This window comes from Pseudomonas sp. ADPe (assembly GCF_014843515.1).
GTDB classification, from domain to species: Bacteria; Pseudomonadota; Gammaproteobacteria; order Pseudomonadales; family Pseudomonadaceae; genus Pseudomonas; species Pseudomonas citronellolis.
Genome location: NZ_CP062122.1, coordinates 5492311 through 5718701 on the forward strand (window position 1 = coordinate 5492311; position 226391 = coordinate 5718701).

General features: G+C 67.6%; 202 protein-coding genes and 2 pseudogenes (1 of these 204 running past the window's edge). 128 read left to right on the forward strand and 76 right to left on the reverse strand.

The features are described from left to right. Positions 1-79 precede the first annotated feature (79 nt). Positions 80-988, forward strand: a complete 909-nt coding sequence (locus IG194_RS25050) for a DMT family transporter (protein WP_058489064.1) — start codon at positions 80-82, stop codon at positions 986-988. Between the two features lie 99 nt (positions 989-1087). Here IG194_RS25050 and IG194_RS25055 read toward each other — a convergent pair whose 3' ends face one another. Further along, positions 1088-2062, reverse strand: a complete 975-nt coding sequence (locus IG194_RS25055; protein ID WP_058489065.1) for a 2-hydroxyacid dehydrogenase — start codon at positions 2060-2062, stop codon at positions 1088-1090. A gap of 132 nt (positions 2063-2194) precedes the next feature. After that, a complete protein-coding gene (locus tag IG194_RS25060) occupies positions 2195-3133 on the reverse strand; it encodes a LysR family transcriptional regulator (RefSeq protein WP_009619078.1) in 939 nt (312 codons plus the stop codon). A 198-nt stretch (positions 3134-3331) separates the two neighbouring features. On the opposite strand from IG194_RS25060, the gene IG194_RS25065 reads away from it, so the two are divergent. From IG194_RS25065 to IG194_RS25080, 4 genes are read left to right on the forward strand one after another with little or no spacing between them, the layout of a single operon-like run. Next, positions 3332-4840 (forward strand): efflux transporter outer membrane subunit, encoded by a 1509-nt coding sequence (locus IG194_RS25065; protein WP_051878360.1) that lies wholly within the window; start codon positions 3332-3334, stop codon positions 4838-4840. 1 nt (position 4841) lies between these two features. After that, positions 4842-7022, forward strand: coding sequence for an FUSC family protein (locus tag IG194_RS25070; protein ID WP_058072478.1), 2181 nt, complete (start codon positions 4842-4844; stop codon positions 7020-7022). A 4-nt stretch (positions 7023-7026) separates the two neighbouring features. Continuing rightward, positions 7027-7227 (forward strand): DUF1656 domain-containing protein, encoded by a 201-nt coding sequence (locus IG194_RS25075; protein ID WP_024128300.1) that lies wholly within the window; start codon positions 7027-7029, stop codon positions 7225-7227. Between the two features lie 14 nt (positions 7228-7241). Then, entirely contained in the window at positions 7242-8123 is an 882-nt protein-coding gene (locus tag IG194_RS25080) for an HlyD family secretion protein (protein ID WP_009619086.1), read from the forward strand. Between the two features lie 615 nt (positions 8124-8738). On the opposite strand, the gene IG194_RS25085 is transcribed toward IG194_RS25080, so the two are convergent. The 5 genes from IG194_RS25085 to acnB all read right to left on the reverse strand — a co-directional run bounded on the left by IG194_RS25085 (position 8739) and on the right by acnB (position 14575). Then, on the reverse strand, positions 8739-9479 hold the full coding sequence (locus tag IG194_RS25085; protein ID WP_043315412.1) for a murein L,D-transpeptidase catalytic domain family protein: 741 nt from the start codon (positions 9477-9479) through the stop codon (positions 8739-8741). An 82-nt stretch (positions 9480-9561) separates the two neighbouring features. Beyond that, positions 9562-10599, reverse strand: a complete 1038-nt coding sequence (locus tag IG194_RS25090) for a L,D-transpeptidase (protein ID WP_009619088.1) — start codon at positions 10597-10599, stop codon at positions 9562-9564. An 83-nt stretch (positions 10600-10682) separates the two neighbouring features. Continuing rightward, on the reverse strand, positions 10683-11378 hold the full coding sequence (locus IG194_RS25095; RefSeq protein ID WP_058489066.1) for a pseudouridine synthase: 696 nt from the start codon (positions 11376-11378) through the stop codon (positions 10683-10685). Continuing rightward, complete coding sequence (locus IG194_RS25100; protein WP_009619090.1) at positions 11378-11593, reverse strand: cysteine-rich CWC family protein; 216 nt, start codon at positions 11591-11593, stop codon at positions 11378-11380. Before IG194_RS25100 ends, IG194_RS25095 begins: the two co-directional genes overlap by 1 nt. Before the next feature lie 372 nt (positions 11594-11965). Continuing rightward, positions 11966-14575 carry a bifunctional aconitate hydratase 2/2-methylisocitrate dehydratase gene (gene acnB, locus IG194_RS25105; protein ID WP_058489067.1) on the reverse strand — a complete coding sequence of 870 codons (2610 nt, stop codon included), beginning with the start codon at positions 14573-14575 and terminating at the stop codon, positions 11966-11968. A gap of 392 nt (positions 14576-14967) precedes the next feature. On the opposite strand from acnB, the gene IG194_RS25110 reads away from it, so the two are divergent. Continuing rightward, positions 14968-15444: a DUF1289 domain-containing protein gene (locus tag IG194_RS25110; protein WP_009619092.1), complete on the forward strand. Its 477-nt coding sequence runs from the start codon at positions 14968-14970 to the stop codon at positions 15442-15444. A 34-nt stretch (positions 15445-15478) separates the two neighbouring features. Here the strand turns inward: IG194_RS25110 and IG194_RS25115 are convergent, their stop codons facing one another. After that, a complete protein-coding gene (locus IG194_RS25115; RefSeq protein WP_009619093.1) occupies positions 15479-16825 on the reverse strand; it encodes a class II 3-deoxy-7-phosphoheptulonate synthase in 1347 nt (448 codons plus the stop codon). Between the two features lie 220 nt (positions 16826-17045). Here IG194_RS25115 and IG194_RS25120 point away from each other — a divergent pair, with 220 nt between their 5' ends. Continuing rightward, complete coding sequence (locus IG194_RS25120; RefSeq protein WP_058489068.1) at positions 17046-17792, forward strand: spermidine synthase; 747 nt, start codon at positions 17046-17048, stop codon at positions 17790-17792. 15 nt (positions 17793-17807) lie between these two features. Here IG194_RS25120 and IG194_RS25125 read toward each other — a convergent pair whose 3' ends face one another. The 3 genes from IG194_RS25125 to IG194_RS25135 form a co-directional block, all read right to left on the reverse strand. Further along, positions 17808-19466 (reverse strand): ShlB/FhaC/HecB family hemolysin secretion/activation protein, encoded by a 1659-nt coding sequence (locus tag IG194_RS25125; RefSeq protein ID WP_058489069.1) that lies wholly within the window; start codon positions 19464-19466, stop codon positions 17808-17810. Between the two features lie 79 nt (positions 19467-19545). Next, on the reverse strand, positions 19546-20901 hold the full coding sequence (locus tag IG194_RS25130; RefSeq protein WP_225617132.1) for a collagen-like triple helix repeat-containing protein: 1356 nt from the start codon (positions 20899-20901) through the stop codon (positions 19546-19548). A gap of 331 nt (positions 20902-21232) precedes the next feature. Next, on the reverse strand, positions 21233-22024 hold the full coding sequence (locus IG194_RS25135; RefSeq protein WP_009619097.1) for a crotonase/enoyl-CoA hydratase family protein: 792 nt from the start codon (positions 22022-22024) through the stop codon (positions 21233-21235). Between the two features lie 303 nt (positions 22025-22327). Between IG194_RS25135 and IG194_RS25140 the strand changes: the two are divergent. Further along, positions 22328-24051, forward strand: a pseudogene (locus IG194_RS25140) (DEAD/DEAH box helicase). Positions 24052-24488: 437 nt separating this feature from the next. Here IG194_RS25140 and fabI read toward each other — a convergent pair. From fabI to gloB, 7 genes are all read right to left on the reverse strand, one after another. Continuing rightward, on the reverse strand, positions 24489-25286 hold the full coding sequence (gene fabI, locus IG194_RS25145) for an enoyl-ACP reductase FabI (protein ID WP_058489072.1): 798 nt from the start codon (positions 25284-25286) through the stop codon (positions 24489-24491). 20 nt (positions 25287-25306) lie between these two features. Continuing rightward, positions 25307-26932 (reverse strand): ABC transporter ATP-binding protein, encoded by a 1626-nt coding sequence (locus IG194_RS25150; protein ID WP_058489073.1) that lies wholly within the window; start codon positions 26930-26932, stop codon positions 25307-25309. Between the two features lies 1 nt (position 26933). Further along, positions 26934-27953 carry an ABC transporter permease gene (locus IG194_RS25155; RefSeq protein WP_009619102.1) on the reverse strand — a complete coding sequence of 340 codons (1020 nt, stop codon included), beginning with the start codon at positions 27951-27953 and terminating at the stop codon, positions 26934-26936. Between the two features lie 4 nt (positions 27954-27957). Continuing rightward, positions 27958-29043, reverse strand: coding sequence for a microcin C ABC transporter permease YejB (locus IG194_RS25160; RefSeq protein ID WP_009619104.1), 1086 nt, complete (start codon positions 29041-29043; stop codon positions 27958-27960). Beyond that, entirely contained in the window at positions 29043-30866 is a 1824-nt protein-coding gene (locus IG194_RS25165) for an extracellular solute-binding protein (RefSeq protein ID WP_058489074.1), read from the reverse strand. Before IG194_RS25165 ends, IG194_RS25160 begins: the two co-directional genes overlap by 1 nt. Before the next feature lie 465 nt (positions 30867-31331). Continuing rightward, positions 31332-32936 carry a LysM peptidoglycan-binding domain-containing protein gene (locus tag IG194_RS25170; protein ID WP_058489075.1) on the reverse strand — a complete coding sequence of 535 codons (1605 nt, stop codon included), beginning with the start codon at positions 32934-32936 and terminating at the stop codon, positions 31332-31334. A 79-nt stretch (positions 32937-33015) separates the two neighbouring features. Beyond that, entirely contained in the window at positions 33016-33795 is a 780-nt protein-coding gene (gene gloB, locus IG194_RS25175; protein ID WP_058489076.1) for a hydroxyacylglutathione hydrolase, read from the reverse strand. 125 nt (positions 33796-33920) lie between these two features. On the opposite strand from gloB, the gene IG194_RS25180 reads away from it, so the two are divergent. The 3 genes from IG194_RS25180 to dnaQ all read left to right on the forward strand — a co-directional run bounded on the left by IG194_RS25180 (position 33921) and on the right by dnaQ (position 35995). Further along, positions 33921-34679 (forward strand): class I SAM-dependent methyltransferase, encoded by a 759-nt coding sequence (locus IG194_RS25180; RefSeq protein ID WP_009619115.1) that lies wholly within the window; start codon positions 33921-33923, stop codon positions 34677-34679. 69 nt (positions 34680-34748) lie between these two features. Further along, positions 34749-35195, forward strand: coding sequence for a ribonuclease HI (rnhA, locus tag IG194_RS25185; RefSeq protein ID WP_058489077.1), 447 nt, complete (start codon positions 34749-34751; stop codon positions 35193-35195). Positions 35196-35251: 56 nt separating this feature from the next. Next, positions 35252-35995 (forward strand): DNA polymerase III subunit epsilon, encoded by a 744-nt coding sequence (dnaQ, locus tag IG194_RS25190; protein ID WP_043266954.1) that lies wholly within the window; start codon positions 35252-35254, stop codon positions 35993-35995. A gap of 169 nt (positions 35996-36164) precedes the next feature. Here the strand turns inward: dnaQ and glpK are convergent, their stop codons facing one another. Further along, positions 36165-37676: a glycerol kinase GlpK gene (gene glpK / locus IG194_RS25195; protein ID WP_058489751.1), complete on the reverse strand. Its 1512-nt coding sequence runs from the start codon at positions 37674-37676 to the stop codon at positions 36165-36167. A gap of 161 nt (positions 37677-37837) precedes the next feature. Between glpK and ybaK the strand changes: the two genes are divergently transcribed. Together ybaK and IG194_RS25205 are read left to right on the forward strand one after the other, a co-directional pair. Then, positions 37838-38308 (forward strand): Cys-tRNA(Pro) deacylase, encoded by a 471-nt coding sequence (gene ybaK, locus IG194_RS25200; RefSeq protein WP_058071335.1) that lies wholly within the window; start codon positions 37838-37840, stop codon positions 38306-38308. A 93-nt stretch (positions 38309-38401) separates the two neighbouring features. Beyond that, entirely contained in the window at positions 38402-39187 is a 786-nt protein-coding gene (locus IG194_RS25205) for a PhzF family phenazine biosynthesis protein (protein ID WP_043315397.1), read from the forward strand. A gap of 188 nt (positions 39188-39375) precedes the next feature. Here the strand turns inward: IG194_RS25205 and IG194_RS25210 are convergent, their stop codons facing one another. After that, on the reverse strand, positions 39376-40713 hold the full coding sequence (locus IG194_RS25210) for a heavy metal sensor histidine kinase (protein WP_058489078.1): 1338 nt from the start codon (positions 40711-40713) through the stop codon (positions 39376-39378). Then, on the reverse strand, positions 40710-41390 hold the full coding sequence (locus tag IG194_RS25215) for a heavy metal response regulator transcription factor (RefSeq protein WP_058489079.1): 681 nt from the start codon (positions 41388-41390) through the stop codon (positions 40710-40712). Before IG194_RS25215 ends, IG194_RS25210 begins: the two co-directional genes overlap by 4 nt. Positions 41391-41540: 150 nt before the next feature. Between IG194_RS25215 and IG194_RS25220 the strand changes: the two genes are divergently transcribed. Beyond that, on the forward strand, positions 41541-42068 hold the full coding sequence (locus IG194_RS25220) for a plastocyanin/azurin family copper-binding protein (protein ID WP_058489080.1): 528 nt from the start codon (positions 41541-41543) through the stop codon (positions 42066-42068). A 301-nt stretch (positions 42069-42369) separates the two neighbouring features. Beyond that, positions 42370-43200 carry an NADPH-dependent 7-cyano-7-deazaguanine reductase QueF gene (queF, locus tag IG194_RS25225; protein ID WP_058489081.1) on the forward strand — a complete coding sequence of 277 codons (831 nt, stop codon included), beginning with the start codon at positions 42370-42372 and terminating at the stop codon, positions 43198-43200. Positions 43201-43389: 189 nt separating this feature from the next. Here queF and IG194_RS25230 read toward each other — a convergent pair whose 3' ends face one another. Further along, the gene (locus IG194_RS25230) at positions 43390-44199 is read right to left on the reverse strand and encodes an IclR family transcriptional regulator (RefSeq protein ID WP_058489082.1); all 810 of its coding nucleotides are present in this window, start codon (positions 44197-44199) and stop codon (positions 43390-43392) included. Between the two features lie 144 nt (positions 44200-44343). On the opposite strand from IG194_RS25230, the gene IG194_RS25235 reads away from it, so the two are divergent. The 12 genes from IG194_RS25235 to IG194_RS25290 all read left to right on the forward strand — a co-directional run bounded on the left by IG194_RS25235 (position 44344) and on the right by IG194_RS25290 (position 57114). After that, complete coding sequence (locus IG194_RS25235; protein WP_058489083.1) at positions 44344-44730, forward strand: Zn-ribbon domain-containing OB-fold protein; 387 nt, start codon at positions 44344-44346, stop codon at positions 44728-44730. Beyond that, positions 44727-45878 carry a thiolase gene (locus IG194_RS25240; protein WP_058489084.1) on the forward strand — a complete coding sequence of 384 codons (1152 nt, stop codon included), beginning with the start codon at positions 44727-44729 and terminating at the stop codon, positions 45876-45878. Before IG194_RS25235 ends, IG194_RS25240 begins: the two co-directional genes overlap by 4 nt. Before the next feature lie 114 nt (positions 45879-45992). After that, the gene (locus tag IG194_RS25245; protein WP_058489085.1) at positions 45993-48140 is read left to right on the forward strand and encodes an acetate--CoA ligase family protein; all 2148 of its coding nucleotides are present in this window, start codon (positions 45993-45995) and stop codon (positions 48138-48140) included. Beyond that, complete coding sequence (locus tag IG194_RS25250) at positions 48124-48990, forward strand: MaoC/PaaZ C-terminal domain-containing protein (protein ID WP_058489752.1); 867 nt, start codon at positions 48124-48126, stop codon at positions 48988-48990. The genes IG194_RS25245 and IG194_RS25250 overlap by 17 nt, the downstream gene beginning before the upstream one ends. A gap of 51 nt (positions 48991-49041) precedes the next feature. Next, positions 49042-50385, forward strand: coding sequence for an MFS transporter (locus IG194_RS25255; protein WP_058489086.1), 1344 nt, complete (start codon positions 49042-49044; stop codon positions 50383-50385). 37 nt (positions 50386-50422) lie between these two features. Then, a complete protein-coding gene (locus tag IG194_RS25260) occupies positions 50423-50866 on the forward strand; it encodes a PaaI family thioesterase (protein WP_058489087.1) in 444 nt (147 codons plus the stop codon). Then, the gene (locus IG194_RS25265; RefSeq protein WP_058489088.1) at positions 50863-51921 is read left to right on the forward strand and encodes an acyl-CoA dehydrogenase family protein; all 1059 of its coding nucleotides are present in this window, start codon (positions 50863-50865) and stop codon (positions 51919-51921) included. The genes IG194_RS25260 and IG194_RS25265 overlap by 4 nt, the downstream gene beginning before the upstream one ends. 8 nt (positions 51922-51929) lie before the next feature. Beyond that, complete coding sequence (locus IG194_RS25270; protein ID WP_141679788.1) at positions 51930-52685, forward strand: enoyl-CoA hydratase/isomerase family protein; 756 nt, start codon at positions 51930-51932, stop codon at positions 52683-52685. A 15-nt stretch (positions 52686-52700) separates the two neighbouring features. Beyond that, positions 52701-53846, forward strand: coding sequence for an acyl-CoA dehydrogenase family protein (locus tag IG194_RS25275; RefSeq protein ID WP_058489090.1), 1146 nt, complete (start codon positions 52701-52703; stop codon positions 53844-53846). A gap of 35 nt (positions 53847-53881) precedes the next feature. After that, positions 53882-54799: an SDR family NAD(P)-dependent oxidoreductase gene (locus tag IG194_RS25280; protein WP_058071321.1), complete on the forward strand. Its 918-nt coding sequence runs from the start codon at positions 53882-53884 to the stop codon at positions 54797-54799. 13 nt (positions 54800-54812) lie between these two features. Then, positions 54813-55796, forward strand: a complete 984-nt coding sequence (locus IG194_RS25285) for an NADH:ubiquinone reductase (RefSeq protein ID WP_058489091.1) — start codon at positions 54813-54815, stop codon at positions 55794-55796. A 67-nt stretch (positions 55797-55863) separates the two neighbouring features. Next, the gene (locus IG194_RS25290; protein WP_058489092.1) at positions 55864-57114 is read left to right on the forward strand and encodes an OprD family porin; all 1251 of its coding nucleotides are present in this window, start codon (positions 55864-55866) and stop codon (positions 57112-57114) included. A 47-nt stretch (positions 57115-57161) separates the two neighbouring features. Here IG194_RS25290 and IG194_RS25295 read toward each other — a convergent pair whose 3' ends face one another. The 3 genes from IG194_RS25295 to IG194_RS25305 all read right to left on the reverse strand — a co-directional run bounded on the left by IG194_RS25295 (position 57162) and on the right by IG194_RS25305 (position 58830). Then, positions 57162-57425, reverse strand: coding sequence for a DUF4404 family protein (locus tag IG194_RS25295; protein WP_009619150.1), 264 nt, complete (start codon positions 57423-57425; stop codon positions 57162-57164). A 77-nt stretch (positions 57426-57502) separates the two neighbouring features. Then, positions 57503-58084: a phosphonate degradation HD-domain oxygenase gene (locus tag IG194_RS25300; protein WP_058071318.1), complete on the reverse strand. Its 582-nt coding sequence runs from the start codon at positions 58082-58084 to the stop codon at positions 57503-57505. After that, positions 58081-58830 (reverse strand): phosphatase, encoded by a 750-nt coding sequence (locus IG194_RS25305; protein WP_058489093.1) that lies wholly within the window; start codon positions 58828-58830, stop codon positions 58081-58083. Before IG194_RS25305 ends, IG194_RS25300 begins: the two co-directional genes overlap by 4 nt. 1020 nt (positions 58831-59850) lie before the next feature. Between IG194_RS25305 and IG194_RS25310 the strand changes: the two genes are divergently transcribed. The 3 genes from IG194_RS25310 (at position 59851) to rssC (ending at position 62389) form a co-directional block, all read left to right on the forward strand. After that, positions 59851-60555: a VacJ family lipoprotein gene (locus IG194_RS25310; RefSeq protein ID WP_043266912.1), complete on the forward strand. Its 705-nt coding sequence runs from the start codon at positions 59851-59853 to the stop codon at positions 60553-60555. Positions 60556-60725: 170 nt separating this feature from the next. Next, entirely contained in the window at positions 60726-61910 is a 1185-nt protein-coding gene (rssB, locus tag IG194_RS25315) for a two-component system response regulator RssB (RefSeq protein ID WP_009619157.1), read from the forward strand. Continuing rightward, positions 61907-62389, forward strand: a complete 483-nt coding sequence (rssC, locus tag IG194_RS25320; protein WP_043266908.1) for an anti-sigma factor antagonist RssC — start codon at positions 61907-61909, stop codon at positions 62387-62389. Before rssB ends, rssC begins: the two co-directional genes overlap by 4 nt. Positions 62390-62465: 76 nt before the next feature. Here the strand turns inward: rssC and tal are convergent, their stop codons facing one another. Further along, positions 62466-63386: a transaldolase gene (gene tal / locus IG194_RS25325; RefSeq protein ID WP_058489094.1), complete on the reverse strand. Its 921-nt coding sequence runs from the start codon at positions 63384-63386 to the stop codon at positions 62466-62468. Between the two features lie 63 nt (positions 63387-63449). Next, positions 63450-64421 carry a tRNA dihydrouridine(20/20a) synthase DusA gene (gene dusA, locus IG194_RS25330; RefSeq protein ID WP_058489095.1) on the reverse strand — a complete coding sequence of 324 codons (972 nt, stop codon included), beginning with the start codon at positions 64419-64421 and terminating at the stop codon, positions 63450-63452. Between the two features lie 284 nt (positions 64422-64705). Between dusA and IG194_RS25335 the strand changes: the two genes are divergently transcribed. Further along, the gene (locus tag IG194_RS25335; RefSeq protein ID WP_058489096.1) at positions 64706-64966 is read left to right on the forward strand and encodes a hypothetical protein; all 261 of its coding nucleotides are present in this window, start codon (positions 64706-64708) and stop codon (positions 64964-64966) included. A 60-nt stretch (positions 64967-65026) separates the two neighbouring features. Here IG194_RS25335 and IG194_RS25340 read toward each other — a convergent pair whose 3' ends face one another. After that, positions 65027-65650, reverse strand: coding sequence for a hypothetical protein (locus tag IG194_RS25340; RefSeq protein WP_141679781.1), 624 nt, complete (start codon positions 65648-65650; stop codon positions 65027-65029). An 854-nt stretch (positions 65651-66504) separates the two neighbouring features. On the opposite strand from IG194_RS25340, the gene IG194_RS25345 reads away from it, so the two are divergent. Beyond that, on the forward strand, positions 66505-67563 hold the full coding sequence (locus IG194_RS25345; protein WP_058489098.1) for an OmpA family protein: 1059 nt from the start codon (positions 66505-66507) through the stop codon (positions 67561-67563). 335 nt (positions 67564-67898) lie between these two features. On the opposite strand, the gene IG194_RS25350 is transcribed toward IG194_RS25345, so the two are convergent. Beyond that, positions 67899-68435 carry a C40 family peptidase gene (locus IG194_RS25350; protein ID WP_009619173.1) on the reverse strand — a complete coding sequence of 179 codons (537 nt, stop codon included), beginning with the start codon at positions 68433-68435 and terminating at the stop codon, positions 67899-67901. A gap of 343 nt (positions 68436-68778) precedes the next feature. On the opposite strand from IG194_RS25350, the gene IG194_RS25355 reads away from it, so the two are divergent. After that, on the forward strand, positions 68779-69345 hold the full coding sequence (locus IG194_RS25355) for a DUF4124 domain-containing protein (RefSeq protein WP_058489099.1): 567 nt from the start codon (positions 68779-68781) through the stop codon (positions 69343-69345). A 7-nt stretch (positions 69346-69352) separates the two neighbouring features. Here the strand turns inward: IG194_RS25355 and IG194_RS25360 are convergent, their stop codons facing one another. Beyond that, positions 69353-69727 carry a hypothetical protein gene (locus IG194_RS25360; protein WP_141679782.1) on the reverse strand — a complete coding sequence of 125 codons (375 nt, stop codon included), beginning with the start codon at positions 69725-69727 and terminating at the stop codon, positions 69353-69355. 11 nt (positions 69728-69738) lie between these two features. After that, a complete protein-coding gene (locus IG194_RS25365) occupies positions 69739-70026 on the reverse strand; it encodes a colicin Z C-terminal domain-related protein (RefSeq protein ID WP_043266896.1) in 288 nt (95 codons plus the stop codon). Between the two features lie 773 nt (positions 70027-70799). On the opposite strand from IG194_RS25365, the gene IG194_RS25370 reads away from it, so the two are divergent. After that, complete coding sequence (locus IG194_RS25370) at positions 70800-72035, forward strand: methyl-accepting chemotaxis protein (protein WP_412536100.1); 1236 nt, start codon at positions 70800-70802, stop codon at positions 72033-72035. Positions 72036-72429: 394 nt separating this feature from the next. On the opposite strand, the gene IG194_RS25375 is transcribed toward IG194_RS25370, so the two are convergent. Next, positions 72430-73173, reverse strand: a complete 744-nt coding sequence (locus tag IG194_RS25375; RefSeq protein ID WP_058489101.1) for a TorF family putative porin — start codon at positions 73171-73173, stop codon at positions 72430-72432. Positions 73174-73322: 149 nt separating this feature from the next. Then, positions 73323-75080: an amidohydrolase gene (locus IG194_RS25380; RefSeq protein WP_058489102.1), complete on the reverse strand. Its 1758-nt coding sequence runs from the start codon at positions 75078-75080 to the stop codon at positions 73323-73325. A gap of 115 nt (positions 75081-75195) precedes the next feature. Between IG194_RS25380 and IG194_RS25385 the strand changes: the two genes are divergently transcribed. Beyond that, positions 75196-76107, forward strand: coding sequence for a LysR family transcriptional regulator (locus IG194_RS25385; RefSeq protein ID WP_058489103.1), 912 nt, complete (start codon positions 75196-75198; stop codon positions 76105-76107). Here IG194_RS25385 and IG194_RS25390 read toward each other — a convergent pair. After that, positions 76104-77111: an AraC family transcriptional regulator gene (locus IG194_RS25390; protein ID WP_058489104.1), complete on the reverse strand. Its 1008-nt coding sequence runs from the start codon at positions 77109-77111 to the stop codon at positions 76104-76106. The two genes, IG194_RS25385 and IG194_RS25390, sit on opposite strands and share 4 nt — an antisense overlap. A 153-nt stretch (positions 77112-77264) precedes the next feature. Between IG194_RS25390 and IG194_RS25395 the strand changes: the two genes are divergently transcribed. The 7 genes from IG194_RS25395 (at position 77265) to IG194_RS25425 (ending at position 84059) form a co-directional block, all read left to right on the forward strand. Beyond that, positions 77265-78740, forward strand: a complete 1476-nt coding sequence (locus tag IG194_RS25395) for a flavin-containing monooxygenase (RefSeq protein WP_058489105.1) — start codon at positions 77265-77267, stop codon at positions 78738-78740. Then, positions 78724-79665, forward strand: a complete 942-nt coding sequence (locus tag IG194_RS25400) for an alpha/beta hydrolase (protein ID WP_058489106.1) — start codon at positions 78724-78726, stop codon at positions 79663-79665. The genes IG194_RS25395 and IG194_RS25400 overlap by 17 nt, the downstream gene beginning before the upstream one ends. After that, a complete protein-coding gene (locus IG194_RS25405; protein ID WP_058489107.1) occupies positions 79665-80426 on the forward strand; it encodes an SDR family oxidoreductase in 762 nt (253 codons plus the stop codon). The genes IG194_RS25400 and IG194_RS25405 overlap by 1 nt, the downstream gene beginning before the upstream one ends. A gap of 106 nt (positions 80427-80532) precedes the next feature. After that, complete coding sequence (locus IG194_RS25410; protein ID WP_058489108.1) at positions 80533-81432, forward strand: DMT family transporter; 900 nt, start codon at positions 80533-80535, stop codon at positions 81430-81432. Positions 81433-81667: 235 nt separating this feature from the next. Continuing rightward, the gene (locus IG194_RS25415) at positions 81668-82009 is read left to right on the forward strand and encodes a ribonuclease E inhibitor RraB (RefSeq protein WP_009619201.1); all 342 of its coding nucleotides are present in this window, start codon (positions 81668-81670) and stop codon (positions 82007-82009) included. Positions 82010-82172: 163 nt separating this feature from the next. Continuing rightward, positions 82173-82877 (forward strand): type 1 glutamine amidotransferase, encoded by a 705-nt coding sequence (locus tag IG194_RS25420; RefSeq protein WP_058489109.1) that lies wholly within the window; start codon positions 82173-82175, stop codon positions 82875-82877. A gap of 102 nt (positions 82878-82979) precedes the next feature. Further along, positions 82980-84059, forward strand: a complete 1080-nt coding sequence (locus tag IG194_RS25425; RefSeq protein ID WP_043315361.1) for a PAS domain-containing protein — start codon at positions 82980-82982, stop codon at positions 84057-84059. 372 nt (positions 84060-84431) lie between these two features. On the opposite strand, the gene IG194_RS25430 is transcribed toward IG194_RS25425, so the two are convergent. Together IG194_RS25430 and IG194_RS25435 are read right to left on the reverse strand one after the other, a co-directional pair. Further along, the gene (locus tag IG194_RS25430; protein WP_058489110.1) at positions 84432-84995 is read right to left on the reverse strand and encodes a carboxymuconolactone decarboxylase family protein; all 564 of its coding nucleotides are present in this window, start codon (positions 84993-84995) and stop codon (positions 84432-84434) included. A 9-nt stretch (positions 84996-85004) separates the two neighbouring features. Beyond that, positions 85005-86333 (reverse strand): aspartate aminotransferase family protein, encoded by a 1329-nt coding sequence (locus IG194_RS25435; protein WP_058489111.1) that lies wholly within the window; start codon positions 86331-86333, stop codon positions 85005-85007. 365 nt (positions 86334-86698) lie between these two features. Here IG194_RS25435 and glnH point away from each other — a divergent pair, with 365 nt between their 5' ends. The 5 genes from glnH to IG194_RS25460 are packed head-to-tail and all read left to right on the forward strand — an operon-like array spanning position 86699 to position 90803. Further along, complete coding sequence (gene glnH, locus IG194_RS25440) at positions 86699-87442, forward strand: glutamine ABC transporter substrate-binding protein GlnH (RefSeq protein ID WP_058489112.1); 744 nt, start codon at positions 86699-86701, stop codon at positions 87440-87442. A 17-nt stretch (positions 87443-87459) separates the two neighbouring features. Further along, positions 87460-88116 (forward strand): glutamine ABC transporter permease GlnP, encoded by a 657-nt coding sequence (glnP, locus tag IG194_RS25445; RefSeq protein ID WP_009619207.1) that lies wholly within the window; start codon positions 87460-87462, stop codon positions 88114-88116. Continuing rightward, positions 88113-88835 carry a glutamine ABC transporter ATP-binding protein GlnQ gene (glnQ, locus tag IG194_RS25450; protein WP_009619208.1) on the forward strand — a complete coding sequence of 241 codons (723 nt, stop codon included), beginning with the start codon at positions 88113-88115 and terminating at the stop codon, positions 88833-88835. The genes glnP and glnQ overlap by 4 nt, the downstream gene beginning before the upstream one ends. Positions 88836-88845: 10 nt before the next feature. Further along, positions 88846-89901 (forward strand): C45 family autoproteolytic acyltransferase/hydolase, encoded by a 1056-nt coding sequence (locus IG194_RS25455; RefSeq protein WP_058489113.1) that lies wholly within the window; start codon positions 88846-88848, stop codon positions 89899-89901. Next, entirely contained in the window at positions 89901-90803 is a 903-nt protein-coding gene (locus IG194_RS25460; RefSeq protein WP_024128311.1) for a MurR/RpiR family transcriptional regulator, read from the forward strand. The genes IG194_RS25455 and IG194_RS25460 overlap by 1 nt, the downstream gene beginning before the upstream one ends. A gap of 7 nt (positions 90804-90810) precedes the next feature. On the opposite strand, the gene glpD is transcribed toward IG194_RS25460, so the two are convergent. Together glpD and IG194_RS25470 are read right to left on the reverse strand one after the other, a co-directional pair. Then, a complete protein-coding gene (gene glpD / locus IG194_RS25465; RefSeq protein WP_058489114.1) occupies positions 90811-92349 on the reverse strand; it encodes a glycerol-3-phosphate dehydrogenase in 1539 nt (512 codons plus the stop codon). A 141-nt stretch (positions 92350-92490) separates the two neighbouring features. After that, positions 92491-93246 carry a DeoR/GlpR family transcriptional regulator gene (locus tag IG194_RS25470; RefSeq protein ID WP_043266861.1) on the reverse strand — a complete coding sequence of 252 codons (756 nt, stop codon included), beginning with the start codon at positions 93244-93246 and terminating at the stop codon, positions 92491-92493. Between the two features lie 395 nt (positions 93247-93641). Here IG194_RS25470 and IG194_RS25475 point away from each other — a divergent pair, with 395 nt between their 5' ends. The 5 genes from IG194_RS25475 (at position 93642) to nudC (ending at position 100810) form a co-directional block, all read left to right on the forward strand. Further along, positions 93642-95909: an Orn/Lys/Arg decarboxylase N-terminal domain-containing protein gene (locus IG194_RS25475; protein ID WP_009619217.1), complete on the forward strand. Its 2268-nt coding sequence runs from the start codon at positions 93642-93644 to the stop codon at positions 95907-95909. A 37-nt stretch (positions 95910-95946) separates the two neighbouring features. Further along, positions 95947-97299, forward strand: coding sequence for an amino acid permease (locus tag IG194_RS25480; RefSeq protein ID WP_058489115.1), 1353 nt, complete (start codon positions 95947-95949; stop codon positions 97297-97299). A gap of 137 nt (positions 97300-97436) precedes the next feature. Continuing rightward, complete coding sequence (locus IG194_RS25485) at positions 97437-98249, forward strand: crotonase/enoyl-CoA hydratase family protein (RefSeq protein ID WP_043266857.1); 813 nt, start codon at positions 97437-97439, stop codon at positions 98247-98249. Positions 98250-98288: 39 nt separating this feature from the next. Beyond that, entirely contained in the window at positions 98289-99968 is a 1680-nt protein-coding gene (locus tag IG194_RS25490) for a hypothetical protein (protein WP_043266856.1), read from the forward strand. Further along, positions 99968-100810, forward strand: coding sequence for an NAD(+) diphosphatase (gene nudC, locus IG194_RS25495; RefSeq protein ID WP_058489116.1), 843 nt, complete (start codon positions 99968-99970; stop codon positions 100808-100810). Before IG194_RS25490 ends, nudC begins: the two co-directional genes overlap by 1 nt. A 22-nt stretch (positions 100811-100832) precedes the next feature. On the opposite strand, the gene IG194_RS25500 is transcribed toward nudC, so the two are convergent. Beyond that, positions 100833-101624 carry a TSUP family transporter gene (locus tag IG194_RS25500; RefSeq protein WP_043266851.1) on the reverse strand — a complete coding sequence of 264 codons (792 nt, stop codon included), beginning with the start codon at positions 101622-101624 and terminating at the stop codon, positions 100833-100835. A 100-nt stretch (positions 101625-101724) separates the two neighbouring features. Here IG194_RS25500 and IG194_RS25505 point away from each other — a divergent pair, with 100 nt between their 5' ends. Beyond that, a complete protein-coding gene (locus tag IG194_RS25505; RefSeq protein ID WP_058489117.1) occupies positions 101725-102372 on the forward strand; it encodes a hypothetical protein in 648 nt (215 codons plus the stop codon). A gap of 586 nt (positions 102373-102958) precedes the next feature. On the opposite strand, the gene IG194_RS25510 is transcribed toward IG194_RS25505, so the two are convergent. From IG194_RS25510 to IG194_RS25525, 4 genes are all read right to left on the reverse strand, one after another. After that, positions 102959-103726 carry an SDR family oxidoreductase gene (locus tag IG194_RS25510; protein WP_058072501.1) on the reverse strand — a complete coding sequence of 256 codons (768 nt, stop codon included), beginning with the start codon at positions 103724-103726 and terminating at the stop codon, positions 102959-102961. Positions 103727-103751: 25 nt separating this feature from the next. Continuing rightward, positions 103752-104822 carry a phosphotransferase family protein gene (locus tag IG194_RS25515; RefSeq protein ID WP_009619226.1) on the reverse strand — a complete coding sequence of 357 codons (1071 nt, stop codon included), beginning with the start codon at positions 104820-104822 and terminating at the stop codon, positions 103752-103754. Between the two features lie 257 nt (positions 104823-105079). Then, a complete protein-coding gene (locus IG194_RS25520; protein ID WP_009619228.1) occupies positions 105080-105391 on the reverse strand; it encodes an SCP2 sterol-binding domain-containing protein in 312 nt (103 codons plus the stop codon). A 55-nt stretch (positions 105392-105446) separates the two neighbouring features. Continuing rightward, a complete protein-coding gene (locus tag IG194_RS25525; RefSeq protein WP_009619230.1) occupies positions 105447-106157 on the reverse strand; it encodes a histidine phosphatase family protein in 711 nt (236 codons plus the stop codon). Positions 106158-106362: 205 nt separating this feature from the next. Between IG194_RS25525 and sohB the strand changes: the two genes are divergently transcribed. Together sohB and IG194_RS25535 are read left to right on the forward strand one after the other, a co-directional pair. Next, a complete protein-coding gene (sohB, locus tag IG194_RS25530; protein ID WP_009619232.1) occupies positions 106363-107385 on the forward strand; it encodes a protease SohB in 1023 nt (340 codons plus the stop codon). Between the two features lie 55 nt (positions 107386-107440). Continuing rightward, a complete protein-coding gene (locus IG194_RS25535; protein WP_058072499.1) occupies positions 107441-108433 on the forward strand; it encodes a YhdH/YhfP family quinone oxidoreductase in 993 nt (330 codons plus the stop codon). Positions 108434-108455: 22 nt separating this feature from the next. Here the strand turns inward: IG194_RS25535 and IG194_RS25540 are convergent, their stop codons facing one another. Then, a complete protein-coding gene (locus IG194_RS25540) occupies positions 108456-109307 on the reverse strand; it encodes an alpha/beta fold hydrolase (protein WP_009619236.1) in 852 nt (283 codons plus the stop codon). A 135-nt stretch (positions 109308-109442) separates the two neighbouring features. Here IG194_RS25540 and IG194_RS25545 point away from each other — a divergent pair, with 135 nt between their 5' ends. Beyond that, positions 109443-110021 carry a TetR/AcrR family transcriptional regulator gene (locus tag IG194_RS25545; protein WP_058489118.1) on the forward strand — a complete coding sequence of 193 codons (579 nt, stop codon included), beginning with the start codon at positions 109443-109445 and terminating at the stop codon, positions 110019-110021. Positions 110022-110778: 757 nt separating this feature from the next. On the opposite strand, the gene IG194_RS25550 is transcribed toward IG194_RS25545, so the two are convergent. The 3 genes from IG194_RS25550 to IG194_RS25560 form a co-directional block, all read right to left on the reverse strand. After that, positions 110779-111282 (reverse strand): DUF934 domain-containing protein, encoded by a 504-nt coding sequence (locus IG194_RS25550; protein ID WP_009619240.1) that lies wholly within the window; start codon positions 111280-111282, stop codon positions 110779-110781. Continuing rightward, positions 111266-112924: a nitrite/sulfite reductase gene (locus IG194_RS25555; protein WP_009619241.1), complete on the reverse strand. Its 1659-nt coding sequence runs from the start codon at positions 112922-112924 to the stop codon at positions 111266-111268. Before IG194_RS25555 ends, IG194_RS25550 begins: the two co-directional genes overlap by 17 nt. A 238-nt stretch (positions 112925-113162) precedes the next feature. Continuing rightward, the gene (locus IG194_RS25560; protein WP_058489119.1) at positions 113163-113657 is read right to left on the reverse strand and encodes a PaaI family thioesterase; all 495 of its coding nucleotides are present in this window, start codon (positions 113655-113657) and stop codon (positions 113163-113165) included. Between the two features lie 344 nt (positions 113658-114001). Between IG194_RS25560 and IG194_RS25565 the strand changes: the two genes are divergently transcribed. Beyond that, complete coding sequence (locus IG194_RS25565; protein WP_058489120.1) at positions 114002-115081, forward strand: ABC transporter substrate-binding protein; 1080 nt, start codon at positions 114002-114004, stop codon at positions 115079-115081. Here the strand turns inward: IG194_RS25565 and IG194_RS25570 are convergent. From IG194_RS25570 to metH, 5 genes are all read right to left on the reverse strand, one after another. Next, positions 115078-115296, reverse strand: a complete 219-nt coding sequence (locus tag IG194_RS25570) for a DUF2970 domain-containing protein (protein ID WP_009619245.1) — start codon at positions 115294-115296, stop codon at positions 115078-115080. The genes IG194_RS25565 and IG194_RS25570 overlap by 4 nt on opposite strands. Positions 115297-115333: 37 nt before the next feature. After that, positions 115334-116659 carry an MATE family efflux transporter gene (locus IG194_RS25575; protein WP_043318232.1) on the reverse strand — a complete coding sequence of 442 codons (1326 nt, stop codon included), beginning with the start codon at positions 116657-116659 and terminating at the stop codon, positions 115334-115336. A 133-nt stretch (positions 116660-116792) separates the two neighbouring features. Further along, positions 116793-117446 (reverse strand): potassium channel family protein, encoded by a 654-nt coding sequence (locus tag IG194_RS25580; RefSeq protein ID WP_058489121.1) that lies wholly within the window; start codon positions 117444-117446, stop codon positions 116793-116795. 558 nt (positions 117447-118004) lie between these two features. After that, positions 118005-118355, reverse strand: coding sequence for a 50S ribosome-binding protein YggL (locus IG194_RS25585; protein WP_043316259.1), 351 nt, complete (start codon positions 118353-118355; stop codon positions 118005-118007). 21 nt (positions 118356-118376) lie between these two features. After that, positions 118377-122069: a methionine synthase gene (gene metH, locus IG194_RS25590; RefSeq protein ID WP_058489122.1), complete on the reverse strand. Its 3693-nt coding sequence runs from the start codon at positions 122067-122069 to the stop codon at positions 118377-118379. 175 nt (positions 122070-122244) lie between these two features. On the opposite strand from metH, the gene IG194_RS25595 reads away from it, so the two are divergent. Further along, positions 122245-124533, forward strand: a complete 2289-nt coding sequence (locus IG194_RS25595; RefSeq protein ID WP_058489123.1) for a fatty acid cis/trans isomerase — start codon at positions 122245-122247, stop codon at positions 124531-124533. 184 nt (positions 124534-124717) lie between these two features. After that, the gene (nfuA, locus tag IG194_RS25600) at positions 124718-125302 is read left to right on the forward strand and encodes a Fe-S biogenesis protein NfuA (RefSeq protein WP_043316265.1); all 585 of its coding nucleotides are present in this window, start codon (positions 124718-124720) and stop codon (positions 125300-125302) included. A 298-nt stretch (positions 125303-125600) separates the two neighbouring features. Here nfuA and IG194_RS25605 read toward each other — a convergent pair whose 3' ends face one another. The 4 genes from IG194_RS25605 to IG194_RS25620 all read right to left on the reverse strand — a co-directional run bounded on the left by IG194_RS25605 (position 125601) and on the right by IG194_RS25620 (position 128834). Then, on the reverse strand, positions 125601-126770 hold the full coding sequence (locus IG194_RS25605) for an MFS transporter (protein WP_141679789.1): 1170 nt from the start codon (positions 126768-126770) through the stop codon (positions 125601-125603). A 13-nt stretch (positions 126771-126783) separates the two neighbouring features. Next, a complete protein-coding gene (locus tag IG194_RS25610; protein WP_058489125.1) occupies positions 126784-127026 on the reverse strand; it encodes a DUF1272 domain-containing protein in 243 nt (80 codons plus the stop codon). Positions 127027-127050: 24 nt separating this feature from the next. Next, complete coding sequence (locus tag IG194_RS25615) at positions 127051-128061, reverse strand: GlxA family transcriptional regulator (protein WP_058489126.1); 1011 nt, start codon at positions 128059-128061, stop codon at positions 127051-127053. Between the two features lie 500 nt (positions 128062-128561). Continuing rightward, the gene (locus tag IG194_RS25620; protein ID WP_009619255.1) at positions 128562-128834 is read right to left on the reverse strand and encodes a hypothetical protein; all 273 of its coding nucleotides are present in this window, start codon (positions 128832-128834) and stop codon (positions 128562-128564) included. Between the two features lie 353 nt (positions 128835-129187). Between IG194_RS25620 and IG194_RS25625 the strand changes: the two genes are divergently transcribed. The 13 genes from IG194_RS25625 to IG194_RS25685 all read left to right on the forward strand — a co-directional run bounded on the left by IG194_RS25625 (position 129188) and on the right by IG194_RS25685 (position 140614). Continuing rightward, positions 129188-130312: a M14-type cytosolic carboxypeptidase gene (locus IG194_RS25625; RefSeq protein WP_043266821.1), complete on the forward strand. Its 1125-nt coding sequence runs from the start codon at positions 129188-129190 to the stop codon at positions 130310-130312. 62 nt (positions 130313-130374) lie between these two features. After that, positions 130375-130530, forward strand: a complete 156-nt coding sequence (locus IG194_RS25630) for a hypothetical protein (RefSeq protein WP_009619258.1) — start codon at positions 130375-130377, stop codon at positions 130528-130530. A 236-nt stretch (positions 130531-130766) separates the two neighbouring features. Next, positions 130767-131783 (forward strand): phosphate ABC transporter substrate-binding protein PstS, encoded by a 1017-nt coding sequence (gene pstS, locus IG194_RS25635; RefSeq protein WP_009619259.1) that lies wholly within the window; start codon positions 130767-130769, stop codon positions 131781-131783. Between the two features lie 96 nt (positions 131784-131879). Beyond that, positions 131880-132845: a phosphate ABC transporter permease subunit PstC gene (gene pstC / locus IG194_RS25640; RefSeq protein WP_371263856.1), complete on the forward strand. Its 966-nt coding sequence runs from the start codon at positions 131880-131882 to the stop codon at positions 132843-132845. Between the two features lies 1 nt (position 132846). Beyond that, positions 132847-133719 carry a phosphate ABC transporter permease PstA gene (gene pstA, locus IG194_RS25645; protein WP_009619261.1) on the forward strand — a complete coding sequence of 291 codons (873 nt, stop codon included), beginning with the start codon at positions 132847-132849 and terminating at the stop codon, positions 133717-133719. Further along, positions 133719-134504: a phosphate ABC transporter ATP-binding protein PstB gene (gene pstB, locus IG194_RS25650; protein WP_009619262.1), complete on the forward strand. Its 786-nt coding sequence runs from the start codon at positions 133719-133721 to the stop codon at positions 134502-134504. The genes pstA and pstB overlap by 1 nt, the downstream gene beginning before the upstream one ends. A 274-nt stretch (positions 134505-134778) precedes the next feature. Beyond that, complete coding sequence (locus IG194_RS25655) at positions 134779-135249, forward strand: hypothetical protein (RefSeq protein WP_058489127.1); 471 nt, start codon at positions 134779-134781, stop codon at positions 135247-135249. A gap of 136 nt (positions 135250-135385) precedes the next feature. Beyond that, complete coding sequence (locus IG194_RS25660) at positions 135386-135787, forward strand: hypothetical protein (protein WP_225617133.1); 402 nt, start codon at positions 135386-135388, stop codon at positions 135785-135787. A gap of 81 nt (positions 135788-135868) precedes the next feature. Next, positions 135869-136321, forward strand: a complete 453-nt coding sequence (locus IG194_RS25665; protein ID WP_058489128.1) for a PaaI family thioesterase — start codon at positions 135869-135871, stop codon at positions 136319-136321. A 591-nt stretch (positions 136322-136912) separates the two neighbouring features. After that, positions 136913-137827 carry a polyphosphate kinase 2 gene (ppk2, locus tag IG194_RS25670; protein ID WP_058489129.1) on the forward strand — a complete coding sequence of 305 codons (915 nt, stop codon included), beginning with the start codon at positions 136913-136915 and terminating at the stop codon, positions 137825-137827. 201 nt (positions 137828-138028) lie between these two features. Continuing rightward, positions 138029-138298 carry a hypothetical protein gene (locus IG194_RS25675; protein ID WP_009619271.1) on the forward strand — a complete coding sequence of 90 codons (270 nt, stop codon included), beginning with the start codon at positions 138029-138031 and terminating at the stop codon, positions 138296-138298. Between the two features lie 305 nt (positions 138299-138603). Beyond that, the gene (locus tag IG194_RS25680) at positions 138604-139902 is read left to right on the forward strand and encodes an MFS transporter (RefSeq protein ID WP_058489130.1); all 1299 of its coding nucleotides are present in this window, start codon (positions 138604-138606) and stop codon (positions 139900-139902) included. Between the two features lie 58 nt (positions 139903-139960). Then, on the forward strand, positions 139961-140614 hold the full coding sequence (locus IG194_RS25685; protein WP_058489131.1) for an HAD family hydrolase: 654 nt from the start codon (positions 139961-139963) through the stop codon (positions 140612-140614). Positions 140615-141342: 728 nt separating this feature from the next. Here IG194_RS25685 and IG194_RS25690 read toward each other — a convergent pair. The 7 genes from IG194_RS25690 to IG194_RS25720 form a co-directional block, all read right to left on the reverse strand. Further along, entirely contained in the window at positions 141343-141678 is a 336-nt protein-coding gene (locus IG194_RS25690) for a hypothetical protein (protein ID WP_141679783.1), read from the reverse strand. Between the two features lie 148 nt (positions 141679-141826). Then, on the reverse strand, positions 141827-142222 hold the full coding sequence (locus IG194_RS25695) for a hypothetical protein (RefSeq protein WP_043266808.1): 396 nt from the start codon (positions 142220-142222) through the stop codon (positions 141827-141829). Positions 142223-142709: 487 nt separating this feature from the next. Beyond that, on the reverse strand, positions 142710-143975 hold the full coding sequence (locus IG194_RS25700; protein ID WP_058489132.1) for a hypothetical protein: 1266 nt from the start codon (positions 143973-143975) through the stop codon (positions 142710-142712). A 193-nt stretch (positions 143976-144168) separates the two neighbouring features. Then, positions 144169-144669, reverse strand: a complete 501-nt coding sequence (locus IG194_RS25705; protein ID WP_058489133.1) for a Bro-N domain-containing protein — start codon at positions 144667-144669, stop codon at positions 144169-144171. 436 nt (positions 144670-145105) lie between these two features. Further along, the gene (locus IG194_RS25710; RefSeq protein WP_141679784.1) at positions 145106-145678 is read right to left on the reverse strand and encodes a hypothetical protein; all 573 of its coding nucleotides are present in this window, start codon (positions 145676-145678) and stop codon (positions 145106-145108) included. A 116-nt stretch (positions 145679-145794) separates the two neighbouring features. Further along, the gene (locus IG194_RS25715; protein ID WP_058489134.1) at positions 145795-146949 is read right to left on the reverse strand and encodes a catalase family protein; all 1155 of its coding nucleotides are present in this window, start codon (positions 146947-146949) and stop codon (positions 145795-145797) included. Positions 146950-147120: 171 nt separating this feature from the next. Next, the gene (locus IG194_RS25720) at positions 147121-149016 is read right to left on the reverse strand and encodes a c-type cytochrome (protein ID WP_058489135.1); all 1896 of its coding nucleotides are present in this window, start codon (positions 149014-149016) and stop codon (positions 147121-147123) included. 196 nt (positions 149017-149212) lie between these two features. On the opposite strand from IG194_RS25720, the gene zapE reads away from it, so the two are divergent. Beyond that, positions 149213-150283: a cell division protein ZapE gene (gene zapE, locus IG194_RS25725; RefSeq protein ID WP_058489136.1), complete on the forward strand. Its 1071-nt coding sequence runs from the start codon at positions 149213-149215 to the stop codon at positions 150281-150283. Positions 150284-150441: 158 nt separating this feature from the next. Here zapE and IG194_RS25730 read toward each other — a convergent pair whose 3' ends face one another. Next, positions 150442-151527 (reverse strand): type I restriction endonuclease, encoded by a 1086-nt coding sequence (locus IG194_RS25730; RefSeq protein WP_058489137.1) that lies wholly within the window; start codon positions 151525-151527, stop codon positions 150442-150444. Positions 151528-151799: 272 nt separating this feature from the next. Here IG194_RS25730 and IG194_RS25735 point away from each other — a divergent pair, with 272 nt between their 5' ends. The 15 genes from IG194_RS25735 to IG194_RS25805 all read left to right on the forward strand — a co-directional run bounded on the left by IG194_RS25735 (position 151800) and on the right by IG194_RS25805 (position 170913). Next, a complete protein-coding gene (locus tag IG194_RS25735) occupies positions 151800-152642 on the forward strand; it encodes an IclR family transcriptional regulator C-terminal domain-containing protein (protein WP_043266799.1) in 843 nt (280 codons plus the stop codon). 1209 nt (positions 152643-153851) lie between these two features. Continuing rightward, entirely contained in the window at positions 153852-154355 is a 504-nt protein-coding gene (locus IG194_RS25740) for a GspH/FimT family pseudopilin (RefSeq protein WP_082996327.1), read from the forward strand. Next, positions 154352-154897 carry a type IV pilus modification protein PilV gene (pilV, locus tag IG194_RS25745; RefSeq protein WP_043316300.1) on the forward strand — a complete coding sequence of 182 codons (546 nt, stop codon included), beginning with the start codon at positions 154352-154354 and terminating at the stop codon, positions 154895-154897. Before IG194_RS25740 ends, pilV begins: the two co-directional genes overlap by 4 nt. Next, complete coding sequence (locus IG194_RS25750; RefSeq protein ID WP_058489138.1) at positions 154898-155674, forward strand: PilW family protein; 777 nt, start codon at positions 154898-154900, stop codon at positions 155672-155674. Further along, the gene (locus IG194_RS25755) at positions 155671-156216 is read left to right on the forward strand and encodes a PilX N-terminal domain-containing pilus assembly protein (RefSeq protein WP_058489139.1); all 546 of its coding nucleotides are present in this window, start codon (positions 155671-155673) and stop codon (positions 156214-156216) included. The genes IG194_RS25750 and IG194_RS25755 overlap by 4 nt, the downstream gene beginning before the upstream one ends. Positions 156217-156239: 23 nt before the next feature. Further along, positions 156240-160595 (forward strand): pilus assembly protein, encoded by a 4356-nt coding sequence (locus tag IG194_RS25760; RefSeq protein WP_058489140.1) that lies wholly within the window; start codon positions 156240-156242, stop codon positions 160593-160595. An 11-nt stretch (positions 160596-160606) separates the two neighbouring features. Further along, on the forward strand, positions 160607-161020 hold the full coding sequence (locus tag IG194_RS25765; protein ID WP_043266788.1) for a type IV pilin protein: 414 nt from the start codon (positions 160607-160609) through the stop codon (positions 161018-161020). Between the two features lie 232 nt (positions 161021-161252). Continuing rightward, positions 161253-162206 (forward strand): AraC family transcriptional regulator, encoded by a 954-nt coding sequence (locus tag IG194_RS25770; RefSeq protein WP_043266786.1) that lies wholly within the window; start codon positions 161253-161255, stop codon positions 162204-162206. A gap of 354 nt (positions 162207-162560) precedes the next feature. Next, the gene (benA, locus tag IG194_RS25775; protein ID WP_064987617.1) at positions 162561-163925 is read left to right on the forward strand and encodes a benzoate 1,2-dioxygenase large subunit; all 1365 of its coding nucleotides are present in this window, start codon (positions 162561-162563) and stop codon (positions 163923-163925) included. Next, a complete protein-coding gene (gene benB, locus IG194_RS25780; RefSeq protein WP_058489142.1) occupies positions 163925-164410 on the forward strand; it encodes a benzoate 1,2-dioxygenase small subunit in 486 nt (161 codons plus the stop codon). Before benA ends, benB begins: the two co-directional genes overlap by 1 nt. 10 nt (positions 164411-164420) lie before the next feature. Further along, complete coding sequence (benC, locus tag IG194_RS25785; protein WP_043266781.1) at positions 164421-165434, forward strand: benzoate 1,2-dioxygenase electron transfer component BenC; 1014 nt, start codon at positions 164421-164423, stop codon at positions 165432-165434. Positions 165435-165668: 234 nt separating this feature from the next. Next, positions 165669-166442 carry a 1,6-dihydroxycyclohexa-2,4-diene-1-carboxylate dehydrogenase gene (locus IG194_RS25790; protein ID WP_058489143.1) on the forward strand — a complete coding sequence of 258 codons (774 nt, stop codon included), beginning with the start codon at positions 165669-165671 and terminating at the stop codon, positions 166440-166442. Between the two features lie 165 nt (positions 166443-166607). Then, a complete protein-coding gene (locus IG194_RS25795; RefSeq protein ID WP_058489144.1) occupies positions 166608-167936 on the forward strand; it encodes an MFS transporter in 1329 nt (442 codons plus the stop codon). Between the two features lie 81 nt (positions 167937-168017). Next, positions 168018-169523, forward strand: coding sequence for an amidase (locus tag IG194_RS25800; protein ID WP_197674167.1), 1506 nt, complete (start codon positions 168018-168020; stop codon positions 169521-169523). A 43-nt stretch (positions 169524-169566) separates the two neighbouring features. Next, positions 169567-170913, forward strand: coding sequence for an OprD family outer membrane porin (locus IG194_RS25805; protein WP_058489146.1), 1347 nt, complete (start codon positions 169567-169569; stop codon positions 170911-170913). A gap of 9 nt (positions 170914-170922) precedes the next feature. Here the strand turns inward: IG194_RS25805 and IG194_RS25810 are convergent, their stop codons facing one another. Beyond that, the gene (locus IG194_RS25810; RefSeq protein ID WP_058072534.1) at positions 170923-171795 is read right to left on the reverse strand and encodes a LysR family transcriptional regulator; all 873 of its coding nucleotides are present in this window, start codon (positions 171793-171795) and stop codon (positions 170923-170925) included. A gap of 154 nt (positions 171796-171949) precedes the next feature. On the opposite strand from IG194_RS25810, the gene IG194_RS25815 reads away from it, so the two are divergent. The 19 genes from IG194_RS25815 (at position 171950) to IG194_RS25900 (ending at position 191683) form a co-directional block, all read left to right on the forward strand. Beyond that, complete coding sequence (locus tag IG194_RS25815) at positions 171950-173071, forward strand: muconate cycloisomerase family protein (RefSeq protein WP_058072533.1); 1122 nt, start codon at positions 171950-171952, stop codon at positions 173069-173071. Positions 173072-173092: 21 nt separating this feature from the next. Continuing rightward, positions 173093-173383, forward strand: coding sequence for a muconolactone Delta-isomerase (gene catC, locus IG194_RS25820; protein ID WP_009619311.1), 291 nt, complete (start codon positions 173093-173095; stop codon positions 173381-173383). Positions 173384-173437: 54 nt separating this feature from the next. Next, positions 173438-174367 carry a catechol 1,2-dioxygenase gene (gene catA, locus IG194_RS25825; protein WP_058489753.1) on the forward strand — a complete coding sequence of 310 codons (930 nt, stop codon included), beginning with the start codon at positions 173438-173440 and terminating at the stop codon, positions 174365-174367. A 317-nt stretch (positions 174368-174684) separates the two neighbouring features. Further along, positions 174685-175884, forward strand: a complete 1200-nt coding sequence (locus IG194_RS25830; protein WP_058489147.1) for a benzoate/H(+) symporter BenE family transporter — start codon at positions 174685-174687, stop codon at positions 175882-175884. 199 nt (positions 175885-176083) lie between these two features. After that, positions 176084-177343, forward strand: coding sequence for an OprD family porin (locus IG194_RS25835; protein ID WP_058489148.1), 1260 nt, complete (start codon positions 176084-176086; stop codon positions 177341-177343). A 162-nt stretch (positions 177344-177505) separates the two neighbouring features. Further along, positions 177506-178981 (forward strand): 2-hydroxymuconic semialdehyde dehydrogenase, encoded by a 1476-nt coding sequence (locus tag IG194_RS25840; protein ID WP_043300072.1) that lies wholly within the window; start codon positions 177506-177508, stop codon positions 178979-178981. A gap of 15 nt (positions 178982-178996) precedes the next feature. Next, positions 178997-179800 carry a 2-keto-4-pentenoate hydratase gene (locus tag IG194_RS25845; RefSeq protein WP_058489149.1) on the forward strand — a complete coding sequence of 268 codons (804 nt, stop codon included), beginning with the start codon at positions 178997-178999 and terminating at the stop codon, positions 179798-179800. A 147-nt stretch (positions 179801-179947) separates the two neighbouring features. After that, positions 179948-180880, forward strand: a complete 933-nt coding sequence (locus IG194_RS25850) for an acetaldehyde dehydrogenase (acetylating) (protein WP_009619324.1) — start codon at positions 179948-179950, stop codon at positions 180878-180880. Further along, positions 180877-181890, forward strand: coding sequence for a 4-hydroxy-2-oxovalerate aldolase (gene mhpE / locus IG194_RS25855; RefSeq protein ID WP_058489150.1), 1014 nt, complete (start codon positions 180877-180879; stop codon positions 181888-181890). The genes IG194_RS25850 and mhpE overlap by 4 nt, the downstream gene beginning before the upstream one ends. 199 nt (positions 181891-182089) lie before the next feature. After that, on the forward strand, positions 182090-182878 hold the full coding sequence (locus tag IG194_RS25860; RefSeq protein WP_009619334.1) for a 2-keto-4-pentenoate hydratase: 789 nt from the start codon (positions 182090-182092) through the stop codon (positions 182876-182878). Continuing rightward, positions 182875-183300, forward strand: a complete 426-nt coding sequence (locus IG194_RS25865; RefSeq protein ID WP_043266762.1) for a RidA family protein — start codon at positions 182875-182877, stop codon at positions 183298-183300. The genes IG194_RS25860 and IG194_RS25865 overlap by 4 nt, the downstream gene beginning before the upstream one ends. A gap of 20 nt (positions 183301-183320) precedes the next feature. After that, complete coding sequence (locus tag IG194_RS25870) at positions 183321-183893, forward strand: 3-hydroxyanthranilate 3,4-dioxygenase (RefSeq protein WP_043266760.1); 573 nt, start codon at positions 183321-183323, stop codon at positions 183891-183893. Next, entirely contained in the window at positions 183890-184876 is a 987-nt protein-coding gene (locus tag IG194_RS25875; RefSeq protein WP_009619340.1) for an amidohydrolase family protein, read from the forward strand. The genes IG194_RS25870 and IG194_RS25875 overlap by 4 nt, the downstream gene beginning before the upstream one ends. 190 nt (positions 184877-185066) lie before the next feature. Continuing rightward, a complete protein-coding gene (locus IG194_RS25880) occupies positions 185067-186062 on the forward strand; it encodes an MBL fold metallo-hydrolase (RefSeq protein ID WP_058489151.1) in 996 nt (331 codons plus the stop codon). A gap of 86 nt (positions 186063-186148) precedes the next feature. Further along, positions 186149-187411, forward strand: a complete 1263-nt coding sequence (locus IG194_RS25885) for an OprD family porin (RefSeq protein ID WP_058489152.1) — start codon at positions 186149-186151, stop codon at positions 187409-187411. 33 nt (positions 187412-187444) lie between these two features. Continuing rightward, positions 187445-188785: an MFS transporter gene (locus IG194_RS25890; RefSeq protein WP_058489153.1), complete on the forward strand. Its 1341-nt coding sequence runs from the start codon at positions 187445-187447 to the stop codon at positions 188783-188785. Between the two features lie 47 nt (positions 188786-188832). Next, complete coding sequence (locus tag IG194_RS25895) at positions 188833-190512, forward strand: arylsulfatase (protein ID WP_058489154.1); 1680 nt, start codon at positions 188833-188835, stop codon at positions 190510-190512. Positions 190513-190580: 68 nt separating this feature from the next. Next, positions 190581-190706 (forward strand): hypothetical protein, encoded by a 126-nt coding sequence (locus tag IG194_RS33090; protein ID WP_263866476.1) that lies wholly within the window; start codon positions 190581-190583, stop codon positions 190704-190706. Between the two features lie 20 nt (positions 190707-190726). Continuing rightward, entirely contained in the window at positions 190727-191683 is a 957-nt protein-coding gene (locus IG194_RS25900) for a LysR substrate-binding domain-containing protein (protein WP_009619353.1), read from the forward strand. A gap of 247 nt (positions 191684-191930) precedes the next feature. On the opposite strand, the gene antC is transcribed toward IG194_RS25900, so the two are convergent. The 3 genes from antC to antA are packed head-to-tail and all read right to left on the reverse strand — an operon-like array spanning position 191931 to position 194840. After that, complete coding sequence (gene antC, locus IG194_RS25905) at positions 191931-192947, reverse strand: anthranilate 1,2-dioxygenase electron transfer component AntC (RefSeq protein WP_058489155.1); 1017 nt, start codon at positions 192945-192947, stop codon at positions 191931-191933. Positions 192948-192957: 10 nt separating this feature from the next. Then, positions 192958-193449, reverse strand: coding sequence for an anthranilate 1,2-dioxygenase small subunit (antB, locus tag IG194_RS25910; RefSeq protein ID WP_058489156.1), 492 nt, complete (start codon positions 193447-193449; stop codon positions 192958-192960). After that, a complete protein-coding gene (gene antA / locus IG194_RS25915) occupies positions 193446-194840 on the reverse strand; it encodes an anthranilate 1,2-dioxygenase large subunit (RefSeq protein WP_058489157.1) in 1395 nt (464 codons plus the stop codon). The genes antB and antA overlap by 4 nt, the downstream gene beginning before the upstream one ends. A 336-nt stretch (positions 194841-195176) precedes the next feature. Between antA and IG194_RS25920 the strand changes: the two genes are divergently transcribed. Then, the gene (locus tag IG194_RS25920) at positions 195177-196187 is read left to right on the forward strand and encodes an AraC family transcriptional regulator (protein ID WP_058489158.1); all 1011 of its coding nucleotides are present in this window, start codon (positions 195177-195179) and stop codon (positions 196185-196187) included. Positions 196188-196497: 310 nt separating this feature from the next. Here IG194_RS25920 and IG194_RS25925 read toward each other — a convergent pair whose 3' ends face one another. Beyond that, a complete protein-coding gene (locus tag IG194_RS25925) occupies positions 196498-196779 on the reverse strand; it encodes a pyrimidine/purine nucleoside phosphorylase (protein ID WP_009619363.1) in 282 nt (93 codons plus the stop codon). An 88-nt stretch (positions 196780-196867) separates the two neighbouring features. After that, positions 196868-197407, reverse strand: a complete 540-nt coding sequence (locus IG194_RS25930; RefSeq protein WP_009619365.1) for an exonuclease domain-containing protein — start codon at positions 197405-197407, stop codon at positions 196868-196870. A gap of 132 nt (positions 197408-197539) precedes the next feature. Here IG194_RS25930 and IG194_RS25935 point away from each other — a divergent pair, with 132 nt between their 5' ends. Continuing rightward, complete coding sequence (locus tag IG194_RS25935; protein WP_058489159.1) at positions 197540-198412, forward strand: NAD(P)-dependent oxidoreductase; 873 nt, start codon at positions 197540-197542, stop codon at positions 198410-198412. Between the two features lies 1 nt (position 198413). Here IG194_RS25935 and IG194_RS25940 read toward each other — a convergent pair whose 3' ends face one another. Then, positions 198414-198755 carry a DMT family protein gene (locus tag IG194_RS25940; RefSeq protein ID WP_058489160.1) on the reverse strand — a complete coding sequence of 114 codons (342 nt, stop codon included), beginning with the start codon at positions 198753-198755 and terminating at the stop codon, positions 198414-198416. Positions 198756-198930: 175 nt separating this feature from the next. Here IG194_RS25940 and IG194_RS25945 point away from each other — a divergent pair, with 175 nt between their 5' ends. Beyond that, a complete protein-coding gene (locus IG194_RS25945) occupies positions 198931-199185 on the forward strand; it encodes a YkgJ family cysteine cluster protein (RefSeq protein ID WP_058489161.1) in 255 nt (84 codons plus the stop codon). Positions 199186-199321: 136 nt separating this feature from the next. Next, positions 199322-199930 (forward strand): START domain-containing protein, encoded by a 609-nt coding sequence (locus IG194_RS25950; protein ID WP_009619372.1) that lies wholly within the window; start codon positions 199322-199324, stop codon positions 199928-199930. An 813-nt stretch (positions 199931-200743) separates the two neighbouring features. Here IG194_RS25950 and gltA read toward each other — a convergent pair. Next, positions 200744-202030 carry a citrate synthase gene (gene gltA, locus IG194_RS25955; RefSeq protein ID WP_009619373.1) on the reverse strand — a complete coding sequence of 429 codons (1287 nt, stop codon included), beginning with the start codon at positions 202028-202030 and terminating at the stop codon, positions 200744-200746. 356 nt (positions 202031-202386) lie between these two features. Here gltA and sdhC point away from each other — a divergent pair, with 356 nt between their 5' ends. The 10 genes from sdhC (at position 202387) to brnQ (ending at position 215463) form a co-directional block, all read left to right on the forward strand. Beyond that, positions 202387-202773 carry a succinate dehydrogenase, cytochrome b556 subunit gene (gene sdhC, locus IG194_RS25960; protein ID WP_009619374.1) on the forward strand — a complete coding sequence of 129 codons (387 nt, stop codon included), beginning with the start codon at positions 202387-202389 and terminating at the stop codon, positions 202771-202773. Next, complete coding sequence (gene sdhD / locus IG194_RS25965; protein WP_009619375.1) at positions 202767-203135, forward strand: succinate dehydrogenase, hydrophobic membrane anchor protein; 369 nt, start codon at positions 202767-202769, stop codon at positions 203133-203135. The genes sdhC and sdhD overlap by 7 nt, the downstream gene beginning before the upstream one ends. Positions 203136-203138: 3 nt before the next feature. Next, positions 203139-204911, forward strand: a complete 1773-nt coding sequence (gene sdhA, locus IG194_RS25970; protein ID WP_009619376.1) for a succinate dehydrogenase flavoprotein subunit — start codon at positions 203139-203141, stop codon at positions 204909-204911. A gap of 11 nt (positions 204912-204922) precedes the next feature. Next, positions 204923-205630 carry a succinate dehydrogenase iron-sulfur subunit gene (locus IG194_RS25975; protein WP_009619377.1) on the forward strand — a complete coding sequence of 236 codons (708 nt, stop codon included), beginning with the start codon at positions 204923-204925 and terminating at the stop codon, positions 205628-205630. 249 nt (positions 205631-205879) lie between these two features. Beyond that, a complete protein-coding gene (locus IG194_RS25980) occupies positions 205880-208711 on the forward strand; it encodes a 2-oxoglutarate dehydrogenase E1 component (protein ID WP_009619378.1) in 2832 nt (943 codons plus the stop codon). Between the two features lie 42 nt (positions 208712-208753). After that, on the forward strand, positions 208754-209989 hold the full coding sequence (gene odhB, locus IG194_RS25985; RefSeq protein ID WP_009619379.1) for a 2-oxoglutarate dehydrogenase complex dihydrolipoyllysine-residue succinyltransferase: 1236 nt from the start codon (positions 208754-208756) through the stop codon (positions 209987-209989). A gap of 81 nt (positions 209990-210070) precedes the next feature. Continuing rightward, entirely contained in the window at positions 210071-211507 is a 1437-nt protein-coding gene (lpdA, locus tag IG194_RS25990) for a dihydrolipoyl dehydrogenase (protein ID WP_058489162.1), read from the forward strand. 161 nt (positions 211508-211668) lie between these two features. Continuing rightward, a complete protein-coding gene (gene sucC / locus IG194_RS25995) occupies positions 211669-212835 on the forward strand; it encodes an ADP-forming succinate--CoA ligase subunit beta (RefSeq protein ID WP_009619383.1) in 1167 nt (388 codons plus the stop codon). Continuing rightward, positions 212835-213716: a succinate--CoA ligase subunit alpha gene (gene sucD, locus IG194_RS26000; RefSeq protein WP_009619384.1), complete on the forward strand. Its 882-nt coding sequence runs from the start codon at positions 212835-212837 to the stop codon at positions 213714-213716. The genes sucC and sucD overlap by 1 nt, the downstream gene beginning before the upstream one ends. A gap of 439 nt (positions 213717-214155) precedes the next feature. Continuing rightward, complete coding sequence (brnQ, locus tag IG194_RS26005) at positions 214156-215463, forward strand: branched-chain amino acid transport system II carrier protein (RefSeq protein WP_058489163.1); 1308 nt, start codon at positions 214156-214158, stop codon at positions 215461-215463. Positions 215464-215746: 283 nt separating this feature from the next. On the opposite strand, the gene IG194_RS26010 is transcribed toward brnQ, so the two are convergent. After that, positions 215747-216277, reverse strand: coding sequence for a fimbrial protein (locus IG194_RS26010; protein ID WP_058071910.1), 531 nt, complete (start codon positions 216275-216277; stop codon positions 215747-215749). A gap of 301 nt (positions 216278-216578) precedes the next feature. Between IG194_RS26010 and IG194_RS26015 the strand changes: the two genes are divergently transcribed. Next, entirely contained in the window at positions 216579-217325 is a 747-nt protein-coding gene (locus IG194_RS26015; protein WP_009619389.1) for a DUF599 domain-containing protein, read from the forward strand. Between the two features lie 55 nt (positions 217326-217380). Here the strand turns inward: IG194_RS26015 and IG194_RS26020 are convergent, their stop codons facing one another. Further along, positions 217381-217599 carry a hypothetical protein gene (locus IG194_RS26020; protein ID WP_009619390.1) on the reverse strand — a complete coding sequence of 73 codons (219 nt, stop codon included), beginning with the start codon at positions 217597-217599 and terminating at the stop codon, positions 217381-217383. Between the two features lie 161 nt (positions 217600-217760). Between IG194_RS26020 and IG194_RS26025 the strand changes: the two genes are divergently transcribed. The 5 genes and pseudogenes from IG194_RS26025 (at position 217761) to IG194_RS26045 (ending at position 222722) form a co-directional block, all read left to right on the forward strand. After that, entirely contained in the window at positions 217761-218228 is a 468-nt protein-coding gene (locus IG194_RS26025) for a PaaI family thioesterase (RefSeq protein WP_058489164.1), read from the forward strand. Continuing rightward, on the forward strand, positions 218225-218671 hold the full coding sequence (locus IG194_RS26030) for a PaaI family thioesterase (RefSeq protein ID WP_009619392.1): 447 nt from the start codon (positions 218225-218227) through the stop codon (positions 218669-218671). Before IG194_RS26025 ends, IG194_RS26030 begins: the two co-directional genes overlap by 4 nt. A 13-nt stretch (positions 218672-218684) precedes the next feature. Beyond that, positions 218685-219913: pseudogene (locus IG194_RS26035) on the forward strand (MFS transporter). 98 nt (positions 219914-220011) lie between these two features. Next, positions 220012-221916 (forward strand): molecular chaperone HtpG, encoded by a 1905-nt coding sequence (htpG, locus tag IG194_RS26040; RefSeq protein ID WP_009619394.1) that lies wholly within the window; start codon positions 220012-220014, stop codon positions 221914-221916. A 74-nt stretch (positions 221917-221990) separates the two neighbouring features. After that, entirely contained in the window at positions 221991-222722 is a 732-nt protein-coding gene (locus IG194_RS26045; protein ID WP_058489165.1) for a dienelactone hydrolase family protein, read from the forward strand. Positions 222723-222975: 253 nt separating this feature from the next. On the opposite strand, the gene IG194_RS26050 is transcribed toward IG194_RS26045, so the two are convergent. Further along, positions 222976-224226 carry a sugar MFS transporter gene (locus IG194_RS26050; protein ID WP_058489166.1) on the reverse strand — a complete coding sequence of 417 codons (1251 nt, stop codon included), beginning with the start codon at positions 224224-224226 and terminating at the stop codon, positions 222976-222978. A gap of 42 nt (positions 224227-224268) precedes the next feature. Continuing rightward, positions 224269-225135, reverse strand: coding sequence for a pirin family protein (locus tag IG194_RS26055; protein ID WP_058489167.1), 867 nt, complete (start codon positions 225133-225135; stop codon positions 224269-224271). A gap of 449 nt (positions 225136-225584) precedes the next feature. Here IG194_RS26055 and IG194_RS26060 point away from each other — a divergent pair, with 449 nt between their 5' ends. After that, positions 225585-226391, forward strand: partial view of a DUF1302 domain-containing protein gene (locus IG194_RS26060; RefSeq protein WP_058489168.1) — the 5' end (the start) only. It continues 1167 nt past the right edge of the window; only the first 807 of its 1974 coding nucleotides appear in the window; the start codon lies at positions 225585-225587; its stop codon lies beyond the right edge, outside the window.

Below are 226391 nucleotides of genomic sequence, written 5' to 3' on the forward strand. Positions count from 1 at the left end.
GTCGCAATAAGCGCAAGAATCTGCAAGCGGCGCCCGGGCGCGCGGGCGGACACTGGCTTCCCATGACCGGAGGCCAGCCATGAACCTGTCGCTCTACCTGCTCACGGTGCTCATCTGGGGCACCACCTGGATCGCCATCAAGCTGCAGGTCGGCGAGGTCGCCATCGCGCTGTCCATCGCCTACCGCTTCGCCCTGGCGGCACTGGTGCTGTTCGCCATTCTCCTGCTCAGCCGCCGCCTGCAGCCGCTGGGCCGGCGTGGCCAGGCGCTGTGCCTGGCCCAGGGCCTGTGCCTGTTCTGCGTGAACTTCCTGTGCTTCTACACCGCCAGCCAGTGGATCCCCAGCGGGCTGATCGCCGTGGTGTTCTCCACCGCCACCCTGTGGAACGCGCTGAATGCGCGCATCTTCTTCGGCCAGCGCATCGCCGCCAACGTCGCTAGCGGCGGCGCCCTGGGGCTGCTCGGCCTGGCCCTGCTGTTCTGGCCGGAGCTGACCGGCCACGCCGCCAGCCGCGAGACCTTCTACGGCCTGGGCCTGGCCCTGCTGGGCACGCTGTGCTTCTCCGCCGGCAACCTGCTCTCCAGCCTGCAGCAGAAGGCCGGTCTGCGCCCGCTGAGCACCAACGCCTGGGGCATGCTCTATGGCGCGCTGATCCTGCTGGCGATCTGCCTGGCGCAGGGCGTGCCCTTCACCTTCGACGGCAGCGCGCGCTACGTCGGTTCGCTGCTGTACCTGGCGATCCCCGGCTCGGTGATCGGCTTCACCGCCTACCTGACCCTGGTCGGGCGCATGGGGCCGGAGCGCGCGGCCTACTGCACCGTGCTGTTCCCGGTGGTGGCGCTGAACGTCTCGGCGTTCATGGAGGGCTACCAGTGGAGCGCGCCGGCCCTGGCCGAGCTGGCGCTGGTGATGGCCGGCAACGTGCTGGTGTTCCGCAAGCCGAAGCCGGTTGCGGTGGGGCAGGTGGCTCTTCGTAGGATGGGTTGAGCTTGCGAAACCCATGCGGTCGCGGCGATGGGTATCGCTTCGCTCAACACCATCCTACGAAGAGCATCCCGGTGTGGCCTGTAGGGACTTCGTTCGCGATCAGCCCTTCCACACCTGCGGGTTGACCAGGTTCTTCGGCCGCTCGCCGCGCAGCGCCGTCTCGAAATTCTCCAGGGCGCATTCGGCCATGGCCAGGCGCGTTTCGTGGGTGGCCGAGCCGATGTGCGGCAGGGTCACCGCGTTGGGCAGGGCGAACAGCGGCGATTCGGCCAGGGGCTCCTTCTCGTAGACGTCCAGGCCGGCGGCGAGGATGCGTTTTTCCTGCAGCGCCTCGACCAGCGCCGCTTCGTCGATCACCTGGCCGCGGGCGATGTTGACCAGGATGGCGCTGGGCTTCATCAGCTCCAGCTCGCGCTTGCCGATCAGCTTGCGGGTGGCGTCGGACAGCGGCACCACCACGCAGACGAAGTCGGCCTCGCCGAGCAGTTCGTCGAAGCCGCAGTAGCGCGCGCCCAGTTCCTGCTCCAGCTCCGGCTTGCGGTTGTTGCCGTGGTAGAGCACGTCCATGTTGAAGCCGAAGCGGCCGCGGCGGGCGATGGCTGCGCCGATGCGGCCCAGGCCGAGGATGCCGAGCTTCTTGCCGTGCACGTCGACGCCGAACAGCGGCGCGTCCACGGTGCGCTTCCACTGCCCGGCCTTGGTCCAGGCGTCCAGCTCGGTGGTGCGCCGGGCGGCGGCCATGATCAGGGCGAAGCCGAGGTCGGCGGTGGTTTCGGTGAGCACGTCCGGGGTGTTGGTCAGGGCGATACCGCGCTGGTTCAGGTAGGCCAGGTCGTAGTTGTCGTAGCCCACCGAGACGCTGGAAATGACTTCCAGCTGCCCGGCCTGGGCCAGCTGCTTCTCGCCCAGCGGTCGGCCGACGCCGATCATGCCGTGGGCCTGGGGCAGGGCGGCGGCGAACTGGGCGTCGACGTCACCCAGTTTCGGGTCGAGCACGGTGACGTTGAATTGCGCGCGCAGGCGTTCGAGGTGTTCGGGCGCCAGGCGGCTGAAGACGAAGACGTTCTTTTTCATGGTGGGGAAGGCAACGACTGACAGACGGGAGCGCAACCCTAGCATCCCCGCCACCGCCCTTGGCAAGCCCGGCGGCCCCGGCGGCGAGGATGCGGGGCGGTTATCGCGCGGCCAAAGCCGCGCGGGCTCGGGCTAGGCCAGGTGCGGGCGGGCCATGCCGGCCTCGTCGGCCTGCAGCACGCCGGGCAGGTTCTCGCGCAGGTAGCCGACCCAGGTCTTGATCTTGGCGTCCAGGTACTGCCGCGACGGGTACAGGGCGTAGACGTTGAGCAGCTGCAGCTTGTGGTGCGGCAGCACGCGCACCAGCGAGCCGTCCTCCAGGCCTTCCAGCGCCGAGTAGACCGGCAGCGCGCCTATGCCCATGCCGCAGCGGATGGCCTCGGTCATGGCGTCGCCGACGTTGACCTGGAAGGTCGGCGGGCCGACGGTGATCATTTCCTGGCCGTTGGGGCCGTCGAACAGCCACTTGTCCAGGGCCAGCACCGGGCTGACCAGGCGCAGGCAGTCGTGGTTGACCAGGTCGCTGGGGGTGCGTGGCGCGCCGCGGGCCTCTATGTAGGAGGGCGAGGCGCAGAGGATGCTGTAGGTCTCGCCGATGCGCTGCGACACCAGGCCGGAGTCGGGCAGCTCGGTGGCGACCACGATGGCCACGTCGAAGCCTTCGTCGAGCAGGTCGGGCACGCGGTTGGCCATGGTCAGTTCGAAGCTGACTTCCGGGTGCTGCTGGCGGTAGCCGGCGATGGCGCGGATCACGTAGTGCTGGCCGATGCCGGTCATCGAGTGCACGCGCAGGCGCCCGGCGGGGCGGGCGTGGGCGTCGCCGGCCTCGGCTTCGGCTTCCTCGACGTAGGCGAGGATCTGCTCGCAGCGCAGCAGGTAGCGCTGGCCCGCCTCGGTCAGCGCGATGCGCCGGGTGGTGCGGTTGAGCAGGCGCGCGCGCAGGTGGGTTTCCAGGTTGGCCACGGCGCGCGAGACGTAGGCGGTGGTGGTGCCCAGCTGCTGGGCCGCGGCGGTGAAGCTGCCGGTCTCGGCCACGCAGACGAACGCGCGCATGGTTTGCAGAGTGTCCATTCGGAGCCCTCGGGAACGACAGGGTGGCTTATTGTCACATGAGACATCCGGCCACATTATTTCATTATCGGTAATAAAGATTCACAAATTGGCCGTCTTATCCGTTTCGCCGCGTCTCCCTAGAATTTACTCGCCCGAATGGTTTCTTCGGCATCCTCTACGCTGAAACAGCAAGCTCACCCTCCAGGATCCTCAACCGTGTCGCGTCACCTCGTGAAAGGACTGGCGTTCGTCGGCTCCTTTGTCGTTTTCTCAACAATTGCCGGTTGCATCAGTACCCATGGCATCGCCCCGCAGGAACAGCGCCTGGGCAATGACCAACTGGCCACCGATGCCGCCATCCAGTCCGCCAACCGCGATGCGAAGTGGCCGGCCGAGCAGTGGTGGCGCGCTTTTGGCGACCCGCAGTTGAACACCTGGGTGCAAACCGCCCTGGACAACAGCCCGAGCCTGGCCGAAGCCGAGGCGCGGGTGCGCATGGCGCTGTCCATGGCTGGCGTGGCCGAGTCCGCCGAGTCGCCGCAGGTCAGCGCGGATGCCTCGCTGACCCGTCACAAGTGGCCCACCGACTACTTCTACGGCCCGGGCGACCTGGCCGACACCACCAGCTGGAACAACAACGCTTCCCTGGGCTTCTCCTACAACCTAGACCTCTGGGGCCGCGAGCGCAGCAACACCGAGCGCTACATGAACGTGGCCTACATGACCGCCGCCGAGGCGCGCATGGCCCAGCTGGAGCTGGAGAGCAACCTCGTCCGCGCCTACATCCAGATGTCGCTGCAGTACGCCGAGCTGGACATCGCCGAGGCCATGCTGGAACAGCAGCAGCAGATTCTCTCCCTGGCCCAGCGCCGCCTGGCCGGGGGCCTGGGCACCCAGTTCGAGGTCAGCGAGGCCGAGGTGCCGCTGCCGGAGACCAAGCGCAAGATCGACGCCATCGAGGAAGCCATCGCCCTGTCGCGCAACCAGATCGCCGCCCTGGCCGGCAAGGGCCCGGGCGCCGGCGCCGCGCTGGTACGGCCGAAGCTGGCCCTGGCGAAGCAGCCGGGGCTGCCCAGCGCGCTGCCGCTGGAACTGGTCGGCCGCCGTCCGGACGTGGTCGCCATGCGCTGGAAGGTCGCCGCCCAGGCCAAGGGCGTGGACGTGGCCCGCGCCGAGTTCTATCCCAACGTCGACCTGATCGCCAGCCTGGGCTACAGCGCCGTCGGTGGCGGCATGCTGGAGTTCATCACCGCGCGCAAGTTCACCTACAGCGCAGGCCCGGCGATTTCCCTGCCGATCTTCGACGGCGGCCGCCGCCGCGCCCAGCTGGGCCAGGAGTCGGCCGGCTACGACGCCGCCGTGGCGCAGTACAACCAGACCCTGGTGCGGGCGCTCAAGGGCGTTTCCGACCAACTGATCCGCACCCACTCGATGGAGAAGCAGCAGAGCCTCGCCGAGCAGGCGGTGGCCTCCGCGCAGAAGACCTACGACATCGCCACCAAGGCCTACCGCGGCGGCCTGACCGACTACCTCAACGTGCTCAACGCCCAGACCCGCCTGTTCCAGCAGCAGCTGACGCTGCAGCAGGTGCAGGCCGCGCGCCTGGAAACCCACGCCGGCCTGGTGGTGGCCCTGGGCGGCGGCCTGATGGCGGCCAAGGACGCGCCGGGCGAGCACAGGATGGTCCCCGAGACCGTCTCCGTGCGGCCGCTGAGCGAGCGCTGAGATGGCCAGCAGCCAAGCCTTGCAGACCCGCTCGCCGCTGGAGGAGGTGCGCCGCGCCTTCTTCGAATGGGCGCGCAGCGACGGCGTGACCTGGGTCTACGTCGCCAAGGTGCTGACCGCCGCCATGCTCACCCTGTGGCTGGCCATGCGCCTGGAGCTGCCGCAGCCGAGCACCGCGACCATCACCGTGTTCATCGTGATGCAGCCGCAGAGCGGCCAGGTGTTCGCCAAGAGCTTCTACCGCATCCTCGGCTCCCTGGTGGGGCTGACGGTGATGGTGGCGCTGATCGCCGTGTTCGCCCAGGAGCGGGTGCTGTTCCTGTTGGTGGTGGCGCTGTGGGTCGGCGCCTGCACCGCCGGCGCCGCGCGCTACCGCGACTTCCGTTCCTACGCCTGCGTGCTGGCCGGCTACACCGCGACGCTGATCGGCCTGCCCGCCACACAGCACCCCGAAGCCGCCTTCATGTCGGCGGTGTGGCGGGTGCTGGAGATCAGCCTGGGCATCCTCTGCTCGACCGTGGTCAGCGCCGTGGTGCTGCCGCAGACCTCCGCCGCGGCCATGCGCAACGCCCTCTACCAGCGCTTCGGCGCCTTCGCCTGGTTCGTCCTCGACAACCTCGGCGGCGGCCAGCGCCAGCGCTTCGAGGCGGCCAACGTCAACTTCGTGTCCCAGGCCGTGGGCCTGGAGACGCTGCGCACCGCGACCATGTTCGAAGACCCGCACATGCGCCTGCGCGGCGGCCGCCTGGCGCGGCTGAACAATGAGTTCATGGTGCTGACCACGCGCTACCACGCCCTGCACCAGTTGCTCGAACGCCTGCGCGGCCAGGACAGCCAGCGCGTGCTGCAGGCCCTGGAGCCGTGTCTGGAACTGCTGCGGGAAATGCTCCAGCCGTGGAAGGGCAAGCCGCTCACCGACAGCGACGCGGCGGTGCTCGCCGAGCAGATCGCGGCGCAGCGCCAGGACATGATGCAGCGCATCCGCGAGGCCCGCGCCGGGCTGCGCGAGAAGGTCGAGGACGTTTCCGAGCGGCTGGACTTCAACACCGCCGGCGAGCTGCTCTACCGGCTGGTCGCCGACCTGCACGACTACACCCTGACGCATGCCTCGCTGGCCGAGCACCGCCACGAGCGGGAGAACTGGAAGTTCGGTTTCTCGCCCAAGGCCAACCTGGTCGGCGCGCTGGTGGCCGGCGGCCGCACCGCGGTGATGGTGCTGCTGTTCGGGGTGTTCTGGATCGAGACCGCCTGGCCCAGCGGCAGCACCTTCGTGCTCAACGCCGCTGCCGTCGCGGCGCTGGTCTCGGCCGCGCCGGACCCCTCGAAGATGGCCGCGCAGATGGCCGTGGGCACCTTCTTCGCCGCCATCCTGGGTTTCGCCGAGACCTACTTCGTGTTCCCCCACCTGGACGGCTTCCCGCTGTTGTGCGTGGCCATCGCCCCGGTGTTCGTGATCGGCGCCTACCTCTCGGTGAAACCGGCCTACGCCGGCTACGGCATGGGCCTGCTGATCTTCTTCTGCTTCGGCGCCATCCCGGCCAACATGACCGTCTACGACGCCGGCCGCACCCTCAACGAGTACATCGCCCTGGTGCTTTCGCAGGGCGCCGCGGCGGTGCTGGTCGGCGTGCTCCTGCCGCCCACCGCGGCCTGGCTCTGGCGGCGCCTGGAAAAGGACCTGCGGATGCGCGTGGTGCAAGCCATCAGCGGCAGGCTCGCCGGCCTGGGCGCGACCTTCGAGAGCGCCACCCGCGACCTGATGAACCAGGCCTACGGCCTCGCCGCGCGCCGCCCGGACGTGCAGCGCAGCCTGCTGCGCTGGATGTTCCTGGTGCTGGAAGTGGGCCACTCGATCATCGAGCTGCGCGAAGAGCAGGAGCGGCTGCCCGACGAGCCCTGCTACGCCGAGGACATGCCCTGGCGCCAGGCCATCCGCAGCATGGGCCGCGCGCTGATCCGCCTGTTCGTGCAGCCGGGCGAGGCCAACCGCGAGCGCGCCCTGGCCGCCGTGGAACATGCCATCCTCACCACCAAGGCCACCGAGGAGCCGTGCGCGCCGGACTTCGAGAGTTCGCCGCTGCGCCGGGTGGTCAGCTACCTGCACTTCATCCGCACCACGCTGCTCGACCCGCAGTCGCCGCTGCGTGATGCCAGCCAAGGAACCGCCAGCCATGCTGCTTGACGACCTGCCGCGGGAAATCGCCTTCCACGGCGTCTACATGCCGACCCTCACCGTGCTCTTCGTGGTCGCGGCGGTGATCTGCTGGGGCATCGACCGCGTCTTCGCCTCCATCGGCCTGTACCGCTTCACCTGGCACCCGGCGCTGTTCCGCGTGTGCCTGTTCGCCTGCCTGTTCGGCGGCCTGTCCCTGACCGTCTACCGATAACGAGCCAGTTACCCATGACCTTGAAATCCGTCTTCAGCCTGCTGGCGACCCTGATCATCCTGGTGGTCGCCGTGTTCATCGGCCGCACCCTCTGGGTGAACTACATGGACACCCCCTGGACCCGCGACGGCCGCGTGCGCGCCGACATCATCAACGTCGCCCCGGACGTGTCCGGCGTGGTGGTCGAGGTGCCGGTGCGCGACAACCAGCAGGTAAAGAAGGGCGACCTGCTGATGCAGATCGACCCCGACCACTACCGCATCGCCGTGAAGCAGGCCGAGGCCCAGGTCGCCTCGCGCCTGGCCACCCTGAAGATGCGCCAGCTCAACGCCAGGCGCCGCGCCGCCATGGACAACGAAGTGGTGTCCCGCGAGAGCCTGGACGATGCCAGCAACACCGCCGCCGCCGCCGAGGCCGACTACCAGCAGGCCCTGGCCGCGCTGGACGCCGCCAAGCTGAACCTGGAGCGCACCCAGGTGCGCGCCTCGGTGGACGGTTACGTGACCAACCTCAACGTGCACCGCGGCGACTACGCCCGCGCCGGCGAGGCGAAGATGGCGGTGGTCGACGAGAACTCCTACTGGGTCTACGGCTACTTCGAGGAAACCAAGCTGCCGCACATTGCCGTGGGCGACCCGGCCGAGCTGCAGCTGATGAGCGGCCAGCGCCTGAAGGGCCACGTGGAAAGCATCGCCCGCGCCATCTACGACCGCGACAACCCGGAAAGCCGCGAGCTGGTCGCCGACGTCAACCCGACCTTCAACTGGGTGCGCCTGGCCCAGCGCGTGCCGGTGCGCATCCACATCGACGAAGTGCCGGAAGGCGTGCTGCTGGCGGCGGGCATCACCACCACGGTGATCGTCAACCCGGGCAGCCAGGACGCGACGGCGCAGTGAGCGCAATGCGCGTCAGGTAAAAAACGGGGGCTTCGGCCCCCGTTCGTTTTTCCCGGTGCAGGCCCTGTAGGGCCCTGCCCGCGAATCGCGCGCAGGGCGCGCTCCTACATGGAATGGCGTGGGTGGGGGCAGCGTAGGAGCGGATCTCACCCGCGAACCGCGCCGGGAATTCCGGCTATCGCGGACAAGGTCCGCTCCTACGGGGGAGGAATACCGTGTTTCCCGGCAACCTGTAGCGGGCCCTGCCCGCGATTTCGCGCGCAGGGCGCGCTCCTACAATGGGAATGGCGTGGGTGGGGCCGCGTAGGAGCGGATCTTATCCGCGAACCGCGCCGGGACGTCCGGCTATCGCGGACAAGGTCCGCTCCTACGGGGGGAGGAATACCGTGCTTCCCGGCAACCTGTAGGAGCGGGCCCTGCCCGCGATTTCGCGCGCAGGGCGCGCTCCTACATGGAATGGCGTGGGTGGGGCGGCGTAGGAGCGGATCTCATCCGCGAGCCGCGCCGGAACCTCCGGCCATCGCGGAGAAGCCCGTAGGATGGGTTGAGCGAAGCGATACCCATCACCATGACCGCATGGGTATCGCAAGCTCAACCCATCCTACGAAAAGCGCTTCAGCGCTTGGCCAGGGTGGCGCTGCGCCCCAGGTTCTGTGCCTTGGCCACGCTGCAACTGGCGCCGGCGAGGAATTGCGAGTTGCTCAGCCATTCCTGCTGCGGGTAATAGGCGAACACGTAGCTGCCTTTCTGCAGGGTGTCGATCAGCTTCTGCGCCACCTGCGGGCGCACTGCCGGGCAGCCCTGGCTGCGGCCCAGGCGGCCGAGGCCGGGGACCACCTTGGGATCGGCGTAGGCTGCCGCGTGCATGACGATGGCGCGCTCTTCGCTGTTGTCGTTGAAGCCCGGCTCCAGGCCCAGCAGGCGCAGCGAGCGGCCGTGCTTGCCGCGGTAGGTCTGGCCGGTCTGGTACAGGCCGATGGACGACTGGTAGCTGTTCGGGCGGTTGGAGAACGAGGTGGCGAGGTCGTCACCGCTGTTCTTGCCGTGGGCCACCCACTCCTCGAACAGCAGCTTGCGCCGCTGCAGGTCGAACACCCACAGGCGCTTGTCGCGCGAGGCCTTGGAGTAGTCGATGACGGTCAGCAGTTCGTCGCGCCCGCCCAGTTGCGCGGCGTTGGCGCACTGGTAGGCGCTGAGCGCCAGGCGCAGGGCCTGCAGGTTGGTGGCCGGGGCCAGGCGATGGAGTTCCTCGGCGCTGGGCAGCGCCGCTTGGGCGAGGCTGCTGCCGAGCGCGTAGAGCGCGCCCACGGCGAGCAGCGGCCGGAGTTTCCCCCAGACGGTGGATATGGACGGCATGGCGCCGTTCCCCCCTTTGTCACTTCCTAAGGTCTGTTTTCGATTGCGCATGCAAGTGCGCGAAATTAGGGGGGATTCTCGCTCATTTTTTGACCGGTGCCGGTACCGCTTGTCGGTCGTTGGTGGTGATCACCGTGAAGTCCGGGTTGCTGCGCGTCTCGCGGCTGGACGGCAGGTCGGTGATGACCAGGGTGCTGCCGACATCCATGGCCAGCAGCAGCGAGTGCAGGAAGTGCGCGTCCATGCTGAACTGGCCGAGCTGTTCGGCGGGGGTCAGGCCGGCCTGCGGGTTGCTCACCTGCACCGCGCTCCAGCGCAGGTTGGGGCTGGCGCTGGCCAGCTGTTCCGGGGTGGGCCGCTCCAGCAGCGAGAAGGCCGCCACGCCGGTGCGCGCGCCGGGGTTGTCGAGGGCCACCGGGGCGCTGCCGATCTGGGTGCCGCCGCGGTACACGTAGGCGCGGCGGTCGGCGCGGCTGATCAGCACCGAGATCGGCCCGAGGCTTTCGCCCGGGTCGCTCCAGTAAGGCTCCACCGCCGGGCTGGCCGGGCCGCTGGCCTTGCCTTCGCTCACCTGCGGGGCGAGCAGGCCGGGGTGGTAGACCTCCACCGGCGAGCTCCTGGCGTCGGAGATGATCACCGTGGTGTTGCTGAAGCCGGTGACCTCGTAGAGCTTCTTGGCGAAGGCCATGGGCAGGCGGATGCAGCCGTGGGAGGCGGGGTAGCCGGGCAGGTTGCCGGCGTGCAGGGCGATGCCGTCCCAGGTCAGGCGCTGCATGTAGGGCATGGGCGCGCTGTCGTACAGGTCGGAGTGGTATTCCACCTTCTTCTGCAGGATGGTGAACACGCCGGTGGGGGTTTCCTTGCCGCGCTTGCCGGTGCTGACCGTGGCCACGCCGATGGCGATGCCGTTGCGGTACACGTAGGCGCGCTGCTCGGTGAGGCTGACCACCACCGTGACCGGGCCCTGCGGGGAAATCTCCGGGTACCAGAGGAACTGCCCGGGCTTGAGCTTCTTCAGCGCCGCCTGCAGGTCGTTGAGCGGCGAGGCGTGGCTGGAGTTGGCCTCGACGGGGAGGGCGACCAGGCTGAACAGCAGCAGGGCGAAAGACAGGATCTTCATCGTATTCCTTCGATGCGCGGGCGTCCTCGCAGCTTAGTCGGGGCCGAGCCGCCCCTGCAATTCGCGATGCCGGACGGCAGGCCTCAGCCCAGCGCGGCCAGCTCGGCGGCGCTCAGGGCGCGGTACTGGCCCGGCGCCAGCTGCGGGTCCAGGGCCAGGCCGCCCATGCGTTCGCGGTGCAGGCGGGTGACCTTGTTCTGGAAGTGCCCGAACATGCGCTTGACCTGGTGGTAGCGGCCTTCATGGAGGGTCAGGCGCGCCGCGTGCGGGGCGAGGATCTCCAGCTGTGCGGGGAGGGTGGTGAGGTCCTCGTAGCGGAAGTACAGGCCGCGGGCGAAGACTTCGGCGTAGTGCGCCTCGATCGGCTGCTCGGTCTCCACGTAGTAGACCTTGGGCAGTTTGCGCCCGGGCAGGGTCATGCGCCGCGACCACTGGCCGTCGTTGGTGATCAGCAGCAGGCCGGTGGTGTTGAAGTCCAGCCGCCCGCCGATGTGCAGTTCGTGCTTGTCCGGCTCGTCGAGCAGGTCGAGCACGGTGCGGTGCTCCGGGTCGCGGGTGGCGCTGACGCAGCCGGCGGGCTTGTGCAGCATGAAGTAGCGCGCCGGGCGGCCGGCCTGCAGCTCCTCGCCGTCCAGCTCCACACGGCTGAACTCGCGCACCTCGTGGCGGCCGTCGCGGACCACTGCGCCGTCCACCTTCAGGCGTCCGGTAGCCAGCAGCAGGCGCGCATCCTGGCGGCTGAAGCGGGGCAGGTTGGTGAGGAAGCGGTCCAGGCGCATCAGGCGGGTTCGTCGTCGGGCGGCAGGCTCTGCGCGCAGCGCGGGCACAGGCAGGCGCGGTCGAGCAGCTGCGGCGGGACGCGGGCCAGGGCGGCGGGGTCGATGCGCGTCTGGAAGCACCAGCAGAGCGTCCCGTCGGCGTCCGGGTCGGCCTGGCTGCAGCTGTTGCGCTGGCCGCAGAGGGGGCAACGGGTGGGATCGGGCGTGTCGGTCATGGTGCGGGTCGGTGCTTTGCCGGGGGCACAGGGTGCAGCGGGCGGCGCCGGGGTGCAAGGGGAATCGGATGCCTGGGGGCTGTTCATGCCACCGGGGTGTCCGGCGTGGCCGGCAAGCACGAGACCCGTAGGATGGTGTTGAGCGAAGCGATACCCATCAGCGCCACCGCATGGGTATCGCAAGCTCAACCCATCCTACGAAGAGCCCCTCGGCGCGGCTTGCAAGACAGTTGCTCCTACGCCCGCGATTCGGCAGATAACGCCATAGGCGCCTGGAGCCCAAATAAAAAATGCCGTTTCTCCCAGGGGAAGAAACGGCATTCCTTTCAAAGCCCCGCCGTACCGGCCAGGGCTTTCCTCACGCCGAAAGGCTTAGGCTTGAACGACCGGAATCTTGGCGTTCGCAGCGGCTTCCTTGAACTCGGCGATCTGGTCGAAGCTCAGGTAGCGGTAGATATCGGCAGACATGCTGTCGATGTCCTTCGCGTAGGCCATGTACTCCTCGACGGTCGGCAGCTTGCCGATGATCGAAGCCACGGCGGCCAGCTCCGCCGACGCCAGGAACACGTCGGTGGAATCGCCCAGGCGGTTCGGGAAGTTACGGGTGGAGGTGGAGACCACGGTGGAACCGGTCTGTACGCGCGCCTGGTTACCCATGCACAGCGAGCAGCCCGGCATTTCCATGCGCGCGCCAGCCTTGCCGTAGATGCCGTAGTAGCCTTCCTCGGTCAGCTGGTGGGCGTCCATCTTGGTCGGCGGGGCCAGCCACAGGCGGGTCGGAATGCCACCCTTGACCTTGTCCAGCAGCTTGCCGGCGGCGCGGAAGTGGCCGATGTTGGTCATGCACGAACCGATGAACACCTCGTCGATCTTGCGGCCTTGCACGCTGGACAGCAGGCGGGCGTCGTCCGGATCGTTCGGGGCGCAGAGCACCGGCTCCTTGACGTCGGCCAGGTCGATCTCGATGACCGCGGCGTATTCGGCGTCCTTGTCGGCTTCCAGCAGTTGCGGGTTGGCCAGCCAGGCTTCCATCGCTTGCGCGCGGCGCTCCAGGGTGCGGGCGTCGCCGTAGCCTTCGCCGATCATCCAGCGCAGCAGGGTGATGTTCGACTTCAGGTATTCGGCGATGGCCTGTTCCGGCAGCTTGATGGTGCAACCGGCGGCGGAACGTTCGGCCGAGGCGTCGGACAGCTCGAAGGCTTGCTCGACGGTCAGGTCGTTGAGGCCTTCGATCTCGAGGATGCGGCCGGAGAAGATGTTCTTCTTGCCTTTCTTCTCGACGGTCAGCAGGCCCTGCTGGATGGCGTAGTAGGGGATGGCGTGGACCAGGTCACGCAGGGTGATGCCCGGTTGCAGCTTGCCCTTGAAGCGCACCAGTACCGATTCGGGCATGTCCAGCGGCATTACGCCGGTGGCGGCGGCGAAGGCCACAAGGCCGGAACCTGCCGGGAAGCTGATGCCGATCGGGAAGCGGGTGTGCGAGTCGCCGCCGGTGCCGACGGTGTCGGGCAGCAGCATGCGGTTCAGCCAGCTGTGGATGATGCCGTCGCCCGGACGCAGGGACACGCCGCCGCGGGTCATGATGAAGTCCGGCAGGGTGTGGTGGGTCTTGACGTCGATCGGCTTCGGATAGGCCGCGGTGTGGCAGAAGGACTGCATCACCAGGTCGGCGGAGAAGCCCAGGCAGGCCAGGTCCTTCAGCTCGTCGCGGGTCATCGGGCCGGTGGTGTCCTGGGAACCGACGGTGGTCATCTTCGGTTCGCAGTAGGTGCCCGGACGCACGCCTTTGCCTTCCGGCAGGCCGCAGGCGCGACCGACCATCTTCTGCGCCAGGGTGTAGCCCTTGCCGCTGTCGGCGGGGGCTTCGGGCTTCTTGAACAGCTCGGACGGGGACAGGCCCAGTTCGGCGCGGGCCTTCTCGGTCAGGCCACGGCCGACGATCAGCGGGATACGGCCGCCGGCGCGGACTTCGTCGAGCAGAACCGGGGTCTTCAGCTCGAAGGTGGTGACCAGTTCGCCGCTGTCATGACGCACGACCTTGCCTTCGTAGGGGTACACGTCGATGACGTCGCCCATAGCCAGGTTGGTGCAGTCGAACTCGATCGGCAGGGCGCCGGCGTCTTCCATGGTGTTGTAGAAGATCGGGGCGATCTTGGTGCCGAAGCAGAAGCCGCCTGCGCGCTTGTTCGGCACGTAGGGGATGTCGTCGCCGAAGAACCACAGCACCGAGTTGGTGGCGGACTTGCGGGACGAACCGGTGCCGACCACGTCGCCGACGTAGGCGACCGGGAAGCCCTTGGCCTTGACCGCTTCGATCTGCTTCAGCGGGCCGACGGCGCCGGGTTGTACCGGCTCGATGCCGTCGCGGGCCATCTTCAGCATGGCCAGGGCGTGCAGCGGGATGTCCGGGCGCGACCAGGCGTCGGGGGCCGGGGACAGGTCGTCGGTGTTGGTTTCGCCGGGCACCTTGAACACGGTCAGGGTGATCTTCTCGGCGACCGCCGGGCGGGCCTGGAACCACTCGCCGTCGGCCCAGGACTGCAGCACGGCCTTGGCGGCGGCGTTGCCTTTCTTGGCGCGCTCGGAAACGTCGTGGAAGGCGTCGAACATCAGCAGGGTGTGCTTCAGTTGCGCGGCGGCGACTTCGGCCAGCTCGGCGCTGTCCAGCAGTTCGACCAGGGTGGCGATGTTGTAGCCGCCCTGCATGGTGCCCAGCAGCTCGACGGCGCGGGCCTTGCTGATCAGCGGGGAGGTGGCTTCGCCCTTGGCGACGGCGGAGAGGAAGCCGGCCTTGACGTAGGCGGCCTCGTCCACGCCCGGCGGGACGCGGTTGGTGATCAGGTCGAGGAGGAATTCTTCTTCGCCGGCCGGCGGGTTCTTCAGGAGTTCGACCAGACCGGCGGTCTGTTCGGCGTTCAGCGGCTGGGGCACGACACCCTGGGCGGCACGCTCTTCTACGTGTTTGCGGTAGGCTTCAAGCACAGTATTTCCCTCATCAGTGGTCCCGTGGGACGCGTATCCAGGAGACCTCGCCGATCCATTCGTCAGGCATGGTGGACGGTAATCCACGGACCTACGACGGCACCGGCAGCCTCCAGACAGAAGCTGTTTTCAAAGTTTTACGCCGGAGGGCCTGGGACGAGGGGGACTGGGCGCTTGAGGGGGGCGCCCAGACCGCGCGGCTGCCGGAATCTGTGCTTCGTGACGCTTTGAAAACAGCTTCGAACGGGCATTGCGCCTTGTGAAAGGCGGGCCGATTCTACTGGAATTCATTGCCGAAAGTAAGCGGCAATGCTGGGTGGGCAAGGGTGATATTGCCTAGACAAAGGGCTAAGATGCCGCACTGCCTTATGCCTCAAGAAGCTGTTCCGCCCATGTCCTCCCAGCGCATCAAGACCCCCTGTGTCGGCCTCTGTTCCACCGTCTACGGCGACCTCGTGTGCCGTGGCTGCAAGCGCTTCCACCACGAGGTGGTGAACTGGAACCTGTACGGCGAGGAGGAGAAGCGCGCGGTGTGGAAGCGCCTGGAAGTGCTGCTGGTGCAGGTGATGGTGGCCAAGCTGGAGGTGTTCGACGCGCCGCGCCTGCGCGCCCAGCTGGAGCAGCGGCAGATCCGCTTCGTCCCCGAGCAGTCGCCCTACTGCTGGGCCTACCAGTTGATCGCCCGCGGCTCGCGGCTGATCCAGAACCTCGATGCCTACGGCGTGGCCCTGCTGCCGGAGTTCCGCGAGCGGCCGCTGCCGGAGCTGCGCGATGCCATCGACCGCGAGTTCTTCCTGCTTTCCGAGGCCCATTACGACCGCTACATCGCCCCGCGCTTCCTCCGCGAGGGCATGGACCTGCGCGTCTGAACCGGCGCCCGCCGCGCGGGCGCCGTTCGTCGGCTCAGCGCCGCGCCTGCTTCAGCGTCTCGGCGATGAGGAAGGCCAGCTCCAGCGACTGGTCGGCGTTCAGCCGCGGGTCGCAGTGGGTGTGGTAGCGGTCGCTGAGCCCGGCTTCGGTGATCGGCCGCGCGCCGCCGATGCATTCGGTGACGTTCTGCCCGGTCATCTCGATGTGGATGCCGCCGGCGTGGCTGCCTTCGGCCTTGTGCACCTCGAAGAACTGCCGCACCTCGGCGAGGATGCGCGCGAAGTCGCGGGTCTTGTAGCCGCTGGAGGCCTTGATGGTGTTGCCGTGCATCGGGTCGCAGCTCCACAGCACCTGGCGGCCTTCGCGCTGCACGGTGCGGATCAGCCGCGGCAGGCCGTCGCCGACCTTGTCGGCGCCCATGCGCACGATCAGGTTGAGGCGGCCGGGGTCGTTGTCCGGGTTGAGGATGTCGATCAGCCGCAGCAGCTCCTCGTCGCCCATGCTCGGCCCGACCTTGACGCCGATGGGGTTGCCCACCCCGCGCAGCATCTCGACGTGGGCGCCGTCCAGCTGGCGGGTGCGGTCGCCGATCCAGAGCATGTGCGCCGAGCAGTCGTACCAGCCGCCGGTCAGGCTGTCGCGGCGGATGAAGGCTTCCTCGTAGTTCAGCAGCAGCGCCTCGTGGGCGGTGAAGAAGCTCACCTCGCGCAGTTGCGGCGCCGTGTCCAGGCCGCAGGCGCGCATGAAGGCGAGGGTTTCGTCGATGCGCCCGGCGAGCTGGCTGTATTTTTCCGCCAGGGCCGAGTTGGCGATGAAGTCGAGGTTCCACTGGTGCACTTCGTGGAGGTCGGCGAAGCCGCCCTGGGCGAAGGCACGCAGCAGGTTGAGGGTGGCGGTGGACTGGTGGTAGGCCTGCAGCAGGCGCTGCGGGTCCGGCACGCGGTTGGCCTCGTCGAAGCCGATGCCGTTGACGATGTCGCCGCGGTAGGCCGGCAGGGTCAGGTCGCCCACGGTTTCCTCGCCGCAGGAGCGCGGCTTGGCGAACTGCCCGGCCATGCGCCCGACCTTCACCACCGGGCAGCCGGCGGCGAAGGTCATGACCACCGCCATCTGCAGCAGCACCTTGAAGGTGTCGCGGATCTTCGCCGCGGAGAACTCGGCGAAGCTCTCGGCGCAGTCGCCGCCCTGCAGCAGGAAGGCGCGCCCGGCGGTGACCTCGGCGAACTGCCGGCGCAACTCGCGGGCCTCGCCGGCGAACACCAGCGGCGGGTAGCTGGCGAGCGTCTGCTCGACCTGCTGCAGGCGCGCGGCGTCGGGGTAGGCGGGTTGCTGCTGGATGGGGCGGCTTCTCCAGCTGTCGGGGCTCCAGGTCTGGCTCATCGGGGGCTCGCGGGGCAATGGCGGGTAATCGCCCATGGTAACACCGGGCGCGGCCACCTTCAGCGCGGCGGGGCTGGTATCCTTCGCCTTCCATGAGCCCGCGGCCGTCGCCGTCCTTGCCCTGCGGAGAGCCCCGCGTGTACCAGAGCCCGCCTTCCCATACCCTTCCGCACCGCCGGCCGCGCGCTGGCGCCCGTCGCCGTGGCCGGGGGCGCCGGGCATGAGCGAGGACCTGCTGATAGCCGAGGAGCGCGACGCCTACGGGGTGATCCGCGTGGTGGAGCAGGGCGGCTACCGCTACCTGGAGTTCGGCGAGGAGGTGGAGCAGAGCTGCGTGCGCATCGGCGATCCGGCCTGGCTGGAGTACGACTATTCCCGCGCCATGCTGCTGGGCGCGCTGTGCCACCCCGCGCCGCGCCGCGCGCTGTTCCTCGGCTTCGGCGCCGGCAGCCTGACCCAGGCTTGCCTGAAGCACCTGGCGCTGGACGAGGCGGAGGCCGTCGAGCTGCGCCCGGCGATCCCGCGCCTGGCCCGCGAGCACCTGGGCCTGGTGGACGAGCCGCGCCTGCGGTTGCGCATCGGCGATGCTGTGGAGGAGCTGGGCAACTGCGCGCCGGCCGACCTGATCTTCCTCGATCTCTATACCGACACCGGCCCCGCGCCGGCGCACCTGGGCTGGGACTTCCTCGGCGCCTGCCGCGACAAGCTGCGCCCCGGCGGCTGGCTGATCATCAATCAGTGGAGCACCGACGACGGCCGCCCGCTGGGCGCGGCCCTGCTGCGCGGGCGCTTCCACCGCCACTACCTGGAATGCCCGGTGCCGGAGGGCAACGTGATCGTCTTCGTGCCCGCCGACGTCGAGCAGAGCCTGGAGCCGCGCGGGCTGAAAAAGCGCGCCAAGGCCCTGCAGGGCGACCTGGGCTACGACCTGGGCCTCTATATCGACGCGCTACGCCCCGCGCAGTAGCGGCGGGGCGCCCGTTCAGGGGAGCTGGTAGCTGAGCGTCAGGTTGAGCCGCGGGCTGCGCTCGTCGTTGTCGATGGCGCGGTCGGCGAACGGCTTGGCCACTTCCACCCCCAGCACGTACTGCTTGCGGTTGGAGAAACGCACCCCGACGGCGCCGGAACCGAGCTTGGCGCCGGGCTGGCCGTCGGCGTTGTAGTGGGTGCGCGCGCCATCCACCACCAGGTAGGGCTGCAGCTGGTTCATCCACCTGTTCTGCCAGAGGAACGAGTAGTTCACCTCGTAGGAGGCGCCCCAGCCCTTGTCGCCGGTGGCCTGGTCGTCCGGGTAGCCGCGGCCGAAGTTGGCGCCGCCGTAGGTGATCTGCTCGGAGTCCGGCAGGCTGTCGTGGGCCCACTGGAAGCTGACGTTGGCCACGCCCTGCATGCGTTCGCCGAACTGGTTCTGCTGGGCGCCGAAGCCGAGCACGCGGGTGAAGTCCTTCTTCGCCGGCGCGGTGCTCTGCGCGTCGAAGGCGTTCAGGCCCTTGTAGACGGCCAGGCTGCCGGCGCGCGCCTGCTTCTCGGCGAACTGCTGGACCAGGGTATCGACGCCCACCACGCGCAACTTGCTGCGCAGCTTCACGCTGTAGGGCGTGGCCGGCGCCAGCAGGTCGTAGCGGCTGCTGTCGTCGACCGTGTAGGCGCGCAGGTTGACGTCCCAGGTGAGGTTGCGGCGCAGCAGCACGGGGATGCCCAGGCCGGCGCTGACCCGTTCGTTCTCGCGCTTGCGCGCGTACTGCAGCGGGCCGATCACCACGCGGTCTTCCAGACTGGCGTTGTAGTGGCTGTAGCCGGCCATCAGTTGCAGGCCGTTGTCGCCCAGCAGCTGGCTGTAGTTCCAGGCGCGGTAGTGCTCCTTGTCGTCGCCGGGCGGATAGAGGTAGCTGAACTGCAGCTGTTCGCCATGGCCCAGCAGCGAGGCCAGGGTGGCGTTGAACAGCCCGCGCGGGTTGCCGTGGCGCGAGTCGAAGTCGGCGCCGGTGGTGACCATCTCGTGCTTGCCGAGCATCTCCAGCACGGCGCCGCCATCGGTGGTGGTCGGCGGGTTGAGGACCATGTCCATCTTCAGGCCGGGGATGCGGCTCATCAGCACGCTGAAGCGCTCGAAGCTGGCGCGGGTCAGCGGCTGCTCGGCCTTCAGGCGCTCGATCCAGCGCTCCACGCGGGCCTGGTGCACGCCCAGGTCGCCGGCGCTGCGCACTTCGCGCAGGTGGCCTTCGATCAGCATGATGCGCCCGACGCCGCCGCGGAAATCCTGGTTGGGCACGTAGGCGAAGGAAATGAGGTAGCCGTCGTCCTGGTAGCGCCGGGTGATGGCCTTGGCCGCCGCCACCAGTTCGCCGATCTTGATCTCGCGGCGGGTCAGCGGCTCCAGCAGGGGCTTCCAGGTGGCGATGGGGTAGTGGCCGCCGCCGGCGACTTCGATGCGCCGCAGGCGGATGCGCCGTTCGAGCAACTGCTGCGGCTGCGCGGCCGCCGGGGTGCTGACCCGCGGCGCCTGGGGGCGCACGTCGCCGCCGGGCAGGTTGGGCCTGGGCAGGCTCTGTTCGATGTCGGAACCGGGCAGTTGGATGGGACGGTCGGCCCAGGCGAGGGGGCTGGCTAACAACAGCGTTACTACGGTCAGCTTGCGCATGGCTTCTCCCTGAAGCCGTTAAATGAAAGGGCGAAGGGCCGTTGCCGACCCTTCGCCGTTCGCTTTGGCGGGCTTGCCGTCAGTTTCCGGACTTGCCGCCCAGGCTGCCGGTCACGCCGCCGAGCAGGCCGCCCACGGTGCCCAGGGTGCCGCCGAGCAGGCCGCCGTTGCTGGCCAGGCCGTTGCTGCCGACGCTGCTGGTGACGCCGCCGAGGGTGCCAGTGACGCCGGAGAGCAGGCCGCCGACCGGGTTGCTGCTGCCGGTGGCGCCGCCCAGGGTGCCGGTAACGCCGGAGAGCAGGCCGCCGACCGGGCTGCTGCTGCCGGTGGCGCCGCCCAGGGTGCCGGTGACGCCGGAGAGCAGGCCGCCGACCGGATTGCTGCTGCCGGTGGCGCCGCCCAGGGCGCCGGTGACGCCGGAGAGCAGGCCGCCGACCGGATTGCTGCTGCCGGTGGCGCCGCCCAGGGCGCCGGTGACGCCCGAGAGCAGCCCGCCGATCGGGTTGCCGGGGCTGCTGCCGGCCGGTGCGTTGACCAGGCCGCCCGTCGCGCTCACGGCTTCGCCGACGTTGGTCACGACGCTGCCCACCGGCGCGAGGACCGGCGTGGCGCTGCCGAGCTGGGTGCCGACCTGGCCCACCAGGCCGCCGACCGTGGTCACCAGGTTGTTCACCGGCGCGCCCAGGCCGGTGGTGGCGCCGACCTGCTGGGTCACGCCCTCGACCTGACCGACCAGGCCGGCGGTGGTAGCGCTGAGCTGCTTGGTCAGCGGGCTGAGCGGGCCGCTGGTGACGGCGCCGCTGAGGGAATCGCCGAGCATGCTGATCTGCCCGCCGACGCCATCGACCACGCCGCCCAGGGTGGCGGTCACCGGCTTCAGCGGGGTGTTGGCGCCCACTGCGGCGACGGTGCCGCCCAGGTCGCTGACCGCGTTGCCGACGCTGCTCACCGTGCCGGTGGCGCCGGCGACCGTGGTGCCCAGGGCATTGGGATTGCTGCCGAGCTGGCCGATGCCGTTGGTGATACCGCTGCCCAGGCTGTTCACGCCCTGGCCGACGTCCTGGATGACGTTGCCGGCGCCTTCGCTCACGCCACTGCCGACCACCGGCAGGTCAATGCCCTTGACCACGCCGCCGACGCCGTTGACGGTGTTGCCCAGGGCGCTGACCGCTTCGCCGGTATTGCTGAGGATGGTGCTGGTGGTGCTGGGAGTGGTACCGCCGGTTCCGCCGCCATTGTTGCCGCCATCGCCGCCACCGTTGTTGCCGCCGGTCCCGCCGTCGCCACCGCTGCCGTTGCCGCCAGTACCGCCGGAACCGCTGCCATCGCCACCGCTACCCGAGCCGCCGTCGCCGGCGCCCTGGCCGGAACCGCTCCCGGAACTGGCGACACTGCTGTGATGGCCGCCCTTGCTGCTGCACCCTTGCAGCGACATGGCAACGACCAGAAGAGACAATGCGAATACACGAATGGGACCAGACATCTTGTTGGGCTCCTCCCTGACGGGCTCTGGTGTTTCAGGGGAAGCCTCGATCCGCCAGCGGGAAGAGCGCCTCTCCTGATTTCCGGCACAGTCTTCGTGCTTTGTCGGGAGGGCGAAATTGCCTCTTGTAGATAGTCGTTTGGTCGTTTTCGCCCTGGCGATTCACCGGTGCTTTCAAGGCGATTGGCGGCCTTCGCGGGGCGATTTAATACTTTCGATATAGCGCTTTGCCGGGGTGCGGCGAAGGCGCGCGGGCGTCGTCGCGAAGGGCGGGGCGCCGGGGCTAGTTGCCGGAGAAGTTGCCTTCGCGTCTTTCCAGCAGCGACTGCAGGCCTTCGCGGGCATCCTCGCTGGCCAGCAGGGCCTTGAGTTGCTGCGGCAATTCGCGGATGGCCTGCGCCGTTCCCTGTTCCTGGGCGCGCCGCGCCGAGGCCAGGGTGGCGCGCACGGCCAGCGGGGCGCGGCGGGCAATGCGCGCGGCCAGCTTCAGGGCTTCGGGCAGCAGCTCTTCGGGCGGGTGGATTTCCTGCACCAGGCCCAGGCGCCAGGCTTCGTGGGCATCGAACTCGTCGCCGCTGAGCAGCCAGCGCATGGCGTTGCCCCAGCCGGCCACCTGCGGCAGGCGCAGGGTGGCGCCGCCCAGGGGCAGCAGGCCGCGGCGCACCTCCATCTGGGCGAAGCGGGCGGTGCTGGCGCACAGGCAGATGTCCGCCGCCAGCATCAGCTCGATGCCGATGGTGTAGCAGTAGCCCTGCACGGCGACCACCAGCGGCTTGCTCAGCCGCGGCCCGCCGAGGGTGCCCCAGGGGTCGACCGCGCCGGCCGGCAGTTGCCAGCCGTCGTGCAGGCGCTGGCTGACGTCGGCCAGGTCGAGGCCGGCGCTGAAGTGTTCGCCGTGGGCGACGATCAGCGCGCAGCGCAGGTCGTCGTCGCGTTCGTAGTCGCCCAGGGCCAGCATCAGTTCGTCGAGCATGCGCTGGTCGAAGGCGTTGCGCTTCTGCGGCCGGTTCAGGCCCAGCAGCAGGAGGTGGCCGCGGCGCGTGACGGTGACGCGGGGTTCGCTGGTAGGGTTCACGGCGCGTGCTCCTGGCAGGTGGCCCTGCTCGGTATAGACGGCGGGTGGCCGATTGTGCAAGTCTTGACCGTTCGGCCAGCGACAGCGGAAAAGCCGCACATCGACGGCATTTTTCCGGTATGATACGCGCCGGCCTGTCACGGCCCTGTTCGGGACCGCATCTTTCGGAGCCTGCACGCTCTGGCTGTGCATCCGCATCCGCGGACTTCCTTGACGTATTCTTCCAACAGTTCAGTTCGCAAATCCCCGCTTCCAGCTGCCTGGGTGACTTCAGTGTCGTACAGGGCATGCGCAGCTCGGCCATTGGGTCTTTGCGGATGTATTTAGAGGCAAAACCCATGACCCAGGAAACCGGCGGCTTCGCCGCGCTCGGCATTCATTCCAATATCCTCGCTGCCATCGCCGCGGTCGGCTACGAAGAGCCATCGCCCATCCAGGCCCAGTCGATCCCGGTGATCCTCGAAGGCCACGACATGATCGGCCAGGCCCAGACCGGCACCGGCAAGACCGCCGCCTTCGCCCTGCCGCTGCTGTCGAAGATCGAACCGACCCGCCGCGAGCCCCAGATGCTGATCCTGGTGCCGACCCGCGAACTGGCCCTGCAGGTGGCCACCGCCTGCGAAACCTACTCCAAGCAGATGCCCGGCGTCGGCGTGGTCGCCGTCTACGGCGGCGCGCCCATGGGGCCGCAACTCAAGGCCCTGCGTCAGGGCGCCCAGGTGCTGGTGGCCACCCCCGGCCGCCTGTGCGACCACCTGCGCCGCGACGAGAACCTGCTGGGCACCGTCGAGCGCCTGGTCCTCGACGAGGCCGACGAGATGCTCAAGCTCGGCTTCATGGACGACCTGGAAGTGATCTTCGAGGCCATGCCGGCCAGCCGCCAGACCGTGCTGTTCTCCGCGACCCTGCCGGCCTCGATCCGCAGCATCGCCGAACGCCACCTGAAAGAACCCAAGCACGTCCGCATCGCCGCCAAGACCCAGACCGTGGCGCGCATCGAGCAGGTCCACCTGATGGTCCATGCCGACCAGAAGGCCGCCTCCATCCTGCGCCTGCTGGAAGTCGAGCAGTTCGACGCGCTGATCGGCTTCGTGCGCACCAAGCAGGCCACCCTGGACATCGCCGAGCTGCTCGAGCGCCAGGGCTACCGCGCCGCCGCGCTGAACGGCGATATCCCGCAGGCTCAGCGCGAGCGCGTCATCGAGTCGCTCAAGGACGGCTCGCTGGACATCGTCATCGCCACCGACGTGGCCGCCCGCGGCCTGGACGTGGCGCGCATCACCCACGTGCTGAACATCGACATGCCGTACGACCCCGAGTCCTACGTGCACCGCATCGGCCGTACCGGCCGTGCCGGCCGCGAAGGCCGCGCGCTGCTGCTGGTGACCCCGCGCGAGCGCCGCATGTTGCAGGTGATCGAGCGCGTCACCGGGCAGAAGGTCGGCGAAGTGCGCCTGCCCGACGCCGACACCGTGCTGGAAGCGCGCCTGACGCGCCTGGCCGCCGGCCTGCAGCCGCTGCTGGAAACCGCCGTCGCCACCCGTGGCGCCGTGCGCGACGAGCTGTGCCGCCGCCTGGGCACCGATGCCGAAACCCTGTCCGCGGTGCTGCTGGCCAAGCTCACCGAAGGCAAGGCCCTGGACCTGGAATCGGTGCGCCGCGAACAACCGCTGACCCCGGCCGCCCCGCGCGAGCGCAGCGACCGCTACGAGCGTGGCGAACGCGGTGAGCGCAGTGACCGTGGCGAACGCTCCGGCGAGCGCCGCCCGATGGTCGCCCCGGCCGAAGGCAAGGCCCGCTGCCGCACCGCCCTGGGCGCGCGCGACGGCGTGGCGGCGAAGAACCTGCTGGGCGCCATCCTCAACGAGGGCGGCCTGTCCCGCGAGGCCATCGGCCGCATCCAGATCCGCGAGACCTTCAGCCTGATCGAGCTGCCCGAAGACGGCCTGGAGCGCCTGCTCGGCAAGCTCAAGGACACCCGCGTCGCCGGCAAGGCCCTGCGCCTGCGCCGCTACCGCGAGGATTGATCCGCGCGCCACGCGCCGCGATCGAATGAAAACGCCGCATCCGGGTGACCGGGTGCGGCGTTTTTGTTTGGAGCAATTGTCTTGCCGGCCGCGCGAGGTGCTTTTCGTAGGATGGGTTGAGCTTGCGAAACCCATGCTGCCATTGGTGATGGGTATCGCTTCGCTCAACCCATCCTGCGAAGGCTGTAGGAGGCATGGCGTTCCCACCCGCGCCATTCCCCTGTAGGAGCGCGCCCTGCGCGCGAATCGCGGGCAGGGCCCGCTCCTACAGTTTGCTGTGAGGCATGGCGTTCTCGCCCGTAGGAGCGGACCTTGTCCGCGATGGCCGGAGGTTCCGGCGCGATTCGCGGATGAGATCCGCTCCTACGCCGTCGGGCAAATGCAGCGCCCCGTAGGATGGGTTGAGCGAAGCGATACCCATCGCCCTGCGCGCCCGCTCAGCCGTCTTCCAGCGGCCCCAGCGCGGTGGTGTTGAAGCCGCCGTCGACGTAGAGGATTTCGCCGCTGATGCCGCTGGCCAGGTCGGAGCAGAGGAAGGCCGCGGCGTTGCCGACTTCCTCGATGGTCATGTTGCGCCGCAGCGGGGTCTGGCGTTCGTTGGCGGCGAGCATCTTGCGGAAGCTCTTGATGCCGGAGGCGGCCAGGGTGCGGATCGGGCCGGCGGACACCGCGTTGACCCGCGTGCCTTCCGGGCCCAGGCTGCCGGCCAGGTAGCGCACGCCGGCTTCCAGGCTGGCCTTGGCCATGCCCATCACGTTGTAGTTGGGCATGGTGCGTTCGGCGCCCAGGTAGGACAGGGTCAGCAGGCTGCCGTTGCGGCCTTTCATCATCTCGCGGCCGGCCTTGGCCAGGGCGACGAAGCTGTAGGCGCTGATGTCGTGGGCGATGCGGAAGCCGTCGCGGCTGGTGACGCTGGTGAAGTCGCCGTCCAACTGGTCGCCCGGGGCGAAGCCCACCGAGTGGACGATGATGTCCAGGCCGTCCCACTGCTTGCCCAGTTCGTGGAACACCGCCTCGATGTCGGCGTCGTTGGCGACGTCGCAGGGGAAGCACAGCTCGGCGCTGGAGCCCCAGCCGGCGGCGAATTCCTCGACGCGGCCCTTGAGCTTGTCGTTCTGGTAGGTGAAGGCGAGTTGCGCGCCTTCGCGGTGCATCGCCTCGGCGATGCCCGAGGCGATGGACAGCTTGCTGGCCACGCCGACGATCAGCGCGCGTTTACCGGCTAGAAAACCCATGTTCGTCCCTTCCTTGCAGGTCAGTCTTCAAGCGCCGCCGCCGGGGCCATGAAGGCGGCCTCCAGCAGTTGCTGGGTATAGGGGTGCTGCGGCGCGCTGAAGATTTCCTGCGCCGGGCCGCCTTCGACCACCTTGCCCTGGCGGATCACCAGCAACTGGTGGCTCAGGGCCTTGACCAGCGCGAGGTCGTGGCTGATGAACAGGTAGGTGAGGTTGTACTTGGCCTGCAACTGGCGCAGCAGGTCGACCACCTGGCGCTGCACCGAGCGGTCCAGCGCCGAGGTCGGCTCGTCCAGCAGGATCAGCGCCGGCTTGAGCACCAGGGCGCGGGCGATGGCGATGCGCTGGCGCTGGCCGCCGGAGAATTCGTGGGGGTAGCGGTGCCGCGCCTGCGGGTCCAGGCCGACTTCCAGCAGCGCGTCGATGATGCGCTGCTGCTGTTCCTTCTCGTCGCAGATGCCGTGGATTTCCAGGCCCTCGCCGACGATCTGGCCCACCGACAGGCGCGGGCTGAGGCTGCCGTACGGGTCCTGGAAGACCACTTGCATCTCGCGGCGCAGCGGGCGCACCTCGGCCTGGTTCATGGCGTCCAGGGCGTTGCCCTCGAAGCGGATGCCGCCGCGGCTGTCGATCAGCCGCAGGATGGCCAGGCCCAGGGTGGACTTGCCCGAGCCGCTTTCGCCGACGATGCCCAGGGTCTGCCCGCGGGGCAGGCTGAAGTCGATACCGTCCACCGCCTTGATGTGGTCCACGGTGCGGCGGAACACGCCTTTCTTGATCGGGAACCACACGCGCAGGTCCTGCACGCTCAGCAGTTCCTCGCCCGGCGGGTTGGCCGCCGGCGCGCCGCTGGGTTCGGCGCCGAGCAGTTCGCGGGTGTAGGGGTGCTGCGGGGCTTCGAACAACTGCTCGCAATCGGCCTGCTCGACGATCTTGCCCTGCTGCATCACGCACACGCGGTGGGCGATGCGCCGCACCAGGTTGAGGTCGTGGGTGATCAGCAGCAAAGCCATGCCCAGGCGCGCCTGCAGTTCGGCCAGCAGGTCGAGGATTTTCAGCTGCACGGTGACGTCCAGGGCCGTGGTCGGCTCGTCGGCGATCAGCAGTTCCGGCTCGTTGGCCAGGGCCATGGCGATCATCACCCGCTGGCGCTGGCCGCCGGACAGCTCGTGGGGGTAGGACTTCAGCCGCGTGGCCGGGTCGGGGATGCCGACCAGGTCGAGCAGTTCGAGGATGCGCGCGCGCGCCGCCTGGCCCTGTAGGCCCTTGTGCAGAGCGAGCACTTCGCCGATCTGCTTCTCCACGGTGTGCAGCGGGTTCAGCGAGGTCATGGGCTCCTGGAAGACCATGGCGATGCGGTTGCCGCGGATGCCGCGCAGCTTGCGTTCCGGCGCCTTGAGCAGGTCCAGCCCGGCGTAGCGGACGCTGCCGCTGGGGTGGCTGGCCGTGGGGTAGGGCAGCAGGCGCAGGAGGGAAAGGGCGGTGACCGACTTGCCCGAGCCGCTTTCGCCGACCAGGGCCAGGGTCTCGCCGCGGCGGATGTCGAAGCTGACCCTGTCCACGGCGTGGACGCATTCCTCGCCGCAGGCGAAGTCGACGCAAAGGTCGCGGATTTCCACCAGGTTGTCTTGGGCGCTCTGGCTCATCTCACTTCCTCGGGTCGAAGGCATCGCGGGCGGCCTCGCCGATGAACACCAGCAGGCTGAGCATCAGCGCCAGCACCACGAAGGCGCTGATCCCCAGCCACGGCGCCTGCAGGTTGGACTTGCCCTGGGCGACCAGCTCGCCGAGGGACGGCGAGCCGGCCGGCAGGCCGAAGCCGAGGAAGTCCAGGGAGGTCAGGGTGGCGATGGCGCCGGTGAGGATGAACGGCATGAAGGTCAGGGTGGAGATCATCGCGTTGGGCAGGATGTGGCGGAACATGATCTTGCCGTTCTTCATGCCCAGGGCGCGGGCCGCGCGCACGTATTCCAGGTTGCGGCCGCGGAGGAACTCGGCGCGCACCACGTCCACCAGGCTCATCCAGGAGAACAGCAGCATGATGCCCAGCAGCCACCAGAAGTTCGGCTGCACGAAGCTGGCGAGGATGATCAGCAGGTAGAGCACCGGCAGGCCCGACCAGATTTCCAGGAAGCGCTGGCCGAGCAGGTCGACCCAGCCGCCGTAGAAGCCCTGCAGGGCGCCGACCAGCACGCCGATCAGCGAGCTGAGCAGGGTCAGCACCAGGGCGAACAGCACCGAGATGCGGAAGCCGTAGATCACCCGGGCCAGCACGTCGCGGGCCTGGTCGTCGGTGCCCAGCAGGTTCTCCGCGCTGGGCGCCGAGGGCACCGGCACGCGCAGGTCGTAGTTGATGCTGTCGTAGCTGTAGGCGATCGGCGGCCAGAGCACCCAGGCGTCCTTGTCGGCCAGCAGCTGGCGCATGTAGGGCGCCTTGTAGTTGCCCTCCAGGGGGAACTCGCCGCCGAACACGGTCTCCGGGTAGCGCTTGAGCACCGGGAAGTACCACTGGCCGTCGTAGCGCACCGCCAGCGGCTTGTCGTTGGCGATCAGCTCGGCGCCCAGGCTCAGCCCGAACAGCGCGAGGAACAGCCACAGCGACCACCAGCCGCGCTTGTTGGCCTTGAAGCGCGCCCAGCGGCGCTGGTTCATCGGGGACAGGCGCATCGGATCACTCCCGGTTCTCGAAGTCGATGCGCGGATCGACGAGGGTGTAGAGGACGTCGCTGACCAGCTTCATGATCAAACCGAACAGGGTGAAGATGAACAAGGTGCCGAACACCACCGGGTAGTCGCGGTTGAGCGCCGACTCGAAGCTGAGCAGGCCCAGGCCGTCGAGGGAGAAGATCACCTCGATCAGCAGCGAGCCGGTGAAGAACACCCCCAGCAGCGCCGAGGGCAGGCCGGCGATGATCAGCAGCATGGCGTTGCGGAACACGTGGCCGTAGAGCACCTGGCGCTCGGTCAGGCCCTTGGCGCGGGCGGTGACCACGTACTGCTTGCCGATCTCGTCGAGGAAGCTGTTCTTGGTCAGCAGGGTGATGGTGGCGAAGTTGCCGATGACCAGGGCGGTGATCGGCAGGGCCAGGTGCCAGAAGTAGTCCTTGACCTTGCCGAAGGTGCTCAGCTCGTCGAAGTCGTTGGAGGTCAGCCCGCGCAGCGGGAACCAGTCCCAGTAGCTGCCGCCGGCGAACAGCACCACCAGCAGGATGGCGAAGAGGAAGGCGGGGATGGCGTAGCCGATGATGATCGCCGAACTGGTCCAGATGTCGAACTGGCTGCCGTTGCGCACCGCCTTGGCGATGCCCAGGGGGATGGACACCAGGTACATGATCAGGGTGCTCCACAGCCCCAGGGAGATGGACACCGGCAGCTTCTCGATGATCAGGTCGGTGACCTTGGCGTCGCGGAAGAAGCTGCTGCCGAAGTCCAGGTGCACGTAGTTCTTGAGCATGATCCAGAAGCGCTCGGGCGCCGGCTTGTCGAAGCCGTACATGCGCTCGATTTCCTTCACCAGTTCCGGGTCCAGGCCCTGGCCGCCGCGGTAGTGCGAGCCGCCGGAGGAGGCCAGCTCGCCGCCGGAGCCGGCGATGCGCCCGGTGGCCCCGCCGGCGGCGGCGTTGACGCCTTCGAGCTTGGCGATCATCTGGTCCACCGGCCCGCCGGGGGCGGCCTGGATGATGATGAAGTTGATCAGCAGGATGCCGAACAGCGTCGGCACTATCAGCAGCAGGCGGCGCAGGATGTAGGCGAGCATCAGCGGGTCTCCTGCGCCTGGGCCGCGGCCTGGGTCGGCTCGGCCTTGTCGCGGGCCTGCCACCAGGTCATCAGCGCATAGCTGTAGGGCGGCAGCTTGGCGGGGTGGGCGATGCGGTTCCAGTAGGCCAGGCGCCAGGTGTCCAGGTACCAGTTGGGCACCACGTAGTGGCCCCACTGCAGGGCGCGGTCCAGGGCGCGGGCGTGGCGCACCAGGGATTCGCGCGAGTCGGCCTTGATCAAGCTGTCCACCAGCTCGTCGATGGCCGCGTCGCGCAGGCCGATGAAGTTGCGGCTGCCGGGGTTGTCGGCGCTGGCCGAATGCCAGAACTCGCGCTGCTCGTTGCCCGGCGAGTTGGACTGCGGCCAACTGGCGACCATCATGTCGAAGTCCCGCGAGCGCAGGCGGTTGATGTACTGGGAGATGTCCACCACGCGGATCTGCATGTCGATGCCCAGCTCGGCGAGGTTGCGCTTGTAGGGCAGCAGCACGCGCAGGAAGTCGGCCTGCACCAGCATGAACTCGAAGCTCAGCGGCTTGCCGTCGGGGCCGACCATGCGGTCGTCGACGATCCTGTAGCCGGCGTCCAGCAGCAGCTTGTAGGCCTTGCGCTTCTGCTCGCGGATGATGCCGCTGCCGTCGCTGACCGGCGGCTCGTAGACGCTGTCGAAGACCTGCGGCGGCAATTTGCCGCGCAGCGGTTCGAGGATCGCCAGCTCCTGCGCGTCGGGCAGCTCGTGGGCGGCCATCTCGGAGTTCTCGAAGTAGCTGCGGTCGCGCTTGTAGGAGCCGAAGAACAGCTGCTTGTTGGTCCACTCGAAGTCGAACAGCAGGCTGATGGCCTCGCGCACCCGCGCGTCCTGGAACACCGGGCGGCGGAGGTTGAAGGCGAAGCCCTGCATGCCCCAGGGATTGTCGTTGTGCAGCTCCTGGCGGACGATGCGGCCGTCGCGTATCGCCGGCGAGTCGTAGGCGGTGGCCCAGTTCTTCGCGATGCGCTCCTCGTTGAAGTCGAACTGCCCGGCCTTGAAGGCTTCCAGGGCCACGGTCAGGTCGCGGTAGGAGTCCACCACCACGGCGTCGAAGTTGTTGAAGCCGCGGTTCACCGGCAGGTCTTTGGCCCAGTAGCCCTTGACCCGCTCGTAGCGGATCGAGCGGCCCGGGTCGACCTTGGTGACGCGGTAGGGGCCGCTGCCCAGCGGCGGCTCCAGGCTGGTCTTGGCGAAGTCGCGGCTGGCCCACCAGTGCTTGGGCAGTATCTGCAACTGGCCGAGGATCAGCGGCAGCTCGCGGTTGCCCGGGCGCTTGAAGTCGAAGCGCACGCGCAGCTTGTCCTCGGCCACCACCTTGTCGACGTCCGCGTAGTAGTTGCGGTACATCGGGTCGCCCTGCTTGATCAGCGTTTCGAAGGTGAAGACCACGTCGTCGGCGGTGACCGGGGTGCCGTCGTTGAAGCGCGCCTGGGGGCGCAGGTAGAAGCGCACGAAGCGCTGCTCGGGGTCCTTCTCGATCTTCTCGGCGAGCAGGCCGTATTCGGTGAAGGGCTCGTCGAGGGAGTGGAAGGTCAGGGTGTCGTAGATGAGGCTGATCTGCGAGGCCGGGTTGCCCTTGGGGATGAACGGGTTGAGGCTGTCGAAGCCGCCGGTGTCGGAGAGCCGCAGGGTGCCGCCCTTGGGCGCGTCGGGGTTGACGAAGTCGAAGTGGCGGTAGCCGGCCGGGTATTTCGGCGCCTCGTCGTAGAGGGTGATGGCATGTTGCGGCGCGGCCTGCAGGCCGGCGCCCAGGCTGAGCAGGCCGAGCAGGAGGAGGGCGCGGAGCTTCATCGACGGCGCTCCGCCGCCGATCCGGTGGTGGGCGCGGGTGCGGGGCGAGGGGCGCTGGTCGGCATTCTGGGCATGGTCTGCTCGTAGGTGCGTTCGGGCTGGCATCGTTTGTACTGGTTGGGGCCCGTCCCGTGCAAGGGGCGGCAGCGGACGCACGACGCGGCGGGCGACGGCGCGCCGGCGTTTGCACGGGCGTCCCGAGAGGGCCACGGTAACAGCTTGTATTGCGGGGAAAAAGCTCGGGCCGGATGCTTAGGCCGTGCTTTCGGGGAAAAAGTTGCCGGGGGCGGGCGGCTCCGTGCTCGGCGCCGAGGGAGCTGTGGCCAAGGTCAAACGGCGGATAACGCCGTAGGCGTTATGCGCGCTACGCCAGGCCCACCCTGGGCGTAGGGCGAATAACCGTTCGCGGTTATCCGCCGTTACACCGCGGTTCCTGCCAACGCCATGGCTGGGCCGGACGGGAAATCAACGGCTCGCGGTATCGAGATAAAGCGTCAGCGTCTGCCCAGGCTTGAGCGCATGGGCGCTGCTGCGCGGGTTCCAGCGCTTGATGTGCTGCATCTCGACGTTGAAGCGCTTGGCGATCAGGTACATGGAATCGCCCTGCTTGACCTTGTAGTAGGTCGCCGCTTCCTGCTGTTGCTGCCTGGCCTTGCCGCTGGTGCTGCGCGATGCCAGCTGGGTGGCGCCTTGCAGCTTGAGCACCTGGCCGGGCTTGACGCCATGGCTGTCCAGGCCGTTCCAGCGCTTCAGGTCGTCGACGCCGACGCCGGTGGCGCGGGCGATCTGCCAGAGGTTGTCGCCGCTCTTGACCTTGTAGCTGCGGGTGGCGTTGGCCAGGCTGGGCGCCTTGGTCGCGCCGGCCTTGGCCACCTGGCGCGCGGGCTCCAGTTCCGGCATGCGGCTGCCCTTGGCCGGGATCAGCAGCGCCTGGCCGTTGCGCACGCGGTTGGAACTCAGGCGGTTGCTGCTCTTGAGCTCGGCCACGGTGATGCCGTGCCTGGCCGCGATGCTGCGCAGGCTGTCGCCGCGGCGCACCTTGTACTGCTTCCAGCTCACCAGGTCCTGGGGCTGCAGGGAGGCGAGGCCGGCCTTGAGCCGTTCCACCTTCTCCTTGGGCACCAGCAGCTGCTGCGGGCCGTCCATGGTGATGCGGCGCTTGAAGGCCGGGTTGAGCAGGTACAGCTCGTCCTCGTCGAGTTCGGCCAGCGCCGCGACGCGCGACAGGTCCAGGCCGGGCTTGACCTTCACCGCGGCGAAGTAGGATTCGTTGGCGATGGGGTTGAGGTTGATGCCGTAGGCTTCCGGCGACATCACCAGCTGCGACAGGGCCAGCAGCTTGGGCACGTAGTCCTGGGTTTCCTGGGGCAGCGGCAGGTTCCAGTAGTCGGTCGGCAGGCCGAGCTTCTGGTTGCGCTCGATGGCGCGGCTGACGGTGCCTTCGCCGGCGTTGTAGGCGGCCAGGGCGAGCAGCCAGTCGCCGTTGAACATGTCGTGCAGGCGGTTCAGGTAGGTCAGCGCCGCGTTGGTCGAGGCCTTGATGTCGCGGCGGCCGTCGTACCAGCTGGTCTGGCGCAGGTTGAAATGGGTGCCGGTGGTGGGGATGAACTGCCACAGGCCCACCGCCTGGGCGCGGGACACGGCCAGGGGGTTGTAGGCGCTCTCGATCATCGGCAGCAGCGCCAGTTCCAGCGGCATCTGCCGCTCTTCCAGGCGCTCCACCACGTAGTGCATGTAGGGGCTGCCGCGCTCGGAAGCCTGCTCGATGAAGGCCTGGTTGCTGACGAACCACAGGCGCTGGCGTTCGATGCGCGGGTTGGTGTCGGTGGCGTCGGCCTGCAGCTGGAAGCCGTGGCGCATGCGCTGCCAGATGTCGCTGTCGGCGTAGGCCGGGTTGAACTGTACGTCCACCGCGCGGCTGGCGGGGCGGTAGGTCAGGGTGTCCTGGTCGGTGCCGCTGTGCTGGCTGGTCTGGCAGCCGGCGAGGGCGCCGGCGCCGAGCAGGACGGAGACTCGTATGGCACGAGCCAATGCGTCTAGATCGCTGGTCTTACTGGTCTTTGGCGGCATTGGCGGATGACTTTGTCCAGGGTAAAAATTTCGGGGATTCTAGAAACCGCGCCGGACGTGGTCAAGATTTCGCCAGACCTCAGAATTTATCTTTCCATTGCCGAATGACCGCAAAAACCTCTGCGGGGCTGGCTGTCGGCCCGCCGTTCCGCTCGTCGGCGGCTTTTTTAACGCTGTTTTCCGAGGTGCGCAAAAAGGGGTTGGTGGCCCGTTCCAGGGCGATGCTGGAGGGCAGGCTGATGCGGCCCTGCTCGCGCCAGGCGGCGACCTCGTCGAAGCGCGCGGCCAGCTCGGCGTTGCCGGGCTCCACCGCGCGGGCGAAGCGCAGGTTGCTCAGGGTGTATTCGTGGGCGCAGTACACGCCGGTGGCGCCCGGCAGCGCGGCGAGGCGGCCCAGGGAGGCGTGCATCTGCGCCGGGGTGCCCTCGAACAGGCGGCCGCAGCCGCCGGCGAACAGGGTGTCGCCGCAGAACAGCAGGGGCGCGTCGGCGTCCGCATGGTAGTAGGCGATGTGCCCGAGGGTGTGGCCGGGCACTTCGATGACCTCGAAGCCCAGGCCCAGCACCTCGACGCGCTCGCCGTCGCGCAGCGCCAGGTCGATGGCCGGGATGCGCTCGCCGGCCGGGCCCAGCACGCGGGCGCCGTTGGTCTGTTTCAGGTGCGCCACGCCGCCGACGTGGTCCTGGTGGTGGTGGGTGACCAGGATGTCGGCCAGGCGCCAGCCCGGGTGCGCGGCCAGCCAGGCCTCCACCGGCGCGGCGTCGCCCGGGTCGACCACCGCGCAGGTCCGGGTGGTCACATCCTGCAACAGCCAGATGTAGTTGTCGGAAAAGGCGGGTAGCGCGTCGATCTGTATCATGGCCGGATGTCGCTAAGCGGAATAGGTTGGCGCATAGTAGTGCGAATGTGCCGTCCTGTGTTCGCCGAACGGCGTCGACCGCCCTCCCGGCGGCGACAGCCAACCTGTTTCAGGGGGTGGTGAGAATGGAACGAGAACCCTTCGCCCAGGCCGATGCCGACTGGCTGGAGCTGATCGCCGAGGCGCGCGACTGGTTCGCCGGGCCGCTGGGCGCCATGATGCTGGCCGAGGAGCAGCGTCTGCTCTGCGACGAGCTGCAGCGCTACTTCGGCGGCTACCTGGTGCACTACGGCCCGCACGCCGAACTGCCGGAGAGCACCGGCAACATCCAGCGCGGCGTGCGCCTGGGGCCGCCGTTGCCGGGCGTGGAGATCGCCTGCGACGAATGCGCCTGGCCGCTGGGCGAGCACGCCGCCGACGTGGTGCTGCTGCAGCACGGCCTGGACTTCTGCCTGTCGCCGCACCGCCTGCTGCGTGAAGCCGCGCGCAGCGTGCGCCCCGGCGGGCACCTGCTGGTGATCGGCGTCAACCCGCGCAGCGCCTGGGGCCTGCGGCATTATTTCGCCTCCGACGGCCTGGGCCGGGCGCGCTGCATTTCCCCCGGCCGCGTCTGCGACTGGCTCAACCTGCTGGGCTTCGCGCTGGAGAAACGCCGCTTCGGGTGCTATCGTCCGCCGCTTGCCTCGGCTGCCTGGCAGACGCGCCTGGCACGCATGGAAGGCTGGGGCGCGGGCCTCAAGGGCACCGGCGCCGGCTTCTACCTGCTGGTGGCGCGCAAGCTGGTGGTCGGCCTGCGGCCGTTGCGCCAGGCCCGCCGCGAGGCCCGCGGCCAACTGGTGCCGCTGCCGGTGGCCAAGGTCAGCCGGCGGGATTCCGAAATCTAGCGACGACCCTCGCCAGTCCCTCGTGCCACCATCCCGGGGCGGGACGCCGCGGGCCGTACTGAAGGTGATATGAGCGAAGAAGAGAAGGTCGTCATCTATACCGACGGCGCCTGCAAGGGCAACCCCGGCCGCGGTGGCTGGGGCGCGGTGCTGCTCTACAAGGGCGCCGAGCGCGAACTCTGGGGCGGCGAGCTGGAGACCACCAACAACCGCATGGAGCTGACGGCGGCCATCATGGCCCTGGCGGCGCTCAAGCGGTCCTGCGAGATCCGCCTGGTCACCGACTCCGAGTACGTGATGAAAGGCATCAAGGAATGGCTGCCTAACTGGAAGAAGCGCGGCTGGAAGACCGCCGCCAAGCAGCCGGTGAAGAATGCCGACCTGTGGCAGGCGCTGGACGAGCAGGTCAACCGGCATAATGTCGAATGGCAGTGGGTGCGCGGCCACACCGGGCACCCCGGCAACGAGCGCGCCGACATGCTCGCCAACCGCGGCGTCGCCGAACTGCCGCGCTGAATATTGCAACGGGCGCCCGCGGGCGCCCTCCCTGGTCAAAGCAACAAGGTCCCGAAATGCGCAGCGTCGTACTGGATACCGAAACCACCGGCATGCCGGTCACCGATGGCCACCGGATCATCGAGATCGGCTGCGTCGAGCTGGAAGGCCGCCGCCTCACCGGCCGCCACTTCCACGTCTACCTGCAGCCCGATCGTGAAATCGACGAGGGCGCCATCGCCGTTCACGGCATCACCAACGAGTTCGTCAAGGACAAGCCGCGCTTCCGCGAGGTGGCCGACGAGTTCTACGAGTTCATCCACGGCGCCCAGCTGATCATCCACAACGCGGCGTTCGACATCGGCTTCATCAACAACGAGTTCGCCCTGCTGGGGCAGAGCGAGCGCGCCGAGGTCAGCGACTACTGCTCGGTGCTCGACACCCTGATGATGGCCCGCGAGCGCCACCCGGGGCAGCGCAACAACCTCGACGCCCTGTGCAAGCGCTACGGCGTCGACAACTCCGGCCGCGACCTGCACGGCGCACTGCTCGACGCCGAGATTCTCGCCGACGTCTACCTGGCGATGACCGGTGGCCAGACCAGCCTGTCGCTGGCCGGCCAGGGCGCCGAGGGCGACGGCAGCGGCCGCCCGCAGCCCAGCGCGATCCGCCGCCTGGCGGCCGGCCGCGCGCTGACCCGGGTGATCCGCGCCAGCGACGAGGAACTGGCGGCCCACGCCGCACGCCTGGCCGCGGTGGAAAAATCCGCCGGCGGCCCCTCGCTATGGGCGCAGATGGACGCCCCCGCCGCACAGGAATAACCGACAGACGTAGGGCGTATAACCGTTCGCGGTTATCCGCCGTTTCACCTTGACCCCAGGCCACTGCGGAGCCAAACCCGAAGCCCCTGTCCGGACCACTCCGACCCTGACCGTGAAGCCGGGCATGGGCTCGGGCACATCGGCGTACAACCGTTCGCGGTTATACGCCCTACGGCTCCGCCCAGCCCCTGGTCCGCTCCACCGCCTTCTTCCAGCCGGCATACAGCCGCTCCCGCTCGGCCGCCTCGCAGTTGGGCTGGAACACCCGCTCGATCACCGCCTTGCCCTTCAGCTCGTCCAGGCCCTGCCAGAAGCCGCTGGCCAGCCCCGCCAGCACGGCGGCGCCCAATGCCGTGGTCTCGCGCATCTGCGGGCGTTCCACCGGCGTGCCGAGGATGTCGGCCTGGAACTGCATGAGGAAGTTGTTGGCCACCGCGCCGCCGTCCACGCGCAGGGCGCGCAGCGGCTCGCCGGCGTCCTGCTGCATGGCGTCGAGCACGTCGCGGGTCTGGTAGGCGATGGATTCCAGGGTGGCGCGGATCAGGTGGTCGGCCTTCACCCCGCGGGTCAGGCCGAACAGTGCGCCGCGGGCGTACGGGTCCCAGTAGGGCGCGCCCAGGCCGGTGAAGGCCGGCACCAGGTAGACGCCGTTGCTGTCCTTGACCTTGCTGGCGAAGTACTCGGAGTCGTGGGCGTCGTTGATCACCTTCAGCTCGTCGCGCAGCCACTGCACCGTGGAGCCGCCGTTGAACACCGCGCCTTCCAGGGCGTACTGCGGCTCGCCGCGGGGCCCGCAGGCGATGGTGGTGAGCAGGCCGTGGGTGGACTTCACCGCCTTGGCGCCGGTGTGCATCAGCAGGAAGCAGCCGGTGCCGTAGGTGTTCTTCGCCTGGCCGGGCTCCACACAGAGCTGGCCGAACAGCGCGGCCTGCTGGTCGCCGGCGATCCCGGCGATGGGCGTGCGGTGCACGCCCAGGCCGCCGACCCGCGCCTGGCCGAACACCCCGGAGGAGGCCTGCACCTTCGGCAGCATGGCCCGGGGAATGTCCAGGGCCGCCAGCAGGCGGTCGTCCCAGTCGAGCTTGTGGATGTCGAACAGCAGCGTGCGCGAGGCGTTGCTGTAGTCGGTGACGTGCACCTCGCCCTCGGTGAGCTTCCACACCAGCCAACTGTCCACGGTGCCGAACAGCAGCTCGCCGCGGCGGGCGCGCTCGCGGGCGCCGTCGACGTTGTCGAGGATCCATTTCAGCTTGGTGCCGGAGAAATAAGGGTCGATGACCAGCCCGGTGGTGTCGCGGATGTAGGGCTCCAGACCGTCGGCGCGCAGTTGCTCGCAGATGCCCGCGCTGCGCCGGCATTGCCAGACGATGGCGTTGTGGATCGGCCGGCCGCTGGCCTTGTCCCATACCACCGTGGTCTCGCGCTGGTTGGTGATGCCGATGGCCGCCACCTCGCCGAAGCCGATGCTGGCCTGGGCCAGGGCCTCGACCAGGGTCGAACTCTGGGTGGCCCAGATTTCCATGGGGTCGTGCTCGACCCAGCCGGCCTGGGGGTAGATCTGCGCGAACTCGCGCTGGGCCACGCTGACCACGTTGGCGTCGCGGTCGAAGATGATGGCGCGGGAACTGGTGGTGCCCTGGTCGAGGGCGACGATGTATTTCTTGTGCTGGCTGTCGGTCATGACGTTGGCCTTGTGCTGCATCCGGCAGAGCCCGGGTCGTCTGCGACCTTAGGCCATTCCGCGCGCCGGGTGAAGGGCCGCGCGCGCAGGCGGCGGTGGCGGATTCGGCCGCCGGCCCTTGCTATGCTTGGGCATCGTTCACGGACAGACCCCGGACCGCCATGACCCCCGCCATCGACCTGCTGAAGAAGGCCCGCGCCGAGCACCGCGTGCTGAGCTACGAACACGATCCCAAGGCGCCGTCCTACGGCCTGGAGGCCGCCGAGAAGCTCGGCCTGGAGCCGGCGCGGGTGTTCAAGACGCTGCTCGCCGCCACCGAGAAGGGCGAACTGCTGGTGGCCGTGGTGCCGGTGGCCGGCAGCCTCGACCTGAAGGCCCTGGCCCACGCCGCCGGGGCGAAGAAGGCCGACATGGCCGACCCCAATGCCGCACAGCGCGCCACCGGCTACCTGGTCGGCGGCATCAGCCCGCTGGGGCAGAAGAAGCGCCTGCGCACCTTCATCGACGACTCCGCCCGGCAGTACCCGAGCATCCACGTCAGCGCCGGGCGCCGCGGCCTGGAGGTGGAGCTGAGCGCCGAGACCCTGGCCGGGCTGACCTCGGCCAGTTTCGCCGCCATCGGCCGGGCCTGAGGGCACGACTGTGCCGATGCGAAAGTCGCACACTGTATAGCAGCGCCGAACGCGCGGGACGGCATGCTGGAGCCCCATTCAGAGGAGAACGCCATGCAGCTCGAATTCCACCAGGTCGATGCCTTCACCCACCGTCCGTTCGCCGGCAACCCGGCCATGGTCTATCGCCTGGACGCCTGGCTGGCCGACGAGCTGATGCAGAACATCGCCGCCGAGCACAACCTGTCGGAGACCGCCTTTCTGGTCCGTGAGGCCGATGGCTGGCGCATCCGCTGGTTCACCCCGACCGCCGAGGTGCCGCTGTGCGGCCACGCCACCCTGGCCAGCGCCCATGTGCTGTTCGAGGTGTTCGGCGAGCCGGGCGAGCGCCTGGAGCTGAACTCGCTGTCCGGCCCGCTGCGGGTGTACCGCGAGGACCAGCGCCTGGCCCTGGACTTCCCGGCGCAGCCGCCCCACGAGGCGGGCAGCACCGTGGAGCTGGAGCAGGCCCTGGGCCTGCCGGTGGTCGATGCGCTGAGCACCACGGCGCACCTGATGGTGCTGCTGGAATCGGAAGAGGCGGTGCGCGCCTGCAAGCCGGACTTCGTCGCCCTGGCGAAGCTGCCGTACCTGGGCGTGATCGTCACCGCGCGGGGGGAGGGCGACCACGACTTCGTCTCGCGCTTCTTCGCCCCGGCCATCGGCATCAACGAGGACCCGGTGACCGGCGCTGCCCACTGCTGCCTGATCCCCTACTGGTCGCAGCGCCTGAGCAAGCTGCAGCTGCGCGCCTTGCAGTGCTCGGCCCGCGGCGGCGAACTCTGGTGCCGGCTGGAAGGCGACCGCGTGCGCATCGCCGGCCAGGCGCGGCTGGTGGCGAGTGGGCGGTTGGTGATTTGACGGTGGGCTTGGGTGTGGCGGCGTATAACCGCGAACGGTTATACGCCCTACGGTGGGCTTGGCGTAGGGCGCATAACGCCTACGGCGTTATCCGCCGTTTGGCCTTGGTTCCAGGCGGCTCCGGGGCTGACCTGGGCCCGGCTGGGGGCTTGGGTGAGGCGGCGGATAACCGCGAACGGTTATTCGCCCTACATTTCCGGCGGTAATTCGATGATGAGGCGTGTCCAGCCGTCTGCGGATTCGGCGCGGATGCGGCCGCCGTGGGCCTGGACGATGGAGCGGCAGATTGCCAGGCCGAGGCCGGCGTGCACGCCCTGGCCCTCGCGCTGGGCCGCCTCGCGGTGGTGGAAGCGGTCGAACAGCCTTGGCAACTGCTCGGCGGGGATCGCCGGGCCCTGGTTCTCCACGCTGACCTGGCCGGGCCGCAGGCGCACGCGGATGGCGCCGCCTGCGGGGGTGAAGCGCAGGGCGTTGTCCAGCAGATTGGCCAGCGTCCGGCGCAGCATGCCGCGGTCGCCGCGTACCTGCGCCTGGCCCTCGCGCGCCAGATGGACGCCCTGGTCCTCGGCCAGCGGCGCGTAGAACTCCAGCAGGGCATCCACTTCCGCAGCCAGGTCCAGGCTGTCGCGCCCGGGGGCCAGCAGGCCGTGGTCGGCCTTGGCCAGCAGCAACATGTCGTTGACCATGGCGGTCAGCCGCTGCAGCTCCTCCAGGTTGCCGTGCAACGCCTCGCGGTAGTCGTCCTCGCCGCGTGGGCGCGACAGCACCACCTGGGTCTGCGTCAGCAGCGCGGTGAGCGGCGTGCGCAACTCGTGGGCGATGTCCGCGGAGAACGCCGACAGGCGCTGGAAGGCTTCCTCCAGGCGCGCCAGCATGGCGTTCAGCTCACTGGCCAGACCGCGCAGCTCGGCGGGCAGGCGGCTGGCGTCCAGGCGGGTGGTCAGCGACTGCGCCGAGACTTGCGCCGCCACTTCTCGCATGCGCCGCAGCGGGCGCAGGCTGGCGCGGGTGGCCCAGGCGCCGAGCAGGGCGGTGGCCAGGGCGGAGAGGCCCATGGTCAGCCAGATCAGCTGTTGCATGCGGCCGAGGAAGTGCTGGTGGTGGGTGATGTCCAGCACCAGGGTCAGCTGGCGCCCGGCGGGCTCGGCCGGGTCCAGCGGCACGCGCATCTCGCGGTAGGCGGGCGGTTCGCCCATGCCCTCCATGCTGCTGCTCATGCGCGGCGGCTCGTCCAGCCAGCGCTGGCCGTCGGCACCCTCCAGGCGCAGGCCCAGGTCCGGGTGGCGCGTCAGTTCGTGCTCCAGCGTCCCGCGTTGCGTGGCCAGGCCGGCGGGATCGCGCACCGGGCCGAGCAGTTCGCGGAAGAAGGGCAGGCGGCCGGCCATCGCCTGGCGGTCCAGCTCGACGAAGTGCGCCTCGCTGGCGCGGCTGAACACCACCCCGGCGATCAGCGACACGGCCGCGGTGCAGGCGGCGAACAGCAGGCTCAGGCGGACGCCCAGCGAAACCCGCGCGGCGGCGCTCACGGCGCGCGCTCTTCGAGCACGTAGCCCATGCCGCGCACGGTGTGGATCAGGCGCAGCGGGAAGTCATCGTCGACCTTGGCGCGCAGGCGGCGGATGGCCACCTCGATGACGTTGGTGTCGCTGTCGAAGTTCATGTCCCACACCTGGGAGGCGATCAGCGACTTGGGCAGCACCTCGCCATGGCGGCGCAGCAGCAGCTCCAGCAGGGCGAACTCCTTGGCGGTCAGCTCGATGCGCCGGCCGCCGCGCTGCACCCGGCGGCGCAGCAGGTCCAGCTCCAGGTCGGCCAGTTGCAGCACGGTTTCCTGCAACTGCTGGCCGCCGCGGCGCAGCAGGGTGCGCACGCGGGCCAGCAGCTCGACGAAGGCGAAGGGCTTGACCAGGTAGTCGTCGGCGCCCTGTTCCAGGCCGCGCACGCGGTCCTCCACGGCGTCGCGCGCGGTGAGGAACAGCACCGGCAGGGCCAGGCCGGCCTGGCGCACGGCCTGGAGGATCTGCCAGCCATCGCGGCCGGGCAGCATGACGTCGAGGATCGCCAGGTCGTAGCCGCCGGACAGCGCCAGCTGTTCGCCCTCGGCGCCGTCGCCGCAGAGGTCCACGGCGTAGCCGGCCTCGCTCAGGCCCTGGCGCAGGTACTGGCCGATGCGGGGTTCGTCTTCGACGATCAGCAGTTTCAAGGTGGATGGCCTCCGTGGCGGGAATGCCGGTCATTGTATCCAGCGCTGCCGATGGCGCCGCCAAGCTGACACAACTGTAATCTTCCCGACAGCCAACCGGCAGGTGGCCGGCGGCAACATGGGGGCAATCATCCGCAAGAGGTCCGCATCATGCGTACACGCCAGCTGTTCAACGCCGCCATCCTCGGCCTCGCCGCCGCCTTCGCCCTGCCGGCCCTGGCCGACGCCGGCCACGGCCATGCGTACGACTTCGGCAAGCCGGCCGAGGCCGCACGGGCCACCCGCAGCGTCGAGGTCACCCTGGGCGAGATGTACTTCGAGCCCAAGTCGCTGCAGGTGAAGGCCGGCGAGACGGTGCGCTTCGTCATCCACAACAAGGGCAGCCTGTTGCATGAGTTCAACCTCGGCAACGCCGCCCTGCACGCCGAGCACCAGAAGGAAATGCAGCAGATGCAGGCGATGGGCATGCTCACGCCCACCGGCATGAGCCACGGCATGGCCGGCATGGACCATTCGAAGATGATGAAGCACGACGACCCCAACAGCGTGCTGGTGGAACCGGGCAAGACCGCCGAGCTGACCTGGACCTTCACCCGGGCCACCGAACTGGAGTTCGCCTGCAACATCCCCGGCCACTACCAGGCCGGCATGGTCGGCCGGTTGACCGTCGAGCCCTGAGCGCCGGCCTTGCCGGCGCAATCGCGGATGAATCTCCTACGCCTCCAGGGAAGCACGGCTTTTCGTAGGATGGCGTTGAGCGAAGCGATACCCATCACCACGGCAGCATGGGTATCGCAAGCTCAACCCATCCTACGAAAGGCGCCTCGGCGCAAGGAGCGGACTCCGTCCGCGATCCGCTCCGAGGCCGCCAACCGTCACCCAGGCATCCCGCGCCTGCTGAAACCACCGGGGCATTTGTATACACTTGCCCGGCCTGCCACCCCGGCGGGCGCCGACACGATTTCCGCAGGTCCATTGCATGCAGCATCCCGCCGAACACTCGCCGCTGGGCAAATCCAGCGAATACGTCTCCACCTACGCGCCCGAGCTGCTGTTCCCCATCAGCCGCGCCACCAAGTGGGCCGAGCTGGGCCTGGACGGCGCCAACCTGCCGTACCGCGGCGTGGACATCTGGAACTGCTACGAACTGTCCTGGCTGACCTCCGGCGGCAAGCCGGTGGTGGCCATCGGCGAATTCGCCATTCCGGCGCAGTCGCCGAACATCATCGAGTCGAAGTCCTTCAAGCTCTACCTCAACTCGCTGAATCAGAGCCCGTTCGACAGCCGCGAGGCGCTGCGGGCGGTGCTGGAGCGCGACCTGTCCGCCGCCGCCGGCGCGCCGGTGGGCGTGCGCCTGCGCAGTCTCGATGAAGTGGCCGAGGAGGGCGTGGCGAAACTGCCCGGCCGCTGCATCGACGACCTCGACATCGCCGTGGACAGCTACGACCATCCGCGCCCGGAGCTGCTGCGCTGCGACGATGCCCGGCGGGTGGACGAAGTGCTCTACAGCCACCTGCTGAAATCCAACTGCCCGGTTACCGGCCAGCCGGACTGGGGCACCCTGGTGGTGGACTACGCCGGCCCGGCGCTCGACCCCGCCAGCCTGCTGGCCTACGTGGTTTCCTTCCGCCAGCATCAGGATTTCCACGAGCAGTGCGTGGAGCGCATCTTCCTCGACCTGCAGCGCCTGCTGCAGCCCAGCCGGCTGACCGTTTATGCGCGCTATGTGCGCCGCGGTGGCCTGGATATCAATCCCTACCGCAGCAGCGGTGAGATTGCGCCGGACAACCGTCGGTTGGTGCGGCAGTAACGATACGGCTTCATCGCGGACGGAGATTCCGGCGCGATTCGCGGATGAGATCCGCTCCTACGCTGCGCCACCCGCGCCATTCCCCTGTAGGAGCGCGCCCTGCGCGCGATTGACCTCCGGCCGCGCGATCGTAATCCCTCTCGTTATTCCCGCCGAATGCCTTTCCCGATACTGAATGGCATTCTGATTCTACGCCTTCCTGCCCTTGCCCTGGGGAAAGAGCGCACGGCCAATGAAGCTGGCGGTGTCGCGCAGGCTGCTGCCGATGCTTTCCAGCTCATCGCGGCGGTGCTGGGCGCTGATGCCGATGGCGGAGATGATGAAGCGCGGCTGCCGGTCGCGGTCGGTGACCGCGCTGGCGACCATGCTCACGCCGCGGTACAGGTGGTCCTGGTCCATGGCCCAGCCGCGTTCCAGGGCTTCGTGGGCGTCGGCCTGGTACTGCTCGAAGGCCGGCGGGTTCTCCCAGCGCACCCGCGACAGGCGCCGGCGCAGTTCGTCCTCCGGCAGCTGGCGCAGGCCGGCGATGCAGCGCCCGGCGGCGCCCACCAGTTCCGGCAGGCGCGTGCCCATGGCCACGTTGACGTGGGCGATCTGCGGCTCGGAGCGGGCGATCACGCGGATGTGCGCGTCGTCCGTGACCTGCCAGAGGGCGACGAGTATCCGGTGGGCCAGGCTCAGGCGCTCCAGTTCCGGCTGGATCAGGTCGGCGTAGCTGCGGCCGATGAAGCTCACCGCCAGTTCCGACAGGCCCAGGCCCAGCTGGTAGGTCTTGGTCTCGTTGTCGAACGACGCCAACTGCTCGTTGTGCAGCGTGCGCAGGATATTGAAGGCGCTGCTCGGGCTGATGCCGGTGGCGCGGGCGATGGCGGCCACGCCTTCGGGGGCTTCGGCGTGGGCCAGGTGGCGGAGGATCTGAATGGCGTTCACTACGGCCCCTACATCCTTGGTGCTGGCGCTCTTGGTACTGGCTTCCGGTGCGGTTTCGTTATTTTTCATATTCAGTATTCAGGTTGACATTCAGCGGAGTGAATATATGCTGGCTTCACGGAGCGCACAACCGCTGCCCTGAAGTCGCCGGTTGGTGCGTCCACGTCACTGCACTTTGCAGCAAAGGTCGAACAAGAATAAAGGAGGACCTACGTGGCAGATCTCCCCGAGTGCGTCGTTCCGGGCCCCGAGGCCCAGTACCTCGCCTTCCTGGCCCAGGGCCGTTTCATGCTGCAGCGCAGCCGTTCCACCGGGCGCTACGTCTTCTACCCGCGCAACCTGGTGCCGGGCAGCGGCGAGACGGACCTGGAATGGGTGCCGGCCAGCGGCCTGGGCACTCTCTATGCGATCACCGTGAACCGCGCCCGCAGCGGCGACTACAACGTCGCCCTGGTCGATCTGGACGAAGGCGTGCGCATGATGTCGCGCGTCGAGGGCCACCTCGAAGTGCCCATCGGCACCCGCCTGAAGGCGCGCATCGTCGAGCAGGAAGGCACGCCCGTGGTGGTGTTCGACGCGCTTGCGCAGGTGCAGCCATGAGCCAGGTCCTGCGCGGCAAGACCGCCATCGTCGGCATCGGCAGCGCCGGCATCGGCGAGGCCCCCGGCCACAGCGCCATCGAACTGCTCGGCCAGGCCTCGGTGAAGGCCATCGCCGATGCCGGGCTGAAGCTGTCCGACATCGACGCGGTGTTCGCCGCCACCAGTTCCCATGCCTTCCCGACGCTGTCGGTCTGCGAATACCTGGGCATCCGTCCGAAGTTCGTCGATGGCACCAATATCGGCGGCTCCAGCTTCGAACTGCACCTGCTGCAGGCCACCCTGGCCCTGGAAGCCGGGCTGTGCGACGCGGCGCTGATCTGCTACGGCTCCAACCAGCGCACCGCCGGCGGCAAGCTGGTGTCGATGAGCGAGCCGCAGTGGCACGAGACGCCCTACAAGCCGCGCCACCCGATCACCGCCTACGCCCTGGCCGCCAGCCGCCACATGCACCAGTACGGCACCACCCGCGCGCAGTTGGCGGAGGTGGCGGTGGCCGCGCGGGGCTGGGCCAACCTCAACCCCGAGGCTTTCGCCCGCGGCCCGCTGAGCATCGAAGAGGTGCTCGCCGCGCGCATGGTCAGCGACCCGCTGAGCAAGGCCGACTGCTGCTTGGTCACCGACGGCGGCGGCGCCTGCGTACTGGTCCGCGCCGACCGCGCCCGCGACCTGCCGAACGCGCCGGTGTATTTCCTCGGCGCCGCCGGCGCGCAGTGGCACCGCTCCATCGTGGCGATGCCCGACCTCACCGTCACCGCCGCCAGCGAAAGCGGCCCGCGGGCCATGCAGATGGCCGGGGTGACGCACGCCGACATCGACCTGGTGATGCTCTACGACGCCTTCACCATCAACACCCTGCTGTTCCTCGAAGACCTCGGCTTCTGCCCGAAGGGCGAGGGCGGGCGCTTCGTCGAGGGCGGGCGCATCGCCCCCGGCGGCGAGCTGGCGGTGAATACCAACGGCGGCGGGCTGTCCTGCGTGCATCCGGGCATGTACGGCATGTTCCTGATCATCGAGGCGGTGACGCAGTTGCGCCGCCAGGCCGGCGAGCGGCAGTTGCGCAAGGCCGACGTCGCCCTGCTGCACGGCAACGGCGGCACCCTGTCCAGCCAGGTCACGGCCCTGCTCGGCACCCAGTCGGTGCTCTGAAACTCCCGGGTTCGGCGCCCCAGCGGTGGCCGCTTCGGCGGCCCGCCGTGGACGCGCTCGCCCTCGCGCCGGGACGCACGCTCCGGCAACCGTCAACAGTTCAGGTGGAAAGCCATGTCAGTGAGTCACTCGCAACACCCTGGCAACGCCTCGTGCTTCGCCAGCCTCACGCCCCTGCTGCAACCGCGTTCCGTGGCCGTGGTCGGCGCCTCCAGCGACCCGCACCGCATCGGCGGCCGGCCCATCGCCTACATGCTGCGCAACGGCTTCGGCGGCCGCATCCTGCCGGTGAACCCCAACCGCAGCGAAATCCAGGGCCTGCCGGCCTTCGCCAGCGTCGAGGCGCTGCCCGAGGCGCCCGACGTGGCCATAGTCGCGCTGCCGGCGCCGCAGGTGCTGGAGACCATCCAGGCCCTGGGCCGCAAGGGCGCGCGCAGCGCCATCGTGTTCTCCTCCGGCTTCAGCGAGGTGGGCGGCGAGGGCGTGCTGATGCAGGAGGCGATGGTCGAGGCCGCCCGCGCGGCGAACATGCGCCTGCTGGGCCCCAACGCCCTGGGCGTGTTCAACGCCAACCTGGGCTACTACGCCTTCTTCTCCACCAGCCTGGAGCGCGGCATTCCGCTGGCCGGGCGCGTCGGCATCGCCACCCAGTCCGGCGCCTACGGTGCGCACCTGCTGGGCCTGGCGCGGCAGCGCGGGCTGGGCACGCCGATCTGCGTAGCCACCGGCAACGAGGCCGACGTCACCCTGGGCGATGCCATCGGCTGGCTGGTGGAGTCGCCGGAAGTCGACGTGGTCATGGCCTACGCCGAATCCATCCGCAACGTCGACAGCTTCCTCGCCGCCCTGGCGGCCGCCCACCGCGCCGGCAAGCCGGTGATCCTGCACAAGGTCGGGCGCAGCGAGCTGGGCGGCCGCGCGGCCATGTCCCACACCGCTTCCCTGGCCGGCGACGACAAGGTGCTGGACGCGGTGCTGGCCGACTACGCGGTGGTCCGCGCGCGCAATACCGAGGAACTGATCGACATCGCCTACCTCGCCACCCAGCGTATCTACCCGGTGGCCAACAGCCTGGGCATGATCACCGTCAGCGGCGGCGCCGGGATCATCGTCAGCGACGCCGCCGAGGACGTCGGCCTGCCGATGCCGCCCATGCCCGAGGCGGCCCAGGCGCGGCTGAAGCAGCGGCTGTCGTTCGCCTCGCCGATCAATCCGGTGGACTGCACCGCCCAGGCCCTGAACGACCTGAGCCTGGTGCACGACTTCACCGAATCCATGGTGGTGGACGGCGGCTACAAGTCGCTGATCGCCTTTTTCACCCAGGCTGGCACCGTCGCCTCCATCGGCCCGAAGCTGGCCGAGCAGTTCGGCCGGATCAAGGCCGACCACCCGGACCGCCTGTTCGTGGTCTCGGTGATGGGCGAGGGCGACGAGCTGGAACCCTACCGCAAGGCCGGCTTCGCCCTGTTCGAGGACCCGACCCGCGCGGTGCACGCCATCCAGGCCATGGGCCGGCTCGGCGAGGCTTTCGCCAAACCGTTGCGCCAGGTGCCGGTGGTCGGTGGCGTGGAGTTGCCGCCGTACACGCCGGGGGAGGCCGAGGCCAAACAGTTGCTGGCCCGCGCCGGCATAGAGTCGGCGCCGGAGCGGGTGCTGGTGAGCGCCGGGGAGGCCGCCGCCTTCGCCGAGCAGATCGGCTTCCCGGTGGTGCTGAAGATCGCCTCGGCGGACATCCTGCACAAGTCGGAGATCGGCGGCGTGCTGCTGGGCGTCGACAGCGCCGCGGCGGTGCGCGAAGGCTTCGACCTGCTGCTGCAACGCGCCGCCGAACATGCCCCGCAGGCGCGCATCGACGGCGTGCTGGTGGCGCGCCAGCTGCAGGGCGGCGTGGAGTGCTTCATGGGCATCCAGCGCGACCCGTTGTTCGGCCCGGTGGCGGTGTTCGGCCTGGGCGGCATCTTCGTCGAAGTCCTGAAAGATGTGGTGTTCCGCCGCTGCCCGTTCGGCGTGGAGGAGGCCGAGGCGATGATCCGCAGCATCAAGGGCGCACCGCTGCTACTTGGCGCCCGCGGCCGCCCGGTGACCGACGTGAAGGCGCTGGCGCAGGTGCTCTCGCGGCTCTCGCAGTTCGCCGCCCAGGCCGGCCCGCGGCTGCGCTCGGTGGACCTCAACCCGGTATTCGCCATGCCCGAGGGGCAGGGCGCCTGGGCCGCCGACGCGGTGCTGGAAGTGCAGGAGGTGGCCCATGGCGCTGAATCCTGAGCACCTGCTGAACTACCGCATCCCCGAGGTGCGCCAGCGCTACAGCCGCGAGGACAGCGCCTTCTACGCGCTGTCGGTGGGCCTGGGCGCCGACCCCATGGATGAGCACCAGCTGGCCTTCGTCGACGCCAACCGCGATATCCAGGCGCTGCCGTGCATGGCCGTGGTGCTGGGCCACCCGGGCTTCTGGCTGGGCAACCCGGACACCGGCGTCGACGCCCTGCGCCTGGTGCACGGCGAGCAGAGCGTGGAGTGGCTCAAGCCGCTGCCACCGGAAGGCGAGGTGATCGGCCGTACCCGCGTCACCGGCCTGGTGGACAAGGGCGCCGGCAAGGGCGCGCTGCTGTACAGCGAGAAGGTGCTCAGCGACGCCGCCAGCGGCGAGGCGCTGGCCATCGCCCGCGGCACCACCTTCCTGCGCGGCGACGGCGGTTTTGGCGGCGACAGCCAGTCGCTGAGCCAGCCGCACCGCCTGCCCGAGCGCGCGCCGGACCTGGTCATCGACCTGCCGACGCGTCCGGAGCAGGCCCTGTACTACCGCCTCAACGGCGACGACAACCCGCTCCACGCCAGCCCGGCGGCCGCGGCCCGCGGCGGCTTCCCCCGGCCGATCCTGCATGGCCTGTGCACCCTGGGCGTGGCCTTCCACGCGCTGCTGCGCGGCTTCGCCGACTACCGCGCGGAACGCTTCGGGCAGTTGCAGGTGCGCTTCTCCGCGCCGGTGTTCCCCGGCGAGACCCTGCGCACGGAAATCTGGAACGACGGCTCCTTCCGCACCCGTGTGGTCGAGCGCGATCGGGTGGTGCTGGACAACGGCCGCGTGCGCCTGACGCCGGAGGCGAACAGCTGAGCCGGGCGGCATGGCGACAACCCCCTCAACCAACCTGCGAGAACAAGAACAATGAGCGCATCCATGAGTCCTCCCCAGGACGCCGGGTTCCCCCGGCGGACCCTGGTCATCGCCTTCTTCTTCTGCTTCCTCGGGCTGCTCGCCGACGGCGTCGACCTGATGTTCCTCGCCTACAGCCTGAACAGCCTCAAGGCCGAGTTCGGCCTGAGCAACTTCGAGGCCGGCTCGCTGGGCAGCATCACCCTGGCCGGCATGGCCATCGGCGGCATCTACGGCGGCTGGTGCTGCGACCGCTTCGGCCGGGTGCGGGTGGTGACCTGGACCATCGTGATCTTCTCGGTTGGCACCGCGCTGCTGGGGCTCACCCACAACTACTGGCAGTTCGCCCTGATCCGCTTTCTGTCCTCGCTGGGCCTGGGTTCGCTGTTCGTCGCCTGCAACATCCTGATGTCCGAGTTCGTTACCACCAAGTACCGCACCACCATCCTGGCGACCATGCAGGCCGGCTGGACCGTGGGCTACCTGGTGGCGACCATCCTCGCCGGGCAGATCATCCCCGAATTCGGCTGGCGCACGCTGTTCTTCACCGCCCTGGCGCCGGCGCTGATCTGCCTGGCGCTGCGCCCCTGGGTGCCGGAGTCGCCGTCGTGGCTGGCGGCCCGCGCCCAGCGCCGCCAGCAGCCGGCCGGCGTGCGTGCCGCGCCCGCCGCCGGCGGTGGCGTACAGGGCCTGCTGGCCGATGCGGGCACGCGGCGCATGTTCCTGCTGTGGACGCTGACCTCGTGCTTCCTGCTGTTCGGCTACTACGGCACCAACAACTGGATGCCCTCGTACCTGGAAAGCGAGCTGGGCATGAACTTCAAGTCCATGACCGGCTACATGGTCGGCACCTACACCGCGATGATCCTCGGCAAGGTGGCCGCCGGGGTCGCCTCGGACTACTTCGGCCGCCGCGCCACCTTCGCCGCCGGCGCCATCGGCAGCGCCATCTTCATGCCGCTGATCGTGTTCTGGCATACGCCGGAGAACATCGTCTGGATCCTCACCCTGTTCGGCTTCATCTACGGCGTGCCGGTGGGCGTGCTGGCCACCTACATGACCGAGAGCTTCTCCACCCGGGTGCGCGGCGCCGCGGTGGGCACCGCCTACAACCTCGGCCGCGTCGGCGCGGCGGTGGCGCCGGCGGCCATCGGCCTCTTGGCCTCGCACATCTCCATCGGCGCCGGCTTCCTGGTGATGGGCATCACCTACGTGATCACCGGCCTGATCCCGGCGCTGTTCATCCCCGACCGCCTGTACGACCCGAACCGCGCGGCGAGCGACGCCGATGCCAGCGTTGAGCCGGTCGCCCCGGCGCGCGCCGATGCCACCGAGCCGCGGCCGGTGAAGGCCTGAGCCCATGACGGAGCCCCTTGCGATGAACGATTCACCCATGGCGGCCAGCCTGGCCGAGCCCGCGACGGTGTTTCCCACCGGCCGCTTCACCTTCCAGGAGTTCATCGGCCTGGAACGCTGGGCCGAGGGCGAGCTGGCGCGCATCCGCCTGCAGCACCGCGCGGAGCTGATGAACTACCTCGGCCACTTCCACGGCGGGGTGCTGATGACCGTGCTCGACGCCGCCATGGCCGGGGCCATCCGCATCTGCTCGCCGGGCTGCTCGATGGTCACCATCGACATGGCCACGCACTTCATGGGCACCGCCCGCGGCGAGCTCAACGCCGTCGGCCGGGTGCTGCGGCGCACGCGCAACCTGTGCTTCTGCACAGCCGAGATCCACAACGAGGACGGCGAACTGGTCGCCAGCGCCTCGGGCAGCTTCAAGTACCGGCCCGCCGGGGCCGGGAGCCGTTCCACCGACACGAGTACGACGACATGACCGACACCGCCGAACTGGCCCGCGAGCGCGAGGAGCGCTTGCGCATGATCCGTGACAGCGCCGCCTCCCTGGTTCCGCCCGATGGCGACCTGGGCAGGGTGCGCCACCTGCGCTTCAGCGAGCCGGGCGTGGACCGCGCAGCCTGGGCCGAAGTCTGCGCCATGGGCTGGCCGGGCCTGCGCCTGGACGAAGCGCAGGGCGGCAGCGGCCTGGGCATGGCCGAATACGCCGCGCTGCTGGAAGAACTGGGGCGCGGCCTGCTGCCGGAACCGCTGATCGAAGCGAGCCTGGTGGCGCCGCTGCTGCCGGATGCGGAGCGCGAAGCGCTGCTGGCCGGTGAAAAGCTGGTGTTGCCGGCAGGCATCGCCTACGACGAAGGCGCCACGCTGCCGCAACTGCGCGACGGCAAGCTGCATGGCGAGGTCGGCCATGTCGCCCTGGGCGCCGCCGCCGACGCCTGGCTGGTGGCCTGCGACAGCGGCCTGGCGCTGGTGGAGCGCGGCGCCGAAGGATTGCGCCTGAGCCAGGAACCGACCCAGGACGGCGGCCACCTGGCGCGCCTGCGTTTCGACGCCACGCCGGCACGCGTGCTGGCGGCACCGCCCGCCGCGCTGGACGAAGCCGCGCTGGCCTGCGCCGCCTATCTGGTGGGGCTGATGGACGCCGCCTTCGAGCGCACCCGCGACTACCTCGGCGTGCGCAGCCAGTTCGGCCGCGCCATCGGCAGCTTCCAGGCCCTGCAGCACCGCATGGTCGACCTGAAGATCCAGATCGAACTGGCGCGCGCCGTGATCGCCCGGGCCGCCGACGCCATCGACGCCCGGGCGCCGCTGGCCGAGGTCCGGCGCCTGGTGTCCACCGCCAAGGTGCGCGCCGCCGAGGCCGCGCTGCTGGTCACCCGCCAGGCGATCCAGCTGCACGGCGGCATCGGCTTCACCGACGAGGCCGACATCGGCCTGTTCCTCCGCCGCGCCATGGTGCTGCTCAACGCCCAGGGTTCGCTGGCCTTCCACAAGGCGCGCTACATCGCGCTGCTGCAACGCGAGGTGGCCTGATGAGCGAGATGCTGCTGCAAGAGACGCACGGCAGCGTGCGCCTGCTGCGCTTCAACAACCCGGCGCGGCGCAACGCGCTGGCCCCGGCGCTGCGCCAGGAACTGCTGCAGGCCCTGCGCGAGGCCGACGCCGACGCGCAGGTGCGCAGCGTGGTGATCACCGGCAGCGCGGAGGTGTTCTGCGCCGGCGGCGACCTCAGCGACATGAACGTCGCCGGGCTCGGCGCCGGCCGCGCGCGCATGCACGACAACGCCGCCCTGGTGCGGCAGATGGTGCGCATGGGCAAGCCGCTGATCGCCGCCATCGAAGGCTGGGCGGTGGGCGCCGGGCTGTCCGTGGCGCTGGCCTGCGACAGCCTGGTGTGCGGCGGCACGGCGCGCTTCGCCGCCGGCTTCGGCAAGGTCGGCCTGCTCGCCGACCTCGGCCTGCTGCATACCCTGCCGGCGCGCATCGGCGTGGGCCGTGCGCGACAGGTGCTGATGTTCGGCCAGGTGGTGGAAGCCGAAGAGGCGCTGCGCATCGGCCTGGTGGACCAGCTTTGCGCGCCCGGCGCGGCGCTGGACGCGGCCATGGCCCGCGCCGCCCTGGTCGAGCAGCAGGCGCCGTTGCCGCTGGCCATGACCAAGGCCCTGCTCGCCGACGGCCTCGACCTGCTGCTGGAGCGCGAGGGCGAGCTGCAGAGCCAGTTGTTCCTCAGCGCCGACCATGCCGAAGGCAAGGCGGCCTTCCTGGCCAAGCGCATCCCCGCATTCACCGGACAATGAGCCGAGGGCACTGAAATGACCGACTACAACGCCATGGGCGATGGCGAGTTCCGCCTGAGGGTGCGCGAGTGGATCGCCGCCAACTACCCGCAACGCATCCGCAACCCGGCCCACCGCCTGGGCCGCGACGACACCTGGGAGTGGTACCAGGCGCTGTCGCGCCAGGGCTGGCTGTGCCCCGGCTGGCCGGTGCGCTACGGCGGCATGGGCCTTTCCGCGGGCAAGCAGCTGATCATGATCGAGGAGATGGAAGGCTACGGCTGCGCGCGCCTGCCCGACAGCGGCATCACCATGCTCGGCCCGCTGCTGATCCGCTACGGCAGCGACGCCCAGCGCGAGCGCTTCCTGCCGCGCATCCTCAGCGGCGAGGACATCTGGTGCCAGGGCTACAGCGAGCCCAACGCCGGCTCCGACCTGGCCAGCCTGCGCACCGAGGCGGTACTGCGCGAGGGCCAGTGGGTGATCAACGGCCAGAAGACCTGGACCACCATGGGCAGCGAGGCCAACTGGATCTTCGTGCTGGCGCGCACCGAGCGCGGCGGCAAGCCGCAGCAGGGCATCAGCTTCCTGCTGGTGCCGATGGACAGCCCCGGCGTCGAGGTGCGGCCGATCCTCAACCTGGAGCTGCAGGGCGAGTTCTGCGAGGTGTTCTTCAATGACGTGCGGGTGCCGGCCGAGCACCTGGTGGGCGAGGTCAACCAGGGCTGGAGCATGGCCAAGGCGCTGCTGGGCTTCGAGCGCATCTTCCTCGGTTCGCCCAAGCAGGCCACCTTCGCCTTCGAGCGCCTGGCGCGCCTGGCCCGGCGCCAGGGCCTGTGGGACGACCCGGCGTTCGCCCAGCGCTTCGCCGCGCTGAGCATGGACCTGGACTGCCACAAGGCGCTGTACGAGCACTTCGCCGAGCGCCTGCGGCGCGGCGAGAACCTGGGGCCGGAGGTGTCGATGCTGAAGGTCCACCAGTCCGAGCTGTACCAGCGCATCAGCGAGCTGGGCCTGGAGATCGCCGGTCCCGACTCGGCCCTGCTGCAGCCCCTGGCCGACGACCCCGAGCTGCACCCGGCGGGCATCTTCATCCAGTCGCGGCCCACCACCATCTACGGCGGCACCAACGAAATCCAGCGCAACATCCTGGCCAAGAGCCTGCTCGGTCTGCCGGGTTGAAGGCCGCACCTGAATCCATACGAGAGGAAAGAGCGATGACCGAACGACTGAACGAAGGCAAGGTAGCGATCGTCACCGGCGCCGGTGGCGGCATCGGCCGCGAGATCGCCCTGGCCCTGGCCGACAGCGGGGCGAAGGTGCTGATCAACGACATCGGCGTGTCGCTGGGTGGCGAGGGCGGCTCGGCCTCGCCGGCCGAGGAAACCCTCGGGCTGATCCGCCAGCGCGGCGGCGAGGGGGCGATCAACACCGACAGCGTGTCGGACTGGGACAGCGCCCGGCGCATCGTCGCCAGCGCCCTGGACGCCTTCGGCCGGCTGGACATAGTGGTGAACAACGCCGGCATCCTGCGCGACGCCATCTTCCACAAGATGAGCGCCGAGGACTGGCTGTCGGTGATCAACGTGCACCTCAACGGCAGCTTCTTCGTCAGTCGCGCCGCCGCCGAGCGCTTCCGCGAACAGGGCAGCGGCGCCTTCGTGCACATGACCAGCACCTCGGGGCTGATCGGCAACTTCGGCCAGGCCAACTACTCGGCGGCCAAGCTGGGCATAGTCGCGCTGTCCAAGTCGATCGCCCTCGACATGCAGCGCTACAACGTGCGTTCCAACTGCATCGCGCCCTTCGCCTGGAGCCGCATGACCGACTCCATCCCGGCCGATACCCCGGAACAGAAGGCGCGGGTGGAGAAGCTGCAGCGCATGACCCCCGACAAGAACGCGCCGCTGGCCGTGTACCTGGCCTCCGACGCCGCCCGCGAGGTCAACGGCCAGGTGTTCGCCGCGCGCAACCACGAGCTGTTCCTGATGAGCCAGAGCCGCCCGCTGCGCAGCGTGCACAGCGAGCACGGCTGGACGCCGCAGAGCATCGCCGAGCACGGCATGCCGGCGCTGCGCGGCAGCTTCATGGACCTGGCGCGCAGCCCGGACGTGTTCTCCTGGGACCCGGTCTGACCACGGAGGCGTCATGGGCATCTTCAACACCCGTTTCACCGAGACCTTCGGCGTCGAGCACCCGATCATGCAGGGCGGCATGCAGTGGGTGGGGCGCGCCGAGCTGGCCGCGGCGGTGGCCAACGCCGGCGGCCTGGCGACGCTGTCGGCGCTGACGCAGCCGAGCCCGGAAGCGCTGGCCGGGGAGATCGCGCGCTGCCGCGAGCTGACCGACAAGCCCTTCGGCGTCAACCTGACGCTGCTGCCGACGCAGAAGCCGGTGCCCTATGCCGAGTACCGCGCGGCGATCATCGAGGCCGGCATCGGCGTGGTCGAGACCGCCGGCAACAACCCCGGCGAGCACATCGCCGAGCTGCGCCGGCATGGCGTCAAGGTGATCCACAAGTGCACCTCGCTGCGCCATGCGCTCAAGGCCGAGCAACTGGGCGTGGATGCGGTGTCCATCGACGGCTTCGAGTGCGCCGGCCACCCCGGCGAGGACGACATCCCCGGGCTGGTGCTGATCCCGGTCGCGGCCAACCGCCTGCGGGTGCCGATCATCGCCTCCGGCGGTTTCGCCGACGGCCGCGGGCTGGTGGCGGCGCTGGCGCTGGGGGCGGACGCGATCAACATGGGCACGCGCTTCCTCAGCACCCGCGAATGCCCGATCCACCCGCAGGTGAAGGCGGCCATCCGCGCCGCCGACGAGCGTTCCACCGACCTGATCATGCGCAGCCTGCGCAACACCGCGCGGGTGGCGCGCAACGCGGTGAGCCAGGAAGTGCGGGCGATCGAGGCGCGCGGCGGCGCCACCTACGCCGACATCGCCGCGCTGGTCAGCGGCCAACGCGGACGCAGCGTCTACGAGCAGGGCGACACCGACCTGGGCATCTGGTCGGCCGGCATGGTCCAGGGCCTGATCGATGACGAGCCAAGTTGCGCCGAGCTGCTGCGTGGCATCGTCGAACAGGCCCGCACCCTGGTGCGCCAGCGCCTGGAGGGCATGCTCGCCGACTGACCGCCATCCCCCACGCGGCGCCGCAGGAGGGCGCCGCCTCACCTCACCGAACGAAGAGACAACAACAATGAAAAATCTTCCCGCACGGGCGCTGGCCTCGGTCGCCGCCTGCCTGCCGTTCTGCGCCCAGGCCGACTTCATCGGCGACAGCAAGGCCAGCCTGGAACTGCGCAACTTCTACTTCAACCGCGACTACCGCCAGGCCGGCGCCAGCCAGTCCTACTCGGAGGAGTGGGCCCAGGGCTTCCTGCTGCGCTACGAGTCCGGCTACACCGAGGGCAGCATCGGCGTGGGCCTGGACGCCCTGGGCCTGCTCGGGCTCAAGCTCGACTCCAGCCCGGACCGCTCCGGCTCCGGCCTGCTGCCGTATTCGGCCAGCGACCGCCGCGCCGCCGACGACTATTCCGACCTGGGCCTGACCGCCAAGCTGCGTGCCGCCAACAGCACGCTGAAGATCGGCACCCTGACGCCCAAGCTGCCGGTGGTGCAGTACAACGACACCCGCCTGCACCCGCAGACCTTCCAGGGCGGCCTGGCGGAAATCAACGAGATCGACGGCCTGGCCGTGCAGCTCGGCCAGCTGCGCCAGGTGAAGCAGCGCGACTCCACCAACGCCGAGGACCTGAGCATCACCCGCGGCAACAAGCGCAACATCCAGCCCGGGCGGCACAGCACCAGCGACCGCTTCAACCTGGCCGGCGGCAGCTACCGCTGGAGCGATAACCTGAGCACCAGCTACCACTACGGCAACCTGGAGGACTTCTACCGCCAGCACTACCTGGGCCTGGTGCACGTCCTGCCGATCGCCAGGGACCAGTCGCTGAAGTCCGACATCCGCTGGGCGCGCTCCACCGACGAGGGCGGCAGCAACGTCGACAACCGCGCGCTCAACGCCCTGTTCACCTACCGCCTGGGCGGCCATGGCTTCGGCCTGGGCTACCAGCGCATGTCCGGCGACACCGGCTACGCCTACCTGGCCGGCAGCGACCCGTACCTGACCAACTTCGTGCAGATCGGCGACTTCGCCAACAAGGACGAGCGTTCCTGGCAGCTGCGCTACGACTTCGATTTCGCAGCCGTCGGCCTGCCCGGGCTGACCTTCATGACGCGCTACCTGCGCGGCGACAACATCGATTTGCTCGATGGCCAGGGCAACGGCAAGGAATGGGAACGCGACACCGACATCGGCTACGTGGTGCAGAGCGGGGCGCTGAAGAACCTGGGCCTGAAGGTGCGCAACGGCAGTTTCCGCAGCGACTTCGGCAACGACGTGGACGAAACCCGCGTCATCATTAGTTACACATTGCCGCTCTGGTAAAGACGATGCGGCCCGCGCCAAGAGGGGCGGGCCGCCGGGGGAAGGGTTCAGATGCCCATGTTGGCCAGGCTCTGCATGATCGAGCGCAGGGTGCCGGCGAGGGTCGGGTGGCTGACCTCGAAGCGCTCCACCGCCAGGTTGACGCCATCCAGCAGGCTGTCGTCGGCGAGGGCTTCCTCGTTGGCCAGTTGCAGTTCGATGTCTTCTATCAGCGTCTCCAGCTCCCCGCGCTGCTCTTCGCTCAGCGGCGGCTGCTGTTCCAGCTGGTCGCGCAGTCGCTGCAGTTCTTCACGCAGTTGACGTGTCGGCATGGTGGTTTCCTTCTGCGGTGGCTACCCAGGATGGACCGCCGCGCGGCGGCGAAAAATCCATCTCCATGCCACACAGCTTAACCCGCCGAACGCAACCGTGTCTGATGCCCGTCAATGCGCAGCAGGCGTTCCAGCAGCGGGAAGAAGTGCGCGAGCTCCGGGGTGCGCATGGCCGGGTCCTTGCCCAGGTCGTCCAGGCGCCGCAGGGTGATGGCGTCCTGGGCGTAGGGGGCGCTGAGGAAGGCGCTGGCGCCGCGCTCGTCGAAGGGCCCGCCCTGCAGCGCCAGGCTGTGCCGCGAGGCGGGCGACAGGCCGGCGTGATAGGCCGCGTCCACCGCGCACAGGTAGCGCTTGGCGGCCACGTGCAGACGGACCGGTTGCCACACCGATTCGGGCAGCAGCTCGCGCAGCAGGTTGGCGCCGACTTCCTCGTGGCGCAGGTCGCGGGCCTCGATCTCGTCGGGGTTCTCGTAGAGGTGGCCGATGTCGTGCAGCAGCGCGGCGATCACCAGGGCGTCGGAGCAGCCGGCGCGCTCGGCCAGGGTGGCGCATTGCAGGGCGTGCTCGGCCTGGCTCACCGATTCGCCGTAGGGCTCGGCGCCGTGGCTGGCGAAGCGTTCGGCCAGCTCGTCGAGGAAGGCGTGGCGGGCGCGGTTCATGGCTTTTCTCCTTTGGCGCGGCGGCTGGCGATGTCCAGCAGGCAGGAATCCAGCTCGCCCAGGTGGTCGATGACCGAGTGCACACCCAGGCGGTACAGGCCGAAGGTCGCCTGGGCGCGGCGCAGGTCGCGTTGGGGGCCGTCCAGCGCCTCCCAGTCGCGCATCGACAGGCCGCACAGCGGGCCGCTGGCGGCCAGGCCGATGGTCCACAGCCCGGCATTGAGGCCGGCCTGGAGCAGCCGCGGCTGGCTGCTCACCAGCACGCAGCCGTCCAGTTGCGGGGTGCCCAGCTCCATCAGCGCGCGCCAGCAGGCGTCCGGCGCCGGCCAGGGCCGCCCGGCGTGGGCGATGCCGCTGTCCAGGGCGCCGTCGAGGGCGGCGGCCAGGCGTTCGCTGGCCGGCTCCGGCAGTTCCTCCAGCCAGGCGCAGGGCACGCCCTGGCGGTTCAGCTGGTGCAGGGCGGGCAGGGCTTCGGCGATGGGTTCGGCATGGGCGTCGGCGGCTTCGGCCAGGCGTTTGCGGAAGCGCACGACATCCTCTGCGCTGGGCAGGCGGCCGAGCACGTGGCCCAGGGCCTGCTGCGGGGCCAGGGTGGCGGCCTCGGCGAGGCGCTCCTGCGGGCAGTCCGGGCAGCTCTGCTGCAGCGCGCGGGGCAGGGTGCGGGCGCCGAAGTCCACCAGATCGCCGGCGAGTCCGAAGAGCAGGGAGGTGAAGCGGGGCAGGTCGGCGGCAGTCGAGGCGGGCATGGCAGGGTGTCTGGACAATGGTCTAGGCCAGACTAGACGCGCATTGTGACGATCCGGTGAAGCCGGCCTGCGCGCGGGCCCGCTGCCTTTATCCCGCTGCCTTTATAATGGCGCGCCTTTCGCTGGAGAGCCCGCCATGGCGGCCTGGCCGCGAAGCTGCCGGGCGAGCCGGGGCTGTTCCTCGAACGCCCGTGCCTCCCTGTAACCGTAGGAGCGGACTCTGTCCGCGATTCGGGCTTCCAGTAGCGTAGGGCGAATAACCGTTCGCGGTTATCCGCCGCCTCACCTTTCTCATCGACCCTGCCTCGGTCGGTCCGGGGGAATGCGTGACCAGCGCCAGGCTCGACACCGAGCGGGCCGGTAGCCAAGGTCAAACGGCGGATAACGCCGTAGGCGTTATGCGCCCTACGGATTTCCAGGGAGCTTTGGGGGCTGGGCTCAAGAGCGCCCTCACCCCAGCCCTCTCCCGGAGGGAGAGGGGGCCGTTCGTGCCACCGGGGTGTCCGGCGTGGCCGGTGAACCCAATTGCGGACAAAGTCCGCTCCTACGCCGGTGCTTCCAGTAGCGTAGGGCGAATAACCGTTCGCGGTTATCCGCCGCCTCACCTTTCTCATCGACCCTGCCTCGGTCGGTCCGGGGGAATGCGCGACCAGCGCCAGGCTCGACACCGAGCGGGCCGGTAACCAAGGTCAAACGGCGGATAACGCCATAGGCGTTATGCACCCTACGGATTTCCAGGGAGCTTTGGGTGCTGGCCCAGCGCCGCAGTCCCTGGCAAACACCGTTCGCGAGCAAGCTCGCTCCTACGAAGAGCCTTCCGAGGCAGTCGGCAAGAGCGTCGCATCGGCACAAAAGCTGGCTCTTGGCTATCGTGAGGGGAGGGCGGCGCTTCCGGCCGCGCGCCGGGCGCGAAGGCGTTAGAAACAATCCGATGTCTGCAAATCGAACTTGGAACTATATACTGCGCAGCGGTTCGAGGCCGCGGCGGCGGCCTCATGAGACTTTCAAAGGAGAAACCCGATGCGCCCACACGGCGTCAACTGGATGCAGCGCACCGCTCGCCTGCTGGCCGGAGCCAGCCTGGTCATGCTCCCCTTCCTGGCCCAGGCCGCGAGCGAGGACGACCCCTGGGAGAGCGTCAACCGCCCGATCTTCGTGTTCAACGACACCCTCGACACCTATGCGCTCAAGCCCCTGGCGCAGGGCTACCAGAAGGTGACGCCGAATTTCGTGCAGGACGGCATCCACAACTTCTTCAGCAACATCGGCGACGTGCGCAACCTGGCCAACGACCTGCTGCAAGGCAAGCTCGAGCACGCCGGCGTCGACACCAGCCGCCTGCTGTTCAACACCACCTTCGGCCTGGCCGGCTTTATCGACGTGGCCACCCGCATGGGCCTGCAGCGCAACGACGAGGACTTCGGCCAGACCCTCGGCTACTGGGGCGTGGGCAGCGGCCCTTACGTGATGCTGCCGCTGCTGGGCCCGAGCACCCTGCGCGACGCGCCGTCGAAGATCCCGGACGCCTATACCGGCATGTACCCGTACATCGACGACGTGTCCGTGCGCAACAGCCTCCGCGCCGTGGACGTGGTCGACACCCGCGCCGACCTGCTCAGGTCCGAGAAGCTGATTTCCGGCGACAAGTACACCTTCATCCGCAACGCCTACCTGCAGAACCGCGAGTTCAAGGTCAAGGACGGCCAGGTCGAAGACGACTTCTGACACGCCCGCCACCCATCCGCCCCGGGGCTGCCGCAAGCGCGCCGTGCCGCCGTCTTGAACCCTGGGGCGGATGGGAGTAGTGTCTGCGCCTTGTCGCACCCGACCCGCGCCGTTTTCATTGCCATGCGCGCCCACTCCACCACCTCCGGCGCCGTTTGCCTGGATAACCCATGCACAAACCCAGTGCCACGCTGCTGATCATCGATGACGACGAGGCCGTTCGCGAAAGCCTCGCGGCCTACCTGGAAGACAGTGGTTTCAAAGTCCTGCAGGCGACCAACGGCCAGCAGGGCCTGCAGGTCTTCCAGCACGAACTGCCCGACCTGGTCATCTGTGACCTGCGCATGCCGCAGATGGACGGCCTGGAGCTGATCCGCCGGGTCAGCGAGATGGCGGTGGAAACGCCGGTCATCGTGCTTTCCGGGGCCGGGGTGATGAGCGACGTGGTCGAGGCCCTGCGCCTGGGCGCCGCGGACTACCTGATCAAGCCCCTGGAAGACCTGGCCGTGCTGGAGCACTCGGTGCGCCGCGCCCTGGACCGCGCCTACCTGCGTTCGGAGAACCGCCGCTACCGCGAGAAGCTGGAAGCCGCCAACCGCGAGCTGCAGGCCAGCCTGAACCTGCTGCAGGAAGACCAGAACGCCGGGCGCCAGGTGCAGATGAACATGCTGCCGGTGACGCCCTGGGAAGCCGAGGGGCTGAAGTTCGCCCACCAGATCATCCCGTCGCTGTACCTGTCCGGCGACTTCGTCGACTACTTCCGCGTCGACGAGCGGCGCATCGGCTTCTACCTGGCCGACGTCTCCGGCCATGGCGCCTCCTCGGCGTTCGTGACCGTGCTGCTGAAGTTCATGACCACCCGCCTGCTGTACGAGTCGCGGCGCGCGGGCACGCTGCCCGAGTTCAAGCCCTCCGAGGTGCTCGGGCACATCAACCGCGGGTTGATCAACACCAAGCTGGGCAAGCACGTGACCATGCTCGGCGGGGTGATCGACCTGGAAACCGATCGCCTGACCTACAGCATTGGTGGCCACCTGCCGCTGCCGGTACTCTACGTCGACGGCGAAGCACGCTACCTCGAAGGCCGCGGCCTGCCCGTGGGCCTGTTCGAGGATGCCACCTACGACGACCGGACCATGGACCTGCCCAGGTCCTTCAGCCTGTCGTTGTTCTCCGACGGCATACTGGATGTGCTGCCCGGGGCTACATTGAAAGAAAAGGAGACGGCCCTGCCCGAGCAGGTCGTCGCCGCCGGCGGGACGCTGGACGGCCTGCGCCAGGTCTTCGGACTGGCCAAGTTGTCCGAGATGCCGGATGATATCGCCTTGCTGGTGTTGAGCAGGAACCTTGCATGAGTACCGGTAAAATCCAGTTCGCCGAGCAGGATGGCTCATTCGTCCTGAAGTTCGTGGGCGAAGTCCGACTGACCCTGTGTTCGGCGCTGGATGCCACCATTGAAAAAATCTTCGCCGCGTTGAATTTCACGGCGATCATCATCGATCTCACGGAAACCCAGAGCATCGACAGCACCACCCTGGGCCTGCTGGCCAAGCTGTCGATCCTCTCGCGGCAGAAGGTGGGGTTGTTGCCGACCCTGGTGACCACCAATCCGGACATCACCCGGTTGCTGCAGTCCATGGGCTTCGACCAGGTGTTCAACATCGTCGACCGGCCCATCCCCTGCACGGACTGCCTCACCGACCTGCCGCCCCAGGACCAGTCCGAGGAAGTGGTGCGCAGCAAGGTGCTGGAGGCCCACCGCATCCTCATGGGCCTGAACGAGTCCAACCGTGAAGCCTTCCACGACCTGGTGAGTGCTCTCGAGCACCACTGATCCGCGCGAAGCCCGTCGATAGATAGAACGCAAACCGGCGCCCTGGGGCGCCGGTTCGTTTTGCTGCGCGTGGGTTTCAGCGGCCGCCGAGCAGGGCTTCCAGCTTCTCCTGGTCGCGGGCGAACAGGCGGATGCCCTCGGCCAGCTTCTCGGTGGCCATGGCGTCCTCGTTCATCTGCCAGCGGAAGGCGCTCTCGTCCAGCACCTGGCGCGCCTCGCCGCCGCCGGGCTGCAGGGTGCGCGGCAGCTCGCCCTGGGCGTCGGCCAACTGCTGCAGCAGGTCCGGGCTGATGGTCAGGCGGTCGCAGCCGGCCAGTTGCTCGATCTGCCCGAGGTTGCGGAAGCTCGCGCCCATCACCACGGTGCGGTAGCCGTTGGCCTTGTAGTAGCGGTAGATGCGCGACACCGACTGCACGCCCGGGTCCTCGGCGCCGACGTAATCGCGGGCGTTGGCCTTCTTGTACCAGTCGTAGATGCGGCCGACGAAGGGCGAGATGAGGAACACCCCGGCGTCGGCGCAGGCCGCGGCCTGGGCGAAGGAGAACAGCAGGGTGAGGTTGGTCTGGATGCCGTCGCGCTCCAGTTGTTCGGCAGCGCGGATGCCTTCCCAGGTGGAGGCGATCTTGATCAGCACGCGGTCCCTGCCGACGCCTTGTTCGTCGTACAGCTCGACCAGCCGGCGGGCGCGGGCCAGGGTGTCCTCGGTGTCGAAGGACAGGCGCGCGTCCACTTCGGTGGAGACGCGCCCGGGAATGACCCCGAGGATGTCCTTGCCCACCGCCACGGCGAAGCGGTCGCAGGCCAGGCCCGCGTCACCGCCGCTGGCCGCAGTGGCGCGGGCCAGGTGCTCGGCGTAGCGGGGCAGGGCGGCGGCCTTGAGCAGCAGCGAGGGGTTGGTGGTGGCATCCACCGGCTTCAGGCGGGCAATGGCGTCGAAATCGCCGGTATCGGCGACGACGGTGGTGTACTGCTTCAGTTGTTCCAGCTTGGAGGTCATGGCAGGTCTTCCGAGTGCGATCCCCATGACCTTACCCGAGCGCAACCCCGCGCTCAACGGGACCTAGCGGCCTGCGAGAAGTTCGATGGCCTGGTCGAGCACCCGCAGCGGATCGGCGGCCTTGTGCACGTCCACCGAAAGCAGCTGGCGGAAGCGCCGCGCGCCGGGGAAACCCTGGCCAAGGCCGAGCACGTGGCGTGTCACATGGTGCATGGCGCCGCCTTCGGCGATGTGCCGCTGGATGTACGGGCGCATCCGCGCCAGGGCTTCGGCGCGGCTGAGCGCCGGGACCGTGGCGCCGTACAGCGCGGCGTCCACCTGGGCCAGCAGGTAGGGGTTGTGGTACGCCTCGCGGCCGAGCATCACGCCGTCGAAGGTGCGCAGGTGCTCCTGGCATTCGGCCAGGGTCTTGATGCCGCCGTTGAGGACGATCTCCAGGTCCGGGAAATCGCGCTTGAGCTGCGCCGCCACCTCGTAGCGCAGCGGCGGAACCTCGCGGTTCTCCTTGGGCGAAAGCCCTTCGAGGATGGCGATGCGCGCATGCACGGTGAAACTGCGGCAGCCGGCCTCGCGCACCTGGCCGACGAAGTCGCACAGCTCGGCATAGCTGTCGCGCCCGTTGATGCCGATGCGGTGCTTGACCGTGACCGGAATGGAAACCGCCTCGCGCATGGCCAGGACGCACTCGGCCACCAGCGCCGGATGGGCCATCAGACAGGCGCCGATCATGTTGTGCTGCACCCGGTCGCTGGGGCAGCCGACGTTCAGGTTCACCTCATCGTAACCCGCAGCCTCCGCCAGCTTCGCCGCCGCCGCCAGCTCGGCCGGCACGCTGCCGCCCAGCTGCAGCGCCAGCGGGTGCTCGCACTCGTCATGGCGCAGGAAACGCGCGGCATCGCCATGCAGCAAGGCCCCGGTGGTGACCATCTCGGTGTAGAGCAGGGCATGGCTCGACAGCTGGCGCAGGAAGAACCGGCAGTGGCGGTCGGTCCAGTCCATCATCGGTGCCACGGAAAATCTATGGGAAAAATTCATTTAAAATCAGTATTCGGCATGAAAAAACGCCCGGGGAAGGGCGTTTGGGGACGTCGCGGGCAACCGGTGTTACCAGATGTCGCCTAGTATACCTCGGTTGGTTGAGCCCTATAGGCATTGCCATTCGCCGAAGCCGGGGCCGACGTAATGTCGGACGCTGCAGCGTCGGCTGTCGTAGTCGTCGAACACCTCCACCTCGATGACCGGGGTTCCGGTCTTGGTGAAGAAGGTGTAGATGCGCCCTGGCGTACCTGCCCAACGCGCTGGTCTACAGATGGGTGTCGGTGTACCTGCAGAAGGGCCTGGGCATGACGCCGCTGCAATCGGGCTGCACGGCGATGGCGGCGACCCTCGGCGTGATCGTGTTCAACCTCGGCGTTTCGGCCTGGTCGCGGCGCCTGCTCAAGCGCGGCGTGCCGGTGCAGACAGCGCAGGTGCGCCTGCTGGTGGTCTGCGCGCTGCTCGGCCTGCGCCTGATCGCCCCCGAGCGCACCCGCCAGGTGCTGCACGGCAGCGCCGCCACGGACCTGCCCGCCATGGCATGAGCCGCGGCGGCCGGCCGCCTCCCCCCTGACCACCCGCTGCCCGGGCGCGACGGCGAGCCGCTAGCCCTCGACGTGGCCCGCGACGGCACGGAGGATGCCGGAGGCGAGCGAGCCCTGGCGGGCGCCGATCTGGTCGATGGCATGGGTGATCTGCGGCGGCTCGGCGGACAGCGGAGCGACGTTCAGTGCCGCAAGTTGTACAGGGGCCGCAGCGCCGCCGGTTTGGGGCTCCAGTTCCGCGGCGGGGGCGATTTCGGCGGAAGGCAGCAGCAGGCCCAGAACCGGGCTGACCACCTGCTGTTCAGTGGCGCTCGCTGCTTGCAGGTCGAAGGCGACCGGGCCTTGCTGCGGGTCGTCCTGGCCCATCACGGCGCGCAGGAGTTCGCCGTCGTGCTTGAGGACGTGCAGGCGGGCGTCGTGGCTGAAGAACTGCTCGAACTTCAGCGCCGGGCGGGCCTGCTCCTGGGATCGGAAAGCCAACAGCAGGTCTTCTCCGGAGCATTCGGCAACCAGCGCATCGCTCAGGGAAGCATGCTGGGGCTCCTGCAATAGGTACAGGTTGCCAGGCTTGCTCATCAGGACTTGTTCAGGCGCGGCCTGGCTTGCATCCAGGGTATATGCCTGTATGAGGGAGTCTTCGGTCACGACCGAGAAATTTATTTTGCTATCGATCAGATTTTTCATTTAGGTACGGATAGTCAGATAGTTACAGGGCCAACCCTCTTCCCGCATCCTGCAGCAGGCGCGAACCCACAAGCGTCTCGAAAAGTGCCGATACCCGCGGGGCGGGCGACATGAGTCTTCGGGGTCGCTTTCGGCGCTTGAGAAACAGTTCTCCGGTGGATTTCCGAAGGAGAAATTCAGCGCTGATCTGTTTAGAAGAAGTTGCGTCGTCTTGCGCTGAGAAGAGTAGGGCGCGGCCTTCGGGGCAGGTATCTGACGAGTTCTAAAATGGACTGGATCGGCGCCTTACTTTTCGTCAATTCGATATGCCGGGATCGCGCAGCCTGCGGGATGGCCGCCTCGGAAAGGCCGTTCCATGCGCCTCCGCTGGCGATGATATCGGGATCGGCTTGATGGCCGCCGCTACTGGGTCGATGCACTTCCTGCGCGCTTTCTGAAGTCAATGTCCGCTGATAGGCCTGGAAGATAATCCGTGTTCTTCCAGTCAGGGCTGTTGGGGGACCGGGTTCAAGATGATCGCGATGTGTAGTGGCAAGGAGGATTGGCCGCTGGGGTGGCCGTACTTGGCGGAATCGTGGAGCGAAGAATTCAGACGGCGTCGCATGGTGTTGCCGGAGTTCACCTGGATACCATCCTGGCTGCCCGGAACCGGTTCGGGACCTGCCGATAGCATTTGCTTGGCTTGAAACGAGTTGAATAGCGCCGGTCTTGCCTCGTGGATATTTCGAGAAAAAGACTCCAGGAAATGGAACTTCGCCCCTGTCGTGGATGAAAGATTCACACTCGTTCATCGGGTGTGGGTCTTCGGCTGTTGCTTGAACCTGTGCCCTGTATTTATTGAAAGGATCGCGTGAATGAAATCGAGAAACACCTTAGGCGTCGTTGTGGGTGCCGTGGTCGCCTTGTCTGCCATGGATGGCTTTGCCCAAGGCCGGAATTCGGTCGAGGTCGAGGCTTTCGGCAAGCGCTACTTCACTGACAGCAATCGCAACATGCAGAACGGCGACCTGTACGGCGGCTCCCTCGGCTACTTCCTGACCGACGACGTCGAGCTGGCGCTGTCCTACGGTGAATACCACGACCTGCGCGGCACCTCCGCGAGCGGCAATGCCAAGGTGCATGGCAGCCTGGCCTCGCTGGACGCCATCTACCACTTCGGCGCTCCCGGCGCGGGCCTGCGCCCGTACCTGTCCGCCGGCATCGGCCACCAGAGCCTGACCAACGTCAACAGCGAGAACGGCGGCCGTCAGAACCTGACCATGGCCAACATCGGCGCCGGCCTGAAGTACTACTTCACCGAGAACTTCTATGCCAGGGCCGGCCTCGACGGCCAGTACGGCCTGGAGAAGCGCGACAACGGCCACCAGGGCGAGTGGATGGCCGGCGTCGGCGTCGGCCTGAACTTCGGCGGCGGTTCCAAGCCGGCCCCGGCGACCGAGCCGGTCGCCGACGTCTGCTCCGACGAAGACCACGACGGCGTCTGCGACAACGTCGACAAGTGCCCGAACACCCCGGCCAACGTCACCGTCGACGCCAGCGGCTGCCCGATCGTCGCCGAGGCCGTGCGCGTCCAGCTGGACGTCAAGTTCGACTTCGACAAGTCCAGGGTCAAGCAGAACAGCTACGCGGACATCAAGAACCTGGCCGACTTCATGAAGCAGTACCCGTCCACCTCCACCACCGTTGAAGGCCACACCGACTCCGTCGGCACCGACGCCTACAACCAGAGGCTGTCCGAGCGTCGCGCCAACGCCGTTCGTGACGTGCTGGTCAACGAGTACGGCGTGGAAGGCGGCCGCGTGAGCGCCGTGGGTTATGGTGAGAGCCGCCCGGTCGCTGACAACGGCACCGCCGAAGGCCGCGCCGTCAACCGTCGCGTGGAAGCCGAAGTGGAAGCCCAGGCCAAGCAGTGATCGGCCGGAGCTGACGAGTCAGCCCGATCTAGGCTGCAATGCCGTTCACTCAAGCGGAGCAGCCTTTCCATCCACTGGATCGGGACCTTCACCGCCCAGGGCCTCGATGGCCCTGGGCGGTGATCCAGCAGCAAACCCCCTCAACGCAGGCAAACGCCTTTCCATCGGTCAAACGCATCCCGCTACGCCGGCAGGGGCTCGGTTGGGCCTCCGCAGAAGGTCGGCAACCCAGGCCTGCGCCCTCGGCTCCGCAGGCGCTTCCGGCGCTATTTCGTTGGTTTCACTGCGTCTACGCCCGCACCTGGGTGGTGATATTCCCGATGGCGCCGATTCCATCAGCCGCTGAAATTGCGCGCGGTGACGTAGGCACGCTTCCAGTAGGGGGAGGCGAGGGAGTCGATGCGGATCTTCTTGCCCGTGCTGGGGGCGTGAATGAAGCGGTTGTCGCCGATGTAGAGGCCGACGTGGCTGACTCTATCGCTGCCGTTGTGGCTGAAGAACACGGCGTCGCCGGGTTGCAGTTCGTGGCGGGCGATAGTCGCGTCGCGCCGTGCAATCATCGACCGGGTGGTGCGTGGCAGGCGCTGGTCGGCGACGCTGCGATACAGGTAGACCAGCAGGCCGCTGCAATCGAACCCGGTTTCCTCCGATTCGCCGCCCCGGCGGTAGCGCTGGCCGACGAGCTGGTGCGCGCGGGCGACGATGAGCTGGCGCGTGTCCGGATTGACGGCGCTAGACCAGTCCGCTGGTACTGGTTGGGCCGATGCGGGCGAGTAGCGGCGCCACTGCCGGGCATCGAAGTCATCGGCGTGGGCGAGGGGAACGATCAGCACAAGAAGTAAAAGAGCGATAAACCAATGAAGAGCACGCATTTCGGAACACTACGGGGTGAAGGTTGACTCGTGGCGCAATCCTTCTGCTGGCAAGCCTGCACCGGGCTCTGCTCCGCGCGGACGAGGGAGGCATGGATGATGCAGGGCTGGCCGCTACTTCCCTGGTAGCTGCTGGGGCTCTCCAGTATTCGTGCCGGCCAGGGCAGGCCGTGGCGGCGGGGCAGGCTCAGGATCGGTGAAGGGACGCTGGCAGAAAGCACGAAGACCCCGGGTGTGGGTTATTCCTGGCGATGCGGTTAGGATTTCGTGTATCGGCCTTGGAACTTTCGCCGGCGCGGCGGTCTGAGGTGTCAATCTGCCATTGATCAGCCAGGGAGGCTGTATGAAGGGTGTTCTCGTTGCTGTTCCGCTGCTGTTCTGCGCCGCCTGGGCGCAGGCGGATACGATCTACAAATGCGTCGATGCGCAGGGCAAGGTGACTTTCACCAAGCAGGCCTGCCCCAACGGCGGCAACGCCGGCGTCGAGCTGAACGTGGAGAACCGCCGGCCCAGTGGCGGCGGCGAGGGGGCGGTGATGGCGCAGCCGGCGCTTCAGGCGCCGGCTGCGGATTACGCTCCGGCGGGGGCCTATCCGGCGCAGCAGCCGGCGGCCCCGGCGCCGGCCGGTGGTACGCGGGTGACCGTGGTGGGCGGCTCGGAGGAGCGGCCGGGCTGCTCCACCGGGCTTTCCGAGCGCGACCTGCGGACCGCCATGGTGCGCAAGGAAATCGTCCCGGGCATGAGCCGCAAGGAGATCGAGAGCATGTTCGGCACCCCGAGCAAGCAGGCCAGCGCCCACGGCGCCGGCAGCAGCACCTACTGGAACGACAAGTACCTGAACTTCTTCAGCATCAACTACGACGCCAATGGCTGCGTGGTGAACAGCTACCAGTCCGGTTCATCTCAATAAGTTGGGTTTATCGAGGTGGAGACAGCAAGCGCTCGACCTCGATTGCCAGCTTTGTATCCGGACTGGAGATTTTCAGGCTTCTGGCCTGAAACTCGCCAAGGATCGGCAATGATCTCGACAGATATTGTCCTTTGACCGAAACGGAAAGCAGGGCACCTCGCTCTGCATTCAGGAAACCGGCCAGTGAAGTTGCACAGGGATCGGTCAGTTCGACCTGTACATAGGCATGCCGCTCAAGGTCGTGTGATACCTCGGAGCGTTTGACGCATTCTCGTGTCAGCAGATAGCTGCGATTCTCGACACTGAACAGGACCCCTTCCTCAGCGGTGCTGGCGCAGGCCGCAACCAGAAGCATTGCGGGAAGCAGGATGGTCTTTTTCATCTCGGTATTCCCTAACGAACAGTAATGGCAATCACTTGCCCGACGCTGTGGCTTCTGAACCTGATCCGAGATACACAGACGCAGATGCCGCTGGTGAAATTGTGTGTTCCCGGGCCAACGACGATATCGCTCATTTCAGTGCCTCCCTGGAAATAACGAATCTCGGCGTCGAAGGTCGAGCTGCCTGAAATAGTTTCGAATTCGACTTTGTAAGAGAGTGGGCCCCCCATCTGTTCGCCGATGACTATCCAGGGTCCCCAGGCCCGCGCCGGCGGAGCCCAGCCTTCCAATTGGTTCATGGACGTCTCCTTTTGCTGTTCTGAAGCCAAGGAGCCGAAAATGACATGTCGTTTGCTTTTGTCATGTCTTGCAGCATTGCATCCGATTATTCGCTTTTTATCTCGGATGGCCGGGGACTAGGCGCTGTAGGAATTGCTGTCGGGAACGCTAATTCCTCCGCCGGCTCTCCACTCCCTTGGTCGGCAGTGTCCTGTGCTCAGGGGCTCGGTAAGGCTGTGGATCGAAGCGCAACAGTGCACCGCCCCGCAATGACGGCCACACTACCGACTAAGGGACGATAGCCGCGGCCGGCAAATGGTCGCCTAATGGCCCTGACAACAATAATTCAGGGCCTGCGCCAACCCGGGTGTTCCACGGGGCGGGCGATGGCTGGAGAGGTGCCCTCATGGACCCGACGCGTTCGCGTATCTTCCTCGTTCTTTCCCTGCAGACCACCGGCCTTCTCGCGCTGTTCATCGCCCAGTCGCTGGGCGGCTGGCCGCTGTCGCTGTGCCTGCTGCTCGGTTTCGCGCTGCTCTGGCTGCCCTGGTTCGTCGGCCAGCGGCGCAGCCTGCCCGGCGTATCCGCCGCCGCGCCGGAGCTGGCCGCGCTGACCCGCGACCTGTCCCGCAGCACCAGCCACAATGCGCTGTCCGCCGCCGGCGTGTCCTACTCGGTGCAGCGCCTGGTGGAGCGCCTGGAGTCGCAACTGGCGGCGGCCGAGCAGATCGTCGGCAGCGCCGAGGTGATGATCCACACCGAGCGCGCCACTTCTTCCCTGGCGCGCCAGGCCATGGACGCCGCCACCCAGGCCCGCGCCGGCAGCGATGTCGGGCGCAGCGAGCTGCAGCAGGCCATTGCCCGCATGCACCAGCTCAGTGGTCGCGCCGGCGAAAGCCGCGCGCTGATCGAGGCGCTGAGCCAGCGCAGCGAGGACATCCAGCGCGTCACCCAGGTGATCCAGTCGATCGCCAGCCAGACCAACCTGCTGGCGCTCAACGCCGCCATCGAGGCGGCCCGCGCCGGCGAGCACGGCCGCGGTTTCGCGGTGGTCGCCGACGAGGTGCGCGGGCTGGCCGCGCGTACCGCCGAGGCCACCGAGGAGGTGGGGCAGATGGTCGAGGACATCCAGCAGCGCACCGCCCAGGTCGCCGAGCAGATTCTCCAGTTGGCCGCCGACCTCGACGAAGGCGTGGCCCAGGTGGAGCGCACCGGCGGGCAGCTGGAAGGCATCGCCGGGCTGGCCGCCGGCGTCGAGCGGCAGATCACCGAGATCGCCGAAGGCGCGGAGATCAACCGCCACCAACTGGACAACCTGTTCGCCGCGGTGGAGCGCATGCGCGCCGACATCCGCGTCAGCGACGAGCAGACCCACCGCCTGGCCGACGCCGCTGTGCACCTGGAGGCCCAGGCCGAGGCCATCAGCGAGCGCCTGGCCGAGGTGGGCCTGGACGACTATCACCAGCGCGTCTACGACCTGGCCCGCGAAGGCGCATCGAGCATAGGCGCGCGCTTCGCCGCCGACCTGGAGGACGGGCGGATTTCCGCCGAGGACCTGTTCGACCGCCACTACCAGCCGATCCCGGGCACCGAGCCGCAGAAATACAGCACGCGCTTCGACCGCTACACCGACGAGGTGCTGCCGAAGATCCAGGAAGACCTGCTGCAGCGCCACGAGGGCCTGGTGTTCGCCATCGCCTGCACCGCCGAGGGCTACGTGCCGACGCACAACCGCGCCTTCGCCCAGGCACCGACCGGCGACCCCAAGGTGGACCGCCTGAAGAGCCGCAGCAAGCGCCTGTTCGACGACCGTACCGGGATCCGCTGCGGCAGCCACCAGCAGGCGCTGCTGTTGCAGACCTACTGCCGTGACACCGGCGAGCAGATGCACGACCTGTCGGTGCCGATCTTCGTCAACGGCCGCCACTGGGGCGGCCTGCGCCTGGGCTACCGGCCCGAGAGCATGCCGCTGAGCGAGACGCCGGCGCTGCGCAGCCCAGGCCGGCGCGAGGCCGCCTCGGCCCGGTGAGAGCCCGGGGGGAAGCAAAAAAGGCCGTGCATCCGAGGATGTGCGGCCTTTTCGTTTGAGTCAGGGCGGAGCGGATCTCATCCGCGAATCGCGCCGGGATGTCCGGCTATCGCGGACAGAGTCCTACGAAGAGCAGCTCGGCGCGCGCAGGGGAATGGAACGGGGCACCGTAGGGCGCATAACCGTTCGCGGTTATCCGCCGTCGGCGTTATGCGCCCCACACATTGTAGGAGCAATTGTCTTGCCGGCTACGCCGAGGTGCTTTTCGTAGGATGGGTTGAACTTGCGAAACCCATGCAGTTGGGGGTGATGGGTATCGCTTCGCTCAACGCCATCCTACGACGACTCGCGAATGGGGACCGCTCGTGCCACCGGGGCGCGACCCGCCGCGACCTCAGAACCGCTTCGTCGCCCGCGCCACCACGGTTGCCGTGCAGATGTCCTTGAAGCCCTGCCAGTTGAAGCATTCGCTCTGCGACAGGTCGGTGTCGATGTAGCTCAGCGACCAGTCGATGCCGGCGAACTTCCTGTCCAGCCTTGCCTCCCATTCGTGGTAGGTGCTGCGCGTGCCGCCGTCGCCGGCGAGGTACAGCGGGTCCTTGGCGTCGTTGCGGCCGTAGCGCAGCTTGGCCTGGAAGCCGGCCGGCAGTTCGAAGCCGTAGCCAACGTAGCTGTAGAGCTGGCTCTGGTCCTTGCCGACGTAGGTGGTGATGTCCTTGGAGTAATAGCTGGCCAATTCGAAGCCGTAGGCGTTGAGGACGGCGTAGACCTCGCTCTGGTTGAACTGGCCTTCCTTCGGGTAGCGGTACTGGATGTAGCCCAGGTCCAGGCTCACCGCGTCGGTGGCCTGCCAGTACCAGCCGGCGTAGTAGTCCAGCTCCTGGCGCGTCTTCAGGCCGTAGCCGAAGTCGACGTTGGAGCTCCACACGCCCAGGTACAGGCCGCTGCTGTGCTGCAGGGTGGCGGCGGCCTGGATGGCCGGGTCGTTCTGCGTCTGCGAGATGCCGCGGGTGCGGTAGTCGCTGGCCAGGGTGGCCTCCAGCTGGACCGAGAGGTCCTCGGTCAGCTCCAGCGCATGGCTGCTGGCGAAAGGCGCGCAGGCGAGCGCTGCGCCTAGGACGAGTGTTTTGTACTTCATGGACTTACCCTTTGTTGTGCTTGTGTGGGCTGTGCTTGTGTGGGCAGGAAAAAAGCCCGCGCAGCCCCCTCCCGCCGGCGAGCCGGGAAGCGAAGGGGAAGGGGCGGCGGGAAGGGCCGGGCTTCAGCCCGGCATTGGAGCGAACGGCGTTAGAGCGCTTCCTGGCCGTCGGCGCGGTAGACCTCGCGGCCGCCGAACAGGGTGTGCAGCACCTTGGCCTCGCCCAGTTCGGCGTCGGGGACGCTGAACAGGTCGCGGTCGAGCACCACCAGGTCGGCCTGCTTGCCGGGGGCCAGGCTGCCGATCTTCTCGCCCAGGCCGATGGCCTTCGCGGCATTGGCGGTGTACGCGTAGAACATGGCCTGGCGGTCGATGCGCTGCTCCGGGTTGAGCACGCCCTTCGGGCCCTGGCGCGTCACCGCCTGGTACATGGCCTTCAGCGGGTCGGGGGTGGACACCGGCCAGTCGCTGGCCCCGGCGATGGTGGCGCCGGCGTCCAGCAGCGACTTGGCCGGGTACATGTAGCGGAAGGCGTCGTCGGCGATGTAGGGCTTGACCAGGTCGAGGGTGTAGTCCTCGGCGGTGGCCCAGTCCAGCTGCATCGAGGCGATCACGCCCAGTTGCTTGAAGCGCGGGAAGTCCGCCGGGTTGACCAGTTGCAGGTGGGTGATGGAGTGGGCGACGCCGCTTTGCCGGTCCTTGCGCGCCTGGGCGATGCCGTTGAGCGACTCGCGCACCGCGCGGTCGCCGATGGCGTGGATGTGCACCAGCCAGCCGCGGGCGTCGGCGGCGCTGACCAGCTCGCCGAAGTGCCGCGGATCGAGCAGCAGCTCGCCGGGCTTGTGCAGGTTGCTGTAGTTCTCCAGCAGCGCGGCGGACTGCGCCGGATATTCCAGCACGCCGTCGGCGAACACCTTGATGCCCGGCAGGCTGAGGTTGGGGATGCCCTGGAACTGCCGGCGCACCTTGTCGATCACCGCCAGGTCCGCCGGGCGGCTCTTCGGGTTGACCACCAGCAGCGCGGCGACGTGGGCGCTGAGTTGGCCCTGTTGCGCCAGGTCGCGGTACACCGGCAGCACGCCGACGGTGCGTTCCGTGGGCTTGATGTCGAACAGCGCCTGGCCCGGGCTGCCGTTGGCCGCCGGGTCCATCCAGGCGGTGATGCCCAGGCTGTTGTTGTACTGCACGGCGGCCAGGCCGGCGCGGTCGAGGGTCTGCTGGTCGGCGGCGGGCATGGCCGCGGCGATGCGGTCGAAGCCGGAGTCGACGACGAAGCCGCTGGGGGTGAAGTCCTGGGCGTGGCCGATGTTCTGCTGCTCGGTGGCCGGCAGCGAGCGCACCAGCGCCGCGTCCAGCCTGGCGCGGCGCAGCATGGCGGCGTTGGCCCAGGCGGTGTGGTGGTCGCTGCCGATGAGCACGATGGGCACCTGGGCCCATTCGCCGGCATTGAAAATCTTCGCCAGCCCCTCGGCCTGGGACCAGTAGCTGGAGTGCATGCCGTTCAGCACCAGGATGTCGCCGACCCGGGCCTTGCCGTTGTCGCGGGCCTCGCGCAGGCGTCGCGCCAGCTCGTCGAGGCCGACCTGCTCGTCCTCCATGCTCGCGGCGATCAGCTCCAGGCCGCCGAAGATGGCGTGCGAGTGGCTGTCGATGAAGCCGGGCATCAGCAGCTTGCCGCCCAGGTCCACCTGGCGGCTGTGGGCGTCGGCGAGGGCGCGCACTTCCTGGTCGCTGCCGACCTTCAGCACCTTTTCGCCGGCGATGGCCAGCGCCTGTTGCAGCGGCTGCCCGGGTTCGGCGGTGAAGACCTTGGCGTTGTACAGGATCAGGTCGGCGGTTTGTGCGTGGGCTTCCAAAGTGCCCAGTGCGATTGCGACAGCGAGTGCGCCCTTGATGAGCCTTCGCATGCTTCCCCCTTGCTTGGTGGTTGATTTTTATTGGTCTGGGCAAGAGGCTAATGGCCCGGGGCTAGTTCCCGAAAGCCAGTCGCTGGCACAAGACTTGTGAAAATCTGGAAAGAATATGGACAGGTTCAGTAGCCTCGCCCTTTTCGTCGCCTGCGCCGAGACCGGCAGTTTCAGCCGCGCCGCCGAGCAACTGGGCAAGACGCCCTCGGCGGTGACCAAGGCCATCGGCCAACTGGAGGCCAGCCTCGGCGCGCGCCTGTTCGAGCGCACCACCCGCAGCATGGCCCTGACCGAGGCCGGGCAGCTGTACCTGGACAGCGCCCGCGAAGTGCTGGCGCGTATGCACGAGACCGCCGAGGAGATCGGCCAGCTGCAGCACAGCCTGCGCGGCAGCCTGCGGATCACTGCGCCGCTGGCCTTCGGCGCGGCCTTCCTCAATGGCGTCTGCGCCGACTTCCTCATCCAGCACCCGCAACTGCGCCTGCAGGTGGACCTGAGCGATAGCTACGTCGACCTGCTCGACGGCCGCTACGACCTGGCCCTGCGCCTGGGCCACAGCAACCTGCCGGGGCTGATCGTGCGGCCGCTGGTGGAGAACCGCCTGGTGCTCTGCGCCAGCCCCGAGTACCTGGCGCGCCGCGGCGAGCCCCGGCACCCGCTGGAGCTGGCCGAGCACGACCGCCTGACCTACTGGCACCCGGCGCTGGACACTCGCTGGTGGCTGGAGCGCGACGGCGAGCGCTTCTCCATCCTGCGCGAGGGGCGCCTGAGCAGCGACAACCACGAACTGCTGCTGGCCGCCTGCCTCAAGGGCAGGGGCCTGATGCCCTGCCCGCTGTGGAGCGTCCAGCCCTACCTGCGCGACGGGCGCCTGCGCAGCGTGCTGGAGGACTACCACTTCGACCCCGACGCCTTCGGCCAGCGCATCCTCGCCGTCTACCCCAGCCACAGGCGCGCCACGCGCAAGATCCTCACCTTCATCGAGCACCTGGAAGAGGCCCTGCGCCAACTGGGCATCGAGGCCTAGCGCCCGCGGAAACGCCCCGGCGGCACGCCCTTCCAGCGCTTGAAGGCGTGGATGAAGTTGGACACCTCGCCATAGCCCAGGCGCTCGGCGATCTCCTCCAGGCGGATGGCGCCGGTGCCCAGCAGTTCCTCGGCCAGGGCCTGGCGCACCTCGTCGAGCAGGGCGCGGTAGCTGCTGTCCTCGTCCTGCAGGCGGCGGCGCAGGGTGCGCGAGGTCATGTGCAGCTCCGCCGCCACCTGCTCCATGTCCGGCAGGCGCCCGGGCGTGCGCAGCAGGCGGTCGCGGATGCGCCCGGCCAGGCCGCCCAGTTCCTGGCGGCGGGCCAGCAGCGCGCGGCACTCTTCCTCGCAGTGCCGCGCCATCTGCGGGTTGGCGCCGGGCAGCGGCAGGTCGAGGGCGGCGCTGGCGAAGACGATGCGGTTGGCGGGCTGGCCGAACGCCGGTTCCACGCCCAGTTCGGCCAGGTACAGGCTGCCGTCGGCAGGCCGGGGACGGCGGAATTCGGCGCGCAGGATCGGCAGCGGGCGCCCGGTGAGGTCGCGCTGGATACGCAGCACGCCGCCCAGGTCGCGTTCGCAGGCGAAGGCGCGGACGTCCTTTGGCACGCCGCTGTCGTCCAACAGCAGGTGGGCCGCGGCGCCGTCCTCCAGCAATTCCAGGCGGGTGAACACGTAGGTCAGCCCCAGGTAGCGCAGGCCGAGCAGGGCAGCGCTGCGGAAGGTCGGGCTGCTGAGCAGGGCGAAACCCCAGATGCCGTAGGCGTTCAGGTGGTAGCGCAGGCCGGCCTGCAGGCCGCTGCCGGCGGGCAGCCGCTGCGCCAGGTTGCGCAGCACCTGCAGCTCGCAGGCGGCGTCGATCTCGCGGGCCGGGTCGGCGAGCACCGCCAGGTCCAGGCCGCTGCCGTGCAGGCAGTCCTCCAGCGCCAGGCCGTGGTCGAGGCCGAACTGGGTGAGCAGTTGCACGCTCAGGGCACTGCGGCGGCTGGGCCGGGGCTGCTCGGGCATCGCGGGCTCCGTCTTGTCCGGAAATCACAATTTAATGTCCGACTATGCCATAAACCGGCGCCGCCGGCGGCACTAGCCTATGCTCATCCGCCAGCGCTGCGGATGACGGCAGGCCCCGCGCGGCCGCCGTCCAGCCAAACCGGGAGCACAACAATGCACAATACTTCCCGTGATCCGGCACCCTTGCGCGTGCTGATCATCGGTGCCGGCTTCGGCGGCCTGGGCCTGGCCGTCCGCTTGCAGCAGGCCGGCATTCACGACTACCTGATCCTCGAAAAGGCCGCCGACGTCGGCGGCGTGTGGCGCGAGAACAGCTACCCCGGCGCCGCCTGCGACGTGCCTTCGCACCTGTATTCCTTTTCCTTCGAGCCCAAGGCCGACTGGAGCCGCAAGTTCGCCCCGCAGGGGGAAATCCTCGACTACCTGCGCCACTGCGCCGACAAGTACGGCCTGCGCGAACGCATCCGCTTCGGCTGCGAGGCGGTGGATGCCCGCTTCGACGAGGCCGCCGGAGAATGGCAGGTGCGCTGTGCCGACGGGCAGACGCTGCGCGCTCGCGCCCTGGTCTGCGCCACCGGCCAGCTGAGCCGGCCGCTGTACCCGCGCATCGCCGGGCTCGACGACTTCAAGGGCGTGGCCTTCCACTCGGCGCGCTGGGACCACCGCGCCGACCTGCGCGGCAAGCGCGTGGCGGTGATCGGCACCGGCGCCAGCGCCATCCAGTTCGTCCCGCGCATCGCCCCGCAGGTGGCCGAGCTGCTGCTGTTCCAGCGCAGCGCGCCCTACGTGATCGCCAAGCCGGACCGCCCCTACGCCGCCTGGGAACGCCGCCTGAAGGCGCGCCTGCCCTGGCTGCAGCGCCTGGACCGCGGCCTCAAGTACCTGCAGCACGAGGCGCGGGTGCTGGCCTTCTCCACCTTCCCGCCGCTGATGAAGTTCATGCAACTGAGCTTCCGCCTGAACCTGCGCCGCGGCATCGCCGACGCGCAGCTGCGCCGGCGGTTGATCCCGGACTACCCGCTGGGTTGCAAGCGCATCCTCATCAGCAACGACTACTACCCGGCGCTGGCGCGGGACAACGTGCGGGTGATCGACGCCGGCATCGAGCGGGTGACCGGGGACGCCGTCGTCACCCGCGACGGCCAGCGCCACCCGGTGGACGCCATCGTCTTCGGCACCGGCTTCGCCGCCACCGAGTTCCTCGCCCCGCTGCGCGTCCAGGGCCTGGGCGGGCGCTGGCTGGAACAGGCCTGGGCCGAGGGCGCCGAGGCCTACAAGGGCATCAGCGTCGCCGGCTTCCCCAACCTGTTCATCCTCTACGGGCCGAACACCAACCTGGGGCACAACTCCATCGTCTACATGCTGGAGAGCCAGTTCCCCTACGTGCTGGCCTGCCTGCGCCACCTGGACCGCCAGGGCCTGCGCTACCTGGACGTGAAGCCCGAGGTGCAGCGCGCCTACAACCAGGCCCTGCAGCACGGCCTGCAGCACACTGTGTGGGAGAGCGGTTGCGACAGCTGGTACAAGACCGCCGCCGGCCGCAACACCAACAATTGGCCGGGCTTCACCTTCCGCTACCGCCAACAGACCCGCCAGCCGGAGTTCGCCGACTATGAATGCGCCCGTTGAGTTCGTACCGCCCGTTTCCACCTCGCAGCGCCTGCTCGCCGGCCTGCTGCGCGGCACCCTGCGCCTGCTGTTCCGCGGGCTGATGCGCCCGTCGATCCCGGTGCCGATGCAGCGCCGGGTGCTCAATGCGCTCACCGCCGCGACCCTGACCCCGCGCGGCGTGCAGCGCAGCGCGGAAGTCATCGCCGGGGTGCCCTGCGAATGGCAGCGCGCGGGCCAGGGCGAAGGCCGCACGCTGCTCTACCTGCACGGCGGCGCCTACCTGGTAGGCTCGCCGGCCACGCACCGGGCGATCACCGCCAACCTGGCGCGCCTGGGCCGCCTCGACGTGTGCGCGGCGGATTACCGCCTGGCGCCGGAGCACCGCTTCCCGGCGCCGCTGGAGGATGCCCTGGCGGTGTACCAGGCGCTGCTGGCGCGCGGCCAGGACCCGGCGCGGCTGGCCGTGGCCGGGGATTCGGCCGGCGGCCACCTGACCTTGCAACTGGCCGTGGCGCTGAAGGAACGCGGCCTGCCGCTGCCCGGCGCGCTGGTGGTGTTCTCGCCGGTCACCGACGTCAGCTGCACCCAGTGGCACCAGCCAAAGGCCGGCGACCCGCTGATCAGCCGCGCCTGGGTGGACAGCGCCATCGCGATGTTCTGCCCGCCCGGCGTGGCGCGCGACTCGGCGCAGCTGTCGCCGCTGTTCGCCGACCTGGCCGGGCTGCCGCCGCTGCTGATCCAGGTCGGCGAGGACGAAGTGCTGCGCAACGACAGCCTGCGTCTGGCCGGCGCGGCGCGTAAGCGGGGAGTGGACGTCACCCTGCAGCGCTACCGCGACTGCTGGCACGTGTTCCAGGCCCACGCCGGGGTGCTGCGCATCGCCGACCAGGCCCTGGGCGAGGTGGCGGGCTTTCTCGGCCGGCACCTCGGGGGAGGGCGCTGATGCACAGCATCCTCATCACCGGCGCGGCCTCGGGCATAGGCGCGGCCAGCGCGCGGCTGTTCCATGCCCGCGGCTGGCGCGTCGGCCTGCTGGACCTGAACGCCGAGGCATTGACCGGGCTCGCCGCCGAACTGGGCGGCGCCTGGCAGCGGGCGCTGGACGTGACCGATGCGGCGGCGGCGCGCGCGGCCGTGGCGGACTTCGTCGGCGACGGCGACGGCCGCCTGCGCCTGCTGTTCAACTGCGCCGGCATCCTGCGCTTCGGCCGCTTCGAGGAAATCCCCGCGCAGGACCACGCCCGCCTGCTGGCGATCAACGTGCAGGGCCTGCTCAACTGCTGCCATGCCGCTTTCGAGCACCTCAAGGCCACGCCCGGCGCCCAGGTGCTGAACATGGGCTCGGCCTCGGGACTGTACGGGGTGCCGGAGATGGCCACCTACTCGGCCTCGAAGTTCGCCGTGCGCGGCTTCACCGAGGCGCTGGAGCTGGAATGGCGGCGCCATGGTATCCGCGTCGCCGACCTGATGCCGCCCTTCGTGCGCACGCCCATGGTCACCAGCCAGGGCTACGAGCCGCCGGTGCTGCGCCGCCTGGGCGTGCGCCTGAAGGCCGAGGACATCGCCGCGGCGGCCTGGCGCCAGGCCCACAGCGACAAGGTGCACCGGCCCATCGGCGCGCTGTTCCGGGCGATGTATTGGTCCGGCCAGCTGTCGCCGCCGGCACTCAACCGCTGGGTGATGGGCTGGCTCAGCCGCGACTGACGGAAAGGGGCTTGCACCCATGGGGCGCAGCCCGGATGCTGTAGGGCTGGTCTGCAGCTGTAGGAAGTCGGCTGCCTTTCCCTTCGCCTGTCGCAAGGAAGCCGCCATGCCTTTCGCCTATTTCTGCCTGGCCCTGTCGATGCTGCTGGTCGGCGGCAACATCGCCATCGGCAAGCTGGTGCTGGAAGAACTGCCCGTCTATCTGTTCGCCCTGCTGCGCTTCCTTATCGCCAGCCTGGTGCTGCTGCCCGGCCTGGCCCTGCCGCGGGTGCGCGCGGGGCTGGATGGCGGCGCCTGCCGCGGGCTGTTCCTGCAGGCCTTCTTCGGCTGCTTCCTGTTCAGCCTGTGCATGCTGCACGGCGTGCAGCTGACCTCCGCCACCAGCGCCGGCATCATCACCAGCGCCACGCCCAGCGTCATCGCCCTGCTGGCCTGGCTGTGGCTGCGCGAGCGCCTGGAGCCGCGCGGCCTGCTGGCCATCGCCCTGGCGGTGCTGGGCATCGCCGCGCTGAACCTGCTGGAGCGCCCGGCAGGCGGCCGCAGCGGCGTGCCGGGCAATGCCCTGGTGCTGGGCGCGGTGCTCGCCGAGGCGCTGTTCGCCATCTACTCGCGGCGCCTGTCGCTGCACCTGCACCCCTGGATCATGGCCCTGGGCGTCAACCTCGCCGGGCTGCTGCTGTTCCTGCCGCTGGCGCTGCCCGAGGCGCGGGCGCTGGACTGGCGCGCGGTGCCGGCGGCGACCTGGGGCTGGACGTTGTTCTACGCCCTGAGCGCCAGCGTGCTGTCGTTCCTGCTGTGGTACCGCGGCATTTCCCGGGTGCCGGCCAGCACCGCCGGGTTGTTCACCGGGCTGATGCCGGTGGGCTCGGCGCTGGTCGGCGTGAGCCTGCTGGGCGAGCGCTTCGGCGCCGGCCACGCCCTGGGCATGGCCCTGGTGCTGACGGCCCTGCTGCTGGCGACGCGCCCCGCGGCGCTGCCGCCCGTCGCCGCCGAACGTACCGACTGACCGGTAAGGCGGCATTCGGCCGGCATAGACGCTACTCTGAAACTGTTGGTTGCCGGCAGACGGGCCTTCCTGCCTGCCAGTTCAAGACCTTTGGCGACCAATTGGGGGACGTTGAAGCATTTTTGGCGTTTCCTGTGGCACAGCGAGTGCCCGCCGCGGGCCCGGTCGCAAGCCAGGCCCGCATCGGCTGGGAAACTAGGTGAAACCCTGAACGTCTCGAAAGGAGGTGCGTACCATGGAAAAGCCCCTCTCGGAGGATATCAGTGTCAATGTGCTGCGCCGGATGAAGGAAGGGGGCTTCGATTTCGCCCGCATTCATCCCATCGACTTCTTCGCCATCTTTCCCGATGAACAGAACGCCCGCCAGGCCGCCCGGCAGTTCCGCGGCGAATCCCTGAGGGCCCAGGTCGAAGCCCGTTCCGACGGTGGCTGGAACCTGCAGATCAGCAAGGTGATGTTCGCCACCCACGCGGCGATCGGCGCATTCGAACACGACCTGGAGGAAGTCGTGGCGCCGCTCGGAGGTGTGCTCGACGGCTGGGGCGTTACCCAGGAAGTGAGCAGCCTGCGTCCCTGATCCAACACCTTCGTCTCGCCGCCAGGCCGCGTCGGCCGGCGGCTTCCCACTCCCATGAACCCCATGCGCCCGCGCCGCCGGAAGGCGGTGCGGGCCTGCCCGCGGGCGCGCTGGGGGTTATGGTCGCGCGCCTTTTGCGGCAGACTGCCGCGCGGAGGTAAGCATGACCGATATCCTGATCCTGACCCACGCCGACTTCTGCCCGCCGGGCCACCTGGCCCGCGTGCTCGACCGCGCTGGCCTGGGCTTCGAAGTGCGCCGCGCCGACCACGGCGAGCTGGACGGCTACGACCTGGAGCGCCCGAAGGCCGTGGCCATCATGGGCGGCCCCATGAGCGTGAACGACGACCTGCCCTGGCTGCGCACCGAGGTGGCGGCGCTGCGCCGCTTCATCGAGCGCCGCGTGCCGCTGATCGGCCATTGCCTGGGCGGCCAGTTGCTGGCCAAGGCCCTGGGCGCGTCCATCCGCCAGCAGGGCTACACCGAGATGGGCTGGCAGCCGATGCGCCGCCTGGAGTCCGCGAGCCCCTGGCTGGCGCACCTGCCCGAGGAATTCCCGATCTACCAGTGGCACGGCGACACTTTCGAGCTGCCCGAGGGCGCCGAGCACCTGCTGTCCAGTCCCTGGTGCGCCAACCAGGGCTTCTCCTGGGGCGGCTTCGTCCTCGGCCTGCAGGGCCACCCGGAGATGACCGAGGAACTGGTCAGCGGCTGGATCAACGGCTGGCCGCAGTACCTGGACCCCAGCCAGCCGAGCCAGGAAAGCGCCGAGGTGATGCTCGCCGACCTGCCGCGCAAGGTGGCCGAACTGAACCGCGTGGCCGAGGGCTTCTACGCCCATTGGCTGAAGCTGGCCGGCCTGGCGTGAGCCGGCGGGGCGCACGGCCGTGCGCCCCGGGGTTTGCTGTAATCCGGCGGTTTACAGCTGTGTATACTGCGGCTCCAGGCTTCTTCCAGCACAGGACCGCGTATGACGGAAAACAGCTTCGCCTTCCGCCTCAAGGAATTGCTCGAGCTCAACAAGCTGACCCTGCAGGCCGTGGCCACAGCGCTGGGCATCTCGCGCACCGCGGTGCACAAGTGGACGCGCGGCGGCGAGATCGACTACGACAACCTGCGCAAGCTGGCCGCCTTCCTCAAGGTCAACTGGATCTGGCTGCGCTACGGCGAGGAAGCCGTGCGCGACCTGCAGGCGCTGGAGCCCATCGAACTGCCGATGACCGACGTGCGCCGCCGCTACACCGCCGAGATCATGGAGAGCGAGGCGCGCATGAAGCTGGCCCAGGAAAGCGCGCGCATCGTCACCTGGGAATGGAACCTGATCAGCGACGAGGTGACCTATTCGCCCAACGTCGAGGAGGTCTACGGCTGGCCGGTGAGCCACAACCAGGACTTCTGGCCGCACCTGCCGGCCGAGGACGTGGCCGCCATGCGCGCCATGTACGACCAGGCCATCGCCGAGGGCAGCGGCTGCGAGTGCGACTTCCGCATCTACCGCCCGGACGGCGAGCTGCGCTGGATCGCCTCCCGCGCCCGGGTGATCAAGGACAGCGCCGGGCGCTCGGTGAAGATAGTCGGCATCAGCATGGACAACACCGCGCGCATGGCCGCCGAGGAAGAGCTGCGCAACAGCGAGGAGCGCTTGCGCGCCATCTTCGAGCTGACCTGGGGCGCGCTGGCCTACATCGGCCTGGACGGCACCTGGCAGCGCGTCAACGGCAGCCTCTGCGAACTGCTCGGCTATAGCGCCGAGGAACTCTACGGCATGACCTTCCAGCAACTCACCCACCCCGACGACCTGGAGCGCACCCTGCAGCTGCTGCGCAGCATGCTGGCCGGCGAGATCGACCGCTACGTGGTGGAAAAGCGCTGCCGGCGCAAGGACGGCCGCTACGTCTGGGTGCGCGCCCGCACCTCGCTGCAGCGCCGCCGCCAGGACGGCCTGCCGGAGCACCTGATCAGCGTCTACGAAGACATAGGCCCGGCCCGCGCCGAACGCGAACGCCTGCAGGCGCGCATCGCCGAGCTGGAGGCGCAGTTGGCCGGGTAGGCGCGGGCTGCGCCCGCGATATCGCGCGCAGGGCGCGCTCCTACAGGGGAATGGCGCGGGTGGCGCAGCGTAGGAGCGGATCTCATCCGCGAATCGCGCCGGGATGTCCGGCTATCGCGGACAAGGTCCGCTCCTACGGGGAGGAATACCGTGCCCCCCGGCGACCTGTAGGAGCGGGCCCTGCCCGCGATTTCGCGCGCAGGGCGCGCCCCTACGGGGGGATGGTGTGGGTGGGGCAGCGTAGGAGCGGATCTCATCCGCGAATCGCGCCGGGGCGTCCGGCTATCGCGGACAAGGTCCGCTCCTACGAAGAGCACTTCGGCGCGGCTGGCAAGACGGTTGCTCCTACGGGAAGCCGCGCCCGCCCGCAATTCAGGGCTCGGCGAAGGGCAGCGGCGCCTCCGTCTCGCGCTGCACCGCGAAGGCGTTGAGGGTCATGGCCACCAGCGCGTAGTAACCGAAGATGCCCACCAGTTCCACCATCCCTGCCTCGCCAAAGACAGCCACCCCCTCGTCATAGAGCGCCTGCTCGATGCGTTTATTCGCATAGAGACTACGCCCCAGGCGATAGACCAGGCGTTCATCATCCCGCTCGAAAGGCGGTTCCTCACCACGCCGCAGCGCTTCGATCACGCCTTCGGCCAAACCTGCCTGGCGCGCGATGGGTTCGTGGATCTGCCATTCCGCCTGGGACTGCCACCAGGCGGCGGTAACCAGGATCGCCAGTTCGCTCAGGCGCAGTTCCAGGCGCGTGCCGTAGCGGCAGAAGGCGCCCAGTTTCTGTGCGCTGTCGGCCAGCTGCGGGCTGTGCACCCAGGCCAGGAAGGGGCCGTCGAGGTTGCCGCGCGGGCCGCTGAGGATGTCGCTCAGCACGCGGCGCTGCTCGTCGTCCATGTTCGCGTCGGTGAGCGGGGTGAGGCGCGAGGTGATCTTCATGGGCTTTCCTCAGAGGCTGCCGATGGCCTGGTCGATGGCGCGTTGCAGCTTGTCCACCAGTTCGTCCAGCTGCGCCTCTTCGAGGATGAAGGGCGGCGCCAGGAGGATGTGGTCGCCGCGGCGGCCGTCCAGGGTGCCGCCCATGGGATAGCACAGCAGGCCTTCCTGCATGGCGGCCTTCTTGATCCGCGCGTGCAGCTTCGCCTCGGCGGGGAAGGGCGCCTTGCCGTCGCGCTCGGCCACCAGTTCCAGGCCCTGGAACAGCCCGCGGCCGCGGATGTCGCCGATATGCGGGTGGGCGCCGAAGGCCTGTTGCAGCCGCTGCTGCAGGTCGAGGCCGAGGCTGCGCACGCGCGCCAGCAGGCCGCGTTCCTCGATGGTCTTCTGCACCGCCAGGGCCGCGGCGCAGGCGGTGGCGTGGCCGATGTAGGTGTGGCCGTGCTGGAAGAAGCCCGAGCCCTGGGCGATGGCATTGTGGATGCGCTCGCTCACCAGGGTGGCGCCGATGGGCTGGTAGCCGGCGCCCAGGCCCTTGGCGATGGTGATCAGGTCGGCGCCGATGCCTTCCTGCTCGGCGGCGAACAGGCTGCCGGTGCGGCCCATGCCGCACATCACCTCGTCGAGGATCAGCAGCACCCCGTGGCGGTCGCAGATTTCCCGCACGCGCTTGAAGTAGCCGGGCACCGCGGGCACCGCGCCGAGGGTGGCGCCCACCACCGGCTCGGCGACGAAGGCCATGACCTTGTCCGCGCCCAGGCGGAGGATTTCCGCCTCCAGCTCCCGGGCCAGGCGTTCGCCATAGGCTTCGGGCGTCTCCCCGGCGGCCTGGTCGCGGTAGGCGTAGCAGGGGCTGACGTGGCTGACGTCGATCAGCAGCGGCTGGAACTGCTGGCGCCGCCAGGCGTTGCCGCCGGTGGCCAGGGCGCCGAGGGTGTTGCCGTGGTAGCTCTGGCGGCGGGCGATCAGGTGCGTGCGTTGCGGCTGGCCGATCTCCACGAAGTACTGGCGGGCCAGCTTGAGCGCCGCCTCCACCGCCTCGGAGCCGCCGCTGACGAAGTACACCGAGCGCATGCCCGCCGGCGCGCGGGCGACCAGGAAGTCCGCCAGCTGTTCCATGGGCTCGGTGGTGAAGAAGGAGCTGTGCGCATAGGCCAGGGTGCCGACCTGCCGGCGCGCCGCCTCGATCACCGCCGCGTCGCTGTGGCCCAGGCAGGACACCGCCGCGCCGCCGCTGGCGTCCAGGTAGCGGCGGCCTTCGCTGTCGACCAGGTAGGCGCCGTCGCCGCGGACGGCCGTGGGGTAGGACTGGGTGAGGCTGCGGTGCAGGACGTGGCTCATGGTGACCTCCGGGGTGATTGCGCAAATATTAATTGCATTTTTGATCTTGGCAATCTTTTGTTGCGCGCCCGTTGCGCAGCCCGGACAGTTCACGATGGGCTGAAAGCAGCGAAACAGAGAGGCTAAAGGCGAAATTCCGCCTGGCTCTCGTCCGCAAAGCCTCGGCAATGCGTGAGAAAAATACTTGCAATCGAATTTATTGCATGTTTATTTTGCGAAAAAGCACTCTGTGCATGCAGCCCCTTCCGTGGGTTAGCCGCTCAAAACAATAAAGTCCGGGCCCCGGCCCGTTGCGATCGAACTGCCGCTAATGCGCGCCCCGCCCAGGCGGGGCGCATCCACCGACCTGCAAGAGGAAGACCTGCATGAAAAAGCTGCTTCAAGCCTCCTTCGCCGCGCTGTCCCTGCTCGCCGCCGCCCATTCCCAGGCCGCCGGCAAGGAACTGCTGATCGCCACCGACACCGCCTTCGTGCCCTTCGAGTTCAAGCAGGGCGACAAGTACGTCGGCTTCGACATCGACCTGTGGGCGGCCATCGCCAAGGAGATGGGCGTCACCTACCAGCTCAAGCCGATGGACTTCAACGGCATCATCCCCGCGCTGCAGACGCGCAACGTCGACGCCGCGCTGGCCGGCATCACCATCAAGGAAGACCGCAAGCAGGTCATCGACTTCTCCGACGGCTACTACGACAGCGGCTTCCTGCTGATGGTCAAGGCCGACAACGACAGCATCAAGGGCGAGGCCGACATCGCCGGCAAGAGCCTGGCGGTGAAGAGCGGTACCTCGGCGGCGGACTACGCCAAGGCCAACCTCAAGGCCGCCGACCTGCGCCAGTTCCCCAACATCGACAACGCCTACCTGGAGCTGCGCACCGGCCGCGTCGACGCCGCCATGCACGACACGCCCAACGTCCTCTACTACATCAAGACCGCCGGGGACGGCCAGGTGAAGGCGGTCGGCGAGCAGATGATGGCGCAGCAGTACGGCATCGGCTTCCCCAAGGGCAGCGAGCTGCGCGAGCCGGTCAACGCGGCGCTGAAGAAGCTGCGCGAAGACGGCACCTACGCGCAGATCTACCGCAAGTGGTTCGGCACCGACCCCAAGTGAGCCGGAGGTAGAACCCCATGCATTTCCAATGGTCCGCCATCTGGGACGCGCTGCCGGTGCTGCTCGAGGGCGCCCGGCTGACCCTGTGGATTTCCATCCTCGGCCTTGCCGGCGGCGCCGTGATCGGCCTGTTGGCCGGCGTTGCCCGCGCCTACGGCGGCTTCTTCTCCAGCCGCCTGGCGCTGGTGTTCGTCGAGCTGATCCGCGGCACGCCGATCATGGTCCAGGTGATGTTCATCTACTTCGCCCTGCCGCTGATGGTCCCGGTGCGCATCGATCCGTTCAGCGCGGCGGTGGTCACCATCATGATCAACTCCGGCGCCTACATCGCCGAGATCACCCGCGGCGCGCTGCTCTCGGTGAACCGCGGGTTCCGCGAGGCGGGGCTGGCCCTGGGGCTGTCCGGGCGCGACACCCTGCGCTACGTGATCGCCCCGCTGGCCTTCCGGCGGATGATCCCGGCGCTGGGCAACCAGTGGATCGTCAGCATCAAGGACACCTCGCTGTTCATCGTCATCGGCGTGGCCGAGCTGACCCGCCAGGGCCAGGAGGTGATCGCCGGCAACTTCCGGGCGATGGAGATCTGGTCGGCGGTGGCGGTGATCTACCTGGTCATCACCCTGGTATTGAGTTACGTGCTGCGGCGCATGGAGTCGAGGCTGAAGATCCTATGATCGAGTTCAAGCGGGTTTCCAAGCATTTCGGCCAGACCGAGGTGCTCCACGACATCAATCTGAAGATCGGTTCCGGCGAGGTGGTGGTGATCATCGGCCCCTCCGGCTCGGGCAAGTCCACGCTGCTGCGCTGCATCAACAAGCTGGAGGTGATCACCGGCGGCGAGCTGTTCGTCGACGGCATGGAGGTCAACGATCCCAAGGTGGACGAGCGCCTGATCCGCCAGGAGGCGGGCATGGTGTTCCAGCAGTTCCACCTGTTCCCGCAGATGACCGCGCTGGAGAACGTGGCCTTCGGCCCGATCCGCGTGCGCGGGGCGAAGAAGGCCGAGGCCGAGGCGCTGGCCCGCGAGCTGCTGGCCAAGGTCGGCCTGTCCGAGCGCGCCGGGCACTACCCGTCGGAGCTGTCCGGCGGCCAGCAGCAGCGCGTGGCCATCGCCCGCGCCCTGGCGGTGAAGCCCAAGCTGATGCTGTTCGACGAGCCGACCTCGGCGCTGGACCCGGAGCTGCGCCACGAGGTGCTGCAGGTGATGAAGGACCTGGCGGAGGAGGGCATGACCATGGTCATCGTCACCCACGAGATCGACTTCGCGCGCAAGGTCGCCTCGCGGCTGATCTTCATCGACAAGGGCCGCATCGCCGAGGACGGCGAGCCCGCCAGCCTGATCGGCAACCCCACCAGCCCGCGCCTGCGGGAGTTCCTGCAACATGTCGCCTGAAGGTCGCCCCATGAGCCTGAGCCCCCTGAACCTTGCCGGCAGCGCCTACGAAATCGGCCTGGGCCTGGGCCGCTTCGGCCGCGACGCGGTGCACCAGCGCCTGCGCCCCCTGCCGCTGTGGCGCAGCCTGGCGGCGCGGGCCGGCTCGGCCGCGGCGCAGCGCATGCAGGCGCAGGTCCAGGCGCAGTTCCCGCGCATCTGGGACGAACTGCGCGGCCTGGCCGACGGCCTGGAATTGCCGCTGGAGGAAGTCTTCCTGTGGAATTGCCGTGGCGATTTCGTCCAGGACGCCAGCGTCGATGGCTGCACCACGGTGTTCGGCCCCGCCGAGGGCGGCTGGCTGATCGCTCACAACGAGGACGGCCTGCCATTGCTCGACGGCTTCTGCGGCCTGCTCCAGGCGCAACCCGAGCAGGGCCTGGGTTTCACCAGCTTCGTCTATCCCGGCTCGATCCCCGGCCACACCTTTGCGGTGAACGAGCGTGGGCTGGTCAGCACGGTCAACAACATCCGCCCGCGCGCCATCCCGGCGGGCCTGCCGCGCCAGGTGCTGGCTCGGGCGGTGCTGGATGCCGGCAGCCTGGCGCAGGCCGTCGCCGTGCTGTCCACGGCGGGGCGCGCCGGGGCCTTCCACCATGCCCTGGGGCAGGTGGGGGCGAGCCAGCTGTTCAGCGTCGAAGCCTGTTCCACCGGCGTGGCGGTGCGCGAAATCCAGCACCCGGCGGGGCATTCCAACCACCTGCTGGATGCCGGCCTGGACGCCGCCGGCCAGCGCATCACCGGCAGTTCCGGCAGCCGCCAGCAGCGCGTCGATGCCTTGCTGGCCGGGGCGCCCGCGCTGCTGGACGAGGGCCAAGCGCTGGCCATCCTGCGCGACACGGCGGATGCCGAACTGCCGGTGTACCGCCGCGCGGCGGACGACCCGGACGAGGAGAACACCCTGGCCACGGCCGTGTTCCGCATCGGGGCGAACTCGGTAGAATGGCGCGTCCACTGCCAGCCCGACACCCGCGAGGTCGAGGCCCGGGGCAGTGTCCGCCCCGATCCCGAACCTGGACCTGCATGATGAGCCAAGCGCCCGCCGCCCTGCCCGACAACCTGGGAGCCCTCAAGCAACTGCTGGAGGACATCGAGCGCGGCGAGGCGGGCATCTCCCTGGGCGCCAGCTCGCGCCGCGTGCTGACGGCGCTGATCGAGGCGCCGCAGCGCACCGCGGTGTCGTCCATCAGTGAGCTGGCCGAGCAGCTGGGGGTCAATGCCTCGACCCTCTCGCGGCTGGCCCAGCGCCTGGGCTACGGCGGCTTCAGCAAGTTCCAGGACGTGTTCCGCCGCGAGCTGACCGAGGGCAAGAGCTTCTACAGCGACCAGGCCTCGCGCCTGCTGCTGACCCCCGCCGACAGCACCCTGTCGCGCCTGACGCGCCTGGGCCGGCAGGAAAGCGCCAACATCGCCAGCCTGATCGAGCAGGTGGAGCCGGAAGCGTTCGCCCGCGTGGTGGAGCTGCTGGCCGGCGCGCGCCGCGTGCGCATCCATGGCATGCGCCAGTTCACCTCGCTGGCGCTGTTCATGTCCTACGGCCTGGGGATGCTGCGCCCCGATGTGGCGGCGCTGGACTCCAACCGCCAGGGCGTGGCCGATGCGCTCGCCCAACTGGATGCCGGCGACGTGCTGGTGGTCGCCAGTTGCTTCCCCTATACGCCCAGCGTGCTGGCCACTGCCGAAGTGGCGGCGCGCCATGGCATCGAGGTGGTGGCCCTAACCGATTCTTCGAGTTCGCCGTTGGCGCGGGTGGCGGCGCACAGCTTCTACGTGCCCAACCACAGCCTGTTCTACAGCAACAGCATGTGCGCCTTCATGCTCCTGGCCCAGGGCCTGCTAAGCGAAGTGGCCGGGCGCCTGGGCGAGAGCGCGCTGGCCTCGCTCAAGCACCGCGAGGCGCTGATCAGCGAGTTGAACGCTTCGCTCTGAGCCCGCCTCAGGCTACCTGCACGCTCGCTTTGCGCGGATGTTCTCGGGCCAGGTACTCGGCCAGGCGCAGCTTCTGCGCGGCATCGAGGAACAGCCCCAGTTTGCTGCGGCGCCAGAGGATGTCGTCGGCGCCTTCGGCCCATTCCTCGCGGCACAGGTAGTCCACTTCGCGGGCGTAGAGCCCGGCGCCCAGGTGTTCGCCCAGGTCGGTTTCGCCCTTCACGCCGTCGAGCAGGCGCCAGCTGCGCGTGCCATAGCTGGTGGCCCAGCGCCGCGCCAGGCCGGCCGGCAGCCAGGGGTGCCTGGCCAGTAGTTCGACGGCCAGGTCCTCGGGGCTGCTCATGTTTTCGCCGCCGGGTAGCGGGGCTTCGGCGGTCCAGGCCGGGCCCAGGCGCGGGAAGGTCGGCGCCAGCTCGGCCAGGGCGGCCTCGGCCAGCTTGCGGTAGGTGGTCAGTTTGCCGCCGAACACCGACAGCAGCGGCGCCTCGCCTGGCGCGCCCTGCAGCGCCAGGGTGTAGTCGCGGGTGACGGCGGACGGCTCGTCGGATTCGTCGTCGCACAGCGGGCGCACCCCGGAGAAGCTCCAGAGGATGTCTTCGCGATGCAACTGGCGCTTGAAGTGGGCGTTGACCACCGCCAGCAGGTAGCCGGTTTCCTCGTCGCTGATCTGCACCTTCGCCGGGTCGCCCAGGTATTCGCGGTCGGTGGTGCCGATCAGGGTGAAGCGCCCCAGGTAGGGGATGACGAAGACGATGCGGCGGTCCTCGTTCTGCAGGATGTACGCCTGCTCGCCCTCGTACAGCCGCGGCACCACCAGGTGGCTGCCCTGGATCAGGCGGATGCCGTAGGGCGGCCGCTGGCGCAGGTCGTCGCGGAGGAACTGCGCCACCCAGGGCCCGGCGGCGTTGACCAGGGCGCGGGCGCGGATGGAATAGAGGCTGCCGTCGTCGCGCTCCAGGTGCAGGTGCCACAGGCCCTTGCTGCGCCGCGCGCTGACGCAGCGGGTGCGCGGGTGCACGTGGGCGCCGCGCTCGCGGGCGGCCATGGCGTTGAGCACCACCAGGCGGGCGTCGTCGACGGAACAGTCGGCATACTCGAAGCCGCGGCGCAGGTGTTCCTGCAGCGGGCTGTCGGCGCCGAAACGCAGACCACGCGAGGCGGGCAGTTTCTCGCGCCGGCCCAGGTGATCGTAGAAGAACAGCCCGGCGCGGATCATCCAGGCCGGGCGCAGGTGCGGCTGGTGCGGCAGCACGAAACGCAGCGGGTGGACGATGTGCGGCGCCTTGGCCAGCAGCACCTCGCGCTCGGCCAGGGCCTCGCGCACCAGGCGGAATTCGCCGTGTTCCAGGTAGCGCAGGCCGCCGTGGACCAGCTTGCTGCTGGCAGAGGAGGTGTGGCTGGCCAGGTCGTGCTGTTCGCAAAGGAAGGTGAGCAGGCCGCGCCCGGCGGCGTCCGCCGCGATGCCCGCGCCATTGATGCCGCCGCCGACCACCGCCAGGTCGTAGACCTCAGCCAGGGGAGCGGAGCGCTTGTGGGAATGGCTCATGGGGCGTCCTCTTGGCTGGAAATGAACATAAATGCGTTCGAATTCGAAAATATGATAGGCGAGCGAACGCCGGATGGCCAGGCTGAAGCCCAGCCATTCGGCTGATTTACCGGGGATTTTCGGATTCGAACGCAGGCCGCGTCAGACCAGCTCCAGCTGCACCTTGTGCTGGGCCAGCAGGCGCGCCACAGCGGGCGGCGGCGCGGCGTCGGTGAACAGGCGGTCGACCAGGCCGATCGGCCCCAGGCGCACCAGGGCGTTGCGCCCGAACTTGCTGGAGTCGGCGGCGAGGAACACCTGCCGGGCGTTGTCGATGATGGCGCGGGAGACGCGCACTTCCTGGTAGTCGAAGTCCAGCAGGCTGCCGTCCTCGTCGATGCCGCTGATGCCCACCAGGGCGAAGTCGGCGCGGAACTGCTCGATGAAGTCCACCGCGGCCTGGCCGACCACGCCGCCGTCGCCGCGCACGGTGCCGCCGGCCACCAGCACTTCGAAATCGTCCTTGGCGCTGAGGGTGGCGGCGACGTGCAGGTTGTTGGTGATGATCTTCAGGTGGCGATGCCCGAGCAGGGCGCGGGCGATGGCCTCGGTGGTGGTGCCGATGTTGATGAACAGCGAGGCGTCGTCGGGAATCTGCGCCGCCACCGCCTCGGCGATGCGCTGCTTCTCGTCACGCATCTGGTCGGCGCGGGTGTTGTAGGCGGTGTTCTCGATGCTCGAGTCCCAGGCCGCGCCGCCATGGTAGCGGCGCAGCAGGCTGCGCTCGGCGAGCTGGTTGATGTCGCGGCGGATGGTCTGCGGGGTGACGGCGAACTGCTGGGCCAGCTCCTCGATGCTCAGGTAGCCGCGTTCGCGGACCAGGTCGAGGATGTCTTGCTGTCGGGGGGGCAGGTTCATCTGCGCTCTCGTGGGGGCGGGGCGGAGGGTCAAGGATGCCGGAGTGGGGCGGGGCTGTCATGTGGGGCTGTTCGTGCCGCCGGTGAATCCGATCGCGGACGGAGTCCGCTCCTGCGGGGCAGGTCTCCTCGTAGGATGGGTTGAGCGAAGCGATACCCATCACCCTGGCCCGATGGGTTTCGCAGGCTCAACCCATCCTACGAAAAGCACCTCGCGCAGTCGGTGACCTCCGCGCGCTGGCGAGAGGGCGCTCTTGAAGCCGACCTCCCCAGCCCCGCCTTTCGCCCGTGCGACCTATTCTTATAGCCAACAGCCGACCCTATTCCCCTGCGGAATGTAAGCCCATACGCTGCAGGGGATCGACGGAAAGCCTCCGTCAGCATTCGGGGCTCACAATGTATAAAGATCTGAAATTCCCCATCCTCATCGTCCACCGCGACATCAAGGCCGACACCGTCGCCGGCGACCGCGTCCGCGGCATCGCCCGCGAACTGGAACTGGACGGCTTCAGCATCCTGTCCACCGCCAGCGCCACCGAGGGGCGCATCGTCGCCTCCACCCACCATGGCCTGGCCTGCATCCTGGTCGCCGCCGAGGGGGCGGGGGAGAACCAGCGCCTGTTGCAGGACGTGGTGGAGCTGATCCGCGTGGCGCGGGTGCGCGCGCCGCAGCTGCCGATCTTCGCCCTTGGCGAGCAGATGACCATCGAGAACGCGCCGGCCGAGTCCATGGCCGACCTGCACCAACTGCGTGGCATCCTCTATCTGTTCGAAGACACCGTGCCCTTCCTCGCCCGCCAGGTCTCGCGGGCCGCGCGCAAGTACCTGGAGGGCCTGCTGCCGCCGTTCTTCCGCGCCCTGGTGGAGCACACCGCGCAGTCCAACTATTCCTGGCACACACCCGGCCACGGCGGCGGCGTGGCCTACCGCAAGAGCCCGGTGGGGCAGGCCTTCCACCAGTTCTTCGGGGAGAACACCCTGCGCTCGGACCTGTCCGTTTCGGTGCCCGAGCTGGGCTCGCTGCTGGACCACACCGGCCCGCTCGCCGAAGCCGAGGCCCGCGCCGCGCGCAATTTCGGCGCCGACCACACCTTCTTCGTGATCAACGGTACCTCCACGGCGAACAAGATCGTCTGGCACTCCATGGTCAGCCGCGACGACCTGGTGCTGGTGGACCGCAACTGCCACAAGTCGGTGCTGCACTCGATCATCATGACCGGCGCCATCCCGCTGTACCTGTGCCCGGAGCGCAACGAGCTGGGCATCATCGGGCCCATTCCGCTGTCCGAGTTCAGCCGCGAGTCGATCGCCGCGAAGATCGCCGCCAACCCCCTGGCCCGCGGCCGCGAGCCGAAGGTGCGGCTGGCGGTGGTGACCAACTCCACCTACGACGGCCTGTGCTACAACGCCGAGCTGATCAAGCAGGCCCTGGACGGCAGCGTCGAGGTGCTGCACTTCGACGAGGCCTGGTACGCCTACGCCGCCTTCCACGAGTTCTACGACCGCCGCTACGGCATGGCCACCAGCCGCGGCGAGGACGGCCCGCTGGTGTTCACCACGCATTCCACGCACAAGATGCTGGCGGCCTTCAGCCAGGCCTCGATGATCCACGTGCAGGACGGCGGCAAGCGGCGCCTGGACCGCGCGCGCTTCAACGAAGCCTTCATGATGCACATCTCCACTTCGCCGCAGTACGGCATCATCGCCTCGCTGGACGTGGCCTCGGCGATGATGGAAGGCCCGGCCGGGCGTTCGCTGATCCAGGAGACCTTCGACGAGGCCCTGAGCTTCCGCCGCGCCCTGGCCAACGTGCAGCAGAACCTGGCGGCCGGCGACTGGTGGTTCTGCGTGTGGCAGCCGCCGGGGGTGGAAGGCACCGACGAGGTGCGCACCCGCGACTGGCTGCTGGAGCCCGACGCCGAGTGGCACGGCTTCGGCGAGGTGGAAGACGACTACGTGCTGCTCGACCCGATCAAGGTCACCCTGGCCACCCCGGGCCTGAACGCCGCCGGGCGTCTCGAGGAGCACGGCATTCCCGCCGCGGTGGTCGGCCGCTTCCTCTGGGAGCGCGGCCTGGTGGTGGAGAAGACCGGCCTGTACTCCTTCCTGGTGCTGTTCTCCATGGGCGTGACCAAGGGCAAGTGGAGCACCCTGGTCACCGAGCTGCTGGAGTTCAAGCGCAGCTACGACGGCAACGCGCCGCTGTCCGAGGCGCTGCCCAGCGTGCTCCAGGCCGCCCCGGCGCGCTACGCCGGCATGGGCCTGCGCGACCTCTGCGAGCAGTTGCACGCCTGCTACCGCGAGCACGCCACGGCCAAGGCCATGCGCCGCATGTACACCATCCTGCCGGAACTGGCGCTGCGCCCGGCCGATGCCTACACCCAACTGGTGCGCGGCGAGGTCGAGGCGGTGCCCATCGAGCGCCTCGAAGGGCGCATCGCCGCGGTCATGCTGGTGCCTTACCCGCCGGGCATCCCGCTGATCATGCCGGGCGAGCGCTTCACCGAGGCGACGCGCTCGATCCTCGACTACCTGGCCTTCGCCCGGACCTTCGAACACGACTTCCCCGGTTTCGATTCCGATGTGCATGGCCTGCAGGTGCAGGACGTGGACGGCCGGCGCTGCTATACAGTTGAGTGCATCGTGGAAAATGCCGACAGCTGATTCCGTCGTCCAGGGCGGCGGAACCTAAGGAGCGAGGATGAGCGGGGGAGAGGCTGCCAAGAAAGGCAGCATGGGGTTCTGGAGCTGTACCGCGCTGGTGATCGGCAACATGGTCGGCTCGGGCGTCTTCCTGCTGCCCTCCAGCCTCGCCGCCTATGGCGGGCTCAGCCTGTTCGGCTGGCTGGTCTCCAGCACCGGCGCGGTGCTGCTGGCCTTCACCTTCGCCCGCCTGGCGCGGCTCAACCCCGGCGCCGGCGGGCCCTACGCCTACACCCGCGAGGGCTTCGGCAGCTTCGCCGGCTACCTGTGCGCCTGGACCTACTGGAAGGCCGCGTGGATCGGCAACGCCGCCATCGCCGTGACCCTGGTGGGCTACCTGCGGGTGTTCATCCCGGCGCTGGCCGACCCGCTGCTGATGGTGGCCACCGCCATCGGCGCCATCTGGCTGTGCACTTTCATCAACCTGCGCGGCATCGCCACCTTCGCCGTGGTGCAGAACCTGCTCACCGCGCTCAAGCTCATCCCGCTGCTGCTGGTCGGGGTGCTCGGCTGGCTGCACTTCAACCCCGACTACCTGGCCATTCCGCCGCGCGAGCAACTGCCGAACATGGGCTACGCCCAGGCCATCGCCACCACCGCGGCGCTGACGCTCTGGTCGTTCATCGGCCTGGAGTCGGCGACGGTGCCGGCCGACGACGTGCGCGACCCCAAGCGCACCATCCCGCGCGCCACGCTGTTCGGCACCCTGGCCGCGGCCGGTGTGTACGTGTTGTCGATCACCTCGGTGCAGGGCCTGATGCCGCCGGAGGTGCTGGCCAAGTCGACCTCGCCCTTCGCCGACGCCGCGCGCGTGCTGATGGGCGACTGGGGCTACTACCTGGTGGCCGCCGGCGCGGTGATCGCCTGCCTCGGCGCGCTCAACGGCTGGGTGCTGCTGCAGGGGCAGATCCCGGTGGCGCCGGCGCGCGACGGGCTGTTCCCCGAATCCCTCGGCAGGCTCAACAAGCACGGCGCCCCGGCCAACGGCCTGTGGGCCTCGGGGCTGCTGGTGACGGTGCTGGTGCTGATCGACGGCCAGGGCGACCTGGTGGACGTGTTCAACGTCATCATCCTGCTCGGCACCATGACCGGCGTGGTGCCCTACGCCTTCTGCACCGCGGCGCTGCTGCAACTGCTGGCGGTACGCACCAGCGAGTTCTCGCCGCGCTCGCGGCCGCAGCTGATCGCCGTCGGCTCGCTGGGCTTCCTCTACTCGCTGTGGGCCCTCTACGGCACCGGCGAGCAGGCCATCTTCTGGGGTTTCCTGGTGTTCATGGCGGGCATCCCGATGTACACCTGGCGGCAATGGCGCAACCGCCAGCAGGGCCTGCCGGTGGCGGAAATCGACTAGCGCCCGTTCGCAGCTGGAGCGTGCCCTGTGTCACATAGGCCGGCATCGACTTTTGCCCTTGCCTTGTTATAGTGGCACGCCATCACTACAAGAACTGCCGCGCACAGCAGAGCAGGGCATTCCCGAGGGTTTCCCCCGTGACCGAGTACAAAGCATTTCGCGTCGAACTGGCCGACAAGATCGCGCATGTGATCATCAATCGCCCGGAAAAAGTCAACGCGATGAACGCCGATTTCTGGCGCGAGATCGTCGATATCTTCCGTTGGGCCGATGAAACGGATGAAGTCCGCGTGGTGGTGATTTCCGGTGCCGGCAAGCATTTCTCCGCCGGCATCGACCTGATGCTGCTGGCCCAGGCCGGCAGCCAGCTGGGCAAGGACGTCGGCCGCAACGCCCGCGCCCTGCGCCGCAAGATTCTCGAGCTGCAGGCCTCGTTCAACGCCATCGACGCCTGCAGCAAGCCGGTGCTCGCCGCCGTGCAGGGCTATTGCCTGGGTGGCGCCATCGACCTGATCTCGGCCTGCGACATGCGCTACTGCAGCGAAGACGCGCAGTTCTCCATCAAGGAAATCGACATGGGCATGGCCGCCGACGTCGGCACCCTGCAGCGCCTGCCGCGGCTGATCGGCGACGGCATCATGCGCGAGCTGGCCTACACCGGGCGCATGGTCGACGCCGCCGAGGCGGTGCGCATCGGCCTGGTCAACCGCAGCTACGCCGACAGCGCGGCGCTGCTCGACGGCGTGTTCGAGCTGGCGCGGCAGATCGCCGGCAAGTCGCCGATCGCCATCCGTGGCACCAAGGAGATGATCCGCTACGCCCGCGACCACAGCGTCGAGGACGGCCTGGAATACATCGCCACCTGGAACGCCGCCATGCTGCAATCGGCCGACCTGCAGAAGGCCATGGCCGCCCACATGAGCAAGCAGCAGCCGGAGTTCGCCGACTGATGCCCCATTACTCCCTCGCGCAGGAGGCGCGTTAGCCCGATGGTCACTGGAGCCACCTCCCTCAGTCTGGTGCGCGATGAACTCTTCGCCACCATGGAGCAGGCCGAGCAGAACCTCGAGCAATTCATCGCCGAGCGCCAGAACGGCAGCCTGCTGCAACACGCGGTCGAATGCCTGGCGCAGATCCGCGGCACCCTCAACCTGATCGAACTGGCCGGCGCCGAGCTGCTGGCCCAGGAAGCCCTGCAGCTGGCCACCGACATCCCCACCGGTGTCGGTGAGGAGCGCGACGGCCAGCTGGCCGCCCTGGGCAATGCCCTGTACGTGCTGCGTCGCTACCTGGAGAACCTGGAGGCCAACCGCCAGGAAATCCCCGAGCTGCTGCTGCCGGCGATCAACGACGTGCGCCTGGCCGCCGGCCAGCCGGTGCTGCCGGAGAGCTTCTTCTTCAGCGCGCGCCTGGACCTGCCGCGCCCGGCAGCGCCCCGCGCGGTGCCCACGGTGGCCGACCGCGCCCAGGAAGTCCGCCGCCTGCGGCACATGTACCAGGTCGGCCTGCTCGCCCTGGTGCGCGAACAGGACCATTACTCCGGCCTCAAGCTGATGGGGCGCGCCCTGGCGCGCCTCGACGCGCTGCTCGGCTACGGCCAGCGCAGCCGCCTGTGCTGGATAGGCGCGGGCGCCCTGGAAGCTCTGGTGGATGCGCAGATGCTGCCGCGCAAGGCGCGCAAGCAGCTGTTCTCGCGCCTGGACCGGGAACTTAAGCAACTGCTGGCCAACGCCAACTACGAGGCGCCGCGCCAGCTGCTCAAGGAACTGCTCTACCTCACCGCCCTGGCCGACACCCGCGGCCCGCGGGCCAGCGAGCTGCGCGAGGTGTTCGGCCTGGCGCCGCTGCCGTTCACCGACCACCTGCTGGAAGACGAGTCGCAGCGCCTGTCCGGTCCCGGCCAGGCGGTGATGCGCTCGCTGTCGGCGGCGATCCGCGAGGAACTCACCACGGTCAAGGACCAGCTCGACCTGATCGAGCGCGGCGTGTCCCCGGCCGATGCCCTGGGCACCCTGCACACCCAGCTGGGCAAGCTGGCCAAGACCCTCGGCATGGTCGGCCTGAACTCCGCGGCCAACGTGCTGCAGGGCCAGGTCTCGGTGGTGTCCGGCTGGGTGGCCAGGGGCGCGGTGGAGTCGCCGGTGGCGCTGAACGCCCTGGCCGACGCGCTGCTCTACGTGGAAAGCCTGGTCGGCAGCCTGGAACGCGGCGAGCGCATGGCCGCCCCCGCCATCATCGACCTCGAGCCCAGCGCCGAGTCCTTCGCCGTGCACCAGCTGGCCGAGGCGCGCATCGTGGTCATAGACGAAGCCCAGGGCGGCCTGGCCCTGGCCAAGCGGGCGATCACCGCCTACCTGGAATCCAACGGCGACAAGCTGCACCTGGCCAACGTCCCCGGCAGCCTGCAGGCCGTGCGCGGCGGGCTCTGGTTCCTCGGCCAGGAACGTGCCGCCCGGCTGGTCGGGGCTTGCGCCGACTACATCCAGCGGCAGATGATCGAAACCACGCAGATGCCGTCCGAGCAGATGCTGGAAACCCTGGCCGATGCCCTGACCGGCCTCGAATACTACCTGGAGGGCGGTGCCGTGCTGCGTCCCGAAGGCCAGCCCGACGTGCTGGACGTGGCCAGCGAGAGCGTGCGCGCCCTCGGCCTGGAGGTGGCTGCCTGATGCGTACCGGACGTTGGGAGTCCGCCTGGCTCGACCCGGCGGAGAAAGGTGGCTGGGCCGTGGCCCACTATCGCCAGCAGTTCCTCGGCGATGCCAATGGCGTGCTCTTCCCCCGCGACTGGCTCAAGCGCCAGGACCTGCCGGTGCTCTCCGAGCAGGGCGTCGGCCACTTCGACGGCGATGCCGTGTACCTGCTGGAGCTGGAGTCTCCCGCCAGCGTCGAGGGTTGCAGCTGGATTGGCCTGCGCCACGTCATGCTCGAGGCCGAGGATGACCAGTTCGCCATGCTCGGCTTCGCCAGCCAGGTCGGCACCTGGGCCCGCGAGAACCGTTTCTGCGGCGGCTGCGGCCAGCCGATGCGCGCCGTGCCGCGCGAACGCGCCATGCGCTGCGACGCCTGTGACATCCAGCGCTACCCGCTGCTGTCGCCGAGCATGATCGTCCTGGTCACCCGTGGCGACGAACTGCTGCTGGCGCGCTCGCCGCGCTTCGTGCCGGGCATGTACAGCACCCTGGCCGGCTTCGTCGAGCCGGGCGAGTCGGTGGAGCACTGCGTGGCCCGCGAGGTGAAGGAAGAGGTGGGGCTGCAGGTCGGCAACATCCGCTACCTGGGCAGCCAGAACTGGCCCTTCCCGCATTCGCTGATGCTCGGCTTCCACGCCGAGTACGTCAGCGGCGAGATCGTCTGCCAGCCGGACGAGATCGAGGACGCCCAGTGGTTCCCCTACGACTCGCTGCCGCGCCTGCCGGCCGGGCGTTCCATCGCCCGCTACCTGATCGAGAGCTGGCTGGCGCGCCGCGCCGGACGGCCCGATCCCATCCTGCCGGGCGGCGGCTACTGACGCCCGGCGCTTTCCCCGCGCTTCAAGCCGCGCTGAACCAGTGCTGCCAGACCAGGCGCGCGGTCAGCGCCAGCACCACCAGGATGAATACCGGGCGGATGAACTTGGCGCCGCCGCCGATGGCGGTGCGCGCGCCCAGGTAGGCGCCGACCATCAGCGCGCTGCCCATGCACAGCCCGAGCAGCCAGACCACCTGGCCGGAAGCGACGAACACCGCCAGCGCCACTATGTTGCTGACGAAGTTCATGGTGCGCGCCACGCCGCTGGCGCGGACCAGGTCCAGGGGGTACATCAGCAGGCTGCTGACGGTCCAGAAGGCGCCGGTGCCGGGGCCGGCCACGCCGTCGTAGAAACCCAGGCCCAGGCCTTGCGGCCACTGGCGCTTGCGCCCGACCGGGGCGTCGGCGTCCAGCGGCGCCTTGGGCGTGCCGCCGAAGAGCATGTAGATCCCGCAGGAGAACACCACCACCGGCAGCATGCGGTTCAGCCATTCCGCCGGCAGCAGGTGCGCGGCCCAGGCGCCGACGGCCGCGCCTATGGCGGTGGCCAGCAGGCCGTTGCGCCACTTCGCCGGGTGGAACAGCTTGCGCTTGTAGAAGGTGTAGCTGGCGGTGGCCGAGCCGAAGGTGGAACTCAGCTTGTTGGTGCCCAGCGCCAGGTGCGGCGGTACGCCGGCGGTGAGCAGGGCGGGGATGGTCAGCAGGCCGCCGCCGCCGGCGATGGCGTCGATGAAGCCGGCGAGGAAGGCCACGACGGCGAGGATCAGCAGGGTGAGCGGGTCGATGGCCAGCTCGAAGGGGAGGGTGAAGGGCATGAAAAGTACGACCTGGGTTCAAGGCTGCGATGCCACGGCTGGCCGTCGCGTCGAGGGGTGCGCATAATGCCGGCAATTCTACCCGCAAGGAACTGATTCAATGCAGTACGACGGCCTGGCCTGGACGTTCGCGCTGATCGCCCTGCTGGCGCTGCTGGTCGCCGCACGCATCCTCTTCGACCGCCACTGGTTCCTCGGCTGGCTGCGCGGCTGCGCCGGCCTGGCCTTCGTCGCCGCCGCGCTGGCGCTGGGCCTGGCGGCCTGGGACCTGCGCAGCTACGACGCGCTGCCCGCCGAGCGGCCGCTGGCGACCCTGAGCTTCCAGCGCCTGGCGCCGCAGCGCTACGAGGTGAAAATCCTCGAAGGCGACCGCGAACGCCGCGTCGAGCTGGGTGGCGACCTCTGGCAACTGGACGTGCGCATCATGCAGTGGCGCGGCCTGGCCGCACTGATAGGCCTGGATCCCGGCTACCGCCTGCAGGGCCTGGCCGGCCGCTACCTGGCCATCGAGCAGCAACAGGCCCAGGCGCGGCAGCAGACGCTGGCGCAAAGCCCCTACGGCTTCGACCTGTGGCGCTGGCTGCGCGACGGCCAGCACGACCTACTGACCTTCCGGCCGCTGGCGGCGCGGGTGAACTTCCTGCCCATGGCGGACCAGGCGGTCTACAGCGTCCGCCTGGGCCCCGCGGGCCTGGAGGCGGAACCGGTCAACGCCGCGGCGCAACAGGCGCTGCGGGAGTGGCGGTAGGCGGGCCGCACCGGAGCAACTGTCTTGCCGGTTGCGCCGAGAGGCTTTTCGTAGGATGGGTTGAGTTTACGAAACCCATGCGGTCGTGGTGATGGGTATCGCTCCGCTCAACGCCATCCTACGTCGCCCCACCCGCCGGGAGGCACGGCATTCCTCCCCCGTAGGAGCGGACCTTGTCCGCGATGGCCGGACACCCCGGCGCGATTCGCGGATGAGATCCGCTCCTACAGGTCGCCGGCCGGGAGGCACGGTATTCCTTCCCCCGTAGGAGCGGACCTTGTCCGCGATGGCCGGACACCCCGGCGCGATTCGCAGATGAGATCCGCTCCTACGCTGTCCCACCCGCGCCATTCCCTTGTAGGAGCGCGCCCTGCGCGCGAAATCGCGGGCAGGGCCCGCTCCTACAGGTCGCCGGGAGGCATGGTATTCCTCCCCCCGTAGGAGCGGACCTTGTCCGCGATAGCCGGACGCCCCGGCGCGATTCGCGGATGAGATCCGCCGCCCCACCCGCGCGCATCCGTGCATCGACGGATCGTCCAACGAAAAAGGGAGCCCGAAGGCTCCCTTTGCCATTGCGCTTGCGCGATCAGGCGAGGAACCCGCCGTCGACGTTCAGCGCCACGCCGGTGGTGTAGCTGGAGGCGCTGCTGGCCAGGTACAGCACGGCGCCGGCCATTTCGCTCGGGTCGGCCACGCGCTTGAGCGGGATGCGCTGCAGGGCGGCGTTGCGGATGGCGTCGTTCTTCACCAGGGCCGAGGCGAACTTGGTGTCGGTCAGGCCCGGCAGCAGGGCGTTGCAGCGGATGCCGAACTGCGCGCATTCCTTGGCGAAGACCTTGGTCATGCTGATCACCGCGGCCTTGGTCACCGAGTAGATGCCCTGGAACTCGCCGGGGCTGACGCCGTTGATCGAGGCGACGTTGATGATGCTGCCGCCGCCGTTCTCCTTCATCAGCTTGCCGCCTTCGATGGACATGAAGTAGTAGCCGCGGATGTTCACGTCCACGGTCTTCTGGAAGGCGCCCAGGTCGGTGTCCAGCACGTTGCAGAACTGCGGGTTGGTGGCGGCGTTGTTGACCAGGATGTCCAGGCGGCCGAACTGCTCGCGGATCTGCGCGAAGACGCTCTGGATCTGCTCCATCTCGCCGATGTGGCAGGCGATGGCGGTGGCCTTGCCGCCGGCGGCATTGATGGCGTCGGCCACTTCCTGGCAGCCCTCGATCTTGCGGCTGGAGACGATCACGTGGGCGCCTTGCTGGGCCAGCAGCTTGGCGATGGCCTCGCCGATGCCGCGGCTGGCGCCGGAGACGAAGGCGATCTTGCCGTCGAGGTCGAACAGGTTGGTCTTGGACATGGGGTTCCCCTTGTTGTGATCGTCGTTACAGGCGCGATTTGCCGATGACCTGCAGGCTCATCTGCTCCAGCAGCTTGTTCATGTGGATGAACTGGGCGAAGCGCTTGTCCTGGGTCTGGCCGTGGAAGTAGCGGTAGTAGATCTGCTGCACGATGCCGGCCAGGCGGAACAGGCCGTAGGTGTAGTAGAAGTCGAGGTTGTCGATGCGCGGCAGGCCGGCGCGTTCGGCGTAGTAGTCGGCGAACTGCTGGCGCGTCAGCATGCCCGGCAGGTGGCTCGGCTGGCGGCGCATGAGCTGCACCGGCGCCGGGTCGTCGGCTTCGATCCAGTAGGCGAGGGTGTTGCCCAGGTCCATCAGCGGGTCGCCGATGGTGGTCAGCTCCCAGTCCAGCACGCCGATGATGCGCATCGGGTCCTTGGGGTCGAGGATGACGTTGTCGAAGCGGTAGTCGTTGTGCACGATGCCCGGCTTGGGGTGGTCGGCCGGCATCTTCTCGCGCAGCCAGGCCTTGACCGCTTCCCAGCTCGGCGCGTCGGGGGTCAGGGCCTTCTCGTAGCGGTCGCTCCAGCCTTCGATCTGGCGCTGCACGTAGCCCTCGGGCTTGCCCAGGTCGCCCAGGCCGCAGGCCTGGTAGTCGACGTTGTGCAGTTCCACGAAGCGGTCGATGAAGTTCTTGCACAGGGTGTTGGCCTGCTGCGCGTCGAGCTTGAGCTCCGGCGGCAGGTCGGCGCGCAGGATGATGCCGTTGACGCGCTCCATCACGTAGAACTCGGCGCCGATCACCGACTCGTCGGTGCAGTGCACGTAGGCCTTCGGGCAGTACGGGAAGCCGGCGTTGAGCTGGTTGAGGATGCGGTACTCGCGGCCCATGTCGTGGGCCGACTTGGCCTTGCGGCCGAACGGCGGGCGGCGCAGCACCAGCTCGTGGCTGGGGTATTCCAGCAGGTAGGTCAGGTTCGAGGCGCCGCCAGGGAACTGGCTGATCTTCGGCTCGCCCTGCAGGCCGGGAATGTGGGCCTTCAGGTAGGGATCGATGACCGCGGCGTCGAGCTCTTCGCCTTGGCGGATGCGGGTGGACTGGTCAGTCAGCGACATGCTTATCCCTTTCTTGTAGTCGGTAGTTGCCGGGGCAGCGGCGCCCGGGATCCATCATGCAGGGCAATAATGGTGTCCCGAGATAATTGGCTAATCTAATGCTCGCCTGCTACCCCCACAAGCGCCGCAGGGCGTTATTGGCGAGCGTGTTGGACCCCGATCAGGCTGCCTGATACGCCTTTGCCAGAGCGGCGCGGGCGAAAAAAAACCGGAGCCGCGGGGCCCCGGTTTCTCGTGCCGGCAGGCAGCGCTCCAGGTCAGACCGGGAACAGCTCGCCCAGCTTCATGGCCAGCATCATGTCGCCTTCGGCGCGCAGCTTGCCGGCCATGAAGGCCTGCATGCCGTCGGTTTCGCCGCTGGTGATGCCCTTGAGGGTCTCGCTGTCCATGATCAGGGTGACGTTGGGGTTCGGCGCATCGCCCTGCACGACTTCGCAGGTGCCATCCTTGACCACCAGGTAGTGGTTGTCGCCGTCCTCGATGTTGAACTGGAAGACCAGGTCCAGGCCGGCGGCGGCGCCAGCGTTGAATTTGCTCTTCATGGTGGAGACGATGTCAGCAACGCTCATGGTTCTATCCCTTTTCTAGGTTTTCTCGCGCGCCCGGGGGCGCAATGGGCCGGGCTCATCTATAGGTGATGAGCTCCGGCGCCCTCAACAGTTCCAGGTGCACGTGACTGTTGAAGGAAGCCAGGGACACTTCGTCGCCGCGGAACTTCAGGCGGCTGAGCGAAGTGTTGACGATCTGCCAGTTCAGCTCGAAGGCCTTGATCGCCGGCATGCCGACGATCTGCTGGAGCACGGCGGTGATGGTCCCGCCGGAGGTGAACACGGCGATGTTGTCCTTGCCGCTGGCCTGGCGCAGCAGGCGCTGCAGGCCGTCGTGCACGGTGTCGAGGAATTCCTGCCAGCTGACCAGGCCGTCCTTGTGGTGCTCGCCGGAAACCCAGCGGGCGATCACGTAGGAGAACAGGCGCTGGAACTCGCCGCGGTGCTGCGCGGCGTTGCGCAGGATGTGCAGGGCCTGGGGCTCGTGCTGCAGCAGGTCGTCGAGGTGGGCGCGGATCACCGCGTCGGCCTCGAACTCGTTGAAGGCGGCGTCGATCTCCAGCTCCGGCACCTCGAGCCCGGCTTCGCGCATGCGTCCCAGGGCTTCGCTGGCGGTGTGGCGCTGGCGCTGCAGGTCGCCGGCCAGGCAGCGGTCCAGGCGCAGGCCCAGGCCCGCCAGGTGTTCGCCCAGGACCTGGGCCTGGCGCACGCCGGTCGCCGAGAGCACGTCGTAGTCGTCGGCGCCGAACGAAGCCTGGCCATGTCGAATCAGATAGATGCTGCCCACGCACGGACCTCGGCAGGGGGAAAGTTCCGGCGAGGGTATGAGGAAGGCCCTGGGCTGTCAACGAAAAAACATACGCTTGTTTGAATGCTATTCCCAACGCTGATGAAGGCGTACGCCAGCGCTGGCTGCGGCCCGGCGGGCTGGGTATGCTTGCGGGATTCCCCGGCCCGGTCGGCGGGCGGGGCACAGGTTGATAGGGGGAAGTGTGGAGTTTCTTCTGGATTACGCGGGTTTCCTGGCCAGGACCTTCACCGTGCTGGTGGCGGTGCTGGTGGTGCTGGTGGTGGTCGCCGCCCTGCGCGGCCGCGGGCGGCGCAGCTCGGGCCATCTGGAAGTGCGCAAGCTCAACGACTTCTACAAGGACTTGCGTGAGCGCCTGCAGGGCAGCGTGCTCGACAAGGACAAGCTCAAGGCCCTGCGCAAGTCCGAGCACAAGGCCGCCAAGCAGGCGAAGAAGGCCGGCGCGCAGAAGAGCCGCGTCTATGTGCTGGACTTCGATGGCGACATCAAGGCCTCGGCCACCGAGCACCTGCGCAACGAGATCACCGCGCTGCTCAGCCTGGCCACGCCCAAGGACGAAGTGGTGCTGCGCCTGGAGAGCGGCGGCGGCATGGTCCACAGCTACGGCCTGGCCGCCTCGCAACTGGCGCGCATCCGCCAGGCCGGCGTGCCGCTGACCGTGTGCGTCGACAAGATCGCCGCCAGCGGCGGCTACATGATGGCCTGCATCGGCGAGCGCATCCTTTCCGCGCCCTTCGCCATCCTCGGTTCCATTGGCGTGGTGGCGCAGCTGCCCAACGTGCACCGCCTGCTGAAGAAGCATGACATCGATTTCGAGGTGCTCACCGCCGGCGAGTACAAGCGCACCCTGACGGTGTTCGGCGAGAACACCGACAAGGGCCGCGAGAAGTTCCAGGAGGACCTGGAGTCCACCCACGAGCTGTTCAAGGGCTTCGTCGCCCACTACCGGCCGAAGCTCGCCATCGAGGAAATCGCCACCGGCGAGGTCTGGCTGGGCCAGGCGGCGCTGGGGCGCAAGCTGGTGGACGAGCTGAAGACCAGCGACGAGTACCTGGCCGAACGCGCCCGCGAGGCGGACGTCTACCACTTGCAGTACGTGCAGAAGAAGAGCGTCCAGGAACGCCTGGGCGTGGGCGCCAGCACGGTGATAGACCGCGTGCTGCTGAGCTGGTGGGAGCGCCTGGGGCGCAGCCGTTACTGGCAATGATTCCGGCGCGGGCGCAGGGGCGCCCGCGCGGCAGGCTTTGCAGAAGGAGAGCGTGATGAGTGCATTCAAGGCCCTCTGGGTTACCGAGTCCCCGCATGGCATCTACGAGCAGCAGGTGGTCGAGCGCGACACCAGCCAGTTGCCGGCCGGCGAGGTGCTGATCCGGGTGCGGTATTCGTCGCTGAACTACAAGGATGCGTTGTCGGCCAGCGGCAACCGGGGCGTGACCCGCAAGTACCCGCACACCCCCGGCATCGACGCCGCCGGGGTGGTGGAGGAATCCTCGGTGGGCGAGTTCGTCGCCGGCGACGAGGTGATAGTCACCGGCTACGACCTGGGGATGAACACCCCGGGCGGCTTCGGCCAGTACGTCCGCGTGCCGGCCGCCTGGCTGATCAAGCGCCCGCAGGGCCTGAGCCTGCGCGAGGCGATGATCCTCGGCACCGCCGGCCTGACCGCGGCGCTGTGCGTCGACAAGCTGGAGCGGGCCGGCGTGACCCCGGCCTCCGGCCCGGTGCTGGTCACCGGCGCCAGCGGCGGCGTCGGCAGCATCGCGGTGATGCTGCTGGCCCAGCTTGGCTACAGCGTGGCGGCCTCCACCGGCAAGCTGGAGCAGGCCGAGTTCCTCAACGGCCTGGGCGCGCGGCAGATCATCGACCGCGCCACCGTCGCCGACGGCGTCGACAAGCCGCTGCTCAAGGAGCAGTGGGCCGGCGCCGTGGACACGGTCGGCGGCGACATCCTGTTCAACGTGGTCAAGTCGCTGCAATACGGCGGCAGCGTGGCCTGCTGCGGGCTGACCGCCGGCGCCGCGTTCAAGGCCACGGTGCTGCCGTTCATCCTGCGCGGGGTGAACCTGCTGGGCGTGGACTCGGTGGAGCTGCCGCTGGTGGTCAAGGCGTCCATGTGGGACAAGCTCTCGCTGCAGTGGAAGCTGCCGCGCCTGGAGGAGCTGGTGCGCGAAATCCGCCTCGACGACCTGCCCACCGCCATCCACCAGATCCTCGCCGGCAAGCTGGTCGGCCGGCTGCTGGTGAACCTCGACTGATACCCGCGCCGGGGCCGGGCGTTCAGCCCAGCTCCGGCAGCAGGTAGCCCTCCCACAGCGTGTCGGCGAACTGCTCGCGGAAGAACCCGAAGTGGCCGATGCGCTTCACCCCCAGCTGTTCCGGGGCGATGCGCCGGCTCACCTTGGGCGCGCTGCGGTAGAAGCCGAGCAGGGCCTCGGTGCTGCGTTGGGACATCATTTCGTCATCGGTGAACGACAGCGACACGATGGGCGTGTGCACCGCCGAATAGCGGATGCGCATCTGCTCCCCTTCGCCCAAGGCGTACTGCGGGTGCAGGCACCAGCGCCGCCATTGCTCGATCACCCCGCGCGGCAGGTCGCCGACGATGCCCAGGCGGCGGCCCGGGAAGTAGCCCAGCAGCGGCGTGACGGTCGGCGCGATGAAGTGCCAGAGCAGCCAGGCGCGGCCGCGCAGGCCGGCGGTGTTGTCGCGCCAGTAGCCGCTGCCGCTGGCGATGCTGAAGGCCCGGGTGATGCGCCCGCGGCCGTCGACGAAGGGCAGAATCTGTCCGCCCAGGCTGTGGCCGATCCAGTACAGCGGCTTGTCCTGCGCGGCCTCGGCCACCGCCGCGAGCACGGCGCTGCAGTCGTGGCGGCCCCAGTCGACGACATTGGCCTTCACCTCGCGCAGCGGGCCGCTGCGCGACTGGCCCATGCCCTGGTAATCGAAGGTCACGACCAGATAGCCGCGCTCGGCCAGCCAGTTGGCGAAGGCGCCGTAGAAGCGCTGCTCGACGCCCATGGCCGGAACGATCAGGGCGGCGCCGAGCATCTCGCCCGGCGGCCGGTACCAGTGGCTGGCCAGGCGCTGGCCGTGGCCGTTGTCGATCTCGCGGGGCTGCGGGGTGGTCATGCTGCATGCTCCTGGGGCTGGCCGGTTAGGTTGCGTGGATTCGGGTTGAAGGATGGCGGCGTGTCAGGGCAGTATACGAAGGCTAGAAATTAATTCTAGAAAAATATTCTAGAAGCGATCCGCACAAGGAGCCCCATGGGCCGAGCTTCCCGCAAAGACGACATCCTCCAGGCCGCGCTGGCCTGTTTCAGCGAATCCGGGGTGGACGCCACCACCATCGAGATGATCCGCGACCGCTCCGGCGCCAGCATCGGCAGCCTGTACCACCACTTCGGCAACCGCGAGCGGATCATCGGCGCGCTCTACCTGGAAGGCATCGGCCAGTACGCGGCCCTGCTCGACGCCGGGCTGCGCGAGGGCATGAGCGCCGAGGCCACGGTCAAGCTGTTCGTCACCTGCTACATCGACTGGGTGGTGGCGCACCCGGACTGGGCCCGCTTCATCCTGCACAACCGCGGCCGGGTGGAGGCGGGGGAGATGGGCGAGCAACTGCGCGAAGCCAACCGCCAGCAGGGCCGGCGCATCGCCGAGCTGCTGGCGGTGCACCGCCAGACCGGCGCTTTCCGCGAAATGCCCTTCGAGCTGTTCAACTCGGTGGTGATAGGCCCCACCCACGATTACGTGCGCAACTGGCTGGCCGGGCGGACGCGGGTGGAACTGGCGGATTGCCGGGACCTGCTGGCGCAGATTGCCTGGGAGAGCGTCAGGGCGTAGGGCGGATGACCGTTCGTGGTTATGCGCCGTTGGCCGTGCCTCCGGGGTGTGCGACGTGGCCGGTGAATCCAATCGCGGACAAAGTCCGCTCCTTGCGCCGAGGAGCTCTTCGTAGGATGGGTTGAGCTTGCGATACCCATGCTGCCGTGGTGATGGGTATCGCTTCGCTCAACGCCATCCTACGAAAAGCCGTGTCACCGGGGTGTCCGGCGGGAGCGTTGAGTCCAATCGCGGACAAGGTCCGCTCCTACGCCCGTGCTTCCCTGTAACTGTAGGAGCGGACTTTGTCCGCGATTCGGACTTCCAGAGAAACCTCCGAGCGCACCGAAACGCCCCTTCAGCAGGCCGAACGAAACCCCCGCTCAGGAGGTCATGCGACATGGATGTCGCGAGAGCCCCGATGGGCTACAGGGACGTACCCTCGGGGCGGGCCTCCGTGGCGGGGGAGTTCGTGAGGGTAGCCCGGCTCCATCGGGCCCGTATGGCGGGGCAAGCCTTTTTGGTTCCTTTTTGCGGGGGTGGCCTTCCACCGTTTGACAAAAGGGACTCGCCCGAGGGGGCGAAACAAGAAGGCCGGGCAAACTCGGAGCGGCGCAGAAACACCCAAGCCAAGGCAGCTGGGTTATCCCCCTTCGGGCCAGCACAAGCGCTGTTCGCGATGGAGCCGCGTCCCACGTTCGTGGGAACGACGATGGGGAAGAGAAGCGTGATGCCGCCGGCCCAACGAAAAAGCCCCGCCAGGGCGGGGCTTTTCAGGTCAGGCCAACTGCCGCCGGCGGAACAGCGGCTGCGGCTGGGTCACCGAGGTCTGGTAGACCTCGCTGAAGTCGTCCAGGCTGGCCAGCGCATCATATGGATCGCGGTCCGCGCGAATGGCGTAGGCATCGAAACCGCAGCTCTGCATGTAGAACAGCTGGTCGCGCAGCACGTCGCCGATGGCGCGCACCTCGCCCTTGTAGCCGTAGCGCTCGCGCAGCAGGCGTGCGGTGCTGAAGCCGCGGCCGTCGGTGAAGGCCGGGAAGTTCACCGCGATCACCTGGAACTTGTCCAGGTCCCCGGCGATGGCTTCGGGCTCCTCGTCGGAGTCCAGCCACACGCCCAGGCCGCCGTCGCGGCCGCGCAGGGCCGGGCCGTGTTCCAGCCACAGGGCCAGCGGGATGATCACGTCGTCGCTGTTGGGCACGCTCTCCAGGGTGGCGTCCTTGGGCAGCAGGTGCCAGCGGTCGTCGACCACTTCGCGGTGCTTAATGATTCGCTGCATATACGCGCTCCTTGAAGGGGTCGATGCCGATGCGGCGGTAGGTATCGAGGAAGCGTTCTTCTTCGGTGCGCCGTTCGACGTAGACCTTGATCAGCTTCTCGATCACGTCGGCCATCTGGTCCTGGGCGAAGGACGGGCCGAGGATCTGCGCCAGGCTGGCTTCGCGGCCGGCGCTGCCGCCGAGGGACACCTGGTAGAACTCCTCGCCCTTCTTGTCCACCCCGAGGATGCCGATGTGGCCCACGTGGTGGTGGCCGCAGGCGTTCATGCAGCCGGAGATGTTGAGGTCGATGTCGCCGATGTCGAACAGGTAGTCGAGGTCGTCGAAGCGGCGCTGGATGGCCTCGGCCACCGGGATCGACTTGGCGTTGGCCAGGGAGCAGAAGTCGCCGCCCGGGCAGCAGATGATGTCGGTCAGCAGGCCCACGTTGGGGCTGGCGAAGCCCAGCTCGCGCAGTTCGCCCCAGAGGGTGAACAGCTGCGCCTGCTCGACGTCGGCGAGGATGATGTTCTGGTTATGGCTGTTGCGCACTTCGCCGAAGCTGTAGCGGTCGGCCAGCTCGGCGATGGCGTCCAACTGCTTGTCGGTCACGTCGCCCGGGGCGGTGCCGGTGGGCTTGAGCGACAGGGTCACGGCGACGTAGCCGGGCTTCTTGTGGGCGAAGGTGTTGCGCTCGCGCCAGCGGGCGAAGCCGGGATGCTCGGCGTCCAGGGCGGCGAGGGCGGCGTCCTGGTCTTCCAGGGCCTTGTAGGCCGGGTCGACGAAGAACGCGGAAACGCGCTGCACTTCCGCCTCGGTCAGGGTGCTGGGGCCGTCCTTGAGGTGCGCCCATTCGGCGTTGACCTTCTCGGCGAAGACTTCCGGGGTCAGCGCCTTGACCAGGATCTTGATGCGCGCCTTGAACTTGTTGTCGCGGCGGCCATAGCGGTTGTACACGCGCAGGATGGCGTCCAGGTACGACAGCAGGTGCTTCCAGGGCAGGAATTCGTTGATGAAGCTGCCGACGATCGGGGTACGGCCCAGGCCGCCGCCGACCAGCACGCGGAAGCCCAGCTCGCCGGCCTCGTTCTTCACCGCTTCCAGGCCGATGTCGTGCACCTCGATGGCGGCGCGGTCGCTCGCGGCGCCGTTGACGGCGATCTTGAACTTGCGCGGCAGGTGGGCGAATTCGGGGTGGAAGGTCGACCACTGGCGGATGATCTCGCACCAGGGGCGCGGGTCCACCAGCTCGTCGCGGGCGATGCCGGCGAACTGGTCGGTGGTGGTGTTGCGGATGCAGTTGCCGCTGGTCTGGATCGAGTGCATCTGCACGGTGGCCAGCTCGGCGAGAATGTCCGGCACGTCTTCCAGCGCCGGCCAGTTGAACTGCACGTTCTGCCGGGTGCTGATGTGGGCGTAGCCCTTGTCGTAGTCGCGGGCGATCTGCGCCAGCTTGCGCAACTGCCGGGAGGCGAGCAGGCCATAGGGCACGGCGATACGCAGCATCGGCGCATAGCGCTGGATGTACAGGCCGTTCTGCAGACGCAGCGGGCGGAATTCCTCGCCGGTCAGTTCGCCCGCCAGGTAGCGGCGGGTCTGATCGCGGAACTGCTTGACGCGATCCTCTACGATCCTCTGATCGTATTCGTCGTATACGTACATGAAAAATCCTGCTGTCAGGCTATAGCGCTCGGGCGTACTACGCTTCCGAGCGCGCACGGCAACGCGCTCCACGCGGAGTGGCGGGCAAGATACCAGTTAGGGAATATGCGTAAAAGTGAAGTTTGAGTATATGGCGAGAACTTTCTGATATAAGCGCGGCATCCGTGGGAACCTTCTCCACCCACCGGCGCCGCGCCAGGGCTTGCGGCGCCTGGCCGCAGGCCCTCGCGGCGGGTCCTCAGCCTTCGCGGCCGTGGGCCTGGGCGCCCAGCTGAGCGGCATCGACGCGGACGAAAATGGAGTCGCCGATGGCGGTCAGCACGTCGCCGGCATAGACCTCGCAGATGATCCGGCTCTTGCGCCCCAACTCGCCTTCCACGTGCGCGCGCAGGGTCAGCGGCACGCCCATCGGCGTGGGCTTGATGAACTTGATGCCGAGGTTGCCGGTGACGCAGTCCAGGCGCGGCAGGCTGCCCGGCTCGCGGCCTTCGGCGCGGTAGTGGTAGGCCATGGCCGTCCAGTTCGAGTGGCAGTCCACCAGCATGGCGATCAGGCCGCCGTAGACCAGTTCCGGCCAGCCGGTGTACTTGGCCTCGGGCAGGTGCTTGGCCATCACGTGGATGCCGTCCTCGTGCCAGTAGCTCTTGATGTGCAGGCCGTGGGGGTTGCTGCCGCCGCAGCCGTAGCAGATGCCTTCGGGCGCGGCGCGGTCTTGCAGGGAAAGATTGTCCATGGGGAGCCTTGTTCTTGTCGCGGAAACGGCCCCAGCCTAGCCGGTTTCGCCGCCCTCATGAAGGGCCGCGCCTTGTCGCTGCCCGTGCCCTGGTCTTAACTGCTGGTGGGTCCACCGAAAACAGCAATAACAAATGGGGGAAACATGAGCGAAGAATCCCGTAACGAAAACCGCGACAGCGTGATCGACGCCCGCGCGGCCTTGATCCTCATCCTGCTGGTGGTGGCTACGGCGATATTCTGGGTGAGCCATCAATAATTTAGCTCCACCGGTCAGGGGTGGGCGAACACAATGAAGGCAAATGGCTATACTTCGCCGGCTTCCGGTCGGTGGGGTGTGGGTTCTTGAGTCTTCTGTGCAGGTCCTGGTTGCTGGTCGTCGGTCTGTCGCTGTCGTTGGGCTGCCAGGCGGCGTCGGTGGTGTTCCTCAACCCGGGGCGGTCCAACGAGCCCTACTGGGTCAGCTATACCCACTTCATGCAGGCCGCCGCCGGCGACCTGGGCATGCCGCTGCGCGTGCTCTACGCCGAGCGCGACCCGCAACGCTCGCTGCAGCAGGCGCGCGAGCTTTTGCGCGACGGCCAGTTGCCCGACTACCTGGTGTTCACCAACGAGGGCTACATCGGCCCGGAACTGCTGCGCCTGTTCGCCGATACCCCGGTGCGCCTGTTCGCCGTGAACAACATGCTGACCACCGACCAGCAGCGCATCGTCGGCGGCAGCCGCGAGCGCTACCGCAACTGGATCGGCAGCCTGGTGGCCAACGAGGAGGAGGCGGGCTACCTGATGGCCCACGGCCTGCTCCAGGCCGGCGCGGCGGCGGGGCGGGGGCTGGACCTGCTGGCCTTCTCCGGGCTGGCCCAGGCGCCGGTGGCGCAACTGCGCGAGCAGGGCATGCGCCGGGCCCTGGCTGATTTCCCGCGGGCCCGGCTGCTGCAGGTGGTGTATGGCGGCTGGGACCGCCAGCGCGCCTATGGCCAGGCGCAGCAACTGCTGCGGCGCTATCCGCAGGTGCGGTTGGTGTGGTCAGCCAATGACGAGATGGCCTTCGGCGCCATGAAGGCGGCCCGCGAGGCAGGCCGCGTGCCGGGGCGCGACATGCTGTTCAGCGGCCTGAACAATTCCCCGGAGCTACTCAGCGCGGTGATCGACGGCAGCATCAGCGTGGCCATGAGCGGCCATTTCACCCTGGGTGGCTGGGCCATGGTCCTGCTGCACGACTACGACGCCGGGGTGGACTTCGCCGCCCATGGCGGCAAGGACCGCCAGTTGCCGGTGTTCATCCTGCTGGACAAGCGCCGCGCGCAGAAACTGCGCGCCAACCTGGCGCGTCCCGGCTATGGCCTGGACTTCCGCGACTTCAGCCTGGCCCTGCACCCGAAGCAGAAGGCCTACCGCTTCTCCCTGCAGCCGCTGCTGGACTAGACGCCGGCCAGGTGCAGCACCAGGCGCACCAGGGCGTAGAGCAGCAGGACGAAGACCAGGGTGAAGCCCACGCCGAGAACGATGAAGTGGCTGGGCTTGCCGTGGGTGAAGTCGCGGGCGCGGTTCTTCCCGCTCTGCACGCCGAAGGCGGCGGCCAGCACGCTTTGCAGCATCTGCCAGAAGCTCGGCGGGCGGTTCTGCGGATCGTCGTTCATGCAAGCCTCCTTTGCTGTGGGATAAGCATAGCCGGCCTCAGAGCTCTATCTGCGTCCACTGGCGCTTCTGCCACATCACCGCGAAGATCGCCGAGGCCAGGCCGCGCTGGATGATCTGCATGCTCCAGATCGCCAGCAGGCCGCCGCCCAGCACCGGGCCGACCAGGTAGGCCAGGGGCAGGAAGAACAGCCACTGGTTGCCCAGGCTGACGGCCATCACCGTGCGCGTGGCGCCGGCGCCGAGCAGCGCCTGGGTCAGCACCAGGGCGGTGGCGTCGATGACCATGCCCAGGCCGGTGAACATCAGCGGCACGCGGCCCAGCTCGATCAGCGCCGGGTCGCTGACGAACAGCCGCAGGATCGCCTCGGGGAACATCCAGAACGGCGTGCCCAGCAGCGCCAGGCCGCAGGCGGCGACCTTGACCACGTCCCAGCCCCAGCGGTGGGCGCTGTCGAAGTCGCGCTCGCCCATGCACTGGCTGACCAGGGTGGTGGCGGCCATGCCCAGGCCGATGCCGGGCAGGATCAGGAACAGCGCCAGGTTGATCAGCACGTGGGCCACCGCCAGCTCGCGGGTGCCGACCTGGGCGATGATCCAGAACAGCAGGGTGATGCCGGCGGCGAAGAAGAACTGCTGCAGCGAATTGGGCAGCGACAGGCGCAGCATCACGCGGATTTCCCGCTCGCTCGGGCGGCGCGCGAGGAAGCCGTGCTGGCGTGCGTCGCGCCAGGTGATCCAGGCGTAGATCGCCGAGCCCAGGTACAGCGCCAGGGTAGTGCCCAGGCCGCTGCCCACCGCACCCATGCGCGGCAGGCCGAACAGGCCGTGGATCAGGCTGTAGCTGATGGCGGCGTTGGCCAGGTGCATGACCACCAGGGTGCGCATGTAGGTGCCCGAGCGCCGTGTGCCGTTCCAGTAGCCGCGGAAGGAGAAGTTCAGGCCCACGGCCAGCACCGAGAGCGTGCGCCACTCGAAGTAGGGCACGCCAATGGCCAGCACCTCGGGGTCGGGCGACAGCAGGCTGACGATGGGTCTGGCGAACAGCAGGCAGGCCAGGCTGATCGGCAGGGCCAGGCCCAGGGCCACCAGCAGCCCGCAGTTCAGCGGCGCGGCCAGGTCGCCGTTGCAGCCCTGGCCGCGGCGCCGCGCCACCAGCGCCTGGACGCCGGCGCCCAGGCCCATGACCAGGGAGATGGCGACGAAGTTGGCGTAGCTGCCGATGCCCACCCCGGCCAGGGACTTTTCCCCCAGGTGGCCCACCATGGCGGCGTCCACCAGGTTGAGCAGGCTCTGGCTGAGCATGCCGCCGATGATCGGCAGCCCCAGACAGAGGATATTGCGAAGGCGCTCGCGCTCTAGCATGGCGTCCCCGAACTGCAGGTGATCCGGCGATTGTTGGTCGAGGGCGGCGGCGTGCCGGTGACCGCGCCCCTCATGGCAAAGCCTAGCGTAACGGGCGCGGCGTTGCCCGCTCGATCGTCGCGCGGGCCCGGCTTCAGCGACGGCTGACGCTCATGGCGATCAGCCGCGAAACCACCAGGGCGAGGTACATCACGCCGGCAAATTCCTCGATCATCACCAGCGAGCGGGCCGCGGGCGTCAGCGGCAATATGTCGCCCAGGCCCACCCCGGACAGGGTGGTGAAACTGAGGAACAGCAGCTCGGTCCAGGTGCGCGGCGCCTCGGCGTTCAGCGCGGCGCTGAAGCTGCCGGGGACGGCCAACTGGCAGAAGCTGAACAGATGGGCGAAGGCCCAGGCCAGCAGGGTGAAGGTGGCGCCGGCGGCGTACAGCTCGTCAGTGGTGGCGCGCTGGTCGGCGTTCATGTACGCGATCAGGCTGGCCGCGGCATAGAAGTAGAAGGCCGCCTCCAGCGCCGGCACCAGCAGCTCCAGCATGCGGCTGGCCAGCCAGAGGTCGAGCAGGCCGAGGGTGAGCACCAGCAAGGCCAGCACCGCGGCGATCCAGCTATGCACCGGGCTGCGCTTGACCACCTGCAGCGCCAGGCCCAGCACCAGCAGGCCGAAGGCGCCGAACAGCGCGCGGCCCAGGGTGCTGTCGTCCATCCAGGGGTAGAGCAGCACGCCGAGCAACTGGACGAACAGCAGGATGGCGGAGGGGTGGCGCTTGAGGTGGGCGAGGGCGGGCATGATGTCGCTCGGTTACGGGTCGACTTAACCATAGCCGCTGCCGGCCCTGCGGGCCGGATCGCGGACGGAGTCCGCTCCTATGGGGAGGCGCCATGCCTCACGGCGAACTGTAGGAGCGGGCCCTGCCCGCGATTCGCGCGCAGGGCGCGCTCCTACAGGGGAATGGTGCGGGTGGGGGGCAGCGTAGGAGCGGATCTCATCCGCGAATCGCGCCGGGGCGTCCGGTTATCGCGGACAAGGTCCGCTCCTACGGGGAAACACCATGCCTCCCGGCGGATTGTAGGAGCGGGCCCTGCCCGCGATTCGCGCGCAGGGCGCGCTCCTACAGGGGAATGGCGCGGGTGGGGCAGCGTAGGTGTGGATCTCATCCGCGAATCGCGCCGGGGCGTCCGGTTATCGCGGACAAGGTCTCCTACCGCATGAGCGAGCACGGCTTTTCGTAGGATGGTGTTGAGCGAAGCGATACCCATCGCCATGGCCGCATGGGTTTCGCCAAGGCTCAACCCATCCTACGCGGGCCTCCATCCGTCCACGATTGCCCGGATGTGTAGGGCTCCGTCAGTCGAGCAGCCCGTGCCAGCAGTCGCTCAGCTCGCCCAGCTCGGAGGAGGTGCACCAGGCCTGGCTCTGCAGCCACTGGCGGACGGTTTCGCGGTCGGCTTCGTCGAGGCTGCCGACGGCATTCAGGCACAGGTAGCCGGTGAACTCGCCGTCCTCGGTGGCGCCGCCGACGAACAGCCAGCCCTGGGATTCGACGAAGGCGATCCACTGGTCCAGCACTTCGTCCAGGTCACCGCTGTAGTTCACTTCCAGGCTGAAGCCCAGTTCCTTGAACTCGGCCAGGCGCAGTTTCTTGCGCAGGCGGCGCTTGCGCGGTTTTTCCATCTGTTCGGGGGTGAGGTATTTCATCTTTCGCTCCTGGAAGGCGGATCAGGCGTCGTAGCCCAGGTTCGGCGACAGCCAGCGTTCGCTGACCGCCACGTCCTGGCCCTTGCGGGCGCTGTAGGCGTCGATCTGGTCCTTGTCGACCTTGCCCACGGCGAAGTACTGCGCCTGCGGATGCGCGAAGTACCAGCCGCTGACCGCGGCCGCCGGGAACATGGCGTAGTGTTCGGTGAGGGTGACGCCGGACAGGCCCTTGGGGTCCAGCAGCTGGAACAGGGTGCCCTTCTCGGTGTGGTCCGGGCAGGCCGGGTAGCCGGGGGCCGGGCGGATGCCGACGTACTGCTCGCGGATCAGCGCGTCGTTGTCCAGGTGTTCTTCGGGCTGGTAGCCCCAGTATTCCTTGCGCACGCGCTCGTGCAGCCATTCGGCGCAGGCTTCGGCGAGGCGGTCGGCCAGGGCCTTGACCATGATCGCGTTGTAGTCGTCGCCCTGGGCCTCGTAGGCCTTGGCCACTTCCTCGGCGCCGATGCCGGCGGTGGTGATGAAGCCGCCGACGTAGTCCTTGATGCCGCTGTCTTTGGGCGCGACGAAGTCGGCCAGGCTGAAGTTCGGCTTGCCGTCGGGCTTGATGGTCTGCTGGCGCAGGTGGTGCAGGGTGGCCAGCTTGTGGCCGTCCTCGGCGTACACCTCCAGGTCGTCGTGGTTGACCTGGTTGGCCGGCCAGAAGCCGAACACGGCGCGGGCCTTGATCAGCTTGCCGTCGATCAGCTTGCGCAGGATGTCCTGGGCGTCGTTGAACAGGCTGGTGGCGGCTTCGCCGACCACTTCGTCGCTGAGGATGCGCGGGTACTTGCCGGCCAGGTTCCAGGAGACGAAGAAGGGCGTCCAGTCGATGTACTCGGCCAGCACGTTCAGGTCGATGTCCTCCAGCACCTTCACGCCGGTGAAGGTGGGCACCGGCGGCTGGTAGCCGGCCCAGTCGAACTGCGGCTTGGCGGCGATGGCCGCCGCGTAGCTCAGGCGCTCGGTGCGGGCGCTGCGGTTGGCGGTGCGCTCGCGGACCTCGGCGTACTCCTCGCGCAGCTTGCGCGCGTAGTCGGGCTTCATTTCCTTCGACAGCAGGGTGGTGGCCACGCCCACCGCGCGCGAGGCATCGGTGACATAGACCACCGCGTCGTTGCTGTACTGCGGGTCGATCTTCACCGCGGTGTGCGCCTTGGAGGTGGTGGCGCCGCCGATCATCAGCGGCAGGCTGAAGTTCTGCCGCTGCATTTCCTTGGCGACGTGGACCATCTCGTCCAGCGACGGCGTGATCAGCCCGGACAGGCCGATGATGTCGCACTTCTCGGCGATGGCGGTCTGCAGGATCTTCTCCGCCGGCACCATCACGCCGAGGTCGACGATGTCGTAGCCGTTGCAGCCCAGCACCACGCCGACGATGTTCTTGCCGATGTCGTGTACGTCGCCCTTCACCGTGGCCATGAGAATCTTGCCCTTGGCCTCGGGCTTGTCGCCTTTCTCCGCCTCGATGAAGGGGATCAGGTGGGCCACCGCCTGCTTCATCACCCGGGCCGACTTGACCACCTGCGGGAGGAACATCTTGCCGGCGCCGAACAGGTCGCCGACCACGTTCATGCCGCTCATCAGCGGGCCTTCGATGACCTCGATGGGCCGCGCGCACTTCTGCCGGCATTCCTCGGTGTCTTCGACGATGTAGGTGGTGATGCCCTTGACCAGGGCGTGCTCCAGGCGCTTCTCGACGCTATGGCTGCGCCATTCCTCGTCTTCCACTTCCTTGGCCGCGCCGCCGCCCTTGTAGTCGTCGGCGATGGCCAGCAGCGCCTCGGTGGCGTCCGGGTTGCGGTTGAGCACCACGTCCTCGACCTTGTCGCGCAGCTCCTTCGGGATCTCGTCGTAGATCTCCAGCTGGCCGGCGTTGACGATGCCCATGGTCAGGCCGTTCTTGATGGCGTAGTAGAGGAACACCGAGTGGATGGCCTCGCGCACCGGGTTGTTGCCGCGGAACGAGAAGGACACGTTGGACACCCCGCCCGAGGAGAGCGCGTAGGGCAGGTTGTCGCGGATGTAGGCGCAGGCGTTGATGAAGTCGACCGCGTAGTTGTTGTGCTCCTCGATGCCGGTGGCCACCGCGAAGATGTTCGGGTCGAAGATGATGTCTTCCGGCGGGAAGCCCACTTCGTTGACCAGGATGTCGTAGGAGCGCTGGCAGATTTCTTCCTTGCGCGCCTGGGTGTCGGCCTGGCCGGCCTCGTCGAAGGCCATCACCACCACCGCGGCGCCGTAGCGCCTGCACAGGCGGGCGTGGTGCTTGAACTGCTCGACGCCTTCCTTCATGGAGATGGAGTTGACGATGCCCTTGCCCTGGATGCACTTGAGGCCCGCTTCGATCACCTCCCACTTGGAGGAGTCGATCATGATCGGCACGCGGGAGATGTCCGGCTCGCCGGCGATGAGGTTGAGGAACTTCACCATCGCCGCCTTGGAGTCGAGCATGCCCTCGTCCATGTTGATGTCGATCACCTGGGCGCCGGCTTCCACCTGCTGCTGGGCCACTTCCAGGGCCTCGGCGTAGTTCTCCTCGCGGATCAGCCGGGCGAACTTCGCCGAACCGGTGATGTTGGTGCGCTCGCCGACGTTCACGAACAGCGAGCTGCGGTCGATGGTGAACGGCTCAAGGCCCGACAGCCGGCAGGCCCTGGGGATTTCCGGGATCGCCCGCGGCGGGTACTTGGCCACCGCCTCGGCGATGGCCTGGATGTGCGCCGGGGTGGTGCCGCAGCAGCCGCCGATGATGTTGAGGAAGCCGGACGCGGCGAACTCCTCGACCACCTCGGCCATCTGCGCCGGGGTCTCGTCGTATTCGCCGAAGGCGTTCGGCAGGCCGGCGTTGGGGTGCGCGGAAACGTGGGTGTCGGCCTTGGTCGCCAGCTCCTCCAGGTAGGGGCGCAGGTCCTTGGCGCCGAGGGCGCAGTTCAGGCCGACGGAAATCGGCCTGGCGTGGCGCACCGAGTTCCAGAAGGCCTCGGTGGTCTGCCCCGACAGGGTGCGCCCGGAGGCGTCGGTGATGGTGCCGGAGATCATGATCGGCAGCTCGAAGCCGAGCTCGTCGTAGACGCCCTGCACGGCGAAGATCGCCGCCTTGGCGTTGAGGGTGTCGAAGATGGTCTCGATCAGGATCAGGTCGGCGCCGCCCTCGATCAGGCCGCGGGTGGCCTCGCTGTAGTTCGCCACCAGCTCGTCGAAGGTGACGTTGCGAAAGCCCGGGTCGTTGACGTCCGGGGAGATCGAGCAGGTGCGGCTGGTCGGGCCGAGCACGCCGGCGACGAAGCGCGGCCGGTCGGGGGTCTCGGCGGTCTTGGCGTCGGCCACTTCGCGGGCCAGGCGCGCGCCCTCGACGTTCAGCTCGTAGACCAGTTCTTCCATGCCGTAGTCGGCCTGGGACACCTGAGTGGCGTTGAAGGTGTTGGTCTCGAGGATGTCGGCGCCGGCGTCCAGGTAGGCTTTCTCGATGGCCTGGATGACGTCCGGGCGGCTGAGCAACAGCAGGTCGTTGTTGCCCTTCACGTCGCTCGGCCAGTCGGCGAAGCGCTCGCCGCGGTAGTCCTCTTCCTGCAGCTTGTAGCTCTGGATCATGGTGCCCATACCGCCGTCGAGGATCAGGATGCGCTCCTTCAGGGCTTTCTGCAGGGCTTGCTGGCGGGCGGCACGATCGGACATGGGAACTACCTGGAAACGGCTGTGGCAAAGGGTCGCTGATGATAGCAAACCTGCAGGGGATTTGAGCCGATCGGGCTTTTACATGAGCGCAGTTCATGTTGTACCGGCCATCGGTTGGCCGCAAAAGCCCGCGGAGCCGCTAGAATCCGCCTATTCACGAGGTATGGAGTCCCCGATGTCCTTGCGCGCATCCTTTGCGTTGACCATTGCGTTCATGCTGCTTTCAGCCGTTGCCCAGGCAGCCGGCATTTCCTACAGCAAGGACATACAGCCGATCTTCACCGACAAGTGCGTGGCCTGCCACGCCTGCTACGACTCGCCGTGCCAACTCAACCTGAGCGCCGCCGAGGGCGCCCAGCGCGGCGCCAACAAGCTGCCGGTGTACGACGGCACGCGCACCAAGGCCCAGGAAACCACGCGCCTGTTCCTCGACGCACACGGCGCCGACGCCTGGCGGCGCAAGGACTTCTGGTCGGTGCTGGACGCCCGCGGCGGCCAGGCGGCGCTGATGCAGCGCATGCTCGACCTCGGCCAGGCCCACCCGCTGGTGCCCAACGCGAAGATCCCCGAAGGCCTGGACCTGTCGATCGACCGCAGCAACCAGTGCCCAACGCCGGACAGCATCGACGAGTTCGTGCAGAAGAACCCGCGCAGCGGCATGCCCTTCGCCGTCACCGGCCTCAGCGCCCAGCAGTACGCCACCCTGAAGCAATGGCTGGCCGAGGGCGCGCCGGTGGACGAGCAGGCCTGGCAGCCCGGCGCCGGCGAGGCGCGTCAGATCGCCGAATGGGAGCGCTTCCTGAACCAGCCCGGCGCCCGCGAGAGCCTGGTTTCGCGCTGGCTCTACGAGCACCTGTTCCTCGCCCACCTGTACTTCGAAGAGCAGGGCGCGCCGGGGCACTTCTTCCAGTTGGTGCGCTCGCGCACGCCCAGCGGCCAGCCCATCGACCCCATCGCCACGCGGCGGCCCAACGACGACCCCGGCGCGGCCTTCTACTATCGCCTGTGGCCGATCCAGGGCGTGATCGTGCACAAGACGCACATCACCTACCCGCTGAGCCCGGCCAAGCTGGCGCATACCCGCGAGCTGTTCTTCGCCGGCGCCTGGGCGGCCGACAAGGTGCCCGGCTACGGCCTGCAGCACCGCGCCAACCCCTTCGAGACCTTCGCCGCCATCCCGGCGCGGGCGCGCTACCAGTTCATGCTGGACAACGCCGAGTACTTCGTCCGCACCTTCATCCGCGGCCCGGTGTGCCGCGGGCAGATCGCCACCGACGTGATCCGCGACAACTTCTGGGCGATCTTCCAGGATCCGGCCCACGACCTCTACGTCACCGATCCGGCCTACCGGGCCAAGGCCACGCCGCTGCTGGGCCTGCCCGGGCAGATCGACGACACGGGCCAGATGCTCCAGCAATGGACCAGCTACCGCGACAAGCGCAACGAATACGAGGCGCTGCGCCTGGACGCCTACGAAGAGGCCGCGGCGCCGACCTGGGCGGACATCTGGCGCGGCAACGACAACGCGCTGCTGTCGATCTTTCGCCAGTACGACAGCGCCTCGGTGCGCAAGGGCCTGATCGGCGGCGTCCCGCAGACGCTGTGGTGGATGGACTACCCGCTGCTGGAGCGCACCTACTACCAACTGGTGGTCAACTTCGACGTCTACGGCAACGTCTCGCACCAGGCGCAGACGCGCCTGTACTTCGACCTGATCCGCAACGGCGCCGAGCAGAACTTCCTGCGCCTGATGCCGGTGGCCGCGCGCAAGCACCTGCTCGACGACTGGTACCAGAACAGCGGCCGGCTGAAGATGTGGCTGGACTACCAGAACCTCGACAACGACGCGCCCAGCGGCCTGGATCTGCCGGAGAAGGGCGCCAAGAACGCCTTCGCCGTCCAGTTGCTCAGCCGCTACGCCAGCCTCGATGCGCGGCCCGACCCGATCAACCTGTGCCAGGACGGCGGCTGCTACCGGCGCAACGTCCCGCGCCCGCTGCAGGACGCCGAGCAGGCCTTCAGCCGCCTGGTCAGCCGCCCGGCGGCGGGGCTGAAGGTGATCGAGCAGTTCCCCGAGGCGACCATCCTGCGCGTCGAGCTGCCCGGCGGGAAACGCGAGATCTACACGGCGCTGCGCAACCGCGCCCATAGCAACGTCGCCTTCATGCTCGGCGAGTCGCTGCGCTACCAGCCGGGGCTGGACACCCTGACCATCTACCCGGGCGTGCTCTCCAGCTACCCGAACTTCATCTTCGACCTCAAGGCGGAGGAGGCCGGCGACTTCGTCTCGGCCCTGGAGCGCGTGCAGAGCCAGGAAGATTTCGACAAGGTGGTGGAGCGCTGGGGCATCCGCCGCAGCAACCCGCAGTTCTGGCGCTACTTCCACGACCTCGACTCCTACCTGCGCGAGACCGAGCCGGTGGAGGCGGGCATACTCGACATGAATCGCTATGAAAATCTTTGAGGCGGCTGCAGGCTGCAGGCAGGAGCGCTTTGGAGCCTGCGGCCTGTAGCCTGAAGCCTGAAGCCTGAAGCCTGAAGCCTGAAGCCTGAAGCCGCTACTTGCGAACTATTCCTACTAAATTGGTAGGGCTTTATCCGGGGCGGGCGAATGGCGTAAACTGCCTCCACGTTTGCGAGGAGTTGCCATGAGCGCCATCACCATTACCGAAGCTGCCCAGGATTACCTGGCCGAACTGCTGGTCAAGCAGGACACCCCCGGGATCGGCATTCGCATCTTCATCACCCAGCCGGGCACCCAGTACGCGGAAACCTGCATCGCCTACTGCAAGCCGGGCGAACAGAAGCCGGAAGACACCCCGATCGGCCTGAAGGACTTCACCGCCTGGGTCGATGGCATCAGCGAGCCCTTCCTGGAAGACGCCGTGGTCGACTACGCCACCGACCGCATGGGCGGCCAACTGACCATCAAGGCGCCGAACGCCAAGGTGCCGATGGTCAACGAAGACAGCCCGATCACCGAACGCATCAACTACTACCTGCAGACCGAGATCAACCCCGGCCTGGCCAGCCACGGCGGCCAGGTCAGCCTGGTCGAGGTGGTCGAGGACAACATCGCCGTGCTGCGTTTCGGCGGCGGCTGCCAGGGCTGCGGCATGGTCGACATGACCCTCAAGGACGGTGTCGAGAAGACCTTGATCGAACGCATCCCGGAACTGAAGGGCGTGCGCGACGTCACCGACCACAGCAACAAGGAAAACGCCTACTACTGAGTGGTGGGTGTTTCGGCAAAACAGCCGCCCTTCGGGGCGGCTTTTTTGTGCGCGTGGTTCCGCGAATCGCGCCGGGATGGCCGGCCATCGCGGACAAGATCCGCTCCTACGGGGGAAGGAATACCGTGCCCCCCGGCGACCTGTAGGAGCGGGCCCTGCCCGCGATTCGCGCGCAGGGCGCGCTCCTACAATGGGAATGGCGCGGGCGGGGCAGCGTAGGCGGATCTCATCCGCGAATCGCGCCGGGATGGCCGGCTATCGCGGACAAGGTCCGCTACGGGGGGAGGAATACCATGGCTCAGGCGCTGGCCGGCTGGCGCCGGCGCGCTGGCCAGAGCAACGCCAGGGCCAGCAGCAATACCGGCCACACCAGCAGGTTCACCGCGCTCCAGCCCAGGCTGGTGATGAGCGCGCCGGAGCTGAACGACATCAGCGCCGCCATCAGGCTGTTGCCTTGCTCCATCAGCCCCTGCGCCTGGCCGCGCTCGTCCGCGCCGTGGCCTTCGCCGAGCAGGGTGGTGCCGGCCACCAGCAGCAGGTTCCAGCCCATGCCCAGCAGCAGCGAGCTGGCCAGGAAGTGGCCGTGGTCCAGGCCGGCCAGGGCCACGGCTGCGCTGGCCGCCAGCAGGGCGATGCCGAGCAGGGCCACGCGGCGGCTGCCCAGGCGGTCCACCAGCGGGCCGGCGACGAAGGCCGGGAGGAACATGCCGAGGATGTGCCACTGGATCACGCTCGCCGAGCTTTCCAGGGACAGCCCGCAGAACTGCATGGCCAGCGGCGTGGCGTTCATGATCAGGATCATCAGCCCGTGGCCGGCGGCGGTGCAGGCCATGGCCGCGCGCACCAGCGGCCGGCCGAGCAGGGCGCGCATGGCTGCGATGCCGCCGTGCGGTGGGCGTGGCGCGGCGCCTTCGCGCAGGCGCGCCACCAGCAGCAGGCCGACGAGCGCCAACGCGGCGATGGCCAGGTAGGCGCCGACGAAGGGCGTGGGCAGCGCCTCGCGGGCCCACAGCGCCAGGCTCGGGGCGAGCAGGGCGGCCAGCACGCCGCCGCCGATCACGTAGGCGCTGGCGCGGCCCTTCTCGGCCTCGCCCACCGCCTCCAGGGCGGCGAAGCGGTAGTACATCGCCGAGGCCTGGTAGGCGCCGATGGGCAGGGCGCCCAGGCACAGCAGCCAGAACGAACCCAGTTGCACGCCCAGGGCGCAGGTCAGCCCGCCGAGCACGCCGCCGGCGGCGCCGAGCATCAGCCCGGGGCGGCGGCCATGGCGCTGCATGAACAGCGACAGCGGCTGCACCGCCAGCAGGTTGCCCAGCACCAGCAGGGCCAGGGGCAGGGTGGCCAGGCCGTTGAGCGGCGCCAGTTGCGCGCCGATCAGCGAGGTCAGGGTGATGCCGATCAGCGAGCACGACCAGTACAGCGCCTGGCCGAGGAACAGCAGGCGCAGCGCGCCGTTGCGCAGTAGCAGCATGTCCGCGCCCTCAGTTCCGGCAGCCGCCGGGCTTGAGCACCCGCTGCGTCGAGGCCGGGTGGCGCAGCAGCGCCTCGCTCGGGCGTCGTGGCCGTTGCAGCAGCTCGCCGCCGCAGTTCGGGCACTGGCCGCCGAGCACGCTTTCGGCGCAGTCGCGGCAGAAGGTGCATTCGAAGGTGCAGATGCGCGCGTCCGGGCTGTCGGCCGGCAGGTCGCGGTCGCAACATTCGCAGTTGGGGCGCAGTTCGAGCATGGCGAGGTCCTTCTGGCTGGGGGATCAGGCGTCGGTGAGCTGGCCGAAGCGTTCGGCGTATTCCTGGGGGCTGACCGCCAGGTGCTTGTGGAAGGTGCGCCGCAGGTTCTCCGGGTGGCCGAAGCCGCACAGCCGGGCCACGGTGGCGATCGACGCCCTGGCGTCCTGCAGCAGGGCGCGGGCGGCCTCCAGGCGCACCTTCTCGACATAGCGGCCGGGCGCCACGCCCAGTTCAGCGATGAACACCCGCGACAGGGTGCGTGGGCTCATGCAGGCCTGCTTGGCCAGGGCTTCCAGCGACAGGTCGGCGCCGAGGTTGGCTGGAATCCACTCCAGCAACGCGGCCAGGCGCGGTGCGCGCACCGGCTCGGGCGTCAGCCAGGCGCTGAACTGCGCCTGGCCGCCGGGGCGCCTGAGGAACATCACCAGGCGCCGGGCCACGGCCAGGGCCAGCGGGCGGCCGAGGTCGGCCTCCACCAGCGCCAGGGCCAGGTCGATGCCGGCGGTGACCCCGGCGGAGGTGAACACATGGTCGTCGCCGTCGCGGCGGCTGGGGTCGTAGGTGTGCAGGCGGTCGCCCTGCACGTGGACTGCGGGGTGGCACTCGCGCAGGGTGTCGACGTCGGCCCAGTGGGTGGTGGCGCTGCGCCCGTCGAGTACCCCGGCGGCGGCCAGCAGCAGGGCGCCGGAGCACACCGAGCCGAGGCGCCGCACCTGGCCTTCGGCGGCGCGCAGCCAGGCCAGCAGCGCGGGGTTGGCGCACTGCGCCTCCACGCCCAGGCCGCCGGGGACCAGCAGGGTGTCGAGGCTGGCGGCGTCGGTATCGGCCCAGGCGGCGTCGGCGCAGATGCGTAGGCCGGCGGAGGTGGCCACGGGGCCTTCGTTTTCGCCCAGCACCAGCAGTTCGTAGGGCGCCGGCAGGCCCTGGCGCTGGCGCTCGACGTTGGCCGAGGCGAACACCTGCAGCGGGCCGGTGACGTCCAGGCTCATCACGTCGGGGTAGATCAGGCAGGCGATGCGGCGGGTGACGGGCATGGCGGGCGACTCCCGGGGTTTGCCGGGAGTGTGCGCCGGGTGGGGAGTGGCGGCAATGACATGGGCCCCACGGATCTTGCCAATTGCTCGGTGGCTTTTTGTAGGAGCGAGCTTGCTCGCGAAGGGGGTTTCCCGGTTATTTCGGAGTCCGGCTCAACTCCGTCCCCTCTCCCCAACCCTCTCCCTGAAGGGAGAGGGGGCTGTCCTCTGCAGGTTGTGGGTTCGGCGTGATCCTGTGACTGCGGTTCGCCGATGGGACTGTCAGGAGAATGCCGGACCTCCAGCTCGCTCCAAACGGCCCCCTCTCCCTCTGGGAGAGGGCTGGGGTGAGGGAGCGGAATCAACCCAGGACACCTACGTCCCGGGAAACTCTGTTCGCGAGCAAGCTCGCTCCTACAACAGCCCCCGCTCCCCAAAACGCCCTGCCGGAAATAAAAAACGCCGTTTCCCTCCCCGAGGAAAACGGCGCTTTTCAAGCACCGGGCCGCAAGGCCTGGGCTTCACTCCGGCATATGCCATTCCTGCAGGTCATAGCCTTCGCGGTTCAGCTCTTCGCGGGCCTGGGTCAGCAGGTCGGCCAGGCGCGCCGGGTCGGAGTATTCGGTGCAGGGGATGCGCGTCAGGCCCAGCAGGCGAGTGCCGGTGCGGTCGAGGACGGACAGGTCGAGGCTGCCGTCGCCGCCGGACTGGTCGATCCAGGTGACGCAGTGGAAGGGCTGGAAGGCTCGTCCGGTGATCAGCAGAGCCTCGTTGAAACGAAGGGTCGCGTTCATGGTGGTTACACTCTCTGCGCAGGTCATCCATTGCTCTGTTAAGGGGACGGCGCTTCACTGATCCGTCCGATCTGTACAGCCCATTGACACCGCGAGCCGCGCAAAAAGTCACAACGCCTGTCGCTTTTGTGCACAAGGTTGTCGCATTGGAAACCGGAAAATTGCCGGCAATCTTCCGGGAAACCGCCGGTAAATGGCTCTGCCACGCGGCTTTCATCGAACTTGCGGGGTGCGCCGTTGCGTCGCAGGGGCCGCGTGCCCTTGGTTCGGCTTTTCCACGGCCAATTCGTGACAGCCGGGGCAGGGCGCCGCAAGATAAGGGCTTTGCATCCGCTTTTGCCTGAGGAGGTTTCATGGAGATTCGCTGCGACTTCGACAGCGGCAACATCCAGGTGCTGGATGCCAGCGACCCGCAGGACGTGCGCCTGGCCCTGCGCCCGGACCTGAACAGCCCGCACTTCCAGTGGTTCCACTTCTGCGCCGACGGCCTCACCCCGGGCCAGCGCTACACCTTCGACCTGACCAACGCCGGGCACTCCAGCTACACCGGTGGCTGGCCGGGCTACCGCGCGCTGGCTTCCTACGACCAGCGCGACTGGTTCCGCGTGGACAGCAGCTACGACGGCCAGTCCCTGCGCTTCAGCCTCGACGCCGAGCAGCCCCGGGCCTGGTTCGCCTACTTCGAGCCCTACAGCCGCGAGCGCCATGCCGCGCTGGTGCGCCAGGCCATCGAGCAGGCCGGCGCCGAGCTGGTGGCCACCGGGCGCAGCATCGAGGGCCGCGACATCCCGCTGCTGCGCATCCGCCGCAACCCGCAGGCCACGCGCAAGCTGTGGCTGATCGCCCAGCAGCACCCCGGCGAGCACATGGCCGAATGGTTCATGGAGGGTCTGATCGAGCGCCTGCAGCAGAAGGATGCCGAACTCGACTACCTGCTGCAGCACGCCGAGCTATACCTGGTGCCGAACATGAACCCCGACGGCGCCTTCCGCGGCCACCTGCGCACCAACGCCGCCGGCACCGACCTCAACCGCGCCTGGGCCTCGCCCAGCGCCGAGACCAGCCCGGAAGTGCTGTTCGTCCAGGCGCACATGCGCCAGCAGGGCGTCGACCTGTTCCTCGACATCCACGGCGACGAGGAAATCCCCTACGTGTTCGCTGCCGGCTGCGAGGGCAACCCCGGCTACAGCGAGCGCCAGGCCTACCTCGAAGCGGAGTTCCGCAAGCGCCTGGAGGAGCGCGGCGAGTTCCAGAGCCTGCACGGCTACCCGCGCAGCGCGCCGGGCAAGGCCAACATGACGCTGGCCTGCAACCACGTCGGCGAAACCTACCAGTGCCTGGCGCTGACCCTGGAGATGCCGTTCAAGGACCACGACCTGGCCCCGGATGCCCGCACCGGCTGGAGCGGCGCGCGCGCCAAGCGTTTGGCCGGCGCGGTGCTCTCGACGCTGTCGAGCCTGGTGGAAGAACTGCGCTGAGTGGAATCTTCGCCGCCGCGTGCCAGTCTAAAGCAGTGAGGAACTTGCATGCGGAGGTGTCCATGTACAGGACGCGCAAGCTGTTGACCCCCCAGGAGATCGAGGACCTGCAGGAACGCATGGAGGCCATGGAGGAACTGGACTTCCGCGAACGCCGCGAAGTCCGCAAGAACCGCACGGGCGACCATCGCCCGCGCCTGGCCGCAGCGCCGGCCTGACCGGCGCGCCGCGCACCCGGCCGCCGGCCGGGTGCGTATAGGGCGCCTGCCCTGGCAGCCCTGGCCGGGCCGCGTGGCAGGGGGGAGGGCGGACACCCGCGCTGCCATTAAGTTGCCAGTACGCGGATTATTAATCTCGCTGTCATAAAGCGTACATATTCACGGCATTAAATCATCACGTCTTCTAACCAACCGGGGACTTCCCGGACTTCCTCCCATATTGAGGTATTGACGTGATGCTGCTCAGCAAAACCCGCTTGTCCGTCCTGCTGGCTTCCATGGCCCTGACCGGCCTGGCCCATGCCACTGATGTCACCGGCGCCGGCTCCAGCTTCGTTTACCCGGTGCTGTCGAAGTGGTCCCAGGAATACAGCAAGTCTTCCAGCAATCGCATCAACTACCAGTCCATCGGCTCCGGCGGCGGCATCGCCCAGATCAAGGCCGCCACCGTCGACTTCGGCGCCTCCGACGCCCCGCTGTCGGCCGACGACCTGAAAGCGGCCGGCCTGGGCCAGTTCCCCAGCGTGATCGGCGGCATCGTGCCGGTGGTCAACCTGGACGGCGTCGAGCCGGGCAAGCTGCACCTGGACGGTGAAACCCTGGCCAAGATCTTCCTCGGCAGCATCACCGACTGGAACGACCCGGCCATCGCCGCGCTGAACCCCGAACTGAAGCTGCCTGCCACCAAGATCACCGTGGTGCGCCGTTCCGACGGTTCGGGCACTTCCTACAACTTCACCAACTACCTGTCCAAGGTCAGCCCGGAGTGGAAGGACAAGATCGGCTTCGGCACCACCGTACCCTGGCCGGTCGGCATGGGCGGCAAGGGCAACGAAGGCGTCTCCGCCTACGTCAAGCAGATCAAGAACTCCATCGGCTACGTCGAGTACGCCTACGCCCTGCAGAACAAGATGGCCTACGCCTCGCTGAAGAACGCCGCCGGCAAGTTCGTGCAGCCCAACACCAAGAGCTTCCAGGCTGCCGCCGACACCGCCGACTGGGCCAACGCCAAGGACTTCAACCTGCTGATGACCAACGCCCCGGGCGACACCGCGTGGCCGATCACCGCCACCACCTGGATCATCATGTACAAGCAACCGAAGAACGCGGAACAGGCCCAGGCCGCCTTCCACTTCTTCAAGTGGTCCCTGGAGAACGGCCAGCAGCAGGCCGCCGCCCTGGACTACGTGGCGCTGCCGGAGTCCCTGGTCAAGCGCATCGAAGGCTACTGGAAGTCGGACTTCGCCCGCTGATCGGGTGAATGACCAGGACCGCCGCCCGGAACCCCCGTGCGGCGGTTCGCTTGCTTGGATGAACCGATGTCTACCGAATCCTCACCGTCCCTCGCCATGCCCAACCTGAAGGCCGCCGAAGCCGAAGACCGCGCCCAGCGCGACCAGCGCCACGACCGCTGGTTCCGCAACGCCATGTTCGGCTCCGCGCTGCTGGTACTGTTGCTGCTCGCCGGCGTCGCCGGCTCCACCCTGTGGGGCGGCAGCCTGGCCTTTTCGCACTTCGGCCTGGACTTCCTCACCAGCACCGAATGGGATGCGGTGAACAACAAATTCGGCGCCCTGGTCCCGATCTACGGGACCCTGGTCACCTCCTTCCTGGCGCTGCTGATCGCCGTACCGGTCAGCTTCGGCATCGCCATCTTCCTCACCGAGCTGGCGCCGCCGTGGCTGCGCATGCCGGTGGCCGCGGCCGTCGAGCTGCTGGCCGGCATCCCCTCGATCATCTACGGCATGTGGGGCCTGTTCGTCTTCGGCCCGTTCATGGCCCAGCACATCGCCCCCTGGCTGAACGACTACCTGGGCGCGCTGCCGCTGATCGGCGGCCTGTTCCAGGGCCCGCCGCTGGGCATCGGCATGCTCAGCGCCGGCATCGTCCTGGCGATCATGATCATCCCCTTCATCACCTCGGTGATGAACGAAGTGTTCAACAGCGTGCCGACCACCCTGAAGGAATCGGCCTACGCCCTGGGCAACACCACCTGGGAAGTGGTCTGGGACATCGTCCTGCCCTACACCCGCTCGGCGGTGGTCGGCGGCATCTTCCTTGGCCTCGGCCGCGCCCTGGGCGAGACCATGGCGGTGACCTTCGTGCTGGGCAACTCGCAGCACTTCTCCGCCTCGCTGCTGATGCCCAGCAGCTCCATCGCCTCGGTGATCGCCAACGAATTCAACGAGGCCTACACCGACCTGCACCGCTCCTCGCTGATCGCCCTGGGCTTCCTGCTCTTCGTGGTCACCTTCATCGTTCTCGCCGCCGCTCGCCTGATGCTGCTGCGCCTGGCCCAGAAGGAGGGCAAGTGACATGGCCGGCAACGAAAGCCTGTATCGCACCCGCGCGCTGAAGAACCGCGCCGCCATGCTGCTCAGCTGCGGCGCCACCCTGTTCGGCCTGATGTGGCTGGCGTGGATCCTGCTGACCACCATCAGCCACGGCATCGAGGCGCTGAACCTCAACCTGTTCACCAAGATGACGCCGCCGCCGGGGGCCGAGGGCGGCCTGGCCAACGCCTTCTACGGCAGCGTGCTGATGAGCGCGCTGGCGCTGCTGATCGGCACCCCCATCGGCCTGATGGCGGGCATCTGGCTGGCCGAATACGCCCGCCACACCCGCATGGGCACCGTGGTGCGCTTCATCAACGACATCCTGCTGTCGGCGCCGTCCATCGTCCTGGGCCTGTTCGTCTACACCAGCGTGATCCTGCCGCTGAACTACCTCACCGACCACCGCGTGGGCTTCTCCGCCATCGCCGGCGCCCTGGCCCTGGCCCTGCTGGTGATCCCGGTGGTGGTGCGGACCACCGACGAAATGCTCCAGCTGCAGCCGACCACCATGCGCGAAGCCGCGCTGGCCCTGGGCGTGCCGCAATGGAAGCTGACCCTGCAGATCGTCCTGCGCGCCGCCCGCGCCGGGGTGATCACCGGCATCCTCCTGGCCCTGGCGCGCATCACCGGCGAAACCGCGCCGCTGCTGTTCACCGCCTTCGGCAACCAGTTCTGGAGCAGCGACCTGCTCAAGCCCATGGCCAGCGTGCCCGTCGTGGTCTTCCAGTACGCCATGAGCCCCTTCAGCGACTGGAACGCCCTGGCCTGGGCCGGCGCCCTGGTGCTGACCCTGTTCGTACTGCTGCTCAGCCTCACCTCCCGTCTCATCCTTCTGCGCAATAGGGCATCCTGATGACTGCCATGACCACCGCCATCGCCGCCGAACGCACCAAGATCCGCGTTCGCGACCTGGAGTTCTTCTACGGCGAGCACCGTTCGCTCAAGTCCATCAACATGGACATCCCGGAGAAGTGCATCACCGCCATCATCGGCCCGTCCGGCTGCGGCAAGTCGACCCTGCTGCGCATCTTCAACCGCATCTACTCCCTGTACCCGAAGCAGGAAGCGCGCGGCGAGGTGCTGCTCAACGGCGAGAACATCCTGGCCCCCGGCTACTCCATGAACCGCCTGCGCAGCCAGGTGGGCATGGTGTTCCAGAAGCCGGTGCCGTTCCCGATGACCATCTACGAGAACATCGCCTACGCGGTGCGCCACCACGAAAAGGTCAGCCGCCGCGAGATGGACGACCGCGTCGAGCAGGCCCTGCGCGGCGCGGCCCTGTGGGACGAGGTGAAGGACAAGCTGAACGCCAGCGCCCAGGGCCTCTCCGGCGGCCAGCAGCAGCGCCTGTGCATCGCCCGCACCATCGCCCTCAAGCCCCAGGTGCTGCTGCTCGACGAGCCGACCTCGGCGCTGGACCCGATCTCCACCGGGCGCATCGAGCAACTGATCACCGAGCTCAAGCAGGAGTTCACCGTGGTCATCGTCACCCACAACATGCAGCAGGCGGCGCGTTGCTCGGACTACACCGCCTTCATGTTCCTCGGCGACCTGATCGAGTTCGGCGACACCGACACCCTGTTCACCAAGCCGGCCAAGGAGCAGACCGAGGACTACATCACCGGTCGCTTCGGCTGAGCCCCAGCGCTCCCCCGACGCCCGCCACGGTGCAAGCCGCGGCGGGCGTTTTCATTGCGGCACCGGCAAAGCCTTGCCGCAGCCTGGCAGGCGTTTGCCTTTCGTAGGAGCGAGCTTGCTGGCGAACCGTACGGCAACGCTGCAACCGGGAACGCCCGTTCGCGAGCAAGCTCGCTCCTACAGGGGAGGGCAGCGCCGTCATGACCGCCGGCCGGCATCCTGGCGTGTTTCTTGCCCGATACAGGCTCCCCCCTTCGGCACGGGAGACCTGCCCATGAACATCATCGACGGCCTGAGCGGCATCGGCCTGGCGACCAAGCTGGTGCGCGGCGTGGTCGCCGGCGCCAGCGAGTTCGCCAGCTACCTGGCCAACGCCAGCAGCGCGAACGCGACGACGAGCGGTATGAGCGAGGCGCCCTCCGGCGCGGTAGCATCCTCCGGCGGCGCCGCGCAGAGTGGCGGCGGCCCCCTGGACGAATTCCTCGCCTACATGAAGCTCAGCCCCGGCGAAAAGCTGCGGCACAGCGTCATGCAGGACATGGACATCACCCAGGAACAGCTCGACGCCATGCCCGCCGAGGACCGCGAGCGCATCGAGAACGAAATAGCCCAGCGCATCAGGGAAAAGATCACGCAGCAGGCCGACTCCGGCAGCCAGCCGGTCGCACCCACTGCCACTCCGGTGGCCCTGAAGCAGATGTATGGCGTCGAACGAACCCAGCCCAGCCTCGACCTCCTCGGCTGACCCCGCCCCGGCCGGCCCTCGCGCCGGCCTCAAGCCTTGTATCGGAACCGATACGGGACGCTACCCGATGCTGGCTGCATCGCTGAACTCCCTTGCCTAGACTGCGGTCTTCCGCAGTGAACCCACGTTTGTGCACATGTCTTCCATGCAATCCCACAGCAGACTCATCAGCCACGTTCCCCGGCACCTGATCCAGCAGGCCGTAGCGAAGAAGGTCGGGCGCGGCTGGCGCGCCGACTTCAACGTCGCGGTGTGGCTGCACCTGGCCACCGCCGGCGACGCCCAGGTGACGCTGAAAGTCAGCTACCAGGACGGCGAGACCGTCCGCGAGCAACTGATCGACCGCGGCCGCGTCGGCTTCAACCAGCGCATCCTGCTGTGCGGCATCGCGCGCCTGGAATACAACCAGGCCATCGAATCCATGAGCCTGTCGCTACTGTGCGAGGAACCCATCCAGACGCTGATGGTGGACGAGCTGTTCGTCCAGGCGGTGGAACTGCAGCGCGACGGCGAGCGTAGCCGCAAGGGGCGCCGTTGAAGATTCATCCCAAGGAGTGATACGCCGGGGCTGGCCGATGCGTTGAAATGATCCTGCCCGTCAACTTCCCCCGGATGGCCCATGAGCGTCGACCCTTCGCACCTGCAGTCCTACGCCGAATACCGCGGCATCGAGATTCCCTTTCTCGACCACCTGAAGTTCCGCTACCAGCCGGCCGGCGCCGGCGAGCACGATGGCCACCTGGTGCTGCGCGTGGAGCGCGAACACCTCAATGGCTGGCGCAACGCCCACGGCGGCGTGCTCATGAGCCTGCTCGACGTGGCCATGGCCCTGGCCTGCAGCCATGTCGACGAGGAAGGCCGCGGCTGCGTGACCGTCGAAATGAAGACCAGCTTCCTGCGCCCCGGCGGCGACGTCGGCGAAGTGCTCGAAGCCTTCGGCCAGGTCCGCCACCGCACCCGCTCCATCGCCTTCTGCGAGGCCGAAGTCCGCAACGCCGCGGGCGAAACCGTGGCCACCGCCAGCGGTACCTTCAAGTACCAGAACAAACAGCGCCCGGTGATCGACGCCTGAGCCCGCACCCCGGAATGACTGTAGGAGCGGACCTTGTCCGCGATAACCTGAACCACCGGCGCGATTCGCGGATGAGATCTGCTTACAACGTGCACCCGTAGGAGCAACTGTCTTGCCGGCTGCGCGAAGGCGCGCCTCAACGGATGGGTTGAGCCTTGGCGAAACCCATGCGGTCGTGGTGATGGGTATCGCTTCGCTCAACGCCATCCTACGGGTCTGGTGTTTGCCGGAGGGCGTAGGAGCGGACCTTGTCCGCGATAGCCGGAGGTATCGGCGCGGATCGCGGATGAGATCCGCTGCCCCACCCACACCATTCCAATGTAGGAGCGCGCCCTGCGCGCGAATCGCGGGCAGGGCCCGCAGCTGGGAAATTGCAGTGTTCCCCCCCGTAGGAGCGGACTCCGTCCACGATCCCTCCCCATGGCCTCCTGCCATCCCCAACCGCTCTGGTCCGCAGCTTTTCGTAAGGTCGAAAGGCCCTTTTGTCATGATTTTGTCATCACTCGTAACTACATTTTTCTGTCATGAAAATGTCACGCCTGAGTGACGGAGCCAGTGACGGCCCATACCGACCTTGCGAGTGCTGACCCCATGCTGCTCAACGACAAGACCCTGCCCCAGCGCATCCGCCAGGAGGCGCTCGACGACCGCGACGAGGAACTCGAGCTCGACTGGCAGGAGCTCTACGACCTCGACGGCCTGCGCGCCGACACCCTGGAAAACTTCGAACAGCGCCTGGCCCGCCAGCGCTACTTCGGCGAACTGTTCCGCCTGCAGGGCGAACTGGTGAAGTTGCAGAACTGGGTGGTCAAGACCGGGCACAAGCTGGTGGTGCTCTTCGAAGGCCGCGACGCCGCAGGCAAGGGCGGGGTGATCAAGCGCATCACCCAGCGCCTCAACCCGCGCGTATGCCGTGTCGCCGCGCTGCCGGCGCCGAACGACCGCGAGCGCACCCAGTGGTATTTCCAGCGCTACGTCTCGCACCTGCCGGCGGCGGGGGAGATCGTGCTGTTCGACCGCAGCTGGTACAACCGCGCCGGGGTGGAGCGGGTGATGGGCTTCTGCAACGACGAGCAGTACGAGGAATTCTTCCGCAGCGTGCCGGAGTTCGAGCGCATGCTGGCGCGCTCGGGCATCCAACTGGTCAAGTACTGGTTCTCGATCACCGACGAGGAACAGCACCTGCGCTTCCTCAGCCGCATCCACGACCCGCTCAAGCAATGGAAGCTAAGCCCCATGGACCTGGAATCGCGGCGCCGCTGGGAGGCCTACACCAAGGCCAAGGAAACCATGCTCGAACGCACCCACATCGCCGAGGCGCCCTGGTGGGTGGTGCAGGCGGACGACAAGAGGCGCGCGCGGCTGAACTGCATCCACCACCTGCTCGGCCAGGTGCCCTACGAAGAAGTGGCGCAGAAACCCATCGAACTGCCGGCGCGCCAGCGCCACGCCGACTACGTGCGCATTCCTACGCCGGCGGAAATGTTGGTGCCGGAGCAGTATTGAGCCCAGACCTGGCGTAGGGCGCATAACGCCTCTGGCGTTATCCGCCGTTTGACCTTGGTTACCGGCCCACTCGGTGTCGAGCCTGACCTCGGCCACCGTCCACTCGGCATCGAACCTGGCATTACCACCCCGACCAGCGGCCCCCCACCCAGGCGACGACCTGCGCCTTCCCGTAATAAATGTGTGGCTATGCTTGGGCCCATGGACATCCGGATCGAACAGACCGATGGTGATCCGCCCGCATGGAAGGTCTTCCTGGGGACGTTCTTCATCGTATGCGCCAGTGAAGACGAAGCCTCAGCCTGCGCCGAGGCCGCGCGTCGCTACGCCAGCGCCAACCCCGCCATCCACTGCGACCTGCCCAGCCCGCCGGCGGCCGTGGCGCCGTTGCGCGCCGGCTGCCGCCCACCCAGCGGCACCGAACTGGAGGCCTGGGAGCTGCGCTGGCCGGAGCGCTACCTGGGCACCTGAGCGCCAACGCCAGGCAAACACCCTCTGAATCCCGGCCCGCCGCCAAAGCCCCGCCCGTCACCTGCCCACGCCACACTCTTGCCGGAGACGGGCGGATTTCCGACAGTTCTGCCTCGCCCTTGCCGTAGCTGATTTCCGCAATTGCGCCGAGCGTTGTGGGACTTGACCCCAGGGGTTCGCCGCGTGAGCCGGCGGTCAAGTTCTGCGCGGCGCGCCACCCCTAAGATCGCCCCCACGCGCCGGACCAGGCCTTGCCGTGCACCGGTCGCACCCACGACAAGAACAACCAATGGGGGACCACCACCATGCAGATTCGAAGCGGCGGCTGGACGGCCCGGCAGCGCTGGCGTATCCAGATCTTCGCCATCACCTGGCTGGCCTACGCCGCCTTCTACTTCACCCGCAAGGCCTTCTCCGTGGCCAAGCTCGGCATCGGCGAAGACCCCGGCTTCGTCCTCGACAAGGCGGCCATGGCCGACCTGGACGCCCTCTACCTCGCCGCCTACGCCGTGGGCCAGTTCGTCTGGGGCAGCTTCGCCGACCGCTTCGGCCCGCGCGTGGTGGTGGGTGGCGGGCTGTTCGTCTCGGCCCTGGCGGCGCTGGCCATGGGCACCTTCGCCACCGTGCCGATCTTCGCCACCTGCATGGTCGTCCAGGGCCTGGCGCAGTCCACCGGCTGGTCGGGGCTGTGCAAGAACATGGGCGGCTTCTTCTCCACCGCCGAGCGCGGCCGCGCCATGGGCTACTGGAGCACCTGCTACGCCTTCGGCGGCCTGGTGGCCACGCCCTTCGTCGGCTGGTGCGCCTACCAGCTCAGCGACGACTGGCAGGTGGCCTTCACCGCCTCCGCCGGCGTGGTGCTGGCCGTGGGCTGCCTGTTCCTGCTGCTGCAACGCAACCGCCCGGAAGACGTCGGCCTGCCGCCAGCGGACGACGAACAGGAAACGCAGACGCAAGCCACTACCGGCCTGTGGGACGCGTTGCGCCAGGTGCTGCGCAACCGCACCGTGCTGGTCCTGGGGCTGGCCTACTTTCTGCTCAAGCCGGCGCGCTACGCCATCCTGTTCTGGGGCCCGGTGATCATCTACGAGCGCATGCCGGAAATCGGCAAGGTCGCCGCCGCCGTCGTCCCCACCGCCTTCGAGGTCGCCGGCCTGCTCGGACCCATCCTCATCGGCCTGGCCTCGGACCGGCTGTTCGGCGCCCGGCGCATGCCCGCCTGCGTGCTCAGCCTGCTGGCGCTGGCGGCGTGCCTGGCGCTGTTCACCCCGGTGCTGCTCAGCGGCAACCTGTACCTGGTGGTGGGGCTGCTGTTCCTGATGGGCGTCACCCTCTACGGTCCCGACTCGATGATCAGCGGCGCCGCCGCCATCGACTTCGGCACCCGCCAGGCCGCCGGCACCGCCACCGGCTTCGTCAACGGCTGCGGTTCGGTGGGGGCGATCCTCGGCGGCCTGCTGCCCGGCTATTTCGACACCTTCTCGGTGTTCATCCTCTTCACCTGCGCCGCGCTGACCGCCTGCCTGCTGCTGGTGCCGTTCTGGCACAGCCTCCCGCAGGGGAGGGCAGGCGCCGCACCCGCCACCGCCCTGCAAGCCCGCTGAGCCACCACCGGGCCGCCCCGGCCCGGCCAGCATTCCCGACTAAACAAGGAGAACGCCCATGGCCCTCGCACTCTTCGACCTGGACGACACCCTCATCGACGGCGACTGCGCCAGCCTGTGGAGCCGGCACATGGCCGACCTGGGCTGGGTGGAAGGCGACGCCTTCGTCCGCCACGAACGGGCACTCATGGCCCTGTACGCCGAAGGCCGGCTGGCGATGGAAGACTACATGGCCTTCACCCTGGCACCCCTGGCGGGGCGCACCCCCGAGGCCGTCGCCGCAGCGGTCGAACCCTTCGTCACGGAAGTCATAGGCCCCTGCATCCGCTTCGACGCCATGGGCTGCCTGAACCAGCACCGCGAAGCCGGCGACCGCCTGCTGGTCATCTCCGCCTCGGCGCACTTCCTGGTCGCCAGCATCGCCGCCCGCCTGGGCGTGACCGAAGTCCTGGCCATCGACCTGGAACAGCCCCAGGGCACCTACAGCGGCCGCACCCAGGGCACCCTGACCTACCGCGAAGGCAAGGTCACCCGCCTGCAAGCCTGGCTGCAGGAGCAGGGCGAAAGCCTGGCCGGCGCCCACTTCTACTCCGACTCCCGCAACGACCTGCCCCTGCTCTCCCTGGTCCAAAACCCCCGCGCGGTAAACCCCGACCCAGCCCTGCGCTACCACGCCGAAACCGCCGGCTGGCCGATCCTCGACTGGCGCTGAAATCACTTAAAGGCGGCTCTAGCGTTGCAGGCCGATGCCGCCCTTCCCGCCACACCAAACGGCTCCCTCTCCCTTCAGGGAGAGGAAGCGGCATAACCCCAAACACCGCAATTCACCGGCAAACACCCGTAGGATGGGTTGAGCGAAGCGATACCCATCACCATGGCCCGATGGGTTTCGCAAGCTCAACCCATCCTACGAAAAGCACCACAGCGCAGCCGGAAACAGCCGTGTGGCCCCACAGATCGACACCGACCCTCCCCGCCACGCCGAACGACTCCCTCTCCCTCTGGGAGAGGGCCGGGGTGAGGGCGCGGAGCAACCCCAAACACCGCAATCACCGGCAAACACCATCCACAAGCAAGCCCCTACAACCCAGCACGTCACACCGCGCCCCTTGTAGGAGCGCGCCCTGCGCGCGAATCGCACACCCTGCCGCCCCAACTCAGACACAACTGCCGCGGCCCGCCATCGCCGCCCTGACAACGCACCTCCGGCACCACCTGCGTACTGATCCACCGCCGCTATTTTTCCCTGCAATCTCCCCGGCTCATTCGCCGCCTACGTAATTTTCAGCTTCCGCCATCAGCAATTGCTAAGAAATGAAGCTCTATATACCGATGAGGTCCGAACTGCATGAGGAGTGGCTCCCGCTACTTCACACCACTGAGCTTGAGCAGGCCGACAAGTAGAAACAACCATGCTGAACCCGCGAGCAGAAGGCTGCCTCAAATGAGCATGAGCCGCCTGATATCAGGTGGAAAATTACGTAGGTCTTCGGGGCTCAGATGGCCACGACGAATATTGATTCTTGTCAGTAGGAACATGAAACCCGCTGTGCTGGCGACCTGCATGCAGCGCGAGCGGAAACTGGAGCCCGCCCATATTCGGTTGTAATTATTGACGCCAGGACTATTGGGAAACGCAGCGAGAATCCGCTCATAGTGGCGGTGCGTTGTATAGGCCAGGACCGCTGCACCGGACAGCAAGATCACGAAGGGTAAAAGAAGACAAGCAATTTGCACATCCAAGGGCCAGGATTCAAACCACATGCCGAAATTCATGGCTGGCTCCTTTCATATATTTTTCCCTGCAATCTCCCACGACCATTCGCCGCCTTTGCCTCCCAGCGTAACTTGTAGTTTCCGCCATCAGAAATTTCTAAGTGGTGAAGCTTTACGTACCGATGAGACCCGAACTGTATGGGGGCTGTTAGTTCACACCACTTAGCTTCAGTAGGGCGAGCATCAGGCCCAGCCAAGCCATTCCCACGATAACCATCCAGGTTGAAATCAGTAGGCGGCGCCTGAGTGCGGGCGGGAAGTTGCGCATGTCCTCCCTATCAAGAAGGCCTCGGCGAATACTCCTGTCGGGAAGCAGAAGGGCACCGCCGATGGAGCTGACCAGATGGCAGCGAGAGATAAGGTCTTGGCTACCCAAGATGAGACTTGTTCGTTTGGGTAGCTCGCTATTTGAAAGCGCTACCAGTATGCCCTTGAAGTCGCGGCTGCAAGCAATGTAGATGCCAAGAGCCATACCGGACAGGCTAACTAGGAATGGGCTGAGCATGAATGAAAATGCCCACCATGAATTCCAGAATTCGTTCATATTGTTGTTTGTAATATGTAAATTTGATTTGTGATTTCTGCAAAGCTCATCCTTCGGCCTGAAAGGATTTCAGTGCTTCAGGATGGATGGAGGGATGGTTAGCTAAATAATAGTGATCCCGTGATTATCCATGTCAGACTTATGCCAAGTAGCCAAGACGATAGAAGTGCTCTGAACTTAATATTTTGGGGGACGTTTAGTAGTTCTTCGTGCTCAAGCTCTCCGCGGCTCAGGTAGTACCGGGACATGAGTATTGCCCCGCATATTGTATTTAGCTGCATGTAGCGAGAGAGAAAGCCAGAGCCTTTCCAGATTATAGTCTGTCTTTTCACGTAGATGCTTTTTGGAAATACTGAGAGCAACGTTTCAAGATCGTGTCTGACCATGAAGAGAGTGATTAATTTTCCTGCTGCCCCTATAGCGAAGGGCGTTAAGAAAAATGTTATCTGTAATAAGAATGGCCAATCGTCAAACCAGCTTTCAAAGCTCACTTCTTGTGGACTCCTTCATAGATTTTCTCTCCAGCCGTTTCACCAAATTTCTCACCGGTCGAGCCTGCTGCAAATGAGGCACCTCCAACTACAAGAACTACGCAAACAGCACCGCCAATTCCCGCAGAGCCGAGTCCAATCGCTGCGCAGATCGGTATGGCAGCAAAACGGCCAACCAGAGGAACGGCAATTGCGCCTCCTCCAAGTCCTCCTACGAAACTCCCTGTTTCAGTAAATCGCGCTCTTTCGCAAGCCTCGGACTCTCCAGCCCGACACACCTCCTGCACCTTCAACGCAGACGCAGTAGCCCCAAAGCCAATGCCGATATAGCCGCCGTACTTCAGATACCGCGCCGCCTTGGCCACTTCCTCGATATGTGTGGCATAGCCAGGAATCTGTCCCGGCGCGCCGGAGCGGCTCCAGTGGTGGACCAGGCTGCGGGTGGAAATGCCCAGGTCACGGTGCAGCAGGGGGTGGTGGCCGAGGTTGAGTTGCTTGTTCATGAAGGTGGCCTTGAGCTGGGAGTCCAGGTGGGTGAGCAGCTGGCGGCGGCTGACGAAGAAGTTATGGCTGCGCAGGTGGCCGTGGGTGGCGAATTCGGTCTGGTGCAGGTATTCGATGTCGCGCAGGGTTTCGCCGATCTGCCGCAGGCCCTTGTCCAGCACGTCCTTGGTCAGCCCCAGCGAGGTGCCGGCGCCGCCGAGGATGTTGGCGATCTCGGCCTGGTGCCTGACCATGAAATCCGCTTCCTCCTCGCTCAGCGGTTCCAGGGCCGTGCGTACTTGAGCGGCGGCGGCCATCAGCTCGGCTTCTTCGCGCAGGCAGGCGGTGGGGTTGAGCAGGTCGCCGATCACGAAGATTTCCCCTGCCTTGAAACCCTGGGCATGAGTGGGGTTGAGCGCCTTGAGGCGGCTGATGAGGTAGGAATGGGTCTTTTCGGGGAAGAGGTGCGCCAGCAACTGCTCGAAACTCATGCTGCGCTGCATGATATGGAAGCCGGGCTCCAGCTTGGCCGGGCGCTTGAACAGGCCGGGTGATGGCTGATCAACCTCGGGTACGCGTTCGGGCTTGGGCTCCCAGGCCACGAAGGAGGCGCCGCCGTTGTCCTGGCGGCGCCTGGGTGGTTCGGTGAAGCGGCTCCAGCCCTTGTCCGGTGCCCAGCTGCGGTCGGTGTGCCAGTCGCTGGAAGGCTTCCAGTCGGGCTCTGGGGCCCAACTGCGGTCGAAAGGATAGGCGGCTGCTCGGAAATCATCCGCGCTCATGCTTGTTGCCCTGCTTGGCCGGGGTGAAGCGGGCCAAGCTAGACAAGTGATCGAGCGTTGAATGTCGGACGGATTCTTAGGACCGGACTAGCTGTTTGTGGGAGTTTTCCGTTCGATCAGTATATATGGCGTCGGTAGCATTCAGGCTGGTGTGAGCACTAGCCCGTAATGGGCATCGCGCTCTGTATAAGCCCTACCTCAACCGTCGAGCCCACTCCCGCCAACCCGCCCGCACCTCGGCAGACCCCCGCACCACCCGCGGCAACTCCGCCATGTTCACCCACAACTGCCCCTGCCAATCCAGCACCCGTACACCCTGCCGCCCCCAACTCAGGCACAACTGCCGCGGCCCGCCATCGCCGCTCTGACAACGCACCTCCGGCACCACCTGCGTCCTGATCCACCGCCGCAACCCACCCAGATCGGCATGGGCGAAATGGAACAACAACGCATAAGCACCGGACTCGCTGACCAGCAGCCGCTCCAGGCTGCCGCCATCGTCCAGGCGCAGCCACTGCGTGCACAACTGATCATCCTCCAGGCGTCTGGCCAGCCGTTCACAGCTGGGATGGCCGATCAACCGGCGCAGATCGTCCAGCACGAACCAGACCTGGTCGTCGAGCAACAGGGCGCGGAGAGTGCGGTGCTTGTGGAAGAAGAAGTAGAGCGGGGTGGGGAGGGTGGATTCGTCCATGGGAATGGTCCTTTCTTTGGTCTGAAAGTCCGCCGCCAGGCCGCTGCTAACCGGAGTTGGAGGCGGAGCCGTACGGGGTTAGCAGACCGGGACCAAAGGACCGGCAGACCCGAAGGTCTCCCCATACGGCCCGCCATTGCGGCAATTTCAGCGCGAGTTCCATCGCGGTGATTCGCCGAGGCGTTTCCGTCCTTTGGTCATTCGGGCTGCTAAACCCGGCCCCGTCGTTTTTACGGGGCGGGTAGAGGGTAGGGACGAGATGAGGTGCGGTCAAGAGAAGTTATGGTCTATTCAATGGGTGTAGCAAGGAGTCAGAGAGCGTTAGGCGATTACTGAAAGAGTCATGAATTCGAATGAAAGCTTCTCAAAACCAAATTTCTTGGTTCTATATTTGCCAAGTGAGAATTGCCGTGCGCTTTATTGGCTTTTGGCTAAGTTATTTTGGTGTTTTATGCCAGATTGTCGCCATTCGCAACATTTGGTACGCATTGTCACTATCCAGCGCATATGCCGGTTGCTTGGTGAAGGGCAGCGAACTCATGGTGAAAACCAGTAGCGGTTCGTCCGTTCCTCGCTCTTGCACTACACGAGCCTCGATCGAAGTGAACTCTTCACGGTTATTGAGGGCTTCGAGGGTCTTTAGACGCTGTGCTGCTGGCAGTTCACTCCAAGCCAGGAATTCAGTGATGGGCTCCAGGCCGTCGGGGAAGGTAGCGCGTTCGATACGTTTTCCAAAGGTTATGTATTTGGGACCGAGGTCATCGGTGAAATCCATCCATTTGTCATTATCCGCAATTCGCATTGGCAGCATGCGAGGAGCACGGCTAGCCGAGCGTACGCCCGTATCTTCATCGAAATCACTATAGCGGATGTCGGTTTTATACAGTTCGAAGAAACGCATGGTCGCGACTTTGTCGAACGCTGAAACATTGTGTCCAACTTGCTCCCAGCTGCAGCCGGAAAGTGTAAGAGTCAAGGCCAGCGGTAGAATGCCAAGGTATTTACGCATGTTTTTCCCTTCAGGATTGAAGCGTTCCGTGCAACACGAGCTTCAAGTCGTACCGGTTTACCGTATCGGGGAGGGCTGCAGATCGCTATTTAGAGGAGTCGCACAGCCGGGGCAACTCACTCCCCACCCACCCCATTCCTCTCATGCCGATAAACACTCACCGCCTCATAAACCGCCTTCCTCAACCGGTTGATCCCACCAATCGGCCGATGCTCCGGCAGGGCGTGCCAGGGGTTGAAGGAGAGGTTGTCGCACATCAGGTTCTGGTCGCGGCTGTCGAAGTCCTGCGGGGGGATGCTGACCAGGGCGACGGTCTGGAAGGGGGAGTCCTTTTCTTTCCATTCCACGCTGGTGTCTTCGATGGGCATGTATTTGTTGGCGTCCTGTTTTTGCACCTGTAGCGCGAAGCAGGCTGGGACGCGGTCTATCGAGAGTTGCTGGTAGAGCGCGGTGCGCAGGAAGTTCGGCAGTTTTTCGTTGAGCTTGGGCAACTGGTAGTTGGGGCAGGCGCCCGGGGCTGGGACGCTGCGGAACTTGATGTTGTTCTGTTCGCCGAGCTTGTACGGGGCTATGCCGAAGTAGCTGGCCTGCAGCGGGCTGGCCGGGGCCGGGGCTAGGGTTTGCAGGGCGATCAGCAGGTGGCGGATTTCCCAGGTGTTGGGCTTCCAGCTGGGGAAGAAGGCGAGGATCTTCTGGCCGTTGGCCTGGGCGTTGAAGTTCTGCCGGTACTCGGCCACGTCGCGGACGAAGAACACCGGGTGGTTGAACATGACGAAGTCCTGCTCGCCGTCGTGGCCCTTGCCGGGCATCAGTTTGGCACCGGGCACGTCGAGCAGCTTGATGGCCATGCCGCGGGCGTCGTTGGCGCTGTCCTGCTGCGGGTAGGCGTTGCCGTTGGAGAAGCGCACCCAGGCGTTCCACACCTTGCCCGGCTGGGCGAACACGCCCTGGCGCAGGTCGGCGGGCAGGTTGGGGTTGACGGTGACTTCGGCCTTCACGCAGCCGTGGGCCTTGGCGTGGGCGTCGCGTAGCACGCGGGTGTTGTCGCGGTGCTGTTCGACGATGCGGATGGCGTCTTCGATGATGGCCTGGGTCTGCTGGGCTTCGTCCGCGGGAATCTGTTCCTGGGTCGAGACCGGGCCGCTGAACTTGATGCTGTAGTACACCCAGCCGATGCCCAGGCCGACGAGGCCGAGTAGGGCCAGGCAGAGGATGGGCAGCGCCACCCATTTGCCGAGGAGGTTCCAGATCCGGGTGAGCAGTGCGCGCATGGGGGCGGTCCTTTGCGGGGGGCTTTCTTGGTTTTCTTCTGTGGGAGTCGAGTGTGTCGGGAGTTTTTGCCCTCTCCCTAACCCTCGGCTACGCGCCCCGCCCTGAAGGGAGAGGGGACTGTTCGGAGTGGGGCGGGGCTACGCCGTCAGCCGGTCAGCTCCGCTCGGGCATCACTCGCATTTCGGGCCGGGGGTCCAGGGTGGGGTGGGTTCGTCGGTCAGGCGGCTTTCGTAGGCCGGGTTGCCCAGCACCTTCAGGTATTCCACCAGCGCCCAGCGTTCGTCCGGGCTCAGGGCGCGGCCGATGGCGCCGTCCTTGCGGCAGCCGTCGCGGAATTCGTGGCCGCGGTTGCTGTTGCCGGTGACGCCGGTCTTGTACAGGAAGCCGCCGGGGAAGCGTTCGGTGCGGTAGCCGACGAATTTCGGGTCGAAGTCGAAGGTGCCGACGTAGAACTGGGTGTCGCGCTCGGCCACCGGCGAGAGCAACTGGAACAGGTTGGGCACCGAGCCGTTGTGCAGGAACGGCGGCGTGGCCCAGACGCCGTCCAGCGGGCGGGCCTTGTAGGCGGCCAGTTCGCGCACGCCGATCTCCAGGCCGTAGCCGTTCATGCGCTTCTGCTCCTCGGGGCCGATGTTGGCGTCCTTGTAGGCGCGCTGCTCGACGTAGGCGGTGATGTAGGCCAGGCCCTTGGCGGCGGAGAGTTTGGACAGGTCCAGCGGCTCGCTGGGCGGCGGCATCAGCACCACGTTGAGCTTGTTCAGCTCGTCGAGCTGCCATTTCAGCGGAGTCAGGTCGTAGGTGTGGTTGGCGATGTTGTCCGCGGTGGTCGGGTCGGTGCCGATCACCGTGGTGGGGATCATGCTCATCTTCCATTCCGGGTCGCGCGCGGGGGCCAGGCGCTGGTCCGGTTCCACCACGTGGGGGCCGTGGCAGCGCTGGCAGTTCTCGCGGAACAGCGCGCGGCCCTGGGAGGCGCGCTTGAGGTCGATGGCGCCGAACACCTGCTCCGGCCAGGCCGGCGGTTTGAGGGTCTTGAGGCCTTCTTCCAGGGCATGCAGGTCCTGCACCCGCACGCTGGAGGCGTAGCGCGCGTCGCCCAGCACCGGCTGGCCGTCGGCGTCGAGCAGGCCAAGGGTGGCGCCCACGCCCAGGGCTTCGCCGATGTTGCGGGCCATGGGCTGCATGGCCGAGCCGTTCCACTGCACCCAGTCGAACTTCCAGATGTCCCACAGCTGCGGGTAGTTCACCGGGGCGTTGGCCACGCGGTAGTTGTCGGCGCTGATGTGGTCGCCGAACACGCCGTTGGCGATGCGCCCGAAGGCGTCGGCGCGGCCGGGGCCCTCCTCGGTGGGGTAGAGGCGCCGGCGGGTGTCGTTCCAGGCGGTGCCCAGCAGGGTGCCGAGCACGTCCTTGAAGCCGGCGCGCAGTTCGGCCTTGGCTTCCTTGTCGGGGTTCTTGCCCAGCACGTCCTCGGCGAAGCGGTCGAACTTCCAGGGGTTGATGTAGGTGAACAGCATGCTCATGCCCAGCGCCTGGCCGAAGGCGCCGCCGCGCACGGTGGGCACGGTGGAGGCGATGGAGTGCATGGCCGCGCCGCCGTCGATGCGCACGGCCTGGCCGTTGTAGCGCAGCTCGCCGGTGTGGCAGGCGGAGCAGGTGATGTCGAGATATTCCGGGCCGCTCTCGCCGTTGCGGTGGCGGGCGAAGCCCACCGGCAGGTTGCCGGGGTTGTTCGGGTCGAGCTTGCGCTCCTTGGCCGGCTTGAGCTGCTCGGGGTCGATGAGGAAGCCGTAGCGGGCGAGGTTGGCCGGGGCGGCGAATTTCTCGCTGGAGAAGGGCTGGCGCAGGTGGATGAACCAGTCGTAGAGCAGGCCCTTCACCTGGGTGCCCTGGGGCGTGTAGTAGTAGTGTTCGCGGGCCTGCTGGTCCCATTGCGGGAGGAGGTTGAGCTTGTCCGGCGCGGTGTACTGCGGCACGTTGGGATGGGCGACGTACCACAGCAGCACGCCACCCACGAGCAGGAGCAATAGGACGATAGCGAGTATGATCCGTCCGATTATGCGCATCGCAACTTCCTTGTTTCTTGAGGCCCGGGGCCATCGTTATGCCAATACCGGCACCGGTTGGCAAGGTGATGCCGCACACAAGCCAGGGTTTTTGCCTGCCACCATGCACCCCGCAGCAGGCACAGGCCAGGTCCGTCCGCGGTTTATCCGCCGTTTTGCAAGGGACATCACTGTCGGTGATGTCGAAAGGTGTGTCTTGAGTTCCAACCATTCCCTCGACGACGAATCGGTGGCCGCGCGGGTGCTGCGGCACTTCCGCGTGGCCCTGGACGAGCGCGGCTACAGCGCCGACGGCTCGCAGCAGTCCGCCATCGAGCACCTGGCCGACTGGCTGGACGGCTTCCTCGGCGGCCGCCGCTCCTGGCTGCGCAAGCCGCCCGCGGGCGTGTACCTGTGGGGCAGCGTGGGCCGCGGCAAGAGCTTCGTGATGGACTGCTTCTATGCCGCGGCGCCGCTGCAGGCCAAGCGCCGCGTGCACTTCCACGCCTTCCTGCAGGAGCTGCAGCAACGCATGATGGCCTTCGCCGGCCAGGCCGACCCGCTGGCGCGGGCGGCCCGCGACATAGCCGCGCAGACGCGGCTGCTGTGCTTCGACGAGTTCCACGTGCACGACATCGGCGACGCCATGCTGCTCGGGCGCATGCTCAAGGTACTGGTGGAGGAGGGCGTGGGCATGGTCTGCACCTCCAACTACGAGCCTGACGGCCTGTGCCCCAACCCGCTGTACCGCGAGCGCTTCCGCCCGGCCGTCGAGCTGATCGAGAAGCGCTTCGACGTGGTGCCGCTGGATGGCGGCGAGGACTACCGCCTGCGCGCCACGCCCCTGGAGAACTGGGGCAGCTACCTGTGGCCGGCGCGCGCCGACGACCTGGATCTGATCGGCCAGCGCCTGGGCCTGGACGAGCAGGCGCAGTTCGACCAGGTGCTGGACGTCAACCACCACCCGCTGCGCATCCACGCCCTGGAGGAGGGCCGCGCCTGGCTCGACTTCAGCGAACTGTTCGAACGCCCACGCTCGGCGGCCGACTACCTGTGGCTGATCGAGCACTTCCCGCGCATGGCGGTCAGCGGCCTGGGCCCGCTGGGCGACTACCCGCCGGACGTGAGCATGCGCTTCCTCAACTTCATCGACATCGCCTACGACCGCCAGCTGCGCCTGCAGCTGTTCGCCAGCGTGTCGCTGGAGCGCCTGGCCGAAGGTGGCACCGCCATCGATTTCGGGCGGACCCTGAGCCGCTTGCGGCAGTTGAAGCTGGAGCCGTTGTAGGGGAATCGGGCCCGGCTTCGGCGGGGCGGGTGTGCCTGGTGTATCGGCGTACAACCGCGAACGGTTGTACGCCCTACGCACAGGTCGATCATGGCGTAGGGCGAATAACCGTTCGCGGTTATCCGCCGCCTGACCGTGACCTGCCCTGAAGGTTTCGTTCAGTCGTAGTAGGTCACGGTCTCTTTCAGGGCATCTGCGAAACCATATATCTCATCAAGGGATGAGATGGGATGCCTGGTCTCATTCTTTTCTTTATCGAAGATGCCTATGTATTTCTGGCTTCTATTGAAGTGCAATCTGCAGATTGGTTTTCTGTTGTTATCATCAAGTAGAACGCCAAAGTAGCTCTGGGTATCTCGATGGATTATTCGCTTGGCATCGACACTGGTTCGAACGATTGCTTTTACAATATGGAATCCTTCCAGCTCCTCGAGAGTTGTCGTTACGCGATTTTCGTCAGCCTCTTTGGATATGTCCGATGAGGGATTTTGATTTTGGATGGAAGTATCGATGGAGGAAGGTTGTATCGCGCCACTCATCGCTGACTTCAGACGATCGTTCACTTGATCATTGAGGAACTGTGCAGTGGCTTTTCTGGTCAGCTCGCTGAACTGCTCCCTGACCTTCTGCGTTATTATCCCGTCATAGACACGGCTGGCGAAGAAGCGTACGAAGTCGTCATCAGGTCGATTGAATTGAGATGCGATTTCTTTTTTTATCTGATTCAGGTATTTCAGTTCGCCTGCCGCGCTAATGATGGAGTCAACATCGAAGGCAGACTTTGTCAGCTTTTGAAGCTCAGGGATACTGTATTCATCGATATCCAGAAGGTCTAATTCAAGGAACGGTTTTTCGTCCATTTTGTTAGGCGCTTCCAAGTCGGTAAAGAATTTATAGACTTGGCCGTTGGTTAGAATTGAGATTCTGGCATTGGTGACATGGAAATATCGGAATAACTGTCCGGCGTGATTGATGTTTAGCGGCTCCCCAATCTTTTTGGACTCAATCAGAATCTGGATTTCACCATCCTTGAGAATCGCATAGTCAATTTTTTCGCCTTTCTTTGTTCCTATGTCACAGACATATTCGGGGATAACCTCCGTGGGGTCGAATACGTCATAACCTAGAACAGAATGGATAAAGGGCATCACAAAGGCTGTTTTTGTTGCTTCTTCCGTTTGGATGGAAGAGGCCTGTTGCCTTACCTTTGCTGCCAATGCGCTAAGTTTCTCGAAGAATTCCATGTCACTCTCCTTGATGAGCTGGAAGTCTGGAATTTCTACATAGGTAGAATGCTCTGGCAATTTCTTGCGTACAGGGCTGCCGTTGATTAAAGGCAATAGGCCATGATTTTGGCAAGCAGGCACGGTCGAGTTTTCTCCGATGACGAGCCGGGATCGCCAAGCATTCGTACCTTTGGAAGAGGGGACTTTGGGCGATTATCGATCACCGGTATTTGCGATTATCGCCCGACGCTTCGATAATCGGCCGAATCCGCCGCCAACAGGACCTCGCCATGACCGACGAACATTCCGCCAGCCAGGCCACCCTGGCCCCGCCCATCGTCGCTTCGCCGGCCAAGCGCATCGAGGCCTTCACCGGCGACCCCAACTTCATGACCTCGCTGGCCCGCGGCCTGGCGGTGATCCATGCGTTCCAGGAGCGCAAGCGCCACCTGACCATCGCCCAGGTCAGCCACCGCACCGAGATTCCCCGCGCCGCCGTGCGCCGTTGCCTGCACACGCTGATGAAGCTGGGCTACGTGACCACCGACGGGCGCACCTATTCGCTGCTGCCCAAGGTGCTGACCCTCGGCCATGCCTACCTGTCCTCGACGCCGCTGGCGGTCACCGCGCAGCCGCTGCTGGACCGCGTCAGCGAGCAGCTGCGCGAGGCCTGCTCCATGGCCACCCTGGAGGGCGACGAGATTCTCTACATCGCCCGCTCGGCCACGCCGCAACGGCTGATCTCGGTAGACCTCAGCGTAGGCAGCCGGCTGCCGGCCTACTGCACGTCCATGGGCCGCATCCTCCTGGCCGGGCTCGACGACCAGGCCCTGGAGGACTACCTGGCCCACGCCGACCTGCAGGTGAAGACCAGCCGCACGGTGTGTACCCCGGAGGGCCTGCGCGCGAGCATCGCCGAGATCCGCCGGCAGGGTTGGGTGATCATCGACCAGGAGCTGGAGATGGGCCTGCGCTCGGTGGCGGTGCCGCTGAAGGATTCCGCCGGCCAGGTGCTGGCGGCGCTGAACGTCGGCACCCACGTCGGCCGGGTGTCGCGCCAGGAGCTGGAGACGCGCTTCCTGCCGGTGCTGCTGGAGGCCAGCCGGGAGCTGAGCACGCGGCTGTTCCACTGAGCGCCAGGGTTTTGGTCGATAACCGCCCGCAATGGCGATTATCGAATTGAAGCTCTGACAGGCAATTCGTACTGTGGGCCGTCCGCCCGCGAGGGCATCGAATAACAACAATGAGTGACGGCCGCGATCGCCAGCGCGGCGGTGGTGATGATGGGTATCGCTTCGCTCAACCCATCCTACGACGGTGTTCCGCCACCCGTAGGGCGGATAACGCCTAAGGCGTTATCCGCCGTTTGGCCTTGACTCCCAGCGGCTCCAGGGTTGGCCCGGGCGTTGGTCGTGGCCTCGGTGTATCGGCGGATAACCGCGAACGGTTATTCGCCCTACGCTCCCGGGAGGCTCCGTCGCAGGAGCGACTGTCTTGCCGGCTGCGCCGAGGCGCTTTTCGTAGGATGGGTTGAGCCTTGGCGAAACCCATTCGGTCGTGGTGATGGGTATCGCTTCGCTCAACCCATCCTACGACGCTGTTTCCCCACCCGTAGGGCGCATAACGCCTAAGGCGTTATCCGCCGTTTGGCCTTGACTCCCAGCGGCTCCAGGGTTGGCCCGGGCGTTGGTCGTGGCCTCGGTGTATCGGCGGATAACCGCGAACGGTTATTCGCCCTACGCTCCCGGGAGGCTCCGTCGCAGGAGCGACTGTCTTGCCGGCTGCGCCGAGGCGCTTTTCGTAGGATGGGTTGAGCCTTGGCGAAACCCATTCGGTCGTGGTGATGGGTATCGCTTCGCTCAACCCATCCTACGGCGGTGTTTCCCCACCCGTAGGGCGGATAACGCCTAAGGCGTTATCCGCCGTTTGGCCTTGACTCCCAGCGGCTCCAGGGTTGGCCCGGGCGTTGGTCGTGGCCTCGGTGTATCGGCGGATAACCGCGAACGGTTATTCGCCCTACGCTCCCGGGCGGCTCCGTCGCAGGAGCGACTGTCTGCCGGCTGCGCCGAGGCGCTTTTCGTAGGATGGGTTGAGACTTGGCGAAACCCATGCGGTCGTCAGCCCGGCAAACCCCCTTCGCGAGCAAGCTCGCTCCTACGAAGAGCCGCCCCGAAAAACGACACCAGACGAGCGGTCGCCACCCACCTGCGAGCGGTAGCGAATGTATCGCCGATGAAAAATTAAGGACACATGCCGCCGCTAACGCCGGCTCGACAATAGGCCCATCGCATCCCGGCCCTCGGCCGGGGTTTCACGCAACTGTCGTTCGAGCGGTTCGGGCCATGAGCTTTGTCATTCACCCGCGCAGACCTGCGCCCAGGGAGGGGGCCGGTGGTCAGCGTGCCTTCACTCTGATCGAGTTGATGGTGGTCGTCGCCCTAGTGGCGATCTTCGCCAGCATCGCCGTGCCGGCCTTCGGTTCGCTGATCGAGTCCAGCCGGGTGAAGTCCTCCGCGTCGGCGCTCTATCGTCTGCTCCAGGCCGCCCGCGCCGATGCCGTGAGCACGCGCACCGCCACCAGCCTGTGCCAGAACGGCAGCGCCTACGAGTGGCTGCTGCTGCGCGCCGGCAGTTGCGCCTCGCTCGATTCCAGCCTGGTGTCGCAGCGCCTCAGCCTGCCGACCAGCATCGGTATCAGCAGCAGCGTCAGCGCACTGACCTTCCATGCCGACGGCAGCGCCGCGGTGGCCAGCCTGAGCCTCAGCGGCAGCAAGAGCGGCAGCAGCTACAGCATCAAGGTCGCCGCTTCGGGTTACATGAGCTTTGGCTCGGGGAGTAGCCAATGACGCGCCGTGGCCTGGCCGGCTTCAGCCTGATCGAAGTGCTGGTGGCGCTGCTGGTGATCTGCGTCGGCGTGCTGGGCATGCTCGCCATGCAGGGCAGGGCGATCGCCTATTCCCAGGACATGGCGGTGCGCGGCACGGCGGCGGCGCTGGCCGACGAGCTGATGGAGACCATCCGCACCGACCTCTATTCCGCCCAGGACGCCGGCACGCCGCTGACCCCGCCGGCCAGCTCCGACTACTACAAGGCCACCGGCAGAGCCTTCCCCGCAGCACCGAGCAGTTGTGCCTCGCTCGCTTCGCTGAGCGCCTCGCAGCGCCTGGGCTGCTGGGCGCAGCGGGTGCAGCAGGCGCTGCCCGATGCCGCCAGCCTGATGAGCAGCGACTTCCACATCTGTCGCAGCAACGGCGCCAGCACCTGCAGCGGCACCGGCTCGGCCATCGAGATCCAGCTGGCCTGGCGGGTGAAGTCCGGCGAGTGCCTGGAGGCCAGCCCCGGCAGCGACCCGACCATCTGCCACTACGTGCTGCGCGAGGAGCCCTGAATGCCCGACCATTCCCGCCGCCAGGCCGGCCTCTCGCTGGTCGAGCTGATGGTGGCCATGACCCTCGGCCTGTTCCTGATACTGGGCGTCACCCAGATGTACCTCGACGGCAGCACCCGCACCCGCTACTTCGCCGGCCAGTCCGAGAACCTCGACAACGCCCGCTACCTGCAGCAGGTGCTGGACGCGCGCCTGTCCCGGGCCGGCTACCGGCGCCAGCCGTCGGCGCGCATGAGCACCGCCTTTCCGGCGCAGAGCAAGAACGGCTGCAGCTTCGCCGCCGGCCAGGCGCTGGTGCGGGTGGACGCCAACACCCTGTGCCTGCGCTACCAGCCGCGCGACGACGCCGACACCGACTGCACCGGCGCCTCCCTGGCGAGCGTGCCGGGGCTGACCACGCCCTACGCGACCTTCAGCCCGAGCAACGACGTGGTGGAGAAGATCGGCCTGGCCAGCGGCCAGCTCAGCTGCAACGGCAGCGTGCTGGCCGACAACGTGGCGGCGGTGCACTTCGACTACGGCGTGGACACCGGCACCGACGAGAACGCCCGCCAGGTCGCCAAGTACGTCGCCAGCCCGGGCAGCGCGCAGACCGTGCGCAGCCTGCGCTACACGCTGCTGCTGGCCAGCAGCGGGAGCAACCTGACCGGCGGCATGAGCACCACCACCTGCGCCAACTGGACGACCCTGAGCGGCGGCAGCGCCTGCACCGACGGCGACGGCACCCTGCGGCGCATCGTCAGCGGCAGCAGTATGTTGAGGAACCTGATGCCATGACTATTCCTGTGCAGGGGCGGCAGCGCGGCGCCGTGCTGTTCGTCGCCCTGGTAATGCTGCTGGTGCTGACCCTGCTGGCGGTCGGCGGAATGCGCGAGATGCAGCTGGAAGGGCGGATGACTGGCAACCGCCTGGAGCTGCAACGGCTGACCAGCGCCGCCGAGTCGGCGCTGCGCGAAGGCGAGGGCAGGGTGAGCCAGAGCAGCCGCGCGCTGGAGGCCTGTTCGTCGTCCGCCAGCCCCTGCTACACCGGCCTGGCCAGCAGCTATGCCGCGGACTTCTCCAGCGCCAAGATCTACGCCGGGCTGGATGGCGCCACCAGCCTGCCGCGCAACGCGCGCTGGTACCTGCGCTACATCGGCAACAGCTGCAAGGGCGGCTCCGGCGGCAGCGCCAACGCCTATCTGTCCAAGGGCCAGGCCGGCTGCACCTATTACTACGAAGTCAACGCCCAGGCCTACAAGGACAGCGCCAGCGTCAGCACCGGCTGCGCCGCCAACACCCTGTGCCTGCGCTCCAGCACCGCGCTGGTGATCCCATGAGGCCCGCAAGGAGGCTCCCTGCCATGAAACCGCTGCGCGCGCTGGCGCTGTTCCTGTTGTCCTGCCTGCTGTGCGCCGGCGCCCGGGCCTCGGTGCTGGCGCAGACGCCGCTGTTCGTCAGCAACATCGCGCCGCCGATGAACATGCTGGTGGTCGGCCGCGACCAGAAACTCTACTTCCCGGCCTACAACGACGCCTCGGACATCGACGGCGACGGCCAGCTGGACATCTACTACAAGCCGAGCATCGACTACACCGGCTATTTCGACTCGTACAAGTGCTATTCCTACGACGACAGCAACGGTGTGTTCGTTCCTGCATCCACAACCAGCACCAAGAAGTGCAGCGGGAAGTGGAGCGGCGACTTCCTCAACTACCTGACCATGTCGCGCATCGACGTGCTGCGCAAGGTGCTCTACGGCGGCTATCGCTACGAGGACACCACCAGCAGCACCGTACTGGAGCGCCAGTTCATCCCCAACGATGCCCACACCTGGGGCAAGGAGTACCTGAGCGTTGCCCGCGACGGCTATAACATCGCCGACTACTCGCCCCTCACCGCACCCAGCAACGGCAAGTACATCCTCTTCGCTAACACCTCCCGGCCGAGCAGCGGCAACACCATCACCAGCTACACCGACGGCGCAGTGCCCAAGCTGCGCATCATCAACAGCACCCAGCAGGGCAGTAACAACTACCGCATCTGGGGCTGGGTGTCGCGGGAGGTGGCCCAGGGCACCAACGCCATCACCAGTGCCGACACCAGCCGCACCGACACCAGCATCACGCCACAGTACGACCTGACGGTACGGGTGAAGGTTTGCGTCAGCGGGCTGCTGGAAAGCAATTGCACCGCTTATGGCAGCAGCAACAAGCCCACAGGCCTGCTGCATGACTATGCCGCCTCGAACAAGATGTACTTCGGCCTGCTCACTGGCACCTACACCAACAACCTGCAGGGCGGCGCCCTGCGCCGGGCGCCCACCAGCAGTTTCACCAGCGAGTACGACAGTTCCGGACGGTTCCTTACCAGTAGCGCGTCCAACAACAACAGCAAACGTACCTACGTCGACGGCAGTGGCATCGTCGCCAACCTTGACCGCCTGATCTACACCGACGTCTGCAGCAGCGCCTATAAGGCGACGTTCTCCAACGGCGACTGCCTCGACTGGGGCAACCCCCTGGGGGAAATGGCCTATGAGGCGTTGCGCTACTACGCGGGCCTGACGCCGTTCTCGTCCTATGCGTCCGGCAGCAAGGACACCAGCCTGGGGCTGACCAGCCTGAGTAGTTGGAGCAACCCGTACAACACCTATCCGTACTGCACCAAGCCCTATATGACGCTGGTCAGCGACGTGAACCCCAGCTACGACTCCGACGTGCCCGGCGGCACCCTGGGTAGCAGTCCGATCCCCTCGGAAAAGATCAACGGCTTTACCTTCGACTTCAGCAAAATAGGCGCGACGCTCTGGAACGCGGAGATCGGCAAGAGCGTTTCGGTGAACATCGGCCAGTCCGGCAGCACCAGCGATTCCGCACCGACGGCGAAGACCGCCAGCAGCTTCTCGACCATTCGCGGGCTGCCCGAGGAGCCTACCCGGCAGGGTAGCTATAGCACCGCCGCAGTCACTTATTTCGGCAGCCAGAACGGCCTCTCCGCCACCGGTTCGCACCCGGTGCAGTCGTTCTCCGTGGCGTTGTCTTCGACGTTGCCGAACATCCAGGTGCCGGTGAACTCCAGTACCGTGACCTTCAAGCCCTACGGGATGGTGGCCGATTCCAGCGGCATTGTGATGCAGATCACCGGCTTCTATATCGACAGCATGGCCAATACCTCCAGCGCCAACCTGGACTCGTCGATCAATGGCGGGCGGCCCTACTACAAGTTCCGCGTGGTGTACGACGACGCCGGGCAGAACGCCGACTTCGACATGGACTCCATCATCCTTTACACCGTCCAACTGGGCGCCGACGGGCGCGTGTCGGTCACCAGCGAAAACGAGTATTCGGTATCCGGTTCCGAGTCGCACATGGGCTACACCATTGCCGGTACCACCAAGGATGGCATCTACCTGGAGGTTGCCGGTGGCGTGGGGGGGACCAGCGGCACGGCGAGTTCTACACCAACGCGCTTCAAGTTCGACACGCCCGAGGGCACCGATGCCGGCGGCTGCGTGAGCAACACCAACAGCTGTTCGCGGCTGCCCGGGCGCTCGGGCGGGAACAAGGCGCTGAGCGCCGGCTCCTCGCACACCCGCTACTTCACCGCCAGCAGCTCCACCGCCGTCACCACCCTGCAGGACCCCCTGTGGTACGCCGCCAAGTACGGCAAGAGCGACCTCAGCACCTGGGATACCGACGGCGACGGCACCCCGGACAACTACTTCCTGGTGAGCAACCCGAGCAAGCTGGCCAGCCAGCTGAAGTCGGCCTTCGACGACATCCTCCAGCTCAACGCCTCGGTCACCGCGGTGGCGGTGGACTCGCAGTCGCTGGACGACGGCGACTACGTCTACAGCACCAACTTCAGCTCCAGCGACTGGACCGGCGACCTGATCAAGAAACAGAAGATCAAGACCACCTCCAGCAGCGGCGCCACCAGCACGACCACCACCACCCTGTGGAAGGCCTCGGCGCAGTTGCCCAGCAGCCGCAACATCTACTTCGCCAAGAACGGCAGCCTGACCTCGTTCACCTGGGCCAACCTCAGCAGCGCCCAGCAGACCGCGCTCAACCGCACCGCCGCCGGCGTGGTCGACAGCAAGGGCTCGACCCGCGTGGACTTCCTGCGCGGCAGCAACACCAGCTTCCGCAGCCGTTCCTCGCTGCTCGGCGACATCGTCAATTCCTCGCCGGTGCTGGTCAGCGGCGCCGACTACATCACCGCGCGGGCCGACGCCCTGGAAGGCAGCACCAGCTACGCCGCCTACGCCAGCGAGCAGGCCGCCAAGCCGGCGGCGGTCTACGTCGGCGCCAACGACGGCATGCTGCACGCCTTCAACGCCAGCACCGGGGCCGAGCTGTTCGCCTTCATCCCCAGCGCGGTGATCGCCAACCTGAACATCCTCACCGCCAGCGACTACGGCCAGGACGAAGGCACCGAGCACCGCTACTTCGTCGACGGCACCCCGGTGGTGGCCGACGTCTACTACGGCTCGGCCTGGCACAAGGTGCTGCTCGGCAGCCTCGGCGCCGGCGGCCGCGAGGTGTTCGCCCTGGACATCACCGACCCGGCCTCGCCGAGCCTGCTCTGGGAGTTCACCAGCGACAACGACGCCAGCCTCGGCTACACCGCCGCCAAGCCCAGCATCGCCCGCCTGCACGACGGCAAGTGGGTGGCCCTGGTGCCCAACGGCTACGAGAGCGGCAGCAACAGCGCCTCGCTGCTGATCATCGACATCCAGAGCGGCGCCCTGCTGAAGAAGATCACCGCCACCCCCAGCCTGACCACCACCGACACTGGCGCAATCGACAGCCTGGCCAACGGCCTGTCGCGGCTCTACGTGGCCGACGTGAACAGCGACGGCATCGCCGACTACGCCTACGCCGGCGACCTGCTGGGCGACCTCTGGCGCTTCGACCTGATCGACACCAGCGCCAGCAGCCCGCTCACCGCCAGCGCCGCCGACGCCAAGTTCGCCGTGGCCTTCGGCGGCAACCCGCTGTACGTGGCGCGCAACGCCAGCAACGTGCGCCAGCCGATCACCGCGGCGCCGAGCCTGGTCGAACACCCCAGCGGCACCGGCTACATCGTCGCCTTCGGCACTGGCCGCTACCTGACCACCTCGGACAAGACCTCCACCGCCACCCAGAGCGTCTACGGCATCTGGGACCGCAAGACCGCCGGCGAAGCCACCAGCGCCTCGCTGACCGCGGCCAGGACGCGCAGCGACCTGCAACAGCAGACGCTGACCGCCGGCACCACCGACGGCACCACCACCTATACCCTGAGCGAGAGCGACGTCGCCTGGTACGACAGCAGCGGCAACACCGCCGACGCCAACGTCGCCACCTGGGGCTGGTACTTCGACTTCCCGCGCACTGGCGAGCGGCTGATCTACGACATGACGCTGTACGGCTCCAGCCTGATCTTCGCCAGCTCCACGCCGCAGACCGGCACCTGCGCCGCGGGGTTGTCCGGCACCGTCTACGCGGTGGACCCGGAGAGCGGCGGCAAGACCGACTACAACGTCTTCGACCTGAACAGCGACGGCACCTACGAGTCGATATCCGGCTTCGTCACCGACGGCGGCGACATCACCCTGTCCGGCGGCTACACCTGGGGCAACTCCGAAAATACCCTCGACGGCGTGGCCACCAACACCGGCACGGTCAGCGGCCGGCGCAGCTGGCAGGTGCTGCCGAGCGACTCCAACTGAAAGGGCCAGCGATGAAACCTGCACAGCGAAGCCGCGGCTTCACCCTGATAGAAATGATGATCGTCGTGGTCATCCTGGCGATACTCGCGGCCATCGCGCTGCCCAGCTACCAGAAGTACGTGCTGCGCAGCCACCGCGCCGAAGGCCAGGCGCTGCTCAGCGAGGCCGCGGCGCGGCAGGAGCGCTACTTCGCGCAGAACAACAGCTACGCCAGCAGCGCCGCGGCGCTGAACATGACCAGCTACGTCGCCGGCCTGCAGTACTACGGCCTGGCCATCTCCAACGTCAGCGCCTCGACCTACACCCTGACCGCCACGGCCACCGGCAGCCAGGCCAGGGACAGCGAATGTCTGACGCTCACCCTCGACCAGGCCGGCACCCGCGGCGCCACCGGCACCGGCACGGCCAGCAGCTGCTGGCAATGAGCCGGGGCGAAAGCGTGCGATAAGCGAACACTGCGCCACGGGTCGAATTGCGCCGCCCGCCTTCCGGCCTTTAGGGTGGCCGGACGGCAGGCGGGCCAGCCGTCCCCGATCCGGGGTGGCCCGCACGACCGTCCATCTCTGCCGGGCCCTGCCATCCCGGCCCCGGCATAGACTGGACGGGCACGAGCCGCGACGAAGAGCGCGGACGACAACAACAAGAGTGAGTGCCTGTATGGAGAACCTGCTGAGCGAGCGCAGCCGGGTATTCGAGCGAGCCGACCCCTACGCGGTGTCCGGCTACGTCAACCAGCACGTCGGCAACCACGCCCTGCGCATGCCCGCCCACGGCCGCCCCGAGGCCAGCCTCAACCACCGCAAGTTCGCCAGCCTCGACCTCTGCCGCATCCGCTACGGCGCCGCCGTGCGCGTCACCTCGCCGGCGCTGGAGACCATCTACCACCTGCAGGTGCTGCTGCACGGCCACTGCCTGTGGCGCGGCCAGGGCCGGGAGCACTACCTGGAGCCCGGCGAGCTGCTGCTGATCAACCCGGACGACCCGGTCGACCTGACCTACTCGGACGACTGCGAGAAATTCATCATCAAGATCCCCACCGCGGTGCTCGAAGGCATCTGCGCCGAACAGCGCTGGGCCCACCCGCGCCAGGGCCCGCGCTTCATCGAGAGCCGCTACCGCTTGGGCGAACTGGAAGGCTTCGTCAACCTGCTGGGCATGGTCTGCATGGAAGCCGAATCCAGCCAGCGCCTGCCGCGCATCGAGGAGCACTACCAGCAGATCGTCGCCAGCAAGCTGCTGACCCTGCTGCAGACCAACGTCAGCCGCGAATGCCTGGCCGCGCCCATGGCCTGCTTCGAGCGCATCGACGACTACATAGGGCGCAACCTGCGGCAGGACATCGACATCGAGGAACTGGCCCGCCAGGCGAAGATGAGCCTGCGCTCGCTCTACGCCCTGTTCGAACGCCACGCCAGCGCCACCCCGCGCCAGTACATCCGCCGGCGCAAGCTCGAACGCATCCGCGCCTGCCTCGCCGACCCCAGCTGCAACGTGCGCAGCGTCACCGAACTGGCGCTGGACTACGGCTTCCTGCACCTGGGGCGCTTCTCCGAAAGCTACCGCCAGCAGTTCGGCGAACTGCCCTCGGAAACCCTCAAGCGCCGCGGCTGAGCCCGGGCGACCCGCACATTCCTGACCCTCTGCGTAGGGCGCATAACGCCTACGGCGGATAACCGGTTATGCGCCCTGCACCGGAGTGCTTTTCGTAGGATGGCGTTGAGCGAAGCGATACCCATCACCGCAACCGCATGTGTTTCGCAAGCTCAACCCATCCTACGAAAAGCCACGCTCACCCATGCCCTACGGACTTCCAGGGAAATCTCCGCGCGCCCCCGCAAGCCCCCCGAAACACCCCGCAACCCCGCCTGCAAAAACCGGATAACGCTCTGCACAAAGCGGATATTGCCCCCGCCCACCCAGCCCTAACCTGAGCCTGCCTGAACAATAACAACGGAGGCCCCGGCCATGACCCTGGGTATCGACTACTTGCGTTCCCTGCTCGAAGAAGACCCCGCCAAGGGCGTCTACCGCTGCAAGCGCGAAATGTTCACCGACCCGCGCCTGTTCGAACTGGAGATGAAGCACATCTTCGAAGGCAACTGGGTCTACCTCGCCCACGAAAGCCAGATTCCCGAGAAGAACGACTTCCTGACCACCCTGATCGGTCGCCAGTCGATCTTCATCGCGCGCAACAAGGATGGCGTGCTCAATGCCTTCCTCAACGCCTGCAGCCACAAGGGCGCCATGCTCTGTCGGCACAAGTCGGGCAACCGCTCCAGCTACACCTGCCCGTTCCACGGCTGGACCTTCAACAACTCCGGCAAACTGCTCAAGGTCAAGGACCCGGCCGAGGCCGGCTACCCGTCGAGCTTCAACTGCGAAGGCTCCCACGACCTCACCAAGGTCGCCCGCTTCGAGTCCTACCGCGGCTTCCTCTTCGGCAGCCTCAACCCCGACGTGCGCCCGCTGGTGGAGCACCTGGGCGAGTCGGCGAAGATCATCGACATGATCGTCGACCAGTCCCCCGAGGGCCTGGAAGTGCTGCGCGGCTCCTCCAGCTACATCTACGAAGGCAACTGGAAGCTCACCGCCGAGAACGGCGCCGACGGCTACCACGTCAGCTCCGTGCACTGGAACTACGCCGCCACCCAGAACCAGCGCAAGCAGCGCGAGGCCGGCGAGGAAGTGAAGACCATGAGCGCCGGCGGCTGGGCCAAGCACGGCGGCGGCTTCTACTCCTTCGAGCATGGCCACATGCTGCTCTGGACGCGCTGGGCCAACCCCGAGGACCGCCCGGCCTTCGAGCGCCGCGAGCAGCTCGCCGCCGACTTCGGCCAGGCCCGCGCCGACTGGATGATCCAGAACTCGCGCAACCTCTGCCTGTACCCCAACGTCTACCTGATGGACCAGTTCAGCTCGCAGATCCGCATCGCCCGGCCGATCGACGTCAACCGCACCGAAATCACCATCTACTGCATCGCGCCCAAGGGCGAGAGTGCCGAGGCCCGCGCCCAGCGCATCCGCCAGTACGAGGACTTCTTCAACGTCAGCGGCATGGCCACCCCGGACGACCTGGAGGAGTTCCGCTCCTGCCAGCAGGCCTACCAGGGCAGCGCCGAAGGCTGGAACGACATGTCCCGCGGGGCCGCGCACTGGATCGACGGCGCCGATGCCGCCGCGCAGGAAATCGACCTGCACCCGCAGCTGTCCGGTGTGCGCACCGAGGACGAAGGCCTGTTCGTGCTGCAGCACAAGTACTGGCTGCAGGCGATGAGCGAAGCCCTGGCCGCCGAAGCAGCCAGGCGCATTCCGCTCGAGGAGGCCGTGTGATGAGCCGCTACGAAACCGTTCGCGACTTCCTCTACCGCGAAGCCCGCTACCTCGACGACAAGGACTGGGACGCCTGGCTGGAGCTGTACGCCAGCGACGCCAGCTTCTGGATGCCGGCCTGGGACGACCGCGACGAGCTGACCCAGGACCCGCAGCGGGAAATCTCGCTGATCTGGTACGGCAACCGCGGCGGCCTGGAAGACCGCGTGTTCCGCATCAAGACCGAGCGCTCCAGCGCGACCATGCCGGACACCCGCACCTCGCACAACATCAGCAACATCGAAGTGCTGGGCGAGGAAGACGGCCTCTGCCAGGTGCGCTTCAACTGGCACACCCTGAGCTTCCGCTACAAGACCACCGACAGCTACTTCGGCACCAGCTTCTACGCCATCGACCTGCGTGGCGAGAACCCGCTGATCAAGGCGAAGAAGGTGGTGCTGAAGAACGACTACGTCCGCCAGGTCATCGACATCTACCACATCTGAGGTGGCCGCCATGAGCTATTCGATCGCACTGAACTTCGAAGACGGCGTCACCCGCTTCATCGACGCCAACCCCGACGAAACCGTCGCCGATGCGGCCTACCGCCAGGGCGTGAACATCCCGCTGGACTGCCGCGACGGCGCCTGCGGCACCTGCAAGTGCTTCGCCGAGGCCGGCCGCTACGACCTGGGCCAGGACTACATCGAGGACGCGCTGAGCGAGGAGGAAGCCGAGCAGGGCTACGTGCTGACCTGCCAGATGCGCGCCGAAAGCGACTGCGTGGTGCGCGTGCCGGCGGCCTCGGACGTGTGCAAGACCCAGCAGGCCAGCTACCAGGCCGCTATCAGCGAGGTGCGCCAGCTGTCCGAGAGCACCATCGCCTTGTCGGTCAAGGGCGAGTCGCTGAGCAAGCTGGCCTTCCTGCCGGGGCAGTACGTCAACCTGCAGGTGCCGGGCAGCGGCCAGAGCCGCGCCTACTCCTTCAGCTCGCTGCAGAAGGGCGGCGAGGTCAGCTTCCTGATCCGCAACGTGCCCGGCGGGCTGATGAGCAGCTTCCTCACCAGCCTGGCCAAGGCCGGCGACAGCCTGGAACTGGCCGGCCCGCTGGGCAGCTTCTACCTGCGCGACATCAGGCGCCCCTTGCTGCTGCTGGCCGGCGGCACGGGCCTGGCGCCCTTCACCGCGATGCTGGAGAAGATCGCCGAGCAGGGCAGCGAACACCCGCTGCACCTGATCTACGGGGTGACCAACGACTTCGACCTGGTGGAGCTGGACAAGCTCGAAGCCTTCGCCGCGCGCATCCCCAACTTCAGCTTCAGCGCCTGTGTGGCCAACCCCGAGAGCAACTACCCGCACAAGGGCTACGTCACCCAGCACATCACGCCTGCGCATCTCAACGAAGGCGAGGTGGACATCTACCTGTGCGGCCCGCCGCCGATGGTCGAGGCGGTGAGCGCGTACATCCGCGAGCAGGGGATTACGCCGGCGAATTTCTACTACGAGAAGTTTGCGGCCAGTGCGGCTTGATGGGGGAGCTGTAAGAGCCCCTCTCCCTAACCCTCTCCCTGAAGGGAGAGGGGACCGTCCGTACCGCGGCGGAATTCGATGTTAGCCGGCTATCACGACGCACCGATATTGGCCCGAGCATCGAACTCAGCCGGGGAGCACGAATAGCTCCCTCTCCCTTCAGGGAGAGGGCGGGGGGAGAGGGTGGCCGGACCCGCACCCACCTCCCAGGACGCAACCCCAACCGAGGTACCCATGAACAGATTCCCCCACAAAGTCGCCCTGGTCACCGGCGCCGCCCAGGGCATCGGCCGCCGCGTCGCCGAGCGCCTGGCGCAAGAGGGCGCCCGCCTGGTCGCCGTGGACCGCTCCGAGCTGGTCCACGAACTGCAGGACGAACTCGGCCAATACGCCGAAGTGCTGACCCTCACCGCCGACCTGGAGCAATTCGCCGAAGCCCAGCGCGTGGTCAACGAAGCCGTGCAACGCTTCGGCCGCCTGGACATCCTGGTCAACAACGTCGGCGGCACCATCTGGGCCAAGCCCTTCGAGCACTACGCCGAGCATGAGATCGAGGCCGAGGTGCGGCGCTCGCTGTTCCCCACCCTATGGTGCTGCCGCGCTGCCCTGGTGCCGATGCTGGAGCAGGGCGCCGGGGCCATCGTCAACGTCTCCTCCATCGCCACCCGCGGCGTCAACCGCGTGCCCTACGGCGCGGCCAAGGGCGGGGTGAACGCGCTGACCGCCTGCCTGGCCTTCGAGACCGCCGAGCGCGGTGTGCGCGTCAACGCCACCGCGCCGGGCGGCACCGAGGCGCCGCCGCGGCGCATCCCGCGCAACGCCGCCGAGCAGAGCGCGCAGGAGAAGGTCTGGTACCAGCAGATCGTCGACCAGACCGTGAGCAGCAGCCTGATGAAGCGCTACGGCAGCATCGACGAACAGGTCGGCGCCATCCTCTTCCTGGCCTCCGACGAAGCCTCCTACATCACCGGCGTGACCCTGCCGGTAGGCGGTGGCGACCTGGGCTGAAAACCCGACCCGAACCAACCCGTAGGATGGCGTTGAGCGCAGCGATACCCATCACCCGAGGCGATGGGTATCGCCTCCGGCCCAACGCCATCCCACGCAAAGACGGACCGCCCACGACGCGGCCCCAACGGCTTCTCGCACAACAACAAAAAAGAGAGTGATGCCATGCGGAAAATCGACGTACACGACGTCATCGACAACGCGCGCTTCGGCCGCTTCCACTGGATGGTCATGGCCTGGTGCGCCTTGCTGCTGATCTTCGACGGCTACGACCTGTTCATCTACGGCGTGGTGCTGCCGGTGCTGATGAAGGAGTGGGGCCTGACCCCGCTGCAGGCCGGCGCCCTGGGCAGCTACGCGCTGTTCGGCATGATGGCCGGGGCGCTGTTCTTCGGCCCGCTGGCCGACAAGGTCGGGCGCAAGAAGGGCATCGCCATCTGCTTCGTGCTCTTCTCCGGCTTCACCGTGGTCAACGGCTTCGCCAGCAACCCCACGCAATTCGGCATCTGCCGCTTCATGGCCGGCCTCGGCATCGGCGGGCTGATGCCCAACGTGGTGGCGCTGATGAACGAATACGCGCCGAAGAAACTGCGCAGCACCCTGGTGGCGGTGATGTTCAGCGGCTACTCCCTGGGCGGCATGCTCTCCGCCGGCGTGGGCATCTACATGCTGCCGCGCTTCGGCTGGGAGGCGATGTTCTTCGCCGCGCTGCTGCCGCTGCTGATGCTGCCGCTGATCCTCTGGCAACTGCCGGAGTCGGTGGGCTTCCTGCTGCGCCAGGGGCGTACCGAACAGGCCCGCGCCATCCTCCGTCGCATTTCCCCGGAAACCACCCTGGAGGCCGTCGCCGAGCTGCACCTGGGCGAGAGCAAGCCGCAGGGCGCGCCGGTGCTGGAGTTGTTCCGCGAGGGCCGTGCGCTGCGCACCCTGATGCTCTGGGTGGCGTTCTTCTGCTGCCTGCTGATGGTCTACGCGCTCAGTTCCTGGCTGCCGAAGCTGATGGCCAACGCTGGCTACAGCCTGGGTTCGAGCCTGTCGTTCCTGCTGGTGCTGAACTTCGGCGGCATGTTCGGGGCCATCTTCGGCGGCTGGCTGGGCGACCGCTTCAACCTGCCCAAGGTGGTGGCGCTGTTCTTCGTCGCCGCCGCCGTTTCCATCACCCTGCTGGGCTTCAACACGCCGATGCCGGTGCTCTACCTGCTGATCGGCATCGCCGGGGCCACCACCATCGGCACGCAGATCCTGCTCTACGCCAGCGCCGCGCAGTTCTACGGCCTGGCCATCCGCTCCACCGGCCTTGGCTGGGCCTCGGGCATCGGCCGCAACGGCGCCATCGTCGGCCCGCTGCTGGGCGGCTCGCTGCTGGCCATCGAGCTGCCGCTGCACCTGAACTTCATGGCCTTCGCCATCCCCGGCGCGCTGGCGGCCCTGGCCATGTACCTGGTCAGCCGCAGCGAGCGGGTGCTCGCGCCCCTGGCCGAAGCCCGGGCCTGAACCGACAACGCAAGGGCGGGGCCGGCCACTCCGGCGCCCGCCGCAGGCTTCCGCGCTGACGGGAGCCAAGGAGGGAACAGCATGCAACGCAGAGATTTCATGACCGGTGCCGCGGCCTTGTCCGCCGGCTTGCTGCTCGGCAGGAACGCGCTGGCCGCCAGCGTGAAGCAAGGGCAGGCGGCGCTCGCGCTGCCGGATGCGCCGCTGTGGCAGTGGCAGGCCAGCGAACTGGCCGCCGGCATCGCCAGCGGCGCCATCAGCAGCCGGGAGGCGGTGGAAAGCTGCCTCGGGCGCATCGCCGAGGCCAACCCCGGGCTCAAGGCCGTGGTCCACGAGATGCGCGACGAGGCCCTGCGCGCGGCGCAGCGCGCCGACCAGCGGCGGGGCAGCGACGCGCTGCCGCCGCTGCACGGGGTGCCGGTCACCGTCAAGGTCAACCAGAACGTCGCCGGCCAGCCCAACACCAACGGGCTGCTGGCGCGCCGCGACAACATCGCCGCCGACAACAGCCCGGTGGTGCAGAACCTGCTGGACAACGGCGCGGTCATCATCGGCCTGACCAGCACGCCGGAGTTCTCCTTCCGCTGGTACACCGAAAGCCCGCTGTACGGGCGCACGCTGAACCCCTGGCGCGCCGACATCACCCCGGGCGGCTCCAGCGGCGGTGCGGCCTCGGCCGTGGCCGCGGGCATGTGTCCGATCGCCCACGGCAACGACATCGCCGGCTCCATCCGCTACCCGGCCTATGCCTGCGGCGTGGTCGGCCTGCGCCCCAGCGTCGGGCGCATTCCCACCGGGCTTGGCCTGGGCTTCGCCGGACAGCAGATCGCCACCCAGGGGCCGCTGGCGCGCAGCGTGGCCGACGCGCGCCTGGCCTTCCTGGCGATGGCCAGCAGCGGCGGCGCCGACCCCAACTGGGTGAGCCCCGTGGCGGCGCCCGATGCGCGCGAGAAGCGGGTGGTCGGCCTGGTCGACGAACTGCCCGGCATTCCCCTCGACGCTTCGGTGCGGGACAACCTGGCGGCGGTGGCGAAGATGCTCGAGGACGCCGGCTACCGCGTCGAGCCGGTGAGCCTGCCGGACCACGAGCTGGCCACCCAGACCTGGCTGCGCATCGTCATGACGGAGATCCGCCTGCAACTGCTGCCGGTCATGCGGCGCGAGGGCAGCGAGGCGCTGCAGGCGGCCGTGCAGGGCATGCTGGAGGCGACGCCGGAGACCGGCCTGGACGAATACGTCGCCGCGCTGGCCACCCGCAACAACCTGCGGGTGAAGTGGCGCGCACTGTTCCAGCGCTACGACGCGCTGATCGCCCCGGTCTCCGCCAGCGCGCCGCTGCCCTGGGGCCTGGATGCCCAGGGCGGCGAGGCCGTGGCACAGATCATGCGCCAGCAGGCGATCCTGATGAGCGTCGCGCTCAGCGGCCTGCCGGCGCTCAGCGTGCCCAGCGGCCTGCAGGGCGAGCGCCTGCCGGCCGGCGTGCAGGTCATCGCCGACCACTACCGCGAGGACCGCTGCTTCCAGGTGGCCGCCGTGATCGAGGCGGCGGCGCGGATGCCGCGCGCCTACCAGACCGGGCCCGCCTGAGCGCCCATGCCATACGACAACAACAATGAAGAGGCATGACCCGATGCACATAAGCGAAACCCGGGCCCGGCGCTTCGCCGGCCCCCTGGCGCTGCTGGCGCCCTTCACCGCTGAACTGGCCCTGGCCGACGAGCGCCGCCTGTTCGAAGACAGCTCGCTGGTGTTGAACACCCGCCACTGGTATTCCCATGAAATCGCCCGCAAGGACAGCTACTTCCGGGCGCCCGACGACGAGGGCGGGCGCCCGGTGCGCGACCGCGTGGCCTGGCTGCAGGGCCTGAAGCTCGACTACCAGTCCGGCTACAGCCAGGGCGAGCAGGGCCTGGGCATGGACTTCTCGCTGTACGGCGCGGTGGCCCTGGAGCGCAGCCGCGAAGCGGTGGCCGGCGGCAGCACCCGCCTGCTGGTGGAGCGCGACGGCGAGGTGGTGGACCAGTGGGGCAAGGTGGGCATCGCTGCGCTCAAGCTCAAGGCCGGCGAAACCGAGGCGAAGCTCGGCCGCCAGCAGGTCCGCACACCGGTGATGAGCTACGCCGACACCCGCACCCTGCCGGCCTCCTTCGACGGTATCTCGCTGGAGAGCCATGACCTGCCCGGGCTGACCTTCAAGGCCGGGCACTTCCAGCGCGCCACGCCGCGCACCGGCGCCGGCAGCCAGGACCTGAGCCTGACCTTCAGCACGCGCCTGGTGGAAAGCGACTGGATCGCCTATGCCGGCGGCGATTACCGCCTCGGCGAGCGCGGTCGGGCCAGCCTCTACCTGTCGCGCTTCGACGATGTCTGGGACCGCACCTACGCCGGCTGGGCGCAGCGCTACCGCCTGGGCGAGCTGGACCTGGGCCTGCGCCTGGACTTCTACGACACCCGCTCCAGCGGCCGCGAGAACGCCGGGCGCATCAGCCAGCAAGCCTACGGCGCGAGCGTCGCGCCGGGCTACGCCAACCACACGCTGAAGCTGGCCTTCCAGCAGATCGACGGCGACGAGTACTTCGACTTCCCCGCCGAGTCCAACGCCTTCGACCTGCCCAACGCCATGCTCTCGTACTACAACGGGCCCAACGAGCGCTCCTTCCAGGTCAGCTACGGCACCGACTGGACGCCCTACGGCCTGCCGGGGTTCAAAAGCCTGTTCTGGTACGTCAAGGGCTGGGGCATCGACGGCAGCGGCTATAACGGCGGCCCCCGCGCGGCCTACAACTCGGTGCTGGGGCAGAAGGGCGAGAGCCACTACGAGGTCGGCGGCCTGTTCAGCTACGCCGTGCAGTCCGGGCCGCTGCGCGGCGTCGGCCTGTCGACCGGCTACATCTGGCACCGCGCCAGCGCGGGGCAGATCGAGGGCAACCTGGAGGAGTTCCGCCTGATCATCGACGCGCCCCTGAGGCTGCTCTGAGTGGCCCGCTCAGCGGTTGACCTGCTCGATCAGTGCCAGGCAGCGCTGGACCATGGCGCTGACGTCGCCGGCGCGGCGGCTGAGGACGATCGGCGACACCGCCTCGGGCTCCAGCACGGCGACGTAGCCGATGTCCGGGCGGTGCTGCTGCTGCACCGAGGCCGGTACCAGGGCCACGCCCAGGCCGGCGGCGACCAGGCCGATGGCGGTCTGCAGCTCGTTGGCCCACTGCGCCACGCGGATGCCCAGGCCATGGTTGGCGAACAGCGCCAGCACGTGGTCGGCGTAGCTCGGCCGCGGGTTGGCCGGGTACAGCACAAAGGGCTCGCGGGACAGCCGCTGCAGGCTCACCGGCGCGCCCAGCAGCGGGTGCCCGGTGGGCAGCACCGCCACCAGCGGGTCCTCGCGCAGCACCTGCTGGTGGATGGCCGGGTCGTCGAAGCGCATGCGCCCGAAGCCGATGTCGATGCGCCCGCTCTTCAGCGCCTCGACCTGCTGCAGGGTGGTCATCTCCTGCAGGCCCAGCTCCAGCTCGGCGTCGCCGCGCAGCTCGCGGATCAGCTCCGGCAGCACCGCGTAGAGCGTCGAAGGCGCGAAGCCGATGCCCAGCCACTGGCGCTGGCCCAGGCCAATGCGGCGGGTGTTGTCGCAGATGTTCTGCAGCTGTTCCAGCAGGGTGCCGCTCTGCTCGTAGAAGAAGCGCCCGGCCTCGGTCAGGCGCAGCGGCCGGCCGCGCTCCAGCAGCTCGACGCCGAGCAGCTCCTCCAACTGCTGGATCTGCCGGCTCAGCGGCGGCTGGGCGATGTGCAGGCGCTCGGCGGCGCGAGTGAAGTTGAGGGTTTCGGCGACCGCCTGGAAGTACCGCAGGTGTCGAAGCTCCATGATACCTCCAGGGTATGGAACGAGAGGGCAATGATATTGGACTGCTCGCCACCGCTGGCGCAATCCTTCGGTGTGCAACAAAAGACCTGGAAGGTATCGGCCGCACCAGACGGCCGGGCCTCGACAAGCAGCCTAGCGTGATATGGAACCCGAGATGACCCAAGCCCTGATCGAACGCCTCGAAGCGATCATCGTCGACCTGCCGACCATCCGCCCGCACAAGCTGGCGATGCACACCATGCAGCAGCAGACCCTGGTGATCCTGCGCCTGCGCTGCAGCGACGGCATCGAAGGCCTCGGCGAGGCCACCACCATCGGTGGCCTGGCCTATGGCAACGAAAGCCCAGAAAGCATCAAGGCCAACCTGGAAGCGCACTTCGCGCCGCTGCTGATCGGCCAGGACGCCTGCAACATCAACGCCGCCATGCAGCGTCTGGACAAGGCCATCAAGGGCAACACCTTCGCCCGCTCGGCGGTGGAAACCGCGTTGCTCGACGCCCAGGGCAAGCGCCTGGGCCTGGCCGTCAGCGAACTGCTCGGCGGCCGCGTGCGCGACGGCCTGGAAGTGGCCTGGACGCTGGCCAGCGGCGACACCGCCCGCGACATCGAGGAAGCCGAGCGCATGCTCGACCTGCGCCGCCACCGCATCTTCAAGCTGAAGATCGGCGCCAATGCGCTGGAGCAGGACCTCAAGCACGTGGTGGCGATCAAGCGCGCCCTGGGCGAGCGCGCCAGCGTGCGCGTGGACGTCAACCAGTACTGGGACGAATCCCAGGCCATCCGCGGCTGCCAGGTGCTCGGCGAGAACGGCATCGACCTCGTCGAGCAGCCCATCTCGCGGATCAACCGCGCCGGCCAGGTGCGCCTGAACCTGCGCAGCCCGGCGCCGATCATGGCCGACGAATCCATCGAGAGCGTCGAAGACGCCTTCAGCCTGGCCGCCGACGGCGCCGCCAGCATCTTCGCCCTGAAGATCGCCAAGAACGGCGGCCCGCGCGCCGTGCTGCGCACCGCGCAGATCGCCGAGGCGGCCGGCATCGCCCTGTACGGCGGGACCATGCTCGAAGGCGCCATCGGCACCCTGGCCTCGGCCCACGCCTTCCTCACCCTCAAGCAGCTGACCTGGCACACCGAACTGTTCGGCCCGCTGCTGCTGACCGAGGAAATCGTCGCCGAGCCGCCGGTGTACCGCGACTTCCAACTGCTGGTGCCCAACGCCCCGGGCCTCGGCCTGAGCCTGGACGAGGAGCGCCTCAAGCGCTTCCGCCGCCCCTGAATTAGAGAGAGGAGAAGCCCCATGCTGTTCCACGTGAAGATGACGGTGAAACTGCCCGTCGACATGGACCCGGCCCGCGCCGCCCAGCTCAAGGCCGACGAGAAGGAACTGGCCCAGCGCCTGCAGCGCGAGGGCAAGTGGCGCCACCTGTGGCGCATCGCCGGGCACTACGCCAACTACAGCGTCTTCGACGTCGCCAGCGTCGAGGAACTGCACGACACCCTGATGCAACTGCCGCTGTTCCCCTACATGGACATCGAGGTCGACGGGCTCTGCCGCCATCCGTCCTCCATCCATGCCGACGACCGCTGAGCCCTGAACCCCAACGACGAAACCCTTGTATAAGAACAAGACGAGGTGAACATCATGACCGTGAAGATTTCCCAGACTGCCGAGATCCAGAAGTTCTTCGAAGAAGCCGCCGGCTACGGCAACGACAACGGCAGCCCGCGCCTTAAGCAGATCGTCCTGCGCGTGCTGCAGGACACCGCGAAGATCATCGAGGACCTGGAAGTCACCGACGACGAATTCTGGACCGCCGTGGACTACCTGAACCGCCTGGGCGGCCGCGGCGAAGCCGGCCTGCTGGTGGCGGGCCTGGGCATCGAGCACTTCATCGACCTGCTCAACGACGCCAAGGACGCGCAGATCGGCAAGACCGGCGGCACCCCGCGCACCATCGAAGGCCCGCTGTACGTGGCCGGCGCGCCCATTGTCGAGGGCGAAGCGCGCATGGACGACGGCAGCGAAGACGGCATGGCCACCGTGATGTTCCTCGAAGGCCAGGTGCTGGACCTGGACGGCAAGCCCATCGCCGGCGCCACCGTCGACCTGTGGCACGCCAACACCAAGGGCAACTACTCCTACTTCGACCAGAGCCAGTCCGAGTACAACCTGCGCCGCCGCATCATCACCGACGCCGAGGGCCGCTACCGCGCCCGCAGCATCGTCCCCAGCGGCTACGGCTGCGACCCGCAGGGCCCGACCCAGGAATGCCTGGACCAGCTCGGCCGCCACGGCCAGCGCCCGGCGCACATCCACTTCTTCATCTCGGCGCCCGGCTACCGCCACCTGACCACCCAGATCAACCTGTCCGGCGACCAGTACCTGTGGGACGACTTCGCCTACGCCACCCGCGACGGCCTGGTCGGCGAAGTGAAGTTCGCCGAGAACGTCCGCGGCATCGACGGCCGCGTGGCCGAGCTGGAATTCAGCTTCCAGCTGCAGAAGGCCGCCAGCGCCGAAGACGAACAGCGCAGCCAGCGCCCGCGCGCGCTGCAGGTGCAGGGCGCCTGAGGCGCTGTTCTCTGGGTTCCCGCCTGCGCGGAGACCCAGAAACAGCGTAGGAGCAACTGTCTTGCGCCGAAGCGCTCTTCGTAGGATGGGTTGAGCTTGCGATACCCATCGGACCCTGGCGATGGGTATCGCTTCGCTCAACGCCATCCTACGAAAAGCCGTGCTTCCTGGAACCGTAGGACCTTGTCCGCGATAGCCGGAACCACCGGCGCGAATCGCGGATGAGATCCGCTACGGTGTTACCCCCAGGCATCGTCCCGAGCCGGCTTGCCGGCACGGCGAAGCCTTGCGTGCAGAACAAGAAAAAGTGAGGCGCCATGAAAGACCTCATCCGCGACTTCTCGCTGTCCGCCCTGGTGGCCGGGTTGATCGCCACCCTGATTTCCTACGCCGGCCCCCTGGTGATCATCTTCCAGGCGGCCAAGAGCGCCAGCCTGCCCGACACCGCCGTATCGTCCTGGGTGTGGGCGATCTCCATCGGCAGCGGCGTGCTCGGCATCCTCCTCAGCCTGCGCTACAAGGTGCCGCTGGTGATCGCCTGGTCGGCGCCCGGCTCGGCGCTGCTGGTGGCGCTGCTGCCGGGCATCAGCCTGAACGAGGCGGTGGGCGCCTACCTGGCGTCGAGCCTGATCATCTTCCTGGTGGGCATCTCCGGCGCCTTCGACCGCGTGGTCGGCAAGCTGCCGCCGGCCATCTCCGCGGCCATGCTGGCCGGCATCCTGTTCAGCTTCGGCACCCAGCTGTTCGTCTCGCTGCAGGCCAAGCCGGCGCTGGTGCTGGCCATGTTCGTCGCCTACCTGCTGGGCAAGCGCCTGGCGCCGCGCTACGCGGTGGCCCTGGTGCTGCTGGTGGGCTGTGCCATGGCCATCGGCGGCGGCGAGCTGAACGCCTCGGCGCTGGTGATCGGCCTGGCCACGCCGCAATGGATCGCCCCTGAATTCAGCCTCCATGCGCTACTCAACATCGCCCTGCCGCTGGTGGTGGTGGCGCTCACCGGGCAGTTCGTGCCGGGCATCGCCGTGCTGCGCAACGACGGCTACCAGACCCCGGCGCGCCCGCTGATCGCCAGCAGCGCCCTGGGCACCTTGCTGCTGGCGCCCTTCGGCTGCCACGGCCTGAACCTCGCCGCCATCACCGCGGCCATCTGCACCGGCCGCGAGGCCCACGAGGACCCGGCGCGGCGCTACGTCGCCGGGGTGGTGGGCGGCGTCGCCTACCTGCTGCTGGGGCTGTTCGGCGCCACCCTGGTGTCGCTGTTCAGCGCCTTCCCCCGCGAACTGATCGCCGCGCTGGCCGGCCTTGCGCTGTTCGGTGCCATCGGCGGGGCCCTGGCCGGCGCCATGGGCGTACCCGAGGACCGCGAGGCGGCGCTGATCACCTTCCTGGTCACCGCCTCGAGCATGTCCTTCCTCGGCCTGTCGGCGGCCTTCTGGGGCCTGATCTTCGGCCTGGCCGCGCACCTGCTGCTGGTGCGCCGCCGCGCTCATCAACGCGAGGCGCGCGCCGTGCGCGCCTGACCACCGGGCAACGGCAAGCGGGCGCCCGGCCGGGGCGCCCGCCCAAGGCAACACGGCAGCGGAAGCAGGGCAGGGCGGCTGATCGAAGCGGACAGCCCCGGGCCCCCGTCGCCGATACCTGACTCCTCGCCCAGCGCTATGCCGCGGCCCTCCGGTCGCTCGGCAGGGGATCGCACAACCATAAGAACAAGAGAAAACCATGAGCAATCGCGTATGCGTGACCGCCGTCGCGCTGGGCATCGGCGTGGCCGCCGCCCAGCCGGCGGCCGCGGCCGAAGGGCTGATCGAAGGTGCCAGCGCCACCCTGCAGGCACGCAACTACTACTTCAGCCGCGACTTCTCCGACATCGTCGGGCCCAACCGGCAGTCCAAGGCAGAGGAATGGGCCCAGGGCTTCATCCTCGACTTCCGTTCCGGCTACACCCCGGGGCCCATCGGCTTCGGCCTGGACGCCATCGGCGTATTGGGCCTGAAGCTGGACAGCAGCCCCGACCGCACCAACAGCGGCCTGCTGCCGGTGGGCGGCGACGGCCGCGCGCCGGACGACTACAGCCGCCTGGGCGTGGCCGGCAAGATGAAGTTCTCGAAGACCGAGCTGAAAATCGGCGAGCTGCAGCCCAACCTGCCGGTGCTGGTGTTCAGCGACATCCGCCTGCTGCCGCCCAGCTACCAGGGCGCCTCGCTGACCTCCAGCGAAATCCCCGGGCTGACCTTGCAGGCCGGGCACCTCACCTCCACCCACCTGCGCAACGAGGGCGGCGACGAGAAGATGCTCGCCATGCTCAGCTACCAGCCGCAGCGCCAGGCCGAGAGCGACGCCTTCAACTACGCGGGCGGCGATTACGACTTCAACGTCAAGCGCACCCGCGTCAGCGCCTGGTACGGCCAGCTGGAAGACATCTACAAGCAGCGCTTCCTCGGCCTCAAGCACGCCCAGCCGCTGGGCGACTGGGTGCTGGGCGCCAACCTCGGCTACTTCGACGCCAGCGAGGACGGCAAGCGCCTGCTCGGCGATATCGACAACCGCGCCTTCTACTCGCTGTTCTCGGCCAGGCATGGCGGGCACACCTTCTACCTCGGCTACCAGGGCATGTTCGGCGACAGCGCCTTCCCCCGGGTGTTCGCCAACGTCTCGCCGCTGGGCAACGAGGTGCCGACCTACGAGTTCGCCTCCACCGACGAGCGCTCCTGGCAAGCGCGCTACGACTACGACTTCGTCGCCCTCGGCGTGCCCGGCCTGACCACCACCCTGCGCTACATCAGCGGCGACAACGTCGACACCGGGCTGGGCTTCGAGGGCAAGGACCGCGAGCGCGACCTGGACATCGGCTACACCGTGCAGAGCGGCCCGGTGGCCGGGCTCAACGTGCGCTTGCGCAACGTCATGGCGCGCTCCAACTACCGCAGTGACATCGACGAGAACCGCCTGATCCTCAGCTACACCTGGAAGCTGTTCTGAGCCCATCCGGGGCCGCTTGGCCCCTTGTCCGCCCCGGCTACCGGGGCGGATGGAGGAGGGCGCCCGAGGGTATTTCCGGTATTCCTGTAAGGGATACCTGAGAGCGCTTTTTTGATTATCCGCTTATAGGCGGTCTCCCTAGACTCGGCGAAAAACAAGCCTATGCAGGAGGTCGCCGTGTCCCATTCCTTGCTCCGCCACTACATCGCCGGAGCTTTCGTAGCCAGCAGCCGCACCTTCGACAACGTCTCCCCGGTGGATGGCCGCGTCCTCGGCCAGGTCTGCGAGGCCGGCGAGGTGGAGGTCGATGCCGCGGTCAGCGCCGCCGCGCAGGCGCAGAACGGTCCCTGGGCCAGCTACAGCGCCGCCCAGCGCGCCGAGCTGCTGGAGCGCATCGCCGACGGCATCGAGCGGCGCTTCGAAGACTTCGTCGCCGCCGAGGTGGCCGACACCGGCCGCCCCGTGCACCAGGCCCGCAGCCTCGACGTGGCCCGTGGCGTGCAGAACTTCCGCACCTTCGCCGACCTGGTGCGCCAGGGCGGCAGCGAGTTCTTCGAGATGCGCACCGGCGACGGCAGCGACGTGTTCAGCTACACGGTGCGCAAGCCCCATGGCGTGGTGGCGATCATCTCGCCGTGGAACCTGCCGCTGCTGCTGCTCACCTGGAAGGTCGCGCCGGCCCTGGCCTGCGGCAACTCGGTGGTGGTCAAGCCCTCGGAAGACACGCCCTCCAGCGCCACCCTGCTGGCCGAGGTGATGCACGAGGTGGGCGTGCCCGCCGGGGCCTTCAACCTGGTCCACGGCTTCGGGCCGAACTCCGCCGGCGAGTTCCTCACCCGTCACCCGGAAGTCGACGCCATCACCTTCACCGGCGAGTCGCGCACCGGCTCGACCATCATGCGCGCCGCCGCCGAAGGCGTGCGCGAAGTCTCCTTCGAACTGGGCGGCAAGAACGCCGCGGTGGTCTTCGCCGACTGCGACTTCGACGCCGCCGTGGCCGGGGTGCTGCGTTCCAGCTTCACCAACTCCGGGCAGGTCTGCCTGTGCTCCGAGCGCGTCTACGTCGAGCGGCCGATCTACGAGCGCTTCGTCGCCGCGCTCAAGGCGGGCGCCGAGAAACTGAAGATCGGCTACCCCGACGAAGACGGCGTGAACATGGGCTCGCTGATCTCCCACAAGCACCGCGACAAGGTGCTGGGCTACTTCCAGCTGGCCCGCGAGGAGGGCGCCACCGTGGTCAGCGGCGGCGGCGTGCCGAAGTTCGGCGATGCGCGCGACAACGGCGCCTTCGTCCAGCCGACCATCTGGACCGGCCTCGCCGACGACGCCCGCTGCATGCGCGAGGAAGTCTTCGGCCCGGTCTGCCACATCGCGCCCTTCGACAGCGACGAGGAAGTGCTGCGCCGCGTCAACGACTCCGCCTACGGCCTGGCCGCCTCGCTGTGGACCCGCGACCTGGGCCGCGCGCACCGCGTCTCGCGGCGCATCCACGTGGGCATGGTGTGGGTCAACACCTGGTTCCTGCGCGACCTGCGCACGCCCTTCGGCGGCGCCCGGCTGTCCGGCCTGGGCCGCGAGGGCGGCCGCCACTCGCTGGATTTCTATTCCGAACTCACCACCATCTGCGTCAACCCCTGAGGCCAGGAGAAGCCCATGCATCCAGCCATCGCCGAAGCCGCCGCGCGCCTGCGCCAGGCCCGTGAACAGGGCCAGCCGTGCGCGCCGGTGCGCGACCTCGTCCAGCAGGCCGCCAACGAACAGGGGGCCGCTGCCCTCGACCTGGCCTACGCCGTACAGCAACGCAACAACGTCGCCGACATCGCCGCCGGCTGGCGCCCGGTGGGCCACAAGATCGGCCTGACCTCCCGCGCCGTGCAGCGCCAGCTGGGCGTCGAGCAGCCGGACTTCGGCCGCCTGTTCGCCCAGATGGCCCGCGGCGACGGCCAGCCCATCGCCTGGACGGACTGCCAGCAGCCCAAGGTGGAGGCGGAAATCGCCCTGGTCCTGGAACACGACCTGTGCCACGAGCGCCACACCCTGGCCGACATCATCCGCGCCACCGCCTTCGCCCTGCCGGCCATCGAGGTTGTCGGCAGCCGTGTCGCCAACTGGGATATCAGCCTGCTCGACACCGTGGCGGACAACGCCTCCTCCGGGCTCTTCGTCCTCGGCAGCCGCCCGGTGCGCCTGGACCGGCTGGACCTGGTGAACTGCGGCATGAGCCTGAGCCTGCGCGGCGAGCCGGTATCCGTCGGCGCCGGCGCCGCCTGCCTGGACAACCCGCTGAACGCCGCGCTCTGGCTGGCCGACACCATGGCCCGCCTGGGCGAGCCGCTGCGCGCCGGCGACGTAGTGCTCACCGGCGCCCTGGGGCCGATGGTGGCGGTGCGCCCAGGCGATGTATTCAGCGCCGAAATCCAGGGGTTGGGGCGCGTTACTGCGGCCTTCCAGGGCTAAGAGCCGAAAAAAGCGCTGGAGGCTGGAGGCTGAACGACAAGCGATCCCTGCCACGGCGGAGGTCGGTGCTCTTTCGTCCAGCCTTCAGCCTCCAGCGCTCTTAATCGAGCTCTTTGCTCTTGATCGAATGCTTTTCGAGGGGTGTTTATGAGTAAGAAGAGAAAAGCCGCCATCATCGGTTCCGGCAACATCGGCACCGACCTGATGATCAAGATCCTGCGCAACGCGCAGCATCTGGAAATGGCCGCCATGGTCGGTATCGACCCGGCCTCCGACGGTCTGGCCCGCGCCGCCCGCATGGGCGTGGCCACCACCCACGAGGGTGTCGAAGGGCTGGTGAAACTGCCGGTGTTCGCCGACATCGACTTCGTTTTCGATGCCACTTCCGCCAGCGCCCACGTGAAGAACGACGCCTTCCTGCTCGGCGTGAAGCCCGGGCTGCGGATGATCGACCTGACCCCGGCCGCGATCGGTCCCTATTGCGTGCCGGTGGTCAACCTGGAGCAGCACCTCACGGCCAGCAACGTGAACATGGTGACCTGCGGTGGGCAGGCGACCATTCCGATGGTGGCTGCCGTGTCCCGTGTGGCCAAAGTCCACTACGCGGAAATCATCGCTTCCATCGCTTCGAAATCGGCAGGTCCCGGCACCCGCGCCAATATCGACGAGTTCACCGAGACCACCTCGAAAGCCATCGAAGTGATCGGTGGTGCGGCGAAGGGCAAGGCGATCATCATCATGAACCCGGCCGAGCCGCCGCTGATCATGCGCGACACCGTGTACGTGCTGAGCGAAGCGGTGGACCCCTCCAAGGTCGAGGCCAGCATCGAGGAAATGGCCGCCGCCGTGCAGGCCTATGTCCCCGGCTATCGCCTGAAGCAGAAGGTCCAGTTCGACCTGGTGACCGACCTGAACATCCCCGGCCACGGCAGCTTCAGCGGCCTGAAAACCTCGGTGTTCCTCGAAGTGGAAGGCGCCGCCCACTACCTGCCGGCCTACGCCGGCAACCTCGACATCATGACCTCCGCCGCGCTGGCCACCGCCGAGCGCATGGCACAGGCAATGGAGGCTTCGGCATGAGCCAGAAACTCTATATCTCCGACGTGACCCTGCGCGATGGCATGCATGCGATTCGTCACCAGTACAGCCTGGAAGACGTGCGGGCCATCGCCGCCGCCCTCGACCTCGCCAAGGTGGACTCCATCGAAGTGGCTCACGGCGATGGCCTGCAAGGCTCGTCCTTCAACTACGGCTTCGGCACCCACACTGATCTGGAATGGATCGAAGCGGCGGCCGACGTGGTGAAGCACGCCAAGATCGCCACGCTGCTGCTGCCGGGCATCGGCACCATCCATGACCTGAAGAACGCCTACAACGCCGGCGCTCGCGTGGTTCGCGTGGCGACGCACTGCACCGAGGCCGACGTCTCCAAGCAGCACATCGAATACGCCCGCGAACTCGGTATGGACACCGTGGGCTTCCTGATGATGAGCCACATGCAAAGCCCTGAAGGCTTAGCCCAACAGGCCAAGCTGATGGAGAGCTACGGCGCCACCTGCATCTACGTCGTCGATTCCGGCGGCGCGATGAACATGGACGATATCCGCGCGCGCTTCCGTGCCGTGAAAGCGGTCCTGAAGCCCGAAACCGAAACCGGCATCCACGCCCACCACAACCTCAGCCTCGGCGTGGCGAATTCCATCGCCGCGGTGGAGGAGGGCTGCAACCGCATCGACGCCAGCCTGGCCGGCATGGGCGCGGGCGCCGGCAATGCGCCGCTGGAAGTGTTCATTGCCGCCGCCGACAAGCTCGGCTGGCATCACGGCACCGACCTGTATGCCCTGATGGATGCCGCCGACGATCTGGTGCGCCCCCTGCAGGACCGCCCGGTACGCGTCGATCGCGAAACCCTCGCCCTGGGCTACGCAGGCGTCTACTCCAGCTTCCTGCGCCACGCCGAGGTGGCCTCGGCCAAGTACGACATCAAGGCGGTGGACATCCTCGTCGAACTGGGCAAACGCCGCATGGTCGGCGGCCAGGAAGACATGATCGTCGACGTGGCCCTGGACCTGCTGGCCGCCCGCGCCTGACCTCGACCTCGACTGTAGGAGCAGGCCCTGCCTGCGATTCGCGCGCAGGGCGCGCTCCTACAGGGGAACGACGTGGCGGAGGCGCAGGAGAAACACCTCCGTAGGATGGGTTGAGCGAAGCGATACCCATCGCCATGCCCGATGGGTTTCGCAGGCTCAACCCATCCTACGAAAAGCCTAAATCGCAGGAGTAGTGCACATGAGCACCGACATCCCCCGCATCGCCCAGGCCCTCGACCAGGCCGCGCGGCATGCCGAACCGCTGGCGCAGTTCAGCGCCAGCACGCCCTTCAGCCTGGATGACGCCTACCGCATCCAGCGCGCTTCCATGCAGCGCCGCTACGACGACGGCGAGCGCAGCATCGGCGTCAAGCTGGGCTTCACCAGCCGCGCCAAGATGGTCCAGATGGGCGTCGACAGCCTGATCTGGGGCTGGCTCACCGACGCCATGCTGGAAGAGGACGGCGGCCTGGTCGACCTGGCCCGCTACATCCACCCGCGCGTCGAGCCGGAAGTCTGCTTCCTCACCCGCCGCGCCATCGACCGCCCGCTGACGCTGCTGGAAGCCGCCGACTACATCGAGGCCGTGGCCCCGGCGCTGGAGATCATCGACTCGCGTTACCAGGCCTTCAAGTTCAGCCTCGAGGACGTGGTGGCGGACAACTGCTCCTCCGCCGGCCTCACCGTCGGCCCCTGGTCGCGGGACTTCGGCGCCCTGGCCAATGCCGGCGTGGTGCTGCGCCTGGATGGCCGCGTGGTCCAGGCCGGCTCCACCGCGGCCATCCTCGGCAACCCGCTGCGCAGTCTGGTGCAGGCCTCGCGCCTGCTGCACCAGGCGCAGATCGAACTGCCCGCCGGCAGCCTGGTGATGGCCGGCGCCGCCACCGCCGCCGAGGCGCTGCGCCCCGGCATGCACGTCAGCGTCGAAGTCCAGGGCCTGGGGCAGAGCAGTTTCAGCGTCCGCAACCCTCAAGGAGCAGCAGCATGAGCGAAACCAAATCCACCGTGGTCGCCGGCAAGGCCACCCCGCGCGGGCGCTTCCCGCACATCAAGCGCGCCGGCGACTTCCTCTTCGTCTCCGGCACCAGCTCGCGGCGCCCGGACAACAGCTTCGTCGGCGTCGAGGTGGATGCCATGGGCACCACCAACCTCGACATCCGCGCCCAGACCCGCGCGGTGATCGAGAACATCCGCGACATCCTCGCCAGCGAGGGCGCCAGCCTGGCGGACGTCGTGGAGATCAGCAGCTTCCTCGTCGATATGAACGACTTCGGCGGCTACAACCAGGTCTACGCCGAGTTCTTCGACGAGAACGGCCCGACCCGCACCACCGTGGCCGTGCACCAACTGCCGCACCCGCACCTGCGCATCGAGATCAAGGCGGTGGCCTACGCCCCCCGCACCCGTTGAACCGCTGGGAGACAACAACAATGGACAAGCACCACTTCAGCGCACCCTTCAATTTCAACCGCTGGCTCGACGAGCACGCCCACCTGCTCGAGCCGCCGGTGAACAACCAGCAGATCTGGCAGGGCAGCGACTACATGGTCACCGTGGTCGGCGGCCCCAACCAGCGCACCGACTTCCACGACGACCCGGTGGAAGAGTTCTTCTACCAGTTCAAGGGCAACGCCTACCTGAACATCTGGGACCGCGGCCGCTACGAGCGGGTGGACCTCAAGGAAGGCGACATCTACCTGATGGCCCCGCACGTCATCCATTCGCCGCAGCGCCCCGAGCCCGGCAGCCTGTGCCTGGTCATCGAGCACCGCCGCCCGGCGGGCCAGCACGATGCCCTGCAGTGGTCCTGCGCGCGCTGCGGCTGCCTGATCAAGCGCTACGAAATGCAGCTGCAAAGCATCGTCGCCGACCTGCCGCCGGTGTACGAGCAGTTCTACGCCACCTCCGACGAGGAACGCCGCTGCCACGAATGCGGCGAGATCCACCCCGGCCGCGACTGGCAGGCCTGGCACCAGACACTCAACGAGTTCCATCGCCCATGAAGATCGACATCCACTCGCACTTCTTCCCGCGCATCACCCAGGCCGAGGCCGCGCGCCTGCACCCGCAGCGCGCGCCCTGGCTGCACACCGAGGGCCGCCACGGGCAGATCATGCTCGGCGACAAGCCGTTCCGCCCGGTGCACGACGTGCTCTGGGACGCCCAGCGGCGCATCGAGCACCTGGACGAGCAGGGCCTGGATGCCCAGGTGATGTGCGCCACCCCGGTGATGTTCGGCTACGACCAGCCCATCGAGCGCGCCTTGCCCTGGGCGCAGTTGATGAACGACCGCGCCCTGGAGATGACCGCCATCGCCCCGGAGCGCCTCAAGGTGCTGGCCCAGGTGCCGCTGCAGGACATCGACGCCGCCTGCCGCGAAGCCAGCCGGGCCATGGCCTGCGGCCACGTCGGCGTGCAGATCGGCAACCACGTCGGCGAGCGCGACCTGGACGACTCCGGCCTGGAGATCTTCCTGCGCCACTGCGCCAACGAAGGCATCCCGCTGCTGGTGCACCCCTGGGACATGATGGGCCGCGAGCGCATGAAGAAGTGGATGCTGCCCTGGCTGGTGGCCATGCCGGCGGAAACCCAGCTGGGCATCCTCTCGCTGATCCTCTCCGGCGCCTTCGAGCGCCTGCCCGAGTCGCTGCGCATCTGCTTCGCCCACGGCGGCGGCGGCTTCGCCTTCCTGCTCGGCCGCGTGGACAACGCCTGGCGCCACCGCGACATCGTCCGCGAGGACTGCCCGCAGCTGCCGTCCAGCTACGTCAAGCGCTTCTTCGTCGACTCGGCGGTATTCGACCCCGGCGCGCTGCGCCTGCTGGTGGACGTGATGGGCGCCGACCGGGTGATGCTCGGCTCCGACTCGCCCTTCCCGCTGGGCGAACAGAGCATCGGCGCCGGCGTGCTGGAGCACCCGCAGCTCAGCGAGCAGGACAAGGCGCGCATCTGCGCCGGCAACGCCCAGGCTTTCTTCGGTCTTTGAAAGGGGATACGGCAGCGGCTTCCGACCCGGCGGCCGCGAGCCGGGCGGCGCGGCGAGCGCAGCGGCACTCAGCGGATCGAAGCCGCCGACTATGCGGATAGACCGGCAGGGCGCGGCGGCCGGTAATGGCTGGGCGTGCCGGGCCGGTACCGGCCAAGTGACCCATAACAACAATAGAAGGTAGAACACGATGAAAGCTCTGCGCATCCTGGGCGCCGTCGGCGCCGCCTTGCTGGCGCTGCATGGCGCCCCCGCCTCCGCGGCGGCGGAAGACAGCATCAAGGTGACCCTGCTGGGCACCGGGACCCCCATCCTCAACGTCAACCGCTTCGGCATGAGCACCCTGGTCGAGGCCGGCCCGCACAAACTGCTGTTCGACGCCGGGCGCGGCGCGGCCATCCGCCTGCACCAGCTGCAGGTGCCGCTGCGCGATATCGAGGCGGTGTTCATCACCCACCTGCACTCCGATCACCTCACCGGCCTGCCGGACCTGTACGCCACCGCGCCGCTGCCCACCGACGACGGCCGGCGCACCCAGGCCCTGCCGGTCTATGGGCCCAAGGGCATCGACAGCGTGGCGCGGGGCATCGAGCAGATGTTCAGCGAGAACAACCGCATCCGCGGCAAGGAGACCAACGCGCAGGCCGCGCGCATCGCCGACCAGGCCATAGCGGCGGACGGCGGCGTGGTCTTCGACAAAGAGGGGGTGAAGGTCACCGCGTTCCTGGTGGACCACGGCTACGTGAAGCCGGCCTACGGTTATCGCATCGACTATGCGGGGCGGTCGGTGGTGCTCTCCGGCGACACCACCTACGCCCCCAACCTGGTCCGCCAGGCCAAGGGCGTGGACCTGCTGGTGCACTCCCTGTCGATCGCCAGCCATCAGCTGGAAAAGGCCTACCCCGACTACGTGAAGCACTTCTACGACTACCTGGCCAACCCGGAGACGGTGGCGAAGGTGCTCAGCGAAACGCGCCCGCGCGATGCGGTGTTCTCGCACATCTCGCTGTACAGCCGCGGCGACATCGGCCGCGCTTCCGAAGAGGACATCCGTTCGCGCGTGGCCCAGGGCTACGACGGTTCCTTCGTCATCGGCCAGGACCTGATGGCCTTCGAGCTGACGCCCAAGGGCGTAGTGCGCGAGCCCTACGACGCCGCGTTGCGCCAGCGCGAACCGGTGAACTGACGATTCCGCTACCGACTCATTCCTGCCGCCGGGCTGCTGGTGGCAGGGGACGCTTTGCCTACAACAACGAGAAGAGTGCAAGCAGCATGAGCAATCACCCCAAACTGTCCCTGGCGGTGCTCGCCTCCGGCACCCTGGCGGCGCTGCCCCAGGTCGAGGCCGGCGAGGGCCTGGTCGAGGGCGCCAGCGCCACCCTGCAGGCGCGCAACTACTACTTCAGCCGCGACTATTCGGACATCGTCGGCGCCAGCCGGCAATCGAAGGCGGAGGAGTGGGCCCAGGGCTTCATCCTCGACTTCCGTTCCGGCTACACGCCGGGGCCCGTGGGCTTCGGCGTGGACGCCATCGGCCTGCTCGGCCTGAAGCTGGACAGCAGCCCGGACCGGGCCAACACCGGCCTGCTGCCGGTGGATGGCGACAGCCGCGCGCCGGACGACTACAGCCGCCTGGGCGTGGCGCTGAAGGCGAAGGTCTCGCACAGCGAACTCAAGCTCGGCGAACTGCAGCCCAACCTGCCGGTGCTGCCGGCCAGCGACAACCGCCTGCTGCCGCCGACCTACCAGGGCGCCATGCTGGCCTCCGCGGAGATTCCCGGCCTGGCCCTGCAGGCGGGCCGGCTGAAGTCCTACAGCATGCGCAACGAGGCCGGCACCAGCGACCTGCAGGCGATGGTCGGCGCGACGCCCTACCGCCAGGTGGAAAGCGACGCCTTCAACTTCGCCGGTGGCGACTACGACTTCAACGCCAAGCGCACCCGCGCCAGCCTGTGGTACGGCCAACTGGAAGACATCTACCGCCAGGGCTTTGTCGGCCTCAAGCACAGCCAGAGCGTCGGCGACTGGGTGCTGGGCGGCAACCTCGGCTACTACGACGCCAACGAGGACGGCAAGCGCCTGCTCGGCAAGCTGGACAACCGCGCCTTCTACGCGCTGCTCTCGGCCAGGCGCGGCGGGCACAGCTTCTACGTCGGCTACCAGGGCATGTTCGGCGACGACGGCTTCCCGCGGGTGTTCCCCAACGTCGCGCCGCTGGGCAACGAGGTGCCCACTTTCATGTTCGCCTCGGCCGACGAGCGTTCCTGGCAGGTGCGCCACGACTACGACTTCGCCGCCCTCGGCATCCCCGGCCTGAGTACCACGCTGCGCTACCTGCGCGGCAGCAACGTCGACACCGGCAGGGGCTTCGAGGGCCGCGACCGCGAGCGCGACCTGGAGCTGGCCTACACGCTGCAGGGCGGCCCGCTGGCCGGGCTGAACGTCCGCCTGCGCAACGCCGTGGCCCGCTCCAACTACCTCACCGACGTCGACGAGAACCGCCTGATCCTCAGTTACACCTGGAAGCTCTTCTGAGCCGGCCCATCCTCTAACAACGAGAAGAACGCCATGAACAGACAAACCCTGCGCGTCAGCGACCTGATCGACAACAGTCCGCTGTCCGCCCTGCAGATCCGCGTGTTGCTGCTGTGCTTCCTGGTGGTGGTGCTCGACGGCTTCGACACCGCCGCCATCGGCTACATCGCCCCCGAGCTGATCCGCGACTGGGGCATCACCCGCGGCCAGCTGGCCCCGGCCTTCGCCGCCGGACTGTTCGGCATGCTGGTGGGCAGCGTCGGCTTCGGCCCGGTGGCCGACCGCAAGGGCCGCAAGTTCGTCCTGCTGCTCAGCCTGGGCATAGTCGCCCTGGGCACCCTGGCCTGCGCCCTGGCGCCGAACATCGAGGTGCTCACCGCGCTGCGCTTCTTCACCGGCCTGGGCCTGGGCGGGGTGCTGCCCAACGCCATCACCCTCAGCTCGGAATACTCGCCGGCGCGGCGGCGCATGCTGCTGGTGACCCTGAGCTATTCCGGCTTCACCCTGGGCCTGGCCCTGGGCGGCTGGGTGGCCGGCCTGCTGCTGCCGCTGGTGGGCTGGAAGGGCCTGCTGCTGTGCGGCGGCCTGACGCCGCTGGTGCTGTTGCCGGCGCTGGTCCTGGCGCTGCCGGAATCCACCTGCTTCATGGCCGGCAGCCCGGCCCACGCCCAGCGGCTGCGGGCGATCCTCGGGCGCATCAGCGCTCGCCAGGACCTGGACGAAGTGACCCTGGTCGGCGACGTCGCCGCCGCGCAACAGCGCTCGCCGGCCTCGACCCTGTTCGCCGAGGGCCGGGCGCTGCGCACCCTGATGCTGTGGCTGACCTTCTTCTGCTGCCTGTTCGTCTTCTACCTGCTGACCAGTTGGCTGCCGACCATCCTCCGCGGCAGCGGCTACGGCACCCAGGAGACCTCGCACATCGCCGCGATGATCCCCTTCGGCGGGGTGATCGGCGGCATCGTCATGGCTCTGCTGATGGACCGCTTCGGCGCTCAGCGCCTGCTGCCGCCGCTGTGCCTGTGTGCCGCCGTGGCCCTGGCGCTGACCGGCACCCAGCTGGGCAACGGCCTGGCGCTGCTGCTGATGGTCTTCGCCGTGGGCTTCACCCTCACCGGCGCGCTGAACAACCTGAGCATCCTCGCCGCCACCCTGTACCCGACCCACGCCCGCGCCACCGGCGTGAGCTGGGCACTGAGCGCCGGGCGCGCCGGCTCGATCATCGGTTCGCTGCTCGGCGCCTGGCTGTTCGAGGCCGCCGGTGGCCTGCAGGTGTTCTTCATCTGGCTCGCCGCGCCGGCGCTGCTGGCCAGCCTGGCGCTGTTCGTCATGGCCCTGCGCCGCGCACCGGGCGCCGCGCGGAGTGAACTCGCCTGAGGCGCCCGCGGCTGGCCGACAACGACAGGAAGGAGGGTTCCATCCCCATGCATACCTTGCTCAAGTGGCTGGCCGCTGCGCTGCTGGCCAGCGCATTACCCTTCGCCCAGGCCGCTGACGGCGGCCAGCGGCCCAACGTGCTGCTGATCGTCGCCGACGACCTGGGCTTTTCCGACATAGGCGCATTGGGTGGCGAAATCGCCACCCCCAACCTCGACCGCCTGGCCCGCCAGGGCATGACCTTCCTCGACTTCCACGCCACGCCCAGTTGCTCCACCACGCGCTCGGCGCTGCTCTCGGGCAACGACCCGCACCTGGTCGGCGTCGGCATGATGGCCGAATGGCGCGGCCGCCTGCCACCTGCGCAGCGCGAACGCCTGCGCCCCGGCTACGAGGGCGTGCTGGCGGCCAGGGTGCCGACCCTCGCCGAGCTGCTGGGCGATGCCGGCTACCACACCTACATCGCCGGCAAGTGGCACCTGGGCAAGCAGCCGGAGCTGCAGCCGCAGAACAGGGGCTTCGAGGAGTCCTACGTGCTGCTGGAAGGCGGCGCGGCCAACTTCAAGCAGGCCAACATGGCGCTGCTGCCCAACTACAGCACCACCTACCTGCACGACGGCCAGGGCATCGAGTTGCCGGACGACTTCTACTCCAGCACCTGGTACACCGACCGCCTGATCGAGATGATCGAGCGCCGCGCCGGCGACGGCCGGCCGTTCTTCGCCTTCGCCGCCTACACCGCCCCGCACTGGCCGTTGCAGGCGCCGGATGCCTATCTGGCGAAGTACCGCGGGCGCTACGACGCCGGCTACCAGGCCATCGCCGAGCAGCGCCTGGCGCGCCAGCGCGAACTGGGGCTGATCCCCGAGGGCTATCCCTCGCAGGCGCAACTGGAGGGCGTGCCGGCCTGGTCCACGCTGAGCGACGAACAGCAGCGCCAGTCGGCGCGCACCATGGAGGTCTATGCGGCCATGATCGAGGCCTTCGACGCCGAGGTCGGCCGCCTGCTCGACCACCTGCGCCGCAGCGGGCAACTGGACAACACCCTGGTGCTGTTCATGTCCGACAACGGCCCGGAAGGGCGCGACAGCATGGACGCCAGGTGGGTGGCGGAGCACTTCGACAACCGCCTGGAAAACTACGGCCGGCGCGACTCCTTCCTGTTGCAGGGCAGCGCCTGGGCGCAGGTCAGCGCGTTGCCGGGGCGGCGCTACAAGATGACCACCTACCAGGGCGGCTACCGGGTGCCGCTGTTCGCCTGCATGCCCCAGCGCATCGCCGCCGGGCGCACCACGCAGCTGGCGCGGGTGCACGACCTGCTGCCGACCCTGCTGGAGCTGGCCGGCGCCGAGCAGCCCGGGCCGCGCTACCGGGGCCGCGAGGTCATCCCGCCGCAGGGCCTGTCGATGCTGCCGTTGCTGTTCGGCCGGGACGCGCGCGTGCATGCCGCCGACGAGCCGCTGGGCTGGGAGCTCAATGGCAACGCCGCCCTGCGCAAGGGCTCGCTGAAACTGCTCTACGACGTCAAGGACGCCCAGGCGCGCTGGCACCTCTACGACCTCGCCACGGACCCGGGCGAGCGCCACGACCTGGCCGCGCAGCGGCCCCAGGCGCTGGCCGAACTGCTGCGCGACTGGCGCGCCTATGCCCAGCGCAACAACCTGCGCCTGGACGCGCAGGGCAGGCCGCTGGTGCCGCAGCTGCTGGAAGCCGCCAGCAGCCGATGAATCCCTTTGCAGGCCCGGCCATTACGGCCGGGCCACCTCCGTTGCCATTTCCGACATGAGGACCGCCCATGCCGATGCTCGCCCGTACCCCGAAGAAATCCTCTCCGTTCACTCTCAGGCCGGGCCTGACGGCGCTCACCCGGGCCGGCGATGGCACGGCCTGCCTGTCGATGCGTGGTACTTTCCGTTTCTGAACCGGATGTCGGGGTAGCCCATGAAGTCGAGTGTGGTATCGGTCGCGCGCAAGCTGAAGTTCTACCAGTTGGTGGTGCTCGACCAGGTGGTGCAGAGCGGTTCGCTGCTGCGCGCGGCGCAGGTGCTGAACCTGACCCAGCCGGCGGTGACCAAGGTCATCCACGAGCTGGAGTCGTACTTCGATGCGCCGCTGCTCGAACGCAGCAACCGCGGGGTGAAGGTCACCGAACTGGGCGAGCTGGTGCTGCGCCGGGCGCGCTCGATGCTCGCCGAGCTGCGGGCCCTGAGCGACGAGGTGGAGGCCTTCCGCGACGGCACTTCCGGGCACGTGGTGGTGGGCACCCTGATCTCCGCCTCCACCTCGCTGCTGCCGCGCGCCCTGCGCCTGCTCAAGAGCCGTGCGCCGCGGGTGCTGGTGTCGGTGCGCATCGGCCAGTTCGACCAGCTGTTCCCGGCCCTCATCGGCGGCGAGGTGGACCTGGTGGTGGGCCGCGTGCCGGACGACTGGCAGGCCCGCGGCGAGGCGCGGGCGCTGGGCGTGGACGTGCTCTACGATGAGCGCCTGTGCATCGTCGGCGGCCATGGCCACCCGCTGCATGCCGGCGGCGCGGTGGGCCTGGCCGAGCTGCACGCCTACCCCTGGGTGCTGCCGCCGCCCGGCTCGCTGCTGCGGCAGACGGTGGATCACCTGTTCGCCCAGGCCGGCCTGGCGTTGCCGGGCAACGTGATCGAATCGCTGTCGGTGCTCACCAACGTCGCCCTGATGCAGGACCAGCAGACCGTCGGCCTGCTGCCCCTGGAAACCGCCCGGCAACTGGCCGATGGCGGCGGCGTCCGCGCCTTCGAGCTGGACATAGCGCTGCGCTTCGGCGACATCGGCTGCTTCCACCCCAGCGGCCGCGAACTGGGCCCGGCTGCGCGGCTGTTCCGCGAATGCCTGCGCGCCGCCAGCGAGGAGCTGGGCGAGGAAGGCTGAGGCCGCCGCTTTCGTAGGATGGGTTGAGCTTGCGAAACCCATGCGGTTGCGCTGATGGGTATCGCTTCGCTCAACGCCATCCTACGAAAAACCGTGCTTCCTGGAACTGTAGCGGGCCCTGCCCGCGATTTCGCGCGCAGGGCGCGCTCCTACCAAGCGATACAGAGCCGCGGTGTTTCGGGCCAACGGCGGATAACCGCGAACGGTTATTCGCCCTACGCCCAGCCCACCCGTAGCGTCTACGGGATCAATTGTTGCTCTGGGTGAATTTCTCCAGGTACAGCCGGCCGTTCTCCAGGCCCTGCGCCTGCAACCATTCCTTCACCGACTCGACCATCGGCGGCGGGCCGCACAGGTACATGTCGAAGGGCGCATCGCGCAGGGCCGCGGCGTCGAAGTGCTCGGTGACGTAGCCGCGCCTGCCGTCCCAGCCGGCATCATCGCTGATCACCGGGGTGAAGGCGAAGCCCGGGATGCGCTCGGCGTAGCCGGCGATGCGCTCCAGCTCGCAGAGGTCCGCCGCCTGGCGCACGCCGTAGTACAGGTGCACCGGCTGGCCGCAGCCGCCGGCCTCGGCCAGTTCGTCGAGCATGCCGAGGAAGGCCGACAGCCCGGTGCCGCCGGCCACCAGCAGCAGCGGGCGTTCGACGTGGCGCAGGTAGAAGGCGCCCAGCGGCGCCTCGAAGCGGATTTCGTCGCCCGGCTGGCAGCGCTCGCGGATGTAGTCGCTCATGGCGCCGTCGGGCAGCAGGCGGATGAGGAACTGCAGCTGGTTCTGCGCGTTGGGCCGGTTGGCGAAGGAGTAGGAGCGCACCGCGTCCGTGCCCGGCACGCGCAGGCGCGCGTACTGGCCGGGCAGGTAGTCCAGCGCCGGGCCTTCGACCTGCAGGCGCAGGATGGCGGTGCTCGCCGAGACCTGCTCGACGCCGCTGACCACGCCGCGGTGGCTGGCCGGGCCGGCGGCGCTGCACAGGCTGGAGTCGAAGTCGAAGTAGAACGCGGCGTCGGACTGCACGCGGGTCTGGCAACTGAGAATCTTGCGCTGGGCCAGGTCCTCGGCGGAGAGGGTTTCCTCGTCGGCGTAGTCCATCGCGTAGCTGCCGGACTCGCAGCGGCCCATGCAGGTGCCGCAGACGCCCTCGCGGCAGTCCAGGGGAATCTTGATGCCGTTGCGCAGCGCCGCGTCGAGCAGGATTTCGTTGCCCTGCACGGGGAAGAACAGCGTCTTGCCGTCGGCGAAGCTGAAGGCGACCTTGTGGTTCATCGGGCCATCCTCACAGGTGGTAGAAGTCGAGCACCGAATCGATGCGGTCGTTGAGCAGCAGCACGTGCTTGCGGGCGATCAGCCAGCTCTCGCCATGGGGGCGCAGGCGGTAGGTGGCGTGGCCGAAGAACTGCCCGGGCGTCTCCAGGCGGTAGAACAGCGTGTGCCAGTTGGCCCGCACTTCCAGCTCGCCGCCGTCCAGCTCGCGGATGCGCACGTTGTCGATGCCATGCAGGGTGCGCGGCATGGGGATGGTCGAGGCGGCCTTGCCGGTGCGGATGCGGAACACCCGGTCCTCCAGGCCGGCGCGGCTGGGGTAGTAGATCAGCGACATGTCGCGCTTGGGGTCGGTGGTGTAGACATGCTCGGAATCCCACTGCGGGACGTGGAACTCGCTGTCCTCGCTGAACATGTCGAGGTAGGCGTCCCAGTCCTGGGCGTCGCAGGCCTCGGCGTTGCGGTAGAGGAACTGTTCCACCCGGTATTGCAGTTGCGCGTTCATGCCTGCACCTCCCTGGGTTGCAGGGCCTTGCGTTCCAGGCCGTCGAGGAGGAAGCGCTGCCAGTGCTGGTGCTGGTTGACGTAGAGGCCCTCGTGGGTGATCTCGGTGCCGGTGAGCACGGGGGCGATGCCCAGCGTCCGGCTGTTCGGCGTCGGGCCCTCGACCCACTTGCCGTGGCCGCGGGAGATGTCGCTCCAGCGCTCCAGGCGGCCCTGGAAGCCGCGCTGCTGCTCGCGGAATTCCACCAGGTCGTCCGGCGTGCCCATGCCGGAGACGTTGAAGAAGTCCTCGAACTGGCGGATGCGGTTCTCGCGGTCCTGCTCGGACTCGCCCTTCACGCCGATGCACTGGCTGATGACCTCGGTCTTGTTCCAGGCGATGGGGCGGACGATGCGCAGCTGCGAGCTGATCTGGTCCATGAAGAACAGGCTGGGGTAGATGTTCAGGTTGCGCAGGCGGTGCATCATCCACTCAGCCCTGGCCTGGCCGTGTTCCTTGACCAGGCGCGGCATCACGCTGGCGTAGCCGGGGCGCACGGCGGGGTTGGGCATGTCGCTGAACAGCACGCTGTGGCCGTTGCGGAAGCTGAACCAGCCGTCGTCGGTCTGCGCGTCGCCGGCGCCGAGCTTGCTGTAGTCCAGGGTGCCGCTGGCCGTGCCGTTCTCCACGTTGACCTGCTGGCGGTGCTGCACGGTGGCCACGTAGTTGTAGTGCACGGTGCTGACGTGATAGCCGTCCAGGCCGTTCTCGTTCTGCAGCTTCCAGTTGCCCTCGAAGGTGTACGCGGAGCGGCCCGGCAGCACTTCCAGCTCGCCGGTGGGGGACTGCGCCACCATCATGTCGAAGAACACTTTTGCATCGCCGAGGAAGTCTTCCAGGCTGTCCGTAGCGCTCGCGTCCAGGCTGATGAAGACGAAGCCCCTGTAGCTGTCGATGCGCGCCTTCTTCAGGCCGCGGCTGGCCTTGTCGAAGTCCGCCGGGTATTCGCCGGGCGCCTTGACCTTCACCAGGCGCCCGTCGCTCTTGTAGCACCAGGCGTGGAAGGGGCAGGTGAAAGTGGACTGGTTGCCCTTGCACACCCGGGTGAGGGTGGCGCCGCGGTGCTGGCAGGCGTTGACCAGGGCGTTCAACTGGCCGCCGGCATCGCGGGTTACGATCATCGGCTGACGCCCGGCGCGCAGGGTGATGAAGTCGTTGGGGTTGGGGATTTCGCTTTCGTGGCAGGCGTAGATCCACTGCTTCTCGAAGATCAGCTCCATCTCCAGGTCGAACAGTTCCGGCTCGGTGAACATGTCCCGGGCGATGCGGTACACCCCTTCGGCGGGGCGGAAATCCAGGCAGCCACGGATGTAGTCCTGCCACTGCGCAAGGCTCTTGCTTGGTGCGTTCATTGTTGTTGTCCCATCGGGCGGATCGGTGGCGCCATTTCACGGCCGGCGCGCCATGGCGGTCTATCCGCCCAGTGGGGGAAGGCGATCCGCAAAATTGGCGGCGGGGTAACACCGCGGTGCGGGGGCTGGGTAGAAGCTGCCCAGCCGCGGTGCGCCGGGCGGCGGCGGAGGGGGCGGGTGGGGCGCCGGCGGGGTGCGAATGGTCCGGAAAGTGGTCGAACACTATCCGCATACTGAGGCTTTGCCGACGATCCGTGGCCCGCGGGTACGCGTCTTGCTGCACACTGGGCGCAAGCGCCGTCAGAGCCGCCCCGAACAAGCCGTGAGTGCCCAGCGATGAATCCGAAGAACCCCGGTCACTTCCGTGACATCCACGCCGATCGCCTCGACCTTGCCGCCGCCCGCAACTGGATGTCGGCCATCTGTGGGCCCCACCGCCTGCACGCCGGCCACCCCGAGGCGGTGCGCTTCCAGCACAGCGGCAGCGTGCTCAAGGGCATGTCCACCACCCTGGGCTGCATCGAGTACGGCACCGAGGTGACCATCGGCATCGTCGAGACCGAGCGCTTCAACAGCTACAGCCTGAGCCTGCCGCTGGTGGGCGAGCAGGAGCTGAGCGTGGCCGGGCGCTACCTGCAGTCGAACCCGCAGCGCGGGGTGATCGTCTCGCCCAACCAGAGCCAGGAGCTGAACATCACCGGCGACTGCCGCAAGCTGCAGGTGGTGATCCCGCTGCTGGCCATGCGCCGGACCCTGGAGGAAATGCTCCAGCGCCCGGCCGAGCAGCCCCTGGTGTTCGAGCCGGAGATGGACGCCCATGACGGCGCGGCGGCCGCCTGGTGGCGCATGGTCCGCCACCTGAACGAGGAGATGGCGCTGAGCGAGCTGTTCGGCCAGGCCTTCTTCAGCCGCGACCTGGAGCGCGCGCTGCTCAAGGGGCTGATCCTCGCCCAGCCGAACAACTACAGCGAGGCGTTGCGCCGCTGCCTGGCCGAGAAGGTGCCGCACTATCTGCTGCGCGCCCGCGAACACATCCATGCCCATGCGCGCGAAGCCCTGTGCCTGGATGACCTGGAGGCGGCGGCCGGGGTATCGCGGTTCAAGCTGTTCGAGGGGTTTCGCAGGTACTTCGGGAGTGCGCCCATGACCTATCTGAAGCATTACCGGCTGCATGGGGTGCGCGAGGACATTCTTGCGGGCGGGGCGCGCAGCATTTCCGAGATCGCGATGGGGTGGGGCTTTGCTCACCTGGGGCGTTTTGCGGGGGATTACCGCAAGTTGTTCGGGGAGACGCCCAGTGCAACGCAGCAGCGGTTGCAGAGGCTTGGTGGGAGAGGGGGAGCGTAGGAGCGAGCTTGCTCGCGAATGGCGCTTACCGGTTGCTCCGGCGTCTGGGGGAACTCCGCTCCCTCTCCCCAGCCCTCGGCTGCGCGCCCCGCCCTGAGGGGAGAGGGGGCCGTTCGGTGTGCTCTGGTGGTCAGGCTCAAGCCGGAAACTGCAGGAGTGCGCTGATGCTTCGATTGGCAGAGGACAGTCCCCTCTCCCTTCAGGGAGAGGGTTAGGGAGAGGGCGCTCTTCGGCATTACGCCACTGCTTTCGCAAGCCACCAATAAAAAACCGGCCCCAAAGGCCGGTTTCTTCACCACACCACCCGACCTCAGCGATATTCGCAGAGGTAAGCAGTATCCACCGCAACCTTCAGCTGGAACTTGCTGTTCCCCGGCACGGTGAACTGGCTGCCGGCGGCGAAGGTTTCCCACTCGTCGCTGCCCGGCAGCTTGACGGTCAGGGCGCCGGCGACCACGTGCATGATCTCCAGCTGGGCGGTGCCGAATTCGTACTCGCCGGGGGCCATCACGCCGATGGTGGCCGGGCCCTCGGTCATGCCGAAGGCGATGGATTTGACGGTGCCGTCGAAGTACTCGTTGACCTTGAACATGGGGCTGCTCCTGCAACAGGGGGTAGGGAGGGCGAAAAAAAGGAGCGCCAGTATGCCCAAGGCGATGGGCAGCGTCACTACGCGGCCGTCAAAGCGCCAGCGGCAGCAGCCTGGCGGTGTTGCGCGCGTCTTCCAGGGCGCGGTGCTGCTGGCCCTGGAAGTGCAGCCCGGCCAGTTGCAGCGCGGTGTTCAGGCCCACCGGGCGCTTGAGCTGGCGGGCCTGGGCGAAGCGCTGCTTGAGGTTCAGGTGCGGCACCTGGCTGAGGTGGCTGTCGATGTGCTGCTGGCGCCATTCCAGTTCCAGCTGGCGGCGGTCGTAGTCGCCCCAGCTGGCCCAGCCGGCCAGGCGCGGGCTGTGCTGCGCGAGCCAGCGCTCGAACTGCGGCCAGACCTCGGTGAGCGGTGCGGCGCCGTCGACGTCGGCCTGGCTGATGTGGGTGAGTTCGCGGCAGAAGCTGGTCAGCAGCGGGCGGCGCTGCGGCCGCACGAAGCGCTGGAAGTGGTCCAGCTCGCGGCCGTCGGCGGCGGCCACGAGGCTCGCGCCGATCTCGATGATCTCCATTTCCTCGACCGGCCAGCCGCCTTCCTCGGTGGTGGCTTCCAGGTCGATCACCAGCCAGTGGGGCATAGGGCCTGCTCGTGCGCTGAAGTGGGACGGTCCGGACCGCGTGCGCGGCGCCTGGCATGCAGTATGGAAGGCCTTTCGGGGCTCGGCAAACCGCTGCTAGGCTAGCCCGATCGACAACAGGGGAACCGAGCCATGGCGAAAGTCGCGTTCATCGGCCTGGGCGTCATGGGCTATCCCATGGCCGGGCATCTGCAGGCCAAGGGGCATGAGGTCTGCGTCTACAACCGTACCTCGGCGCGCGCCGCGCAGTGGTGCGCCGAGCACGGCGGCAGCAGTGCGCCCACGCCGCGCGAGGCCGCGGCGCAGGCGGAATTCGTGATGTGCTGCGTGGGCAACGACGACGACCTGCGCAGCGTGGTGCAGGGGCCGGACGGCGCCCTCGCCGGGATGCAGCCGGGCAGCGTGTTCGTCGACCACACCACGGCCTCGGCGGCGGTGGCCCGGGAACTGGCGGTGCAGGCCGCCGAGCGCGAGCTGGGCTTCCTCGATGCGCCGGTGTCCGGCGGCCAGGCCGGCGCCGAGAACGGCGTGCTGACGGTGATGGTGGGCGGCGAGGAGGTCTTCTACCGGCGCGCCGAGCCGCTGATCGCCGCCTATGCGCGGATGGTCCGGCTGATGGGCCACAGCGGCGCCGGACAACTGACCAAGATGGTCAACCAGATCTGCATCGGCGGCCTGCTCCAGGGCTTGTCCGAGGCCCTGCATTTCGCCCAATGCGCGGGGCTGGACGGCGAGGCTGCCATCGAGGTCATCAGCAAGGGCGCGGCGCAGTCCTGGCAGATGGAGAATCGCCACAAGAGCATGCTGGAAGGGCGCTTCGACTTCGGCTTCGCCGTGGACTGGATGCGCAAGGACTTCGGCATCGTGCTCGACGAGGCGCGGCACAACGGCGCGCAATTGCCGGTGACGGCGCTGGTCGACCAGTTCTATGCCGAGGTGCAGGCCGCCGGTGGCGGGCGCTGGGACACTTCCAGCCTGATCACCCGGCTGAAGCCGCGCGGGTGAATCAGCTGCGGAAGATGAAGTAGACCGCGCCCAGCAGGCACAGGCCCGCCCACAGGTAGTCCAGCTTCAGCGGCTGCTGCATGAAGAACACGCTGAAGGGCACGAACACCGCCAGGGTGATGACCTCCTGCATGATCTTCAGCTGGCCCACCGACAGCGCGGTATAGCCGATGCGGTTGGCCGGCACCTGCAGCAGGTACTCGAACAGCGCGATGCCCCAGCTGACCAGGGCGGCGATGATCCAGGGCTTGGTGTTCAGCGTCTTCAGGTGGCCGTACCAGGCGAAGGTCATGAACAGGTTGGAGAACGCCAGGAGGGTGGCGGTTTGGACCCAGACCGGCATGGGGAGCTCCCGGAGGTGAGGAGGGCGCCAGCCTAAATCGCCGCGCTCGCGCCGCCAAGAGGGGCAGGCGATGCAAGGCCCTTGGCGGCGGGCGCCGCTGGGCTTATCCTCCGCGCCGCGCACCGGCCCTGCGGTGCGCGACCTTCCTCCGTGCCTTTTTATGAGCCCAGCAACGATGCAATGCCGTGCCGGCTGTGGCGCCTGCTGCGTGGCGCCGTCGATTTCCTCGCCCATCCCCGGCATGCCCGGCGGCAAGCCCGCGGGCGTGCGCTGCGTGCAACTGGACGAGCGCAACCTCTGCCGCCTGTTCGGCCGGCCCGAGCGCCCGGCGGTGTGCGCGGCCTTCGACGCCGACGCCGAGGCTTGCGGCAGCAGCAACGAGGAGGCGCTGCGCATCCTCGCCGAATGGGAACGGATCACCACCGCCTGAGTGACTTGGAAGTCACGTTTCCAGGGGCCATACTGGCGCCCATCCTGACTGCCGAACCGCTCAGGATCGCGGATTTGCAACGGGTACGGCTCTTCGCCGGCCCGGCCAGACCAACAATAACCAGAGGAAGATGACGATGCGTGGCATCCTGCGTATGACCCTGTTGAGCGCCGCCCTGCTGGGCGCCTCCGGCGCCGCCATGGCCGAGGACTGGCAACTGGCCAAGGACGAGGACGGCGTCAAGGTCTACCTGAGCAGCGTTCCGGGCTCCAAGTACAAGGCCTACCGCGGCGTGGTCGACATCAAGGCCGACGTGGCCAGCATCAATGCCCTGCAGGAAGACGTGAAGGGCTCCTGCAAGTGGATCCACGCCTGCGCCGAGATGCGCCTGCTCAAGAGCGAGGGCGACAATTCCTGGACCTACTCGAAGATCGACATGCCCTGGCCTGTGACCGGCCGCGACGTGGTGATCCACGTGACCACCGAGAAGACCGCCGACGGCGGCCTCATCCGCCACCTGCAGGCCGAGCCGACCTACATCCCGGAAGAGAAGGGCGAGATCCGCGTGCCCAAGCTGGTCGGCGAGTGGAAACTGGTGCCCAAGGGCGCGGGTGTCACCGAAGTGACCTACCAGGTACAGACCGAGCCGGGCGGCAGCATTCCGTCCTGGCTGGCCAACAGCTTCGTGGTGGATGCGCCGATGAATACCCTGAAGGGGCTGCGTGCGGCGGCGGAGAAGCGCTGAGGCTTGGCGTTATGGAAAAGGCCGCCTGGGCGGCCTTTTTTTGTGTTTGGGGGGAGGGGAGAGGGCTCGCTCGTGAATGGGGTTTGCCGGTGGCTGCGGAGTTGGGGTTAAGAGCGCCCTCTCCCCAACCCTCTCCCTGAAGGGAGAGGGGGCTGTCCTGAGCTGCCGGGAAGCCCAGAGTCATCCTGATACTCCCCCCTCGCCATTCCCGCGAACGCGGGACGCGGCTCCATCGCGAACAGCGCTTGCGCTGGCCCGAAGGGGAATAACCCAGTGACGGGCGGTTCGCGAGCAAGCTCGCTCCTACGAAAAGCAAAAGCGCGTTTGCTCTTGGACTTCCAGAGAAATAGCCGAGCGCACCGGAGTGCCCCTTCAGAAGGCCGAGCGAAACCCGCGCTCAGGAGGTCATGCGACATGGATGTCGCGAGAGCCCCGATGGGCTACAGGGACGTACCCTCGGGGGGGGGACGCCTAGTTCGGGCCTCCGTGGCGGGGGAATTCGTGAGGGTAGCCCGACTGTGTCGGGCCCGTATGTCGGGGCAAGCCTTCTTGGTTACTTCTTTGGCGTTTGAAAGAAGTGACTCGCCCGAGGGGGCGAAACAAGACGGTCGGGCAAACTCGGAGCGGCGCAGAAACACCCAAGCCGAGGCAGCTAGGTTATCTCCTTCGGGTCAGCGCAAGCGCTGTTCGCGATGGAGCCGCGTCCCGCGTTCGTGGGAATGGCGGGTTTGAGTTGCGGAGTCAGAAAGGAAGGCAGGAGAGCAGACAACAAAAAAGGCTGCCGAAGCAGCCTTTTCCGTATCCCGGCGAAACTTACTTGCGAGCGCCGAGCTCGACGAAATCGCGCTGGGTGTGGCCGGTGTACAGCTGGCGCGGGCGGCCGATCTTGTACGGGCCGGAGAGCATTTCCTGCCAGTGCGAGATCCAGCCCACGGTACGCGCCAGGGCGAAGATCACGGTGAACATGCTGGTCGGGATGCCGATGGCCTTGAGGATGATGCCCGAGTAGAAGTCGACGTTCGGGTAGAGGTTGCGCTCCACGAAGTAGGGGTCGTGGCGGGCGATCTCTTCCAGCTTCATGGCCAGTTCCAGCTGCGGATCGTTGATGCCCAGCTCGCTGAGCACCTCGTCGCAGGTCTGCTTCATGACCTTGGCGCGCGGGTCGAAGTTCTTGTACACGCGGTGGCCGAAGCCCATCAGCTTGAACGGATCGTTCTTGTCCTTGGCCTTGGCCACGAACTTCTCGATGTTCGAAACGTCACCGATCTCGTCCAGCATGCGCAGTACCGCTTCGTTCGCACCGCCGTGGGCCGGGCCCCAGAGGGCGGCGATGCCGGAGGCGATGCAGGCGAACGGGTTGGCGCCGGAGGAGCCGGCCAGGCGCACGGTCGAGGTCGAGGCGTTCTGCTCGTGGTCGGCGTGCAGGATGAAGATGCGGTCCATGGCCTTGGCCAGCACGGGGCTGATCGGCTTGGTCTCACAGGGGGTGTTGAACATCATGTGCAGGAAGTTTTCTGCGTAGCTCAGGTCGTTGCGCGGATACATCATCGGCTGACCCATGGAGTACTTGTACACCATGGCGGCGATGGTCGGCATCTTGGCGACCAGGCGATGCGCGGAAATCTCGCGATGCTTGGGATTATTGATGTCCAGGGAGTCGTGGTAGAAGGCGGAGAGGGCGCCGATCACGCCGCACATGATGGCCATCGGGTGGGCATCGCGGCGGAAGCCGTTGAAGAAGGTCTTCAGCTGCTCGTGAACCATGGTGTGGTTCTTGATGGTGCCGACGAACTGTTCCTTCTGCTCGGCGGTGGGCAGTTCGCCCTTGAGCAGCAGGTAGCAGGTTTCCAGGTAGTCGGATTTCTCGGCCAGTTGCTCGATCGGATAGCCGCGGTGCAGCAGCACGCCCTTGTCGCCGTCGATATAAGTGATCTTCGACTCGCAGGAGGCGGTGGACATGAAGCCAGGATCGAACGTGAAGTGGCCCGTGGAGGTCAGACCCCGCACATCCACTACATCGGGGCCCAGCGTGCCGGAGAGGACGGGCAGTTCGACGGGGGCTGCGCCCTCGATGATCAACTGCGCTTTCTTGTCAGCCATGATTAGGCCTCCTATTAATGCTTGAAATCATCTGTACGACCCCCCACGCAGGGCCCGCACCACTATAGAGAGATAAATCCGATTGTCAATTTGCAAGAATCGGTAGCGGACAGCCCCTCCAACTGCCTGTTTTGGCGAAAAAAATCGCCTATTTACGCCTTTTATGGGGGTGCGGCAATAAGTCCTTAGGCGAAGGCGATTCCGTTGTCATTAGGAGCCTAACTGTCTATACTCGGCGACCAGCCGCCGGGGCCCTCCAGGCCTCGCTCCACAGGCGGTTGTCACTCCCGAAGGTGATGGGTACCTGACAAGTGCACCTCCCGACAACTAGCCCTGCAGTTCGAAGGGCTCTCAGTGTGAAAAAAGCCGTGAATAGCAAACGACCTGTAAACCTAGACCTAAGGACCATCAAACTCCCTGTCACTGCTTACACGTCCATTCTCCACCGCATCTCTGGCGTCATCCTGTTCCTGGGCATTGCCGTGCTGCTGTTCGCGCTCGACAAGTCCCTCGCATCGGAAGACAGCTTCGAGCAGGTGAAGGCGTGTCTGGCCCATCCGTTGGCCAAGCTTGTGATCTGGGGCCTGCTCTCCGCGCTGCTGTACCACCTGGTAGCCGGCATTCGTCACCTCGTCATGGACGCAGGTATCGGCGAGACGCTGGAAGGTGGCAAGCGTGGTTCGAAAATCGTCATCGCCATTGCCGTGGTGCTGATCGTTCTGGCGGGGGTCTGGGTATGGTAACTAACGTCACAAACTTCTCGCGTTCCGGCCTCTACGACTGGATGGCTCAACGCGTTTCTGCGGTCGTTCTCGCGGCTTATGTGCTTTTCCTGCTGGGTTACCTGATCGCACACCCGAACATCTCCTACGAGGAGTGGCATGGTCTGTTCTCCCACGGCCTGATGAAGATCTTCAGTCTTCTCACGCTGGTTGCCCTGAGCGTGCACGCCTGGGTCGGCATGTGGACCATCACCACCGACTACCTGACTCAGATGGCGCTGGGCAAGCCCGCGACCATCGTGCGTTTCCTCGTCCAGGCGGTATGCGGCATGGCCATGTTCGCATTCTTCGTCTGGGGTGTGCAGATTCTCTGGGGTAACTGATCCATGGCAAGCATTCGCACTCTCTCCTTCGACGCCATCATCGTGGGTGGCGGCGGCGCCGGCATGCGTGCCGCGCTGCAACTGGCCCAGGGTGGTCACAAGACCGCCGTGGTGACCAAGGTCTTCCCGACCCGTTCGCACACCGTTTCCGCCCAGGGCGGCATCACCTGCGCCATCGCCTCGGCCGACCCGAACGACGACTGGCGCTGGCACATGTACGACACCGTCAAGGGCTCCGACTACATCGGTGACCAGGACGCCATCGAATACATGTGCTCCGTCGGCCCGGAAGCCGTGTTCGAGCTGGAACACATGGGCCTGCCGTTCTCCCGTACCGAGCAGGGCCGCATCTACCAGCGTCCGTTCGGTGGCCAGTCCAAGGACTTCGGCAAGGGTGGCCAGGCCGCCCGTACCTGCGCCGCGGCCGACCGTACCGGTCACGCCCTGCTGCACACCCTGTACCAGGCCAACCTGAAGAACGGCACCTCCTTCCTTAATGAGTGGTACGCCGTCGACCTGGTGAAGAACCAGGACGGCCACGTGGTCGGCATCATCGCCATCGACATCGAGACCGGCGACACCATCTATATCCGCTCCAAGGCCGTGGTCCTGGCCACCGGCGGTGCAGGCCGCATCTACGCCTCCACCACCAACGCCCTGATCAATACCGGCGACGGCGTGGGCATGGCCCTGCGCGCCGGCGTACCGGTGCAGGACATCGAGATGTGGCAGTTCCACCCGACCGGCATCGCCGGCGCCGGTGTACTGGTCACCGAAGGCTGCCGCGGTGAAGGCGGCTACCTGATCAACGCCCATGGCGAGCGCTTCATGGAGCGTTACGCGCCGAACGCCAAGGACCTGGCCGGCCGCGACGTGGTCGCCCGCTCCATGGTCAAGGAAGTGATCGCCGGCAACGGCGTGGGCCCGAACAAGGACCACGTGCTGCTGAAGCTCGACCACCTGGGCGAGGAAGTCCTGCACAGCCGCCTGCCCGGCATCTGCGAGCTGTCCAAGACCTTCGCCCACGTCGACCCGGTGGTCGCGCCGATCCCGGTCATCCCGACCTGCCACTACATGATGGGCGGCGTCGCCACCAACATCCATGGCCAGGCCCTGACCATGGACGCCAACGGCAACGACCAGATCGTCGAAGGCCTGTTCGCGGTCGGCGAAGTCGCCTGCGTATCGGTTCACGGCGCCAACCGCCTGGGCGGCAACTCGCTGCTCGACCTGGTGGTCTTCGGCCGCGCTACCGGCCTGCACCTGGAAAAGGCCCTGAAAGAGGGCATCGAGCACCGCGGCGCCTCCGAGTCCGACCTGGAAGCCTCCTTCAAGCGCCTGAACGGCGTGAACGAGCGCACCAGCGGCGAAGAAGTCGCCCCGCTCAAGCGCGAGCTGCAGCAGTGCATGCAGAACTACTTCGGTGTATTCCGTACCGGCGAATACATGCAGAAGGGTATCGCTCAACTGGCTGACCTGCGCGAGCGTATCGCCACCGTCAAGATCAACGACAAGAGCCAGGCTTTCAACACGGCGCGCATCGAAGCGCTGGAACTGCAGAACCTCCTCGAGGTGGCCGAAGCCACCGCCATTGCGGCCGAAAACCGCAAAGAGTCCCGCGGCGCCCATGCCCGCGAAGACTTCGAGGAGCGCGATGACGAGAACTGGCTGTGCCACACCCTGTACTTCCCGGGTGAGAAGCGCGTTGCCAAGCGTGCCGTCAACTTCGCGCCGAAGACCGTTCCGGCATTCGAACCCAAGGTTCGTACTTACTAAGGGTGCCCGTCATGTTGAAAGTAAGTGTTTACCGCTACAACCCGGAGAAGGACTCTGCACCCTACATGCAGGACTTCGACGTCGATACCCAGGGCAAGGACGTGATGGTCCTGGACGTGCTGGCGCTGATCAAGGAACAGGACGAGGGCTTCTCCTATCGTCGCTCCTGCCGTGAAGGCGTTTGCGGCTCCGACGGCATGAACATCAACGGCAAGAACGGCCTGGCCTGCATCACTCCGCTGTCGGCCGCCGGCCTGAAGGGCGGCAAGCTGGTGCTGCGCCCGCTGCCGGGCCTGCCGGTGATCCGTGACCTGGTCGTCGATATGCGCATCTTCTACAAGCAGTACGAGAGCGTTAAGCCGTACCTGCAGAACAAGTATGCCGCGCCGGCGATCGAACGCCTGCAAACCCCCGAAGAGCGCGAAAAGCTGGACGGTCTGTACGAGTGCATCCTGTGCGCCTGCTGCTCGACCTCCTGCCCGTCGTTCTGGTGGAACCCGGACAAGTTCCTCGGCCCCGCCGCGCTGCTGCAGGCCTATCGCTTCCTGGCCGACAGCCGCGACACGGAAACCCAGGCGCGCCTGGCGAGCCTGGACGATCCGTTCAGCGTGTTCCGTTGCCGTGGAATCATGAACTGCGTGAATGTCTGCCCGAAAGGCCTGAACCCGACCAAGGCCATCGGTCACATTCGCAACATGCTGCTGCAGAGCGGGACCTGATCCCACTTCGCCGTCGCGTGCGACAAGAGCAATACCCGTGCCGCCGGAACATTGTCCGGCGGTGCGGTTGCAACGGACCCCAGCCCACAAAGCCGGGGTCTGACTCGAAAACGTATATATGACCAGCAGGGGCATCCGGGCTGGTACCCGGACTATCTGCGGGAACCTTTGTGGCTACCAGTCGCTGCACAGGGCTGGGTCCCCCGAGAGTTCCATCAGGTGGAGTCCCCTTACCGAGGGTGACCAAGCATGCACGAAAGCGTAATGCAGCGGATGTGGAACAGTGCCCATTTATCCGGTGGGAACGCTGCCTACGTCGAAGAGCTCTACGAGCTCTACCTGCACGACCCGAACGCTGTGCCAGAAGAGTGGCGCACATACTTCCAGAAGCTCCCCGCCGACGGCAATCCCGCTCCCGACGTCTCGCATTCCTCCATCCGTGATCATTTCGTGCTCCTGGCCAAGAACCAGCGCCGCGCCGCGCCCGTTTCCGCCGGCAGCGTAAGCACCGAGCACGAGAAGAAGCAGGTCGAAGTCCTGCGCCTGATCCTGGCGTACCGGCTGCGTGGGCATCAGGCCGCGAAGCTCGATCCGCTGGGCCTCTGGGTGCGTACCGCGCCTTCGGACCTGTCGCTGGATCACTACGGCCTGACCGCCGCCGACCTCGACACCACCTTCCGCACCGGTGAGCTCTACATCGGCAAGGAAGAGGCGACCCTGCGCGAGATCATCGACGCCCTGAAGCAGACCTACTGCAGCACCATCGGCGCCGAGTTCATGCACATCGTCGATTCCGAGCAGCGCCACTGGTTCGCCCAGCGCCTGGAAAGCGTGCGCGGTCGTCCGGCGTACTCCACCGAGGCGCGCGCCCACCTGCTGGAGCGCCTGACCGCGGCCGAGGGCCTGGAGAAGTACCTGGGCACCAAGTACCCGGGCACCAAGCGTTTCGGTCTGGAAGGCGGCGAGAGCCTGATCCCGATGGTCGACGAGATCATCCAGCGCTCCGGCTCCTACGGCGTCAAGGAAGTGGTCATCGGCATGGCCCACCGTGGCCGTCTGAACGTCCTGGTCAACACCCTCGGCAAGAACCCGCGCGACCTGTTCGACGAGTTCGAGGGCAAGAAGCTGGTCGAGCTGGGTTCCGGTGACGTGAAGTACCACCAGGGCTTCTCCTCCAACGTCATGACCCCGGGCGGCGAAGTCCACCTGGCGCTGGCGTTCAACCCCTCGCACCTGGAGATCGTCTCCCCGGTGGTCGAGGGCTCGGTACGCGCCCGCCAGGACCGTCGCAAGGACGGCAGCGGCGACAAGGTCGTGCCGATTTCCATCCACGGCGATGCCGCCTTCGCGGGGCAGGGCGTGGTCATGGAAACCTTCCAGATGTCCCAGACCCGTGCCTACAAGACCGGCGGCACCATCCACATCGTGATCAACAACCAGGTCGGCTTCACCACCAGCCGCCAGGACGACGCGCGCTCCACCGAGTACGCGACCGACGTTGCCAAGATGATCCAGGCGCCGATCTTCCACGTGAACGGCGACGACCCGGAAGCGGTGCTGTTCGTCACCCAGCTGGCCGTCGACTACCGCATGCAGTTCAAGCGTGACGTGGTCATCGACCTGGTCTGCTACCGCCGCCGCGGCCACAACGAGGCCGACGAGCCGAGCGGCACCCAGCCGCTGATGTACCAGCAGATCGCCAAGCAGCGCACCACCCGCGACCTGTATGCCGACGAGCTGATCGCCGCCGGCGTGCAGACCGCCGAGCAGGCCCAGGAGAAGGTCGACGAATACCGCGACGCCCTGGACAACGGCCTGCACGTGGTGAAGAGCCTGGTCAAGGAGCCGAACAAGGAGCTGTTCGTCGACTGGCGTCCGTACGTCGGCCATGCCTGGACCGCGCGTCACGACACCCGCTTCGACCTGAAGACCCTGCAGGAGCTGTCCAACAAGCTGCTGGAGACCCCGGACGGCTTCGTCATGCAGCGCCAGGTGCAGAAGATCTACGAAGACCGCGCCAAGATGTCGGCCGGCGGCATGCCGATCAACTGGGGCTTCGCCGAGAACCTGGCCTACGCCACCCTGCTGTTCGAAGGCCACCCGGTGCGCATGACCGGTCAGGACGTCGGCCGCGGCACCTTCTCGCACCGCCACGCGGCGCTGCACAACCAGAAGGACGACTCGGTCTACATCCCCCTGGCCCACCTGTTCGACGGCCAGCCGCGCGTCAGCCTGTACGACTCCTTCCTCTCGGAAGAAGCGGTGCTGGCCTTCGAATACGGCTACGCCACCACCATGCCGAACGCGCTGGTGATCTGGGAAGCCCAGTTCGGCGACTTCGCCAACGGTGCGCAAGTGGTGATCGACCAGTTCATCACCAGCGGCGAGACCAAGTGGCAGCGCCTGTGCGGCCTGACCATGCTGCTGCCGCACGGCTACGAAGGCCAGGGCCCGGAGCACTCCTCCGCGCGTCTGGAGCGTTACCTGCAGCTGTGCGCCGAGCAGAACATCCAGGTCTGCGTGCCGACCACTCCGGCGCAGGTCTACCACATGCTGCGCCGCCAGGTGATCCGTCCGCTGCGCAAGCCGCTGATCGTCATGACGCCGAAGTCGCTGCTGCGCCACAAGCTGGCCATCTCGACCCTGGAAGAGCTGGCCAACGGTTCGTTCCAGACCGTCATCAACGAGATCGACAGCCTGGATCCGAAGAAGGTCGACCGCATCGTCCTGTGCAGCGGCAAGGTGTACTACGACCTGCTGGAGAAGCGCCGCGCCGAAGGCCGCGAGAACATCGCGATCGTCCGCCTGGAACAGCTCTACCCGTTCCCGGAAGACGACCTGGCCGAGGTCCTGTCGCAGTACAAGAACCTCAAGCACATCGTCTGGTGCCAGGAAGAGCCGATGAACCAGGGTGCCTGGTACTGCTCGCAGCACCACATGCGCCGTGTCATCGCCGCGCACAAGAAGGGCCTCAACCTGGAATACGCCGGCCGCGACGGCTCGGCCGCCCCGGCTTGCGGCTACGCTTCGATGCACGCCGAGCAGCAGGAAAAACTGCTGCAAGACGCCTTCACTGTTTAACGCCAACGCGCAGTAGATACCGAATTTAAGGAAACACACAGAATGGCTATCGAAATCAAAGCCCCAACCTTCCCGGAATCGGTTGCCGACGGCACCGTCGCCACCTGGCACAAGAAGGTCGGTGAAGCCGTCAAGCGTGACGAACTGATCGTCGACATCGAGACCGACAAGGTGGTCATCGAGGTGCTGGCCGAGGCCGACGGCGTACTGGCCGAGATCGTCAAGAACGAAGGCGACACCGTCCTCTCCAACGAACTGCTCGGCAAGCTGAGCGAAGGCGGCGCCGCTGCCGCCGCTCCGGCCCCGGCCGCCGCCGCTCCGGCTGCTGCCCCGGCTGCCGCTGCCGCTCCGGCCGCCGCCGGCGAAGACGCCATCCTCTCGCCGGCCGCGCGCAAGCTGGCCGAAGAGAACGGCATCGACCCGAACAGCATCGCCGGCACCGGCAAGGGCGGTCGCGTGACCAAGGAAGACGTGGTTGCCGCCGTCGAGGCCAAGAAGAACGCCCCGGCAGCCGCTCCGGCCGCCGCCAAGCCGGCCGCTCCGGCCGCCGAGGCCCCGGTGTTCGCCGCCGGCGACCGCGTCGAGAAGCGCGTGCCGATGACCCGCCTGCGCGCCAAGGTCGCCGAGCGCCTGGTCGAAGCCCAGTCCTCCATGGCCATGCTGACTACCTTCAACGAAGTCAACATGAAGCCGATCATGGACCTGCGCAACAAGTACAAGGACCTGTTCGAGAAGAAGCACAACGGCGTGCGCCTGGGCTTCATGTCCTTCTTCGTCAAGGCCGCCACCGAAGCCCTGAAGCGCTTCCCCGGCGTCAACGCCTCGATCGACGGCAACGACATCGTCTACCACGGCTACCAGGACATCGGTGTCGCCGTGTCCAGCGACCGCGGCCTGGTGGTACCGGTACTGCGCAACGCCGAGTTCATGAGCCTGGCCGAGATCGAGAACGGCATCGCCACCTTCGGCAAGAAGGCCAAGGACGGCAAGCTGTCCATCGAAGACATGACCGGTGGTACTTTCACCATTTCCAACGGTGGCGTATTTGGTTCCCTCTTGTCGACTCCGATCGTCAACCCGCCGCAGACCGCCATCCTCGGCATGCACAAGATCCAGGAACGCCCGATGGCCGTTAACGGCCAGGTGGTGATCCTGCCGATGATGTACCTGGCGCTGTCCTACGACCACCGCATGATCGACGGCAAGGAAGCGGTGAGCTTCCTGGTCGCCATGAAGGACCTGCTGGAAGATCCGGCTCGTCTGCTGCTGGACGTCTGATTCGTCATTTCACCTGACGGCCCCGTACTACACGACGGCCCCGTGAGGGGCCGTCCGCTTCACCGGAATAAGGATTGAGATATGAGCCAGAAATTCGACGTGGTTGTGATTGGTGCCGGCCCCGGCGGCTACGTGGCTGCCATCCGTGCCGCCCAGCTCGGCCTGAAGACCGCCTGCATCGAGAAGTACATCGGCAAGGAGGGCAAGGTCGCCCTCGGCGGTACCTGCCTGAACGTAGGCTGCATTCCGTCCAAGGCGCTGCTGGACAGCTCCTACAAGTACCACGAGGCCAAGGAAGCCTTCGCCGTCCACGGTATCGAAGCCAAGGGCGTCACCATCGACGTACCGGCCATGGTCGCGCGCAAGGCCAACATCGTTAAGAACCTGACCGGCGGCATCGCCACCCTGTTCAAGGCCAACGGCGTCACCTCCTTCGAAGGCCACGGCAAGGTGCTGGCCAACAAGCAGGTCGAAATCACCGGCCTGGACGGCAAGGTGCAGGTCCTGGAAGCCGAGAACATCATCATCGCTTCCGGTTCCAAGCCGGTCGAGATCCCGCCGGCCCCGCTGACCGACGACATCATCGTCGACTCCACCGGCGCCCTGGAATTCCAGACCGTGCCGAAGAAGCTGGGCGTGATCGGCGCCGGCGTCATCGGCCTGGAGCTGGGTTCGGTCTGGGCCCGCCTGGGTGCCGAAGTCACCGTCCTGGAAGCCCTGGACAAGTTCCTCCCGGCCGCCGACGAGCAGATCGCCAAGGAAGCCCTGAAGGTCCTGACCAAGCAAGGCCTGAACATCCGCCTGGGCGCCCGCGTCACCGGCACCGAGGTGAAGAAGAAGCAGGTCACCGTGACCTTCACCGACGCCAACGGCGAGCAGAAGGAAACCTTCGACAAGCTGATCGTGGCCGTGGGCCGTCGCCCGGTGACCACCGACCTACTGGCCGCCGACAGCGGCGTGACCCTCGACGAGCGTGGCTTCATCTTCGTCGACGACCACTGCAAGACCAGCGTTCCGGGCGTGTTTGCCATCGGTGACGTGGTCCGCGGCGCCATGCTGGCGCACAAGGCCTCGGAAGAGGGCGTGATGGTCGCCGAGCGCATCGCCGGCCACAAGGCGCAGATGAACTACGACCTGATCCCGTCGGTCATCTACACCCACCCGGAAATCGCCTGGGTCGGCAAGACCGAGCAGCAGCTCAAGGGCGAAGGCGTCGAAGTCAACGTCGGCACCTTCCCGTTCGCCGCCAGCGGCCGCGCCATGGCTGCCAACGACACCACCGGCCTGGTCAAGGTCATCGCCGATGCCAAGACCGACCGCGTCCTGGGCGTCCACGTGATCGGCCCGAGCGCCGCCGAGCTGGTCCAGCAGGGCGCGATCGCCATGGAATTCGGCACCAGCGCCGAAGACCTGGGCATGATGGTCTTCTCCCACCCGACTCTGTCCGAAGCGCTGCACGAAGCGGCCCTGGCGGTGAATGGCCACGCCATCCACATCGCCAACCGCAAGAAGCGCTGAGGCGGTAGGACCACGGCGGGGCAGGGCGGCAGTCATTCGCGAGGGGCTGTCGTGACCACCCCGCCGGATTCCCGCGCCGCGGCGCGGGAATCACAGGTGGTGCGGCGCCACGAGCGCTGCGCCGAATGCGCAATACCCAAGACGAAAAACGGTAGACAAGCATGAATCTCCACGAGTATCAGGGTAAGCAGCTGTTCGCTGAGTACGGCCTGCCCGTATCCAAGGGCTTCGCCGTCGACACACCCGAAGAGGCCGCAGAAGCCTGTGAGAAAATCGGTGGCACCGAGTGGGTCGTGAAAGCCCAGGTGCACGCCGGTGGCCGCGGTAAAGCGGGCGGTGTGAAGCTGGTCAAGAGCAAGGAGGACGCCAAGGCGTTCGCCGCCAACTGGCTGGGCAAGCGTCTGGTGACCTACCAGACCGACGCCAATGGCCAGCCGGTCAGCAAGATCCTGGTGGAATCCTGCACCGACATCGACAAGGAGCTGTACCTCGGCGCCGTCGTCGACCGTTCCAGCCGCCGTATCGTCTTCATGGCCTCCACCGAAGGTGGCGTGGACATCGAGAAGGTCGCCCACGACACTCCCGAGAAGATCCTCAAGGCCACCATCGACCCGCTGGTCGGCGCCCAGCCGTTCCAGGGCCGCGAGCTGGCCTTCCAGCTGGGCCTGAAAGGCGACCAGATCAAGCAGTTCGTGCACATCTTCGTCGGCCTGGCCAAGCTGTTCCAGGACTACGACCTGGCCCTGCTCGAAGTCAACCCGCTGGTGATCAAGAAAGACGGCAACCTGCACTGCCTGGACGCCAAGATCAACATCGACTCCAACGCCCTGTACCGTCAGCCCAAGCTGCGCGCCATGCACGACCCGTCCCAGGACGACGCCCGTGAAGCCCATGCGCAGAAGTGGGAACTGAACTACGTCGCGCTGGAAGGCAACATCGGCTGCATGGTCAACGGCGCAGGCCTGGCCATGGGCACCATGGATATCGTCAACCTGCACGGCGGCAAGCCGGCCAACTTCCTCGACGTTGGCGGCGGCGCGACCAAAGAGCGCGTGACCGAAGCGTTCAAGATCATCCTCTCCGACAGCAACGTCGCTGCCGTACTGGTGAACATCTTCGGCGGCATCGTCCGCTGCGACATGATCGCCGAAGGCATCATCGGTGCCGTTAAAGAAGTCGGCGTGAAGGTTCCGGTTGTCGTCCGTCTGGAAGGCAACAACGCCGAACTCGGCGCCAAGGTACTGGCCGAAAGCGGTCTGAACATCATCGCGGCGACCAGCCTGACCGACGCTGCCCAGCAAGTCGTCAAGGCCGCGGAGGGTAAGTAATGAGCATCCTGATCAACAAAGACACCAAGGTCATCTGCCAGGGCTTCACCGGCTCGCAGGGCACCTTCCACAGCGAACAGGCCATCGCATACGGCACCAAGATGGTCGGCGGCGTGACCCCCGGCAAGGGCGGCACCACCCACCTGGGCCTGCCGGTGTTCGACACCGTCAAGCAAGCCGTCGAAGCCACCGGCGCCGAAGCCTCGGTGATCTACGTTCCGGCTCCGTTCTGCAAGGACTCGATCCTGGAAGCCGCCTTCGGTGGCATCAAGCTGATCGTCTGCATCACCGAAGGCATCCCGACCCTCGACATGCTGGACGCCAAGGTCAAGTGCGACGAGCTGGGCGTGCGCCTGATCGGCCCGAACTGCCCGGGCGTGATCACCCCCGGCGAGTGCAAGATCGGCATCATGCCCGGTCACATCCACCTGCCGGGCAAAGTGGGCATCGTGTCGCGTTCCGGCACCCTGACCTACGAAGCCGTGAAGCAGACCACCGACGCCGGCTTCGGCCAGTCCACCTGCGTGGGCATCGGTGGCGACCCGATCCCGGGCTCCAACTTCATCGACATCCTGAAGCTGTTCCAGGAAGACCCGAAAACCGAAGCCATCGTCATGATCGGCGAGATCGGTGGTTCGGCTGAAGAAGAAGCCGCTGCCTACATCAAGGCCAACGTGACCAAGCCGGTGGTGTCCTACATCGCTGGCGTCACCGCACCGCCCGGCAAGCGCATGGGCCACGCCGGCGCCATCATCTCCGGTGGCAAGGGCACCGCGGACGAGAAGTTCGCCGCCCTGCAGGACGCCGGTGTGAAGACCGTGCGTTCCCTGGCCGACATCGGCAAGGCCCTGGCCGAGCTGACCGGCTGGGCGACCAAGTAAGCGTTTCGCTTATTGCTCGTCGCGAGAGGCCACCTTCGGGTGGCCTCTTGTTTTGGCGAGGCGTCGCAAGAAGTGTCGTTCAGGCGACACGCCCTTTCATCCCGCCGACGAGCTGACATATGTCAGTACAGTTCATCGGGATAGATCGTTAGGCTAGCAACTATCCCCAGCACTGCGTTCCCCACAAGGGAAGGCGTGCTAACCGCCAACTCCTACCCGGAGCGGCGGCTATTCCGGACCGTCATGGATGGCGGGACAACCAGAATGCAGGAGCAAAGGGGCCACGAGCCCATGGAAAACCTCTGCTATCGGACTTCCAAGAACAATCCCCCGTGCAGGTATGAACGCAGGCATCCCCGATGCGGCTGCGCCGTGCCCGTTCGGCTGTTGTGCCTTGGGAGGCCACGAAACCCGTTTAAGCACTGTGGTATTCCCCTAAATGAACGTCTTGAAAGGCCAGGACATCCTGGCGCTCGGCTTTATGACCTTCGCCCTGTTCGTCGGGGCCGGCAACATCATCTTCCCGCCCATCGTCGGCCTGCACTCCGGCCCGCACGTATGGATGGCGGCCCTCGGCTTCCTGATCACCGCGGTCGGCCTGCCGGTCATCACCGTGGTCGCCCTGGCCAAGGTCGGCGGCGCCATGGACACCCTGAGCCACCCCATCGGGCGCGTCGCCGGCGGCCTGCTGGCGGCGGTCTGCTACCTCTCCGTGGGCCCGCTGTTCGCCACCCCGCGCACCGCCACCGTGTCCTTCGAAGTCGGCCTGGCGCCGCTCACCGGCGACGGCCCGCTGCCGCTGTTCCTCTACAGCCTGGTGTACTTCGCCATCGTCCTGGTGATTTCCCTGTACCCCGGCAAGCTGCTGGACACCGTGGGCCGCTTCCTCGCCCCGCTGAAGATCATCGCCCTGGCCGTGCTGGGCATCGCCGCCTTCATGCTGCCGGCCGGGACCATCGGCCAGGCCGAGCCGAGCTATGAGCACGCGGCCTTCTCCCAGGGCTTCATCAACGGCTACCTGACCATGGACACCCTGGGCGCCCTGGTCTTCGGCATCGTCATCGTCAACGCCATCCGCTCCCGCGGCGTGCAGTCGCCGCGCCTGATCACCCGCTACGCGGTGATCGCCGGGCTGATCGCCGGGGTAGGGCTGGCGCTGGTGTACATCAGCCTGTTCCGCCTGGGCTCGGGCAGCCACGACATCGCCGCCGGCGCAACCAACGGCGCGGCCGTGCTGCACGCCTATGTGCAGCACACCTTCGGCTCCCTGGGCAGCGGCTTCCTCGCCGTGCTCATCGCCCTGGCCTGCCTGGTCACCGCCGTGGGCCTGACCTGCGCCTGCGCCGAATACTTCTGCCGCATCCTGCCGCTGTCCTACCGCAGCCTGGTGGTGATCCTGGCCGGTTTCTCGCTGCTGGTGTCCAACCTCGGCCTGACCAAGCTGATCCAGTTCTCGGTGCCGGTGCTGACCGCCATCTACCCGCCGTGCATCGTGCTGGTGGCGCTGAGCTTCTGCGCCGGCCTGTGGAAGTCGCAGACGCGCATAGTCGCGCCGGTGATGGCGGTGTCGCTGGCGTTCGGCATGGTCGACGCGCTCAAGGGCGCCGGCTTCGCCGTGCCGGAATGGCTGGCCCATCTGCCGCTGTCCGAGCAGGGCCTGGCCTGGCTGATCCCCTCGGTGGCCATGCTCGCCGTGATGGTGGTGATCGACCGCCTGCTCGGCGAACCGAGCGAAGCCGTGGCCTGACCGGGCCCGCTGCAATGAGAAAGGCCGCCCACGAGGCGGCCTTTTTCGTTGCGCTGTCTTGCCGACGCGCCGAGGTGCTTTTGCTTGCTCGCGAATGGGAGTCGTCGGTGGCTACAGCGTTGGGTGTAAGAGCGCCCTCTCCCCAACCCTCTCCCGCAAGCGGGAGAGGGGGCTGTCCGGCGTGGGTGGTGAGTCCGGAGTCATCCGGATGCTCCCCAACCACGCGAACACGGGAACGTAGGGCGTATAACCGTTCGCGGTTATACGCCGTTGGACGTGCCTCTCAGATGTACTCCACCGAGAACTCCAGCTTCGCCGTGACGCGGCCGCTTACGGTGCCCGTGGTCCCGGCGCGGTAGTAATGGGCGTGGTAGTCGAAGGTCATGACCGAGTCGGCTATCTGCGGGGAGTTGTTTTCGTTGGTCATCAGGTCGATGGTGGCGTAGGTGCCGTTGCGCAGCTGGATTTCGATGTCCGAGTTGCCGTCGCCGCTCTGGTTCCGGAGGTTGCCGGTCGCGGGGTTCACCCCGGTGGAGGCGAACTTGGGGCGGACCCAGGCCGGCGCGCCGCTTTCACCGCAGCCGGTGAGGGTGATGGTGAATGGCGTGTCGCCGGCGAAATCCCCGGCGTTCTGCAGCTTTTCCCAGCCGACCGGCTTCAAGGTCACGGCGCCATGTTCGCCCTGGCCGTTGACGGCGACGGCGCAGGTGGAAGGGGTGATGTATCCGTCGAAGCCCACCGAGCCTGCGGCGGCTTGGGCGTTGCTGGCCAGTAGGGTTGTGGACAGGGCGAAGGCAAAGGCAATTGTTTTCATTTTGGTCCAACTACAAGTGAGGGAGGTCGGGTTTGTGCGCTTGCTCACGACTCACTGGGCGATCTGCACAGATGCGCCGGCAATGCCGTGATGGCTGCCGCGATTCTAGGACAGGGCTTTTGAGGGAAAGGCTCGTTTGCTTGTAGGAATTGCCTTCGGTTTGGGGCGGTCAAATGTCCCGATGGGGGAGGTGACGCCGCTTCGTGTCTTCCCGCCGACATCCGGCGTCTATCTGCCGCGTTCTCCCTCAATCACCCGATCAACAGGCCCGGCCCGCCGACAGGGCCCGCCAAGGAAGCCCATGACCGACGTCGTCGACCTCTTCGATATCCAGTACCTGTGGAACCTGCTGGCCATGCTCTGGTTCGCCTTCTGCTGGGTCGGCTATGCCCGCTACGCCAGCCACAGGGCCCGCGACACCGCGTGCCTGGCCAGCGTGCTGCACCTCTACCGCAAGGACTGGATGCGCCGCCTGCTGCTGCGCGACAACCGCGTGGCCGATGCCAGCGTGATCGGCAACCTGGAGCGCAACGCCTCGTTCTTCGCCTCCAGCACCCTGATCATCCTGGCCGGCATCCTCACCCTGCTGGGCTCGGCCGAGCGCACCGTGTCGGTGCTGGCCGACCTGCCTTTCGTGGCCTCGCCGACCCGTGGGCTGTCGGAGTTGAAGCTGCTGTGCCTGGCGGTGGTGTTCGTGTATGCCTTCTTCACCTTCAGCTGGTGCATGCGCCAGTACAACTTCGCCGCGGTGCTGGTGGGCTCGGCGCCGATGATCGGCGAGCGCCACGTCGGCGAGCAGGAGCGCAACGCCTTCGCCGAGCGCGCCGCGCGGGTGGTGTCCATGGCCGCGCACCAGTTCAACCAGGGCCTGCGTTCCTACTATTTCGGCCTGGCCATGCTGGCCTGGTTCATCAACCCGTGGATCTTCATGCTGGTCACCGCCGGGGTGGTCGGGGTGCTGTACCAGCGCGAGTTCCACTCCGATGTGCTCAAGGTGATGGTGTTCACCCCCACGCCCCACGCGGAGCCGGCGAAAGAGCCGGAGTGAAGAAACGACAAGGCCCGCGAATGCGGGCCTTGTGCGTTGTACGGGGAGCGGGCGGTTACTTCTGCTCCTCGTTGGACGGCGCCGGCGCGGTGTCCGGAGCCGGGGTGGTCGGCGCCGGAGCGGCTTCGTTGGCCGGCGGCGTGGTCGGCGCGGGGGTCGCCGGCTGCTCGGTGCTCGGTGCGGCCGGCGGGGCCTTGGGCTCTTCTTTCTTGTCGCAACCGGCCAGAGTCAGGCCTGCAACCAGCATCAGAGCGAAGGGAAGGGTTTTTTTCATCGTGGAGCCTCCATGTGCGGCGTTCCTGGTGTTAGCCCTTTGAGCTGAGGCCCGCCTCAGAAGTTCAACGCAAGTTTGCGCCGGCGCTACGATTATTCACTGCAGGGCCCGTTGGCGGCGGAGTATCATGCGCTTTCGAGCAGCCCGGGGCCCCGATCCGCATGAGTGAAATGTCCATTCTAGAGCGTGCGCAGCGCTTCCTCGCCGTCCTGCGCCATTGCCAGGTGCTGGGCATCGCGGCCCATGCCGCGGACGAAAAGGGTTTGACCCTGCGCCTGCCTTATAGCGAAGCGATCGTTGGCAACCCGGAAACCGGGGTGATCCACGGCGGCGCCATCACCACCCTGATGGACACCACCTGCGGCATCTCCACCATCTGCGTGCTGCCGCAGTTCGAGATCTGCCCGACCCTCGACCTGCGCATCGACTACATGCACCCGGCCGAGCCGCACAAGGACATCTTCGGTTTCGCCGAGTGCTACCGGGTGACGCCCACCGTCATCTTCACCCGCGGCATCGCCTACCAGGACGACCCCGAGCAGCCCATCGCCCACGTGGTCGGCACCTTCATGCGCCTGGGCAAGGGCGCCACCGGCGCGCCGGCGGGCGCCAAGGGGGAGGGCGCATGAGCACGCCGGACATCGAGCAGCTGCTGCGGCAGATGCACCAGGACAACGACTTCAGCCCGCTGCTGGAGATGATCCCCTACGCCCGGCTGATCGGCATCCGCTGCCTGCGCCTGGGCGAGGAGGTGATCTTCCACCTGCCGGCCAGCCGCGACAACATCGGCAACCCGACGCTGCCGGCGCTGCACGGCGGGGTGATCGCCGGCTTCATGGAGCACGCGGCCATGCTGCACCTGCTGATGCTCATGGGCGTGCCGCACCTGCCGAAGATCATCGACTTCTCCGTCGACTACCTGCGCGCCGGGCACTTCCGCGACACCTACGCCCAGTGCCAGGTGTGGCGCCAGGGCCGGCGCGTGGCCAACGTCGCCATCACCGCCTGGCAGACCAGCCGCGCCGAGCCGATCGCCACCGCGCGGGCGCATTTCAAGGTCGACGGCGCCTGAGGCCGGGGGCGCGATGGATACGCTGCTGATCCTCGGCGGGCTGCTGCTGATCCTGGCCGGCTACGCCTGGCTGGTCATGCTGGCGTTCGCGCGCGGCCCGCTGTGGGGCCTGGCCTGCCTGCTGCCGCCCCTGGCGCCGGTGTTCCTGGCGCGGCACTGGGGCTTCGCGCGCAAGGCGCTGTTCCTCGGCGCCCTGGGCTGCATTCCCCTGGTCGTCGGCCTGGCCATGCTCGCCAGCCGCGACAGCGCGCGGCTGGAGGCCATCCTCAGCCTGCAGTGGCTGCGCAGCGAGCCCGTGGCGGCGCCGGAGCTGGACATCGCCCTGCGCGGCGAACTCGATGGCCAGGCCTTCGCGCCGCAGCAGGCGGAGCTGATCGACGGCGTGCTCAGCCTGCGCGAGGGCCAGGACTTCTATGCCCGCCGCGAGGTGCGCATCCGCCTGGCCGCCCAGCCGCACGGGCCGCTGCGCCTGGACGTGCTGCCGGACGACCGCGGGCCGCGGCCCGTGGTGGAGGTCAGCTGGCTGGCGCCGGGCGCCGACCTGCCCGAGGCCGTGCGCCTGGAGCGCGGCTACAGCCTGCACCTGGACCTGCGGCCCGAGGCGCCCAACCGCCTGCGCGGCGACTTCCACCTGGTGCTGCCGACGCAGTACCGCACCACCCTCAGCGGCCGCATCGAGCTGTACACCGACCGCCTGCGCTACCGCGACGGCCAGGTGGACACCCGTTTCGACTCCGCCGACACCCTGGCCTACGTCCTGCGCGACTACCTGCAGCGGCGCTTCCCGGGCCGCCAGCTGGAATTGCCCGCATCGCGCCTGGAGCCTCTGGGCTCGATCATGCAGGTGCCGCTGGACTTCCGCCTGGACGGCGAAGCGCAACACCTGGACCTGGAGCTTGCGCGCAGCGCCAACCGCGGCTGGGCGGTGCGCGGCGACCGCTACCCGAAGCTGGCGCCGCGCGCCGAGGCCAGCGCCCCGGCGGCCGACCCGGGCCCGCCGCGCCGCAGCCCGGCAGCGCGACGCGGCCGCTGAGCCTGGAGCGCCTGCAGGCCGAGCCGCAACGCTACGTCAACCGCGGCATGCGCGTGACCACCGAGCGCGGGCGCGTGGCCGAAGGCGTGTTCACCGGCCTGGACGCGAACGGCCGGGTGGTCATCCGCCACCTGCTCACCGGCGCCGGCCAGGCCAGCTACAGCCTGCGGCCTGCGGAGATCAGCGCCATCCAACTCCTGCCGCAATGACGTTCGTCGCGGCAAGCCCTTGAAAAGCTTCAGGAAGCCCCCATCTCGCTGACATCCGCCGCCCGATGCGGCTTTTGTCATCCTCGGAGCGAGAAACGATGAGCGTGGAGACTCAAAAAGAGACACTGGGCTTTCAGACCGAAGTGAAGCAACTGCTTCACCTGATGATCCATTCCCTGTATTCGAATAAGGAAATCTTCCTCCGCGAACTGATTTCCAACGCCTCCGACGCGGCCGACAAGCTGCGTTTCGAGGCCCTGGCCAAGCCCGAGCTGCTCGAAGGCGGCGCCGAGCTGAAGATCCGCGTCAGCTTCGATAAGGACGCCAGGACCGTCACCCTCGAAGACAACGGCATCGGCATGAGCCGCGAGGAAGTGATCGCGCACCTGGGCACCATCGCCAAGTCCGGCACCGCCGACTTCCTGAAGAACCTCTCGGGCGACCAGAAGAAGGACTCGCACCTGATCGGCCAGTTCGGCGTGGGCTTCTACAGCGCCTTCATCGTCGCCGACAAGGTCGACGTCTTCACCCGCCGCGCCGGCGCCCCGGCCAGCGAGGGCGTGCACTGGTCGTCGAAGGGCGAGGGCGAGTTCGAAGTCGCCACCATCGACAAGCCCGAGCGCGGCACCCGCATCGTCCTGCACCTGAAGAGCGGTGAGGAAGAGTTCGCCGACGGCTGGCGCCTGCGCAACATCATCAAGAAATACTCCGACCACATCGCCCTGCCCATCGAGCTGCCGAAGGAGTTCCACGGCGAAGAGAAGGACAAGCCGGCCGAGCCGGAATGGGAAGTGGTCAACCGCGCCAGCGCCCTGTGGACCCGTCCGCGCACCGAGATCAAGGACGAGGAATACCAGGAGTTCTACAAGCACACCGCCCACGACTTCGAGAACCCGCTGACCTGGAGCCACAACAAGGTCGAAGGCAAGCTGGAGTACACCTCGCTGCTCTACGTGCCCGGCCGCGCGCCCTTCGACCTGTACCACCGCGAGGCCCCGCGCGGACTGAAGCTGTACGTGCAGCGCGTGTTCATCATGGACCAGGCCGAGCAGTTCCTGCCGCTGTACCTGCGCTTCATCAAGGGCGTGGTGGACTCCAACGACCTGTCGCTGAACGTCTCCCGCGAGATTCTCCAGTCCGGCCCGGTGATCGACTCGATGAAGTCGGCGCTGACCAAGCGCGTGCTGGACATGCTGGAGAAACTGGCGAGCAGCGACGCCGAGGCCTACAAGGGCTTCTGGAAGAACTTCGGCCAGGTTCTCAAGGAAGGCCCGGCGGAAGACTTCGCCAACAAGGAGAAGATCGCGGGCCTGCTGCGCTTCGCCTCCACCCACGACGACTCCGGCGAGCAGAGCGTGTCCCTGGCCGACTACATCGGCCGCATGAAGGAAGGCCAGGACAAGATCTACTACCTCACCGGCGAGAGCTACGCGCAGGTGAAGAACAGCCCGCACCTGGAAGTCTTCCGCAAGAAGGGCATCGAGGTGCTGCTGCTCACCGACCGCATCGACGAGTGGCTGATGAGCTACCTGCCGAGCTTCGACGGCAAGGACTTCGTCGACGTCGCCCGCGGCGACCTGGACCTGGGCAAGCTGGACTCCGAGGAGGACAAGAAGGCCCAGGAGGAAGTGGCCAAGGCGAAGGAAGGCCTGGTGGAGCGCCTGAAGGCCGCCCTCGGCGAGGAAGTCGCCGAAGTGCGCGTGTCGCACCGCCTGACCGACTCGCCGGCGATCCTCGCCATCGGCGAGGCCGACCTCGGCCTGCAGATGCGCCAGATCCTCGAGGCCAGCGGGCAGAAGGTGCCGGAATCGAAGCCGATCTTCGAGTTCAACCCGGCCCACCCGCTGATCGAGAAGCTCGACGCGGAGCCGGACGAGGACCGCTTCGGCGAACTGGCGCACATCCTCTTCGACCAGGCCGCCCTGGCCGCCGGCGACAGCCTCAAGGACCCGGCCGCCTACGTGCGTCGCCTGAACAAGCTGCTGGTGGAACTTTCCGCCTGAGTCGGTAACCTCACACAAAGCCCGCCTTAAGCGGGCTTTGTGCTTTTCCTACTCCCACTGAAGGAAGTCACCCCATGAGTCAGATCAGCGTCCAACCCGTCGCTTATGAAGTCGACGGCGTGTCCTTCGAAGGTCAACTGGTCTTCGACGCCTCCAGCACCGTGCAGCGCCCCGGCCTGCTGATGGCGCCGAACTGGATGGGCGTCAGCCAGGGCGCGCTGGACATCGCCCGCCAGGTCGCCGGCCACGGCTACGTGGTGCTGGTGGCCGACCTCTACGGCAAGGACGTGCGCCCCAACGGCCCGGAGCAGGCCGGCGCCGCCATGATGCCGCTGAAGAACGACCGCGCCGCGCTGCGCCGCCGCATGCAGGCGGCCTTCAAGGCGCTCCAGGCCCAGGCCGGCAAGGCGCCGATCGACGGCGCCAGGCTGGCCGCCTTCGGTTTCTGCTTCGGCGGCTGCTGCGCCCTGGACCTGGCCCGCGACGGCGCGCCGCTGGCCGCGGCGGTGTCCTTCCACGGCACCCTGGATTCGCCCAACCCGGCGGATGCGAAGAACATCAAGGGTTCGGTGCTGGTCCTCGACGGCGCCATCGACCCGCTGGTGCCGCGCGAGCAGCTGCTCGACTTCGCCAAGGAGATGAACGACGCCGGCGTGGACTGGGCGCTGACCAGCTACGGTGGCGCCGCGCATTCCTTCACCGATCCGCAAGCCCAGATTCCGGGCAAGATGCAGTACGACGCCAAGGTGGCCCGCCGGGCGTTCCAGGCGATGTACGACCTGCTGGATGAGAAGTTCGGCGAGTAGAGCGGTTTCGTTCTGCCATGCAAAAGTCCGGCACACCGGGGCGTCCGGTGCGGCCGCTGAGTCCAATCGCGGACAAGGTCCGCTCCTGCGCCCGTGCTTCCCTGCGGACCGCACCGAGGCGCTCTTCGTAGAATGGTGTTGAGCGAAGCGATACCCATCAGCGCAACCGCATGGGTTCGCAAGCTCAACCCATCCTACGAAGAGCCATGCTCGCTCATGCTGTAGGAGCGGACTCCGTCCGCGATTGCCCCCTTCAGCGCACCCCTTCCACCCGCGTCACCCTGGCCTCATCCGCCCGATACCCCCGCGCGCCGAACCAGCAGATGTACAGGTAGCACACCAGCGGAATGGCAAAGGACTGCAACAGGCCGATATGGTCGGCAAAGAAGCCTTGCACCAGCGGCACCAGGGCGCCGCCGACGATGGCCATGCACAGTAGGCCCGAGCCCTTGCTGGTCAGGTTGCCCAGGCCTTCCAGGGCCAGGGAGAAGATGGTCGGGAACATGATCGAATTGAACAGGCCGATGAGGATCAGCGCCCACATCGCCACATGGCCGCCCACGCCGATGGCCACCGCCAGCAGCACGGCGTTGGTCACCGCGTTGAAGGCCAGGATGCGGTTGGGGCGGATGCTGCGCATCAGCACGCTGCCGATGAAGCGGCCGAGCATGGCGCCGCCCCAGTACAGCGAGAGGAACTTGCTGGCCTGCTCGCCGGGCAGGCCGGCGATGTCCGATTGGCCCATCAGGCTGACCAGGTAGCTGCCGATGGCCACCTCGGCGCCGACGTAGGCGAAGATGCCGACCACCCCGTAGACCAAATGCCGGTGGGCGAACAGCGACTGCCGGCCGGCGGCCGCGCCGTCGCTGGGTTCGCCGTGGCTGATGTGCGGCAGGCGGAACAGGCCGATCAGCACGGCGATGGCGAACAACAGGGCGGCCAGCACCAGGTAGGGTATCTTCACCGAATCGGCCTCGGCGGCGGCGCTGCCCAGTTCGCTGGCCGCGCCCGCGCCTATGGCGAGGATGGTCACCGAACCCACCAGCGGGCCGACGGTGGTGCCCAGGGAGTTGAAGGCCTGGGTCATGTTCAGCCGGCTGGCCGCCGACTGCGGGCTGCCGAGCACGTTGACGTAGGGGTTGGCCGCCACCTGCAGCAGGGTGATGCCCGAGGCCAGGATGAACAGCGCGGCGAGGAACGCCGGGTAGGACTGCGCGCCGGCCGCCGGCAGGAACAACAGGCATCCGACGCCGGCAGTGACCAGGCCGACGATGATCCCGCGCTTGTAGCCCAGGCGCTCCACCAGCCGCCCGGCCGGGAAGGACATGACGAAGTAGGCGGTGAAGAAGCTGAACTGCACCAGCGACGCCTGCACGTAGTTGAGGGTGAACACCGCCTTCAGGTGCGGCACCAGGATGTCGTTCAGCGAGGTGATCAGGCCCCACATGAAGAACAGCACGGTGAGCACCGTGAGTGCGCCGGTGTGACGATTCTGCTCTGGCATGGCAGCTCCAGGACGTGGAAGGAAAGGGGGGAGGGCCGCGGCTCAGCGCGGCAGCTCGATGCGCTCGCGCTCGCCGGGGACCGTCGGCCAGTCGCCGGCGGCCCAGCGCCGGCGGGCCTCGTCGATCAGCGCGGGGTCGCTGGCGACGAAGTTCCAGTTCATCCGCCGCGCGCCGTCCAGCGGCTCGCCGCCGATCAGCACCGCGCGGCAGTCGGCGCAGGCGCTCAGCACCGGGCTTGCGCCCTCGGGCAGGACCAGCAGCTGGCGCAGCGGCGCGGGATCGTCGTCGAGCAGCGCCTCGCCTTCCAATAGATAGAGCGCCCTTTGCGGATGTTCAGGCGACAACGTCAGGGTGCTGCCGGCGACCATCTCGATGTCGGCGTACAGCGTCGGCGACAGCACCGGCACCGGCGAGACCAGGCAGAAGCCGCTGCCGGCGATCAGGCGGATGCGCACGCCCAGGCTCTCGCTCTGCGGCAGGCTGGCCAGCGGGTGATGACTGTAGCTGGGCTCGCGGCCTTCCTCGGCCCGCGGCAGGGCCAGCCAGAGCTGCAGGCCGTGCAGGCGCGAGCCGCTTTCGCGCAGCGCCCGCGGGGTGCGCTCGACGTGGGCGACGCCGCGCCCGGCGGTCATCCAGCTGACGTCGCCGGGCAGCACCAACTGGTCCGAACCCAGGCTGTCCTTGTGCTGCACCTGGCCCTCGAACAGGTAGGTGAGGGTGGACAGGCCGATGTGCGGGTGCTGGTTGATGTTCATGCCCCGGCCCGGCGCGAAGTCGGTGGCCAGCATGTGGTCGAAGAACACGAAGGGGCCGATGCTGCGGAACTGCGCGGAGGGCAGGGCGCGCAGGATGGGCATGCCCTCCACGTCGTCGGCGTGGGGGCGGATGGCGAAAGGGGCGGCGGTCATGGCGAGGCTTCCGGAAGGCTATGGCCAATAGGATAGCCGCTCGCCGCCGCACCGCCGTGCTTCGCCGCGGGCCGGCTCGTTTCCTTCGCCGGCTGCCTGCCGCCGCCGGGCCGACGGTCAGATTTGTGAGTCGCAGTGGCGCGACCTGTCATTGCGGAGCCTTCGCTGCCTGAAGTCCAATCCGTCTGGATCGCGCTTTCGTGCGATGGGCGTTCATGCTTTCGGGTTGGCAAGTGGGGAAACAGTTTGTTACCTTGCTTGCACTATCGTGCCAGATTCCGCGTGCAGGGGATTCGCCAGAGGAGCCAGCCGGCGCCGGCAAGCGCCATCCGAGGAGTGCTACTGCTGAGCCGCTAACAGGCTGGCCAGCAGCCGAGAAACGAATAAGAACAGCGCCGGACGCAATGCCCGGGGCGATAAATCTTGGCCGTCATGGAGGTAATGCTTCGATGAACCGTCGTACGTGCATCGAAAGGGGTTGGGGCAACCCGTCGTTCTGGGCGCCCAGGCGCGCCGGCGCGCTCATGGGGCTGCTGCCGTTGCTGGTGGCGGGCAGTGTCCAGGCCGTCGAATTCAGCTTCGCCGACAACCAGGTCACCGGCTCCCTGGACAGCACCCTGTCCTATGGTGCCATGTGGCGTGTGCAGGGCCGCGGCACCGAGAACATAGACGACATCAACACCGACGACGGCAACCGCAACTTCGACAAGGGCCTGGTCTCCCAGGTGTTCAAGCTCACCTCGGACCTCTCGGCCAAGTACCGGAACTACGGCCTGTTCATGCGTGGCACCGCCTACTACGACACGCAGATCATGGACAAGCGCAACGACTACCTGAGCACCACCGACGGCGTCGAGCGCCCCAGCCAGTCCTATCCCGACGACGACCGCTTCACCCAGGACACCCGCCACATCGCCGGGCGCAAGGCCGAGTTGCTCGACGCCTACCTCTCCGGCGACTGGGACGTCGCCGAGCACCCGCTCACCGGCCGCGTCGGCCGCCAGGTGCTGAACTGGGGCGAGAGCACCTTCTACCGCGGCGGCATCAACACCATCAACCCGGTGGACGCCTCGCGCTTCCACCTGCCGGGCTCGGAGCTCAAGGAAGTGCTGGTGCCGGTGGAGGCGCTGAGCTTCAACCTGGGGCTGACCGACAACCTGTCGATGGAAAGCTACTACCAGTGGAAGTGGAAGGAGACGCGCCTGGACCCGGTGGGCACCTACTTCGCCGACACCGACCTGTTCGCCGACGGCGGC

Coding starts and splice junctions, on each gene's coding strand:
- benA (WP_064987617.1), top strand. CDS start 162,561: ATGACCCTGGGTATCGACTACTTGCGTTCCCTGCTCGAAGAAGACCCC.
- IG194_RS25230 (WP_058489082.1), bottom strand. CDS start 44,199: ATGAAAAATAACGAAACCGCACCGGAAGCCAGTACCAAGAGCGCCAGC.
- IG194_RS25550 (WP_009619240.1), bottom strand. CDS start 111,282: ATGCAGCGAATCATTAAGCACCGCGAAGTGGTCGACGACCGCTGGCAC.
- IG194_RS25610 (WP_058489125.1), bottom strand. CDS start 127,026: ATGCTCGAACTGCGCCCCAACTGCGAATGTTGCGACCGCGACCTGCCG.
- IG194_RS25790 (WP_058489143.1), top strand. CDS start 165,669: ATGAACAGATTCCCCCACAAAGTCGCCCTGGTCACCGGCGCCGCCCAG.
- antC (WP_058489155.1), bottom strand. CDS start 192,947: ATGAACCACAAGGTCGCCTTCAGCTTCGCCGACGGCAAGACGCTGTTC.
- glnQ (WP_009619208.1), top strand. CDS start 88,113: ATGATCGAGTTCAAGCGGGTTTCCAAGCATTTCGGCCAGACCGAGGTG.
- IG194_RS25060 (WP_009619078.1), bottom strand. CDS start 3,133: ATGGACACTCTGCAAACCATGCGCGCGTTCGTCTGCGTGGCCGAGACC.
- IG194_RS25795 (WP_058489144.1), top strand. CDS start 166,608: ATGCGGAAAATCGACGTACACGACGTCATCGACAACGCGCGCTTCGGC.
- IG194_RS25340 (WP_141679781.1), bottom strand. CDS start 65,650: ATGAAAAATCTGATCGATAGCAAAATAAATTTCTCGGTCGTGACCGAA.
- IG194_RS25240 (WP_058489084.1), top strand. CDS start 44,727: ATGAGCCAGGTCCTGCGCGGCAAGACCGCCATCGTCGGCATCGGCAGC.
- IG194_RS25205 (WP_043315397.1), top strand. CDS start 38,402: ATGCAGCTCGAATTCCACCAGGTCGATGCCTTCACCCACCGTCCGTTC.
- IG194_RS25810 (WP_058072534.1), bottom strand. CDS start 171,795: ATGGAGCTTCGACACCTGCGGTACTTCCAGGCGGTCGCCGAAACCCTC.
- IG194_RS25735 (WP_043266799.1), top strand. CDS start 151,800: ATGACCGACGAACATTCCGCCAGCCAGGCCACCCTGGCCCCGCCCATC.
- IG194_RS25540 (WP_009619236.1), bottom strand. CDS start 109,307: ATGACCACCCCGCAGCCCCGCGAGATCGACAACGGCCACGGCCAGCGC.
- IG194_RS25245 (WP_058489085.1), top strand. CDS start 45,993: ATGTCAGTGAGTCACTCGCAACACCCTGGCAACGCCTCGTGCTTCGCC.
- sucD (WP_009619384.1), top strand. CDS start 212,835: ATGAGCATCCTGATCAACAAAGACACCAAGGTCATCTGCCAGGGCTTC.
- nfuA (WP_043316265.1), top strand. CDS start 124,718: ATGAGCGCCATCACCATTACCGAAGCTGCCCAGGATTACCTGGCCGAA.
- gloB (WP_058489076.1), bottom strand. CDS start 33,795: ATGATACAGATCGACGCGCTACCCGCCTTTTCCGACAACTACATCTGG.
- IG194_RS25595 (WP_058489123.1), top strand. CDS start 122,245: ATGTCCTTGCGCGCATCCTTTGCGTTGACCATTGCGTTCATGCTGCTT.
- IG194_RS25755 (WP_058489139.1), top strand. CDS start 155,671: ATGACTATTCCTGTGCAGGGGCGGCAGCGCGGCGCCGTGCTGTTCGTC.
- IG194_RS25350 (WP_009619173.1), bottom strand. CDS start 68,435: ATGCGTGCTCTTCATTGGTTTATCGCTCTTTTACTTCTTGTGCTGATC.
- IG194_RS25280 (WP_058071321.1), top strand. CDS start 53,882: ATGACCGAACGACTGAACGAAGGCAAGGTAGCGATCGTCACCGGCGCC.
- IG194_RS25385 (WP_058489103.1), top strand. CDS start 75,196: ATGGACAGGTTCAGTAGCCTCGCCCTTTTCGTCGCCTGCGCCGAGACC.
- IG194_RS25130 (WP_225617132.1), bottom strand. CDS start 20,901: ATGTCGCTGCAAGGGTGCAGCAGCAAGGGCGGCCATCACAGCAGTGTC.
- IG194_RS25925 (WP_009619363.1), bottom strand. CDS start 196,779: ATGTTCAAGGTCAACGAGTACTTCGACGGCACCGTCAAATCCATCGCC.
- IG194_RS25410 (WP_058489108.1), top strand. CDS start 80,533: ATGCCTTTCGCCTATTTCTGCCTGGCCCTGTCGATGCTGCTGGTCGGC.
- IG194_RS25835 (WP_058489148.1), top strand. CDS start 176,084: ATGAGCAATCGCGTATGCGTGACCGCCGTCGCGCTGGGCATCGGCGTG.
- antB (WP_058489156.1), bottom strand. CDS start 193,449: ATGAACGCGCAACTGCAATACCGGGTGGAACAGTTCCTCTACCGCAAC.
- pstB (WP_009619262.1), top strand. CDS start 133,719: ATGACTGCCATGACCACCGCCATCGCCGCCGAACGCACCAAGATCCGC.
- IG194_RS25265 (WP_058489088.1), top strand. CDS start 50,863: ATGACCGACACCGCCGAACTGGCCCGCGAGCGCGAGGAGCGCTTGCGC.
- IG194_RS25160 (WP_009619104.1), bottom strand. CDS start 29,043: ATGCTCGCCTACATCCTGCGCCGCCTGCTGCTGATAGTGCCGACGCTG.
- IG194_RS25575 (WP_043318232.1), bottom strand. CDS start 116,659: ATGCTAGAGCGCGAGCGCCTTCGCAATATCCTCTGTCTGGGGCTGCCG.
- IG194_RS25055 (WP_058489065.1), bottom strand. CDS start 2,062: ATGAAAAAGAACGTCTTCGTCTTCAGCCGCCTGGCGCCCGAACACCTC.
- IG194_RS25885 (WP_058489152.1), top strand. CDS start 186,149: ATGAGCAATCACCCCAAACTGTCCCTGGCGGTGCTCGCCTCCGGCACC.
- catA (WP_058489753.1), top strand. CDS start 173,438: ATGACCGTGAAGATTTCCCAGACTGCCGAGATCCAGAAGTTCTTCGAA.
- IG194_RS25720 (WP_058489135.1), bottom strand. CDS start 149,016: ATGCGCATAATCGGACGGATCATACTCGCTATCGTCCTATTGCTCCTG.
- IG194_RS25395 (WP_058489105.1), top strand. CDS start 77,265: ATGCACAATACTTCCCGTGATCCGGCACCCTTGCGCGTGCTGATCATC.
- IG194_RS26055 (WP_058489167.1), bottom strand. CDS start 225,135: ATGACCGCCGCCCCTTTCGCCATCCGCCCCCACGCCGACGACGTGGAG.
- IG194_RS25710 (WP_141679784.1), bottom strand. CDS start 145,678: ATGCGTAAATACCTTGGCATTCTACCGCTGGCCTTGACTCTTACACTT.
- rnhA (WP_058489077.1), top strand. CDS start 34,749: ATGAGCGAAGAAGAGAAGGTCGTCATCTATACCGACGGCGCCTGCAAG.
- IG194_RS25685 (WP_058489131.1), top strand. CDS start 139,961: ATGGCCCTCGCACTCTTCGACCTGGACGACACCCTCATCGACGGCGAC.
- IG194_RS25625 (WP_043266821.1), top strand. CDS start 129,188: ATGGAGATTCGCTGCGACTTCGACAGCGGCAACATCCAGGTGCTGGAT.
- IG194_RS25615 (WP_058489126.1), bottom strand. CDS start 128,061: ATGCCCGTCACCCGCCGCATCGCCTGCCTGATCTACCCCGACGTGATG.
- IG194_RS25875 (WP_009619340.1), top strand. CDS start 183,890: ATGAAGATCGACATCCACTCGCACTTCTTCCCGCGCATCACCCAGGCC.
- IG194_RS25345 (WP_058489098.1), top strand. CDS start 66,505: ATGAAATCGAGAAACACCTTAGGCGTCGTTGTGGGTGCCGTGGTCGCC.
- dusA (WP_058489095.1), bottom strand. CDS start 64,421: ATGAATTTTTCCCATAGATTTTCCGTGGCACCGATGATGGACTGGACC.
- brnQ (WP_058489163.1), top strand. CDS start 214,156: ATGAACGTCTTGAAAGGCCAGGACATCCTGGCGCTCGGCTTTATGACC.
- IG194_RS25500 (WP_043266851.1), bottom strand. CDS start 101,624: ATGCCCTTCACCCTCCCCTTCGAGCTGGCCATCGACCCGCTCACCCTG.
- IG194_RS25850 (WP_009619324.1), top strand. CDS start 179,948: ATGAGTAAGAAGAGAAAAGCCGCCATCATCGGTTCCGGCAACATCGGC.
- IG194_RS25420 (WP_058489109.1), top strand. CDS start 82,173: ATGACCGATATCCTGATCCTGACCCACGCCGACTTCTGCCCGCCGGGC.
- sucC (WP_009619383.1), top strand. CDS start 211,669: ATGAATCTCCACGAGTATCAGGGTAAGCAGCTGTTCGCTGAGTACGGC.
- IG194_RS25095 (WP_058489066.1), bottom strand. CDS start 11,378: ATGCGCCTGGACCGCTTCCTCACCAACCTGCCCCGCTTCAGCCGCCAG.
- dnaQ (WP_043266954.1), top strand. CDS start 35,252: ATGCGCAGCGTCGTACTGGATACCGAAACCACCGGCATGCCGGTCACC.
- IG194_RS25765 (WP_043266788.1), top strand. CDS start 160,607: ATGAAACCTGCACAGCGAAGCCGCGGCTTCACCCTGATAGAAATGATG.
- IG194_RS25455 (WP_058489113.1), top strand. CDS start 88,846: ATGAGCCTGAGCCCCCTGAACCTTGCCGGCAGCGCCTACGAAATCGGC.
- IG194_RS25360 (WP_141679782.1), bottom strand. CDS start 69,727: ATGAAAAAGACCATCCTGCTTCCCGCAATGCTTCTGGTTGCGGCCTGC.
- IG194_RS25555 (WP_009619241.1), bottom strand. CDS start 112,924: ATGTACGTATACGACGAATACGATCAGAGGATCGTAGAGGATCGCGTC.
- IG194_RS25100 (WP_009619090.1), bottom strand. CDS start 11,593: ATGACCGACACGCCCGATCCCACCCGTTGCCCCCTCTGCGGCCAGCGC.
- IG194_RS25405 (WP_058489107.1), top strand. CDS start 79,665: ATGCACAGCATCCTCATCACCGGCGCGGCCTCGGGCATAGGCGCGGCC.
- IG194_RS25310 (WP_043266912.1), top strand. CDS start 59,851: ATGCGCCCACACGGCGTCAACTGGATGCAGCGCACCGCTCGCCTGCTG.
- glpD (WP_058489114.1), bottom strand. CDS start 92,349: ATGAGCCATTCCCACAAGCGCTCCGCTCCCCTGGCTGAGGTCTACGAC.
- IG194_RS25770 (WP_043266786.1), top strand. CDS start 161,253: ATGGAGAACCTGCTGAGCGAGCGCAGCCGGGTATTCGAGCGAGCCGAC.
- IG194_RS25110 (WP_009619092.1), top strand. CDS start 14,968: ATGTCCTCCCAGCGCATCAAGACCCCCTGTGTCGGCCTCTGTTCCACC.
- IG194_RS25815 (WP_058072533.1), top strand. CDS start 171,950: ATGACCCAAGCCCTGATCGAACGCCTCGAAGCGATCATCGTCGACCTG.
- IG194_RS25150 (WP_058489073.1), bottom strand. CDS start 26,932: ATGAGCCAGAGCGCCCAAGACAACCTGGTGGAAATCCGCGACCTTTGC.
- IG194_RS25155 (WP_009619102.1), bottom strand. CDS start 27,953: ATGCGCCTGTCCCCGATGAACCAGCGCCGCTGGGCGCGCTTCAAGGCC.
- IG194_RS25655 (WP_058489127.1), top strand. CDS start 134,779: ATGAACATCATCGACGGCCTGAGCGGCATCGGCCTGGCGACCAAGCTG.
- pstS (WP_009619259.1), top strand. CDS start 130,767: ATGCTGCTCAGCAAAACCCGCTTGTCCGTCCTGCTGGCTTCCATGGCC.
- IG194_RS25800 (WP_197674167.1), top strand. CDS start 168,018: ATGCAACGCAGAGATTTCATGACCGGTGCCGCGGCCTTGTCCGCCGGC.
- IG194_RS25860 (WP_009619334.1), top strand. CDS start 182,090: ATGAGCACCGACATCCCCCGCATCGCCCAGGCCCTCGACCAGGCCGCG.
- lpdA (WP_058489162.1), top strand. CDS start 210,071: ATGAGCCAGAAATTCGACGTGGTTGTGATTGGTGCCGGCCCCGGCGGC.
- IG194_RS25300 (WP_058071318.1), bottom strand. CDS start 58,084: ATGAACCGCGCCCGCCACGCCTTCCTCGACGAGCTGGCCGAACGCTTC.
- gltA (WP_009619373.1), bottom strand. CDS start 202,030: ATGGCTGACAAGAAAGCGCAGTTGATCATCGAGGGCGCAGCCCCCGTC.
- IG194_RS25050 (WP_058489064.1), top strand. CDS start 80: ATGAACCTGTCGCTCTACCTGCTCACGGTGCTCATCTGGGGCACCACC.
- IG194_RS25950 (WP_009619372.1), top strand. CDS start 199,322: ATGCGTGGCATCCTGCGTATGACCCTGTTGAGCGCCGCCCTGCTGGGC.
- IG194_RS25390 (WP_058489104.1), bottom strand. CDS start 77,111: ATGCCCGAGCAGCCCCGGCCCAGCCGCCGCAGTGCCCTGAGCGTGCAA.
- IG194_RS25425 (WP_043315361.1), top strand. CDS start 82,980: ATGACGGAAAACAGCTTCGCCTTCCGCCTCAAGGAATTGCTCGAGCTC.
- IG194_RS25460 (WP_024128311.1), top strand. CDS start 89,901: ATGAGCCAAGCGCCCGCCGCCCTGCCCGACAACCTGGGAGCCCTCAAG.
- IG194_RS25430 (WP_058489110.1), bottom strand. CDS start 84,995: ATGAAGATCACCTCGCGCCTCACCCCGCTCACCGACGCGAACATGGAC.
- IG194_RS25730 (WP_058489137.1), bottom strand. CDS start 151,527: ATGGAATTCTTCGAGAAACTTAGCGCATTGGCAGCAAAGGTAAGGCAA.
- IG194_RS26030 (WP_009619392.1), top strand. CDS start 218,225: ATGAGCACGCCGGACATCGAGCAGCTGCTGCGGCAGATGCACCAGGAC.
- IG194_RS26045 (WP_058489165.1), top strand. CDS start 221,991: ATGAGTCAGATCAGCGTCCAACCCGTCGCTTATGAAGTCGACGGCGTG.
- IG194_RS25865 (WP_043266762.1), top strand. CDS start 182,875: ATGAGCGAAACCAAATCCACCGTGGTCGCCGGCAAGGCCACCCCGCGC.
- IG194_RS25165 (WP_058489074.1), bottom strand. CDS start 30,866: ATGAAGCTCCGCGCCCTCCTCCTGCTCGGCCTGCTCAGCCTGGGCGCC.
- rssB (WP_009619157.1), top strand. CDS start 60,726: ATGCACAAACCCAGTGCCACGCTGCTGATCATCGATGACGACGAGGCC.
- IG194_RS25375 (WP_058489101.1), bottom strand. CDS start 73,173: ATGAAGTACAAAACACTCGTCCTAGGCGCAGCGCTCGCCTGCGCGCCT.
- IG194_RS25090 (WP_009619088.1), bottom strand. CDS start 10,599: ATGAAGATCCTGTCTTTCGCCCTGCTGCTGTTCAGCCTGGTCGCCCTC.
- IG194_RS25380 (WP_058489102.1), bottom strand. CDS start 75,080: ATGCGAAGGCTCATCAAGGGCGCACTCGCTGTCGCAATCGCACTGGGC.
- IG194_RS25125 (WP_058489069.1), bottom strand. CDS start 19,466: ATGCGCAAGCTGACCGTAGTAACGCTGTTGTTAGCCAGCCCCCTCGCC.
- pstC (WP_371263856.1), top strand. CDS start 131,880: ATGCCCAACCTGAAGGCCGCCGAAGCCGAAGACCGCGCCCAGCGCGAC.
- IG194_RS25475 (WP_009619217.1), top strand. CDS start 93,642: ATGTATAAAGATCTGAAATTCCCCATCCTCATCGTCCACCGCGACATC.
- IG194_RS26010 (WP_058071910.1), bottom strand. CDS start 216,277: ATGAAAACAATTGCCTTTGCCTTCGCCCTGTCCACAACCCTACTGGCC.
- IG194_RS26025 (WP_058489164.1), top strand. CDS start 217,761: ATGAGTGAAATGTCCATTCTAGAGCGTGCGCAGCGCTTCCTCGCCGTC.
- IG194_RS25740 (WP_082996327.1), top strand. CDS start 153,852: ATGAGCTTTGTCATTCACCCGCGCAGACCTGCGCCCAGGGAGGGGGCC.
- IG194_RS25435 (WP_058489111.1), bottom strand. CDS start 86,333: ATGAGCCACGTCCTGCACCGCAGCCTCACCCAGTCCTACCCCACGGCC.
- IG194_RS25255 (WP_058489086.1), top strand. CDS start 49,042: ATGAGCGCATCCATGAGTCCTCCCCAGGACGCCGGGTTCCCCCGGCGG.
- IG194_RS25115 (WP_009619093.1), bottom strand. CDS start 16,825: ATGAGCCAGACCTGGAGCCCCGACAGCTGGAGAAGCCGCCCCATCCAG.
- ybaK (WP_058071335.1), top strand. CDS start 37,838: ATGACCCCCGCCATCGACCTGCTGAAGAAGGCCCGCGCCGAGCACCGC.
- IG194_RS25170 (WP_058489075.1), bottom strand. CDS start 32,936: ATGCCGCCAAAGACCAGTAAGACCAGCGATCTAGACGCATTGGCTCGT.
- IG194_RS25920 (WP_058489158.1), top strand. CDS start 195,177: ATGAATCCGAAGAACCCCGGTCACTTCCGTGACATCCACGCCGATCGC.
- IG194_RS25805 (WP_058489146.1), top strand. CDS start 169,567: ATGCACATAAGCGAAACCCGGGCCCGGCGCTTCGCCGGCCCCCTGGCG.
- IG194_RS26020 (WP_009619390.1), bottom strand. CDS start 217,599: ATGAAAAAAACCCTTCCCTTCGCTCTGATGCTGGTTGCAGGCCTGACT.
- fabI (WP_058489072.1), bottom strand. CDS start 25,286: ATGGGTTTTCTAGCCGGTAAACGCGCGCTGATCGTCGGCGTGGCCAGC.
- IG194_RS25570 (WP_009619245.1), bottom strand. CDS start 115,296: ATGAACGACGATCCGCAGAACCGCCCGCCGAGCTTCTGGCAGATGCTG.
- rssC (WP_043266908.1), top strand. CDS start 61,907: ATGAGTACCGGTAAAATCCAGTTCGCCGAGCAGGATGGCTCATTCGTC.
- IG194_RS25695 (WP_043266808.1), bottom strand. CDS start 142,222: ATGAACGAATTCTGGAATTCATGGTGGGCATTTTCATTCATGCTCAGC.
- IG194_RS25070 (WP_058072478.1), top strand. CDS start 4,842: ATGGCCAGCAGCCAAGCCTTGCAGACCCGCTCGCCGCTGGAGGAGGTG.
- IG194_RS25520 (WP_009619228.1), bottom strand. CDS start 105,391: ATGAGCGTTGCTGACATCGTCTCCACCATGAAGAGCAAATTCAACGCT.
- IG194_RS25415 (WP_009619201.1), top strand. CDS start 81,668: ATGGAAAAGCCCCTCTCGGAGGATATCAGTGTCAATGTGCTGCGCCGG.
- IG194_RS25085 (WP_043315412.1), bottom strand. CDS start 9,479: ATGCCGTCCATATCCACCGTCTGGGGGAAACTCCGGCCGCTGCTCGCC.
- IG194_RS25760 (WP_058489140.1), top strand. CDS start 156,240: ATGAAACCGCTGCGCGCGCTGGCGCTGTTCCTGTTGTCCTGCCTGCTG.
- queF (WP_058489081.1), top strand. CDS start 42,370: ATGCAGCATCCCGCCGAACACTCGCCGCTGGGCAAATCCAGCGAATAC.
- IG194_RS25545 (WP_058489118.1), top strand. CDS start 109,443: ATGGGCCGAGCTTCCCGCAAAGACGACATCCTCCAGGCCGCGCTGGCC.
- IG194_RS26015 (WP_009619389.1), top strand. CDS start 216,579: ATGACCGACGTCGTCGACCTCTTCGATATCCAGTACCTGTGGAACCTG.
- benC (WP_043266781.1), top strand. CDS start 164,421: ATGAGCTATTCGATCGCACTGAACTTCGAAGACGGCGTCACCCGCTTC.
- IG194_RS25505 (WP_058489117.1), top strand. CDS start 101,725: ATGCAGTACGACGGCCTGGCCTGGACGTTCGCGCTGATCGCCCTGCTG.
- IG194_RS25400 (WP_058489106.1), top strand. CDS start 78,724: ATGAATGCGCCCGTTGAGTTCGTACCGCCCGTTTCCACCTCGCAGCGC.
- IG194_RS25220 (WP_058489080.1), top strand. CDS start 41,541: ATGCGTACACGCCAGCTGTTCAACGCCGCCATCCTCGGCCTCGCCGCC.
- IG194_RS25690 (WP_141679783.1), bottom strand. CDS start 141,678: ATGAATTTCGGCATGTGGTTTGAATCCTGGCCCTTGGATGTGCAAATT.
- IG194_RS25480 (WP_058489115.1), top strand. CDS start 95,947: ATGAGCGGGGGAGAGGCTGCCAAGAAAGGCAGCATGGGGTTCTGGAGC.
- IG194_RS25675 (WP_009619271.1), top strand. CDS start 138,029: ATGGACATCCGGATCGAACAGACCGATGGTGATCCGCCCGCATGGAAG.
- mhpE (WP_058489150.1), top strand. CDS start 180,877: ATGAGCCAGAAACTCTATATCTCCGACGTGACCCTGCGCGATGGCATG.
- IG194_RS25295 (WP_009619150.1), bottom strand. CDS start 57,425: ATGCCGACACGTCAACTGCGTGAAGAACTGCAGCGACTGCGCGACCAG.
- IG194_RS25940 (WP_058489160.1), bottom strand. CDS start 198,755: ATGCCGGTCTGGGTCCAAACCGCCACCCTCCTGGCGTTCTCCAACCTG.
- IG194_RS25845 (WP_058489149.1), top strand. CDS start 178,997: ATGCATCCAGCCATCGCCGAAGCCGCCGCGCGCCTGCGCCAGGCCCGT.
- sdhD (WP_009619375.1), top strand. CDS start 202,767: ATGGTAACTAACGTCACAAACTTCTCGCGTTCCGGCCTCTACGACTGG.
- IG194_RS25285 (WP_058489091.1), top strand. CDS start 54,813: ATGGGCATCTTCAACACCCGTTTCACCGAGACCTTCGGCGTCGAGCAC.
- IG194_RS25275 (WP_058489090.1), top strand. CDS start 52,701: ATGACCGACTACAACGCCATGGGCGATGGCGAGTTCCGCCTGAGGGTG.
- IG194_RS25585 (WP_043316259.1), bottom strand. CDS start 118,355: ATGAAATACCTCACCCCCGAACAGATGGAAAAACCGCGCAAGCGCCGC.
- IG194_RS25260 (WP_058489087.1), top strand. CDS start 50,423: ATGGCGGCCAGCCTGGCCGAGCCCGCGACGGTGTTTCCCACCGGCCGC.
- catC (WP_009619311.1), top strand. CDS start 173,093: ATGCTGTTCCACGTGAAGATGACGGTGAAACTGCCCGTCGACATGGAC.
- IG194_RS25560 (WP_058489119.1), bottom strand. CDS start 113,657: ATGGACAATCTTTCCCTGCAAGACCGCGCCGCGCCCGAAGGCATCTGC.
- IG194_RS25370 (WP_412536100.1), top strand. CDS start 70,800: ATGGACGCCGCCACCCAGGCCCGCGCCGGCAGCGATGTCGGGCGCAGC.
- IG194_RS25470 (WP_043266861.1), bottom strand. CDS start 93,246: ATGAACCTGCCCCCCCGACAGCAAGACATCCTCGACCTGGTCCGCGAA.
- IG194_RS25715 (WP_058489134.1), bottom strand. CDS start 146,949: ATGCGCGCACTGCTCACCCGGATCTGGAACCTCCTCGGCAAATGGGTG.
- ppk2 (WP_058489129.1), top strand. CDS start 136,913: ATGCTGCTCAACGACAAGACCCTGCCCCAGCGCATCCGCCAGGAGGCG.
- IG194_RS25620 (WP_009619255.1), bottom strand. CDS start 128,834: ATGAACGCGACCCTTCGTTTCAACGAGGCTCTGCTGATCACCGGACGA.
- IG194_RS25680 (WP_058489130.1), top strand. CDS start 138,604: ATGCAGATTCGAAGCGGCGGCTGGACGGCCCGGCAGCGCTGGCGTATC.
- IG194_RS25700 (WP_058489132.1), bottom strand. CDS start 143,975: ATGAGCGCGGATGATTTCCGAGCAGCCGCCTATCCTTTCGACCGCAGT.
- glnH (WP_058489112.1), top strand. CDS start 86,699: ATGAAAAAGCTGCTTCAAGCCTCCTTCGCCGCGCTGTCCCTGCTCGCC.
- IG194_RS25870 (WP_043266760.1), top strand. CDS start 183,321: ATGGACAAGCACCACTTCAGCGCACCCTTCAATTTCAACCGCTGGCTC.
- IG194_RS25490 (WP_043266856.1), top strand. CDS start 98,289: ATGGTCACTGGAGCCACCTCCCTCAGTCTGGTGCGCGATGAACTCTTC.
- sdhA (WP_009619376.1), top strand. CDS start 203,139: ATGGCAAGCATTCGCACTCTCTCCTTCGACGCCATCATCGTGGGTGGC.
- IG194_RS25895 (WP_058489154.1), top strand. CDS start 188,833: ATGCATACCTTGCTCAAGTGGCTGGCCGCTGCGCTGCTGGCCAGCGCA.
- IG194_RS25665 (WP_058489128.1), top strand. CDS start 135,869: ATGAGCGTCGACCCTTCGCACCTGCAGTCCTACGCCGAATACCGCGGC.
- glnP (WP_009619207.1), top strand. CDS start 87,460: ATGCATTTCCAATGGTCCGCCATCTGGGACGCGCTGCCGGTGCTGCTC.
- IG194_RS25930 (WP_009619365.1), bottom strand. CDS start 197,407: ATGCCCCACTGGCTGGTGATCGACCTGGAAGCCACCACCGAGGAAGGC.
- IG194_RS25975 (WP_009619377.1), top strand. CDS start 204,923: ATGTTGAAAGTAAGTGTTTACCGCTACAACCCGGAGAAGGACTCTGCA.
- IG194_RS25250 (WP_058489752.1), top strand. CDS start 48,124: ATGGCGCTGAATCCTGAGCACCTGCTGAACTACCGCATCCCCGAGGTG.
- IG194_RS26050 (WP_058489166.1), bottom strand. CDS start 224,226: ATGCCAGAGCAGAATCGTCACACCGGCGCACTCACGGTGCTCACCGTG.
- odhB (WP_009619379.1), top strand. CDS start 208,754: ATGGCTATCGAAATCAAAGCCCCAACCTTCCCGGAATCGGTTGCCGAC.
- IG194_RS25515 (WP_009619226.1), bottom strand. CDS start 104,822: ATGTCGCTGACTGACCAGTCCACCCGCATCCGCCAAGGCGAAGAGCTC.
- IG194_RS25510 (WP_058072501.1), bottom strand. CDS start 103,726: ATGTCCAAGACCAACCTGTTCGACCTCGACGGCAAGATCGCCTTCGTC.
- pstA (WP_009619261.1), top strand. CDS start 132,847: ATGGCCGGCAACGAAAGCCTGTATCGCACCCGCGCGCTGAAGAACCGC.
- IG194_RS25630 (WP_009619258.1), top strand. CDS start 130,375: ATGTACAGGACGCGCAAGCTGTTGACCCCCCAGGAGATCGAGGACCTG.
- IG194_RS25365 (WP_043266896.1), bottom strand. CDS start 70,026: ATGAACCAATTGGAAGGCTGGGCTCCGCCGGCGCGGGCCTGGGGACCC.
- IG194_RS25935 (WP_058489159.1), top strand. CDS start 197,540: ATGGCGAAAGTCGCGTTCATCGGCCTGGGCGTCATGGGCTATCCCATG.
- IG194_RS25840 (WP_043300072.1), top strand. CDS start 177,506: ATGCAGGAGGTCGCCGTGTCCCATTCCTTGCTCCGCCACTACATCGCC.
- IG194_RS25305 (WP_058489093.1), bottom strand. CDS start 58,830: ATGCCCGCCTCGACTGCCGCCGACCTGCCCCGCTTCACCTCCCTGCTC.
- IG194_RS25880 (WP_058489151.1), top strand. CDS start 185,067: ATGAAAGCTCTGCGCATCCTGGGCGCCGTCGGCGCCGCCTTGCTGGCG.
- metH (WP_058489122.1), bottom strand. CDS start 122,069: ATGTCCGATCGTGCCGCCCGCCAGCAAGCCCTGCAGAAAGCCCTGAAG.
- nudC (WP_058489116.1), top strand. CDS start 99,968: ATGCGTACCGGACGTTGGGAGTCCGCCTGGCTCGACCCGGCGGAGAAA.
- IG194_RS25980 (WP_009619378.1), top strand. CDS start 205,880: ATGCACGAAAGCGTAATGCAGCGGATGTGGAACAGTGCCCATTTATCC.
- pilV (WP_043316300.1), top strand. CDS start 154,352: ATGACGCGCCGTGGCCTGGCCGGCTTCAGCCTGATCGAAGTGCTGGTG.
- IG194_RS25890 (WP_058489153.1), top strand. CDS start 187,445: ATGAACAGACAAACCCTGCGCGTCAGCGACCTGATCGACAACAGTCCG.
- IG194_RS25080 (WP_009619086.1), top strand. CDS start 7,242: ATGACCTTGAAATCCGTCTTCAGCCTGCTGGCGACCCTGATCATCCTG.
- antA (WP_058489157.1), bottom strand. CDS start 194,840: ATGAACGCACCAAGCAAGAGCCTTGCGCAGTGGCAGGACTACATCCGT.
- IG194_RS25535 (WP_058072499.1), top strand. CDS start 107,441: ATGAGTGCATTCAAGGCCCTCTGGGTTACCGAGTCCCCGCATGGCATC.
- IG194_RS25290 (WP_058489092.1), top strand. CDS start 55,864: ATGAAAAATCTTCCCGCACGGGCGCTGGCCTCGGTCGCCGCCTGCCTG.
- IG194_RS25270 (WP_141679788.1), top strand. CDS start 51,930: ATGCTGCTGCAAGAGACGCACGGCAGCGTGCGCCTGCTGCGCTTCAAC.
- benB (WP_058489142.1), top strand. CDS start 163,925: ATGAGCCGCTACGAAACCGTTCGCGACTTCCTCTACCGCGAAGCCCGC.
- IG194_RS25830 (WP_058489147.1), top strand. CDS start 174,685: ATGAAAGACCTCATCCGCGACTTCTCGCTGTCCGCCCTGGTGGCCGGG.
- IG194_RS25120 (WP_058489068.1), top strand. CDS start 17,046: ATGAGCGAGGACCTGCTGATAGCCGAGGAGCGCGACGCCTACGGGGTG.
- IG194_RS25180 (WP_009619115.1), top strand. CDS start 33,921: ATGGAACGAGAACCCTTCGCCCAGGCCGATGCCGACTGGCTGGAGCTG.
- IG194_RS25750 (WP_058489138.1), top strand. CDS start 154,898: ATGCCCGACCATTCCCGCCGCCAGGCCGGCCTCTCGCTGGTCGAGCTG.
- IG194_RS25900 (WP_009619353.1), top strand. CDS start 190,727: ATGAAGTCGAGTGTGGTATCGGTCGCGCGCAAGCTGAAGTTCTACCAG.
- IG194_RS25945 (WP_058489161.1), top strand. CDS start 198,931: ATGCAATGCCGTGCCGGCTGTGGCGCCTGCTGCGTGGCGCCGTCGATT.
- IG194_RS25705 (WP_058489133.1), bottom strand. CDS start 144,669: ATGGACGAATCCACCCTCCCCACCCCGCTCTACTTCTTCTTCCACAAG.
- IG194_RS25580 (WP_058489121.1), bottom strand. CDS start 117,446: ATGCCCGCCCTCGCCCACCTCAAGCGCCACCCCTCCGCCATCCTGCTG.
- glpK (WP_058489751.1), bottom strand. CDS start 37,676: ATGACCGACAGCCAGCACAAGAAATACATCGTCGCCCTCGACCAGGGC.
- tal (WP_058489094.1), bottom strand. CDS start 63,386: ATGACCTCCAAGCTGGAACAACTGAAGCAGTACACCACCGTCGTCGCC.
- IG194_RS33090 (WP_263866476.1), top strand. CDS start 190,581: ATGCCGATGCTCGCCCGTACCCCGAAGAAATCCTCTCCGTTCACTCTC.
- IG194_RS25355 (WP_058489099.1), top strand. CDS start 68,779: ATGAAGGGTGTTCTCGTTGCTGTTCCGCTGCTGTTCTGCGCCGCCTGG.
- htpG (WP_009619394.1), top strand. CDS start 220,012: ATGAGCGTGGAGACTCAAAAAGAGACACTGGGCTTTCAGACCGAAGTG.
- IG194_RS25660 (WP_225617133.1), top strand. CDS start 135,386: ATGTCTTCCATGCAATCCCACAGCAGACTCATCAGCCACGTTCCCCGG.